At 45.9% G+C, this 230,686-nt stretch carries 126 protein-coding genes, 1 tRNA gene and 2 pseudogenes (1 of these 129 running past the window's edge); 68 read left to right on the top strand and 61 right to left on the bottom strand.

Annotated features, from left to right (window positions below; translation table 11 throughout):
* From V202x_RS12105 to V202x_RS12090, 4 genes are all read right to left on the bottom strand, one after another.
* Positions 1–550, bottom strand: partial view of a beta-ketoacyl-[acyl-carrier-protein] synthase family protein gene (locus V202x_RS12105; RefSeq protein WP_145174872.1) — the beginning only. Its footprint begins 734 nt before the window's first position; the window shows 550 of its 1,284 coding nt (coding positions 1–550); its start codon is at positions 548–550; its stop codon lies off the left edge, out of view.
* Between the two features lie 474 nt (positions 551–1,024).
* On the bottom strand, positions 1,025–1,540 hold the full coding sequence (locus V202x_RS12100) for an HYExAFE family protein (protein ID WP_145174869.1): 516 nt from the start codon (positions 1,538–1,540) through the stop codon (positions 1,025–1,027).
* Between the two features lie 128 nt (positions 1,541–1,668).
* Positions 1,669–2,991 (bottom strand): histidine--tRNA ligase, encoded by a 1,323-nt coding sequence (hisS, locus tag V202x_RS12095; protein ID WP_232098958.1) that lies wholly within the window; start codon positions 2,989–2,991, stop codon positions 1,669–1,671.
* A 61-nt stretch (positions 2,992–3,052) separates the two neighbouring features.
* Positions 3,053–3,499 carry a YkgJ family cysteine cluster protein gene (locus V202x_RS12090; RefSeq protein ID WP_145174863.1) on the bottom strand — a complete coding sequence of 149 codons (447 nt, stop codon included), beginning with the start codon at positions 3,497–3,499 and terminating at the stop codon, positions 3,053–3,055.
* A 566-nt stretch (positions 3,500–4,065) separates the two neighbouring features.
* On the opposite strand from V202x_RS12090, the gene V202x_RS12085 reads away from it, so the two are divergent.
* The 4 genes from V202x_RS12085 (at position 4,066) to V202x_RS12070 (ending at position 8,331) form a co-directional block, all read left to right on the top strand.
* On the top strand, positions 4,066–4,941 hold the full coding sequence (locus V202x_RS12085) for a hypothetical protein (RefSeq protein ID WP_145174860.1): 876 nt from the start codon (positions 4,066–4,068) through the stop codon (positions 4,939–4,941).
* Between the two features lie 110 nt (positions 4,942–5,051).
* A complete protein-coding gene (locus tag V202x_RS12080; RefSeq protein WP_145174856.1) occupies positions 5,052–5,903 on the top strand; it encodes a rhomboid family protein in 852 nt (283 codons plus the stop codon).
* A gap of 73 nt (positions 5,904–5,976) precedes the next feature.
* Complete coding sequence (locus V202x_RS12075) at positions 5,977–6,588, top strand: sigma-70 family RNA polymerase sigma factor (protein ID WP_145174853.1); 612 nt, start codon at positions 5,977–5,979, stop codon at positions 6,586–6,588.
* 48 nt (positions 6,589–6,636) lie between these two features.
* Positions 6,637–8,331, top strand: a complete 1,695-nt coding sequence (locus tag V202x_RS12070; protein ID WP_145174850.1) for a serine/threonine protein kinase — start codon at positions 6,637–6,639, stop codon at positions 8,329–8,331.
* A 10-nt stretch (positions 8,332–8,341) separates the two neighbouring features.
* Here the strand turns inward: V202x_RS12070 and V202x_RS12065 are convergent, their stop codons facing one another.
* On the bottom strand, positions 8,342–9,442 hold the full coding sequence (locus V202x_RS12065) for a glycosyltransferase family 9 protein (RefSeq protein WP_145174847.1): 1,101 nt from the start codon (positions 9,440–9,442) through the stop codon (positions 8,342–8,344).
* A gap of 328 nt (positions 9,443–9,770) precedes the next feature.
* On the opposite strand from V202x_RS12065, the gene V202x_RS12060 reads away from it, so the two are divergent.
* Entirely contained in the window at positions 9,771–10,418 is a 648-nt protein-coding gene (locus V202x_RS12060) for an EF-hand domain-containing protein (RefSeq protein ID WP_145174844.1), read from the top strand.
* Positions 10,419–10,523: 105 nt separating this feature from the next.
* On the opposite strand, the gene V202x_RS12055 is transcribed toward V202x_RS12060, so the two are convergent.
* On the bottom strand, positions 10,524–11,321 hold the full coding sequence (locus V202x_RS12055; protein ID WP_145174841.1) for an enoyl-ACP reductase: 798 nt from the start codon (positions 11,319–11,321) through the stop codon (positions 10,524–10,526).
* A 215-nt stretch (positions 11,322–11,536) separates the two neighbouring features.
* On the opposite strand from V202x_RS12055, the gene V202x_RS12050 reads away from it, so the two are divergent.
* The 4 genes from V202x_RS12050 (at position 11,537) to secD (ending at position 17,378) form a co-directional block, all read left to right on the top strand.
* On the top strand, positions 11,537–12,580 hold the full coding sequence (locus tag V202x_RS12050) for a type II secretion system F family protein (protein WP_145174838.1): 1,044 nt from the start codon (positions 11,537–11,539) through the stop codon (positions 12,578–12,580).
* A gap of 65 nt (positions 12,581–12,645) precedes the next feature.
* On the top strand, positions 12,646–13,764 hold the full coding sequence (tgt, locus tag V202x_RS12045; protein ID WP_145174835.1) for a tRNA guanosine(34) transglycosylase Tgt: 1,119 nt from the start codon (positions 12,646–12,648) through the stop codon (positions 13,762–13,764).
* Between the two features lie 190 nt (positions 13,765–13,954).
* Complete coding sequence (gene yajC / locus V202x_RS12040; protein WP_145174832.1) at positions 13,955–14,305, top strand: preprotein translocase subunit YajC; 351 nt, start codon at positions 13,955–13,957, stop codon at positions 14,303–14,305.
* A 94-nt stretch (positions 14,306–14,399) separates the two neighbouring features.
* Complete coding sequence (secD, locus tag V202x_RS12035) at positions 14,400–17,378, top strand: protein translocase subunit SecD (protein WP_145174829.1); 2,979 nt, start codon at positions 14,400–14,402, stop codon at positions 17,376–17,378.
* A gap of 96 nt (positions 17,379–17,474) precedes the next feature.
* On the opposite strand, the gene V202x_RS12030 is transcribed toward secD, so the two are convergent.
* The 3 genes from V202x_RS12030 to tsaB form a co-directional block, all read right to left on the bottom strand.
* Positions 17,475–18,701: an amidohydrolase family protein gene (locus V202x_RS12030; protein WP_145174826.1), complete on the bottom strand. Its 1,227-nt coding sequence runs from the start codon at positions 18,699–18,701 to the stop codon at positions 17,475–17,477.
* A 60-nt stretch (positions 18,702–18,761) separates the two neighbouring features.
* On the bottom strand, positions 18,762–19,085 hold the full coding sequence (locus V202x_RS12025) for a DUF6793 family protein (RefSeq protein WP_144986171.1): 324 nt from the start codon (positions 19,083–19,085) through the stop codon (positions 18,762–18,764).
* Between the two features lie 254 nt (positions 19,086–19,339).
* The gene (tsaB, locus tag V202x_RS12020; RefSeq protein ID WP_145174823.1) at positions 19,340–20,077 is read right to left on the bottom strand and encodes a tRNA (adenosine(37)-N6)-threonylcarbamoyltransferase complex dimerization subunit type 1 TsaB; all 738 of its coding nucleotides are present in this window, start codon (positions 20,075–20,077) and stop codon (positions 19,340–19,342) included.
* Between the two features lie 239 nt (positions 20,078–20,316).
* Between tsaB and V202x_RS12015 the strand changes: the two genes are divergently transcribed.
* A complete protein-coding gene (locus V202x_RS12015; RefSeq protein ID WP_145174820.1) occupies positions 20,317–22,185 on the top strand; it encodes a chloride channel protein in 1,869 nt (622 codons plus the stop codon).
* A gap of 20 nt (positions 22,186–22,205) precedes the next feature.
* Here the strand turns inward: V202x_RS12015 and V202x_RS12010 are convergent, their stop codons facing one another.
* The 6 genes from V202x_RS12010 to gap form a co-directional block, all read right to left on the bottom strand.
* Positions 22,206–24,176, bottom strand: coding sequence for an ATP-dependent helicase (locus V202x_RS12010; RefSeq protein ID WP_145174817.1), 1,971 nt, complete (start codon positions 24,174–24,176; stop codon positions 22,206–22,208).
* Between the two features lie 80 nt (positions 24,177–24,256).
* A complete protein-coding gene (locus tag V202x_RS12005) occupies positions 24,257–25,447 on the bottom strand; it encodes a serine/threonine protein kinase (RefSeq protein WP_145174813.1) in 1,191 nt (396 codons plus the stop codon).
* 211 nt (positions 25,448–25,658) lie between these two features.
* Positions 25,659–26,513: an acetyl-CoA carboxylase, carboxyltransferase subunit beta gene (gene accD / locus V202x_RS12000; protein WP_145174810.1), complete on the bottom strand. Its 855-nt coding sequence runs from the start codon at positions 26,511–26,513 to the stop codon at positions 25,659–25,661.
* On the bottom strand, positions 26,510–27,190 hold the full coding sequence (locus tag V202x_RS11995) for a histidine phosphatase family protein (protein WP_145174807.1): 681 nt from the start codon (positions 27,188–27,190) through the stop codon (positions 26,510–26,512). Before V202x_RS11995 ends, accD begins: the two co-directional genes overlap by 4 nt.
* 17 nt (positions 27,191–27,207) lie before the next feature.
* Complete coding sequence (rpe, locus tag V202x_RS11990; protein ID WP_145174805.1) at positions 27,208–27,912, bottom strand: ribulose-phosphate 3-epimerase; 705 nt, start codon at positions 27,910–27,912, stop codon at positions 27,208–27,210.
* A gap of 251 nt (positions 27,913–28,163) precedes the next feature.
* Entirely contained in the window at positions 28,164–29,186 is a 1,023-nt protein-coding gene (gap, locus tag V202x_RS11985) for a type I glyceraldehyde-3-phosphate dehydrogenase (protein WP_145174802.1), read from the bottom strand.
* A gap of 469 nt (positions 29,187–29,655) precedes the next feature.
* Between gap and V202x_RS11980 the strand changes: the two genes are divergently transcribed.
* From V202x_RS11980 to V202x_RS11870, 23 genes are all read left to right on the top strand, one after another.
* Positions 29,656–32,385 (top strand): chemotaxis protein CheW, encoded by a 2,730-nt coding sequence (locus V202x_RS11980; protein WP_145174799.1) that lies wholly within the window; start codon positions 29,656–29,658, stop codon positions 32,383–32,385.
* Positions 32,382–32,858: a chemotaxis protein CheW gene (locus V202x_RS11975; RefSeq protein ID WP_232098956.1), complete on the top strand. Its 477-nt coding sequence runs from the start codon at positions 32,382–32,384 to the stop codon at positions 32,856–32,858. The genes V202x_RS11980 and V202x_RS11975 overlap by 4 nt, the downstream gene beginning before the upstream one ends.
* 44 nt (positions 32,859–32,902) lie before the next feature.
* Positions 32,903–35,797 carry a methyl-accepting chemotaxis protein gene (locus V202x_RS11970; RefSeq protein ID WP_145174796.1) on the top strand — a complete coding sequence of 965 codons (2,895 nt, stop codon included), beginning with the start codon at positions 32,903–32,905 and terminating at the stop codon, positions 35,795–35,797.
* Positions 35,798–36,073: 276 nt separating this feature from the next.
* Entirely contained in the window at positions 36,074–36,442 is a 369-nt protein-coding gene (locus tag V202x_RS11965) for a response regulator (protein WP_144986161.1), read from the top strand.
* The gene (locus V202x_RS11960) at positions 36,439–37,482 is read left to right on the top strand and encodes a chemotaxis response regulator protein-glutamate methylesterase (RefSeq protein ID WP_145174793.1); all 1,044 of its coding nucleotides are present in this window, start codon (positions 36,439–36,441) and stop codon (positions 37,480–37,482) included. Before V202x_RS11965 ends, V202x_RS11960 begins: the two co-directional genes overlap by 4 nt.
* Positions 37,483–37,499: 17 nt before the next feature.
* Entirely contained in the window at positions 37,500–38,330 is an 831-nt protein-coding gene (locus tag V202x_RS11955; protein ID WP_145174790.1) for a CheR family methyltransferase, read from the top strand.
* Between the two features lie 246 nt (positions 38,331–38,576).
* Complete coding sequence (locus V202x_RS11950; RefSeq protein WP_232099007.1) at positions 38,577–39,875, top strand: putative sugar nucleotidyl transferase; 1,299 nt, start codon at positions 38,577–38,579, stop codon at positions 39,873–39,875.
* 496 nt (positions 39,876–40,371) lie between these two features.
* Complete coding sequence (locus V202x_RS11945) at positions 40,372–40,599, top strand: hypothetical protein (protein ID WP_145174785.1); 228 nt, start codon at positions 40,372–40,374, stop codon at positions 40,597–40,599.
* Positions 40,600–40,732: 133 nt separating this feature from the next.
* Positions 40,733–41,002, top strand: a complete 270-nt coding sequence (locus V202x_RS11940; protein WP_145174782.1) for a hypothetical protein — start codon at positions 40,733–40,735, stop codon at positions 41,000–41,002.
* Between the two features lie 556 nt (positions 41,003–41,558).
* Entirely contained in the window at positions 41,559–42,542 is a 984-nt protein-coding gene (locus V202x_RS11935) for a DUF1559 domain-containing protein (RefSeq protein WP_145174779.1), read from the top strand.
* Between the two features lie 52 nt (positions 42,543–42,594).
* Positions 42,595–43,050 carry a carboxypeptidase-like regulatory domain-containing protein gene (locus V202x_RS11930; RefSeq protein ID WP_145174776.1) on the top strand — a complete coding sequence of 152 codons (456 nt, stop codon included), beginning with the start codon at positions 42,595–42,597 and terminating at the stop codon, positions 43,048–43,050.
* Between the two features lie 403 nt (positions 43,051–43,453).
* A complete protein-coding gene (locus V202x_RS11925) occupies positions 43,454–44,716 on the top strand; it encodes a hypothetical protein (RefSeq protein WP_145174773.1) in 1,263 nt (420 codons plus the stop codon).
* A 60-nt stretch (positions 44,717–44,776) separates the two neighbouring features.
* Positions 44,777–46,057, top strand: coding sequence for an ABC transporter permease (locus tag V202x_RS11920; RefSeq protein ID WP_145174770.1), 1,281 nt, complete (start codon positions 44,777–44,779; stop codon positions 46,055–46,057).
* Between the two features lie 10 nt (positions 46,058–46,067).
* Complete coding sequence (locus tag V202x_RS11915; RefSeq protein ID WP_145174767.1) at positions 46,068–46,757, top strand: ABC transporter ATP-binding protein; 690 nt, start codon at positions 46,068–46,070, stop codon at positions 46,755–46,757.
* A gap of 33 nt (positions 46,758–46,790) precedes the next feature.
* Positions 46,791–48,377, top strand: a complete 1,587-nt coding sequence (gene modA, locus V202x_RS11910) for a molybdate ABC transporter substrate-binding protein (protein WP_145174764.1) — start codon at positions 46,791–46,793, stop codon at positions 48,375–48,377.
* Positions 48,374–49,318, top strand: a complete 945-nt coding sequence (locus tag V202x_RS11905; RefSeq protein ID WP_144986149.1) for an ABC transporter permease — start codon at positions 48,374–48,376, stop codon at positions 49,316–49,318. Before modA ends, V202x_RS11905 begins: the two co-directional genes overlap by 4 nt.
* A 63-nt stretch (positions 49,319–49,381) precedes the next feature.
* Entirely contained in the window at positions 49,382–50,104 is a 723-nt protein-coding gene (locus V202x_RS11900; RefSeq protein ID WP_145174761.1) for an ABC transporter ATP-binding protein, read from the top strand.
* Between the two features lie 12 nt (positions 50,105–50,116).
* A complete protein-coding gene (locus V202x_RS11895) occupies positions 50,117–50,395 on the top strand; it encodes a MoaD/ThiS family protein (RefSeq protein ID WP_145174757.1) in 279 nt (92 codons plus the stop codon).
* Between the two features lie 50 nt (positions 50,396–50,445).
* Positions 50,446–51,204, top strand: a complete 759-nt coding sequence (locus V202x_RS11890) for a HesA/MoeB/ThiF family protein (protein WP_145174754.1) — start codon at positions 50,446–50,448, stop codon at positions 51,202–51,204.
* Positions 51,205–51,238: 34 nt separating this feature from the next.
* The gene (locus V202x_RS11885; RefSeq protein WP_145174751.1) at positions 51,239–52,663 is read left to right on the top strand and encodes a neutral/alkaline non-lysosomal ceramidase N-terminal domain-containing protein; all 1,425 of its coding nucleotides are present in this window, start codon (positions 51,239–51,241) and stop codon (positions 52,661–52,663) included.
* A 152-nt stretch (positions 52,664–52,815) separates the two neighbouring features.
* A complete protein-coding gene (locus tag V202x_RS11880) occupies positions 52,816–55,026 on the top strand; it encodes a prenyltransferase/squalene oxidase repeat-containing protein (protein WP_145174748.1) in 2,211 nt (736 codons plus the stop codon).
* Between the two features lie 141 nt (positions 55,027–55,167).
* Positions 55,168–56,271: an HD domain-containing protein gene (locus tag V202x_RS11875; protein ID WP_145174744.1), complete on the top strand. Its 1,104-nt coding sequence runs from the start codon at positions 55,168–55,170 to the stop codon at positions 56,269–56,271.
* Between the two features lie 57 nt (positions 56,272–56,328).
* A complete protein-coding gene (locus tag V202x_RS11870) occupies positions 56,329–56,700 on the top strand; it encodes a response regulator transcription factor (protein ID WP_145174741.1) in 372 nt (123 codons plus the stop codon).
* Here V202x_RS11870 and V202x_RS11865 read toward each other — a convergent pair.
* Positions 56,688–58,292 (bottom strand): N-acyl-D-amino-acid deacylase family protein, encoded by a 1,605-nt coding sequence (locus V202x_RS11865; RefSeq protein ID WP_145174738.1) that lies wholly within the window; start codon positions 58,290–58,292, stop codon positions 56,688–56,690. The two genes, V202x_RS11870 and V202x_RS11865, sit on opposite strands and share 13 nt — an antisense overlap.
* 326 nt (positions 58,293–58,618) lie before the next feature.
* Here V202x_RS11865 and V202x_RS11860 point away from each other — a divergent pair, with 326 nt between their 5' ends.
* Positions 58,619–59,935: a Gfo/Idh/MocA family protein gene (locus V202x_RS11860; RefSeq protein ID WP_145174735.1), complete on the top strand. Its 1,317-nt coding sequence runs from the start codon at positions 58,619–58,621 to the stop codon at positions 59,933–59,935.
* A gap of 103 nt (positions 59,936–60,038) precedes the next feature.
* Here V202x_RS11860 and V202x_RS11855 read toward each other — a convergent pair whose 3' ends face one another.
* Positions 60,039–60,317 (bottom strand): hypothetical protein, encoded by a 279-nt coding sequence (locus V202x_RS11855; protein WP_145174732.1) that lies wholly within the window; start codon positions 60,315–60,317, stop codon positions 60,039–60,041.
* 325 nt (positions 60,318–60,642) lie between these two features.
* Between V202x_RS11855 and V202x_RS11850 the strand changes: the two genes are divergently transcribed.
* Positions 60,643–61,806, top strand: a complete 1,164-nt coding sequence (locus tag V202x_RS11850) for a hypothetical protein (RefSeq protein ID WP_145174729.1) — start codon at positions 60,643–60,645, stop codon at positions 61,804–61,806.
* A gap of 10 nt (positions 61,807–61,816) precedes the next feature.
* On the opposite strand, the gene V202x_RS11845 is transcribed toward V202x_RS11850, so the two are convergent.
* On the bottom strand, positions 61,817–62,944 hold the full coding sequence (locus V202x_RS11845) for a M20 family metallopeptidase (RefSeq protein ID WP_145174726.1): 1,128 nt from the start codon (positions 62,942–62,944) through the stop codon (positions 61,817–61,819).
* A 24-nt stretch (positions 62,945–62,968) separates the two neighbouring features.
* On the bottom strand, positions 62,969–63,910 hold the full coding sequence (locus V202x_RS11840; RefSeq protein ID WP_145174723.1) for a dienelactone hydrolase family protein: 942 nt from the start codon (positions 63,908–63,910) through the stop codon (positions 62,969–62,971).
* A gap of 994 nt (positions 63,911–64,904) precedes the next feature.
* On the opposite strand from V202x_RS11840, the gene V202x_RS11835 reads away from it, so the two are divergent.
* Positions 64,905–65,921, top strand: coding sequence for a hypothetical protein (locus V202x_RS11835; protein WP_145174720.1), 1,017 nt, complete (start codon positions 64,905–64,907; stop codon positions 65,919–65,921).
* A gap of 25 nt (positions 65,922–65,946) precedes the next feature.
* Here the strand turns inward: V202x_RS11835 and V202x_RS11830 are convergent, their stop codons facing one another.
* On the bottom strand, positions 65,947–66,903 hold the full coding sequence (locus V202x_RS11830; RefSeq protein WP_145174717.1) for a zinc-ribbon domain-containing protein: 957 nt from the start codon (positions 66,901–66,903) through the stop codon (positions 65,947–65,949).
* A 555-nt stretch (positions 66,904–67,458) separates the two neighbouring features.
* Between V202x_RS11830 and V202x_RS11825 the strand changes: the two genes are divergently transcribed.
* The 3 genes from V202x_RS11825 (at position 67,459) to V202x_RS11815 (ending at position 72,512) form a co-directional block, all read left to right on the top strand.
* Positions 67,459–68,859 (top strand): neutral/alkaline non-lysosomal ceramidase N-terminal domain-containing protein, encoded by a 1,401-nt coding sequence (locus V202x_RS11825; protein WP_145174714.1) that lies wholly within the window; start codon positions 67,459–67,461, stop codon positions 68,857–68,859.
* Positions 68,860–68,923: 64 nt separating this feature from the next.
* Complete coding sequence (locus V202x_RS11820; RefSeq protein WP_145174711.1) at positions 68,924–72,244, top strand: PQQ-binding-like beta-propeller repeat protein; 3,321 nt, start codon at positions 68,924–68,926, stop codon at positions 72,242–72,244.
* A 194-nt stretch (positions 72,245–72,438) separates the two neighbouring features.
* Positions 72,439–72,512 (top strand) — tRNA-Arg (locus V202x_RS11815).
* A 284-nt stretch (positions 72,513–72,796) separates the two neighbouring features.
* Here V202x_RS11815 and V202x_RS11810 read toward each other — a convergent pair.
* The 3 genes from V202x_RS11810 to V202x_RS11800 all read right to left on the bottom strand — a co-directional run bounded on the left by V202x_RS11810 (position 72,797) and on the right by V202x_RS11800 (position 75,574).
* Positions 72,797–73,435: a CmcI family methyltransferase gene (locus tag V202x_RS11810; protein WP_145174709.1), complete on the bottom strand. Its 639-nt coding sequence runs from the start codon at positions 73,433–73,435 to the stop codon at positions 72,797–72,799.
* Positions 73,436–74,769: 1,334 nt separating this feature from the next.
* A complete protein-coding gene (locus V202x_RS11805; RefSeq protein ID WP_145174706.1) occupies positions 74,770–75,045 on the bottom strand; it encodes a DUF6881 domain-containing protein in 276 nt (91 codons plus the stop codon).
* Between the two features lie 61 nt (positions 75,046–75,106).
* Positions 75,107–75,574, bottom strand: a complete 468-nt coding sequence (locus tag V202x_RS11800) for a hypothetical protein (protein WP_145174703.1) — start codon at positions 75,572–75,574, stop codon at positions 75,107–75,109.
* Positions 75,575–76,069: 495 nt separating this feature from the next.
* Between V202x_RS11800 and drmD the strand changes: the two genes are divergently transcribed.
* The 10 genes from drmD (at position 76,070) to V202x_RS11750 (ending at position 96,562) form a co-directional block, all read left to right on the top strand.
* Positions 76,070–79,333: a DISARM system SNF2-like helicase DrmD gene (gene drmD / locus V202x_RS11795; protein ID WP_145174701.1), complete on the top strand. Its 3,264-nt coding sequence runs from the start codon at positions 76,070–76,072 to the stop codon at positions 79,331–79,333.
* Positions 79,334–79,370: 37 nt separating this feature from the next.
* Complete coding sequence (locus tag V202x_RS11790; protein ID WP_145174698.1) at positions 79,371–79,727, top strand: four helix bundle protein; 357 nt, start codon at positions 79,371–79,373, stop codon at positions 79,725–79,727.
* 15 nt (positions 79,728–79,742) lie between these two features.
* Positions 79,743–83,888: an Eco57I restriction-modification methylase domain-containing protein gene (locus tag V202x_RS11785; RefSeq protein ID WP_145174695.1), complete on the top strand. Its 4,146-nt coding sequence runs from the start codon at positions 79,743–79,745 to the stop codon at positions 83,886–83,888.
* A 322-nt stretch (positions 83,889–84,210) separates the two neighbouring features.
* The gene (locus V202x_RS11780) at positions 84,211–85,341 is read left to right on the top strand and encodes an endonuclease/exonuclease/phosphatase family protein (protein WP_145174692.1); all 1,131 of its coding nucleotides are present in this window, start codon (positions 84,211–84,213) and stop codon (positions 85,339–85,341) included.
* Positions 85,342–85,857: 516 nt separating this feature from the next.
* Positions 85,858–89,259 (top strand): DISARM system helicase DrmA, encoded by a 3,402-nt coding sequence (drmA, locus tag V202x_RS11775; RefSeq protein ID WP_145174688.1) that lies wholly within the window; start codon positions 85,858–85,860, stop codon positions 89,257–89,259.
* Positions 89,256–91,091 (top strand): DUF1998 domain-containing protein, encoded by a 1,836-nt coding sequence (gene drmB, locus V202x_RS11770; protein ID WP_145174685.1) that lies wholly within the window; start codon positions 89,256–89,258, stop codon positions 91,089–91,091. Before drmA ends, drmB begins: the two co-directional genes overlap by 4 nt.
* The gene (drmC, locus tag V202x_RS11765) at positions 91,088–91,879 is read left to right on the top strand and encodes a DISARM system phospholipase D-like protein DrmC (RefSeq protein ID WP_145174682.1); all 792 of its coding nucleotides are present in this window, start codon (positions 91,088–91,090) and stop codon (positions 91,877–91,879) included. The genes drmB and drmC overlap by 4 nt, the downstream gene beginning before the upstream one ends.
* An 85-nt stretch (positions 91,880–91,964) precedes the next feature.
* A complete protein-coding gene (locus V202x_RS11760) occupies positions 91,965–92,381 on the top strand; it encodes a hypothetical protein (RefSeq protein WP_145174679.1) in 417 nt (138 codons plus the stop codon).
* A 228-nt stretch (positions 92,382–92,609) separates the two neighbouring features.
* Complete coding sequence (locus V202x_RS11755) at positions 92,610–95,255, top strand: DUF4357 domain-containing protein (RefSeq protein ID WP_145174676.1); 2,646 nt, start codon at positions 92,610–92,612, stop codon at positions 95,253–95,255.
* A complete protein-coding gene (locus tag V202x_RS11750; RefSeq protein ID WP_145174673.1) occupies positions 95,252–96,562 on the top strand; it encodes an McrC family protein in 1,311 nt (436 codons plus the stop codon). Before V202x_RS11755 ends, V202x_RS11750 begins: the two co-directional genes overlap by 4 nt.
* Positions 96,563–96,689: 127 nt before the next feature.
* Here the strand turns inward: V202x_RS11750 and V202x_RS11745 are convergent, their stop codons facing one another.
* Entirely contained in the window at positions 96,690–97,529 is an 840-nt protein-coding gene (locus V202x_RS11745) for a hypothetical protein (protein WP_145174670.1), read from the bottom strand.
* A gap of 184 nt (positions 97,530–97,713) precedes the next feature.
* Here V202x_RS11745 and V202x_RS11740 point away from each other — a divergent pair, with 184 nt between their 5' ends.
* Positions 97,714–98,505, top strand: a complete 792-nt coding sequence (locus V202x_RS11740; RefSeq protein WP_145174667.1) for a DUF2971 domain-containing protein — start codon at positions 97,714–97,716, stop codon at positions 98,503–98,505.
* A 189-nt stretch (positions 98,506–98,694) separates the two neighbouring features.
* On the opposite strand, the gene V202x_RS11735 is transcribed toward V202x_RS11740, so the two are convergent.
* The 20 genes and pseudogenes from V202x_RS11735 to V202x_RS11655 form a co-directional block, all read right to left on the bottom strand.
* Positions 98,695–99,186, bottom strand: coding sequence for a hypothetical protein (locus V202x_RS11735; protein ID WP_197993352.1), 492 nt, complete (start codon positions 99,184–99,186; stop codon positions 98,695–98,697).
* Positions 99,187–99,220: 34 nt separating this feature from the next.
* Entirely contained in the window at positions 99,221–99,877 is a 657-nt protein-coding gene (locus tag V202x_RS11730) for a hypothetical protein (RefSeq protein WP_145174664.1), read from the bottom strand.
* Positions 99,878–99,880: 3 nt separating this feature from the next.
* Positions 99,881–100,792: a polymorphic toxin-type HINT domain-containing protein gene (locus V202x_RS11725; RefSeq protein ID WP_145174661.1), complete on the bottom strand. Its 912-nt coding sequence runs from the start codon at positions 100,790–100,792 to the stop codon at positions 99,881–99,883.
* A gap of 163 nt (positions 100,793–100,955) precedes the next feature.
* Positions 100,956–101,639, bottom strand: a complete 684-nt coding sequence (locus tag V202x_RS11720) for a hypothetical protein (protein ID WP_145174658.1) — start codon at positions 101,637–101,639, stop codon at positions 100,956–100,958.
* 32 nt (positions 101,640–101,671) lie between these two features.
* On the bottom strand, positions 101,672–102,046 hold the full coding sequence (locus V202x_RS27795; protein WP_232098955.1) for a hypothetical protein: 375 nt from the start codon (positions 102,044–102,046) through the stop codon (positions 101,672–101,674).
* Positions 102,047–102,322: pseudogene (locus tag V202x_RS28130) on the bottom strand (polymorphic toxin-type HINT domain-containing protein); the annotation flags it as partial.
* Positions 102,323–102,377: 55 nt separating this feature from the next.
* Positions 102,378–102,536 (bottom strand): hypothetical protein, encoded by a 159-nt coding sequence (locus V202x_RS27455; RefSeq protein ID WP_197993351.1) that lies wholly within the window; start codon positions 102,534–102,536, stop codon positions 102,378–102,380.
* Positions 102,537–102,793: 257 nt separating this feature from the next.
* Positions 102,794–103,480 (bottom strand): hypothetical protein, encoded by a 687-nt coding sequence (locus tag V202x_RS11710; protein ID WP_145174652.1) that lies wholly within the window; start codon positions 103,478–103,480, stop codon positions 102,794–102,796.
* A gap of 133 nt (positions 103,481–103,613) precedes the next feature.
* On the bottom strand, positions 103,614–103,832 hold the full coding sequence (locus tag V202x_RS11705) for a hypothetical protein (RefSeq protein ID WP_197993350.1): 219 nt from the start codon (positions 103,830–103,832) through the stop codon (positions 103,614–103,616).
* A gap of 31 nt (positions 103,833–103,863) precedes the next feature.
* The gene (locus V202x_RS11700) at positions 103,864–104,259 is read right to left on the bottom strand and encodes a hypothetical protein (protein WP_145174650.1); all 396 of its coding nucleotides are present in this window, start codon (positions 104,257–104,259) and stop codon (positions 103,864–103,866) included.
* A 16-nt stretch (positions 104,260–104,275) separates the two neighbouring features.
* Positions 104,276–104,527, bottom strand: a complete 252-nt coding sequence (locus V202x_RS11695) for a hypothetical protein (protein ID WP_145174648.1) — start codon at positions 104,525–104,527, stop codon at positions 104,276–104,278.
* A gap of 139 nt (positions 104,528–104,666) precedes the next feature.
* Entirely contained in the window at positions 104,667–105,185 is a 519-nt protein-coding gene (locus V202x_RS11690) for a polymorphic toxin-type HINT domain-containing protein (RefSeq protein WP_145174646.1), read from the bottom strand.
* A 299-nt stretch (positions 105,186–105,484) separates the two neighbouring features.
* Positions 105,485–105,955, bottom strand: a complete 471-nt coding sequence (locus tag V202x_RS11685) for a DUF2947 family protein (protein WP_145174644.1) — start codon at positions 105,953–105,955, stop codon at positions 105,485–105,487.
* Positions 105,956–106,018: 63 nt separating this feature from the next.
* On the bottom strand, positions 106,019–106,945 hold the full coding sequence (locus V202x_RS11680) for a polymorphic toxin-type HINT domain-containing protein (protein WP_145174642.1): 927 nt from the start codon (positions 106,943–106,945) through the stop codon (positions 106,019–106,021).
* Between the two features lie 142 nt (positions 106,946–107,087).
* On the bottom strand, positions 107,088–107,435 hold the full coding sequence (locus V202x_RS11675) for a hypothetical protein (RefSeq protein ID WP_145174640.1): 348 nt from the start codon (positions 107,433–107,435) through the stop codon (positions 107,088–107,090).
* Positions 107,436–107,446: 11 nt separating this feature from the next.
* Positions 107,447–131,173 (bottom strand): Calx-beta domain-containing protein, encoded by a 23,727-nt coding sequence (locus V202x_RS11670; protein ID WP_145174638.1) that lies wholly within the window; start codon positions 131,171–131,173, stop codon positions 107,447–107,449.
* Between the two features lie 742 nt (positions 131,174–131,915).
* Positions 131,916–132,305 carry a hypothetical protein gene (locus V202x_RS27790; RefSeq protein WP_232098954.1) on the bottom strand — a complete coding sequence of 130 codons (390 nt, stop codon included), beginning with the start codon at positions 132,303–132,305 and terminating at the stop codon, positions 131,916–131,918.
* A gap of 13 nt (positions 132,306–132,318) precedes the next feature.
* A complete protein-coding gene (locus V202x_RS27785) occupies positions 132,319–132,525 on the bottom strand; it encodes a transposase (protein ID WP_232098953.1) in 207 nt (68 codons plus the stop codon).
* A gap of 149 nt (positions 132,526–132,674) precedes the next feature.
* The gene (locus tag V202x_RS11660) at positions 132,675–133,247 is read right to left on the bottom strand and encodes a hypothetical protein (RefSeq protein ID WP_145174636.1); all 573 of its coding nucleotides are present in this window, start codon (positions 133,245–133,247) and stop codon (positions 132,675–132,677) included.
* 44 nt (positions 133,248–133,291) lie between these two features.
* Positions 133,292–164,443, bottom strand: a complete 31,152-nt coding sequence (locus V202x_RS11655) for a tandem-95 repeat protein (RefSeq protein WP_145174634.1) — start codon at positions 164,441–164,443, stop codon at positions 133,292–133,294.
* A 1,801-nt stretch (positions 164,444–166,244) separates the two neighbouring features.
* Between V202x_RS11655 and V202x_RS11650 the strand changes: the two genes are divergently transcribed.
* The 3 genes from V202x_RS11650 (at position 166,245) to V202x_RS11640 (ending at position 169,065) form a co-directional block, all read left to right on the top strand.
* Positions 166,245–167,123 carry a GIY-YIG nuclease family protein gene (locus V202x_RS11650; RefSeq protein ID WP_145174632.1) on the top strand — a complete coding sequence of 293 codons (879 nt, stop codon included), beginning with the start codon at positions 166,245–166,247 and terminating at the stop codon, positions 167,121–167,123.
* Between the two features lie 68 nt (positions 167,124–167,191).
* Positions 167,192–168,298, top strand: a complete 1,107-nt coding sequence (locus V202x_RS11645; protein ID WP_145174630.1) for a DUF4268 domain-containing protein — start codon at positions 167,192–167,194, stop codon at positions 168,296–168,298.
* A gap of 278 nt (positions 168,299–168,576) precedes the next feature.
* A complete protein-coding gene (locus V202x_RS11640; RefSeq protein WP_145174628.1) occupies positions 168,577–169,065 on the top strand; it encodes a transposase in 489 nt (162 codons plus the stop codon).
* Between the two features lie 41 nt (positions 169,066–169,106).
* Here the strand turns inward: V202x_RS11640 and V202x_RS11635 are convergent, their stop codons facing one another.
* The gene (locus tag V202x_RS11635) at positions 169,107–169,433 is read right to left on the bottom strand and encodes a hypothetical protein (RefSeq protein ID WP_145174626.1); all 327 of its coding nucleotides are present in this window, start codon (positions 169,431–169,433) and stop codon (positions 169,107–169,109) included.
* Between the two features lie 461 nt (positions 169,434–169,894).
* Between V202x_RS11635 and V202x_RS11630 the strand changes: the two genes are divergently transcribed.
* Positions 169,895–171,217, top strand: a complete 1,323-nt coding sequence (locus V202x_RS11630; protein ID WP_145174623.1) for a DUF1501 domain-containing protein — start codon at positions 169,895–169,897, stop codon at positions 171,215–171,217.
* Positions 171,218–171,431: 214 nt separating this feature from the next.
* Complete coding sequence (locus V202x_RS11625) at positions 171,432–176,552, top strand: PVC-type heme-binding CxxCH protein (RefSeq protein ID WP_197993349.1); 5,121 nt, start codon at positions 171,432–171,434, stop codon at positions 176,550–176,552.
* 147 nt (positions 176,553–176,699) lie between these two features.
* Here the strand turns inward: V202x_RS11625 and V202x_RS11620 are convergent, their stop codons facing one another.
* From V202x_RS11620 to V202x_RS11585, 8 genes are all read right to left on the bottom strand, one after another.
* On the bottom strand, positions 176,700–177,932 hold the full coding sequence (locus tag V202x_RS11620) for a carbohydrate porin (protein WP_145174619.1): 1,233 nt from the start codon (positions 177,930–177,932) through the stop codon (positions 176,700–176,702).
* 138 nt (positions 177,933–178,070) lie between these two features.
* Positions 178,071–178,955 (bottom strand): alpha/beta hydrolase, encoded by an 885-nt coding sequence (locus V202x_RS11615; protein ID WP_232098952.1) that lies wholly within the window; start codon positions 178,953–178,955, stop codon positions 178,071–178,073.
* 154 nt (positions 178,956–179,109) lie between these two features.
* Complete coding sequence (locus V202x_RS11610) at positions 179,110–180,510, bottom strand: DUF1501 domain-containing protein (RefSeq protein ID WP_145174615.1); 1,401 nt, start codon at positions 180,508–180,510, stop codon at positions 179,110–179,112.
* 194 nt (positions 180,511–180,704) lie between these two features.
* Positions 180,705–181,118, bottom strand: coding sequence for a hypothetical protein (locus V202x_RS11605; RefSeq protein ID WP_145174612.1), 414 nt, complete (start codon positions 181,116–181,118; stop codon positions 180,705–180,707).
* A 35-nt stretch (positions 181,119–181,153) separates the two neighbouring features.
* Complete coding sequence (locus V202x_RS11600; protein WP_145174609.1) at positions 181,154–182,845, bottom strand: FG-GAP repeat domain-containing protein; 1,692 nt, start codon at positions 182,843–182,845, stop codon at positions 181,154–181,156.
* 51 nt (positions 182,846–182,896) lie between these two features.
* Entirely contained in the window at positions 182,897–183,562 is a 666-nt protein-coding gene (locus tag V202x_RS11595; protein ID WP_145174606.1) for a DUF6796 family protein, read from the bottom strand.
* A gap of 53 nt (positions 183,563–183,615) precedes the next feature.
* The gene (locus V202x_RS11590) at positions 183,616–185,169 is read right to left on the bottom strand and encodes a mercuric reductase (protein WP_145180549.1); all 1,554 of its coding nucleotides are present in this window, start codon (positions 185,167–185,169) and stop codon (positions 183,616–183,618) included.
* Positions 185,170–185,231: 62 nt separating this feature from the next.
* A complete protein-coding gene (locus V202x_RS11585) occupies positions 185,232–185,999 on the bottom strand; it encodes a TVP38/TMEM64 family protein (RefSeq protein ID WP_145174603.1) in 768 nt (255 codons plus the stop codon).
* A gap of 611 nt (positions 186,000–186,610) precedes the next feature.
* Between V202x_RS11585 and gdhA the strand changes: the two genes are divergently transcribed.
* Together gdhA and V202x_RS11575 are read left to right on the top strand one after the other, a co-directional pair.
* Positions 186,611–187,963 carry an NADP-specific glutamate dehydrogenase gene (gene gdhA / locus V202x_RS11580; RefSeq protein ID WP_145174600.1) on the top strand — a complete coding sequence of 451 codons (1,353 nt, stop codon included), beginning with the start codon at positions 186,611–186,613 and terminating at the stop codon, positions 187,961–187,963.
* A gap of 20 nt (positions 187,964–187,983) precedes the next feature.
* Positions 187,984–189,159, top strand: coding sequence for an NADP-dependent malic enzyme (locus tag V202x_RS11575; RefSeq protein WP_145174597.1), 1,176 nt, complete (start codon positions 187,984–187,986; stop codon positions 189,157–189,159).
* Positions 189,160–189,177: 18 nt separating this feature from the next.
* Here the strand turns inward: V202x_RS11575 and V202x_RS11570 are convergent, their stop codons facing one another.
* A complete protein-coding gene (locus V202x_RS11570) occupies positions 189,178–189,399 on the bottom strand; it encodes a hypothetical protein (protein WP_145174594.1) in 222 nt (73 codons plus the stop codon).
* Positions 189,400–189,595: 196 nt separating this feature from the next.
* Between V202x_RS11570 and V202x_RS11565 the strand changes: the two genes are divergently transcribed.
* On the top strand, positions 189,596–189,778 hold the full coding sequence (locus V202x_RS11565) for a CPXCG motif-containing cysteine-rich protein (protein ID WP_145174591.1): 183 nt from the start codon (positions 189,596–189,598) through the stop codon (positions 189,776–189,778).
* A gap of 16 nt (positions 189,779–189,794) precedes the next feature.
* Here the strand turns inward: V202x_RS11565 and V202x_RS11560 are convergent, their stop codons facing one another.
* The 6 genes and pseudogenes from V202x_RS11560 to V202x_RS11535 form a co-directional block, all read right to left on the bottom strand.
* The gene (locus V202x_RS11560; RefSeq protein ID WP_197993348.1) at positions 189,795–190,016 is read right to left on the bottom strand and encodes a DUF1653 domain-containing protein; all 222 of its coding nucleotides are present in this window, start codon (positions 190,014–190,016) and stop codon (positions 189,795–189,797) included.
* Positions 190,013–190,705 (bottom strand): annotated as a pseudogene (locus V202x_RS28125) (DUF2293 domain-containing protein). Before V202x_RS28125 ends, V202x_RS11560 begins: the two are co-directional and overlap by 4 nt.
* A gap of 47 nt (positions 190,706–190,752) precedes the next feature.
* The gene (locus V202x_RS11550) at positions 190,753–192,879 is read right to left on the bottom strand and encodes a hypothetical protein (protein WP_145174589.1); all 2,127 of its coding nucleotides are present in this window, start codon (positions 192,877–192,879) and stop codon (positions 190,753–190,755) included.
* Complete coding sequence (locus tag V202x_RS11545; RefSeq protein ID WP_145174586.1) at positions 192,876–193,700, bottom strand: hypothetical protein; 825 nt, start codon at positions 193,698–193,700, stop codon at positions 192,876–192,878. The genes V202x_RS11550 and V202x_RS11545 overlap by 4 nt, the downstream gene beginning before the upstream one ends.
* Positions 193,697–195,436 (bottom strand): cyclic nucleotide-binding domain-containing protein, encoded by a 1,740-nt coding sequence (locus V202x_RS11540; RefSeq protein WP_145174583.1) that lies wholly within the window; start codon positions 195,434–195,436, stop codon positions 193,697–193,699. The genes V202x_RS11545 and V202x_RS11540 overlap by 4 nt, the downstream gene beginning before the upstream one ends.
* A gap of 41 nt (positions 195,437–195,477) precedes the next feature.
* Positions 195,478–196,650 (bottom strand): cytochrome c family protein, encoded by a 1,173-nt coding sequence (locus V202x_RS11535; RefSeq protein WP_145174580.1) that lies wholly within the window; start codon positions 196,648–196,650, stop codon positions 195,478–195,480.
* Positions 196,651–197,010: 360 nt separating this feature from the next.
* Between V202x_RS11535 and V202x_RS11530 the strand changes: the two genes are divergently transcribed.
* The 5 genes from V202x_RS11530 to V202x_RS11510 all read left to right on the top strand — a co-directional run bounded on the left by V202x_RS11530 (position 197,011) and on the right by V202x_RS11510 (position 206,426).
* Complete coding sequence (locus tag V202x_RS11530) at positions 197,011–198,753, top strand: adenylate/guanylate cyclase domain-containing protein (RefSeq protein WP_197993347.1); 1,743 nt, start codon at positions 197,011–197,013, stop codon at positions 198,751–198,753.
* 325 nt (positions 198,754–199,078) lie between these two features.
* On the top strand, positions 199,079–200,983 hold the full coding sequence (locus tag V202x_RS11525) for a multiheme c-type cytochrome (protein WP_145174574.1): 1,905 nt from the start codon (positions 199,079–199,081) through the stop codon (positions 200,981–200,983).
* A gap of 117 nt (positions 200,984–201,100) precedes the next feature.
* Entirely contained in the window at positions 201,101–202,645 is a 1,545-nt protein-coding gene (locus V202x_RS11520) for a hypothetical protein (RefSeq protein WP_145174571.1), read from the top strand.
* Positions 202,646–202,850: 205 nt separating this feature from the next.
* The gene (locus tag V202x_RS11515; RefSeq protein WP_145174568.1) at positions 202,851–203,483 is read left to right on the top strand and encodes a sigma-70 family RNA polymerase sigma factor; all 633 of its coding nucleotides are present in this window, start codon (positions 202,851–202,853) and stop codon (positions 203,481–203,483) included.
* Positions 203,484–203,537: 54 nt separating this feature from the next.
* The gene (locus V202x_RS11510; RefSeq protein ID WP_145174565.1) at positions 203,538–206,426 is read left to right on the top strand and encodes a serine/threonine-protein kinase; all 2,889 of its coding nucleotides are present in this window, start codon (positions 203,538–203,540) and stop codon (positions 206,424–206,426) included.
* A gap of 56 nt (positions 206,427–206,482) precedes the next feature.
* Here V202x_RS11510 and V202x_RS11505 read toward each other — a convergent pair whose 3' ends face one another.
* The gene (locus tag V202x_RS11505; RefSeq protein ID WP_145174562.1) at positions 206,483–207,694 is read right to left on the bottom strand and encodes a serine/threonine protein kinase; all 1,212 of its coding nucleotides are present in this window, start codon (positions 207,692–207,694) and stop codon (positions 206,483–206,485) included.
* Between the two features lie 918 nt (positions 207,695–208,612).
* On the opposite strand from V202x_RS11505, the gene V202x_RS11500 reads away from it, so the two are divergent.
* From V202x_RS11500 to V202x_RS11480, 5 genes are all read left to right on the top strand, one after another.
* Positions 208,613–211,675 (top strand): PQQ-binding-like beta-propeller repeat protein, encoded by a 3,063-nt coding sequence (locus V202x_RS11500; RefSeq protein ID WP_145174559.1) that lies wholly within the window; start codon positions 208,613–208,615, stop codon positions 211,673–211,675.
* Positions 211,676–211,702: 27 nt separating this feature from the next.
* Positions 211,703–212,179: a GNAT family N-acetyltransferase gene (locus V202x_RS11495; RefSeq protein WP_145174556.1), complete on the top strand. Its 477-nt coding sequence runs from the start codon at positions 211,703–211,705 to the stop codon at positions 212,177–212,179.
* Between the two features lie 236 nt (positions 212,180–212,415).
* A complete protein-coding gene (locus V202x_RS11490) occupies positions 212,416–213,168 on the top strand; it encodes a DUF1080 domain-containing protein (protein WP_232098948.1) in 753 nt (250 codons plus the stop codon).
* A gap of 115 nt (positions 213,169–213,283) precedes the next feature.
* Positions 213,284–214,609 (top strand): PQQ-binding-like beta-propeller repeat protein, encoded by a 1,326-nt coding sequence (locus V202x_RS11485; protein WP_197993346.1) that lies wholly within the window; start codon positions 213,284–213,286, stop codon positions 214,607–214,609.
* 608 nt (positions 214,610–215,217) lie between these two features.
* Positions 215,218–230,686: LamG-like jellyroll fold domain-containing protein (locus tag V202x_RS11480; protein WP_197993345.1), on the top strand; the 15,469-nt coding region annotated here is incomplete at its 3' end.

Raw genomic sequence — 230,686 nt, 5'->3', positions numbered from 1 at the left:
TCACACTCGAAACCCCGGTAGCACATGCCGAAACAGGTGTTAAGGCGGCCCCTTGCAGATCAAAGTGAGCTGCGACAGAGTGGCTGGCTGCATTGGGAAAGCACTGCAACCAGAATGAATCCGGGACTTGCTGTTCCGTTGCTGGGGCCATGCGTCTTAATTCAGATGCTTGTGCAAAACTGGCCATCCCCCCTTTGCTAGACCCGATGACACACCCGATTGAATCTTTAGACATCTCATCCAGATTTAAGCCAGCGTCAAGGATTGCTTCTTCTGTGGCCCTTAGTGCCAAGGTAATGGAAGGTTCCTTTAGAAACGGGTGCTTACTTGAAACTGAAGTGGATGAGAGTTGGCGATCCGGAATGACGCCACCGACGACTGGTTGGTTAAGCTGCTTTGATAAATCATCTAGCAGACGTGTTGAGGAGTGACCTGTGAGAAGTTTTTGCCAAGATGATTCCCGTCCAACTCCATAGGGAGTAATTAAACCGATACCTGTAATCACGACCTTACGGGGAGAACGCTCAATATCCGATGACTTTGGTCGCATTAGAACTGAAACAACGTGTTGTTGATAAAGGAATATGAGGTAATCAAGAACGGTGGCTAGTTCGGCAGATGGCAAATAATGCTAACCCAAATAAGACCGCGATAAGAAGATACTCAAAGATGGATGTCTGAGATTGTTGAACGATACCACTTTTTCGCTCTTCTTCTTGCGCAAGGGCTGTGGTTACGGAAAATAAGAATGTTCCGGAGCACAAAACAGGCAATAATTTCAACATGTTATGGAGTCTCAGCATGATCGTTGGAATCGACAGGTCAAAGCATTATGAATACTTTTCAACTTAGTAATTGTATCAGTCTTTCATGAGAACTGCATTAGGAAAAGACCATTCTTGTAAGAATCCACAGTGAAAACTGAGATATCATAAATAAACTGAGATATCATAAATAAGCTGACAAAGCTGATTCAGAGTGTTTCATGATTCTTAAAGCATTATCCTGAAAAATGATAAGATTTTCAGACTCGAATGAGCGCATCTACAGGTTGTCGCACTTCGTGAAAGTCCTGCTGATGAAGAAAAACAGTCTGCCAGCTACGTGATCGCGGTCTCATTTTTAGGCAATATTCATCTATCATAACTAGATAGAAGGCATAAAGACGTTCTTTAAAAGCAAAAAGTCTTTCCAGATTATTGGAAAAAGAATCAATAGGGAGCTCATAAGCAAAAACAAAACCAGAACGAAAACCCTCACCAAAAAGTTGCTGCCATTGTTGAAGCCCCCGAATGTCTTCAATTGTGGCCCAGTTTTCCCAGCGGCGTTTTTTATTATGATCTGCAAAAATTTCGGTTCTCCCTTTGACGTCGATTAATAGATTTGGCCCCTGGTTCGCATAAACAATAAAATCTAGAGACTTAATCGATGAGTCTTGAACCAATGCTCTGCGTTTTTCGTCAACGGCTACATATGGAGCCTTTGACGCACGTAAGTATTCTTCAAAAGCGGCGTCATAATGGTTTCTGCGTAGGACCATATAACTCAGATCTCCTCTATATGAAGCCAGGTATCTGATCGTATGATTATTGTATAGAGGAATGGTGTAAAGGTCTATAGTGGCCTGGGAATTAAGAGTTCGACTTCTTTAAAAATGAGAGCTTTTATTTATGACAGAAGTTGGGTGACGAATTCTAAGAGATCGTCTTCTTTCACAGCGGTTTGAGTTCCTGTCAGCATCTCTTTCACTTGCCATTCTTGATTATCGAATTCATTCGCTCCCGCGGTAATTACGATTTTGAATCCATGGCGATTCGCATACTTGAACTGTTTTTTGATTGCTTTCGTATCGGGATAGACTTCAACATTCAAACCATTCAGTCGCAGTTCACGTGCCAGACGCAAGTACTCAGAAGTATATTTCTGGTCCATTTGAGTGAATAAAATGGGAGCGGGAGTGGAAATCTCGTCTAATAGTTTGAGCTCCTGCATTGCCGCTAATAAACGGTCTAGACCCAGGCTGGCTCCGACACCAGGTAGCTCTTGCGTTGTGAAACGCTCAGCGAGATTATCGTAGCGTCCGCCGGAGCAAACACTTCCGATTTCCGGTAATTGATTCAGAAATGTCTCATAGATTGTGCCTGTGTAATAATCCAGGCCTCTGGCAATCGAAGGATCTAAGACAACTCGTTGATTAGAAATACCTGCGCGTTCTACCGATTGAAATAATTCGCGAAGATATTGCACTCCCTGCTCTCCACAGGCGTTCCCGGAAAGTTGCTGTTCCAGAGAATTCAGGATTTCGGCAGTCGAACCCTGAACTGTGGTGAGGGAAATTATTTTTTCAGCTTGTTCTTGAGTGAGATTACCCTGCTCTCTCATTTCAATCATAACAGCGTCAGAACCGATTTTTGGAAGCTTGTCGAGTGCTCTTAGGATTTCTGTCGATTGTGATTCAAGCTTCAGAGTTTCAAGCAGGCCATTTAAAATCATACGGTTGTTAATACGGATCGTGAAATCCGAAAAACCGATTCGAACCATCAGATCATGGATAATGAATAAGGTTTCAATGTCAGCAGAGTTAGAAGTTGTCCCGATCGTATCGAAGTCACATTGCACAAATTCACGATAACGTCCTTTTTGCGGTCGCTCGCCCCGCCAGACTGTTCCGACATGATAGCGTTTAAAGGGGATTCCTAATTCATTAATATTTTGTGCAGCAAAGCGGGCGAAAGGGACCGTCAGGTCGAAACGCATCGCTACATCGCGCTTTCCCTGTTGAAATTGGAACATCTGTTTGTCTGATTCTGCGCCTCCCTTTCCTGCGAGAATTTCTTTATATTCCAGCGCAGGTGTATCAATAGGACGAAAGCCATAACTTCGATACACTGATTTTGCCGTTTCAATTAGCTGCTCTCTCGGAATCATGGCAGCTGGAAGATAGTCCCGAAACCCATTGAGTGTCCGTGGTTCAATTAGATCTTTTTTCACAGTTATTTACAGACTTTGATCGTGTTTACTTAGTGTATCAGGAAACGTTACGGAACAACTCTTAAACATGGACAACGGGAAGCTTTTGAGAGTGCACACTTTCTTGAGATTTTTTTTGTTTCTTCTTACGCGGAGGCAGTACTGCATGAGCATATTCCCAAATTTGCTCTGGAGTTTCAAATAAACGATCATAAGTTCCGTCATTGTCATATTCACAATCATCTGTCGTGTAAGAGCGACAGATCTTTGGTCGGTCTTCGTAGTTCCCACATCGATGATCGGGGAGAAGATATTTACAATCTCCATAAACCATTAAGAACCAGGAATCCTCATCTACAAAAATTGCACAGTGACCATGCATGATGTACCAACGCATGTGATCAAAGTCTTCCCAGTTTTCAGGAGTTTCGATCGGTAAGGCAAAATAGCGACAACAGCGCGCTGTACAATAGCTGCATAAAACTTCTCCTGGTTTGAGGTCAGATCGTTTTACTTTAACCGTTGACATTGTTGTTTCCTTGATGAACTTAAAAATGGTCTGATATCTACCAAACCTGAGTATATTCTGAGTATTTTATAAGAAATCTCACCAGAAATTGCACTCAATCGAAGTGTAGAAAATCTTGCTTTTCAATTAGAATCGATAATCAACTGCAGGCAATGTTTTCAATGGGATACTGTTCAGAGTCTGTATTTGGACCAGTTTTATGATTCATATTTATCGATTTTGCCGATTATCCAGTAAGGATAAGGTGTATAATCTCGGTTTCTCCTTGACCCCGATTTGTAGAGGGACTTATCATTAAATAATGATATGATTGGTTTTTTGTGCTCTTTTTTTACTGTGATTTTATTAATCTCCGATCACAAGAATAATTAATTCTACACGATTTATTTTCGTTCTTATTGCTGCATCAGGTCGATGTAATAGACAAGATGGCTTTCGTTTTCAATTCTTTAGATAGTCTTGTGTTGAAACAGAGAAAATACTATTGAAAAAAGTAAAAGTTTCATTCGCAAGATAATACCACGAGGCATTAATCACTCGTTTGCTTTCAACAAGGTTTCAAGAAAATGCATAAATCTGGAGTAGTGTTTGTTTGGCTCATTGCTGCCACGGCTGTAGGAGCTGTATTGTTGACATCAAAGATGCTGGATGTCCGCGGCAGTTGGTTGAAAGCGGTTGAAAAAAACGCAGAGCAAATTCAAAAGAATAAAGTAGAAATTGAAGCTAAAGAAGAAGAAAGCAAAACACTTCGAGGTGAATTAACTCGTTTGATGCTCGGCTGGGATCGCTACTGGGATGCCAACGTGACAGTCGCCAATCAGCAGACAGGGGCGATTCAGGTCAATATCGGTGGAAATCAGGGATTAGGCAGTGCCCAACAAGGTGATAATCCTGCTGCACAGCCGATCATTTTTGCATTCCAGCCAGATCAGAGCAAGCCCAGTGGGGTTGCATACGTGGGAGCATTTCGAGTGAGTGCTTTGGAAGCCAATGGGGCGCAACTCATTCCCGTCGCTCCTCCTCAACCAGGTGAAGTAACGACTTGGAAGAATGGTGGTTGGCGATTAAGGGCACTCGTACCTCCCAACTATATTTCTACATTGGTAACCTTGCGTGATGATTTAGTAGAACGCGAGCAGCAACTCAAGCGAAAACAAGATCGCATACAAGATTTAAATCGATTATTAGTGGCTGCAAAAGAACGGCTGGATGCTAGGATAAGCGAACTGATTGGTTCTGAGAACGCACCTCAGGAACAAGCCCTTCCGGTCGAGTTAAGAATAGGACTGGTTGCAGGGTTGGAAGTAGAAGAACAAATGCGAAACCAGGAATTTCAGGAAACCGATAAGCTGAGACGCGATCTGTTAAGAGTCTATAAAACACAACAGTCGTTGATACAAGAAGTCAGTGAACTTACTAAGCAGCTTCCAACAAAAAAATGATAATCATCCTGTGAGTTGTCTGAATGGCTGCTCCTCAATAGCATGGAAGGTGGGCGTTTGCTCTCGGAACGCTGTGAATTAAGTAATGTCAAGCAAGGATCGATTCGACAATGGGGATTGAGAGCCGGGATTATCTGCGACATGAAAGTGGTGGGGGAAGTTTCAATTCTTTCAGAATGGCTTCTGGTGGCTGGGCCATCAAGTATTTGATTATCGCTAATGTCGTTGTGTTTCTTGTAGAATGGAATTCTCCTCGTGTTATAGAATTTCTGGCTTTAGACCGAGAGTCTATTTTTGCTTCCTTCCAAATCTGGCGATTTGTCACTTATGGCTTCTGTCACTCTCTGAGTGGTTTGGGGCATATTTTCTTTAATATGTTTGTGCTCTGGATGTTTGGACGCTCAATTGAACCCATCTTGGGATCACGTGAGTTCTTGGTGTTTTATTTGATTGGCGTTGTGATCAGTGGTATTTGTCATATTGCCATCAGCGGCGCACCCGTCATTGGAGCCTCTGGTGGTGTGATGGCTGTTGTGTTTCTGACAGCCATGTATTTTCCTCGCATGACCGTGTTATTGATGTTTATTTTACCCATTGAATTGCGCTGGTTAGCTGTGCTTTACGCATTGGTTGATGTCTTTGGGGTTCTTAATCCAGGGGGAGATGGTGTTGCTCATGTTGCACACTTAGGTGGTGCTGCATTTGGCATTGCTTATAAGTACTTTGGCTGGAACTTGTCGAGTAATTTCAATACCAAATGGAATCAATTAAAATTGAAACGCTCCGTCAGAAAGAGTAAGTTACGTGTCTACTCCGAGCCTGATACTAATTTGTCAAAAGCCAGATTAGATGAAAAAGTGGATGCGATTCTTGAAAAGATCAGCCGGGAAGGCGAAGCAAGTTTGACCGATCAAGAACGTGCATTGCTCAAAGAGGCCAGTAGCAAGTACAAGAAACGATAACCTGTTCCAGCAAATTTCTATCTAATTCAAAGCGATAGTGGGTTGCAGACTGAATTGACTCCAGGGATCACGCATGGCTCAATCACAAATTGAAGTTTTGATTCAGCGAGCAAGATCAGGAGATTGCTCTGCAGAAAATGAATTGCTGCAAAAATGCCGTGCTTATGTTTCTTTGATCGCACGTGCTCAAATAGAAGGTTGGATGCATACAAAATTTGATGCTTCCGATTTAGTACAACAAACATTATTGGAAGCACATCAGGGACTTGCGCGTTTTAAAGGACAAACAGAGGCCGAATGGCTGGGTTGGTTAAGAGGCATCTTGAACCACAATACACTGGACTTCGCCCGAAAATACCAGGGAGCCGCTAAACGCAATGTCAGTCGAGAAGTTTCGATTGATCAGGCTGGTGGGAATTCTGATGACTCAGCCCAACATGGATGGGAGTTGAAAGACGAAACAGAAACTCCAAGTCGAATTCTGTTAAATCGTGAGCAGGAACTTTTGATGGCTGATGCAGTGTCACAGCTTCCCACAGATTATCAGGAAGTAATCATGTTACGAAATTTGCAGAGACTTTCATTTAAGCAAGTCGCTGAAAGAATGAATCGTAGCCCGGGAGCGGTCCAAATGCTTTGGCTACGTGCACTAAATCAGCTGCAAGAACATTTGGAAAGCGTCTAAACTTTTTACTCACCTGAATTGCTACAGGCTAGTTTTGAAATAGAGAGAATGTTAGATCCCGTGGCAAATGAGCAAGAAAATCAATCGGAACAGTTAGTTGAGGTATTGAATCAATACCTCGAATATTTACAAGCCAAAGATCAGGAAAGTTGTCATAGTCTACAGGCAGTCAATCCGGAATTAAAAAAGTTAATGGCCTGCCTGGATTCACTGGAGTGTTTAGCTCCCGATAGCGAAAATTCCAGTCAACAAAATCAAACTTCAGAGCCAGAAGACCCCACGCTCTTATTTTCCAGTCCGAATCTGAAACCGTCTGTCCCTCAACTGATCACCGAGTTCGGGAAATATGAACTCCTGGAAGAACTTGGTCGCGGTGGCATGGGGGTCGTTTACAAAGCACGTCAGAAAGATTTAAACCGTATCGTTGCCTTGAAGACCATTTTAAGTCATCAGTTTGCATCGGAAGAGGAAGTACGCCGTTTTTATCTGGAAGCACAAGCAGCGGGTAGACTACAGCATTCCAATATTGTTGCCATCCACGAAGTCGGGCAATATTTGGGACAGCATTATTTTACAATGGACTATATATCAGGAAACTCATTAGCAAACATAAAACTAAAACCGGAAACGTCACACGATCAATTTTATCAGATTGCATCATTGATGCAGCAGGTTTCTCGCGCAGTTCACTATCTACATTCCAAAGAGATCATTCATCGTGATTTAAAGCCATCTAATATATTAATTGATGAGAACGGTGCGGCATATGTAACCGATTTTGGGCTTGCAAAGGTATTTGATCTGCTACAGGAAAACTCTGCCAGTGAAGTTCAAACACAAAGTGGCATGATTGTAGGAACTCCCAGTTATATGTCACCAGAACAGGCTGCGGGTCAGTTAGCCAACATTTCTGCTCGTAGTGATATTTTTTGTCTAGGCATTATACTTTATGAACTTTTGACAAACGTCTCTCCTTTCAAACAGAATACCCCATTAGATTCTTTAGTGTATGTAATTGAAGGTGAACCCCCTCTACCCCACACTCTAAATGCCAAGATTCCTCATCAATTGGAATTGATCTGTCTGAAATGTTTAGAGAAAGATCCGGAATTACGTTATCAAACTGCATCAGAATTAGCCGATGAATTGGAGCGTTTTATTGCTGGGGAACCAATTCATGCTCAACCAGCCGGATTCAAACAGAAATTTCAGCGCTGGTTTCGCAGGCAACCAGCTTTAGCCTCTCGGTTGTCTGCTATCGTTTTGTCTGCTGGAATTATTCAAACGGTATATTCAACACAGGGAACCGATTTCAATTATCATTTCAAGATTATGACAATTTTTTGTCTTTGGGGAATTTTAGCTCTGTTCTTTCAATGGGGATTAGATCATCTGAAAAATAAGGGAAAAGTCCGTTTTTGCTGGGCTGCAGCAGATGTTTCTTTATTGACCGGCTTATTGATTCTGGTTGATTCTCCCATTGGCATCTTGTTAATTGGGTATCCGATGCTGATCGTTGCAGCCGGACTGTTCTTCTATGTCAGATTAGTCTTTTTCACTACCACGCTTTCGATGCTTGCTTTCGCCATACTTGTATTTCTTAGACCAGAATTAACAGAGTTGTGGCAATATCCCGTGATTTATGCTGTGGTTTTGGCAATCTTGGGAACGATTACTGCTTATCAGATTTTTCGTGTCAGAGTATTAAGTCGGTATTATGAGCTTCGTCGTCCAGAAAGATAGATGAAAGCAATTATGCTGCTTTCCCTGATTTTTGAGAAGTGTGTTTGGAAATCAATCGAAATAAAGCCTGACAGACTCGGCCGATTTCCAGTTCTTCCATACAGCACAAGTTTTGAGGGCCTCGTTTAGGGCAACGTTTATTATAGCTGCCAGCACACTCCACATTGGTTGAGACTAGTTCGTGTTGATCACCAGGAGGTCCTGAGCGAAGCGAACTTGTGCAAGTGAAGATTCCGGTTACTGGAGTGCCTAGTCCTGCGGCAAGGTGCATGGGACCAGAATCGTTTGTGAGTAGAAAATCAGATTCTGTGAGTACGGCGGCCAACTGCTTGAGTGTAGTTTCTCCTGCCAGGTTGATGATACGACCTGTGGGTACAAATTTATGCAAAAGTTGCTGAATTTGATTAGTCAGTGGTCGTTCATCAGCTGTCCCCACAAGAACCACATTGCAGCGAAAGCGACGGATCGCTTTTGCACCTACGGCTGCAAAGCTCTCTGGCGGCCAGCGTTTTGTGATCCATTGGGCACCAGCATGAATGGCGAGGATCGGAATCAGATTGTTCTTACGATCGAGTTTACTTTTTGCCCAGGTAGTATCTTCATTGCTAAGAATAAGGCCAGTTTGTCGTTGAGTTTCGCCGAATCCTAAAGCATCGGCTACGCGCCAATATTTTAAATAAGCGGGGACAAGTCGCCCTGTATCAGGGATGGTCAGGTTGTAGGCTAAGTGCGAACCTTCGCGCGCTGCTTCGATTCCAATTCTCCAGGGAGCACATGTGGAAGCTGTCATGATTCCGGTTCTCAATAAGCCTTGAAGATCAAGCACTAGATCAAACTGGCGTTGTTTAAGTTCTTTCAAAAAACGCCACCAATAGCGAACGGAGCTGCGCCGACTGAAGGGAATCACATGGTCAATATTTGGATGCCCTTCGATCAGATTAGCAAAACTGTTGCGAATGACCCATGAAATCTCTGAATCAGGAAATCGTTCACTGAGTACTGACAAAATAGGAAGGGTCTGTACAACATCACCCAGCGCACTAGGCTTAATCACGCAAATGCGTTTGGCTTCAATTTGATTTAGTTGAGAGATGGAATACTTTGAACTCATCGTGTTTGATTTTGAGCTACTATTTTTGATTTTGTTTGAGGCTACCTTATTATCAAGTGCGGCATGATAGTGGGAGAACAGGAATTGAGGCAATATCAGCTTTTTATTTCGTCTCCCATAATTTTAACTCTTCAGCTTAAAAATAGGTGTTTTTCTAGTTGAAGCGCCTGAATTTCTTTCCAATTACTATATAGTTAAGCAACAAATTCTCCTTTTTTTTGAGAAACTGCGAAACCAATGATTTTCATGTGAGTTTGATCTCTTAGTAAAGTGAAACAGAAATGGGAATGATCCCTTGACCCTTAAGTGTGAACGAGGAGTTATCTTAATGAGAGTAAGACTAATGCAGATATCAACATTTGTCTTGGGAGTTGCTGTTTTAACTGGGACTTCAGCGACTCAAGCTGAAGAAGGTAAAAAGGGAGAACGCCCCAATCGTGAACAAATACTCAAAAAATTTGATAAGGATGGTGATGGAAAGTTAAACGAAGAAGAACGCACTGCTGCGAGAGAGGCACGTGGTAAAGGGAAAGCAGCTAAGGGAGCTGGTGGCAAGGGCAAAGGCAAACCAGGTTTTAACCGTGAAGAAATGATCAAAAAATTTGATAAGAACGGTGATGGAAAATTGGACGAATCAGAACGTGCGGCAGCAAAAGCTGCACGAGGAAAAATGGGCCAAAAGGGGCCACGTATGAGTCGAGAAGAAATGGTTAAAAAATTCGACAAAGATGGTGATGGGAAGTTAAGTGAAGCCGAGCGAGCTACTGCTCGTAAGTCTCTGGGTAATCAGCAAGGCCGTCGTCGTGGTGGAATGACTCGAGAGCAATTCATCAAGAAGTTTGATAAAAATAGTGATGGAAAACTAGACGAATCAGAACGTCAGGCTGCGAGAGCAGAAATGATGAAGAATCGTCCTAAAGGGGCAGCCGGTAATAGAGCGAAAGGAAAAGCAGGAAGAAAAAACAAGAAAAATTGAGAGTGATGACAGGTCACTGAAACATTACTTTGGTTACATTGGTAGCTCAGTGATGTGAACGAAAAAGCCGACTGAATCAGATTCAGTCGGCTTTTTTCTGCAATACTAGGTATCTTCCGCTACGATTTCTTTGTCAAAATAATTTGTACCCATTCCTGCATCAATGACAATTCCCTGGGATGTAATACCTGAGGAACGCGGGCTCATTAAGAATGCAATGGTATCGGCTACTTCTTTTGTTTGGACCGCTTCTTTACGAAGTGTTGCCTTTTCTGCAAATAAATAGCTGTCGACATATCCGGGGATTCCTGCTGATGCCGATGTTTTGAGTAATCCTGGACAGACGGCATTAAAGCGAACTTTCGAAAAATTGGAAAACGATTTCGAAAGAAAACAAACAGAGGAATCTAAAGCTGCTTTGACCGGAGCCATGTAACCATAATTTTCTGCAGCCATACGAGTCGTCGAAATTGAGACCGTAACGACGCTCCCCTGTTCTGGATCAAGGAGCTTACTGAATGCATTTGAAAGTGCGATGAAAGAAAAGCAGGAAATATCTACAGCCTGTAAAAAAGCACTTCGGGGCGTCTGATGAAAGGGAAGCCAGCCTGCTGAATAGTCGGCAAACGCGATCGAGTGTACCAAACCATGAATGGTGTCATATTTTTGGCTGATTTCGGAATGTAATTGATCGATTTCCTGCTGATGTTCAACATCGCAGACGTAAGTCGGTGCCTGCTTTAATAAGTTCTTTAATGATTCTTTTCTTGTATCAGACCGCACAATATAGATCACTTCAGCTCCAGCTTCTTCCAAAACTTTCCCTGACTGATATGCAACGCTTTTTCGGTTGGCTACTCCAAAAATAAGAATACGTTTGCCTGCCAATTCCAAAAAGTCCATCAATCTTACTTCCGAGAAAAATAAATATAAACAAAACCGGTATATCCAGCGTGTTAGCCTCAATACACGTCATTTACTCTGACAAATTTCATTTTTTTTCGCAATGTGGAATAGATTGTCACTCTCAGATAAGTGGCAATTCGCAATAATGAATGTTATGTCGGAAGGTATCTGACGGCCTGCAAATTCTCAATAGTTCTCAGAAGGTGGGATTCATGTTTCAGTCACGAGTTTCCTTGAAATCGTTGGCTCTTTTATGTCGATCGCTCAGTACGATGTTGGAATCCGGAGTATCGATCACGAAATCATTTGAATTGGCAGCGAAAAAGATGGGGGACCGTCGTTTGCAGCAGTCAATTCGTGATATCGCTACGGAATTGAAATCGGGTATGGATGTGACTTCGGCAATGCGTAAACAGGGGACATATTATCCCGAATTACTGGTCAATATGGTGAGCGTTGCCGAGCAAAGTGGTGGCCTTCCTGAAGTGTTGAAAGCACTTGCTGAGCATTACGATCATCTGCTCCAAATGCGAAAAAACTTTACAAGGCTCATCGCATGGCCTGTTTTTCAATTTGTCGTTGCAATCCTGGTGATTGCCTTGATGATTCTTATCTTAGGACTTCTTGCTAGTGGACAAGGTGGAGCACCCATTGATGTTTTGGGGTTGGGATTGTCTGGCCCCAGCGGAGCTATGATTTGGTTGACATGTACGTTCGGATCAATTTTTGCGTTGTTTGTAGCATATCAAATCATGGACCGCCTGATCGGAGGCAAACAATATTTTCACAGCTTGTTTCTTAAAATTCCGGTATTGGGGGGATGCATGCGATCATTTGCGATTGCGCGATTTTCCTGGGCTTTTGCACTCACTCAACAAGCTGGCATGAATATTCTTGATTCGCTGGATGCCAGCCTGAAAGCAACCGGAAATGGGGCATTTATTCGCGAAATACCACGCGTCAATGGTGCTGTCAATGATGGAGAGCACCTCACGGATGCATTAGCGGAAACGAGACTATTTTCAGATGAATATATTCATATGGTTAATGTGGGGGAAACATCGGGAACCGTCCCTGAAACTCTGGAGCGATTAAGTCCCCGTTTTCAGGAAGACGCACAGCGGAGTCTGGCAACATTAGCGGCAGTTCTGGGTTGGCTAGTCTGGGCTCTTGTGGCCGCTTTTATCATCTTTGTTGTATTCAGGATCGCTTTTTGGTATTTGGGAATACTCAACGACGCCTTAAACAATATCTGAGCTATTAGCTACTTGTTTATTTCTAGTGTCATCAACCGTATTTAGTACCGATTAGAAAAGTAAAAGTGTCCCATTTTCATTTTGAACTGATTCATAGCGATTCAAAAACTTCAGCACGAGTGGGACGCTGGCATACGCCCCACGGAATTGTGGATACTCCAGCTTTTATGCCTGTCGGGACTTTGGCATCGGTAAAAGGCTTATTGCCAGAGCAACTAAAACAGGTCGGAACCCAGCAGGTATTAGCAAATACTTACCATTTGGCATTACGTCCCGGGGCAGAGATTGTTGAAGAGATGGGAGGGCTTCACGAGTTTATGAACTGGGATGGGCCAATTCTGACGGACAGTGGTGGCTTCCAGGTCTTCAGTCTGGCCCAACTTACAAAAATGGATGATGACCAAGTTGTGTTTCGTTCACATATTGATGGTAGTTTATTTGAATTGTCACCGGAAAAAGCGGTGAAGATACAAGAGCAACTCGGTGCAGATTGTATTATGTGTCTTGATGAATGTCCCCCGCATGATGTTCCTTCTGAAAAAATGTTAGAGGCCGTAGACCGAACCACAAATTGGGCAGCAAGATGCCGAGATGCACAGAAACGTGATGATCAGGCCCTGTTTGGGATTGTGCAAGGAGGAACTGACCAGATGATGCGGGAAAGATCTGCTTCTGGATTGCTTCCTCTGGAATTTCCTGGCTATGCCATTGGAGGCTTGAGTGTAGGAGAGAAACCTGAAGATATGTATTCTACGCTTGATTTTACGACTCCGATGTTGCCCGTCGAAAAACCTCGTTATCTGATGGGGGTGGGACGTCCTTCTGATCTGATTGAGGCAATTATACGTGGTGTCGATATATTTGATTGTGTGATGCCTACTCGAAATGGGCGGAATGGAATGGCATTTACCAGCCAGGGACGCGTCAATTTACGCAATCAAAAACATGCGAGAGATCCGAGCCCTTTGGACCCTGAATGTGACTCACCAGGATCACAGAATTATAGCCGCGCTTATTTGCGGCATTTATTTATGTCACGAGAGATGCTGGGGCCAATTTTGATCTCCCTCCATAATATTGCCTTTTATCAAAAATTGCTGCGAGATTTGCGACAGGCAATACTCAATGATCAAGTTGAGGAGTTTAGGGCGGTTCACCTTGCCCGTTGGAACGCATCTTTCTAAGATACAGCTTGCAACATTGCTTGATAACTCCTGAAATTATTTAGGTTTGGGCCGATTTTGGCTCAGTTGTTGGATGAGCATGCTTCAAAATGACATATGTCTTTACTTGTATGTTTAAATATGTGTTTCCTTAAGTGTTTAATTCATATTACTTTAAGGAGATTCATTTGCAGCCTTGGACGAGAACGAAATGAATTTATTACTTACAACGTTATATTTATTGGCCGAAGAAGCACCTGCCAAAGATGCCCCTGCTCCTCCCCAAATCATTCAGTTTTTACCCATCATTGCCATTGTGATCTTCTTTTACTTGATCATGTTTCGTCCGCAGCAAAAAGAACGAGCTCGTCGCGAGAAGGCATTAGGCGAATTGAAGAAAAATGATCGTGTCGTGACCATTGGGGGAATCATTGGTACGATTGCCAGCATTGCTGAAAACGAACAGGAAGTGGTAATAAAAATAGATGATAATTCGCGCCTGAAAGTCCGTCGAAGTGCAATTCAAGGACTTTATGAAGAAGATAAAAAAGATTCAAAATAGCTTTACAGTATCTGGCGCAGTAAACGCCAGTTTAAACCTTCATTGCCGAGTGAATCGGCCCATATAAAAATAGTATAGTTTTGGGACTAATTGAATGACAGGGATTGATTTCCACTCAGCAGGATTAATTGCTGCGGAAGTAGCCGATAATGCGACATCAAAAGTATCAGGATGGTATATCCTGCTCGTTATTTTTGTCGTGTTTGTTTTACCTTTCATCTTGGGAGTCATAATCGCACGTGCTCTTAAACTGAAGGAATTCTCTCGGAAAATTGGCCTGGTACTATTTACGGCTGTCATTGCTGCTACTCCCTTCATTTGGCAGATTGCTAATGGTAATGATTGGCGTAACGCGATCCGGCTGGGAATCGACCTTGCCGGTGGTTCAAACATGGTTTTCGAAGTCGACGAAGCCGGAAGTGAAAAAGAACTTTCGAATGATGTAATGGATCAAATGGTGGGAGCCATTGGACGTCGTATTAATCCTTCTGGTACGGAAGAAGTGACAGTCCGCAAAGTGGGACAAAACCGGATCGAAGTGATTGTTCCAGGAGCAGACACGGAAGATGTTCAACGGATTAAATCACTCATTACACGTTTGGGAAGTCTCGAATTTGATATCGTGGCGAATCGACGTGATCATGCTTCTATTGTCGCGCGTGCATTAGAGAGTCCCGGAAAAGATATTCGCGATGGCCAGGGACGTGTGATTGCCAGTTGGCGTGAAGTTAATGGCGATGATTCCTACACCGAGGATCAGATGGTATCTCGTCCGATAACGCGAGAAGATGGTACTCAGGGTGAAGAAGTACTAGTCATTATTGAACCAAATGAAAACAGACGTGTCACAGGAAAATATTTGGTACGTGCGCGACAGTCAACAGATCAGAATGGTGCCCCTGCAGTCGCATTTACATTTAATGCGCGAGGAGGAACTCTTTTTAGTCAGCTAACATCCAAAAATCGTCCTAGTAAGGATGGATTCCACCGGCATTTAGCTGTGCTGCTGGATGGTAAAGTCCAGTCTGCACCACGTTTAATTACTACGATTGGTTCTGAAGGTCAAATTACAGGTCGCTTTACACAGAAAGAAATTTCTTCCCTGTTAAATGTTTTAAATGCGGGGGCATTGGAAGTTCCTTTAAAACCAGAACCGGTTTCCGAATTTTCCATTAGTCCTCTTTTGGGAAGTGATGTTCAGGAGAAGGGAAAACAGGCAATTATTATTGCTGCAATTGCCGTTATTGTATTCATGCTGATTTACTATCGGTTTGCCGGTGTCGTAGCCAATATCTGCCTGACTTTGAACTTGTTACTAGTGATGGGCTGTATGTCGTTCATCGACGCGACATTTACACTACCTGGTCTGGCAGGCCTTGTATTAACCATTGGTATGGCCGTCGATGCCAACGTATTGATTTTTGAACGAATCCGCGAAGAGAAATCTCGAGGATCAAGTTTAAGAATGGCAATTAATAATGGTTTCGCGCGAGCTTTCACTACGATTATCGATGCCAACCTGACCACGCTGATTGTAGCAGTCGTGTTATATATTATTGGTACAGATCAGGTACGAGGATTCGCTGTCACGCTCTTTATCGGGATTGTGATGAGTATGTTTACTGCTCTCTATGTCGGTCGTCTCATTTTTGATGTTTTTGAGCGAAAGCGATGGATTAGCGATCTGAAGATGATGAGTATAGTCGGAAATACAAATATTGATTTTATCAACAAAAGAAAGATTGCAGCTTTTTTCTCAGTGCTGCTGATCTTGATTGGAATGGTCGTTGTCTCCTCGCGAGGTAAAGAAAATTTTGATATTGATTTTACCGGCGGGACAATGGTGACATTCGAATTTGAAGATAAACAGGAAATTGACACCATTCGAGGATTACTACAAAAAGAGTTTGGGAATAGTCTCACACTCGAACAACTGCAACTATCAAACGATCCAGGTTCTGAAGGACGATATTTCCGTTTACGAACCACGTTAAATGATGCTGATATTGAAAATGAAGGTACCAAAGCAACGGACTCAATTAGAACAAAGCTAGATAAAGCATTTGAAGCTTCTGCTCAAAAGTTACGAAAAGTGACGATGGATTTCGGAGAAATCAAGAAGCTGGAAGGTAGTGAGAATTCTCCAGCGGGTTCAGAAGTTGAACTTACTTTTAGTGGTGATTTGAAAACGTCAACTGTCGAAACGTATCTGAAAGAAGCCATTGCATCCATCGAGAATACCGATGGTTCGGAAAAGTATGAGCGAATTCCTGAGATTCAATTGAGTGGGGTCACTTCCGATTCAAAAGAAGGTGATACAACAGCCGAATCAAATCGTTTTAAAAAGATGATGGCTCAAGCCGGTCCCGATTTGCTGACTGATGATTTAAAAACAGCTTTAGTTGCAATGCAAGAAGTAATGGCAACCACAGCGATTCTGGACGAAGTCAATAGTTTTGACAGTTCTGTGGCGAGTGAGATGCAGGAGTCTGCAATCCTGGCTATGTTGATCAGTTTGGTCGCGATTGTGGCCTATATCTGGTTTCGATTCCAACGAATTACATTTGGTCTCGCGGCAGTTGTTGCTTTAATTCATGATGTGCTTGTCGTTTTAGGATTGGTGGCGTTGGGAGCTTATTTGAGCCATACTCAATTAGGACTTCTAATGGGTTTGAATGATTTTAAAATTAACCTGCCTATGATTGCAGCGTTTCTGACAATTGTTGGTTATTCATTAAATGACACCATTGTGGTTTTCGACCGTATTCGAGAAGTACGCGGCAAGAACCCTGCTCTGACCACTACGATGGTAAATACCAGTTTAAATCAGACAATGTCACGAACTTTGCTTACATCAATCACAACCTTAATCGTAGTCTTGATTCTATACGCCATAGGTGGTGAAGGAATTCATGGCTTTGCTTACTGTCTTGTCTTGGGTGTGATTGTTGGTACTTACAGCTCTATTTTCATCGCCAGCCCTGTATTAGTCTGGCTGATGAATCGTCCTGGAAGTGCAACTGCACGTGCAACTCAGCAAAGTGAACGGCAAACAAGCGTTAGTAACAGCTGATTGCGAGAAAGAAATAATTCACCGGGAAACATCAAAATGGCGAGCCTGAGATTATATTCAGGGTCGCCTTTTTTACGCCTCTTTAAATACGTGGTCTCAGCGTACTTTTTGGCCTTCTACAAAGACTGATTCGACGGAACCGGGGAATGTGATTCCTTCAAAAGGAGACCAACCGCATTTGGTTTTCATGTCCTTGCGCTGGATTGTAATCGGCTCTTTCATGTTAAGCACGGTCAGGCTTGCTGTATATCCAGCTTCGATTTTTCCGAACTTCTTAGGAGCGACATAAGGATTTACAAAGTTTCCGGGGTTTTCAGAACAAAAGCTAGCCGCTTGCTGTGGGGAGAAATTTTGATCGAGTATCAGCCAGGTCACAAACGCACCGTAAGTATCCAGGTGAGGTTGTCCTGAAACCCCCTGCTCGTTTTCGTCCAGAGTATGGGGAGCATGGTCGGTAGCGAGATAATCTAAAGTCCCATCACGAAGTGCATCCAGCATCGCGTGACGATCTGAAATGGTACGCAATGGTGGATTCATTTGCATTTTTCCACGGTTTTGATCAGTTAGATCAGATTGATCAAAATACAAATGATGGGGGGTTACTTCACAGGTGACATTTACGCCACGGCTTCTCGCTTCCCGAATTAATGGTAACCCTTCACCTACCGAATAATGGCATAATTTTCCTTTGAGATCATACTTTTCAATCATTTGGAGAGCAAATCGTGTCGCGGAAACTTCACATTGCGGGGGTCTTCTCTCTTCATGCGTGGCTGCAACAGCATGTTCTTCTAGTAAAATAGGATCTTCACAATGAAAGCTTACGTTAGCGCCGCGATAATGAGAAAGGGTTTCATCAAGTTGCTCCAGAGTCTTGAAATAAAGATCTCCAACGCTGGGTCCCATATACGCTTTATAAGGAACTGCAAATGAAAGTGGTTTTGTTCCCGGTCCGATGCCTGCATAAAGCGTGAAATGAATTGTAGGATTTCGTTTTTCCAGATGTAGCACCTTTTCTCGGTAGCTTTCATCTGTGATAGGTGGAACAGGATTATTGGGCATGTCAGCAACATGTACAACACCACCATTAATTGCTGCAGCACTTGCGGTACAAAAATCTTCTTTATAGGTTTGAGATTCGCCAATATCATCTCGGGCATGGATATGGATATCACCCATGCCAGCAAAAATAAGGCAATGCTCTGAAAAAGAGAAATCTGCTTTACCCAGGTTTGAGCCTACCTCAACAATCCGATCGTTTTCGATCCGAATTTGGTTGTTCCCTGTGCCTGAAGAACTGACGAGAGTTCCTTGTATGATCATCGAATTGAAGTCATTCCACTGTTGCTAGTATAGTATTAAGTTGAGAATTAGTCTGGAAGGCTACCAACCAACTGACATATTGGTTTCGATTGCCAGTTGTGCCTCATGCAGATCAGACCCTGTATCTCGCATATAAAGTCTGATGGCATGTACTTTATCACCTGAGGCACGGAAAAGACATTCACGAGCCATATCACAAGGTTCAGTGTGCCCTTCAATACCTAGCAGACGCTTTGAAATGACCCACATATCACGAGGACGGCGAGTGACCCTCAGAATCTCATCTTCGGGATAATTCTCTTGAGCAGCATTTTCCGCTTCCTCTTGAGTATTTGCCCAACCCACCATGATATGAGCGTTTGTTTCAATCTCATAAAGAGCCATAATTCAACTCCAGTCTGAAGAATGGGAAAAGTGAAAAGGTAACGAGTGACGAGGAAAAGAAGACTCTCGCAAGTTTGTCATGGTAGTATATAAACTCGTAAGTCTGAAATCGAACATTTTCTTATCTCATATTATAGCCAACGAAGATTCGGTGTGAGAGTGTGTTCTTGGAATTGTTTCGAGAAAATGAGAAATCTCAATTTATTAACTGTTTTTCGTGCTATTTATCACAGATCATATTGTAGAGACAGGGTTTATTGATAATTTTCGTTGTCATTTTTTTGCTGGGCGTCCCATTTTTCTTCGGCCGCACTTTTTCTCAGATAAAAAGGGGTTAGATCCCATACCTCATTGAGGGAAGCGTATTCTGCAGGCTGAGATTTCTGTAGGATTTGAGCTGTAATCAGCGAGATTTTTGATGCAGTCGGATTTCTATATTCTGGTTGTAATATCCGACACTCTGGTAGCAATGAGGTCTGCAGTAACTCGATTCCAGGACCGTTGATTGTATCTTTTGGTTTCAGACTATGGCAGAACCTGTCGATTTCCCATAATGCAATCTCAGAACTTCTCTGCCACTGATATTCTGAGATTTTTACATACTTGCCAACAAAAAGATCGCCTCGTTGTGCGTTGGAAATCACGTAGGTTTCGCTAATTTCAGGCGGGCAATTGAGGGCAATTGCTTCAAATGTATCAATTCCGATTACGGGACAACCGGTTACGTATGCGAATGTTTTTGCGAAAGTGGCACCAATTCTTAATCCCGTAAAGCTGCCAGGTCCTATGCTCACTCCAATGCCGGTAATTTGGTCAGGACTTAATTCCAGTTGATTTAATACTTTTTTTACTTCAGCGACCAGAGTTTGCGCGTGTTTTCGTCCCTGTTGCTGTAATTTATTTTGCACAATTTGCTGGGCAGAACTGAGGATCGCAATTGATCCACTTCGTTCTGATGTCTCGATACCTAAATAAAACTGGGAATTTTCCACGTTGACTCAAACAAAATATATCGAAATGGAGATGCAACTCCGTTAAAACCCTGTAAAGTATGACAAACTCCTTTGAGGTCGCCAAGTCGCTAATGGACTGTATAGCTGAGTCTGAAAAATAAAAAAACAGTAAGATTTGATCAAGCCTGTAGTTCAAAAGTGAAACGCCACAAATTTCTTATAGTATTCGTAAGAATTTTTCTCACGACAATAACGTCTGTTTTTATTGTAAACTAAAAATGATATCTATTAAAAAATTGAGTTCTCTACTCAGATTCTTTGATCTGAGGACTAGTGGCAAATGGTTTGTTCTTTCCTGTCTGATTGGAATTGTAGCAGGTCTTGGGGCAATCACCTTCGATGCCCTGATTCAGTTTGTCGAACATTATTCTCTTGTTTCTATTGCTGGCTTTGATGATCCACAAACAATCGGCGAACATACTATATTTGAAACCGAAGGAAACGAGGCAATCTTTTCGCCTTGGTTAGTGTTACTGATCATTACCTTAGGAGGATTGGCTTCAGGTGTTATCGTCTACAATTTTGCTCCGGAAGCAGAAGGCCATGGAACAGACGCTGCGATTGACGCCTTTCATACGAAACGTGGAATTATTCCTCTCCGTGTTCCGATTGTCAAAACGATTGCTTCCGCGCTGACTTTGGGAACAGGAGGGTCTGGCGGACGCGAAGGACCAATTGCACAAATCGGTGCTGGTTTTGGTTCCTGGGTAGCATCCGCTTTAAAGCTTTCAGAACGCGATCGTAGGATTTTACTGGCGGCGGGAGTCGGTGCAGGTATTGGAGCGATTTTTCGTGCTCCTCTGGCGGGAGCGTTATTCGCCGCAGAGATTCTCTATAGTGACGCTGATTTCGAGTCTGATGTCATTGTTCCTGCAGCGATGTCTTCTATTATTGCTTACTCCGTCTATTGCCTTTCATTACCGGCGGACCTCCAATTTTTACCTCTTTTTGGTAATGGCTTACATCATAGTGTTGATTCTCATGGAGAACTAATTCCCTACACGATTTTGTCAATTATCCTTAGCCTCTCTGCGGCATTTTACGTTAAGACATTTTATGGCACGGCCGGGTTATTCAAAAAATTACCAATTAAGCCTATGTTTAGGCCAGCGATCGGGGCCTTTTTAACTGGGTTGGTTGGTATTGGGATGTATTATCTTTACGGCAAGGATGTGCGTGCATTAGCAGTTTTGTCAACGGGATATGGTTTTCTCCAAGATGCATTGACTTCTGCAAAAAGTTTGGGGATTCCCCTCTTGCTCTCTATTGCCTTTGTGAAAATATTTACGACATCGTTGACGATTGGGTCTGGAGGCTCTGGAGGCGTTTTTGGCCCATCTATGATTATTGGTGGTTGTGTAGGTACGGCAACGGGACTCTTTTTTCAGCAGCTTTGGCCTGATTTAATCACACAACCAGAAGCATTTGGCCTTGTTGGAATGGCTGGTTTCTTTGCCGGGGCTGCGCATGCACCGATATCGACGATTATTATGGTTTCTGAAATTACTGGGAATTATGCGTTGCTATTACCGACCATGCTCGCGTCAACATTGTGTTTTGTACTCTGCCAGAAAGTGCATCTCTATCAAAAGCAGTATCCCAGTCGACTTGACTCACCCGCGCATCGTGGGGACTTTCTAGTTGATGTTCTTGAAGGTAGTCGCATTTCGGACGTATTTGATCCAGGAAGAAAGATACAGTTAATTCCTGAATCCAAATCATTGGATGAAATCGTACATTCCCTGGCTGGAACTCAGCAACATTATTTTCCTGTGATTGACAAGGAAGGAAAAATGGTCGGAATTTTTTCTGAGGATGATGTACGGGCTTATTTGTATGATGAGACTATTTGGAAGTTGGCTCTAGCACGTGATATCATGAAACCCGATTTTGCGAAGATCAGCCCTGATGATGATTTGAATACAGCTTTACAACGATTTACTGCGATCAATGTCGAGGCATTACCTGTTGTAGATCAGAATGACCCCGGAATTCTGCTGGGAATGCTCACTCGTAAAGAAATGATTGGTTATTACAACCAGCAATTAATAAAACATAAACGGGCTCATGTAGAGAATTCCAACTAGAGAGCATGTCTGAAAATCCTTCAATCTTCCTCAGTGCTTTGCATTTCAAATAGAAATCGAGATGGAAGTGTGGGTTGCTTTTTCCCCCACTTGGTTCGTGTGGCAGCGCGACTTAAGGTTAAGTAGTCTTGTGCACGAGTGATGCCGACATATGCGATCCGTCTTTCTTCTGCAATCTCGGAATCAGTTCCCTCTACTGAGCGTTTATGCGGCAACAGGCCTTCTTCCATGCCTACTAAATAAACCCGGGGAAATTCAAGTCCCTTAGCACTATGCAAAGTCATCAACTTGACCGCATCTTGAGCCAGCTGATCTTCTTTTTCGTTCAAATTATCTCGGTCTCCTAATGCCGTTTCTTCTAGAAAACCGATTGGGGTAGGATTACTGGTTCGCTGACAGTATTCTTTGATTGATTCAATAAATTGTTCCAGAACGACGATTCTCGCCTGTTGCTGCTCTGATGTTTTATATTGTTTCTTTATTTCCGATTCATAATCAATCTCTTTAATTAAGTCCTGCATGATTAATGCAAGATCAGCAGGTTTTCGATTCAAACGTGAACGATATTGTTTTAGCAGATTATGAAATCCATCCAAAGCCGTACACGCACGGCTGCTGAGTTCATTTGATTTTTGTGCTGAGGCAACTGTACCCCAAAAATGGTTTCCTTCTTTCACAGATTGGTTTACGAGTTTTTCGATCGTACTATTTCCAATTCCACGTGCAGGAGTATTAATAATTCTTAGCATGGATAGTTCATCATGCGGAAATGCTAGCGTTTTCAGGTATGCTAATAAATCGCGAATCTCACGACGATCAAAAAATGACTGACTACCAATAAGTTGATAACGTACATTGGTACGACGAAATTCTGTTTCAAAAACTCTCGGTTGTTCATTCGTACGAAAGAGAATCGCAAAATCACGTAAGGGAATATCTTGAGATTCGTGTAGATATCGAATTTCACCAACCACTTTTTCTGCTTCGGTTAGTTCATCAGATAGTTCGAGAAATCGAACGGGTGAACCCTGTTTTTTATGTGCGATTAATTGTTTTTTGTGTCGATCACGATTATGGGAAACAAGACGATTGGCAAGATCTATAATTTTGTCTGTACAACGATAGTTGTTTTCAAGTCGTACTACACTTGCACCAGGGAACTGTTGTTGAAAACCAAGAATATGCCGTACTTCAGCTCCACGCCAACCATAAATAGATTGGTCGTCATCGCCGACAACGCATAGGTTTTGATGCGGCTTTACAAGTGCACGAATCAGATTGAATTGGGAGAGATTTGTATCTTGATACTCGTCAATTTGAACATACTCGAACTTACCCTGGCTTCTCTCCAGCACTTCGGGAAACTTCGAAAAAAGTTCATTCGTCAACATTAATAAATCATCAAAGTCTACAGCGCCGCTTGATCGCAGTTTGGTCTGGTATTTTCGATATGCCATTGCGGCCAGAAAGTCAAAATCATTTTCGGTATAGTTCGTTGCTTCTTCTGGTGTAACATTAGACATTTTCCAGCCGCTGATACGCGTAAGCAGATCACCAGGACGCAGGATTTTGTCAGTGACCCGTATATCTCTTAATGCAGAACGTGCCGCAGATTCTTGATCTCCCCGGTCATAAATGACAAACTTTTGAGGATAGCCCAGCAGGGAAATTTCTTCTCTCAGAATGCGAACACAGAGCGAATGGAATGTGGAAATAGAGGGCTTGGCTGACTGTCTTTTTCCCAATAGATCTGCTGTTCGCTCCTGCATTTCGCGCGCTGCTTTATTTGTGAATGTAACCGAGAGTATTTTATCCGGCGAAACACCGTTTCGAATGAGTTCTACCATGCGATAAGTAATCACCCTTGTTTTGCCAGTACCTGCTCCGGCTAAAACGAGAAGTGGTCCTGTGAGTGTTGTGGCTGCTTCACGCTGGGCTGCATTGAGTGATAACAAATGCTGAGATTGGTTCGAACTGGGAGAAAGTGGCATGAACTTCATCAATTGGTAAAATATGAAACAAACATTAAATCTATATCATCGTCCGATTATCAGCATTAGATGATTTGATTTCAGATCGTCTCGTCAGGATTCTTAGGAATAGGTTTGGAAGAAGTTTTTTTCTTTGGTGGACGATTGGATTTTACAGCGGGATCCTGAGCTTGTTGTTCTTGTTGATCTGAGAGTACCGATGATTCTACTTCTGGGGGTGTTTGATCCTGACGCAAATCAAAAGAATCAGTGGTTTTATTTTTCTTTTTAGATTTACGGCGCTGATTTGCTCTATGAGTTGGTTTGTCAGAAACGCTTCTTTTTCTTTTGGGTTTTGAAGAAGCTTTTAGAGTAAAGTGATCGGTCTGAAGTGATTGAGTTGTCTTTGATTCAACAAGTTTTTGATTTACCTTTAATGCGGCTCTCAGAGGTTTTAACATATCTTCAATGGTTTGCCAGCGATCTTGTGGATAAAGCTCCAGTCCTTTCATGATCGCATCTGCCACTTGTGGATTGAGATCCGGCAGGAGTTGTTGAATATTTTCTGGTGGAGTGTTGATGTGTTGCAGAACTGCGTCCAGAGTTTCTGCTGCTTCCCAAGGTAATCTTTTAGTGAGCATCTCGTAGCATGTTACGGAGTAAGAGAAGATATCTATTTTCTGGCTAGTTTTTTGGCGTTTGATGAGTTCCGGAGCCATGTAAGCTGCAGTTCCCGTGCGGTTTCCTGGTTGGAGAAAGGGAGCTGTATTCGGAACGACTAATCCAAAGTCAATCAGCTTTAATTCGTGGTCATTACTTACCAGAATATTTCGCGGACAGATATCCCTATGAATCCAGTTTTCTTCATGGAAATGCTTAATAGCCTCTCCGAGCTGAATCATATATTTCAGGCAATTCGTACGCATATCCTCATTTTGTGCTTCTACCAAAAAACTAAGGCTATAGCCTTCAACGAATTCCATAACCAGGAATTGTTCACCTTCGGTTGTAAGACCATGCTCAAAAGTTTTAACAATATGAGGATGATTTAGCTGAACAGCAATTTCTCCTTCTTTTGGTTTATTCAGTCCGACAAAACGGGATTCGAGTTCCAATGTTTTTTGCTTATGCAATACTTTAAGAGCCACAACTCTTCCAGATTGTGAGTCCCTGGCCCGCCATACTTTGGACATGCTTCCCTGCCCTACGCGTCCAATCAGTTCAAAGCGTTTTTTAATGTTAACGCGAGGTGTTTTGGGCTCTTTTGAAAAGAATCGATTAAGAAAATTCATGCATCCACCAGATGGCAAGGAGTGGATTCAGGATCATTCCGAATCCTAAGCTCATAAGAAATTAATCAGCCCAACTCAGATAGTATAATTGGCTTTGTAAGCAGACGCAAAGCGGGTGCTACCAAAAGCGCTGGATTCTAAACCTGAAGTTTCACCAGATTAGTGGTAGCTTAGAGTATTATTTCAAAATAAAGTGAGTTTCCACCTCAAATCAGACGCAATAATCGATCAGGCGTGCCAATTCAGACCGAAGTCGGGGTCTGGAGATAATACGATCAACAAACCCATGTTCAAGGAGAAATTCACTAGTTTGAAAACCGTCAGGGAGCGTCATTTTTACTGTTGCTTGTACAACACGTGGGCCGGCAAAGCCTACTAGAGCCTTTGGCTCAGCGACGACAATATCTCCTAGAGAAGCGAAGCTGGCTGCAACGCCTCCCATTGTCGGGTTTGTTAATACTGAGATGAATAGCCCTCCCCTTTCCTGAAAGCGTCCTAATGCTGCTGAGACTTTTCCCATTTGCATCAAAGAGAAAATTCCCTCGTGCATACGTGCACCGCCTCCAGACCCACTAATAATAATCAGTGGAAGTTTCAATTCAGTCGCGCTTTCGATTGCGCGAGTCAGTTTTTCTCCTACAACAGAGCCCATACTACCCATGATGAAAGAGGAGTCTGTGATACCAACAACGAGGGGGCGGCCTCGCATATATCCGCGTCCTACGACACAGGCATCTTTCATTCCCGTTTTCTTCTGTTCAATGACGAGACGATCTTTGTATGTTTTATTCTTATCTGCAAATTCTAATGGATCGCCTGCAGTTAAGTCTGTAAACCATTCTTCAAAACTATCTGGGTCAAGTAGTTGCTGAATACGGGTGTAGGCAGAAATGTAAAAATGATGATCACATTCGGGACAAAGTCCTAATCCTTGTTCAACCTGTTTTCTGAAGACCGTTGCGTTACATGATGTACAGCGTAACCATAAACCTTCTGGAACGCCTCGCTTTGGACGGGAAGAATGGCTTAACCATGAATCGATGTTAGACTTGGGCGTAGAACTCATTTTATTTGGCCTCCTCGAACTGCCACTTTTTGTAATGGAGGTTCGTTATCTTCATGCGCCCCCTTCTGTAGTGATTGATCGTCAGGGCTTATTTGTGTTAAATCACTTTTTTTCGGAGGTGATTCAATAATTTCAAATAATTCATCCTGACAAGATCGACCATTTTGCTCAAATGAGATCTGTTCTTCGTTATTATTTCGTAAGATGTTGGAAATAATTGAAGCTAGAGGCTCTGAAGCGACAATCGCAAAGTTTTGTTTCTTTTTTAAATACTTCTGAAGTGTCTTTTGGACCCGCTTTACTGCTTCGGATGCTAATTCTCCTTCCGGAGGACATACCGTTTCGGGAGATTCGGCCCATTGTTTGAAAAGTTTGGGGTATTTTCGGCGAACTTCTTCATATTCGAGACCCTGCCAGAGTCCTTGATTCAGGTTTTTCAACCCTGATTTCTCTTTTACGGGGACGCCGAGATTCTCACCTAATAGTTCAGAAGTTGAGAGTGCAGGTTCGGAAGAAGAGGTAATGATGGTCTCAATACCAAAATCTTCAATTTTCGACACGAGATTTTTAACTTGTTCTTTCCCTTTTTCGTTCAGGGGAAGGTCCAAGGTTCCTTGAATCCGCTCATCTCGATCAAAGTCAGTACAACCAGGACGGATAAGTACCACTGTTGGCATTGTTTTTAGTCTCTATATTATGTAAAGGAGGCCGTTTCATTTCTGGCTTTTTGTACCAGTTCACTAACGGCAATCGAATAATCGCTTTGGTTGAATATCGCGCTTCCTACAACAAAGTAGTTCGCTCCAGCGCGGGCTGTTTCCGCAATCGTATCTATTCCGATGCCTCCATCGACAGAAAGTATGGTCTCTTCGGAGATCAGTTTTTTGAGCTGTTTTATTTTTTGCAGGCTTGAGCTTATGAATGACTGACCGCCAAAACCAGGCTCGACGCTCATCACAAGGACCAGCCCGCATAGTTCGAGAAAAGGTTCTATTTCTTTTACTGGAGTCTTGGGATTGATTGCCAGTCCTGGTAGTACGCCAGATTTGTCGAGATGTTGCAATAAATCTTTCGGGTTTGGAACTGCCTCAATGTGTATCGTAATGGAATTACAACCGGCATCAATATAATCATCAATATATTTTTCGGGGTTGCTGATCATCAAATGGGCATCAAAGAACATTTTAGTCAAAGGTCTGACACGTTCGATCAATAAAGCCCCGTAGGAAAGATTGGGGACAAAGTGCCCATCCATTACATCCCAATGAAGTACCTGAGCTTCAGCCGTCTCTAAAAGTGTAAGTTCTCTCTGTAGATTCCCGAAATCACACTTCAGCATTGAAGGGGCAATTACTGGCAACTGAGATTTCAATTTATTTTTTGTATCGAAATAAGTCATAGAATCTAGGAATAGTCTTCAATTCTAAGTCGTTGAATCTTTGTTGGATTTGGTACTTCGTCTCTGGAAAAGCGACATTATATTATAAGCGAGGTATTTTGACGATCTTCTGAGGCAACGTCTAGTCGAAAGTTAAAAGGTGTGGCTGAATGTACACTTTTCTGTTGTGGAAAAACAGCCGAGATGCCTATCATCTCGGCTGAGTTTTGATTCCATACCATAAATATCAGGCAATATTAACAATTGCATGACTATAGTTGTGCTAAACGAGCGATCATATCGGCTGTTCGATTGGAATAACCATATTCATTGTCGTACCAGCTTAATACCTTGATCATATTTCCACCAATTTGAGTAGTCCACGTAGCATCAAAGATTGAGCTGTGAGGATTACCAACAATATCGCTGGAGACAATTGGGTCGGTATTATATTCGAGGATTCCCTTAAGTGGTCCTTCTGCTGCGGCTTTCATAGCTGCATTCACATCTTCTGCAGTCGCATCTTTGCTTAAAGTTACGACTAAATCAGTAATACTACCAACTGGTACAGGGACTCGAAGGCTGAGCCCCGTCAGTTTTCCATTCAACTCTGGAAGTACAAGCCCAACTGCTTTGGCAGCACCAGTGGTTGTTGGAATAATATTGATAGCGGCAGCACGAGCTCTAAGTGGGTCGGCGTGAAGTTGATCTGAAACCCTTTGGTCGTTTGTGTAAGCATGGACTGTCGTCATAAGCCCGTGCTCAATGCCAAAGTTCTCATGAATGACCTTTGCCATGGGAGCGAGGCAGTTTGTTGTACAACTTGCGTTAGAGACACAGATGTGATCAGCATTTAATTGATCATCGTTAACACCAAACACGACTGTAAGGTCAGGAGCGTCTTTGGCAGGAGCAGAAATGACTACTTTACGTGCTCCAGCAGTTAAGTGGCTGTCATATCCTGGTTTGTCACCTGATTCTCGATTTGTAAAGAATCCAGTTGATTCTAGCGCAACTTCAACTCCCAATTCTTTCCAAGGAAGCTGACGAGGGTCGCGTTCCGCACAGACCTGAACTTTTTTGCCGTTAACAATCAGCGTATTTCCCTCAACGTCGACTGTGCCTGGAAAGCGTCCCTGAACACTATCGTATTTTAAAAGCAGCGCCAGTTTTTTGGGATCTCCCAAGTCATTGATGGCAACGACTTCAAATTCCTCGGGTCGAGCAGCGAGTGCTCTGAATGTAATACGACCAATGCGCCCAAAACCATTGATACCAACCTTTACTGCAGCCACAGTACAAACTCCTTACTTCAAATTATATGTATTTATTGTTGACGGTAACTACGAAGGAAAACAATTCCGAGTGGTCTAATTGTGGTTACCGGATGTCTTTCAACCGGGGTGGATTGTAATAGGCGAGACAGAGTCACACAACCGAACGCAATGAGTCCCTTCAGCTTCTTAATAACTGAATTTTCTTAACGATTTGATATTTTGAGAGAGAGTCAGTGTTCGCATGTGTTTTGTGACAACTTTTTTTCAAGAGGATTCCCCTCCCTCTAAGTCTAACAGTAATCCAACCTCAAGGGGGTTCATCAGAAGTGACGATAGTGTATCTGAGGAGAATGCTCCCAATTACGGGGAATGTATTGATTGTCTGTATATAAAATCTTGTTGATAAGATCTTATAAATTAGTGACTTAAATCTCTTCTTCAAATTTTCATAATTCACTTTTCGTTCCCTTTTCACCAGGACGGGCTGATGGACGATATTCTGCAGGAATTCTTAGCAGAAAGCTGGGAAAATTTAGGTCAACTAGACTCAGAAATCGTTGAATTGGAAAAAGATCCGCAAAATGCTGATCTGATTGCCAGTATCTTTCGTACGATCCACACGATTAAAGGGACATGTGGATTTCTAGGACTTACCAATTTGGGGTCTGTGGCTCATTCTGCCGAGAATGTTCTTGGTAAGATGCGAGAAGGATTACTGGATATTTCCCCTGGCGCAATCTCATTAGTGCTAGAGGGCATAGATCAGATCAAAGCACTATTGGAGGGTCTTGAAGCCACTGGTGAAGAACCAACAACAGACAATTCCGCGTTAATAGATATGTTGGATCAGCTAGCAAAATGCGCTTCTGGATCTTCGGACAGTTCTGAAAATCAGGAACAACCTGAGCCATCATCGTCTACTGATACGGAATCGGATGCATCAGAATCTACAGAAACTCCACAGCCAGAAGCGGTAGGAATTGAAGATGCATCATCGGAAGCACAAGAGGCCGAATCTGCTTCCCCTGGCTCCGAAGTGCAAGCTGAAACGGAAACAGAAGAACCTGCTCCTACCCCACCTGCTCCGACTCCTCCATCAGCACCTGCTTCAGCAACATCTTCTGCTTCTGAAGGAGACACAACTGCAAAATCATCAAAGGTCAGTGTTGCTGATCTATCGATTCGGGTGAATGTCAACGTAGTTGATAGCTTGATGAACCTTGTTGGGGAATTAGTCTTAACTAGAAACCAGTTGTTGCAATTAGCGCGCGGTGATGAAGAGTCCAAATATGCGGCTCCGATCACACTCTTAAATCGAGTGACGACTGATTTGCAGGAAGGGGTGATGAAAACACGCATGCAGCCGATTGGGAATGCATGGAACAAGCTACCCCGTTTAGTTCGAGACTTATCGCAAGTTACAAATAAGCATATCGAATTGGTCATGACGGGGGCTGAAACCGAGTTGGACCGAACGGTTTTGGATGCCATCAAGGACCCTCTGACTCACATGGTCAGGAATTCAGCCGATCATGGAATCGAATCACCGGAAGAGCGTAAGGCAAATGGAAAGTCAGAATCCGGAACGATTCATTTAAATGCGTATCATGAAGGTGGTCACGTTATTATTGAAATCCAGGACGATGGAGCTGGCATTAGCCGGGATAAGGTCTTGGCAAAAGCCATTGCACAGGGATTAATTAATGAAGCAGACGCTAATAGTGTTTCAGATAGTCACATCTATTCAATGATTTTTCATGCTGGTTTTTCAACAGCGGAAAAAATTAGCTCTGTTTCTGGTCGTGGTGTGGGAATGGACGTTGTTCGCACTCAGATCGAAAAAATTGGGGGAACTGTTGATCTCTCTTCCAAAATTGGAAAAGGCACAGTGGTACGCATCAAAATTCCTCTGACGTTGGCGATTGTCTCTGCCCTGGTGTTAGAGAGTGGCGGACAACCATTCGCGATACCTCAGTTGGGAGTTGTGGAATTGGTTCGTCTGTCTGCTGAAGATCGTGAAAAAATCGAAACCATTCATAACAAAGAGGTCTTCCGTTTACGTGATCGATTGCTGCCTCTGGTTCATTTAAACGAAGTACTTGGGCTCGAAGAGACGAAATTAGAAGATGACGATCTGGATGATACGAATATTGTTGTTGTCCAGGTAGGAGAAGATCAGTTTGGTCTCATTGTGTCTCGAATATTTGACACCGAAGAAATTGTAGTCAAACCTGTAGGTCGACTCTTAAAAAATATTGGGCTCTACCAGGGCACTACAATTTTAGGAGATGGCAGTGTTGTGATGATTCTGGACGTAGGTGGGATCTTTAATAAGTGTGGTGGTAGTGCTGCCCATTCTCAATCGACAGCGGAAGAGGCAAATACAGGTGCTGATAGTGATACTATTAGTATGCTGCTCTTCAGTGTTGGGGAAGATGAGACGATGGCGGTTCCACTCTCGTTGGTTGCTCGTCTGGAAGAATTTCCACAGGCGAGTATCGAGCACAATGGTGGCCAAAAGGTCGTACAATATCGTGAGGACCTGCTTCCACTGCTCTCTGTGGAAGGAACCGGATACGGAAGTAGCGAGCCAATCGATCCACAGCCGGTAATTGTGTTCTCAGATAACAATCGATCAATGGGACTCATGGTCAATGAAATTAAAGATATTATTGATGAACAATTTGTAATTCGTATGCAGTCAGATCGACCAGGAGTTCTGGGGACAGCAATCATTGCTAAAAATGCAATCGATGTCATTGATACACAGTATTATGTTACGCGTTCTACACCGAACTGGTTTGAGAGTGTGGAAGACAAAAAAACGTTTCGAGTATTAGTGGTCGATGATTCCATGTTCTTCCGCCAGTTAGTAGCAACAGCTCTCGAGACGGAAGGCTATTCAGTTGTAACCAGTGATAGCTGTGTCAATGCGATGGAACTTTTAGAACGAGATTCACAGTTTCATGCGGTGATCACAGACATCGATTTACCCATGATGGATGGCTTTGAATTCTGTGCATGGCTTAAAGGTCAGGAGACAACCAAAAATATTAGCACCCTCGCTTTAACGTCTTCAAATAGTTCTGCTAACCAGTCAAGAGCGACCGAAGTTGGCTTTGATCAGTTTCTAGTCAAATTCAATTCTCATGAACTGATTTCTTGTCTGGATGGTTGCTTTGCCAAAATGACAGTAGACGCAGGAGTAAATGCATGAGCACAGCGGAAATGGATACCGATTCAAGTCACGGAATGGAATCACAGCTTGATTATTCAAACCAGTACGTTTCGTTCCGGGTTGATGGCCAGTTACTCGGCGTGCCAGTCAATATGGTGCAAGAAGTACTTACCGAACAAGTCATTTCTCCCACACCTCTCTCTCGGGCTGAGATTAAAGGACTTTTAAATCTTCGTGGACAGATTGTAACAGCAGTCAGTTTGAGAAAACGTTTGGGTCTGCCTGATCTGGAAGATGGCAATTCTATGAATGTTGTCACTCGAATGGGAGAAGAGTCATTCAGTTTATTAGTAGATGAAGTGGGTGATGTGATCAATGTTTCCGGACGTTCGATGGAACCGGTTCCCAGAACACTTGACCCACATTGGCGCTCTGTCACGATTGGCGTCTTTCAGTTGGAAGAAGGCCTGTTTGTGATTCTAGATGTGGAAACAATTTTGAATTTTGAATGAATTATTTTCGTGTTTTATCTGGCTGATTTTTAAGGGCCATACCTGTGGATTTAAATGTTACTGCACTCCGAGAATCATTCGAACTGGTGGCACCACGTGCTGATCAGTTAGCAGAACGATTTTATGAAAAGCTGTTCGAAGACTATCCAGATTTACTGCGATACTTCACACATACTGATTTTTCAGAGCAGCGTGGTAAGTTGATACAGGCACTTGTGCTTGTATTGAAATCTCTCGAGACTCCTGAAGCGTTAACCAAGGTTTTGAAAAATCTTGGGAAACAACATGGAGAGATGGGAGTTCAAGATGATGATTATCCACCAGTTACAAATACGCTACTTAGTGTATTGGCCGAGTTTGCTGAAGAGGCATGGAACGAAGAGCTGGAAGAGTGCTGGCGTCAGGCTCTCGAAGCAGTTGCAACAATCATGATTGAAGGTGCCAAAGACTCTAGTCGCGCAAAACAGCTTCAATCGGCGGTTGTATCAGGCTCAGGGGGAGCCAACTTTGAAGATGAGGAGTCTGTTCAAGAAACTCCCGAGTCCTCAGAGATTCAAACCCAACTACAAACCGAACTACCATCAAGGTCTGAAGAGCAGATCAAAAATCCCAAGGAGAATAGTGATATGTCGATTGATTCAGTACAAAATACAGATCAGAGCGCGGCTACTGAACAGTCGCAAAATCTTGAGCAGTTTTATGGGATTGTGGAACACAGTCCCCAGGCCACTCTGTTTTTGAATACGGAAGGGACGGTTACTTACCTGAACCAAAAAGGACAAGAGTTGATTGAGGGGCTCAGTACTGAATTGGGAGTTGGACCTCAACAACTTGTGGGTGGAACCATTAATCAACTGTTTCAGAAAATTCCCGAATTGCAATCTGCAATTCAAGGCGCTACTAGCGGAAAATCGATCACTACCCAATTAGGTGAGCAATACCTTGAGCTTAAACTGACTCAAGCCAATTCTTCAAATGGTACCGCTGCAGGAACAATCATCGTTTGGGAAAATGTGACTACTAGAAAAACGACCGAACAAGCGGCGGAACGCGTTCAGAGCATGATGGATAATATTCCCGTGAATGTCATGCTGGCGAATACAGATTTGGAAATTACCTATGTCAACCCAGCCTCAGTTGAAAAATTAAAGAGCCTTGAACAGTTTTTACCTGTTAAAGTAGAAAATCTTGTTGGTCAAAATATTGATATTTTCCATAAGGATCCTGCCTACCAGAGAGGGATTCTGAATGATCCATCTAATCTTCCTTCGCGGGCAACGATACAAGTAGGTCCCGAAAAACTGGACCTACTGGTCAGTCCCGTAACTGATGGAGAAGGAAAGTACATTGGTCCGATGGTGACCTGGGAAGTGATCACAGAAAAACTGAGACTCGAAAGTGAAATGGTTCGTGTTCAGAACATGATGGAAAATATTCCCGTCAATGTGATGCTGGCGAATACAGATTTGGAAATTACCTACGTCAACCCGGCTTCAGTTAAACAATTGAGTGCTCTGCAGCAGTTCTTACCTGTCAAAGCAGAAAATCTCGTGGGCCAGAATATTGATATATTCCATAAAAACCCTGCCTATCAAAGGGGTATTTTGGGGGATCCGTCCAATCTTCCTTCACGATCTGTGATTGAAGTCGGTCCGGAAAAACTGGATCTGTTGGTCAGTGCTGTAACCGATAAGGATGGGAATTACATTGGTCCGATGGTGACCTGGGAAGTGATCACAGAAAAACTGAGACTCGAAAATGAGATGGCTCGCGTTCAGAATATGATGGATACCATCCCGATCAATGTTCTGTTGGCTAATAAAGACTTTGAACTTGTTTATATGAACCCAGCTTCACATAAACAATTAAAAGAAATCGAGCACTTGTTACCAAAACCAGTAGATCAGTTGATCGGTCAAAGTATTGATATCTTCCATAAAAATCCGGAAATGCAACGACGGCTGTTGGCAGATCCTTCAAATTTACCACATCGAGCGAAGATCAATGTTGGAGAACATACGCTTGATCTATTGGCCACGGCGATCATGGATAAAGACGGTAATTATGTTGGGCCGATGATTTCCTGGTCTGTGATTACTGATCAAGTAAAGTTGGCAGATGATTTTGAATCTGAAATTCAGGGTATCGTGGGAGTGGTGACTTCTTCTGCCACTGAAATGGAAGTCAGTTCTAAGAGTCTGTCCGATATGGCAGACAATACTGCCCGTCAATCGCAGGTTGTGGCTGCTGCAAGTGAAGAAGCAACCCGCAATGTCGAGACTGTTTCTTCCGCTGCAGAAGAATTGAGCGCCTCAATCAGTGAAATTGCTCGTCACGTACAGGAACAGTCACATATGACTTCTCAGGCAGTGAACGAAGCGGAAAGCACGAATAACACAATCAAAGAACTCGGAGATGCAAGCAGCGAAATTGGGCAGGTTGTCAAAGTGATTACATCGATTGCTCAACAGACCAACTTGCTCGCTTTGAATGCAACCATCGAAGCCGCTCGTGCAGGAGAAGCTGGCAAAGGGTTTGCTGTGGTTGCGAATGAAGTCAAAGAACTGGCTCGCCAGACAGCTCGTGCCACAGAAGAGATCAGCGAAAAGATCAACGCAATTCAAGGATCGACAAATGTGGCGGTCACTGCGATTGGTTCGATTGGCGATAGTATTGGAAAGATCAATGAAATCTCAACCACGATTGCGAGTGCGGTTGAAGAACAGACCGCGGCTACCAATGAGATTTCTCGAAATGTGGCGGAAGCCGCGCGTGGTACTGCCGAAGTGACCAACAACATCTCAGGTGTTTCACAGGCTGCAACAGATAGTGGAACTGCGGCCAATGATATGCTGACGGCTGCTCAAGGGCTGACTCAGGAATCCGTGAAGCTCGATGAAGCTGCCACCTCGTTCCTCGAACGAATGAGAGCAATCTAAGCTGTTTACCTCGTATTTCGATAATCAATTACCGTCATGTTAAACAAGTGTTTAGTTTCTCGTGTTTGGCATGGCGGTTTTTTCTGGAAAACATGTCGATTTATTGAGGGATAGAACTCAAAACAGATGAAATTGAAGGAAATCAAGGTTTGATTGCTTTTCCCTCTCAATCGTGTTCTAGACTTCTGAAGATAGATTGAAAAACCATTGACTTCAGTGAGCTCTGAGGTGATGGAGATTAATAATAATTATTTTACAACTGGGAGACCGGTGAAAATGAAAACGATATTACTTGTTGATGATTCCAGGGCAGTCCGGCTTGTAGGACGCCGCATGATGGGGACTCTTGGACTCGAAGTGCTGGAAGCAGAAGATGGCAAGCAGGCTCTGGAAGTAGCCAGAGCGAATCCTGATCTGGATGCAGTATTGCTGGATTGGAATATGCCAATTATGGATGGCATGGAATTTTTAACAGCTCTCAGGGCCGATGATCGCGCCAAACAACCAATTGTTGTAATGTGTACAACAGAAAATGATATGCCTCAAATCGTGCAGGCCATGCAGGCAGGCGCAAACGAGTATATTATGAAACCGTTTACGGAAGACATTGTTCGTGACAAGTTGGAAGAAACGGGTGTTCTGTGAGCCAGTCGGTCATCAAAGTTCTTTTGGTCGACGATTCTGCTGTGATTCGAGGATTAATGACTCAAGCGGTTAATTCTGATCGTGATATTGAGGTTGTTGGTACTGCGATGCATGGGCAGACGGCACTCACCTGGCTTGGTAAAAACCAGGCTGATGTGATTGTTCTCGACGTGGAAATGCCTGTCATGGATGGGATTGCCTGTTTGAAACAACTCAAACAGGATTATCCAGATATTCCGGTCATTATGGCTAGTGCTCTGACACGTGAAGGAGCCGAAGTGACTTTGCAGGCACTTGATTTGGGAGCAGCAGGTTGTATTCAAAAACCTGTCGCGACTAATGCGTCAGAAGCAATTGAGCAAGTTGCACGATCTTTGATTCCGTTAATAAAAGCATTGGCTGGAAGTAATCAAACTTCACAGTTACGTGATATCAGCCATTCAACGAAAGTTGCTGAGCAACCCATAAAGACTCCTATGGTTTTGGTAATTGGGTCAAGTACAGGTGGACCTAATGCACTCAAATCGGTGTTGTCTGCTATACCAGCGAGTTTTTCCTTACCGATATTAATCGCGCAGCATATGCCACCTTTGTTTACAAAAACGCTGGCTGAGCATATTGAACGTGAAACAAAGCGACCTACAGCTGAAGCCGTAGATGGAGAATTAATAGAGAGAGGCCGTATCTACATCGCTCCTGGCGATTTTCATATGGTGGTTGATAAACAAGATGATCGAATGGTGATTCGTTTGAATCAAGATGCTCCCGAACATTTCTGCCGGCCTTCTGTTAACCCTTTGTATGCTTCGGCAGCAAAATGGTATGGCAGCTCCGTACTGGCAGTGATGTTGACAGGAATGGGAGATGATGGCATTGAAGGAGCGCAATCGATTAGTGAGCGTCAAGGTTATATTATCGTACAAGATGAACAGAGTAGTGTTGTTTGGGGAATGCCCGGTGCAATTGCTAATGCAGGAATTGCCAATCAGGTTTTACCACTCAGGAATATTGCTCCTGAACTCGTCCGACTTTGTTCTTAATAGAAAGTGGTGATCTCGTGTCTCCAGAAGATTATAAATATATTACAAATTTTTTATTGGAAACGACAGGACTTTCTCTTGGAGAAAATAAAGAGTACTTGTTGGAAGCACGCCTGATTCCTCTGGCTCAATCCCATGGAATGAACGGCATTGAAGATCTTGTACTCAGTTTGAGAAGTCGGTTAGATAAAAATCTGGAAAAAGACGTGATGGAAGCGATGACAACGAACGAGTCATCTTTCTTTCGTGATAGACGTCCTTTTGATGAACTCAAAAACGAGATATTGCCAAATCTAATCGCTGAGCGAAGTGCGACACAGAAATTAAGGATTTGGAGTTCTGCTTGTTCTAATGGTCAGGAAGCATACAGTATTGTTATGACTTTGCGGGAGCATTTTCCGGAATTGGCTGATTGGAATATTCAAATCGTCGGAACGGATTTGTGTTCAAAAGCGTTGGATCGAGCCGAAACGGGAGTGTATTCCCAATTCGAAGTTCAGCGGGGTTTACCAGTTCAGCTTTTGATGAAATATTTTGAACAAAATGAACAAGGCTGGAAGATCAAAACAGATCCTGGGATTAGTATGCAATGGAAGCATTTAAATCTTCTGGAAGATTTCCAGCATTTGGGAATGTTTGACATTGTATTTTGTCGAAACGTTTTAATCTATTTTGAGCCTGATGTGAAGAAGGATATTTTAGATCGTATCAGTAACCAGATGAATTCTTCAGGTACTTTGTTACTCGGAGCCGCAGAAACTGTGTTAGGAGTCTCGGATAAGTATGCCAAGCTGTCTGATTGTCAATCGGCAATCTACTCACTGGCAGGACGGGCTGTGGCAAACTAGGAAGTCCATATTTCAGCCGCGTAACGATTCCAGAATATGATATAAGAATTTATTGATTTCTTAATATACTAAAACACCCTGTAATTCAGGGTGTTTTTTATTTATCGCGTTCAAATTTAACCCCCCTTTTCTCATTTGGGTATTTATGATATGAATTCTGAGTTCAAATACGCCAATGAAACCAGGCGTGTGTTTAGGGACCGAAAGAAATATTTCTGCTGATTTCGCACAGGGAAGTGCAAAGTGATGCGGCTTGCCATATTTGAAGATAATTCCGCTCTGCAATTCACTCCGATTTCTTTATTGAGACCGGTCTTTGAGTTGTTGTGTGGGCAGTACACTTCTCGACAGCGATTATTAAAATCGATTCAGGTTGACGAGTGGGGTGCCTTAATTCGCCCCGCTCTCGTTGAGGTCTATGCAGAGTACTTTCCTGATGCCCGAATCAATGATGCGATTTGGTTAAGCGAAGGTCGGACTCTGTTGATTAACGGTCGTTGGCTTCCTGCAAACGATGAAATCAACCAACTTTCTCAAGTCTCTTGTGAGACTGTTGGGATAATGGGAGAATCGGTTGCTTATTTACTTTTGGAACCTGAAGAGTCTACCCTGCTGACAACGAATGCCTGGGATGATGCGATCAAAAAGATTGCATCAACAAGAAAGAAGATTGAGGTCACGGGGGTTGAACTTAATTATCCTTGGGATCTAGTGAATCAGAATCGCCGCCAAATACAAGCTGATTTTTCATTGAACTTTTCGTCTGACCAGTATCATGGAGATGCGAAGAATCTAACAATCGTGGGGCAACCTGACTTAGTAAGGCTGTCATCCTCTGCAGAGATTGATCCTTTCGTGGTTCTTGATACACGTAAAGGGCCGATCGTGATTGATCACGATGCCAAAATCCAGGCATTTACCCGTATTGAAGGGCCTGCCTATATTGGGCATGGAACCCAACTCTTTCGGGCAAATATTAAAGCAGGAACAACAGCCGGCCCACACTGTCGACTTGGTGGAGAAATTGAAGAGTCAATCCTTCACGGATATGTAAACAAATACCACGATGGTTTTTTAGGACATTCTTATATTTGTCCCTGGGTTAATTTGGGGGCACAAACCAGTAATAGTGATCTCAAGAACGATTACTCGGAAGTCAAAGTTCCTTTAGCAGGAATTCCTATAGAAACGAATGCGGTTAAGGTAGGCTGTTATATTGGTGATCATGCTAAGACAGGATTGAACAGCCTATTTAATACAGGGACGTCAGTTGGTGTAATGTCGATGGTTCTTCCCGTTGGAGACTTACTACCTAAGCATATTCCCTCCTTTTCGCGATTTTGGTTAGGGAGAATCGATAGTCAAATTGACATATTGACGCTCTTCGAACTGGCAGATCATACAATGAAACGGAGAGGATTGGCTCTGAGTGCTGCTCAACGTAAACTTTTGGCCTCTCTGTTAGAAGACACGATAGAGGAGCGCGATGGAGCTATTAAGTGGTGGGACCAAAAAAGGTCTTCTCGCCCTGCCCTCAACGATTGATTTCGAACACGAATTTACCTTCGAATTGCATTTTAAGAGCAGTTTCTTATAGAAACGCTTAGAATCACTTTGGTACTACCGTCCAACTGGCTGCGAACTCCAGGTGGATTTGAGTTGTCATGTTGATAAATAGATTCGAATCAGATTATCAGCGAAAACTTTAGATAAAAACCCTGAAATGTGTGTTTTCGTAATAGTTATCATCTTGATGTAAGAATGTCGCAATTTTAGGACACTTGCTGAATAGCAAGAGCAAAATTGTGAATTTTACTAATCATAGTCTGAGCTACCAGACTCTGATTCTATAAGCGTTTATAGTAATCGGAATGATGAACTTGTTTTTTCTGTCAGTTTGGAACAGTCATTGCGATTCAATAGCTTTTAATGAATCAAGCTTTTCCATCGCAGAAAAGCCGCAGCTTGTAGTGAGTTTTGAAGCTTCAAACTGCGTGTTGTAATATTAAAACAAATATTAGCAAGTAAAAGGAATAAAGTTATGACAAATCAGATCATGGATGAATTGAGAAATGGTCTCGTACCAGCTTCCAATAGTGTAGAACTCATCAACGCGGTCGTTGATCGGCTGTTGGAGTTGAATATCGATTTACAAGAAGTATCTCTCGATGAGATGAAAACACTGATGTCGAGCGCTTCTAGCTTGAAAGCTAAAGAAAATCTACAGAATCGGAGTAGACACAGTTCGGGCTGTGCGATTGCTTCTTAAGGCGGAGTGACTTCTGAAACAGAATGAATTTGAGAATTCCATCATTCATTTCTTGAACTAATAGAGTCTGAAATGGTAAAACAAGAAATGCAAACCCTTATCAATCTCGTTCTTGTCTCAGAGAGATCGACAAATGGAAGACTCAGGTCACGACCAGTCCAGTTCAGAAGAAACGAGCAATCATTCTGAAGTAGTTGAGCGAATCGTGCAGTCGCTAAAAGAAGGGAAAAAAATCGAGGCGATCAAAGATTATCGGGAGTCTACCGGCGCTGGTTTGAAGGAGTCCAAAGAGGCCATCGATGAATTGATTCGAAAATATGACATTACAATGAAGTCTGGTTGTGCCTCGATGCTATTATTTGTTCTTACTGCGACAGCTCTGATTTTTATTTCTTTGGGCTGAATTGTTTAGCTCTCACATTAATTGCCCTATGATCACTCGTCAATAATCGCCTTTCTCCAATTCTCAGTGCCCCATTAACTCAAAGCTGTAGCGCATCGGTCTTCTATTCACTCTGCGCTTATTTTTATGAATGTTGGGTTAATTTCTTCGATATTCGTTCAGAACAAAATAGAGCATTCACAAATTCTGCCCTGATTTGCTCTTGAGGGCATTTCGATTTCTCTTTTATGCATGCACTGGATTTTTCGGGGCAAGACATTTGCAGTTCATAATACAGCAGGCGTTCAATTTTCAGTATTTATTAGTAATAAAAATTAATTAGGACCAAAAAAAGTTGATTGTACTGTATAACTTTATATACTTTAGAATTAATACTTTTGTATATTAATTGTTTCATTTATTGGTTAAATATAAATATTGTTATTTATAGATTTAATCTTAATTTGATATCTGTATTTTTACTTTTATCTAAAAATGATGAGTTTATTACTAAGACTAATTATGAGTCATATATCAAGATTTATCTTTTTTATTAAATTTATTAAGAGGAGAGATCATGAAATTAAGCCCCTCTCGACGACTCGGTTTTACATTAATTGAGTTATTGGTGGTGATTGCCATTATCGCAATCTTAATTGCGCTTTTGCTTCCTGCAGTACAACAAGCCCGCGAGGCTGCCCGACGCGCCAGCTGCAAGAATAAGATCAAACAGATTGCATTGGCGTTGCATAACTATCATGAAACACATCGTGTGTTTCCCCCGGGAGGGATTAATTATGGATGGTGTACTCCTACAGCGCCTTCTCATACGGCAGGCCAAACAGCCCATAATAAAAACGGATTGTCTTTACTACTTCCCTTTTTGGATCAGGCTCCGCTTTATAATCAAATTAATCAGGCTACAGCTAATAGTGCTCAGGATGTTGGTTACTGTTGTAGTCTTCCAGGAAGAGGAGTCCCTGTGGCGGGAAATCCGGCTGACAATGCAGACGAAATGACGAATCTCTTAGATGTTTTTCTTTGTCCATCAGACGATGGAACTACCCATTTAGGAACCGGGGCGCCTTATGGAACTTCAATTGCGCCAGGTCCTGCAAAGACAAATTATGAATTGAGTGCGGACCGAACAATTAATTGTAATAATTGGTCTGGACAGGCTCTCACTGCCAGGAAAATTTTTGGTGAAAATAGTAAGGCCAAAATCAGTGATATTAAAGATGGCAGTTCGAATACGGTTATGGTTTGTGAAACGACACGCACCATTGCGAACGGAGAACCACCTGCCTGGGGGATGCGAGGGTGGGTAACGACCGGGGGAGATATAGACGATGGAATTAATGTCTGGGATGTTCCCTCAGGGGCGACAAAGCCAACCGTGGGGAATTTGGATAACTGGGGATTTGTGGGGAGCTTGCATACTGGCGGGGCGCATTTTGGATTCGGTGATGGAGCTGTCCGATTTATCTCTGAAAATACAGATCTTACTTTATTGAGGCGTCTGGGAACGATGTCAGATGGTTTCGTGGTAGAAGTACCCTAAGAAGCTGATTTCCCCTTGAGTTTCCAATACAAGTATGAGGTGTTTCATGGAGATGCATAAGAGCAGGCTGTTGTCATTTACTACATTGGTAGTTTTTTTATGTTACATTGTTGGTTGTGGCTCCAAAGAAACAGGACCTGAGTTGACTGCTGTTACAGGCAGTGTTTTGTTGAATGAAAAGCCATTGGCGAATGCTGATCTCCACTTTATCCCTGTAGAAAGTACACCGGGAGTTGGTGGAGAAGCTCGTACAAAAGCGAGTGGCGAGTTCAATGTCGTTTATAGTCGCGGTGGTGAGGGCCTACCCGCTGGTAATTATCGAGTCACCGTGAGCTATCGATTGATGCCAGATGGGTCTCCTGTGCCTGAAGGCGATACCACACCACCTATCGAATCACCCGCTAGCGAAACGCTTCCTGGTATATATTCCGATTATGATAAATCGCAATTAAAGGCGACAGTTGCTCCCGGCAAGCCAGTTGAAATTAAATTGATTACTAAGAAATGACTAAGAAACCTTCGAGCGATATTTAACGATTAATACCATAGTGTATGCGTAATGGGTCGCTTTCTAACCAAAATTTTTTGTAGATACTTCTCAATTCTGGTCAGGGATTGTATCACCCAGAATTCGTTTAAAGTTTTACTACAGGGTTCTTTTGGGAATATAATAGTGTAAGTATGTGTATTTTGGTGGGCTGGATAAGATGATGAATGCAGCTTCATCTGATTCACTGTCACTTCAAATAAAACTTTGCGATTGAAATCATCCTTTCTTCACAATTAGATAACATTATGTCATCATAGTATTAGCTGAATTGTGTTTCGGATTTTGTGGTTCGCTGATCACAGAGACCCGATAAGTTCATCAACCCGCCCGACGATACTTTCCCTCCTCGAAAGGTTTATTCATGCGATGGTTCATAGCAACCCTGGCTGTCCTTAGTGTTCTCTTGACAGCAACAGTGATCTGGGCTTGTTCAGTTCCCGTGTTTCGGTATGCATTGGAACGCTGGCCCGCTGATAAATATAGCGTTGTTGTTTTCTATCGCGGTTCTCTCAGCCCAGAGCATCAAAAAATAGTTTCACTATTTAATAAAGAAGGTGCAATTACTCAAAAGTCAGCCAATGCTGAACTTCAATTGGTTAATTTAGATTCGAAACCGGATCCGAAAGATGTTGAACTCTGGAAAAAGCAAAATTCAGAAACTCTGCCGTTAATGGTAGTACGCACTCCCCTGCCCGCTCCTGTTCCAGAGGGTTTCCTTTCCGGAGAATTGACAGAAGAAAATCTTGTTCGATTAATTAATTCTCCTCTGCGACAGAATGTCGCAAAACAACTGATCGATGGTCAAACTGCTGTTTGGGTATTCCTGGAGAGTGGAGATTCCGAAAAAGATAAAGCGGCTTTTGAGCTATTGAGCAAAGAACTCAAACGGATGGAAAAAACTCTGAAACTGCCTGAAATTGAAGAGGCTGATATCGAGCAGGGTTTAGTCAGCGTTTCTCCAGATAGTTTGAAGTTGAAATTCAGTGTCGAAAAATGCTCACGTGAAGATTCTGCTGAAGCTTATTTCACTAAGATGTTGCTGGCCACCGAAAATGATTTGAAAGATTTCAAAGAGGAGCCAATGGCCTTTCCAGTGTTTGGGCGAGGACGGGTTTTATATGCTTTGATTGGTAAGGGAATCAATGCTGGGACCATTGAACAGGCGTGTCGAGATTTAACGGGACCTTGCACTTGCCAAGTGAAAGATCAAAATCCGGGAACTGACTTACTAATGGCCGTGAATTGGGAAAAACTAGTATCTCCAACGACACAAGATGAAAAAGAGCTCCCTCCTTTAACAGGACTAATTGGTTTTTCTGGTGAGGCACCTAAAAAAGCTGATTCTGTGAAGTTATCTGACATACTCAAAGATAGTTCGGATGAGGTTAATTCTCAGTCTGAAAAGACTAAAATAGAAGACACCGCAAATTCGACCACGACAGAAGCGAGTGGTAACACAACCTCACCTTTGCCTTCAGATAACTCAGAACAACAGAGTACAATCCAATCTGAGTCTGTAGAAAAGACTCAGAGCAGCTCACTTATACAGAATTTGTTAATCATAGTTTCATTGATGATCTTGCTCGTTTTAGGAGCAAGCTATGTCATGGTGGCTCGAAAATAATTTTTTCTATTTAGCTGTTTTGGTATCTCCAATTCCTGATAAGTGAAAAGAATCTCGGTTATGTCTTTATTCCGACTCATTATTCAAGAAATGCAGCATCGCAAGATCAATTTTTTGCTGGGATTAGCTTCAGTTGTAGTTGCTGTTGCTTGTTTAATAGCATCTTTAACACTATTGCAAGCAGATGAAATTCAGACAACGTTTATCTTGGAACAGAAAGCGAAGGATGTCAAACAGGCTGGTGCTGAACTCGAAGATGCGATGCGGAAAATTACCAAAGGACTGGGATTTAATATTCTGATATTGCCGGCAAATCAGGATTTAAATGAGTTTTATCTCACGGGGATTGTCTCGGGATCAATGCCAGAAGAAAATGTAAAAGTGCTTGCTGAATCAAAAATTGTAACTGTTAACCACCTGCTACCGATGGTTGCTAAGAAAATAATCTGGCCTGAAAAAAAGTGTGAGGTCATTTTAACCGGAACGCGGGGCGAAGTACCACTTTTACATCGTGCTCTCAAAAAACCGCTTCAGCAACAGGTTCCTAAAGGTACGATGGTGATGGGCTATCAGATACAGAAGAAGCTAGGCCTGAAGCCCGGTGATCAGACTCAACTTATGGGTAAGAACTTCAAAGTGACTCAATGTTATCCCGAGCGTGGCACAGCGGATGATAGTACTGTCTGGATCAATCTTGAAGAGGCGCAAGAACTACTGGGAATGCAAAACCTGGTAAATGCAATTCTGGCGTTAGAATGTAATTGTAAAGCGAAGGATCGAGTTGCTCAAATTCGTGATGAAATTGGGAAAATCCTTCCAGGGACACAGATCATTGAAAGAGGGCCACCTGCTCTTGCGAGGGCAGAAGCTCGGAATCAGGCACATGCGAGTGCGGTGGCAGCGTTCGAACAGGAAGAAACGAATCGTTTGCAGATAATAAAGCGTCATGCTGACTTTGCGGCAGTGCTTGTTCCCTTAGTGGTGCTGGGATGCGGCGCATGGATTGGGTTTCTGTCATTGGAAAATGTGAGACGCCGCTCAACCGAGATTGGCGTACTGCGTGCACTAGGTTTGCGATCTGTCCAAGTCTTTGGGATTTTTATCATCAAAGCATTTGTGATTGGTCTCATTGGTGCATTAATTGGATACTTTGTCGGATATGGTATTGGTGTGACTTGGGGAAATTTGCCAGCATCAGTTAATCCAGAAGAGGTGCTGTTTTCAGGGCGGTGGTTACTACTCAGCTTGATCTTTGCACCAATTCTAGCGAGTCTTTCCAGCTGGGTACCCGCATTGTTGGCTACAAGAGTGGACCCTGCCACAATTCTGCAAGAAGGGTAATCGAAGCAGTATGCTATTAGAATTAATAGAGTTATCAAAGTCATTCAAATCCAGTGCGGAACAAGTACGAGCCGTTGATGGGATCAGTCTGACAGTTGATGCCGGTGAGTTTCTTGCGATTAAAGGGCCCAGTGGTTGTGGAAAGTCAACTTTGCTTTTAATGGTGGGAGGATTATTGAGTCCTGATTCAGGTCGTGTATTAATCGAAGGCACTAACCCCTATGAATTATCCAACGATGAAAGAGCCCGTTTTCGCTCGACTCATATCGGTTTTGTTTTTCAGCAGTTTCACTTGGTTCCCTATTTCAATGTGCTCGATAACGTTCTGACTCCTGCATTAGCAACCCGCTTCCCGCAGGCAAAAGAACATGCTACTGAACTGATTTCACACTTTGGTCTGGAGCATCGTTTACACCATACACCTGCTGAATTGAGTACAGGGGAAAAACAACGTGTTGCGTTAGCAAGAGCACTCTTCCATCAACCTAAAGTCTTGCTGGCTGATGAGCCCACAGGAAACCTGGACTCGGAAAATTCTGAAATTGTGCTCGATGCCTTAAGTCAGTTTGCAAAGAATGGTGGGTGTGTGTTGATGGTTACGCATGATGACCAGGCTGTAAAGTCTGCCCAAAAAGTATTGGGGATCAAAGAAGGCCGACTGACTCCCAGTGAAGAAGCCGAAACGTTGATGACTTCTTAAGAGTAAACCAGATTATATTTGTTGGAAGACGTAATGAAGCAATTACGCAGTCATAACTTGAATCAAATAGAACGAAACACATTTCCAGGCGGAAAACTCAATAATGGGTTGGTGCTTGTGAGCGGGTCTTTCATTCTCTTGATATTCATGCTGGGGTTACTGTTTTATGCTGCTCCAGAAGAGTCATCAGAAAATACTGATGATGATGAGTCACTACTAATGTACTGTGCTGCAGGAATCAAACCTCCGGTGGCAGCTACTGCAGCACAATTTGCAGAAGAAGAATATGGTGTGCCTGTTAAATTGCAATATGGTGGTTCTGGCACATTGTTGAGTAACTTGCGAGTTGCAAAAACGGGAGACTTGTATCTAGCAGCAGATACCAGTTATATCGATATCGCTCGTAAACAGGATCTTGTGAAAGAGGCGATCCCTGTTGCAAAGTTACATCCGGTAATTATGGTCAAAAAAGGCAACCCTCAAAACATCAAGTCACTCGATGATCTGACAAAAGAAGGAGTGACTTTCGCTTTGGCAAATCCTGATGCCGCATCGGTGGGAAAACTGACAAAAAAGATATTGGAAAAATCCAACAAGTGGGAACACATTTCAAAGTCTGCCAGGGTTTTCAAACCAACAGTATCTGAAGTAGCAAACGATATCCTGATAGGAACTGTCGATGCCGGAATAGTCTGGGATGCCACAGTGAATCAGCATCGAGATCAAGCGGAGATCGTTGAAGTGCCTGAGCTTTCTCAGGCAGTAAAAAACGTAACTGTTGGTGTTTTAACATCCTCTGAAAAACCTCAGCAGGCATTAATGTTTGCTCGCTATCTACAGGCAAAGGGTAAAGGGCAAAAACAATTTTCCGACATGGGATATCAGACTGTAAAGGGCGATGCATGGGAGCCACACCCTGAAATTCTTTTATTTAGTGGTGGTGTCAACCGATTGGCCATACAAGATACCTTAAAGGCATTTGAAAAGCGCGAAGGTGTCTCAATCAATGTCGTTTATAATGGTTGTGGTATCTTAGTAGGGCAAATTAATAGCGGTCAGCGCCCCGATGCTTATTTTGCCTGTGATACGTCTTATATGGTACAGGTTCAACCTCAGTTTTCCCTGCCCTTGACTGTTTCCGAAACAGATATGATTCTGATCGTGGAAAAAGAAAATCCTAAAAAGATCAAGTCCGTCTACGATTTGGCCAGTGATAATCTCAAAGTGGGCATCGCTCATCACGAGCAAAGTGCACTCGGAGCATTGACGAAAAAGTTATTAGGGCCACTCCGATTCAAAGACAAAAGTCTTTATGATGCGATTCAACCTAATGTGAAAACAAACACACCCACTGCTGATCTACTGGTGAATCAGTTGAGAACCGGTTCTTTAGATGCAGCCATTGTTTACCGTGCTAATATTTCTAAAGTCGCTGATAAGCTGGATGTCGTCGAAATCAAAGAGGGACGACCAATGGCAGAGCAGCCGATTGCAATCTTGAACTCCACAAAATATCCCAACTTGATGCAGCGTTTAGTCGATCAATTAACTTCGGAATCTTCTCGCGCCATGTTTGAATCTAAAGGATTTCGTTGGCGCATTACTCCGGAGTCGCTATGACTAAGAAGCTATCTGACGACCATTCAAAGACCTTCAAGTTGCGCTCTGATATTCCCTTCTATTTCATTTTTATTGCAATCAGCGGGATTTATATCTTGTTGATTGTGTCAATGTTGTTGGCTGAGACGACCTACACCACTCCTGATCATATCTGGGGGGCATTTGCTGAGCCAGAAATCCGGTATGCGATTTGGCTTAGCCTGGTCTCATGTTCCATCACGACAATTCTCTCTCTCTGGGTTTCTGTTCCAATTGGATATTTAATGTCGCGTCACAATTTTTGGGGTAAAACATTTATTGATGCGGTTTTGGACATTCCCATCGTGTTACCTCCTCTCGTGATTGGCTTGTGTTTATTAATTTTATTTCAAGTGGAGGTTCCTCGATTTGAATGGGTGAATGATTTGATGAAATCGATTTCAGAAGCACGATTTGGCAAAGAAATCTATCTCACCCCTGGTGACTCCCTCGATGACGCGATTCGTAAAATGACAAAACTGATTTTTGGGACACCCATTGGAGTCACTTACGAAATACCCAGTGTGATTCTGGCTCAATTTATGGTTGCCTGCGCTTTTGCGGTCAGAACAATGAGAGTGACATTTGATCAAATAGGCCCCCGTTATGAACAGGTGGCATTGACACTTGGCTGCAACCGGGGGCAAGCATTCTGGCGTGTAGTGTTTCCTCAAGCATATCGAGGGTTATTGGCGGCTGCGACGCTTGCCTGGGCTCGTTCTCTGGGGGAGTTCGGGCCGATTCTAATTTTTTCGGGTGCTACCCGTATGAAGACAGAAGTTCTGCCAACGACCGTGTTTTTAGAACTCACTGTTGGTAATATTGAAGGCGCCGTTGCTGCTTCGCTCATTATGGTTGTTTCTGCTTTAATCGTATTAGTGATTGCCAGAATGTTTGGTTTGACTCGTGGTGCGGGCATTTAGCATTTGAATATAAAGTGATGAGAGGCCGGTGGTCGGGATACTTCGTATCTGATTAGATGAGTTATGATTCGCGTTGAAAAACTCTGTGTACAAGTTGGCGATTTTAATCTGAAAGATATTAGCTTTGAGGTTCCACATGGAAAATATGCCGTTTTAATGGGTAAGACGGGTTGTGGAAAAACTACAATTTTGGAAACCATCTGCGGTTTAAAAAAAGTGGTTTCCGGAATGGTCCATCTCAACGGAAAACTTGTCACTCATGCAAAACCGGCTGAACGTGAAATTGGTTACGTCCCCCAGGATGGTGTTCTGTTTCACACAATGACTGTGAGAGATAATCTGGCGTTTGCATTAGAATTACGAAAATGGAGCAAGCAAAAGATTAATGATCGTGTCGAAGAACTGGCAAATCTATTAGGGATTACTCATTTGTTGAATCGTACCCCAGTGGGTTTAAGTGGAGGAGAAACACAACGCGTTTCACTCGGACGGGCACTTGCTACTAAGCCTGCGATATTGTGTCTCGATGAGCCATTAAGCGCATTAGATGAATCAACCCGTGCGGAAATGTGTAAGCTACTCAATGATGTTCAACATATGACGCGTGTGACAACATTGCATATTACTCACAATTTATCTGAGTCTGATCGATTAGGAGATCTTAAGTTACAACTTGCTGATGGAGAGGTTCAACGACTTACGTCTCAAAACACAGGTGAGTTATCGAAATTCACTACTAAACAGTATCAGCAATCGAATCCTGCCCCAGAGAATTTGCCGAATTGAAAGCTGATTAAGATGAACATTGTTGTGGAATACACGGCACAAGTTAAAAAAGCTGTTGGACAGAGTCGCGAAGACTTTCAAGTGAATGACGGATGCACTTTGCAGGAGCTTGTCAAACAAGTTTCAGAAAAACATGAATCAAATCTGAAATCAATGTTGTTCCCTGATTCCGAAGAGCTCCATCCATCGATTCTGTTATTTGTTGCAGACCAGCAGGTGTTATGGAGTGAAGCGTTGACTTTACAACCTAATCAGGTCGTAACAATCCTTTCACCAATTTCAGGCGGTTAACCATTGACCTGATTTCATCACTTAATTCATGAAGCGCGAATGGAGATGCAATGTCTGGTTTCTCTCCTCTGACAGATGAAGAGCGAGCGGTATACGAATGGCAAATCTGGGTACCGGGATTTGGTGAACTTGGTCAGGAAAAATTAAAGAATTCGTCGGTTCTTGTCTCACGTTGTGGAGGCTTGGGAAGTGTGGTCGCTTATGAGTTAGCTGCAGCAGGAGTGGGGAAGTTAGTCATTGCTCATGCGGGAAATGTAAAGCCGAGCGATTTAAATCGCCAATTGTTAATGACGCATGACTGGTTAGGAAAACCACGAGTCGAATCGGCGGAACGACGGCTGAAAGAACTGAATCCTCGATTAGAAGTCGAAGCGATTCCGGAGAATATTTCTGAAAAGAATGCAGAGGAAATCGTTGATCAAGTAGACTTGATCGTAGATTGTGCACCCCTGTTCCCTGAACGCTATGCGATGAATCAGCAATCAGTGATACAAAATAAGCCATTGGTAGAATGTGCCATGTATGACTTGGAAGCACAACTGACAACGTTTGTGCCTGGTCAAACGGGATGCTTAGCATGTTTGTATCCAGATGATCCACCGGCTTGGAAGCGAGAGTTTCCAGTCTTTGGTGCTGTTTCAGGAACAGTGGGTTGTATGGCTGCGATGGAGGCCATTAAGCTGCTTTCTGGTTTGGGGCAACCCCTGACAAACCAGTTATTAATGTTTGATTTGCGTGATATGACATTCCGTCGTAATCGTATTTTGCGTCGATCCGAATGTTCTGTTTGTAAGAAACTAGATGTTTAAAATTCACTTAAGTGAATGATCCTGGGGGGATCTTATGAAAAGAATTTGGAGACGATTTACTATTGTTGTCCTGATCACAGGTTGTTTATTTGGTACTCAGGGCCTGTTACAGTCTGCCGAGTCAGTACAGAAAACAGAGTGGCGGGCAGCCGCTACATCTGTTGTGATTACACCCGAAAAATCGATGTGGATGTCAGGGTATGCCGCCCGTAATAAACCCTCTGAAGGCAAAGTTCATGACCTTTTTGCTAAAGTCCTGATTATTGAAGATATGAACGGGCAAAAAGTAGTGATCGTTACTACGGATCTGATTGGAATTACACCCGCGTTAAGGGATCCTATCGCAGCTCGGTTAGAGTCCGAATTAAAAATCCCTGCGGCAGCTTTATTGATGAATGCTTCTCATACGCACTGCGGTCCCGAATTGCGTGAAGGAAAAGCAACACGTCGAGGTTTGGGAGGGGATCGTGGGGCTGAAGCACGAGAATATACTCAATCTTTAGTCAAGAAAATCATCGCAACCATAGGTAAAACGTTACCAAATCTCGAACCAGTCACTTTGAAATATTCGTATGGTCGAGCAGGATTCGCAATGAATCGACGTTTGCCAACTTCTAAAGGAGTAAGAAATAGCCCCCATCCTCAAGGGCCCGTCGATCAACGAGTACCAGTATTAAGTGCCAGACGGAATGATGGTTCTATTATGGCAGCGCTTTTTGGATATGCATGTCACAATACGACTCTCAGTTTTTATCAGTTTTGTGGCGATTATGCGGGCTTCGCTCAGGAGTATCTCGAAGCTGATCATCCGGGGATGGTGGCTTTATTTATGATGGGTTGTGGTGGCGACCAAAATCCCTACCCGCGTCGAACTTTAGATTTGGCCAAACAACATGGACGTGCGCTTGCAAATGCAGTCGAGGTGGCTTTGTCTGTGAGTCAACCACGAATGATTCATGGGCCGCTGGGAGTGGCTATGGATGATGTGGTACTGGAATTTGCGACTCCTCCCACTCGTGAAGAACTGCTGAAACAGAAGGAACGGGGAAATAAATATGAAAAGAGTCACGCAGATCGTCTGTTAGCCCAGCTAGAAGAGCGTGGAGGGATTCAAATACGCTATGCATTTCCCTTACAGGTCATACAATTTGGATCAGATTTAACATTAGTCGCGATTTGTGGTGAAACAGTCGTAGATTACTCGCTTCGTCTGCAAAAAGATCTGAAGACAGATTTGGTGGCTGTCGAGAATGTCGAACCAATCATTTGGGTCGCCGGCTATTCCAATAATGTATTTGGGTATCTGCCAAGCCTTCGCGTTTTGAAAGAGGGAGGCTATGAAGGAGTTGGGGCAATGACTTATACCTCGTATCCAGGTCCTTTTACTGATTCCGTGGAAAAACGTGTGGTCTCCAAAATTGTTGAGTTGACAAAGCAAGCCCGCAAAGCAGCCAAATAAATTAGCGCGACCAGAACGAGTAGGTAGTACTTTTATCCAAATTAACAGTTTTTTGCGTTTTCTTTACTAAACCTCATATTTACAATAGGTAAATTAGTATTAAAGAATTCGAGATCAAAAGGTCTGTTCGTTTTCGCCTGGAGTAGATTTTAATGTTACGACGCGCTTTAAAAAACATTGTATCTCTTCTGATGATTGTCATCTCATCGGCTGTGCTGATTACTGGAGTACAGGCACAAACAGCCAAAGAAGTGACTGAGTCTCGCTTAAAAGGTGTGGAGTTCCTGAAGTCCCAGCAGCAAGATGATGGAAGCTGGGAATATGAAGGACATCCGGTCGGAATTACTGCGCTTTGTACGCTTGCTTTGCTGGAGAACGGGGTACCAGTCAATGATCCACTTATCCAAAAAGGCAGACTATTCGTTCTTAAAGAGTCAGAAAAGCTAAAATCGACATACGATCTCGCGTTGGCAACCTTATTACTCTCTCGTATTGGCGACCGGGAAGACAAGACGATGATTCGCAGGTATGCAGCACGTCTGATTGCCGGACAGACAACGACGGGAGGTTGGAGCTATTCTTGTCCGATCGTTGCTTCAAGTACACTAAATAATCCAAGAGCGCGCCCCAAACTGGGAACGTCACCGGGAGATAATAGTTGTACTCAGTTTGCTGTGTTAGGTTTATGGACTGCCTCCCGATCCAATGTCGATATTGAAGAATCAATGATCGGGGTTGCCAGGCGCTTTGTTGAAACTCAAAACGAAGATGGCGGGTGGTCCTATCGTCTTCCCACTGAAGAGAAGGCAGAACCTTCCAAGAATTCAATGACACTCGCAGGGTTATTTTGTCTGACTGTAGCCCGTGCATCAAAAATTAAGTCTATGGAAAAAGAAGAAGAGGAAGAAGGAGAGTCCAGAGCAGAAACTCAAAAAGAAGGAGAAACGTTGATCTCCGATCCGATTTTTTCCAAAGGGCTGGAAATGGCTGGTAAGTATGCCGCAGGGATCAGTACTTCCTCAGCGCGTTATTTTCTCTGGTCGACGGAACGAGTAGGCGTATTGTTAGGTTTGGAGAAGTTAGGAGATACGGATTGGTTTTCAAAAGGCGCAAGTGTACTCATCAAAACTCAGAAAGAGGATGGGAGTTGGGAAAATTCACGTGGCAAACTCGCTGATACTTCTTTTGCCATTCTTTTCTTGCGGAAAGCGAACCTGGGAAGTGATATTTCTCGTATGTTGAATGGGGAGCCTGAAAAGAAATTTCAAATCTTCACTCAGGATAAGAAGCCTGAATATGCTTCACTTTCAGAAGCCGTTAAAGATTCAAAATCAGGAGATCTTATCCGCGTTAACGGCGATGGTCCCTTCCGCATCCCTCATGTTGAAATTGATAAGGATTTGACAATCGAAGCTGGTTTTGGTTATGACCCTGTTTTTGTCTATACCAGAGGACGCAATAAGTTAGGATTGCGAGCCCGTCCCGAACGTGATCCAAATGTAAGGCACCTGATTCGCGTTTCAAAGGGAACGCTTGCAATAGAAGGTATCTCATTTCAGTTTGATCCACCGGAAGTTGGGAAAGAAGTTCCCTGGGCTGCCGTCGTCGTGAATGGTGGAAATCTGAGAATGTTGAATTGTTCCATCTCCGAACAGAATAATAAAGGAATGGCGGCAATTCAGATCTTATCCCCCACCGATTCCTCGTTTACGAATTGTTTTTTTGTGGGGGGGCGTGCTGCGTTTGAAATCGAAGGTACCGGCAAACAAACATTAACGGTTGATGATTCGATCCTTTTTTCAAGGAAAATATTCTCCGTGCTTAAAACCTCTGGAAAGACTGTCGGAGGCAATATTAATCTTAACCTTTCGCATTGTACGATTCAGGGATTAGAAGCTTTCAATTTTGAGCGGTTTGTCAATGATATTCATATCATGAGTGACCATTCTGCATATAAGGTTGAAAACCTGGGGCTCTCGCTCTTATCACAGAAATCATCGAAAGAGAGTCGTTCATTTGAAGGTGACGGAAATGTTTATGATGTCGATAAATGGCTCGGAATGAATGGTAAGGCGGACACAAGTATTACTGATGCGAAAAGTTGGGATCGTTTTTGGGGAAATAAAGAAAAAACTTCGTTGGAAGAGACGATTTCGTTTGTATTACGTCGCTCCAATAATTCTTTCAACCATCGGTATCGACCGGAAGACTGGGAACTTTCCGAAGATTCGAAAGTCGCTGCACGACAATATGATCTGGGGGCGAAACCAGCGAGTGTAGGAGCTGGCCCTGGTTTTAGCCGTTTTCGCAGTAGTATTCTGTATAACGAATGGAAACAGAAACAAGTTGCTGAAGCAAAGTAATTGATTTTGAAGTAAAGCGAAGTTGTTTTTCAAATCAATGAGACTAAAATCTTGATGAGCATTGATCCAGGATTGTCTATGGGTCATGCATCACCCTATCCTTTTTTCGATTCGACGGTGAGGAAGTTCACCAATTTTTGAATGAACACCAGCAAATTGCGCCGCCAGATTGTATTCGAAGCGGCACGACTGATGTATTCCCGCCAGGAGACAGAGTATTATCGGGCCAAAATGAAAGCCGCCAGGAAAGTGTGCCAAGGCTGGGTTAAGCCTGCCGACCTCCCAAGCAATCGCGAAATACGGGATGAAATTCAGCGGTTCGCCTGCACGTTTGAAGGAGACACTCGTACTCAGAATCTGCTTTCGATGCGCCTGCAAGCATTGAGATATATGCGGTTATTGAAAGCCTATCGACCCAAAATTATCGGAAGTACTTTGACGGGACATATTCGTCAGGGATCTGATATTGACCTGCATGTGTTCTCACATAGTTGCGAAGCTGTCACAGCACAACTTGATGATGAAGGTATAGACTATCGTGTGGAACATAAAACCGTTAAAAAGCATGGTGAAGAACGAATTTTTACTCATATTCACATCCAGGATCAATATGCAGTCGAACTGACGCTCTACCCGACTGAGCGGGCAAGTTACGGTTTTAAGTGCTCTATCACTGGTAAACAAATCGAACGAGCAACGTTGCCAGAGTTTGAACAGTTTCTATTGAAGGAGTATCCCGGCATCGACCTGGATCAAAGATTAGCAGAGGTAGAACAGAATATAGACCGCTTTCAAATTTATCGTATGTTGTTGATTCCGTTGGCAGGTGTGAAACAATCACGTAAACATCATCCGGAAGGAGATGCACTGTATCACAGTTTACAGGTTTATGATCTGGCCTACGACGAACAACCTTATGATGAAGAATTTCAATTAGCCGCTTTGTTACATGATGTAGGAAAAGCGATTGATGCTCAGAACCATGTTGAAGCGGGATTAGAAGCCTTGGATGGCTTTATTTCGGAGCGAACAGCCTGGCTAATACAGCACCATATGGACGCTCATGCAATAAAAGCGGGAACAATTGGTGCTCGTGCCAGAAGACGATTAATGGCGAATGAAAACTATGAAGACCTCTTATTGTTGGAAGAATGTGATCAAGCCGGGCGTGTGCCCGGTGTGGAAGTACCGGATCTTGATGATGCATTAGATTCAATTCGCGAAGTCTCTCGACTTTGCGGTTAGTTCAGAGAAACCGGTTTTATCTATGGAATTACTCAATAATTAATTAGGATTAACTCGATGGCGAAACGTGTGCTGAGTGTGGGCCAGTGTGTGCCAGATACCAATTCATTAGTCCATTTTTTGACAAGTCATTTTGATGTCGATATAGATCAATCCGACGTTGAAGCAGATACATTGGAAAAGTTGAAACAAAATCCCTACGACCTCGTTACGGTGAATCGAAAATTGGACGCAGATTATAGTGATGGAATCGAACTGATCCGGAAAATAAAGAGTTTACCTGAAATCAAATCAAGTCATTTTATGCTTGTCTCAAATTACCCGGAGTATCAGGAGGAAGCGGTTGATGCTGGTGCGGAGTACGGATTTGGTAAGAACGAATATGAGAACCCTGAAACGGTTTCTCGATTAAAACGTTATTTAGGTTGATACTTCAAATAACGTCCGGGAAGTGTTTCTGTCTCAATTGTGAGCGGAACATTGTCCTGAACGATGGGAGTTCCATTAGATATCACATTTTTGATTCCCGATGAAAATTGCTGTGGATCCTGATAGGTGGCGTGATCCTGAACTGTGAGTGGATCGAAGACAACGACGTCAGCGAAATAACCTTCTTTTAATTGGCTTCGCTTACCGAGACCAAACCTGTGGGCTGCCGCTCCCGATAGTTTATAAACGGCATCTTCGAGTGAGAATAGATGGTGGTCTCTGACACAGGGACCCAGCAATCGTGGTGCAGAACCAAATTGGCGAGGGTGAATAATTCCCCCTTCCATATAGATCCCATCTGTGCCCATCATATATAAATCGTGTTGTAAAACAGGGTCGACCAGTCGATCATCGCCCATGTTGAATACTAAAAGTACTGCCATTTCTTCTTCAATCAGAAGGTTGACCAGAGCTTCTTCTTGTGAGAGTCCAGACTCTTCCACATATTGGCTTAGTGACTTTCCTTGATGATGTTTGTTGTTTTCACTGCGAACCCAGGCAATCTGTATGGCCGAGATATCTAATAAATAATTATCCAGTCCGTACCGAAAACGCTGTTGCAATTCCGGCTGCTTGAGTTTTTCTACTGCCTGGCGCGGTCCTGCTTCCCATACTTCATAAGGCAGTAAAAAATGCAGCATTGTGGAACCTGGTTGGTAAGGGTAAACATCAAACGAAATATCAACTTCATGTCGTGCTATTTTGTCAATATACTCTAATGCTTCTTCCGCTTGCCCTGGATGTTGTCCTTTTAAGTGTGAAATATGAACTTTCACCCCTGCTCTTTTCCCAATCTCCACTGCTTCTTTGATCGCTGGAATTAAAGTCTTTTTATATCTTACATGAGAAACATAGAGACCATCATATTTCGACATGGCCTGACAAGCCTCTACAATTTCTTCAGTTGTGGAAAAACATTGAGCGATATAATCGAGACCTGTTGAGATCCCCACGGCACCTGCTTCCATCCCTTTGATGACTTCACAGCATATTTGTTTCATCTGAAAGTCATCAACTCTTTGGCGGCCAAAGCCGCATGCCATCGAACGCAAATTTGCATAAGGTAGATGTGTCATCACATTCTGAACATTTTTGCCATCAATCAGGCTCATGTATTCATGTAGCGACTCCCACCCAGTGTATTCTTCGGGGAAGAGACCATCCAGAGATTGCAAATAGTAAATCCAGTCTTCGGCAGTACATCGATCTACAGGCGCATAAGAAATTCCATCAGCCATAATGACTTCTGTTGTGAATCCCTGTGATGTTTTAGAGATAAAATTAGGGGTATTGAGCAGCCAGCTATCGGAATGATTATGCACATCCACAAAACCAGGGGCAACAATCTTATTCCAGGCATCAATTGAATATGAACCGGAAGCATGTTCCAGATTTCCAATTGCTATAATTTTGTCTGCTTTGATGCCGATATCTGCACGGTATCGGGGGGCTCGAGTACCGTCAATTACAGTACCACCTTGGATGAGTACATCAAAATCTGGATCTTGAGAAAGGGAATTGTTGGTGTTCATGAGTCATGTGGCATTTGGTTTGAGGAGTATTGCAGGAAGGATGCGCTGGAAGACTAATTTACTTTGACGTTTTTATGACCGGGAGAAAAGCCTCATTGGAGTAATAATTCAAAATAATTTAGAGCTCCTTATTAAGTCATCCCAGATCAAGTGATTTGACGATGATTCTCATTTCACCTGTTATTCTGTTTTCATTCCTTCCTGCAGAAACTACAATAAATAAGACTTTTCTGATGTAATATTCGTAAAAGTTGTGAAATGTTTTAACCGACAAAAGTAAAATGGCGTAACAAGAATACTCTAGAACTTTCAAACAGGAGCACTTCATGAGTCAACGTTCAACTCGCCGCGAGTTCATTAAGCAATCATCGGCACTAGGTGCTGCATTTTGGGTGGGTGGTCAGAGCCTGCTTGCAGAAGAAAAATCACCCCTTGAGCGACTCAATTTCGCATCAGTTGGTATCGGTGGTAAAGGTTCAAGTGATTCTGCAAGTGCTGCGAAGCATGGGAACTTGATTGCCATTTGTGATATTGATGATAAGCGTCTGGCAAAATCAGCTGCTCGTTATCCCAAAGCCAAAAAGTTTAATGATTATCGGGAAATGCTGACCGAAATGGGAGATCAGATTGACGCGGTCACTGTTAGTACTCCCGACCATTCACATGCTCCTGCAAGCATTATGGCGATGAAAAAAGGCAAGCACTGTTTTACACAAAAGCCATTAACCTGGTCAGTTCATGAAGCCCGCATGATGCGCGAAGTTGCCAACAAACATAAGGTAGCAACACAAATGGGGAATCAGGGTACTGCTAAAAATGGATTCCGTGAAGCGGTGGAAGTGATTCGCTCGGGTGTGTTGGGTAATGTACGCGAAGCTCATGTCTGGACAAACCGTCCCGTTTGGGGGAAAGGCGTAGATCGTCCACCAGAAGGAGAACCGGTTCCAAGACATATCCACTGGGATCTCTTCTTGGGACCCGCTCCTTATCGTGAGTTCAGTACGCTTTATCATCCATTTGAATGGCGTGGTTGGCTCGATTTTGGAACTGGTGCTTTAGGAGACATGGCTTGTCACACGATGAACATGCATGTGATGGCGCTTGATCTTTATGATCCTCTGACTGTAGAAGCAGAACAGGAAGGGATGATCGAAAACGAAACCTATCCGAAATCGACAAAGATTACTTATGAATTCGGGCAGCGTGGCGATCTGGTTCCGCTGAAGTTGACATGGTACGACGGCGGTAACAAGCCGCCTGAAGAACTTTTGATGGGAGAAAAAATGAAAGCCAGTGGGGTTGTTCTCATTGGTGATGAAGGAAATCTTTACACGCCCGATGATTATGGTGCAGAATATGTACTGTTACCGAAAGACAAATTCAAGGATTTCAAAAAACCTGAGCAAAGTCTACCGCGTTCGCCCGGTCACTTTGAAGAATTTGTGGTTGCCTGCAAAGGTGGAGATCCTGCAATGTCCAATTTCAATTATGCAAGTCGTTTGACCGAAACGACGTTGTTAGGGAATGTTGCCATTCGTGCTGGTAAGAAGCTTGAATGGGATCCTAAAAAAATGGAATTCACGAATGCTCCAGAAGCCAATAAGTTTTTGACACGTGACTACCGAGATGGTTGGTCGCTTTAGTTTGGCAGTAGTTGAATCGATTCGTTAAATTATAATCCCCGCAGGGCAATTTGTTCTGCGGGTTTTTTTTTGAGCTTTTATTTCGAAGTTTACGAGACAGTATTCAATGGATAATATCGTCCAGTGCGGAAAGCGAGACGACTTCGGTTCTGGAAACCAATGCCCTCCGCCGATTCGCAGCCAGTCCATGTAGCCCCATCTCATGCACATACAATTCACGAGTTGTAGCAGTGTCTCTTAAATCATGCACATCAGCATTCTCCAGAATGAGATAGTGCTGGTCCTGCCCGACCAGAGTTCCCGCAATCACATACAGGCTGGAAAGATCTACAACAATTTCCCGGCCTAGTAATTGTTCAAAGCTTTGGCATTCATCGCTCATAAAATCATCCTAAAAGATATAAGTAATTCGATTTTCAAGATAGAAATCAAAATCTATTTTGGCTTCTTCCTAACTGAAATCAACTTGTTAGCTTTCACTTACATATTCAGTTGCGATATTCAATAGTGCCAGTCAACAAAACTTGTCTTGACCTAAAAGTAAGAATTTATTATGTCACTCCTTAAGAATGACTCTCTCCCACCTCAATCAATCTCATTTCTACCACAATGATTTTAAGTCACGTTAGCTCATTTACTTAGGTCAAATTGCCTGATTTGGCTTTGGTTTCTCAATATCTCCTTAAGTACCTGTTACTCAATTTAATATGAAGCATTTACCATATCATTTCACTTTCCAGTTCTTCTGGAGTCTGGTCCCTTTTTGCCTGGTTTTGGTAAGTCTTAATAATGCTTGGTTGGTTTTTGCAGAAGAGAAACCGCAAGTCAGTGGAGTTACGCTTTTGTTGATGAAAAGCGGTCGGATGCTCTCTGGTCACATCAGTGAAGGTGCAGGTGGATATTTGGTGAAAAACCCCTCCGGAAGTCTGCTGGTTCCCTATGAAGATATAGTCTTTGAAGCGAAGAATCTGCATGAGATCTATTTGAAGCAGAGGAAATCAATGAAATTTCCAACAGCAAATACGCATCTCAATCTGGCTCGCTGGTGTATTACAAACAAGTTATACGAGGAAGCCAAGATTGAGTTGAAGGACGCAATCAGGCTTGAGCCAAAACGATCCGAGCCACAATTAATGTTACAGAGATTGATGAGAGATTCATCCACGAATCGACTAACGGTAAACCAAAAAATCCAGGAGAAGATACTAAAAAAACAGGCAGAGCGATCTGATGAAGCAACTTCATTAACAGGAATCTCGCGGGAGCAATCGGCGATATTTGTTCGAAAAATCCAACCCATTCTTTCAAATAAATGTGGTAATGCGAATTGTCATGGTAGTGCTACAAAATCACAATTTCGCCTGACTCAGATTAGTAGACGCTATGGAAATCACAGAATTCATGCAGAAAGAAATCTGGCAGAAGTGCTGCGATGGATTGATTTAGATGATCCCACTCGTAGTCAGTTGCTCGTGAAGCCAGAGAAAGAACACCCCCAACGTGGCATGGTCGTATTTTCCGGACATGCTGCACGGAAACAGAAGCAGCTTCTCCAAAAATGGGTGTCAGAAGTTGTGGCTGATCGCATCCAGCAAGACGAATTGCGGGCGGAGCGTTTAGCACGTCGTGCGGCACGCCGACACGGTCAGGCGAAAAAGAATCTTCTGGACCCTAATTGGGGTAAGTCAGCTGTGAAACAGGCAAAGCTGGAAGTTACTCCTGCTGCTTTAAAAGGAGACATTTCTTTAATTTCCGGTTTTGAGCCAAAGAAATTAACAGATGCGGAAATCGAAGAAATGGTTCAACCCAAACCAGAAGATCCATTTGATCCTGAGCTTTTTAATAATCCAAAACCTGTTGATCAACCTTAAAAAGCGAAATCTACAAACAGTAGTGCTCAATCAATTCACCAAATTTATGGGTCCCTTGTTCCAACTGCTCTAATTCAATGAATTCATCGTGGGTGTGAGCTTGTCTAATATCTCCCGGGCCAAACACAACGATGTTTTTCAGTTCGTGAAACATGCTGCCATCTGTTCCATAAGAAACTGTTTTTGCGCGTTCGGTACCCGCGATCTTCAGTACTTCATTCACGAATGGGGAATGGGGATCAGTATAGACCGGTTGGCCTCCACATTTGAACTGGAATTCTACTCCACATTTTTCAGCGGCACTTCGCGCGCGTGTTACCAGTTCTTCCGGATCCTGTCCCGGCATTGGTCTGAAATAAACTGTGCAGATACTTTGTGGCGGTGTAATATTGACTGCGGCCGTTCTGTCATTGATTCCGATGTTCCAGCCATTGGTCGGAGGATCAAATTCTTGATTCTGCCAGCGAGGGTCTGACATGCATTCCTCATAGAGTGCTTTCATCTCTACGAGAAACGGGATCATTGCCAGATTGGCATTAATACCAGTGCTCAGACTCGAGTGTGCCGCCCGACCATGTGAAATCGCCTGGAAACCATAGGTTCCCTTGTGTGCGTAAACAACTTCCAGTCGTGTGGGTTCGCCAATGATTCCATGACTCTCACCTTCAATCATTTCCTGGTACATGGCTGATTTTTCGGCTACGTTCCGTGCACCATGATATCCAACTTCTTCATCAGCGGTACACGTAATATAGAGTGGCTGTTTCAAAGGACGGTCGGCATATTGTTTCGCTGCCGACAACATGCAGGCGATGGAGCCTTTCATATCGCAACTGCCCCGACCGTAAAGTTTGTCTCCCTTTAAAGTGGGGGTAAAAGGAGTGAACTCATCGGTAAACCAGGGATCAGCGGGAACCACATCCGTATGTGCGAAATACGCCAGACCGCCCTTGCCTGTTCCTTTACGTCCGATGATGTTCGCTTTGCGAATGCCATTGGGATCGTCAAATTCCAGACGCTCAATGTCAAATCCCAGTTCTTTGAGAGTCGATTCCACATAATCACTGACTTCCAGATTGGAGTAACAACTCGTTGATTCAAACGCAACAAGTTCTTTCGTATATTTGAGAGCATCCATTAATGATTTCCAGAGTCGAAATATTTATGATTGAGACTTCAGATGATGTTGAAAGTGAGACAGGGTCTTTTCCCACATCTTGGGAGAGAGCACATGCCCGGCTCCCTCTTCAATATAATAAGTGAAATTCTTTTCTGCATGCATGGTCGCATAATTGTTTGCAATTATTTTCACACCGTCCCGCACATCTTCGATAGGACTACCCCCATCTAATTCACCAAAGTTCAAATGTAGCGGCCGAGGAGCAATGAGAGCGGCAATATCCGGAGTATCGCCGAATTCATAAATTCCTGGGATAAAATTCGGGAAGCAATGCAGCATGTGCTCTCGATGAATCCCACGATAAGTGGGTAGGCAACAGTTTCCGACCAGACATTTGATTCTCTTTTCCCAGGGACCGACCAGCCAGGTATGTGTTGAACCCATTGAGTGTCCATAACAACCAATATTTTCGTTGATGACTTCTGGCCGGCTTTGAAGAAAGTCAATCGCTCGTTTCATGTCGAGTATATTTTTCCAGGCCATACATTTGCCAGCGACAACATATCGCAGAAATTCATGCCGTTCGTAGTGACCGGCCTTTAGTCTTTTACTGGGATCCTGGCGCTCTTCAAAGCAAAGGGCATCAGGGCATAAAACCACAAATCCCTCTTTAGCCAATGCGGCACCTGTATGGTGCATCGGATTCCCCGCTAAACCAGCAGGTTCACTTTTCCCTAAATGATACTGACCCGCATGTTGATGCCAGACAGCAATAGCCGGCGCAGGATGTGCTGGAGATACCGTATCGGGAATCAGAAGCATGGCGGGAACCGCGTCGCCAGGTTCCGCTTCATACTTAAGTGACTCTATGCGATAGCCTAGTTTTTGAATGGTTTTTCGTGAAATGACATTCAGTGCAGGTGGTTTGGGCCATTCACCACCTAAACACCGCAATAACTTGTCCTGAAAATCTGAGTCTGCCATCAAATGTGCTCCGGGAAACAATTTGAGTCGATTCTATGGGATCATTTCTTTTCCGATTATACCCTTTGGGGATCCTACAATGAAGTAAATTACTCTAAGTGAGCCAACTTAGATTCGTCAGCGCTACCATGCCAAGCAATAAGGCTACTAATTCTGTCCTTAATTGTGCTGGTTTTTTCGGCATCCCCAAAAAATAAACTGAATTTTCTCAGTAATGTTTCTAACAAACGAAACAGCAATTTAAGAAATCCAATTATTATTGAATCACTTTGATGGCTACTAGCCAAAGCCACACACCAATTGCGCCTGCAATAGACGATACGAATAGAAATCCAATGAATACAATTCGTTCTAATCTAGAATAATTGATCATAGAGAAAACTCTTCTGACGAGCAGGAAGGTCCAATAGAGGGCCGCTATTATAATAACAAGAGGCGGTCCAACTCTTCCTAAAATTGATATATAAATAGCCAATAAAGCAATTTCACACAAAAACACAATGATTAATGTTTGGGCTATATTGTTAGAGCTGTCGCACTTAATCATTATGATCTTTCACATCAACTAAAAAGAATCTTTGTATTCTGGCTTAGAAATTTGATTATATAAGCGTGTCATGTCTTTGTTTATATCTATTTAAATTTTTGTTTATAAGCAGTGGTGCTTATTTGTTTTGTGTGTAAGCTGTTTTCAGGTAAACTTTTTGGTTATATTCTGCTGACCTTTCCATGAACTGTTTTGGAAATATATACGCACGTGTTTTTTATGGACCATGGTACAGAAAGACGTTCTACAGTTCTATTTTCATATTTGAGCCTGCAAAAGGCCATCACACAAGAGAAATGAAATCGCTAAACTTGACTGACTTGAAATTTATTGTAAGCACTGTCGTAAGATTGAAAATTTCGAAAAAGATTGATCCGACTGGAATAACAGCACGTTGAAATCAGGAGCATATGATCTCTGTTTCACTCTCACTCGTAGGCAACCAGGATGACCATCAAAGTAAGCTGTGATATTTGTGCAAAGAAGTATAAGGTTCGTGATGAAGCAGCCGGTAAGCGTATGCGTTGCAAAGAGTGTGGTGAGACGATCACAATTCCGGAGCCAGAAACGGATCACGATGACGATGATTTTTCCAAACTGTTAGATGATGCTGTTGAATTGGAGGCCAAATCAAAATCCATTCGGCGTGTTGTCAGAAAGCCGATGGTCAAGGCAGAAAAATATCAGGGAGACGAAGATGGGCCTGTCACCAGAAAAAAGACAAATAATTATGTCCAGGATTTGAAAGAGACATTCCTCTTTCTGTTAGATCCCGCGAATCTGTTCACGTTTGTTTTTATATGGATCCTGCTCTGTTTACGAGATCTGGTATTACCTTATGGGGGGCGATTTGGATTATTTGGCTATATCATCATCCTGGGGTGGTATAGTAATTATCGATTTAGTGTAATCTACGAAGCGACATCTGGACGCAAAGAATTGCCAGAGCTAAGCCCGGAAGAAGGCTATTTCATTCCAATGCTCAAATGGGCGGGGACCTGGTTGCTAGTCCATTTACCAGCTTATCTTTATTTGGGATTCGCGATTTATTTCTATGTTGAAGATATGGCTGGTGGCGGTGTACCCAATCTTATTCCTCAGGAACTTGCTGATTTTTTACCGCTTTTTCATCTTGGTGTATTCGTTTTTCTCTATTGTGCGGGACTGTTTTTCTGGCCCATTCTTGCGTTATGCGTCGCCGTGGGTGGATTTGAAACCGTCTTTCGAATTGATTTAATGATCATAACGATCTTTCGATCAATGGCTGCTTATTTCTTCACGGCAGGTGCTATTTTTATCACGGCTGTTTTTCAGATTTTTACCACAATTACGGCCATGCAATTAGGTGTCGTGGGAATTATCATTATGATGGGGATCATTCTGTATCTGGAAATCGTTGCGCTGCGTATGATTGGCCTGTATTATCATCATTTCAAAAAACGCTTCGCCTGGCATTGGGGATGATAAACGGGCGATTTCAAGCTCAGTCTTATTTTTCATGAATGGTTTGAACGACCTTATCAAAAGTAGGACGCATTTGTTCAAATAGTCCTTCGTCACAAAGGCAAATCAAATTAAACTGGACTCTTCCTGTAAGCAAGGTAACACGGTAGCCTTTCTGTTTCCCTCCAAACATCGTTTTCGTGGTAAAGATAGATGAGCAAGTATCCCCCATTTTGGTTTTGAATAATTGATGAGCCCCGATTTCTTCATAGTTTGGATAATCATCGGAAAATTTGATTTTCATTAAACGATGAATATCCACAACAGGAGGTTCAATTTCGTCAGCATCAGCACCTTGTGTCATAGAGATGCCAGCGCCTCCCAAAGCTGCTCCTGTCATATTTCCTCGAATTGATATTTTGGTGTTTTCATCCGGAGAAAGGAATTGTGCCCAGCTTTGAACTCCCCCTTTTCCTCCACCATTTTTCACGGTCCATCCCTCTGGGTATTCACAGCCGAAATCACCTACTTCCGGTTCAAATTTGGCAAATTTAACCGGCGCTGCCGCTTTTTTCTTGGCTGTTGCGCCAGAATTCAGTGAACTTCCCATTGAATAGACAAAGTAGATCAGGCCTGCTGTGACACACAGGCCCAAAACACAGCCGCCGATAAGGAGCGGAAGTGGTATTTGAGAGTCCGACTTTTTTGATGACTTTGATTTTTTTGAAGAGGAGTTTTTAGCAACACTCTTTGACCCTGAAGTACTTTTACGTTTTTTTAAACGACGTGCCCGAATCCGTTCGGGATCATAGGAATGCGTACCGCTCTCTTCGAGATCCTCGCTTCTGGGTCTACGAGCTGATTGGGATTTCTTTTGGCCATCTGCTTTTAGCACGAACGGACTATCACATTTTCGACAATTAACTTTTTTGCCGAGCATTTTAGAGCTTTTGAGCCTGACCTTTGTCTGGCAGTGAGGGCAAGTGACTGTTAGTCCCGACACGACTGTTAACTCCCAGTATCAAATCTTGATGTAAGTAATTCTAAATCTTTAAGGGGATCGGAGGAAGGATATTTCATGAGGGTTGTTGATGCTGATTCACCAACCAGTAGTTTATATTGTTATCCATAGGGTAATAAAAACACAATACATACCAGAAAATCAATTATAAAATTCATACTTTCCTTTAGCAGAATCAGGATCGAAAGGAACGATACCTGTCATGAATTAAAAATAATTTCAAAAAAGAAAACAAAATCAGAACGCTGCAGGATCAATACCACAACAAAGCCCGTTGAATGGTATCTGTTTCTGGCGCGACAGTATCAATTTGATGGGCTTTGTTTTTTGGTCAATAACTTAAGATCAAGCTTCAAGCAAAGGGGTGCTTGTAAAGAAAGGCTATCAAATAAAGAGCAGCAGAATCAGAAAAAATACTAAGAAAAATCAAGATGCAGGACCCAATACAGTGAGGGCTAGTTCACATCGATGATTGTTTATGTCATAATGAAAGCAATACTTGGCTATAAAGATTGACCACTTTTCCAGGCTCATGTAATGCTTTTGATAATTCAAAGATTCCTACCATTTCCTGTTCTGTTTCTCCTGTTGGGATCCAGTTTCTATACACAGGGAACTCTCACTGCTGCAGAAACAACATTTTCTTTTGGTTTTGCAAAGACGGAAATTACTCCCGATGTCCCATTGAGGCTTTCTGGTTATGGAAACCGTGCTGTAGTCTATGAAGGCATTGATGAGCCGCTTTATATTCGTGCAGTTGCCATCAAAACTTCAGACAGAAAAATCTGTTCGCTGGTTTCCATTGATTCCATTGGCTTTGCGGGGAGTTTTGTTGATCGCGTTGCCGGAAAGGTGAAAAAAGAATATGGAATGAACCGCGATCAATTGGTGGTGTGTAGTACCCACTCCCATACCGCTCCTCACCCGGTCGAAGGCTTGTCGAACATCTTTTCAACCCCAATGACAAGAGACCAAAAGGAAGCATCACAAAAATATTGGGATATGATCGAAACACAAATCGTAGAATCTGTAGGCAGAGCCATTCAGGATCTTCGCCCTGGAAAGATGTCGGTCATTTCCGGTAAAGTAAGCTTTGCCCAAAACCGTCGTGTGTTGAAGAATGGCAAGTGGAGCGGGTTTGGATTCAATCCAGAAGGACCCGTTGATCATAGTCTACCGTTGATCAAGATTACCGATGAGTCAGGAAAACTACGAGGGCTTGTATTCAATTATGCCTGTCACTGTACGACTTTCGGTAGTGATTACAATCGGTTGAATGGTGACTGGGCCGGCTATGCGGCAAAATACATTGAAGAACAGCATGGTGACATCACCGCAATTTGTACCATCGGTTGTGGTGCGGATCAGAATCCCATCCGAGGAAATAAAAATGTTGCCAAAGATCTGGCGATCGGTCATGGACGAGCAATTGCTTTGGAAGTCTCTCGCCTTTTGAAGCAGCCCATGCAGGAAATCAGTTCTCCTGTAAAAACATCCTATGGTGTTGCCAACCTTCCCTTCGATCGTCCCACAGAAGCACAATTGAAAAACGCATTCGAAAATAAACGAGAGCAAGTCAAAAAACATGCAGAGAATATGCTGGCGATTTATAAACAAAAAGGACATCTTCCTGAAACCTACCCTGCTCCGGTACAAGTCTGGAAATTTGGCAATCAGTTAACCATGATTTTTCTGGGGGGAGAAGTCGTTGTTGATTATGCACTCCGTTTAAAGAAAGAAATCAAAAGTGACCTGATTTGGGTGACCGCGTATGCGAATGACATTTTTGGTTACGTTGCCTCAGAACGCATGCGGGCCGAAGGTGGATACGAATATGACTTTTCGATGATCTATTACAATCAACCCGGCCCCTGGTCAAAAGGCACCGAAGAAATCCTAATGCACCGCATACACGAACTTGTCAAAGAGGCTCATTAAATTTTGAACTTCGGTCTCTCCTTTAAGTTTCAACAAACAAGCGATTTGCTCGCGAAAGTATAACATGTTGTATCAAAGCGAAATGTTAAAACATATTATTTGCTGTTGTCTGCTCCTATGTGTGTTAGGCCTCAGTAATAGAAATACAGAAGCCGCCGATTGGCCGATGTGGCGTGGCAATGTCGAACGGACCGGTGTCACATCAGAAGTGTTGCCCGAAAAATTATTCCCCGGTTGGTCGCGCAAGTTGCCCGCTTATCAGGTGGCCTGGCCAAACGAAGAGCGTCTGCACTTCGATTTCGCCTACGAACCGGTAGCCGTTGGGAGTCATATCCTGGTGGGATCACCTTTGGAAGGAAGTCTCACCACGTATGATGCCAAAACGGGCGATCAACGCTGGAAGTTTTATACTAACGGTCCGGTCCGATTTGCCCCCATCGTTTCGGATCAAAATGTAATCTTTGGTTCGGATGATGGCTTTCTTTATTGTCTGAATCTTGCTGATGGTAAATTACGTTGGAAAATCAAAGGTGCCCCCGATACTCATCAGGAACGTTGGCATCTGGGTAACGATCGATTAATTTCGTATTGGCCCATTCGAGGAGCTCCTGTAGTGAAAGAGGGAGTCGTTTTCTTCGGTGCCGGGATCTGGCCCTCCATGGGGACCTATTTGAGTGCCGTTGACATCAAAACAGGAAAACGAAAATGGATTAACCAGCGAATTCAATACTTGAAAAATGTACGCATCGATCATAATTATCTGCACGAAGCAGGTCTCTCGCCTCAAGGTTACTGTCTGATTGCCAATAACATGCTCGTGGTTCCCAATGGTCGATCCATGCCGGCTCGGATCGATCCCGAGACCGGCAAGATGCACTACTTTGTGCAAGGTTATCGCAATGGTGACTCTCGGGTGATAGCCGCGGGAGATTATCTTCTGGTCGGCCACTCTGGAGTTGTCAACTTGGCCGACGGTCGCGAGGTCGGCAATCGCTGGGTCGATGCCGGAAAGGATGCGCCGAAATCCTGGAGCATGTCCAAACGCGATCAGTTTGAGGGTCCCTTTGATGCCTATAAAAGTATGCCTGGTTGCAGCTTTCGCTCTGTGTATGATCAAGGGATTTGTTACGGTGTCGATATGGGTGTGGTCTACGCGTACGATTTGTCTAAAGCTAAGAAAAGTTTGTATGAGAAAAAACATGGCGCGCAGACCGTCAGACCAGCCAAGTGGGAAGCCCCTCTGCTCTGGAAACTGGATACCGGTTTGGGAAAAGATAAGACTCATTCGATTATCAAAGCGGGAAACACATTGTATGCTCATGTTGGTAAAACCTTATTTGCAGCAAAAATAGCCAAAGACCAAAAGTCGGCCAAAGTCGTCTGGCAACACAAACTGACGCAGCCGGTTGGTTCGCTGATCGTTGCCAATCAACGTTTGATTGTTTCCTGTCTCAACGGATATCTGCACTGCTTTCAGACCGAGCCACAGAAACACAAGTGGCTGAAGCAGGTGCGTGTTCCACTACCGAGAATTTCAGCTGAAGATAACCAGCTTGCTTTTGAATATCTGGATGCAAGTTCTATCAAAGTGGGTTCTGAGGGTCCTCTAATAGCGGGTAATATTGTAATACGTGGTATAGAGTCCGACTCGCTGCCAGATGCATTGCTGCAGGTAGCCAGAGTTCGGATCATTGTGATCGAGGATGACATCGAGCTGGTCAACAGGTTGCGGAAAAAGCTCCACGACGTTGGCGTTTATAGCGGGGAAGTCCAGATAATTCACGCCGACCCCGACACCTTTCCACTGCCTCACTATCTGGCCGAACTGGTCATTGATCCGACACCTGCTGCGAAGAATGCGGTCGCGCTGTCTGAGAAGCTCAAGTCGGTTCGACCTTACGGGGGCGTCGCCTGCTTGAGGGTGAACGATGCCAACCAGGCGTTGATAGAAAAGATGACAGCCAGCCTGGACAAGACACATTGGAAAGTTCAGCGACAGAACAATCTGGTAACTCTGCAGCGCAAGGGAGCCCTGCCCGGTTCGTCCGACTGGACCCACGAATGTTCCGATGCGGCTCGGTCTTATTTCTCTCGCGATCAACTCGTCAAAGCCCCCCTGGGAATTTTATGGTATGGTGATGGGCCCGGTTATGGGTTCCATAAGTTCAAAGACTATGGTCGAGGCGTCAAACCACAAGTCGCCGGCGGCAGGCTGGTCGCCTTCGACGATCGCGCCAAACGCCTGACAGCGATTGACGCTTACACCGGTCGACTCTTGTGGAACTTTGATACCGGAACAACAATTGTTCGTTTTGCAACGCTGCCTCATGCGATCATTGTCGGCAGGAATTCTGAATGTGTCATCCTCAATCCCGAGGATGGTTCGATTATCAAAACACTTCCCTGTAAGCTTGATCCGAAACTGACAGGCATGCCGGGTGTCGTCGATGTCCGCGTGGCCGATCCGCTGATTCTCGTCGCTATCGGGTTCGATCTCCCCAAAGGGCACAGTCATCCTGCGATTGAAACTGGATTGTGGGACGCCAAAACCATTGTTGCCTTTGATCGAAAATCGGGAAAACAGCTCTGGTCGATTGTGGCGAAAGAACGATTTAATATTCATTCTCTGGTCCTTGGTAATGGTTTGGTGTTCTGTACCGATTCCATCTCCCCTTTAAAAGCCGATCAAATGAAACGTCGTGGCACCGCCCCCGAGACGTTCACATCGGAAGTGTTGGCCCTCGATCCAAAGCACGGAACGGTCAAGTGGAAATTTCGACGTGAATATGGTCATCGGGTCATGACAGGCCGCGGCCCATTGGCGATTCGTCCTTATGATGATTGGTCTGCCTTTTCTGAAAAATCTCAATTACTCTACACGGGAAAACTAAAAGAGATGCAAGCTCTGAACGCCACGACGGGTGAAAAAGTCTGGGAAAAACCAATCGGCTTGCAACCGTTATTACTGTATGACGATTCTTTTATTAATCAGGCCGGCGTCAAGTACGATCTGTTCACAGGCAAACAGATTTCGAAAAAACCGCTCTTCAAACGTAGCGGCTGTAATTACACGGTCGGAAATCAAAACCTATTATTTTTGAGAAACAATTGTGCCGCCTATGTCGATATGGATCAGAAGAAAGAATTCAGTCTTCGTAATCTACGCTCAGGTTGCAGCAACAGCCTCGTGGCCGCGAACGGCCTGTTAAGCATCCCCTGCTTTTCAACCGGCTGCATTTGTAATTATCCGCTGCAAACTTCTTTTGGTATGGTGCATATGCCGGAAGTGAGCCAATGGACGACCGACGATCCCATCGATGTCAAACAACTTCGCGATGCACAAACCGCAGTGACGTCCGAAAATCGAGTCAATCCTGCGAAATAGATTCATTTGAAATCGTGGATATTCCACATTTGGCAATCTCTCTCGACAAGATGCGAAATTTTTTGAAATCAGATCAAGCATTCTGAGTCATAAGTCTTGAGAATGAAAACACTTTCAAGCTAAAATCCCTTTCCGGTCAAGGGAAGTTCCAGAGTGAACTGGCCTGACCGCATGAGTGTCAAACGATTACTTTTGCGCCCGTAGCTCAGCTGGATAGAGCAACGGACTTCTAATCCGTAGGTCAGTGGTTCGAATCCACTCGGGCGTATTTAGAAAGCCATAAACCAATCTGGTTTATGGCTTTCTTTGTAGATGTGGTTTGCTCTAGTTTTTTGGAGTGCTACGTAAAATGCTACGTGGTTCTTCAGAAGCGTTCCAAATTGTTACTGTCTTCTTTTGGGGATTTGTAAATCACATCTAACCCCCGACTAAAAAAAATAATAGTAGATGGCATACGGATTTCACGTTCAGAATCACGGTAAAAATTTATTCTCCCAGTTAGTCGGCCACTGCTATCTCTACTAATTCACGATCCTTTGTCTGATCTATAGCTTACACTCGTCTTAAATAACCTTTAGGGTTCCATGTGACCAAAAAAGATTCTCGATCACGATCAATTTCAAAATTAGAATTAGTTCTTACAAATTCTTCAATCGCTTCGTAAGGTCCTGGATTTGGTCCCACATTTAATCCATGATGGCAAATCCCATCTTCCACAATAAAATAATCGCCTGGCTTGATCAGTGATTGATAACACATTAGGACATTCAGTGTATTGCTGTAAGTGTGGGCACTATCTTCGATAATTAGTACTCTATCGGAAGATGAGACGAGTTTACTCACAACTGTAAATGAATTGCAGGCATCCCCTTCAATGAGTGTAATACGTGGGTGATTTTTTACGAGATCGGGTACATTTTCATGTGAAATATCGATTCCGATAACTCTACCTTTATCAAGAAGGTCACAGAGGTGAGCCAAAGCCAGTGTGCCGCCGCCACAATTATTACCAATTTCAATAATTACATCTGGCTTGGTCTCATGCATGATCTCCTGGTAGATCCAGAAATCAGTTGGACTTTTAAGTGCTGGTACTCCGAAATAAGTAGTTTTTGTCATGATACGATCTTGAATGACATCTAAAACTTTTGACAAAGGCATGTCTAAATTTTCTTCCATATAATCGGCCATATATATCTCCTGTTAAGAGTTTTAATTGAAAATTACTGCAAAAGATTAACATGATTTTGTATTCAAGTATAGACTGACGTGCCCCAAGTATGACACGAGACACCTAACTCAATGTTTGCTTGTTGTGTTTCTGACCTAGTTTGATTGTTAGTTGATACAATTTAGATGTGGGGTCTATAGCATCGAATACACACTTGGTGGGCATGATTGCCTCCTCCTTACTAGGTCCAGAATCCTGATCAGGTATATCAAGTTCTGGATTCGGTTTAGGGGACAAGGTCAACCTTATACATAGAGTCTATCGTATGACTACTATCAGACTTTGTGAGTCCGTTCAGTCTTCTAATCCGTAGGTCAGTGGTTCGAATCCACTCGGGCGTATTTCTTCAGTGATCCGCAAGTGATCACAGGGCTCATCTGCCCTCCTCCCTTCCAAAAAAGTGTCGATCTTCGTCTTGACGGGTGGCTCCCGTTTTCGAAACTCTTAATTTCTGCGTCGCGCGCGCGAGGCAGTGAAATTTCGCGGGTGAAGTTCTGCTCCCCTGCATTTCTCAGCACTATAAAAACCCCTGGAAAGAGACAAATTTCAGAGACCGCCACCAAAACCACTTCCCGATGTGCATTATGGAGGACCCCGTTTCGGATCATTTTCAACAAAAAACAGAGAGTTTTAACGTGTCGTTTTACCATATCCGAGACAAAACTGCGCAAAAGTCTTTGCTTGACTGGTGAATGCCCTTGGCGAAGATGGTACGAAGTCAAAATGTGCATTTTGAGAAAGTTTAGACAAGATACATACCAGAACACCATGATTGACGGCCTCCAATGACGCATAAGTAAAACAGGGCCAATCTACAAGCAGAATAAACCGATCACATACGAGCTTTCTCTGGCTCGTACTATCATATTTTACTTGATCAGAGCAATCGACTGAGAGATGAAAATCCAGTAGTAGTGTGATTTGTTAAGGACAAGGACGAACGCATAGCGACCGAAGTTCCATTCGCTGTCTGCTCTACATCGCGATGTTTGTATCAGCCTGTTGGAACAGCCGCATCAAACAAAGTATTTTATCTTTATTAAAAAGAGGGAAATCCAAGAAGCTGGCAATCACAGCCTATATGAGAAAGTTTCTTACGATCCTGAATTCCATGATAAAAAACAATCAAACATGGAATCAAACTTTTCTTGCCTCTCTTGAAAAATTCAAGACGACCACTAACTCATTTTAGATGTAAATATGAGTGCCATTTGATCGTTCTCAGCGTTTTTTAATTCCTCGCTCCGTTAATTAGTCTATGGGTGAATTCTAAAGGAATCGGGAATGCTATAATTTAAGAGTGTGAGTTAAGCCATACTCTTTCAAACTCTTCTTGATCTATGTGTTGCAATTCAAATTCTGGATTAGAAGCAATTTGCTCTAATGGAGGATATTGTGATGTAGACAATTCGGTAGACTCTGTATGATTTTCTTTATCTGCATAACCGAATGTTCCGTCTGGAAACTCTTCAATTTTTCGAATTTCCCACAATTCATCATCTAACTCAGCATAAATTACAACGGGTTCTTCTTGAAATTTGTGAAGCCATTTAACCTGTAAGAAATACATGGACTTAGATCTTTAAATTATTTAAGAATAGTTCCATAACTTAAAATTCGATTGACTAAATCTAACGGTCTTCTGTTCGCGCTGGCCTGAATGACTTTTCGGCAATGATTTGCTGTTGTTCAAGTTTAAATTGCAGCATGCTGAAAAAATCAGTATTGAGTTCAGGAAAATCATCTAAAAACTTTCTGCTCTCCTCCAGTTCAAATGCTGCATCCTCTCTTTCTTCTGCCCAGCAGGGGATTGCCTGGAAATCAGAGCTGTAAAGTGATTCTGTAATGTGATGGACAGCTTCTAAGGCAGTGAATGCAGTGTAACCTTTGAAGCAAATTGGCTCCAGCCATTCAGCATTTGCTTCTTTAATGAGCTCCGTTGCCAAAACGAGCCTGCGGGGATCATGTTGATGGGGTTGATAGATCTTATCCAGCTTTTTGACACACTTTTCACATAGAGTGTAGCATCTTCCAATCTCGCTATTTAAGATTCGGCCATTGAGTGAATCGATCTCTTCGAGAGGGAATTTCTTGGACACACGTCGAAATGCTTTAAATATTTACTCTACCTAATTTAGCCAGGAATAAGCCAGCTGTGTCATGTCGTAAACTAGATCAGAATGATTCTCGGAATCGGGTTCACGATTCATCAACGTTTACTTTTGAAAACAGGTGAGCAAAATGGAATATGAATTAATTCGGTCGGATGAATTCTAGACCAAATATTATTCATCGTCGTATCGAAATGAGAATCGTACAAAATGTGGCTGACTGATCCATTCATAAGTTAACTGATGGGCATTCTAAGGAAACTCACTCAACTTAACATATATTGTGGAGCATACTGAGGAATCTGATTTCTTTTTTGAGTGCACTTTGATATGTAAAGGAACTTTATCTATCCAATATTACTACTGATTGCATTCTGGTTCGACTGTTGGTAGTCTGATTCTTTGGCTGTGCACGATTGTATTTCAGTGTAAATTTGGCAGTTGCTGAAGAATCAACTACAAGCAGTGATAGAGTATAAACTTATGAGCCAATTGATTGATTCACTTTCCCCCGGGCAAATAGCCCGTGTTCGGCAGCGAACCTATCTGGTCGAGGAGATCGTCAAACCCAAACGGGTGGTTGACAGTACGCTCGTGCGTCTCTCTTGTGTTGATGACGATAACCAAGGGCAGCCTCTGGAAGTTCTCTGGGAGAAAGAACTAGATCCAGAGATTCTCACTGGGGAAGCATGGGAAGAAGTCGCATCGAAAGGATTTGACGATTCCAGACTTTTCTCTGCCTATCTGAATACTTTGAAGTGGAACTGTGTGACTTCCACTGATCCGAAGCTGTTTCAGTCCCCTTTCCGGGCTGGAATCCGGCTCGACGCGTATCAGCTGGAACCCCTTCGCAAAGCGCTGCTGCTGCCTCGCGTCAATCTGTTTATCGCCGATGATGTCGGTCTGGGGAAAACGATCGAAGCCGGGCTGATTGCCCGCGAGATGCTGTTGCGCAAGAAGGTCAAAGAGATCTTCGTATCCTGCCCCCCTTCCATGCTCCTGCAATGGAAAGAAGAGCTGGAAGCCCGCTTTGGACTGACTTTTGAGATTCTCGACAAAGACTATATGAAACGAGTTCGACGCGAACGAGGTTTCAGCGTCAATCCGTGGGGGACACACACGCGATTTCTGGTTTCGCATCGGTTACTGATCGATGAGACTTATGCCGGCCCGCTACGCGATCATTTGGGGACATTCCGTGGTGGATCACTGTTTATCCTGGATGAAGCGCATCATGCCGCTCCTTCCAGTGGTGCCAAATATGCGATTGACTCCCAGATTACCCGTGCCGTCCGCGATCTGGCACCCCGTTTTGAACATCGGCTTTTCCTTTCAGCAACACCTCATAACGGGCACTCCAACAGTTTCTCTGCGCTGTTGGAAATTCTCGACCCGCAGCGATTCTGTCGGGGAGTTCCTGTCACGGCGAAATATCGGGATGAAGTTATTGTGCGGCGTATCAAGGAAGACATTCGCGAAATTCAGGGAGGTTTTCCGAAGCGTAACGTCGTACAGATCAGTATCGACGGCCTCCCGACTGATGCGCCGGAACTGCGTCTGTCCCGTTTACTCCAGGAATATCGGGAGTCACGTGAGGAACGACTGAAAAATGAAACAAAACGCAAGCAGGCGGCTTCGGGATTATTGATCACCGGTCTGCAGCAACGTCTGCTCTCCTCAATCGAAGCATTTGCACGCACCCTGAAAGTTCATCGGAAAACTGTCAAACGCCAGTGGGAGAAACTTCAGGAAGCTTCAGCTGCGGATGAGCATGACCTCAGAACATTGGACCTGCTAACGGGCATTGTCGATTCAGATGATGATCGAGCCACTCTCGAAGAAGACCAGCTTCGGGCGGAGGAAGATGCCCAGTTTGAAGCTGCTTCCTCAGCCACTCTTGGGCCTTTGGAAGACATGTCGGCGAAAGACCTGTTTGCGCATGAACAGAAACTCCTGGATGAAATGACCGAAGTCGCGGAGCAGTCCCGGGGAAAGTCAGATGCCCGCACTGAGAAGCTGATCGAGTGGATTCGAGAGAATATGTGTCCGGAACTGGGAAAGGCCGGGGCCGGATGGAATGAGACGCGCGTGCTGATCTTTACAGAATACGATGATACCAAGCGATACCTGGTGGGCCGCCTGGAAGCAGCGATTACCGGCAGCGACCAGGCTGAGCAGCGCATTCAGATCTTCCATGGTCCCACTCCCCCTCCGAAACGGGAAGAGATCAAAAAGGCGTTCAATACGGACCCGCGTAAGCATCCGGTCCGTATTCTGATTGCCACCGATGCCGCCCGCGAAGGGCTTAACCTGCAGGCTTATTGTCACAATCTGTTCCATTTCGACGTTCCCTGGAATCCCAGTCGGATGGAGCAGCGGAATGGTCGCATCGACCGTAAACTGCAATCCATGCCGGAAGTCTTCTGTCATTATTTTGTCTATCAGCAACGTCCCGAAGATCGCATTCTGCAGGTGCTGGTTCGCAAGACGGAAACGATTAAGGAAGAACTAGGCAGCCTTTCCCAGGTGATCGATTCTAATCTGGCGAAAACGATGACTCAGGGGATCAGGCATGATTTTCTGGACTCGCTGGAAAGTGAAATCGAGTTTGCCGACCTGGATGATTCCCGCCGTTCTGCGATTGAACAGGACCTGGAAGCGGCTCGCGAGCGACAGCATGCTCTGCGCGAACAGATTGATCGCTTGCGAACACTGCTGGAGAATTCGCGTAAGAGTATTGGGCTGAGCGAAGAACATTTTCAGGCCGCAATTACCAGTTCCCTGCAACTGATGGATGTGGAAGGCATGCAGCAGATACAGGGCGAAAACGGGTTGACCTGTTTCGAATTTCCTGCCATCGATGAACGATCCGGTGCGGATCCGTCCTGGGCGGAGACAATGGACACTCTGCGTGTCCCTCGTAAGCGGGACCAGAAGCTCTGGGACTGGCGGCACTCCTCACCGATCAGGCCAGTCGTTTTCGAAGATCCGGGACTGGTGGGAGATGATTATGTCCATCTGCACCTGGAACAGCGCGTGGTTCAACGGCTGCTCGGTCGCTTCACGGCACAGGGTTTTGTGCTGCATGACCTGTCACGGGCCTGTTTTGCGCAGGCGAAAGACTCGATTCCACGCGTGATTCTGCTGGGGCGTTTGTGCCTGTATGGTCTGGGAGCAGCCCGCCTGCATGAAGAGCTGATTCCCGTTACCGCACGCTGGACCGATCCGGAAATACGTAAAAAGCCAATGACTCCTTATGGGAAAGACACAGAAGCCAAAACCCTCTCTCTGCTGGATGATTCACTGTTGAAAGCCGGAGGCATGCAGCTGACTCAGGAAATCATCAGCCAGCTGCAACAGGCGGCGGCCGGGGATATTCACGATCTCCTGCCCCATCTGGAAACGCGGGGTGCTGAATATGCCAGGGAAGCAGAACTAAAACTGGCTTCCCGCGGAGAGGCCGAAGCCAAAGCCATGCGGGAAATTCTGCAGACGCAACAGAAACACATCGACTCAACGATCAAGCGTATTTCAAAATTGAACCCGAAACAGATGCAGCTGGATTTCGGCGACGAAGAAGATGAAATCCAGCAGCTCAACGCCAACAAACGTTACTGGGGTAAACGCCTGGACGAGATCAAAGAAGAACTGAAATCCGAACCCACACGAATCCAGGAACTGTACACCGTCAAATCCCGCCGCGTTGAACCGGTGGGATTGGTTTATCTCTGGCCAGTGACGGGATAGTTTTTAGTTGTTGGTTTTTAGTTTTTTGGGAGGAGACATGGCGAAGCATTATCGGGAGTTGATTGCCTGGCAGAAGGCGATGTCGATGGTAACTCATATTTATGAAACGACAAAGACGTTCCCCCATGATGAAAAGTATGGATTGGTATCTCAAATTCGTCGTTCTGCAGTTTCCGTTCCCAGTAATATCGCAGAAGGACAGGCAAGAAATTCTTCGGGGGAATTCATTCAGTTCCTGGGAATCGCCCGCGGTTCCACAGCCGAATTAACAACACAATTATTAATAGCGGCGAACTTAGGTTACATCAACAAAACAGACAAAGCACTACCAATTGTAGAAGAAGTAGGCCGCCTATTAAGCGGTCTGATCAAATCCCTAAAAACTAACAACTAAAAACTAACAACAACAATGTCCAAACCCCCTGAAGAATACGCTCACATTGAATGGCTTGGCTATGTTCAGCCGGTGGGACTGGTGGTCTCTGTACCGGCGCTGCTGGAAGCGCAGTGTTATATCAACCAGAACGTCATGGGCCGGCATGCGCAGTTTCTGAATTGTCTTCCCCGTGAGGAATCAGGCGAGATGATTCCTGAAATTCGTGATCTATCGGAATTCACGCAGAAAGTGCTCGAGTGGGAAGCCGAAGATCTGCAGGAGATCCCTGCCCGCGGGGAACTGACGGGCACTATGGCAGCTCTGGAAGTCGTCCTGCCGCAATACCATGAGACCCTCCGGCCCACGCGCGCCGTTGCGAAATTCAAACCGGCGGAAGAGGAAATTCCCTGGATGGTGCTGATTTCGGAACTGCCCACGGGAACGGAGCTGGATGATCCAAGCGAAGCGGACAGCAGTCGGCACTGGCACGCCGCCCCGCAGGCGAAGTTTGAGCGGCTGCTCCGGGAGACGCAGGTTCCCATCGGCCTGCTCTCCAACGGGCGTCAGTTGCGACTGGTCTACGCGCCCCGGGGAGAGACCAGTGGGTATGCCACGTTTAATGTCGATGAAATGATCCAGGTCGCGGGCCGACCGATGTTTGCCGCCCTGTATATGCTGCTCTGCAGCGAGCGGCTGTTTACGCTGGGGGAAAACCAGCGTCTGCCGGCGATTCTGGAAAACAGCCGCAAGTATCAGAATACGGTGTCGACCAAGCTGGCGGAACAGGTGCTGGCGGCGCTGTATGAACTGATGTGGGGTTTTCAGGCTGCCAACGATGCCCGTAAGGGGGAACTGCTCCACGACATTCTGGAAGAGGATCCGAACCACGTCTATGCGGGACTGCTGACCGTCCTGCTGCGGCTGGTGTTTGTGTTGTATGCGGAAGACCGGGACCTGCTCTCCAGCGATCCGCTGTATTCCAATTATTATTCGGTGAGCGGCCTGTTCGATCGGCTGCGTGAGGACGCTGGCCGTTTCCCCGATTCGATGAACCAGCGGCACGGCGCCTGGTCGCAACTGCTCACCCTGTTCCGCCTGGTCTACGAAGGGGGGCAGCACCACGATTTCAAACTCCCTCCCCGCAAAGGCTACCTCTTCGACCCGGAACGCTACCCCTTCCTCGAAGGAAATCAAAAACTAACAACTAACCCCCAACAACTAACAACGATCCCCAGAATTTCGGATGGCGTTGTGTTCAACGTGCTGCAGAACCTGCTGATTCTGGATGGGGAACGGCTCAGCTACCGGACGCTGGACGTCGAACAGATCGGCAGCGTGTATGAAACGGTGATGGGCTTTAACCTGGAAGTCGCCACCGGCAAATCGATTGCCATCAAACCGGTCAAAACGCACGGCGCACCGGCGACAATCGACCTGGAAGCCCTGCTGGAGACTCCGGGCAAAGACCGGGTGAAGTGGCTTAAGGACCAGGCCGATCAGAAGCTGGGGGCCGCGGACGCCAAAGCGCTTAAGGCGGCTGCCTCGATCGATGATTTGCTGCTGGCCCTCGATAAGAAGATTGCCAAAAAGGTGACGCCGCGTGTGGTGCCTGCCGAGGCGATTGTGCTGCAGCCCTCCGATGAACGCCGCCGCAGCGGTTCGCATTACACGCCCCGCTCGCTGACCGAACCGATTGTCCGCACCACACTGGAACCGATTCTGAAACAGCTGTGCGATCCGGAAGCGGAACTGCCGGAAGTCTATGAGCCGACGCGGGCCGATAAGAAACGCTTTACGAAAGGCCAACTGGAGAAACGGGTCGAACAGTCGGAGAAAGCCATTGAACTGGTGCAGGCCGCCCGCGCCGTCGGCACGCCTCACCCCTCCCAGATCCTGGAGTTGAAAGTCTGTGATCCGGCAATGGGGAGTGGTGCGTTTCTGGTGGAGACCTGCCGCCAGTTGGGAGATGAACTGGTCAAGGCCTGGTACGCCCACGATCTGGTGCCGACCGACATTCCCCCCGATGAAGACGAACTGCTGTATGCCCGCCGGCTGGTGGCGCAGCGGTGTCTGTACGGTGTCGATAAGAATGAAATGGCCGTCGACCTGGCCAAGCTGTCGCTCTGGCTGGTGACGCTGGCCAAAGATCATCCCTTTACCTTCCTGGATCACTCTCTGCGTGCCGGCGATTCGCTGGTCGGCCTGACCCGCGAACAGATCATCGGCTTCCACTGGGAACCGAAAAAACAGAAGCGATTTGATGAAGGCCGGATTCAAAAACTGCTCGACCAGGCAACCGCCACCCGGGCGAAAATTCTGAACGCCCGCGAAGACACCCCCTATCGCGACCAGGAACAACGCATGGCGCTGACAGAGGAAGCGTTGAACGTCGTCCGTTTGACCGGCGATGCCTGCGTCAGTGCCTTTTTTGCGGGCAAGAAAAAGAGAGAACGCGAAACCCGCTGCGAGGAACTGTTCGAGCAAGTTTCCGACTGGTACGAAAGCGGCCACGACATCAACAAACGCGGCCCGGTCGCTGCCGCAGCAGCGGAGTTACAACGGGGCGAACACCCACTCTCCCCCTTTCACTGGGAGATTGAATTTCCCGAAGTCTTTTCACGCGTGAATCCTGGGTTTGATGCGTTTGTCGGGAACCCACCATTTGCTGGGAAGAATACTGTTATAAGTGGAAACCGTACAAATTATCTTGACTGGTTAATGGAGTCTCATCCTAAAAGTCACGGTAATGCTGATTTAGTTTCGCATTTCTTTCGGGCTTCGTTCGGTTGGCTTAGAAGCAATGCTACTTTGGGATTAATTGCCACGAATACGATTGGTCAGGGTGATACTCGATCTACTGGACTACGTTGGATCTGCTCAAATAATGGAAATATCTATCATGCTCGACGTCGAGTCAAGTGGCCAGGCTTAGCAGCCGTTATAGTAAGCATTTTGCATATTTATAAAGGCAGCTTCTTTGCCCAAAGAACATTAAACAATGTGACAGTAGAAAATATCACAGCTTTTCTTTTTCATCGAGGTGGAAATGATGATCCTGCGCGGCTGATTACGAATGCAGGAAAGAGTTTTCAAGGTAGTATTGTGTTGGGAATGGGTTTTACCTTTGATGATACAGATTCGAAAGGTATTGCTACACCCGTTTCTGAAATGAAAAGATTGATAAAAGAAAATAGTCGAAATTCAAATTGTATATTTCCATACATAGGCGGTGAGGAAATCAATACAAGTCCTACACATGAAAACCACCGTTTTGTGATAAACTTTGGTGAAAGAACAGAAGAAGAAGCACGGTCTGGTTGGCCAGAGTTAATGAAAATTATAGAAGAAAAAGTAAAACCAGAGCGTCTGGCTCAAAAAGATAAAGGAGCTAAAGAGAAATGGTGGCAATTCATTCGTCCGCGGCCTGAGCTTAAGCTGGCAAGTCAAGGACTCGATCGGGTTTTAGTGACTATATTACATAGTAAAGACCTATCATTTGTTTTTATGCCATCGGAATCCGTATTTTCACATGCGTTAGCTGTTTTTCCACTTTGTGACTATTTCTGGTTTGCGGTTCTACAATCTCGGCCTCATGAGATCTGGGCTCGTTTTTTTGGATCATCGTTGGAAGATAGGTTACGTTATACGCCTTCAGATTGCTTTGAAACTTTTGCCTTTCCAGAACTTTTTAATAGTTGTCAGGAGTCTTGCAACAATTTGGAGAATGCTGGACTCGAATATTATGATTTTCGTGAGGATCTATTAGTTAAAAATAACGAAGGTCTCACAAAAACCTACAACCGGTTCCACGACCCTCACGAAAAATCTCCGGAAATTATCAAGCTGCGCGAGCTGCATGACGAGATGGACCGGGCGGTGCTGCGGGCATATGGCTGGGAGGATCTGGCGGAGTCGGCGACGTGTGAATTTCTGCTGGACTACGAGGAAGAAGAGGACACCGAAGGCGCCAAGAAGTCGAAGAAGAAAAAGCCGTGGCGGCTGCGCTGGCCTGATGAATTCCGCGACGAAGTCCTCGCCCGCCTGCTGGAACTCAACGAACAACGCCACCAGGAAGAACTCCTCACTGGTGTCGGCTCCACCGAGAAGACAAAACCAAAACAGAAAACCAAAACGACACGCAAAAAAAAGAAGAACCCCGACCAGCGCGATCTGTTTTAAAGGCTTGTAAAGGAAAATGTCTTTTTTCAGGTGGTTATGGCAGAAGAAGTCCTGGATGCTTTTGGAAAATGAGTTAAATCATTAGATGAGCAATCAGATCTACAGAAAGGAGGTAGCTGATGAACGATTAAATCAACGCAAACAGCGACACAGATGTGAAATCGCTACAGATCCGGTCAGCTTTCGAAGTGACCGGCAGATAGGGATATAGGCTGCTCTTAGCACGTCTTCTCAATTAATTACAAACGCAAAAAGCAGGCACTACTGGAATCAGAATTAGAAATCTAACCTTGTACAAAAAATTGTTTCAGGAGATTGAATTATGCCCCAGACCCAGTTTCGAGTTGCCAGTTTTAATGTGGAAAATTTGTTTGAACGGCTAAAGGTTTTTAACTTTCAGGATAAGTCGATTGGTGATGACCTGCTGAAGCGAATTGGTGCGTTTCGCAAGATTCTGGAAAAGAGAACGTACACTGCCGCTGACAAAACCAGACTCGTTAAGGAATTTGAGAAAGGTGATCCTGCGAACAATAAACAGCCGTTGAAAAAATATATCAAGATTCGTGAGGATCGCGGTAGTAAGCTGTGGAAGAGGCGGCAAAGAAAAATCGTTGGCGTCAAGGCCTCCGGAATTGGCGATTGTGATTTAACCGTGGAATTTATTAAAGCAAAGTTCTCCAAGGTCGGAAGAGAGAATACAGGTAAGGTGATCCGTAAAGTGAATGCGGACGTTGCCTGTATCGTGGAAGCAGATAATCGACCGGGATTGAAACGCTTTGACACGGATGTTCTCGGTTCCAAATATCGCTATGAGATGTTGCTTGATGGCAACGATCGACGTGGAATTGACGTAGGGTTATACAGTAAATATCCACTCGGAGGAATCTGGACGCACATGTTTGACGGCACCAGCAGGAGTAAAACCTTCAGTCGCGATTGCCCGGAATACGAAGTGATATTACCTAATGGTAAGAGTCTGTACGTGCTCTGTAATCACTTAAAAAGCAAAGGCTATGATTATAGCGGAACAGCAGATGCGCGCAGAAAACGTCAGGCAAAGGCAATTGCGGATATTTTGAAGAAGTATGATTTGAGAAACGACTGGGTGGTGGTCGCCGGGGATTTGAATGATACCCCCAATAGCGGTCCTTTGAAACCGCTGATGGACGTCCGCTATTTATACGATGTACTGGAATTACAATTTCCAAATCATCCCGCAAAACGCTGGACTTACCATTACAACAGCTTTGAGCAGATCGACTATGTACTTGTTTCGAAACCGTTAAAAGATCGTTTCATCAGTGCCGGCGTGGAACGACGTGGCATGTACAAACTGGATCGGCTCACAGCCAGTGATCCGGATATCGATAATGAAACCCAATTCAGCACGGTCACCCGATGGACCAACGCTGCCTCTGACCACGCCCCCGTCCTCGCTGATTTTAGACTTTAAAAGCGAACGGGCAGGTCAAAAATTGTAACCAGTGATCAACGAATCTTTCATTCTATTGGAAGATTCAATGAATGAGTGGAATTTTCAATGATCGGCAACCCCACTTTCTGAATGGGTCACAGCATGAGCCGCAACACCGCATGCGGTGTGCGGTTCATGGATTCATTGTTCGAGTGGCAAATGACTGGTTCTCGACCATACCGGTATCAAGAGTAAATATGACACGGTTGAAAAAACTGGATTGAAAGGAATTAAATGCGATGAATGAATTGATTTTATCATCAGCTGACAAGGGTTTACATGGACAACAGTGGGCTGGTAGAATCGTTCATCGGTGGCATCGCCGTGCTGAGATCTCTTAATGATGGTAATGCGCCGCAGGAAATTAAACGGTCTTGGAGAGTGTTAGATAAAACAGAAAACTATTTTCTGATATCGACTTTACTTACTTTTATATGCTTTTCGACTTTGTGCTACATCGCTAAATAGATTAATCACTCCCAGGGATATGCATGCATGAGTATTTCTTCCATCGAAGTTCGAACGGAGCTTGTTGACGCATTACAGCTCGATCTGATCGGCCCGACTGGTGATTTGGGGGATCCGAGAGAAATTTTGCCGCAGGCCCCTTCTCGCTGGTATCTGACCGGCTTTCTGGTGCCTACGGAAGCTGATGAAGAACAGCGGTGCGATCCGACCAGCAATGATGATCTCGACCAGGCGGCAGAACCGGTCGGGCTAGATGATGATGATACACCAGAGAAGCCTGCAGCGCGACTCTCCTTTCTTCCCAGTAGTATGGGATTGAGCGTACTGATCCCCCCGCAGGTAGAGAATCTCGAAGTCCTGGTGCGGTATGGTGAGTATCTGAGTCAGGAGATTTATGAAGAGGAAGCCGGAACTGGTTCTTCGATGTGGAAGCGACTTCCCCGACAGGAAATCATGCCGCTCTCTATCGGAGGGAAGGAAAAAGGCAATGGTATCGTACCTGTGCCTGAGAGTCGCGGCGTCGAAGTGGTCTGGTCAGTCAGAAGTATTCCAGAAACGGGGGCCGAAGGCGGGCTCCCTGTCGGAACGCGAAGTCTTTCTGTGTTTGTGGTGAATCGCCTCAAGCCAGAGAGTGACGAGAAACGCGATCAGGCTTTCATCTTCCAGGTGGAACTGGAGCTGCGCAGCGAAGTCTCTTTTGTCGCCCGGCCGAATCTGCACAGCCTGGAAAGCGATGACTGGGACGAGCGCGTGGCTGATCTCCAATATCGCGATGCATTTGAGTTTTCTGTGGGACACAGCGTTTCAACAGAATCCCTGGTCGAACAGGATGAGTGCAGGAAGGTGAAAACCACCTGGCTGCCTACAGCGGAAGTCGAACGCGTCGCGCCGGCCAAAAAAGAGGGGGTGACCCTTGATATGGGGTTGCTCTCTGTCTTACGCGATGCCGCTGATGCCCAGGCCCAACTGGGACAGTTTGTGATTTCCTATAAGGAATGGATCAAGAATCAGGGAACATCCCTCGACAGGTTGTCGACACACCGCAGGGAAACGGCACAGGAACTGTTACATCGCGCAAATCTCGCTGCGGATCGAATTCAATCGGGAATTGACCTGCTGGCAGATCCACAATGCCTGGAAGCGTTTCGTATCGCAAATAAAGCCATGGCAGCCCAGGGACGTCGTCGACTGGCTTTACAGTGGAATAAAGCTCCCGAAGAGATCACTCCTGAGTGGCGTCCTTTTCAATTGGCATTTATTTTGATGAACTTGCGCGGGATTGCCGATCCTGTCAGCGACGATCGTGAACTGGTCGATTTGCTGTTCTTCCCGACCGGTGGTGGAAAGACTGAAGCATACCTGGGGCTCGCAGCGTTCACGCTCGTGTTGAGACGCCTCCGGAACCCGGGCCTTTCCTCCGCAGGGTTAAGCGTGCTGATGCGTTATACGCTGCGTCTGCTGACACTCGATCAGCTGGGACGTGCAGCAGCGTTGATCTGCGCATTGGAATTGGAACGTCAACAGGATGTAGAAAAACTGGGCGAGTGGCCCTTTGAGATCGGTTTATGGGTCGGGAAAGCGGCGACTCCCAACCGGATGGGCTCTAAACGAGATACCGATCCTCATTCAGCACGCCGGAAAACCATTGCCTTTCAGAACAACGACAAAAAGCCGTCCCCAATTCCTCTGGAAGAGTGCCCCTGGTGTGGCACGAAGTTCAAAGCGACTTCATTTCAACTGTTGCCCTATGCTGACGAGCCAACGGACTTGCGCGTTACCTGTTTCAATCGCCTCTGCGACTTTTCACAGGGAAACAGCCTGCCGATCCTTTCGGTGGATGAGCCGATTTACCGACGGCTGCCCTGCTTCATGATTGCCACTGTTGACAAATTTGCTGCCATGCCCTGGACCGGTGAAGTGGGAGGCTTCTTTGGACGTGTCGACCGGGCGGATTCAGCTGGTTTTTATGGTCCCTGTAACCCCACGGAGGGCGTTCCCTTGCCGGTTGATCGTCTTCCTCCGCCGGACCTGGTAATCCAGGACGAGTTGCATCTGATCTCAGGGCCCCTGGGAACCTTGGTGGGACTTTATGAGACTGCCTTGGATGAATTATCGGCAATTGAAATCAACGGCAAAACGGTTCATCCTAAGATCATCGCTTCGACTGCCACGGTCCGCCGCGCCCAGAGCCAGATCCGCGCTCTGTTTAATCGACGTGATGTCGATGTGTTTCCTCCGCCGGGTCCGGATATTCGCGATTCATTTTTTGCGGAAACCCATTCGACAGAGAAAAGCAATGCACGTAAATACGTAGGAATTGCTGCTCAGGGGCGGAGTCCTAAGGTAATTCTGTTGCGAGTCTATATGGCATTGCTGGGGGCGGCTCAGAAAGCATATTCTGAAGCCGGTGGAAAGAAGAATGATGAGAATCCCGCAGATCCCTACATGACACTATTAGGCTACTTCAACAGTTTGCGTGAGCTGGGAGGGGCGCGGCGACTGATCGAAGATGATGTCAGAACGCAGCTGACGGGACGTGGTTCTCGAAAACGGATCGGGGAAACGGAAGGTTTGTTTCTTGATAGAACCATCGCGTATGAGCCAGTCGAGCTGACCAGTCGCGTTTCGACAGATAAGGTTTCAGAGGCGAAACGCAGGCTGTCCCAGCTGTTTAAAGAAAAGGATCATGTGGATGTGGCCATCGCAACAAACATGATTTCTGTCGGGTTGGATATTACGCGACTTGGACTGATGGTCTGTTTCGGACAGCCGAAAACCAGTGCGGAATATATTCAGGCGACCAGTCGTGTGGGACGTGATGTTGATCGACCGGGTCTGGTGGTGACCATTCTCAACATTCACCGACCTCGAGACCGTTCACATTACGAACGATTCACTGCATTCCATGAAACGTTTTATCGAAGTGTCGAAGCGACCAGTGTAACCCCCTTCTCCCCCAGGGCGCTGGACAGAGGACTGGCGGGGACTTTGCTTGCGTTGGCACGTCTGGGAAATTCGGTAATGACTCCACCGCGCGGTGCTCTGGAAATTCTCAATGAACGGACCCGATTAGACTTCGCTGTTGATCTGCTGGCTGAACGTGCTCTGGAGACTCACAATAACAGATCTTCAGACGGTGCGAAGCAGTTACAGTTAAAAGTGCACGATCAATGTAAAGATTTACTTGATGAGTGGAGTAGAATTGCCAAAGAGCTTCACGATGTGGGAGGAGCCCTTCAGTACCAGACTGAAATCGGAGGGGCGCAGAGACTGCTCTACGAGTTTTTGAATACTGAACTGAAGACGTTACCAGCGCGACATAAAAAATTTCGGGCCAATCGTTCCATGCGTGACGTTGAACCCAGTGTGAACCTCTGGTTAAAGACCATTGATGGCGTCGATATTGATGAAGAGGAGCAAGATTCATGAGTCGACGTCAGCAGAAGAAAGCACATGGGCAAATACGTCAAAGCCAGTTGATCACGTCATTTGGTCCCGGAGCGATGATGGATTTGCCTGATCACTCGGTTCTGATCAGTGGTCTGGAGGCCTGGTCGACGGGAGGCGAAGAGATCATTGAACCCCGGTTGACAGACAAATTGAAAGAATTATTTGATCCCCCCCTGCAAACTTTGCGACTTCACAGCCCTCCACCAGATTCGGAAGACCCGACAGCGCCCCAGACCGGGATCACAGCCTGGCAGTTTCCTGAATGGTTCATTACACAAGATGTTGACCGAGAGGCCAGCCAGGGGGCAGTCAGAGCCAGGATGCTTGTTCCTCGTCGAATGCTGACGAAGGGGAAATTCATTGATGAGAACAGAAAAAAACGCAGTGTTGTTCCGATCCGTTTCGTAAGAGCATGTCGAAGTGGGCACATTGGAGATATTGACTGGTACACCTTCGCTCACTTTCACGAAACTGATTGCCGTCGTCCCTTGTGGATTGAGGAGGTCGGAACGAGTGGGGACATTACAGAAGTTTATGTTCGCTGTGAATGTGGTAGTCGCAGGCCACTCACTGAAGCAGTAGGGTTTTCGACGGGGGCGCTCGGACATTGTGACGGAGCTCGACCCTGGTTGGGACCTTATGCGCGGGAACAATGTAATGAGCTGAACCGTTTGCTGATTCGCCAGGCGAGTAATGCTTATTTTTCCCAGCTCATGAGTGTAATTTCATTGCCCGATCGTAATGAGAATCTACATGAAGCTGTTAAGTCGGCCTGGGACTTTATTGGTGAAGTCGAAGATACAGATATGCTCAAATATGAGCGAAAAAAGTCGAAGGTCTATGCTCTGCTGGAGGGCTTCCGGGATGAGGAAGTCTTTGCAGAGGTCAAGGTGATCAGGGGAGAGACTCCTCAGATTCCCAAATCAGTCAAGCAGGCCGAGATGGAAACGCTAATTGCCAGCAAGGACGAATTGGGGGATGACAAACCGGACGGTAATTTCTTTGCCAGAACTTTACCACGCGAAGTCTGGGATCAACCATGGATGAACAGAGTGGAACGAGTCGTGCTGGTTCATCGACTGCGCGAGGTCATGGCTCAGGTTGGATTTACCCGTTTTGAGGCTGTATCACCCGATATTGATGGCGAGCTGGAAATAGGGGTCCGCAGGGCAGCCCTGGCGAGAGAGATTACCTGGTTGCCGGCTGTGGAAAACCGTGGTGAGGGCATATTTATCCAATTCAGATCAGATGCGGTTGAAAAATGGGTTGTTCGGGAAGATGTGATTGCGAGAGGGGATCGTTTGCTGGCTGGTTATGATGCCTGGAAAGCAGAGCATCATGGCGCGACAAAGAAATTTGTTGAGACGGGGGGCTTACTCCCCTATGTATTATTTCATTCGTTTTCGCATATGCTGGTAACTGCGGTTTCGTTGGAGTGTGGTTACCCTGCCAGTTCCATTAGAGAGCGTATCTACTCGATACCTGATGTTGGTTATGGAATCCTGCTTTATACTGGCACATCTGACGCGGAGGGAACCCTGGGGGGACTGGTTCAGGTAGGGAGAAAAATACATGAGCATATTCGAAACGCACTCGAAATGGGGGAACTCTGCTCTAATGACCCTGTCTGTGCTCAGCATCAGCCTGCTAATATGCATGAACGGCGCTTTCTCCACGGCGCTGCCTGCCATGGATGTCTTTTGATTTCGGAAACATCGTGTGAACAACACAATGAGTTTCTGGATCGCGCTTTAGTAGTGCCTACGGTGGACAATCTGGGGATCGAATTTTTCAAGATGGCTGCTGAATGAATAATGCCTTTATCAAACTCGGTAACACTGACCTTGAGACGCTTGCTGCTTATTTGCGTTCAGGTCGAGTGGCGGCTCCTTATACGAGCCTGCAGTTGACGCGTATTCTTCCGACTGGTTTAAGCAGTGAGGTCCTGGATGGGTTGGTTTACTATGATAGTCTTGGGTTTTCCGCGGCTCAAATAGCGACTGTTTTGGAACTGGTCGAACAGGATCGAAAAAATGGTCGTACGGACGAACTGCCGATCGACCTGGTTACTTCCGGACCAGAGGCGCCGGGAATTACCAATCGGGATACCTCTGTTGTTGTTCGCGAACTATTTGCACACGCGAGGCAGTCCGTTCTGGTCGTGGGATATGCAGTGTATCAGGGACAACGGGTATTTGAGGCACTGGCTAAAAGGATGGAAGAAAATCCGGATCTGGATGTCAATTTTTTCCTCAACATCTCCAGACCAGATCGTGACGAAACGTCCTCTGAGATAATCATATCTCAGTTCAAACAGCGGTTTAAGCAAACACAATGGCCTGGTAACTGTCGTCTACCGAACGTGTATTATGACCCGCGTTCAGTAGCGGATGATGCACCAGTCCGCTCCTCTCTGCATGCAAAATGTATTGTTGTCGATCTGGAACATGTCTTCGTTTCCTCTGCCAACTTCACAGAGGCCGGCCAGCAACGAAACATCGAAGTGGGATTGAATATCAAAAGCGAATGGTTAGCAGAACGGCTGGTTAAGCACTTTCTCCATTTGCAGGCCGAGGGGCTTTTGGTCAAAGCATTTTAAGAAGGCGCGATCTAAGCAGATTATTTACCTGCTTTTAGTGTTTGTTTTTATGTCCTAGTACTCTTTAAGGGAGATGGAGCAGATCGTGGTAAGCATAAAGTGTTATGGCGAAGATGAATTGACACTGGCTGCGGTTACTAAGTATTTACCCGGTCTATTGGATGAACTTGGTGATCAAACTGATCCTGACAAATGTCTGGTTTTCTATCGTCCGAGTTTTGGACGAAGTGGAGGGATTTCAGGATCATCGTTTGGTGAATTTGACGCAATTCTCGCAACTCACGAGTGTATTTATCTTATTGAGTCGAAGTGGATTCGCTCAGGAAATCCCGAAAAGAGAATCCCCCTAAAGCCTAATCAGGTACTTCGACATGAAATCTTTGAATGGATTAAAAACAAGTGGAAAGAAGTACAAACTTGGAGAGATTTTAAGAAAAAACATTCGACTGGGTTTGAAAATGCCTTTCATTCAAAACCTCTGGCATCAAATGGTGCTGTGTAGGCAAGCAATCTAGAAGCAGTTCTTAACCAACTCTGCGGCCATTCTTATCAGTGTGAATCTCCTGGTACGATTGAGCATATACTTCTTGTTTTCTGCAAAAAAGGAGAGCAGCAACCGGGTACTCAGAGTCGGGGATCCATCAATTTTAGATTAGTCCCTTTTCAACTTTCTGAAGTCGATATGGATAAGATATTTGAGTTAAATATCTAATGTAGTAAAGGTGGTTTTGTGGTAAAAGATAAGAGCGTACAACTGGAAATTAATGCCAAAGACCTTCATGCGGTTGGTTACCGGACAGAGGATGCGTTTCTCGTGAAAGAGGGGAGCCTGGTCCGAAAGGATATTAATTATGCTACTTCTGATCGAGCTAATCAGATTCGGGACGAATTGCTCGCAGAAGGTGTCTTAGAGCCTGAAGGGGATCAACTTCGTTTTACCAAAGATTATCCGTTTTCTTCTCCTAGTCGCGCGGCAATGGTTGTTTTAGGCCGAAATGCGAATGGTTGGGATGAATGGAGAACGCCGGAAGGGATTTTGATGAGTAAGGCGATGAGTGTGTCCCGAGACAGTGATACCCCTCTGTTGACTGAGGATCAAAAGCAAAAGATTCTGGAAAAATATCAGCAATTGTTATCTCAAAATCAATTAGCAACTGAGCAGCAATATAGTCAGGAGTATGCTCGTTTCCGCGAGCGTTTTGGTCCTCAAGTCCTGGCTGGCCTAGATGGGGAAGCACTACTCAATCTATTGCAAGATCCGGGAAATCGTGACGGATTGATTTACTGGCTCGAATTCAAGAATGATGAAGAATTTGAAACCCGACGCTATGGAGGGATTGCAGGTGGCAGTGCGCTCAAGTATCGGGTTTTTAAACGCAAAGAAACCGGTCACTGGCAGGCGGCAGATAAGTCGAACTATCCCCATGATATTTCCATTGAGGAAGCAATTGAGATCGCTCGTTCACATCGAGATCAGCTTTTACAAGGTGTCGAAATTCTGGAAGCCTTTCCGGAAAATGCCTCGGATGAAGATTATGCGTTACTTCAAGACCAGATGGACGAATTAGCTCCTGATGTGAGCCGTCTGGGATGGGGGCACAAGTATTTCAGTCTGTTATTTCCTGACAAACTGGATGACTTTCAATCTCCGGACTGGCAGCGGTTTTATATACTGAAGTTATTGCAGCTCCCGCCTGAAGGAAATGGAAGATATATCAATGCTTGTCGCTTTGTCCCCGCCTCACGTGAAGTGGGAATACCGATCGTCAATTATAGTCGGATTTTAAATGCTCTGTATGGAGATTTGCATCGATACTGGAGAGTGGGGACGACTGGAGGAAAAACACAGATAGACTATTGGCCGATGATGAAGGATACGGGATGTATTGCGATTGGTTGGCCGAAATTAGGGAATCTTTCCTGGGTTGACGTTAAAACTGAATCGCGGAGTAAACTCAAAAAACTCATCCATGAGAAATATCCCAATAATTCAAGTGCTGAAGGAAGAGCGACTACTGAAGTTACCAACTTTGTGGCGAGATTGAATGAAGGTGATTTCGTCTGGGCGGCAAATGGTTCTACGATCCTGGGGGTAGGTCGTGTGACTGGGGAATATCGCTTTAATCCAAAGGATGAGTTCCCTCATCAGCGGCCTGTTGAATGGTTGAATCTCGATGAATGGAAGATGCCGGTGAATGAGGGACTCCAGTCTACCTTTCGCGAGATTAAGAAGCATTCAATTAATATTTTGGAAACGGAGCGAAGGATTCAATCGAGTAAATCGGTCGTTAAACAGATCGGAAAAGGATCTGGAAAGAAAGTAGTTCTGACAGGAGTTCCTGGGCGGATTCAGTCCATTCTGGAACGCAAGGGGCAGGTGATTCTGTATGGGCCGCCGGGCACAGGCAAGACTTACTGGGCAGAACAGACAGCGCGGGACCTTGCGGCAATTTCCGCTTTGGGAAAGAGATATGAGGTTCTGGATGAATCTGAAAAAAGAGTCATATTGGGTGATGATCGTACAACAGGAATGATGCGTTTCTGTTGTTTTCATCCTGCTTATGGATATGAGGACTTCCTGGAAGGCTATCGTCCCGAATCAGTTGATGGGCAGGTATCTTTTACACTTCGGGATGGTGTGTTTAAGCAGTTATGCAAAGATGCTGCTCAAAATCCTGAGAAGAATTTTTACTTAATTATTGATGAAATTAATCGAGGGGATATCCCACGTATCTTTGGCGAGTTGTTAACAATTCTGGAAAAGGATAAGCGCACAAAACGGATTATCCTTCTGGTCAGTCAGGAGAGTTTCACCGTTCCCGAAAATGTGTTTCTGATTGGGACAATGAATACTGCAGATCGCTCCATCTCTCTCCTGGATGCTGCCCTGCGCCGCAGATTTGGATTTTATGAAATGATGCCTGATGGAAGTGTATTAAAAGATACATCCATCTCTGGAATTCCACTGCGTGCCTGGTTCGATTCGTTCAATACTCGAATCCGTGAATATGTGGGGCGAGATGCCCGCAATCTGCAGATCGGGCATTCCTATCTGATGCAATCAGGGAGTCCAATTAAGAGTGTGGCTGCTTTGAAACGAATTATTCGGGACGATTTGATCCCTCTGCTGGAAGAATATTGTTATGAGGATTATTCTACCCTTGCCATAATCCTGGGAAATCAGATTGTGGATGAAGCCGGCCAGCGTATTCGTCAGGAGCTGTTTGAAGAAGGACAGGAAACTGCCCTGGTGCAGGCTCTGCTGTCTCCCTGCCCAGAGATTTCTGCTTCTTCAGAGGCAATGTCGTCGGAGGCATCTCAACTGAGTGATGAAACGGACGAGGAAGAGGATGAAACAGAGGAACTGAAGCCATGAGCCAGGATCTTGTGACAATTACATTATCAGAATGGGAAACGCTGACACCCGAAAACTACCCTGCTCTGGCTGGAATTTCTTTTGATCTTTCAATCGAAAGCCGACGTGTGGTTAATGACCTGAATTCAAGTCAGAAGCTCAAGCTAACGGAATTACGAGATGGAATTGAGATTTCGTCCTTTTCCCATGTGGGACGAATTCGTGTCGGTCAGCTTCAGATCACTATTTTACCCAAATTGAAAACTTCATCTTTACTGCGTCTACTGCGGTATGCATTTGGATTCCGCCGCCTAAATCTGATTTCCGAGTCGGCTCATCTTTACGACCGGTGTGGATTTGAAGATCTGCTGATCAGCCAGCTGAATGCGGAAGCTCAGGAACTGATTTCGCGCGGTCTACGGAAGAGTTATGTCCGTGTGGACGATCGCCTGGCTTCTCCCCGGGGCAGGATCGATATCAACCGGCTCGCGCTGGATGGTGGGACAATTACAGCCACTTTAGCATGCCAGCATTATCCTCGTGTTGAAGATACATTCATTAATCAGCTGTTGATGGCTGGGCTTCGTTTTGCCGGTCGCCTGGCCAGTCTGGTTGATTTGCGGCGTGAGTGCCGAAAACTGGCTTCTCTGATGGAAGGGCAGGTTTCAGCGGTCAAACTTGATTCGAATATATTTGACCGGTATGAACGTGAAAGAAATCGTCTGACGGCAGCTTATCATCCTGCCGTATCGATTATACGCCTGCTTTTTGAAGGGCAAGGCATCGCACTTGAAGGACGACAGAATACACAACTTCTTCACGGTTTCATGTTTGACATGAATACGTTTTTTCAGACATTACTTTCCCGGTTTCTGTCAGACAACCTAAGTGATTACACAGTACGTGATGAACATGGTTTGAAGGGCATGATGCGGTATCATCCAGGTTTCAACCCACAAGGCAAGCCTGCGCCGACACCGCGTCCAGATTATGCCATTATGAGTCAGAATCAGGTTGTGACGCTGCTTGATGCTAAGTATCGCGACCTCTGGGAGAAACCCCTTCCCAGTAAAATGTTATATCAGCTTGTTATTTATGCCATCAGTCAGACAGAAAGTCCGCGGAGTGCGATTCTTTATCCCACGACAGACGCTTTAGCGAAAGAATCACGGATTAATGTGAGTGATCCCGTTTTTGGTAAACACATGGGACAAGTCTGTCTGAGGCCGGTGAATTTGAATCGGATTGAAGAACTTGTTTCAGCTGAAACTGCTGCCGCAAGGAGAGAGAGGGCGGCAATGGCATCCAGGCTTGTATTTGTTGAGTGAGGAAATAGAGAGTGTTTAACTACTTTTAATCAAGGTTATTGTGTTACTGATTGAGATCTTACAGTATAAAGCCATTCGCTTGAAAAATAATGTTTAAGGACGAGAAAAGTTTTACATAGAAACTTTCTCAAATATTTTGTTTAATCTCATCGCCAACTTTTAGCCAATCATTTGAAATTGGATTTAAGGCCAGGGGATTATGGAGTAAAAGGAAATCTTCACCTAATGAATCATCTCTTTTTCTATTCCAGACACTAGTATTTGAGTAAATAATAGCACTGATTCCCTCATATTTTTTATCTTCAAATACTGTTGTAGTAACAGTTGATTTACTTTTTTTAATAATTTCAGGACGATGCTCTATCTCCCAATTTGTCAATTTTTTTTCTTTAAGGCTGTATACGGCAATGTTAGCACCCAGAGGGTACACTGATTTTTCAATGATTGAAGGTCTGCTTGTTATCTGAGCATGCGAGATCTTATTCCCATTTACTGCAATGATATAAGGAGCAGAGTGTGAAATTGTACCTTCTTCAAGGTACTTTAAGTATTTGCCGAATTTAGTTTCAATTGCATTTCTTAATCTAAAAATCACTTGTTCTTCTGGAACTTCTTCAGCTATTCCGTTTCTCGCTGGAGGGGGAACAGCATCAGGGCCCTCTCCATTAGTGGGGGCAATCGCTTCAACCCAAATTGAACTTTCATTATTCTTAACGCAAAGATCAGGACCAGAATCTTCTGAACTAAGATCCATTCCAGTATTTTTTAATGCACAAGCTAAGTACATTTCCCAGTAACGTCTATGGAATTGCTTGCCTATTTCATTAATGAAATGAGAATCTGCGAGAGTGTGGAATTGTGACCAAAGCAAATTAATATAATCGCGAATCTCTTCGTAATCAGGGGAATCACGTATTGAAAGAAATTCTTCATCATGAGGCTTTTTAGCACCAAAAATATCATTCATGTCTATAACGTTTTCTATCAATGATCCGATGATTTTTTTAAGAGAGTCGGCACAGTTAATATTTTATACGATGTATTTAGAAAGATGAACTACAACGTTCTCTTAAAAGTGTGATTTGCAAATGAGCTAGAATGGTATTTTTAATAATAAGTGTTCTCATACCAATACAATAGAAATATAAGCCATGAAAAAACGTCCGGATAGTATTTTTAAGTACGAATCATTTACCCCCCTTTCCTTAAAAAACTTACAGTCTCATTCTATATACTTTGGAGCCCCTAAAGATTTTAATGACCCCTATGATTGTGCAATCCCAACGTCACTTGCTGAGCCAACAGACGAAGATATTGAGAATCTTAAATCAAAGCTAGCTGATGACCCAACTGTACCTCCACTTCATCAAGAACAATTAAAGAGTTTCCCAATAGAGAAGATTAGACTGCAGTTATTAAAAGGGATTGAGTCTAGCTTAAACAAAGAACGCGATATGATCTTATCGTCTCGAGGTATCTCATGTTTTTCAGCGAAAAATGATAACCTACTAATGTGGTCTCATTATGCAGATAAATATCGAGGGTATTGTATGGAGTTCAGTACTAAATATGAGCCTTTTAGTTTTGCTCATCATGTTAAGTATACTAATGAAATTCCTCAGATTAGCATGAAAGAAATGTCGCAAGTAATCTGTAATGAAAAAAATGAAAATAATAACGAGGTTTTGAGACGTCTTTTTTGTATTAAATCATTGTCGTGGGAATATGAAGAAGAGTGGAGAGTCATTAGAAAAGATGCAAACATTACTTGTGAATATGATCCAAAAGCATTGCAAGCAGTCTATTTGGGCCCAGATATGGAAGATCAAATTGTTGAAATCATGTGTTTAATCCTTAAAAATCAAAATCAAAATGTAAGAATATTTAAAGGGGAATTAAGCAGTACACAGTTTCGAGTTGAGTTTAAAAATGAACTTAATTAGCTACCAGTGATTCAATAATAAGAATTCCTATTTACCTATTGTTCAAGGATGTTTGATTACATAATTAAGCTCGAAAAGCTTGTTTCCAACTGATCACAAAAATGATCACAACTCCCGTCGCCGCGCGGTCTTCAAGTGGCTTTTGCGAGCTATTCAACAAATAACCTCAAATGCAATCAAATAAAGGTGTCAGGAACCTTTGTTTGACTTTCGGGGTCTTCCTCTTGGTTTTACGGTACTTTCGAGACCGAGTTTTTTGATGATTTGTGCTGTCCACTCTGTGTTACCGAAGGGACTTCCGCGTTGGATAGTGCGTTGTAGTGCTTCCTGTTCCCGATCGGCTAGCGGCTGATTGACATGCGACAACCAACCCTGCTTTCGTCGCAGTGACCAGGGAGATAACAATTGCCTTTGATCTGAAGCTCCTTGTTTCCAGTGATAGAGACTTCCCCATTGCCAGTCTTCTGCCTTTTGAACCAAATTTGCTGTTAAGGCATTGCGTTCGACATAACGGCACACCGTATAGAAGTGCTCATTATTCTGAATCGGGAACGATTTGAAACGGCCTTGATAAACATGACCAGAGCCGGTGCTCTGCCGATGGGCGTGCCAGCGTTGGGTGTGTGTTAGAGTGAGCCAACCTGTAAAGCGAGAAAGCTGCCCGTCTTCACTTGAAGTCAATTAAAAGGGTTCCTGACACCTTTATCTTGTCGAATTATTTATCTTCAGCTATGGATGAAATACAATGTGCAACTTCATCATTTATAAAAGAATCATCTCCGATGATGGCGATTTGCTCATTTGATCCATTATCTGCAGGGAAGTATCTCAGAATTGCCATATTACGATTATTGAGTAGAGTGTTTGCTGCCAAATCATAATTATATCCAAATGATGATTTCGTATTTGTCGAAATCCATTTTTCAATCTCGGGGGTAACATACTTGAGCTTCATATCAGTAAGCAAGATCATACTGATACCCCAATTGAGTATTAAGTCCGTTGAGTCACCAGAAGAAATATTTTCAAGATTAACTACTGCGGCAAGCCGACTCATTCCCTTATCATTAAATATTTCAAAATAATTTGTGTCAAGATGTTGTAAATCTCGTATATTCCAGAAAATTCCTTTTTTACTACGGTACTTAGATGCTTTTTCTAATTCACTTACAGTGATTAGGTAATGTGATTTTTGAGAACATTTAAGTATACTTTGTAGATATGACAATGCCGTTAGCTTGGGATTGGGATCACTATCGTATTTTTCTTCTGATCTTAATTGCCATTTTTTAATTACAAGTGAATTGGCAAGCTCAGCATCAAAGATAAAACGATGTTTGTGTCTGGGAGTCCCTTTTTTTAAGACTTCCATTTTTCAATCTCCTGGAAACGCTCCAAAAAAGTGATGCTGTTTCAATTTTTCGAAAGCTGGACCAGCATTAAAATGCCACCTTTGATCACCGCGACCTCCTTGATTAAATGTAGCGGGTTTGTCTAGTCGAATATGGATTTTATTTCCACTGCTGTTGATAAACTCATAAAGTTTAACATTGCGAGAATCAAGACCAAATCGAGTCCCGTCTGGTGTATTAGGCTTAATTGTTCTTAAAGGTTGCGCACTTTTGGGAATTCCATTGGCATCTTTTGCTTTATTAAAGGCCTCTCTCATAGAACTTGAATTGGTGTCAAGCTTACAAGTATTATGCGCTAAAACCGGTGGCCCGCGATACCCATTGGCGGCGACGAAGTAGTTATGGGGGCCTTTGACTTCAACGTTGTAGACGGTGATGCCTTCGGGATGAGGTTCGTAGCGGGTGGATTTGACGGTGATGAAGTGGCCGTTGGCGCCCTGGAGCTTTGTGCCGGGTTTCAGATGTTTGGCTTCGACATATTCGTTGGTTGCCGAGGACCAGAAGGGGTGCTCGTTCGTGGTCTTGATGGTTTGTGTGGTGCCATTCTCGCCTTCGAATTCCAGAATCCGCAAGTGATCGACTTGTCGTTTGAAGGTTTGGGTGACGGTCTTCTGTTCGCGCTGTCCCGTTTCATGGTTGAAGGCCATGATGGCATCGCCGACTTGATAATCGGCAACCGATTTGAGTTTGAACTGTGGTTGCTTTATTGATGGTGATTTCTCGCTTTGAGAAATCGCTGCGACTGTGGACTGCTCGATTGATTGGCCGATGCCCAACTTGAACAGACAAAAGCCACCTGCTGCAAAGCAGAGCAAAATCGTAAACAATCGCATCACAAACGACAGCGATTGGGTCTGATTAGTATTCCGTTTCACCTGATTCTCTCCCCTCTCAGAGTTACGGCTTAGAAAGTAGTTTTTAGGTGTATTTACTGTTAGGATTTGGTGACTTTAGGTCTTCTGAAAAGGTAACCCGAGACTTGGTTATCCTGGAGAATCAGTAGAGAAAAAATTCTGACACCGTTTTACTTCCTTTGTGTTATCTGCTTTCTTTTGAAATCTGATTCAATATTCTTCTTGCTTCATCGCGGATTTCTTTACTTTCTGAGTTACTGGATAATTTTTTCAGGAATTCTACCCATTCTTTGGACTCGTTTCCGAGTTTTTCTAAAGCGATGATAAAAGAATATTGAGCGTCAAAGCTTTTTTCAAAAAAACCTTTGGAATTAGACTCAACACTATGTGAGTTCTCTTGCGAAATAGCTTTTTTAAGAAAATCAAAGAGACATTTAAAAGCTGATTTTTTATCTGCGATAGGATGTCCATTTGTAATATAATCTGCAAATGGTAATGCAACTTTATAATCCTGATCACCAGAAATCCAGATTAAACATGAGTGCTCAATACTATCAACCCATTTTTCGATATGGGCAATATCTGCATTATCAATTATGGCATTTCTTTGTAAAGGACCATTTGCAGAAAGTGCAAGTCTTCTTATTGTATGGCATGTATTCCAAAGGCAATAAATAATTTCTAATTGATCATTTTGTGGGAATGTAGATTCTACAGAGTAATAAATGATTGCTTCAAAAAATTCTTGTGCATCACGGTCTGAAAATCCTTGATATGGTCGAAATGAATCTAGTAGACCCAAGCTAACACTACTGCCTTGTCCTGAGTGCTTTCTTATTATTTCTTTTGCTTGATTTATACTATTCATTTGAAATTATTGAATTCTCTTTATGGAAGTATTTATTTTAAGATGATATCGATAATAGCACTAGGGTCTATACCTTTTGTAATTAAGATTTCGAATGCTTCTTCAGTATTTTTTATATCATGAGGTCTATTCAATTTTTGAATTACATTTTCATGATGGACAATCCCACTTCCTGATTTAAGAAGTTTTTTTACATCAATTTCAGCTATCCCAGAAGGTCCTAAAAACTTTCTCGCACCTTCCAGACTTTCTGCCGCAGAAATATACTTAGTTGGATACCCTTGTACGTGCTCTTCGATACTACCACCAATCCCTTTAGGGAGAATACGTCTACCTTGATTAAAGTTCTCTAGATCATCTGGTGACAAGGCTCTAAATACTGAATCCCCACATGTATTATGCGCCAAAACAGGCGGCCCACGATAGCCATTGGCGGCGACGAAGTAGTTATGTGGGCCTTTGACTTCGACGTTGTAGACGGTGATGCCTTCGTGATGAGGTTCGTAGCGGGTGGATTTGACGGTGATAAAGTGTCCGTTGGCACCCTGGAGTTTGGTGCCGGGCTTTAAGTGTTTGGCTTCAACATATTCGTTGGCTGCTGAGGGCCAGAAGGGGTGCTCGTTCGTGGTCTTGATGGTTTGCGTCGAGCCATCCTCGCCTTTGACTTCCAGAATCTGTAGATGATCGACTTGTCGTTTGAAGGTTTAGGTGACGGTCTTCTGTTCCCGCTGTCCCGTTTCATGATTGAAGGCCATGATCTTGTTGCCCACCTTGAAATCGGCTACCGATTTGAGATTGAACTGTGGTTGCTCCAGAGGCGGTGATTTCTCGCTTTGAGAAACCGCGGCGACCGCGGGCTACTCGATTGATTGGTCGATGCCCGACTTGAACAGACAAAAGCCACCTGCTGCAAAGCAGAGCAATATCGAAAACAGTCGCATCACGAACGACAGCGGTTGAGACTGATTGGTATTCTGTTTCACTTTTATTCTCTCCGCTCTCAGTAGTACGATTTAGAAAATAGCTTTTAGATGTAGTTACTATTAGGAGTTACTGGCTTTAGATTCTCTGAATAAGGTGACCTAAGACTTGGTTATCTTGAGGAATTAGTCGAAAAAAGTTGCTGACACTTTTTTTCTTCTTTAGATAGCCTATTATTCTGAATCTGTTCCTTCCAGTAATATTAATTTCAAGAGTTTTTGTTCTATTTCATCTGGATGAATGTCTCGGTTAGCAATAATTTCATCACACTGAGAAGAAAGATAATAGTCGAGTTGGAATAATCCGAGAAATATTCCTATCTCCCAACCCAAAAATGATGGAGTGATTTTATTAGGATGACTTTTTAAGTTAAAACAAGTAAAATCATTACGTCGTTTTCTTTCTTCCAGCGATAATTCTTTAAGAGGATGATGAATCATTCCTTTTTTCACATGACAAATGCCTCTGGCAGTAGCAAGTGGAGGCGTTCCATGCCGAAATAACAAATCATCTTTAGTCCAAGAAATTTGGTATTTGTAGTAATCAACAGGATGACTCCAAATAAAATTAATTATTTTTCGTTCTACACAATGGTTTGACAATTTCTTTTTCAATTGAGACTTATATTTTTTGTGTGAATTTGAAATGTTAAATCCTAGAAAAGACCAGACATATTTTGACAATTCTAAATTTAGATCTGTTTTTTCTAGTAAAAGCCAATCTTTTAAATCGTTAACAATGATTTCTGGTGAGAAGGAATCGCAAGTATTTGATACTATTTCCAAAGTATGCTTTATGGCATCTAATAATTCAGTAAAATCTAATATATAAAAACTAAATTCCGCATGGTCGGTTAGCATGGTTCAATGGTGCTCGTATGTGAGATACTAGGAACCGAAAATTGAGTTCCTCCTCCCTATAGGCTGGAACACATCGGTAATGGCATATTTCAATCGTGATATTGATCAAACCAGATAGAAACGATCGAAGTAGTTAACTAATCGGTTGTGGCATCAGCACGTTGGGCTCTGGTTTTTCTTCGGGGGTTTCTTCGGCCAGGACGGTTTCGCAGAAGAATTTCAGTAATTGTTTGAAATCTTCGTTGTCGACGCTTTCTGCCAGTTCTTCGGCACGTGCTCGTGATTTGTCGACGAGCGCTTCCGCTTTTGTGAAAACGTCGCAGTCCTGGTATATTTTGCGTAAGCGTGACACTTTTATTTCCCTGATATGTGGTTAATATTTATTAATCAAAAGTTGATACTTTACCAATATCAAATTGTTGAACAAACTTGACGAGCCTCTCCCATAATTCTGGAGATATGGTCGATTCTGCCATAAAAGTGATATCAATTGGCCTTAGCACACCATTAACTATACCAGATTCATCTGAAATCTGGAATGAGTATGCAGGTCCATATTGCTTCGCATTTCTCTCAAGTGTTCGAAGAATTTTTGATTTATCTTTTTCATCAAAATCCATTTTTTCTAACAGAACCCTAGCATTATTTGCGCGATCTAATAATGCATCACTTGATAAGAGCTTGGCAGAAGAAAATTCATTTTCAATTAATTCAAAGATGGCCAAAACATCTAATTGGTGATTACTATTACGGTCAATATCAAGTGTTATCGTTGGCATTTGAAGATTCCTAAAATTAGTTACAAATTCCACCACCAACTAAATCAAAATCAATTAAGTCAATAAATAACTCATCAGGATCAGCCCATTTTCCTGGTCGACCACGTCGCAACGGAAGATCGTCAATGTTAGCTTCCAAAACCACTGGTATTCCCCCCCATCTCTGCGGCTCAAAATGTCGCCCATTTCTCTGCAACTGACCGGTCAGTCGTAACCGAAAAACCTTTTGGATCTGGACCCGCTGCTCCAGCTGCCTTTCGCCAATCATTTGCATCAAACCCTTTTTTAGAAATACTAGCAGCAGAAATGTCATCTGTTCCATGAAAAACTTTGCACGTATTATGCGCCAAAACCTGTGGCCCGTGATAGCCATTTTCGGCGACGAAGTAGTTATGTGGGCCTTTGACTTAAACGTTGTAGACAGTGATGCCTTGGGGATGGGGTTCGTAGCGGGTGGATTTGACGGTGATGAAGTGGCCGTTGGCGCCTTGCAGTTTGGTGCCCGGCTTTAAGTGTTTGGCTTCGACATAATCCCTGGCGGCTGTTGACCAGAAGGGATGTTCGTTTGTCGTTTTGATCGTTTGCGTCGAGCCATCTTCGCCTTCGACTTCCAGAATCCGTAGATGATCAATCTGCCGTTTGAAGGTCTGGGTGACGGTCTTTTGTTCGCGCTGGCCTGTCTCATGATTGAAGGCCATGATGGCATCGCCGACTTGATAATCGGCAACCGATTTGAGCTTGAACTGTGGTTGCTCTAGCGGGGGTGATTTTTTGCTTTGAGAAAGTGCGGCGACTGCGGGCTGTTCGATTGACTGGCCGATGCCCGACTTGAACAGACAAAAGCCACCTGCTGCAAAGCAGAGCAATATCGTAAACAGTCGCATCACGAAGGACAGCGTGTGGGACTGATTGGTATTCCGTTTCACCTGACTCTTTCCCCTCTCAGATGAGTGATTTAGAAAATGGTTATCTTGGGGAATCAGTCGAGAAAGGTTCCTGACAGCTTTTTCCTTCCCGATAGCCTGCTGTGCTGGCGAGAGGGTTGGGGGAAAAAAGTGGTCCTAGTTGCCTGCATTAGGAAGTTGCTTGTAGTCTTGAATTCAATGATAAAAAACGGCCAAACCTGGAAAGAGATTATTACAATGAATTAACAACGGAAGCCACAGTCGCTGACATTTTTTCTATCTAAACTATTTCTGGGAAAGTACCGAATATAGAGCCACAACTATGTAGCTATTAATTTTCGCTTAAAAATCCATATCTTATCTAGTATGTATACAAAACTCATGTCACTTATAGGATTTACAATTAAAACCCCTTCATCACTTGAATAAATAAAATCTGACCAATAACTGAGGAATAATTTCCAATTCACATAAACTGAAGATTCTTTAGACCAAAATATAATAATTTGGTCGTTCTCTTGATAATCTAATTTCTCAGAGAGAATTTTTTTCGTATTATCTTCCAAAGACTTCTGATTCCATCCTGCTTCTTCTATATACAACGTATCTTGATCATCAAAGATTTCGGCATCAAACATCATGAAGTGGTCTTTTTTATTATGAATATATTTGTCCCATAATTCATTACTATGTTGAGAATCATTTTTTTTTACGTAAGTTAATAATTTTTGACCTTCATGAATGGTTTCTCTCCACCTCCATTCTGGGCCGTCTTCTAATTCCGAGGACATGGGGGAATGAATTCCTTGATATGATGTTAAATAGTAGCTTTATGATAAACTATGAACTTCATTTTAGGGTATTCCATCAAAGAAAATGTGCCCATCAAAACCAAGACTCTTACCGTCTAGCCAGTCCCATATTTTAAGATGGGGTAAATTATTGCCAACTCTTCTTTCAGAACTATTTACACCATGAACTTCAAATCCAACTTTTCCCGATTTCCCACCATATGTAATCTTGGGGTTATCATAGATTCTTTTCCGAGCAGATGCTAATAGTTCTTCAGCTTGTTTCTGGTTCTTGACTCGAATGTTAAAGCTACCCGTTGCATTCTTCAAATTTTTTATAGTTTTATTTTTTGTTGCAAAATCATCTAAATTGGTTATAGGTAAATCCGAAGCGTTACAAGTATTATGTGCCAAAACAGGCGGTCCGCGATACCCATTGGCGGCGACGAAGTAGTTATGGGGGCCTTTGACTTCGACGTTGTAGACGGTGATGCCTTCTGGATGAGGTTCGTAGCGGGTGGATTTGACGGTGATGAAGTGGCCGTTAGCGCCTTGCAGTTTGGTGCCGGGCTTTAAGTGTTTGGCTTCGACATAATCCCTGGCGGCTGTTGACCAGAAGGGATGCTCGTTTGTCGTTTTGATCGTTTGCGTCGAGCCATCCTCGCCTTCGACTTCCAGAATTCGCAGATGATCAACCTGCCGTTTAAAGGTCTGGGTGACGGTCTTCTGTTCGCGTTGGCCTGTCTCATGATTGAAGGCCATGATCCTGTCGCCGACTTGATAATCGGAAACCGATTTGAGTTTGAACTGTGGTTGCTCTAGCGGCTGTGATTTCTCGCTATGAGGAAGCGCGGCGACTGCGGGTTGCTCGATTGACTGGCCGACGCCCGACTTGAACAGGCAGAAGCCGCCTGCTGTAAAGCAGAACACAATCGTAAACAGTCGCATCACGAACGACAGCGTTTGGGACTGACTGGTATTTCGTTTCACTTTATTCTCTCCGCTCTCAGTAGTACGGTTTAGAAAATGGCTTTTAGGTGTAGTTGCTGAGTTTAGCTTTTCTGAAAAAGTAACCCAGGACTTGGTTATTTTGAGGAAACAGCCAAAAAAGGTTCCTGACAACTTTTTATTTCTAAGGTATCTCTCTTCCACTATCGAGCAGATCTAACTTGTTCTTACTAATCTTGAACCCCGCAGATACCACAAAATGTCTTTTACCATTGGCAACAATAATTGTGATGTCATTTTTATTAATCTGCTTATTAAGCAGATTTTCAATCGATTTGATTTCCTTATCCGATGCAGTATCAATTTCAAGTCCTTTCATATGATCTGGTAGGGATAAATAATCTACTGCAGTAAATATTAGATCAACGTTAAAATCATCTTCATCGATCTTTGCACTTCTTATTAGTAATCTTGAGTGATGAACGCTAAATTCCCAAATACGAAATGATCTTTCTTCAAAACTATGAATCATCTAACTTAGTCCTACTCAAAAGGATTACTTCTTTTTATCAAACCTACAAACCATTCAACCCTCCCCCACATTTCTGGATTCGAATAAATTTGAAAAATTTCCCAGTCAGTATGTGTGCCTCTGTTAGATGCGACCTTAGTAACCGAATCCCAAGCGTTAATTTCTACGCCTCCAGGCCCTTGAAGATTAACAAGTATCTTTTGATTTTTGTCACTAAATCTATCCTTTATACCTGCTTTCCAATCATCTGGGTCTGCAAAAGACTTATAGTTAGTTGCATTATTACGTTTAGTAAAATCATCGAGATGTTCTTTTACTCCTATTGCGAATGGTTTAGGTTCACATGTATTATGCGCTAAAACCGGTGGCCCGCGATAGCCATTTTCGGCTACGAAGTAGTTATGTGGGCCTTTGACTTCAACGTTGTAGACGGTAATGCCTTCGGGGTGAGGTTCGTAGCGGGTGGATTTGACGGTGATGAAGTGGCCGTTGGCACCTTGTAGTTTAGTGCCGGGCTTCAGGTGTTTGGCTTCGACATATTCGTTGGCTGCTGAGGACCAGAAGGGGTGTTCGTTTGTAGTTTTGATGGTTTGTGTGGTGCCATCCTCGCCTTCGACTTCCAGTATGCGGAGATGATCGACTTGTCGTTTGAAGGTCTGGGTGACGGTTTTTTGTTCCCGCTGTCCCGTTTCATGGTTGAAGGCCATGATCGTATCGCCGACTTGATAATCGGCGACCGACTTGAGTTTGTATTCTGACGGTTTTAGTGGCGGTATATTCTGGGTTGCTGCTTGCTCATTTTGAGCGATCGACGCGATCGCCGGTTGTTTGCTGTCCGACTGGAACAGGCAGAACCCGCCGATCGAAAAGCAGAGTAGAATTGCGAACAGTCGCATCAGGAAGGACATTGGTTTCGCTTTTCTGGCTTTTGGTTTCAGTTTGTTTTCTGCTTTCTTCAGAGTCGGATTGGTATTGAATGTCGTTTCTGGTTGATGGTCTGCCTGTTTGGCTTTGATCATCGAATAGGGTGAAGCCAGGCCGGTGTTTTCTCGGGCCGGTTGATGGATTGAGAAAAAGGCATCTTGCTTCGGATTACCAGACTCCTTCGGCTGGTAGAGAATATCATCCAGCGCTTTATGATCACTGAAAATGAGGTCGTGTGGATTTGCGTGGGCTGGTTGGAAGTCAAAGAGTGACTTGCGTCTTAATCGCCGAACTTGCATCACGCCGAAACCGGTAATTGTCATTCCGACAATAAACCAGACAAAGCCAAGGTCCTCTTCTTTCGAACCGGGCAGTTCTTTTGTGGTCAGTTCGGTGGACCAGCCTGCATCGATCACTTCGACGGGGCCTTCCGCAAAGCACATGTCCTCTGTGAAGCACTGGCTGAAGGCTTTCTTCAGTCCACCGGCAGAGAGTGCGGCACCGCCGATGGCCAGCACATCTGACATGCCGAAGTTTCCGTTGGAGATGGATTGTCCAGCTGTTGCCAGTCCACCGGCGATGTCGGCGACTTCATAGGCGATGAGTGCTTTCTGAGCCAAGGAACCACATTGCACTAATCCAGGTCCAAATGCCCCGACGGCAATGCTGGTGACGACACCTGCTACGGCTCCGACTGTATAGCCGCTTTGATAATCGTCTAAGTTACCGTAGAGAGGTCCGATGTCGGGAATACTCAAGAGGCTGTCAAACGGGTTGATCGTATCCAGGAATCCATCGATGGCTCCCAGGCCACGGTCAAACAGCGAACCATCTTCATAATCATTTGCTAATTGGGTTAAGAACTCTTCGGCAGAAACTCCCGAGAGTGCCAGAATGCCAGCGAGGCCAGGAGGCAAGAGGGCGCTGGTAAAGCTCTCGTTGAGTCCTGCCAGTAGTCCATCCAGGAATGAGGGGTTCAGTGCTTCGATCTCAGCAAACGTGGAATAGCCCCCCATTCCTGTTGTCTCGAGAGTGTCAAAATCATAAGTATTTGAAATCCAGATCGGATGTGAATGGGATAGGGTATTATAGGATCCCTCAAAGAAAGCAGCTCCAGTATTATAGGTATAATAATTTGGTATCAGGTAAGCGTATTCTTCATCGAAATCGGTGCTGATGTCCTTGATTGTAGAAGTGGGAGTGCCGAGATTTTGTAAGCTTTCACTTACTACGTCGTAAGAACCTGTGAAAGAAACTTCTACCGTTGTAGTTCCATAACTGTATGCAGAGACGGGTACTTGGACAGATACTGGGTTCTCTGGGTCAGTATAGTCCATTTCCAAGTAGTAAGAATCTCCAGTGGTATGCCCCTCATCAAAATATGAACCATAGATGTTGACTGTAGCAGTCCCTGTAATTGAACTGGTTGAAAGTACATCTCCAGGGGCAATTGAATAAGTTTGAGTGGCGGTTGCATCGTAGGTACTTTTTCTTTCAGCAGTGTAAACTTCAGAGGCGCTGAAACTCATTCCAGGAGCGACTATGTCAGTTGTGTTTGTTCTCTCAGTAGCCGACTCTAATTTGGTATTCGATTTTTTTGTATTTGTCCCGTTGACTGTTTGGGTTGCTTCATCCCAGCTTTGTTCGTTCTTTGTCGTATTCGTTGTTTCTTTTGAGAAATAATCATAACCAGAGTATTTTTCCTCGTATGTACCAGTAACGATCGATCCGTCTTTGTTAATATCAATTGGGTAAGAAGACGTGACTTCTGGTACCACGATATCTATTTCGAGGCCGCTTTTTGTTTCGGAGACATGTTCAAACTTGATTGATGTTGTAACCGTGTTTCCACCCGAACCATTTGAAACACCTTTCGTTGTTCTAACATCTTTGTGTGACGATTTACTACTGCTGGTCGTTGTCTCGGTGTCTACTCTGCCAGAAGACTTTACCGTTTTCTCAATAAACGTCGAGTTTGTCGATTCAGATCCAGAGGTAGTTGTTTTTTCTATTTTGTCGAATTCTCCTGAGTCATAGATCTCGTGCTTATATGTATGACCTGCTGACGGGACCGTATTCGTTGTAATTACAATTGTCTTTGTGATTAAGTTACCCGAGTCTACTTCCTCTTCCCACTTATGAGTGTTTTTCACTGTTGATATAGAAGAAGCTTCATGTTTATAAGTGACTGTGCTCGGATCACCATTATAAGACTGGTCTTCCGGACTTGCGTACTCCCCATTACTGTTCAATGTCGACGAAGTTTTGTTCTTGATCGTCTCTTTGGACTTCTCTTCTGTTGATGTGCTGACGGAGATTGTATGTTTTTCGTTCACTCCGTTACCGTTGGTATCTTCTTCATACGGATCCGTATTGGGTGTGTTCAAACTTGTCTTTTTGTACTTTTCATGATAATCGGTCGTATCACTTGTTTTTTGACCGGACCAGACTTCATTGCCGTTGGTATCAAATTCAAGAACGGCAAAACCATCCGTGATGTCATGGTCCATGTCAACGGATTTCCGTTTTTCCACTCGATCCAAAAATGCTTTGTTGGATTGACTCCACTGCGCCTTCTTCTGTTTGGTCTCGCTTTCCTGGGTAACGGTGGTCTTTTCATTCTTATGTGATTTTGAGAACGCCGTTCCGGAGTCCGTTGTGTTCCCCGCGGAGTCAGTATCAGTTTGTGTGCTGACTAAGGCTTTGAAATTTGATGATCCCACGACTTCTGTGGTTTTTTCAATGATTGAGAGTGCACCATCGATTTCTGTTCGACTGTTGTCTGTCGAACTCCATTTCGAGAAACCTGAGATTTCAGCAACCGGTCCGGAGAAAATGATGGTACCGCCATTGCCGATATCTTCTGATGTTTCATCTGTACTCGAAGGGTCCTTGCCAGTGGTTCCGGTTGAGGATGTGGTATTCCCGTTAATGTCAGTATCTGATTGGGAATACGTGGTCATGTTCTCTTTGATTTCAGAGTAATTTTTATTGTTATTTGAATTGATGATTTTGATGTTCTTCGTTCCCTGGCTGGTCAACGTCGTTGTTTTCGAATTAGAATTATCATCTTGAACAGTCTTATTTTCGTAGGAACTGGAACTGCTGCTGGAACTGGATGTGGTAGAAGTTGTTCCCTGAGTCGTTGTGGTACTGGAAGAGGACTCATTAAAAGTCCCCCCTCCATTCCTCGTTAGCGATTTATGGGACTTGGAAGAGTTAATTGTAGTGCTGGCGTTGGGGTCAGTGGGGCTCGTAGCAGTTCCCGATTGAGAGCTGTCGGAAACACTCGAATAATCCCAATCATCTTCTCCCGAAGACCAGGAGCTCGAAAATACGGTCACTGTTTCGATACCATTGACGGGTGTGGAGCTATTGATGGTTAGACTCGAACCGGTAACAACATTATTCGTGTTATATTCATCATGCACATGTGATGTACCCTGTGTGGTGATGCCGTTACTGGTATTTGTGACCTTGGCATTCTGTATTTTGATATCTGTACTTTCGGAGGTTCCGTTTGTGTTGGAGTAATAAGACGAATTGGCAGTAGAAGTCCCATCGGCAAAGGATTCGCTAGAGCTACTGCCCCCCTCTGAAGTCGTTCCCATTCCTTCACTGGTCGTGGTCTTCTGCTCGTAGTTGTTGGCATCTTTGGTTGCAGTGAGTACCGAAGAGTTATCAAACGAAGTCTGCCCACTGGCTGTGTAAGTTTCGGTGCTCCAGCTTGTATTGCCCAATATTCCACGGCTGCTCTGGTGAGCAGAATTAATACTCTTCGTATTGTCAGTCACGTCTGAGTAGTTGTGTGAAACAACCGTCAAGGTCAGGTTTGCTTTGCTGGTATCAGTGGTATTAGCTTCCGAATGATCAGAGCTGTTTGTGACCGATGTGATTGCTGATTTTCCTGAAGCTCCCGTTTGTAAAGCAGAAGTCCCATCGGCAAATTTTTGGTCGCTTGAACTGACATGTTCTTCCGCCAGGCCAGTTGTCTCAACTGAGGAAGATTTGATTGAGGAACGATGTCCGCTGACACCATTCACATCCGTCAAATTAACAAGCTGTGATGAATCTGAAGATTCATTGGAAGTAAAGTTTTCGACACTGTCGTATTTGGAAGTTGTTAACGAAGCGACAGAACCATCGGCGTAGTAGGTTCCAGAACCATTCGAACTTGAATATTCCATCAAGAGTGATGCGGATGAATTTGTTCTACTACTGGTACTTGACTTGGTTAATCCTGTTTGTGGCGAAGAACTTGATGTTGAGGTGCTGGCGGCAGAACTCTGCGTGAGCGTGGTGGTATTCAAGGAATTATCATCGCGGAATGTACCAGCCCCGTCTGTGATGGTGGATTCGTTGTCGTATTTAGAGAACGAACTTGTTTGAATGGTCTGGGTTGATGTGCTTAAGGCAAAGCTGCTGACCCCGTTTCCGCTATCGTGACCACTTCCCTGGAGAGATCCGGTGCCATTGATCATGTCCTCGACTGTTGATTGATCTACAGTACCTTGATAGCTGCTGCCATCACCATTTTGCAGACTTCCGGTTACAGAGAGAGTGGAAGTTACACTTGAGGTAGAAGAATTACCGCTACCACTGGATTCAAAATGATTGGTTGTGGAAGTGGTGCCTCCGTTACCAGTATTGGAGCTGACACTTGAAGAATACTGACCTTTTCCACTGCTGCTGGAAGAATTGTTTTGAGAAAAGTTGGAAGTTGTACCAGCCGATGTCGTGTCGACGACAGTGACCAGAGAACTTGAGCTACTGCTGCTTTTCGTCTTACCTTGTTCGTCATAGGAGTTCGTTCCCGTCGTGGTACTGTTTCCACCTACGGTATGGGTGTTCGTGGTGTTATCGATATTGAATTTGCCGGTCGTGCTGTTACTGGTTGAGCCACTGGAAAACGTCGTGATCGTCCTGTTTGCCGTTGAGTTATCAGTCACATTGGAACTGAAACTACTATTGCCACCGCGGGCGAATTTACCTTCACCAAGGGGTACTTTGTAACTGGTGCTGATGGTGATGTCGAGCACGCCATTGATGATGGAACCATTAGCACTGGACCTGGTTGAGAATGTGCTGGATCCATTGTCGTAAGAAAAACTGGAACTGGAAGACGTGGGAGTTACGATGTTTGTAGTAACAGTATGGTCGTGTTTGTTTATTCCCCCTCCCAGGCTTTGACTGTAAACCGAACCGTTGGTGGAAGTCACCCCACCGACAGTGGATTCGGTGACATTGATTCTCGAGTCGTATGTGCTATTGCTCGAATTGGAAGAACTGCTTTTTCCAGTTGTAGTCGGAGTGCTGCGCGAACTGGATGCCGAATTGGAACTGTTGGTACTACCTTGACTATATTCATAAATTGTTTTCGTGGTCGACGCATTAGCATAGCCAGAACTAAATGTACCACTGAGATTAATGGTCTGGGAACCACTTTCTGATGCCATCGAGGATGCATTCGTCATGAAGGAAAGTGTGACATCTCCTTGTGCGCTGGTCCCGCTGGAGTTTGAGTTACTGGTATTGGAAGATGTGTAGTTCGTGGAACTGGCTCCGCTAATTGTTCCTGAAACCGACGTGTTTCCAGCGGTATCCCTATTGGTTAATGTGCTGACAGTATAGGTATAATTTCGCGTGCGATTAATGTTATTGGTTGAAGTTGAGGTCGAAGTAATCGAATCTCCGGGAGTTGTGTTATCCGTGAGATTCACTGTTTTGGTATAACTGAGTGTATAGGTGTCGTTGATGTTTGTTGTCGTTGATTGTGAGACGGAGGAAGAATACGTTCCATCATCATATGTCGTACGTGAACCACTGGTGGAATAGGTTTCCGTCTTCGTTCCAGTCAGACTGGAGCTATGATTGATCGTTGTTGATGTTGTCGCAGAGTTTTGGGTCGTTGTATTGGTGCTGACGGATTCGGAAATCGGTGTGATGATCGAGTTGGAGTAGCCGAATGTAGTTGTCGTTGTAGTATCGCCGTTGGAATCGGTTACTGAAGAAACGGAATTGTCACGGCTCCACTGGCCGTCATCTACGATATCTGTTTCAGGATCTACCACATCAATACCAACGCCTGTCGAACCAGAAACAGTAAAGCTGCTTGTGGTCTGTGTGCCAATATCGGCATTTGTGTAATCAACATCTGAAACAACTGGAGCAGCCAAATTACCGGTTGTAAACAGACTTTCTGCAATCAGTTGTGTTTCCACAAAGGTGCTGCCTGATTTAATCAAGTCATCCTGATTCGCTTTTTTGTAACCACTACCATCCGTTTGATATCCTTGAGAGCCTACGTTGGTGTAAATCGTTAGTGGGGCTGCCGCCGTCCACTGATCATTTCTGAACTCATCGGTACGGTATTCATGGACTTGATAAGTTGCGTTGCCGTTATAGCCATAGGCTTCGATGGTATAGCCATAAGTTCCAGTCTGTTCAAGTTCGTAACCTGACCCGTCTATGGCCGTATAATTTGTTTCAATGGTATAAGTCGTGGTTACGATCTTTCGCCAATACCATTCACCATCAACAGATTCCGTTCCTACGACCACAACAGTCGTCAATGTGTCTGTAATCACTTCAGTGATGTTGCCATCGACGTCGGTTGTGGTATCGGTATCTGTAAATGGTGTTGAGTCATTTGTATTGACGACACCAATTGTTACTAAGAAGCTGGCGTCAATGATGAGATCCCCTGCTTCATCATATTCAGGCCGGTAGACGCCTGCATTCTCGGAAGATTCTGTTTCTGCTGTAAATGGTTGTTCGAGTGAATCAGTATAGAATTTTGCATGTGCCTGTTCTGCAGGAGTGAATGGTCCTTGATCTACCTGTCCGGAGTCTTCACTTCCGTCTAGTTCTTCCAGAACTTCTGTCTCATAGGTAAACGTCAATGAGGCCCAGCTACCAAAATCATATTCGGCTTTTGAATCACTCCATTGGGCAGCGCGAACCTGAACTGTATATGTGGTTTCACCATTTAAATAGGGGCCAGCATCGAATAAAAATTCACCGCTCCCGGTGACATCGGTATAAGTTGTGCCTTCAGCAATGCCGTCACCATTGACATCAAATTCGATAGGAATAGCGCTGAGATCCGTGTCTGCATCGGTGACAACCCCAGAAATGAAGGTGCTGCTGGTGATACCATCCCCCGGTGTTCCGGTATCGTTCACCAGAGCGAGTGAAGTAACCTGAGGAAGTTCATCAATCCCGTTTGGATCCTCATAAGTAAAGGTGATCGAGGACCAGTCACCGTATTCAAAATCAAGAAGTCCTAAGTCCCAGACACCCGCTCTGACAGCAATCGTCAAACTGCCACTTTCCAAATCATGGCCAGACAGATCAAGTTCGAAATTTCCATTTTCACCCTCAGTGGTAACAGCCGACCCATCAAACAATCCATCACCGTCCAGGTCATATTCAATGAGCATGCCGTCCAGCAGGTCGGTGTCATAATAGGACACCGTTCCAATGAGAGTCGGGTCGCTGGTGATATTATCTGCTGGAGTGTCAGTATCATTGGCCAGTTCCAGATTTGTTACTTGTGGAGGGCCTGGTACCGAAGCCTCATAAGTAAATGTGAAGTCTGACCACTCACCGACGTATCCCGATGTTGTGTCGTCATCCCACCCCCAAACTTGCAATGAAACGACATACTCACCTGATCCATTTACATAATCGGTGAGGTCAATGATTGCTTCACCGGTAACTGCATCTATTGAATCGATACGGCCATCGGCGATTCCATCCTGATCAATGTCAAATAAAACGGCCTTTTCTTCGTAATCGCTTAGATCTCCTACAACGATCGCAGAGATACGCGGGTCGGTTGTGATTTTGTCGTCAGGCGTGTCCGTGTCATTGACTAATGCGATCGTATCAAAACCGGGAAGAATTTCGACAATCGGTTCATATGTAAATGTTACTGAGGACCAGGTGCTGTAAACGTAATCCTCAATGTTGGCATCCCATTCTCTGGCACGAACGGAAATGGTATTTTCACCTTCCGGTATTTGGTCTGAAAGGAAGTCCATCGTAAAGCTGGCTGTGCCTGTGGCTGCTGTATAAACAAAACCGTCCAGTACCTGATCCCCGTCAAGATCATATTCAACGATGAGATTGTTTGCGGTACCATCAGAATTGGTGACAGTTCCTGTCAGTGATGAATTTGAAGTGATGCCGTCACCATCGATATCTGTATCTTCCACCAGACCTACCTGGGTGATGACAGGAACAGCGTTCACTGGGGCATCACGCGTAATTGTGAGTTCAGTCCAGTCGCTATAAATAAATTCCAGATTGACAGTATCCCAGTCTTTCGTGCGGGCCAGGATTGTGATCTCTCCATAACCAATTTCTGTGGTAAAATCCTGACTGAAAGCTCCTGCTGTGACTGTCGTAGTGGCATCTACCTCGTTGTCCTGATTCAGGTCAAATTCCACCACTGGCTCATCGCCACCATTCGTATTTGCTGCCTGTCCTGTAAGACGGACGAGAGCCGTTGTTACGATGTCTGCAACAAAATTGGTAACAAGATCTGCATTGGGATCAATTTCTTCAGGATCAACAAGTGGATCATGGTTTTCGACATAGACAAAGGAGAGATAGTTCCAATCACCGGTCTCAATCACATTGCCATTTTCATCTACTTCTACGGCACGGGCATACAAGCTGACGTCCCCATAGGGAACATCTAGACCGACGTCATAACGGAACTCATTAATCGCGGCGATATTAAGATCCGTTGTCTGATCGAATTCAAGGTCGCCATCGAAATCAAACTGAATGCGAACAAATTCAACTCCACGCGTTGAAGAGACTTGACCCGTTACCCTGGCATCTTCAGTCAGCAAATCGTTGCTGAACTCTGTGTCATTATACAGAGCTAGTCCGGTTAGCTCTGGTGCAGGTCGATCAACCACACTGATAGTCAAAGTTGCCGTAGTCGTTCTGCCATGTTCATCTTCGATCGTATATTTAAGGGATTCATTACCCACAAAGTTTGTGTTTGGAGTGTAGATGATCGTACCAGGATCAGATCCTGCAGGATTGACTTCAATTGTTCCAAATAGTGGTTCATCGACCGAAATCAAGGTGAATGTGTCTGTGTCTATGTCTGAATCATTAGTGAGGACATTAATAGTGACAGGTTCTGTTTCATAAGTCTCTATTGTGTCATCTTCTGCAGTAGGTGCTGCATTAGCAAACATGGTTAGCGTGACTGTGGCTGTTGTGGTATTTCCAAGGATGTCTGTTACTGAATAGGTAAACGTATCTGTTCCTGTATAGTTTTCATCTGGTGTATAAGAAAATGTCCTTGTGAGATCTTCATTGGTTAGTGTAGTTATTGTGCCATTTACCGGTGCAGAAGTGATCGCGACAGAGACGTGATCCCGATAGCTGGCGTTAGTCAAGATATCGATGTCGCTAACAGTATCCTGAGAAATGGAAACCGATTCGTCAGATAATGTGTATGCCGGCAAGGTAATTAATTCAAAAGAGAGTGTTGTCCAATCACCGATTGCTCCTGTGGTATTATCAACAAGTCGTGCGGCAACAGTGACATTTCCACTGGAAATCGATGCTGAAGGGTCAACAGTGAATTGTCCTGTCAGATCCAGAGTGGTTGTGCTATCAACAATACCGTCATTCTCAAAATCAAGTTGGACAGTGAAGTTTGAAAAATCTTCGGTGGTGGTAACTTCTCCTGTGAATGATGAGTAAACAGTAATCTGATCATCATTCGTTCCTGAATCTGTATCCAATTCCAGTGAATCAATAACGGCGTTAACGACCAAGGGGGGATTGTAAGTAAATGTGATTGTAGACCATTCACCAGAAATGTATTCATTTTCTGTCGAATTTAAACCTAAAGCACGAACTTGGATGGTGTGTTCACCCGCTTCAAGATCATTACCCAAGTCATAAGTAAACTGCTGGTTCGAACCTTGTGCTACGGAGAAATCAGAGAAACCGTCATTGTCGAGGTCGATTTGCAGGGTATATTCGCTGTTGGTTCCATCATCGGTAATCATACCTTTGATAGTGGCATCAGAAGTAATCAAGTCCCCATCAATGTCTGTGTCATTTTCAAGCGATAAGCCAGTAATAACGGGAATGGCTACATCAGTTACTGGATTATAAGTAAAAGTAATTGTGGACCAATCACCGAAAATGTATCCATCATCACCCGTTATGAAGCCTAAGGCTCGTACTTGGATGGTGTGTTCGCCTGCTTCGATATCATCTCCCAGATCATAAGTAAATTGCTGGTTCGGACCTTGTTGCACGGAGATATCAGAGAAACCGTCATTGTCGAGATCAATGTGTAAAAAGTATTCGTCGTTAGTTCCATCGTCAGTAATCATACCTGAGATAGAGGCATCGGAAGTAATTAAATCACCATCAACGTCTGTGTCATTTTCAAGCGACAAGCCCGAGATTAAGGGGGTTCCTGCAGCAGGGGTTGAGTTATACGTGAAAGTGAATGAAGTCCAATCTCCATAAATATTGGATGCACTCTGTGTGTCCCATTCTCCAATCCGTACTTGAATCGTTACAGAGCCATTTGTGAGATAGCTTTGCAGATCAGCCTCAAAGAATTCTGATTCATTGTTGAACGAAAGGTTTGCAATACCATCATCATCTGTGTCGACTTGAATTTCATAAGTGCTGTTAGACTGATCGGAATCAGTCAAAACTCCGGTTATCAAAGCATTGGATGTAATTAGGTCTCCTTGAATTCCAGTGTCATTAGCCAATCCAAGTGAGGCTACTTGAGGTGGTTGATTAATCTCGGTGATTGTTGCAATTCCGAGGTCGTCTGGGATCGAGACATGTGGGCTCGCCGTTAACGCGTTATCTAAGTGAATGAAAAACTGTTCTGTTATTTCGACAGTACTATCTTGTAATAAATTGATAGTAATTGTCTGAGTTTCCCCAGCATTTCCTGCAAAGTTTAGAGTTCCTATTGCTGAAATATAGTCGATTCCGTCAATGGCTGTATCATCAGAAGTACTCCAATCAACTGAGAATCCTTCGACTACGGCTTTATCCAGAGTTAGAGTTATCCCTACTGTTCCGTCAGTTTCATTGACGGTGGTATCACTGATGCTTAGTGTTGCATTGGAGCCTGTTATTGTAATCGTTGCGGTGGCCATATCTGTACCCCCATCGCCGTCGTCGATGGTATAATCGAAGGTGTCGATAGTGGTTTCACCTGCAGCAAGTGAATCAAACTGACCGTTCGGATCATAGCTGAAGTTACCAGTAGAATTAAGGGTTAACAAAGCGCCGGAACTAAGGGAGAATTGTGTTCCTATGGTCCCCCCATCAACGGCAATGACAGTCAGCACCTGACCTTCGGCATCACTGTCAATCGTTGTGGGATTGGCATTAAGCACATTTTCTGTGCTGAGTACGGTCGTTTCATCAGTTTCGAAGAAATCGTCGATCGCAATTGGCGCATCGTTAACGCCGGTGATGGTGATCGTGGCAGTCTGCGGGACGCTGCCGCCGTTTCCATCCGTGACATTGTAGGTGTAAGTAATGACTTCGATTTCATCGGCGGCCAACCCAGTATAGGCATTCGGGTCGATTCCGAGGCTGGTTCCGTTGTCGGTGATGCCGGAGGCGTCTCCACTGACAAGTGTCAGACCATTCACGCCGAGGATGTCCGTGGTATCGAGATCGTTGGCTCCCGTCAGCAGATCCAGACTGAAACTGACGTCATCTTCAGTGGCTGCGGTGTTTAAAGCACTGACCGTGGGCACGTCGTTAACGCCGGTGATTGTGATCGTGACAGTCTGCGGCACGCTGCCGCCGTTTCCATCCGTGACATTGTAGGTGTAAGTAATGACTTCGATTTCACCGGCGGCCAACCCAGTATAGGCACTCGGATCGATTCCGAGGCTGGTTCCGTTGTCAGTGATGCCGGAGGCGTCTCCACTGACAAGTGTCAGACCATTCACGCCGAGGATGTCCGTGGTATCGAGATCGTTGGCTCCTGTCAGCAGATCCAGACTGAAACTGACAGCATCTTCGGTGAATTCAGAATTCACGGCCACACCCACTGTGGGCGCATCGTTGACACCGGTGATTGTGATTGTGGCAGTCTGGGCCACACTCCCCCCGTTGTTATCAATCACGTTATAGTGATAGACAATCACTTCGGATTCATTGGCAGCCAAGCTCTGATAAGCACTCGGGTCGATCCCGAGGCTGGTTCCGTTGTCGGTGATGCCGGAGGCGTCTCCACTGACAAGTGTCAGACCATTCACGCCGAGGATGTCCGTGGTATCGACATCGTTGGCTCCCGTCAGCAGATCCAGACTGAAACTGACGTCATCTTCGGTGGCTGCGGTGTTTAAAGCACTGACCGTGGGCACGTCGTTAACGCCGGTGATGGTGATTGTGACAGTCTGCGGCACGCTGCCGCCGTTTCCATCCGTGACATTGTAGGTGTAAGTGATGATTTCGATTTCACCGGCGGCCAACCCAGTATAGGCATTCGGGTCGATCCCGAGGCTGGTTCCGTTGTCAGTGATGCCGGAGGCGTCTCCACTGACAAGTGTCAGACCATTCACGCCGAGGATGTCCGTTGTATCGAGATCGTTGGCTCCCGTCAGCAGATCCAGGCTGAAACTGACATCATCTTCGGTGAATTCAGAATTCACGGCCACACCCACTGCGGGGGCATCGTTGACACCGGTGATTGTGATCGTGGCAGTCTGGACCACGCTCCCCCCGTTGTTATCAATCACGTTATAGTGATAGACAATCACTTCGGATTCATTGACAGCCAAGCTCTGATAAGCACTCGGATCGATTCCGAGGCTGGTTCCATTGTCAGTGATGCCGGAGGCGTCTCCACTGACAAGCGTCAGACCATTCATGCTGAGGATGTCCGTGGTATCGACATCGTTGGCTCCCGTCAGCAGATCCAGACTGAAACTGACGTCATCTTCGGTGGCTTCGGTGTTTAAAGCACTGACCGTGGGCACGTCGTTAACGCCGGTGATTGTGATTGTGGCAGTCTGCGGCACGCTGCCACCGTTTCCATCCGTGACATTGTAGGTGTAAGTAATGACTTCAATTTCACCGGCGGCCAACCCAGTATAGGCATTCGGGTCGATCCCGAGGCTGGTTCCGTTGTCGGTGATGCCGGAGGCGTCTCCACTGACAAGTGTCAGACCATTCACGCCGAGGATGTCCGTGGTATCGAGATCGTTGGCTCCCGTCAGCAGATCCAGACTGAAACTGACATCATCTTCAGTAGTCGTGGTATTTAAAGCACTGACCGTGGGCACATCGTTAACGCCGGTGACGGTGACGGTGACGATTCCAGTGTTGCTGACAGCACTATGGGAATCAGTGGCAGTATAAGAGAAGGTAACCTGGCGTGTTTCCCCAGTGGCCAGATCCTGGAAGTCGGTTTCCGGATCGAAGGTGAAGGTACCATCATTGTTGGAAGTGACTGAACCTTCTGTGGGAAGTGTGATGAAATTATAGGTCAGTGAATTGGGATCATCTTCGGTGTCCAGGTCGGATGCTAGTATGCTTGTGGTGACTGTGGTGCCATCTTCTGTGGCAGCAATGCTTTCATTAATTGCTACAGGGATCGAATTGACTTTTTCAATTCGCATAGCGTCAGCAATCACATAACCATCAGCCAATTCATTGGCCATCGTCACCGTAATAGATCCATTGGTGTCGATTTTGAAGAAGCCCAGATCCTGCCAGTCAAATCCGTTATCTGTGACGTCGGCCCGCAGGGACTGCTGGTCGATGGTTTGCACGACATCACCACCGACAATTCCAGAAACAGTCACTTCTGTATTTGTGGCCCGACTGGCATCGGCATACCACTGTCCTGAAATTCGATAGGTACCGGCAATAAGGTCTGTAAATTCCCAACTAGCGGTCACTCCCGGATTCGCACCCGGTGACATATAATAAGTATCATCACTGTAATAAATATTCTGCGTCAGATAGGTCCACCCACTCGGACTGATTGAAAAACCGGTATCCCCATCGTCAATGATTTTTAAATAATCTTCGTTGACGATCGTTCCTATTCCCTGCGAGTCTGCCAGGACAACATTCAGTCCACCAGCTTGTACGTTTGACAAATTGACCAGGAAGTTTTCATCTGACTCCTGGGTAGGATCATTATTGATGACAACAGTGACGGTCTGAGTTTCACCTGCAGTTCCCACAAAATTCAAAGTGCCGTTGGTAGCGGTATAGTCGGAGCCTGCGGTTGCCGTGCCATCGGCGGTGGAAAAGTCGACAGAAAAAGCTGAGCCTGTAGCCAGACTGGAAGTGACAGTAAATGTTGCAGTTCCCTCATCTTCATTAATGCTGACATCACTGATAGACAAAGCGCTGTCAACTTTTTCGAGTCGCATGGCATCAGCAATCACATAACCATCAGCCAGTTCGTTAGCCATCGTCACCGTAATAGATCCATTGGCGTCGACCGTGAAGAAGCCCAGGTCCTGCCAGTCAAATCCGTTATCTGTGACGTCGGCCCGCAGGGACTGCTGGTCGATGGTTTGCACGACATCACCACCGACAATTCCAGAAACAGTCACTTCTGTATTTGTGGCCCGACTGGCATCGGCATACCACTGTCCTGAAATTCGATAAGTACCGGCAATAAGATCTGTAAATTCCCAATTGGCGGTCACTCCCGGATTCGCACCCGGTGACATATAATAAGTATCATCACTGTAATAAATATTCTGCGTCAGATAGGTCCACCCACTCGGACTGATTGAAAAACCGGTATCCCCATCGTCAATGATTTTTAAATAATCTTCGTTGACGATCGTTCCTATTCCCTGCGAGTCTGCCAGGACAACATTCAGTCCACCAGCTTGTACGTTTGACAAATTGACCAGGAAGTTTTCATCTGACTCCTGGGTAGGATCATTATTGATGACAACAGTGACGGTCTGAGTTTCACCTGCAGTTCCCACAAAATTCAAAGTGCCGTTGGTAGCGGTATAGTCGGAACCGGCGGTTGCCGTGCCATCAGCGGTGGTATAGTCGACAGAAAATGCCGTCCCTGTAGCCAGACTGGAAGTGACGGTGAATGTTGCAGTTCCCGCATCTTCATCAATGCTGATATCGTTGATAGACAAAATGCCGTCAACTTTTTCGAGTCGCATGGCATCAGCCATTACATGGCCATCAGCGAGATCATTGGACACAGTAACGTTGATGGTACCATTGGCGTCGACTGTGAAGAAGCCCAGGTCCTGCCAGTCAAATCCGCTGTCGTTCACGTCGGCTGTCAAGTTTTGTTGATTGATTGTTTGTGTAACCGATCCTCCTTCAATTCCGGATACCGTATACTGTGCATTCGTAGCTCGGCTAGGATCGGTTTGCCAGAACCCTGAGATACGATAGGTGCCGGCAGGAAGATTATCAAACTCCCAGCTGGCAGTCACTCCCGGATTTGCTCCCGGAGCTACGTAATAACTGTCTTCGCTATAGTAATAAGGGCCAGTCGCCGAATGGTATACCCAATCACTCGGATCGATTGAGAAACCGGTATCCCCATCATCGATGATTTTTAAATAATCTTCATTGACGATCGTTCCTATTCCCTGCGAGTTTGCCAAGACAACATTCAGACCACCAGCTTGTACGTTTGACAAATTGACCAGAAAGTTTTCATCTGACTCCTGGGTAGGATCATTATTGATGACAACAGTGACGGTCTGAGTTTCACCTGCAGTTCCCACAAAATTCAAAGTGCCGTTGGTAGCGGTATAGTCGGAACCGGCGGTTGCCGTGCCATCAGCGGTGGTATAGTCGACAGAAAATGCCGTCCCTGTAGCCAGACTGGAAGTGACAGTGAATGTTGCAGTTCCCGCATCTTCATCAATGCTGATATCGTTGATAGACAAAATGCCGTCAACTTTTTCGAGTCGCATGGCATCAGCCATTACATGGCCATCAGCGAGATCATTGGACACAGTAACGTTGATGGTACCATTGGCGTCGACTGTGAAGAAGCCCAGGTCCTGCCAGTCAAATCCGCTGTCGTTCACGTCGGCTGTCAAGTTTTGTTGATTGATTGTTTGTGTAACCGATCCTCCTTCAATTCCGGATACCGTATACTGTGCATTCGTAGCTCGGCTAGGATCGGTTTGCCAGAACCCTGAGATACGATAGGTGCCGGCAGGAAGATTATCAAACTCCCAACTGGCAGTCACTCCCGGATTTGCTCCCGGAGCTACGTAATAACTGTCTTCGCTGTAGTAATAAGGGCCAGTCGCCGAATGGTATACCCAATCACTCGGATCGATTGAGAAACCGACGTCGCCATCATCGATGATTTTTAAATAATCTTCATTGATGATAGTTCCAATGCCCCACAGTGTTGTTACACCTCCCTCAAAGCTTATGTTGTTAGAATAAGCAGTTGAGAGAGTTGTTTGTGGTGAAATTGAACTATAAAACGTATTAGGAAATGCGTAGCTAAATATTTCATCAGCTTCAATCTTTGTATCACCATTGACAGAATAAGAGACAGTAGTGGAAGTTGCCCCTGCGGTGATTGTGGACCAGTTACCAATGTGTGGATCTGTGAAATCTCCGTCCGCCTCGGTTGCTGTGTTATCAATAGCTCGGGACCAGAAATGAAAGTCTATGTCTAAAGGATTGGAAATATTGACCACAAAATCGAATTGTGTGGTCCCGCCATCACCTTCCAATTGTGAAACGTTGGTATTTTGTAATGAAATAACCGTGGTGTCATTGTTGAAAATTGTGCCTGTTGCCTGAGAGTCTGTCAAAGCAATATTTAAGCCAGTCGCTTGAACATTCGATAAATTGACAAAGAAATTCTCGTCAAGTTCTACAGTATTGTCGTCACTGAGTTCCACTGTAATCGTTTGTGTTTCACCTGCAGTTCCCACAAAATTCAAAGTGCCGTTGGTAGTGGTATAATCAGAGCCTGCGGTTGCCGTGCCATCGGCGGTGGCAAAGTCGACAGAAAAAGCTGAGCCTGTAGCCAGACTGGAAGTGACGGTAAATGTTGCAGTTCCCTCATCTTCATTAATGCTGACATCACTGATAGACAAAGCGCTGTCAACTTTTTCGAGTCGCATGGCATCAGCAATCACATAACCATCAGCCAGTTCGTTAGCCATCGTCACCGTAATAGATCCAATGGCGTCGACCGTGAAGAAGCCCAGGTCCTGCCAGTCAAATCCGTTATCTGTGACGTCAGCCCGCAGGGACTGCTGATCGATGGTTTGCACAACATTACCACCGACAATTCCGGATACAGTCACTTCTGTATTTGTGGCCCGATTGGCATCGGCATACCACTGTCCTGAAATTCGATAAGTACCGGCAATAAGATCTGTAAATTCCCAACTGGCAGTCACTCCCGGATTCGCACCTGATGACATATAATAAGAATCATCACTGTAGTAAATATTCTGTGTCAGATAAGTCCACCCACTCGGACTGATTGAGAAACCGGTGTCGCCATCGTCAATGATTCGCTTATAAACTGAGTTGTTGACGTGGAAACCGCCATTCGTTCCCGTGCCGGATAGATTCACTACGTTCGCTTCCAGTGGATTGCCAACCGTTCCCACTGAGTTCAAGGCATTCAAGATTGCCGTAGTCGCAAAGATATCGGATCTTTCGTCGCCATTATCCAGAATGGAGCCGGAGGTAGAATCAACGGTGACCGTTCCCGAGGAAATCAAACTGGTTAAATGAATATCTCCATCTGCATTTAAATCAATATTTCCTGTGCCGGCGTTAATCCAGGTATCGTCGTAAATGAAAAGAAATCCACCATTATTACCCACACTATTGTCAGCAGTAACAGTCACATCACCTGAGCTTGTATTGATTGACCTGTTCCCTCCAAGGACAACATCATCTTCTACTATAATAGTGATATCACCTGATTGACTTTTCACATCTGTGGCAAATAGGAAAGTACCGTAATTGGTTGCTCCACCTGTCCCACCGTCACCATTGATTGTGATGGTGGCAGCATCGACTCCTGTTCCTGTTGAAGAAATTTTGCCATTTGTTGTCAAGACACCAAAATGATTACCACCAGCACCAGCACCACCTTGTCCGGTGACTATGATATTTCCGTCAACACTAGTAATTAGATCATGCGTTAAAGTAGTCGACCAAAGCGTTACACCATAGTTTCTTTCACCTGCTGCATTTCCACCTGTTCCATTGATTGTGACGGTTGCTGCATTGATTCCTGTTCCCAAAGATGAAATAACAGTATTGATCAACTCAACTCCAAAATGATTTGTGCCAGCCCCATTATAGCCTTGACCAGTAATCGAAATATTACCATCAATACTGGTGACTTTGGCTGGTTCTGAGGCTGCATTTGAATGGAATTTTACACCGTGACCGAGGAAATTACTTGCTCCTCCTGTGCCGTCAATCGAGATGGTAGCGGCATTGATTCCGGTACCTGTGGAACTAATTTCGCTACCATTAAAAACCATGACGCCAACATTTCCTGCACCAGTTCCATCTGTCCCTTGTCCAGTTAATTGGATACCACCCATGACACTGGAGATTATTGAATTCGTATTAAGAAAGATTCCCAGATTACTTGCTGTGCCAGTTCCGCCGGTACCATTGAGGGTAATCGTGCCTGCATTCACATTGGTGCTGGTGCTTAAGAGATTACTTGATTTCAGATAAATTCCATAATCATCGTCTGAATTTCCTCCAAAGCCCGTTAACGAGATATTGCCTGTACCCGTTGATTGAATCGTAGCGTTATCGGCATCAATACCAATGAAGTCACCCGTTGTTAAACCTCCATCATTGGCCAGTAAGGTAATCCCACCATCGACGGTGGTCAGGCTGCTGGTAGTAGTCAGGGCAATGTTCCGGCTGGCGGTCAGCGAAACAGCACCGCTTGTCGAAGAAATGCCACTGCTCACGGTGATGGTTTGCGCGTTAACCGTCAGATCATTGGCTCCCATGACCGTACTGTTCGTCTGGAAGTTGACATCATCATCTGCATCACCAGTAATGGTAAGGCTGCTTGCATTCAGGCTGTCAAGACCTTGTACGTTGATTGTATCCGCCCCATTGCCTGAGTTGGTTAATACTGTGACAGCTGATGACGTATTTGCAAACGTGACTGCGGCTCCCAGAGTCGAATCAATGTTGGAAAATCCATCGTTACTGGTCCCGTGATCTGAGAGTGTGACTGTTTCAGCAGCGCCTGCGAAATCGAAGATGCGATTGGTGGTAGCCAGGTCGTCGGTCAGCGAAGCGGTGTTCGTGTAGTTAATGATCTGCCCGTCAATGGAAATACTGCCTGAAGTATCACTGTTAAGAGTATGTGTCACAGTCGTCAGAGAGCCGGTGTAGCCAGCGGTATCCAGCACGAGGGTACCGCCGTCTGTTTCGCCGTCAAAGTTGATATTGCCTGTTGGAAAAGGAAGACCGTTACTGAGATCGACTGTAAATGTATCAGCGCCTGCACCGCCGTTGATGTTGAGTTCGGCAATCTCAGCCAGCAAGCCCGAGTAAACGAGTGTGGAATTATTTAACACTTCCAAAGTCAGACCATCGGCGTTCATTTGCAGCTGGAAATTATCAGCCGCTGCTGAGCCATCGATTGTGACACGATCATCATCTATGATAGTTCCGGTTCCACTCGGATCTACCAGGCCAACAGTTTCACTAGCCACCACATTACTCAGATTGACGAGAAATGTTTCATCGGATTCTGCAATGAAATCATCATTGAGCGTAATGGTGATTGTTTGAGATTCCCCGGCAGTTCCTGTGAAATTCAGAGTTCCTGAACCTGCTGTATAGTCAGCGCCTGCGGTCGCGGTCCCATTGGCGGTAGACCAGTCAACGCTCACCCCTCCCAGAACTGCTTCAGACAGGGTCACAGTAAATGTGGCAGTCCCTGCATCTTCACTGATACTGACATCATTGATTGAAAGCGTGCTTTTAACTTTCTCAAGTCTCATGGCCGACGCATAGATCGTACCGTTGACTAAATTGTCACTGATTGAAACAGTCAGCGTTCCATCTTGTGCGACTTCAAAATAACCAAGGTCTTCCCAACCCACACCGTCGTCAGTAACGTCGGCATTCAAGGTGATCATGTCAAACGTACCATTGACTGTTCCTCCCACAATTCCAGATACAGAATACGGAACATTGTCCGCACGATCGACGCCTTGAAGCCAGTGAGTTGACAGTCGATAGGTACCGGCAGGCAAGTCTGAGAAAGCCCAGCTTGCAGTATTCGCTCCCGTTGCTGCGCTACCACCATCGAGAATATAGTAAGCATCGTTCTGATAATATCCAGACCAGTTATAGTGGACCCAGTCCGGTCCGGAAATACTAAAACCAACGTCCCCGTCATCGATGATTTTGATCGAATCCTCATTCAAGATCGTTCCTGTAGCCGTTCCGTCGCCAATGGCAATTCTCGCAGCGTTAGTCGCTCCATTGTATTTAGGATCTGAGAGTACGACGGTAAACGTCTCATCGTTTTCAAGCACATTGTCGTTGGTGACACTGACGGTAACGGTAGTCGAGGTTTGTCCTGCGGCAATGGTCATCAGTTGGTTGCTGATCGCGGTAAGGTCACTCGCGCCCGCTGTGCCATAAGCGGTACTGGCGAGGACCGTCACATTCTGATCAGTGGCATGATTGATGCTGACCGTAAAGGTGAAGGTACCATCTTCATTGGCCGTGGTATCGCTGATCGAAAACAGCTCACGGTTATTGATATTTACATCGCTGGTTCCTGATACCGCAGTGTGAGCATCCATCTGTGTGGTCAGTGGGTTGGCGACCGTACCAATTGAACCGGCGGCCGTCAAAGCAGCCGTCGCAGCAACGATATCGATATTTGTATCGTCATTGTCCAGAATGGATCCGGAAGTGGAATCGACAGTGACGGTTCCCGTTGCCACCAGGCTTGTTAACGAGATGTCGCCAGCCGCATCCAGGTCGATGTTACCACTGCCCGTACTAAGTACAGCGGTCCCATTAATTGTCATGTTACCTGTATTGCTGGCACTCAGGTAATTGGCGGTAACCTGGAGATTTCCTGATGTGGCCGTGATATCGCTATTGGTGCTAAACAAGAGATCTCCATCTGAAATCATCATGATATCAGCGTTAACACTACTGATGTCATTCTGCGAACTCACAGAAATGCCTTGATTGTAGGTTAGCCCGGCGCCTGCCAAACCGTGAATACTAATGGCGGCAGTACCCGTTGAAGTAATAGTGTTTGGTGCTCCAAACACTATCCCTTCATTACTGCTCCCGGTCACATCACCGGCGCCCTGGCCGGTGATTGAGATATCACCATCGACGCTCGTTAGGGAAAACTGAGCAGTCCGGATACCACGGTTGATGCTGATTCCGTTACCGGCTGTTCCATCCAGGGTAATCGTAGCGGCATTGACGCCGGTACCGGTCGAACTGATGCTGGAGTCGTGCAGATAAAGGCCATTATTATTAATTGCTGTGCCATCACCGCCTCCCTGGCCAGTTAGAGAAATGGCACCATCGACGCTGCTGATTGAAGCATCAATTAAGAGTATTCCATGCTGATAACTGGCTGCACCTCCACCCGTTCCATTCAGTGAAATGGTGCCCGCTGAAACTCCGGTCGCGGTCGAAGTGACAGAAGTGCCGCCGTATAAATAAATCCCATCACCATCACCACTGATGGACGTGAACGCGACATTACCAGATCCCGTTGATTGAATGGTTGCGTTATTCGCATCGATTCCGATAAATGTGCCGGTTGTTGTGCCACCTGAATTAGCGACTAAAGTAATCCCCCCATCGACGGTGGTCAGACTGCTGGTGGTATTCAGGGCAATGTTCCGGCTGGCGGTCAGTGAAACGGCACCGCTTGTCGAAGAAATGCCACTGCTTACAGTAATGGTTTGCGCGTTGACTGTCAGATCGTTGGATCCCATGACCGTACTGTTCGTCTGGAAATTAACATCATCGTCTGCATCGCCGGTAATGGTGAGGCTGCTTGCGTTAAGACTGTCGAGACCTTGTACGTTTATCGTATCCGCACCACTGCCTGTATTGGATAAGACCGTGACTGCCGATGACGTATTTGCAAACGTGACCGCGGCTCCCAAAGTCGAATCAATGCTGGAGTATCCATCATTGGTGGTCCCGTGATCGGAGAGTGTGACTGTTTCAGCAGCGCCTGCGAAATCGAAGATGCGGTTGGTCGTATCCAGATTGTCGGTCAATGAAGCGGTGTTCGTGTAGCTAATGATCTGGCCATCGATTGAAATACTGCCTGAAGTATCACTGTTGAGAGTATGTGTGACGGTCGTCAGAGAGCCGGCGTAGCCAGCGGTATCCAGAGTGATTGAACCGCCGTCTGCTTCACCGTCAAAGTTGATATTGCCTGTTGGAAAAGGAAGACCATTACTGAGATCGACTGTGAATGTATCAGCGCCAGCCCCACCATTGATGCTGAGTTCAGTCACATTAGTCAACAGGTCCGAAAACACAAGCGTCGTATCGTTCCAGACTTCAAGAGTCACGCCATCAGCGTTCATTTGGAGTTGGAAATCATCCGCCGCTGATGTGCCATCTATAATTTGTGCCGTCAATAGCGTCCGTTCTTCTAAGCGGTCAACGGTCGACAAGCAGTTTTGCTGGATGGCTTGCCAACGTTTACGAATGGCACGGCGAGCGCGCGAATTATAGCGTGGGCGTCGTTGTATAGTGGAGACCAGAGCACTTAGCCAGTTGGAAATGAGCACAGTTTAACTCCTTATAATGCGATCACAAACCTGATATTCCGTTAAGATTCGCTGCACTTGACCGGTAATGTGGTTATTTGAATAAAGAAAGATGTCTAAAAGAAGCATCTATTCACATAAACCCTTATAGATATATGGGTTTGTGAAACGATGTTCGATGGCAGGCTTGGGAGGAGAATACCTTGCAAGATATGGAAGATCTATACAGAAAGTAAGCTTTTTCCGATATTTATAAAAATATCAAATAACAGGATAAAAGGGGTTGAATCGTGTGGTACAGGAGCTTTTTAGGTGAGTGCATTTCAAACGAGCACTTTATTACCTACTACCACACCAGATTTAAAGACCTTTGCCCTATTGTTTTATTGATGTATGAATTCTTAGTTGGAGTATGAAGTCCCGATCAATCAAAAGACATTATTGAAAATATGTCTCTTTTCTGATCGGCTATCCATCCGGTGCTAAATGGCTCGTCCTGCTTGTTATCGAATTTCGCAGCAATTTGGCGAATTTGCTTAGATGTTATCCATTGATCAACGTTTTGTTTGCTGACTTCTGACATCACAGGAATGTCGCGCGCTTTAATCAGATTAATCGCTTCGATACTCGAGTTTGAAAGATCTTACATTATGACATACTTTTGAATCGTCAGAGAGCTACTTGTTTGTGTCATGCGACATGGTGTACCATGACTCGTTTGTTACAGATATAGCAATCGGAGGTAGGTTGTCTACAGAGCCGGTCAGGTCTCTTTTCTCGGTCTTCCGCGGGGGCGAGTTGTGCTTTCGAGGGACAGTCGAATGGCTGTATTGCAGGTCCATTTGTTATCGCCAAAGGGTGTGCCGCGGGTGATGCACTTTCTAACGGCAGTCAGTTCGGTCTCCGTTTGTGGTTTGTTAACCAGTGATCGCCATTGGCGTGGTAGCGGTGGATTTTTGGGTTTTGCCAGCCACGCGGGAGGCGTTCCCTTTTGCCGTCGTGCCCAGGCGGAGCCGTACTCCCATTCCTCAGCACGTCTGACGAGATTCGCTCGCAGCGGATTGCGTTCGACATAGCGCATCACAGTCAGCAAATGAACGGTCGTCTGATTGAATCGGGAACGACTTGAATCGTCCTTGGTATAAGTGACCACTTACCCCGGTTGACTAGTGCGCGTGCCAGCGCATGGTATGGGTGATGGTGAGCCGTTGAAAGAATTCCGTCAATTGGGTATCTGTCTTAGGACGCACCACAAAGTGCCAATGATTGGGCATCACGAACATGGCAAAGATCAGAAGCGGAATCTTTTCCAACGTTTCCTCTACCACACGTATGAATGCGGCATAATCGTCCGGCTTCTCGAACAAAGTCATCCGCGCCACAGACCGGTTGAGTAGTTGAGTACATTAAACACTTCACCGGCAGGACAAATTCGTTTGGTACGAGGCATTCAAGGAGTATAACAGAATACAGCCAGGAAGAAAAGAGACCTGACCCCTTTTCTGATTTTTCTGGTATTCGCTTAACCTCTGTAACTTTTATATAAATCAACAAAGGGTCGCCATTTCACGAGACGTTTAGCATCATCGGGCGCTGCATTGTCTAAGCGGTCTTTCCAATCTTCGTACCAATCAGGCAACACAAAATTATCAGAAAACCAACAAACAACTAAAAAAACACACGCTCGAGTACACCATATACAATGGGTTGATATTTGTAATGCTAATTCACTCATGAATTTAGCCAAATCTTCGGGATATTCTTTGAGATAGATTTCCATGAAGTCATCCGAAAATTCCACTGACTCGGAAAATTGTGCTACTGGATAATCAAACACATGTTTATCTACATTTGATCTTTTTTCAAATACCGCAGCAATACTCGAAATAGCTACAAGCATTGTTTTCTCACTCTGTTCCTCTGGAGATAAGCCATAGAGTATTTGCCAAAAGCAATCTCTACAAACACGAATATCAAAAGTGAGAAAATCAGAGTGTAACTTGTGGCATAATAAATGAGAGGGAAGATTAGAATTTGTTAGTTTTTCCGTATAAAAAATTCTCTCTTTTTTCGATGTTACACTCGAAAATTTCATGATATATTCATTCACACAACGGGTTCCTAAAAACATTGGTATGATTAAAAGACTTGTCGGATGCCCAACTCTTTCAAGACAAAATTACAGGTTTTACATGCAGCAGTCGAGGTGTCACTTCCTATATTTCTTACATGAATCTCCCCCCCCTGAAGAACTTGTTTTGCCTGAGCAACAGTTTTGATTGTTGTTTGTGTCAAGATCTCATACTGCCGTAAGAAACGACTAATTGCATCAATTTCGGCACATTTTTTACTAATTCTACTTTGAGGTCCACGATCTGCAATTTGGGCAACTACTTTGTGCACATAGTGTATAGGATTTCTCCTGGCAGATAAGCCAACTGCTTCTTCACCACGCTTACTGAAAAAGAGTGCTAGTTTTCCTGGCCGATTTGACGGCGACATTCCTGCATTAGTCATTTCGGCGCTGAAAACTTTTGCTGCATTATCAGCATATACTTTGTGTGATCCCTTTGGCACCGGAGGAAGTAATTCTACACGACTTTGAGTAAATGGCCCACTTCCAGCTAACCCTGAGATAAATAGACTTCGACTAAATATACCAAATCCTAATCTTTGGAATCCTTGAAAATCTCTATCATTTTCAAAGGAATCTTGTACCCCAAATCCAGCCATCATTCCAGTAATACCAAGATAAGCACTCAAACCAAATGCATAAGCAGTACCAGCTAACATACTCCCTGATGCAGCTGCAGGCGCAGAGACAACTAATAGACTTGTGACAAATCCAAATGCTGCCCCAGAAACAAACCCATTTAAGGCACCCGCCCAAACATTCTGTCCTCCTGACCAAGCATCAAATGCACCATAAATAGCTCCTCCTACGGCACTTCCACCAGTAATATAGGCAATGGTTTGACCAATTGAGATTGATGATAAAACTCCCGATACGCCTGCAAATAATCCAGTTGGATCATACAGATTGATAGGATCGGCATGCGTATAAAGATACTTATGAAATGACTGTGGGTCCTGACTATTTCCCGCAAAATCATCCAATCGATTAAATCGTCCTGTCGTTGCATCGTAATATCGGGCTCGTAAGTATTGCTGGTCAATCTTCGAATCAAATTGCTCACCACTATAGAGGTAGCCGGTCCCGATTTGATCAGCCTCGAAATTCTCCTGATCGAGTAAGTTACCATACGCGTCATAGAAGAAGACCTGTTCCTTACCGTTAATATTGGCAATTGCCCCGACCACATCCACCAGAACTCGCGTGCTGGCATGACCATCGGCCAGGAAGTAAAGCGTTTGTGGAGTTTGTGGAACACCAGCCACATATTCAATCGTGGTTTGACTGATCTGGTCATGACCGATGGTATAGATGGTCTTTTTGAGGACTTCATCGGTATCAGGGTTTGCCTCCGTCTCTTCAATCACCTGGGAATAACCGGTGAAATTATTGGGATTATTGAGGTAACGGGTTAAGGTTACTTCATCATACGTTCCCGCTGGATCCTCATCCGTATTGATCTTATGTAAAGCGGAAACACGAATCCCGGTGGCATCATATTCGTAGGTGGTTTCTTTAATGGACGTCGGTGTCAGATCATCTACACTATCTTTATTTTTGACCGTTACTATTTCCAGTCGGCCCTGCAGGTCATATTTAAACTCAGTTAGTGTAATCTGAGCGGCCCCAGTGACAATCTCGGTTTTACTGTTCTGCTGCGTTCCGTCATAGGTATAGTCTGTGGTAGAAATGGTGGTTTGGTCATTTGTCAGATCGTCATTGTCATCCAATTCTGTCGATTCTGACAGCAGACGATCGTTGAGATCATAACTATAGCTCGTCGTCTTTCTGTCCAGATTACCATCATTATCAAAATCTTTGACGACTTCCTGTGTCAACCGATTCCCCGTCAGATCATAAGTGAATTCGGATGATTGTGACAATAGGTCATCATAATGGGTGAAGGTTTCATCAATCAGACGGTTTGCTTCATCGTATTCCCAGGTGGTGGTCACTTCTTTCGCCTCTGTCTCATCCACGAAACCATCACTGTTGGTATCAAACTCATCCAGATACCATTTCTCAGTCACACCAGTCCGCCGACCATCTTCACGCACACTGTAATTGAATTCAACAATTTTCTGATTGTCGCTTAAGTCATCGGGCGTGGCATCTCCTTCATAGTGCGTGAGCGTTTCCAACCGGTTGAGCGTATCGTAAACATAATCGGTAATCACGCCATTGGGCAAAATCGTTTCATCCAGATTGCCGACCAGATCATATTCGTAGCGCGTGGTTTCCGGAGTTGGTAATGCCACATCATTACGTTCCACGACACTCACGGTTGCCAGGCGTCCCAACTCGTCATAGGTATAAAGCGTATCGGTTACCGGGTCTGTAGGATCGCCGGTATAGGTGCGGGTCTTGCGGCCATAGACGTCGTATTCATAGTTGACGATCCCTTCTGGTGAATTGATCTGAATCAGTTCCCCTTTGCCGTTATATGTATTCGTTGTGACACGAGCATTTTGTGGTGAATCTGTGAGCATCTGAGTCACGCGAATTTCTCGTCCCTGTTCGTCGTACTCATAAGCAAACGTTTCATCCGGAATGGTAGTGACATTGGTTGGCAGGAAGAACTGCTTCTTAATCACCTGGCCGTTACCGTTCAGACTGTCATCGTAAACATAGACTGTTTTGACTCCTTCAAAGGAAACATGAGTTTCCATGCGATTCAAATAGTCATAAGTAAAGGTTTCAACCAGTTCACCAGGAATCGCCGGGTCGTCAGGAAGTATTCTCGTAAGCTGGTTTCCGTTTTCATCATATGTAAATTTTGTTTCCCGTCCGAGTGGATCAATGATCGAAATCTGGTTGCCAAACTCATCATAGGCGTACTGGTAGACGGGGTGAGTGAGCGTATCGTTGTTTAATGGATCTTTGACTTTGGGCAGCGTGACTTTGATCAAGCGTCCTTGGTCGTCGTATTCATACGATTTTATCTGCTCCATCGCATCGGTTTCGGATGTAACGCGGCCTTTTGTATCGTAGGCGGTGATCATCAAAATCGTAGCAGCGCCGTCATGTAAGATCGTTTTTGTTCGTCTGCCATACGCATCATACTCGTAGGTCTTCGTTTGTTTCTCTAGGTCATTGACATCGAGTACATTTCCATCCTCATTCACAATGACCTGAATGTTCGCATGAGTGGCAATCACCTGCCCTAGAGCGTCATAAATGGTTTCCATCCGATGACGAACCAGTGTTCCATCCAGATCGACGGCTGGTTCCAGTACTGCGATCTGTCGTCCCTGAGCATCATATTCGAAGTTTCGGGTGGCGCCCGTCGCATCTGTTTCCGAAATGCGATTTCCGAAGGCATCGTAAGTGGCCGAAGTAGTTAGCGAACTGCCCCCTTCAGTGACTGTGACTTCGACCTGATTACCATACTGATCGTAGACAAACGATGTCACAATTTCATGCGAACGGTCTAGACTGCGATCTTTGTCATTGACCCAGATATTCGTACGGGTCTCACTAATCTGTCCCTGATCGTTATAAATAGTTTCTCTGCGCTCGCGGACCAGTTCGTCCTCTGTAGTCATTTGGGTTGGAGTATTGACTGCTGTCTGTCTTCCAAAGCCATCGTATTCATAGCTGGTTTCACGGGAAGACTGAACTGTATCCCCGGCTTCATTATAAGTTATTGAGATAGAACGGACTAGCTGGCCTAACTCATTAAAAATTGACTGTTGTGAGGAGGCAGTGATACCGACACTGACCAGCGAGGTTTCTCTGGTGAGTGAATTCAACTCTACTTCCATATCGCGTAGTCGGGTAGTTTTAACGACTCGTCCGAGTGAATCGTATTCAGTAAAGGTACCGTCCGAAGTTGCATCACCCGATTCGAGATACTGATCTGTCTGATATAATATTCTATCGTGTGCATCATAGATAGCGCGACTGACAAGCCAAACCTTAGTTCCGACTTCATTCAGTGTTTCAGATTTGGTTTGAACGACCAGATTTTGACTATTATAAGTATATTCTGTTTTAAATCCGTCTTCATTTGTCCTGGATTCGACCCTACCATAACTATCATAAGTTAAAGAACTATAGATTTCATCAGGCGTTCCAAGCTCAAAGTTGTCTGCCAAACTGGTAGAGAAAGTCCCATCTGTTAGCGAAACTGTAATTTCAAGGTTCGAATGAGTTTCGGTTTTACTTAGACGTCCATAATCGTCGTAATAGGTAACTATCCCTGTCGGTACTGAATACGTTACAGTAGTCGATGTAGAACCCTGATTAAAGATGTCTGTCTCACTTGTGTCTAATATCTGGTCGACAGTAATGAACTCAAAGCCGGTCGAATCATCGTAAACAACCAAATCAACCAGCCAGACAAGATTGCCTGATCCGTTGAACGACTGTGAGCGGGTCACTATTAGATCACCATCACCGTTATATATATCCTGAGTAACCAATCCTTGCTCGTTAACAGAGAGTATATGGCGCCCTTCTTCATCATAGCCAAATAAGGTTTCATACTCACTAACAGAATAATTACCAGGCACTAAATCGGCCCATTCACGTGTCACAAGTGTATTCTGACCTAAAGCATCATATGATAGTGCTCTAGAATTTTCTTGTGGATCTATGATATTTGTGAGATCCCCCATTTGGTTATAATTGAAAAAAATTGTTCTATCAAACGACTTAGCGGATTCTGGCAACCCATTCTCATAATACGTATACGTCGTCTCATTATCCAACTCATCGACTGACTTCGTTAGATTTCCGTCCGCTTCATCATAGAAATTCTGAACCCGCAGACCGCTGGGGGCAATAGTCAAAGTCAGTTGACCAAAATTGTTATACCGATAGTGGGTTGTATTTCCCAGTTCATCGGTTTCGGTGACGACCTGACCGAAGGAGTTGTAGGTCCAGGATTTGACCAGATCATCGGTTTCGTCGTTGCCGTCCTTACCATCGATGGCACCTACTACGTAGATCTCTGTCTCCAGTTGGTTGTCACTGTTGTATTCCCGCAAGATTATATTACCGAGTGCGTCATCTTCGCGGGTAATGTTACCTTGCTCGTCGAGTTCCAGCACACTCTTGTTGCCCAAGGCGTCTGTAATGGTTTGCCTGCGGGTCGTACTGTTGAAGTCGTATTCGGTCACATTTCCCAATTCATCTTTCGATGACAGGACACGCGGTACATCGTTGTCATAGGTCACTTCCCGAATCACTCTGCCGGCGGCGTTGGTAATCGTTGTCAGGTGATGGTCGAAGTCCGCATGATACGTATACTGTAGCGTGAAGTTGTCTTTGGCGTCGGCATCGTCATACTCGTCATGTACGCTGGCCGTATCGGTGCCGTCGTAAAGATTGTGATCAAAGTTGCGATCGTAAACGTTGACCAGATTGCCATTCGCATCGTATTCATACTGCAGGCGGTTGCCGGCGGGGTCGATGATCGCGGTGATGAAGTTGTGATTCGGGTCGTTACGCTCAAAGATAACATTGCGGCCGTAAGTGGTGGTGATGCCGTAGTCGGTGTAGGTCGTACGGTTACCGTGCAAGTCTTCGATCCAGGCCTTTGTGGAGTCGGTCGGATCGAGACCATATTGAACTCTGTCGGGAGTCTGATACACAAAGTTCATTTTGGTAAAGCTACGAGTCGGATTGAAGACTCTGCCGTTCAGCAGAAATTCATCGCCGAGCTTAGCAAGAGTGACATCATCTGCTAATTTCAATCCCCCTATCACACCTGTATCTGCAACAAAGACAGGTTCATGAGGCGGTTCGCCCACAATTAGCCCGATTCCAGAGTAATCAATGGGGTTAGTCTGGAAGGTAAAGCCTTCAGTTGTGCCATCGGGTAGTGTGACGATGATGCGCGTTCCAGTACGGAACGGTACAAAGTCCCCTTCTCCGATTAATGAGAAGCTGCTGTCCGGGTAAATGACCTCAATCGTGGGAATACCGAAGTCCAATGACCAGCCGAAACCAAAGTCGCCTGCGTGGTTGGCGTTCAGCGTATCGTAGGTTCGTGAAACGGTAATTGGTGTGTTACCCGCGTTGACTGTGAGATCAGTGGTGCCGGTTGTGAAGTTACCGAGTTTGAAGTTGCCACTGACTTCGATGCGACGGACGCTGGTCGCGGTATTGTCGTTCTGGTCGGTGGCGGTCACGATGATGTCGTAGAAGCCGTTTGCCAGCAGCGTGGTATCGATATGTGCGAGCACACCGCTAACGATATTGCTGTCATTCACAGTATCATCGGCTTTGAGAGTCAGGACGTTGCCGGTTTCGGTGGAGATGAGTTCGACCTTGTAAGACTTTAAATCGTCATCTTTGATCGTACCAGTAATATCTGTGGGTACGGTGACTTCGCCGGTGCCGGTAGGTGTTTCGATCCTGATTTCTGGTACCCAGATATCCGTAACCACATTTACTTTACGAAGCTCCGTTTCGAACTCGTTGCCCGCGGCGTCGTATGCAGTCAGCGTGAACTCGAATGTGCCCACGACAGAACCGACATTGATCTCTATATAGCCGTTATCCCTAAAGAAGTTGAATTCTTCAAAGGTGGTGAAATCAACACGAAGACCAGTATTATCTGTATCTTTATAAGACAGTTTGAACGATTCAATGCCGACATCATCGGCGGCATAGAAGTTGATCTTGAGATCGCTGCCGATAATGATTTTCTCGGGCAAAGCACCAATACTGACATCAGGCTTAGTGGTGTCGGCATTCACGGTCAGATCGAATGTCTCCATAGTCGTCAATTCATTGACGCCATTGATTTGTTCGTTCACGGTTACAGTGATCGAATAAACTTTACCAGCCATATCACTGGCAGTATCAAAGGTGATGAATCCATTTTGGTCAATTGAGAACAAGCCGCTGACGTCAACTCCGCCTTCCGTAGCCGCAATGGAATAGATCAGAGTATCACTGTCAGCATCAGTCGCAGTCACCTGCTGGGTAAACGTATTTCGCGCGGTGACACTCTGGTCGGCAATTGGTGTGATCACAGGGGCTGCGTTATCACGGATCTCAAGTTGATAGTGTTGTGTGACTGTAAAGGTTTTGTCGCTGACGTAAATCGTAATGTTATAGGTTCCGATCTGACTGGCGACAAAATTACCACCGTTCAGACTGGATGTGACTATACCATCAGAATCAATCTGTAATCCTAATGCGGCTCCATTTGTGATCTCCGGATTGCTGTTTTCGACTTTGATGTCATAGAAAGAGGTATTGTCTTCAGAAGCCGGGTCTACCGCGACGTCGTAAGTATAAATTTTACCCGTCAAAGCAATGGGATCAGGAGTCGACGTGATAACCGGTGGTTTATTCGTAGCGGGGTCGTACACAAGCACTTGATGTGGACTCAAGTCAAAAGCCCCACGTTGATCGTGAACTTTGACGACATAGTTGTACGAGCCAACATCGACGGCTTCTTGTGGAATATCCCAGGTGAGAATTCCGGACCTGGCATCGATGGTCATTCCCGTGGGTGCTGACTCGAGAGAGAAGAAGACGCCACGGCTTTCAGGATCATCACCGGTGAATTGATAGGTAAAGACGGCATCATTGGCCGCCAGCGTGGGGGGCGTATTGGATGCTTGTGGTTGTGTGTTTTTCTTGTTGACCTTAACCGTGAATTCCTGTTGATGTACGCCCAGGAATGGATCTTGAGCGGAGACAGCGAAAGTATGCGTACCTAACTGATCCAAGCCATCAGGATCATATATAGGAACCCATTCGATTTCGCCGGTCAGAGCATTGATGGTCATGCCTTCGGGACCGGAAATGAGAGTCCAGATCACGGAGTCATTGTCGGCATCAGTGACAGAGAGAGTCTGAGTAAACTTAATACCAGCGGTCGCTTCCGGAAGCTCGGTTACAACGATTTCCGGTGCTTCATTCTGCCAGGTATCAACGACCTCGATCTGGAAGGTTTCTTCAGTGAACGAGCCCGGATTGTTGACATCCTTGATTCTGACGGTGATGTCATAGGGAGTCGGACTGACTTGGGCCAACGTAGGTGTCCAGCTCAGTTGGCCGTTTGATTGTAATTCGACTCCTATAGGGCCTCCTGGCATCAGTTCGAATTCAAAGGCGTTGCCATCAGCATCGTAACCTTGTAATTGATGCCAATAAGGGAACGCGGTTAGAATTTGGGAACGCGGAGCAGAAACAATCGTAGGGGCATTCGTACCTACAGGATCTTCCACGCGGAGCGTGAGCGTCATCGTGTCGGTGGCACCATCGTTATCGGTCACTTTGAAGGTAAAGCGTTGCAAGCCGGTATCGTCGATGCCATTCGCCAGATCTAAACGAGGTGTCCAAGTAATCTGCTGCGTCGTGGAATTGAAGTTTTGTGAAATATCAAAACCGTGTGGTGCTTCGATGACTTTGTAAGTCAGGCTGCTTAAGTCTTCCGGGTTAGGATCGCTGCCTTGAATCGTGTAGGTATATTCAACACCAATGCTGGCGGAGTCGGTGACTTCGTTCGGTGTGAACTCGGGATTCGCATTGTGTAATAAAGGAACTTCGAACTCTTTGGTAGTACGAAGAACGCCATCAGTGGCAATCACATCAAAAGTGAAGCTGCTAATGTCTGGTGTAAAGTTTGCTGAGGTAAAGGTCCAGGTAACTTTGCCTGTATTTTCATCAATCGCTAGACCGTAGTCGGTTGCTTGCTGAGGATCGAGTTCATACGTGAGGCGTTCACCATTGGGATCGAAGGCTGTTGGAACGAGCGTGTATTCGACATCTTTAATCGCAGGAGCAACAGTCTGATCGATAAAGATCGGCGCTTCATTGGGTTCTGGGGGCGCGATCACCGAAATGAACAGCGTGGTTTCAATAGATTCGCCGCTGTTGGTATCTTGCACGATGATTTTATATTCAGCATTTTGCAGACTGACAGGGGCGTCTTCAACATAATCGGGACGCCAGGTAATCAACCCTGTTGCCGCGTCAATCACCATGCCACTGGGAGCCCCTTCGAGTGAGTAGACCAAGCTTGAACTGGAATAATTGACTTCAACTTGTGAGGTGTAGAGGAAATTACTCTCCGCATAACGATCGGGAAGTTGAGTGAATCTCAGTGATGTCGGTGTTGGCGGAGTTGTGTCATAAACCGGTACGTTGAATCGCTGTGAAGCTATGATTGTTCCGGTAGAATCTTTCGCAAGAAGCATTGCTTCATACGTTTGATTTCCAGACCCATCTGGATACGTTCCGGCAGGTGGCGTCCAGTTGAGGACGGTATTGACATCGTCAATGGTCGCTCCTTCCAAACCGACGACTTCATAGCTTATCGCTCCAGCAGGCAGGTCTGCGATATTGAAATCATATGACCATGGAGTAGCTGGGACTAACGGAGTTGTCGTGACGTCGGGTGTGGTAGTAAAGGTGGGAGGCTCAGTCGGTTCAACAATATTGATACGGAATTGCTGAATGACTGCTCTGGTGCTCTGTGTGGTGCTAACTCCATCGTATTCATAAACAATAATTGAGACATCGAAAAATCCTTGTGCGATATCACTTGCAGTTAGATTGAATTCAGCGCGACCTGTTATGGGATTTTCTATAGGGTCAGTTGTCCGATCATTCACTGCGTATATATTTACACCCGTTGTATTAACGCCTACAGTTCCTGTTGTCTGAATAGCGGCCATTGGATCAAAGAAACTCTCCCCATTGCTGACATAGGGAGTGATTCCATATATTTTATTTACATCGACTGACTCAGGAGAAAGATGGAAATCGTATTTCCAATAGGCAGTTGATAAGTCTGGAGCAAACTGAATATCCGATCCAGGAGTTGATGCAATGACTAATGTGTCATTTACACCTGTATTCCCAGCACTGACATCAAAAGTAAACGTAACCGTCCGCTCGCTCTTCCAGTTCTCTTCGGCGTTTTGCAGGTATGATTCGCGGCGGGAGTAATCGCGAACTGTGACGGTCAATTCCACTTCGCCTAAGGTGTTACCTATATAAGTGACCGTATCACCATCGAGAGTAAAGTCTTGATTGATCGGATTTCCTTGATCATCCTGTGTTGGTAAGCCGAGAACAACAAAATCACCATCTGGATCGGAGTAGGTGAACTCGTGAGTCCATGTAACCCCTGAAAAGAGAGGGCTAAATGGAACGGAGGTAATATCGGGTGTGTGATTTATTGGATCAACAATAATTTGGAAGTATTGAGATCCTTCAAGATTATTGGCATCGCGGGCATACAAGAATAGGCCATATGTACCAGCTTCTGTGGGAGTTCCCGAAACAAGACCGTTTTCATCAATTGATAACCAGGCCGGAATGCGGGAATCGGTATCAGAAATCGCACGGTCATGGAACGTTACTGTCACACCATCGGCAACCGTCAGCTGGTATTCATACAGTTCTCCCAACACAGCTTCTTGAACAGGCCGCGAATTAATCGCTGGGCCGTTGCTGGTCGTACCTCCTGTGTTCTCATAAATAGTTAGTTTATAGGATTGAATGTTCCAGCCACCATTGCCATCCTCTGCGCGAATTTCGACACGAACCTCATCTCCTTGTTGATAGTTATTGTTCGGAGTCCATGTGATTTCTCCCGTGGTCGAATTGATTTCCATTCCAGCTGGTGCTTCATCAAGTGAGAATGTGACCGTATCTAAATCGGGATCAGTGGCAGTAACGGTATATTCCCATGGCTGACCGATGACTGGTGAAGTGGTCGCTTTTGATGTAATCTGCGGAGGAGAATTGGAATCTTCGGGTTGAACTGTGATATCGAATTGTAGAATCTCTCCAGCTTGACCATCAGAGGCAACAACTTCAAATCGGTAGTAACCGGCCTGTGTGGGTGTCCAGAGGACCGTTTTTCCATCGGTATCAATAATCGCATCTGTATAAGGCCCTGATAGTACATTACCCTGTGCATCGACTTCATAGTAGTCATTGACTGTAATAGTAACCGTATCACTTGGGTCTGCGTCGGTTGCTTCAACCGTATAGGAATACTGTTGATTCTCGACAACTGACAGCGGTGGCCGACTGGTAATTGTTGGTGCGTTGTTGGTCTCTGTGACGAATATATTGAATGTTTGAGTCGTGAAGCTCAACGGATCTGAATTATCAGTAACTTGAATCGTAACGGGATATTCACCTGTAGCCGTTGGTGTCCAAAGAATTTTTGTTCCATCTAGAGAGACGGTCATTCCACCTGGGTCTGGGTTAACGGGTATCGTGAATGTGTAGAGATTTGATTCAGGATCAACCACTGTCGGAGTATATTCCCACAGTGAACCGTTCGTAATTGATTGAGGTGGAATTGAAGTGATAACAGGTGGCTGATTTGCAGCGGCATCGATGACAGGAATAGTGAATTCTTGAGTTGAAGTGGCGTAGCCATCTGTTGCTTCTATTTTGAATACATAATCCCCTGTCGCTACTGGAGTCCATGTGATTGCGCTACCATCCCAGATGTTAGCGTCAGTTATTTCGGAATTATCAATAAAGAATTTGAACGTAACGTCATTCCCTAAGTCTGTATCAATGGCCGAAACGGTATAATCATATTGGTTACCAACACTCGCCAGTAACTGTGGAACGGATGTAAAAATTGGAGGAACATTATCGACAACAGGCAGCGCGAACCGCATTGTCGTTTCGTTGCCATTCAATCCAAATGCGCGAATTTGGATTTCTACTCCCTCCGGACTCAAGTCAGATGCGCCTGGAGTCCACACAAGACGATTGTCATCGAGCAGCTCTAATCCTGCAGGTGGGTTAATTAAATTGAATTTAATCCCGATCGGGTCTTCTACAGAAGCCGTGTAAGTCCATTCATTCCCAACGATGGCAGGTCCTGTTGGAAAACTATTGAAAACAGGATCAGCGGCTGCTGAAACTTCAAGAGTATAAGTTTGTGTGGTGATTCCTATCGAATCGTCTGCTGCGGAAATTTGAATTTCATAGAATCCCGTTTCGGTTGGCGTCCAGTTAAGAACATTATTTGTAATCTCTGGCTGCGTTCCATCGGTAATCAAAGCCAGGTTCTGTCCAGTTGGATTCCCTTGATTATCCAAAAGATAAACACTTTCCAGAGTTAACATAACAGATTGTCCGACATCAGCGTCTGTTACATCAATTGCATACGAATAAGCGGAGTTCACAAGAGTGGTGATTTCAGGAGTTGAATTAAATTCGGGAAAGCTATTGACACTTATCGTTACCGGAGCCAATGCTTGTCCGCCGTGCTGATCGTCTGCCAGAATGTGAAAAGTATAAGTTCCTGCAGCGGAAGGTGTCCAACGAATGACATTTTGTTCGTCAATCGTCATCCCGGACGGTTCATTTAGAAAGGAAAACTCAACATCATTGCCATCTTCATCAAAAACGGTGATCTGGTTAGTCCATTCTTCACCTGGTATCCCTACCTGAATCGGTTCTAGAGTGAAAGTAGGTGCGTGATTGTTTGTGGTAACTTTGATATCAAACGGTTGTGTAGCAATTCCACCATGGGAATCGGTGACCAGAACTACAATCGGAATAGAATTAGACCCTTCAAAGCTAATGAAGTCTGTCGGAACATCCCAGTATAACATTCCAGTATCTTTATCGATTGTGATTCCCGATGGTGCTCCGGGAGGTACGAGCACATCGTATTTCAAGCGGTTACCATCCGGGTCAGTCGCTTTCACCTGATAACGATATTCTGAACCAGCTAATGCTTCAGTAACAGGAGGTGATGTGATTTGGGGGGCATTATTTACGAAAATGTCATCGCGTAATACTTCTAGCTGGAATGTTTGTTCGTCTGTACCACCCCGTCGATCAGTGACTAAGACTGAGATTGTGTAGTCTCCTACCAGTTCTGACTCTTGACCATAATAAGGAGTCCAACTGATTTCACCGGAACGTAAATCAATACTCATTCCATCTGGGACAGTGCCCTGCAAGTAATATCGGAAGTCATCTCCGTCTGCGTCGTTCGCTTCAATTTGGTAAATATATTCTTGATTGACTTGTGCTGTCGCACTAGGAGTCGAAACGATCTCCGGAGCTACATTAGGGCCTTCACTGTCTGTGACAATCAAATGGATGTCCTGAGTTGTACTGCCTCCTTTGCCATCGCTAACAGTGACCGAGAAGTCATGAGTTCCTACTACAGGAGAATCCCAGGATATTACATTCGTAACCGGGTGAATTATTACACCGTCAGGTTCATCGTTCAGTTCGTAATATAATTCATCACCATCGGGATCAGTTGCCTGTAGTTGGTATATGTATCCATTATTGATAGTGACTGGAATCGTCCCTATGAGTGTCCCGGTATTTAGATCAACAAATTCCAGGTTAAATGAATCAGCATCTCCAGTTGCATCGGCTGAAATCACTGTCGTAAATGTGGCAACCTCTCCTCGTTCTCTATCTAATGTTCCCGTTTGATTAACAAAATTCGCATCGGGCTGTGAAGCAATTAAATCAAGATCAACATCGCCAACACCTGATGCCCCCAGATTTGAAATGTAAACAGTTGTGTCCAAAATATTGTCGCCAACATCAGCGATCGCAAACGTAAGCGAATGAATATACTTTCCTGTATTAGAATCAAAATTGGAATATCCGACTCTCATTTTCACAAGTCCATTCACATTAATTTGTGAACTGTCGAGAGTCGCCTCAAAGGCACCATTTTGACTGTCGATGACTATTGTTTCATCAGCATTACCATCAAAGTCATAATCAATTTCAATATAAGAGAAAAATTGATTATAGGTGTCAGCGATATTTCCTGAGAAAACACCTGTAGCCGAATCCAATGAAAATAAATCAAATCCAGTCAGATTCGTTGATTCTAACTGAGTTAGTGTTGTATCAACATCAGTCCAGAGTGAAGATGCGGCTTTCTCGTTCTCGATAGTTGTTGCAAAAGAGAGAATCGGATTTCCGTTTGGTGCTAAAACTCCATCCAGCTCTGTTCCTGACAAGGCTGCCGTAGAATTAAGCTCAGTGAAGCCGATGATTGTCGATGTGTCGATGGAAGCAGGCACAAGATTGATTGTATTCCAACCATAGTTCACTGCCTCTGCATTTTGGTCGACACCAATCAAACGAATGTTAATGTCTTTGCTGGAGTCGATGAAGGAATTTTCAAGATCCAGGCTGAATGAACCATTTGAAATGTTGACAATCGTTGATAAATCTACTGAATCGTCATTATTGTAGTCAATTTCAACTGTTGCTGAGGTTAAGTTAAGTAAACTGTCAATCGTGCCTGAAAGAGTAGTATCGGTAAACTTCATTTCCGAGTGATTAATATTAATCGGTGATGATTCAGTAAACGCAATGTTTTCGCCATCGACAAAAATTCCGAAACTATCGTTAAAAATGTCGTTTACATATTCAGGGAATTCTTCTGATCCAAATACGACATCGAAGTTTAATGTGTCGTAGCCAGGTAATAATTCAAAGTCGATCGTAAATTCCGTCATATCATAAACAGAAGGATATCCAGCAATTTGTCTTATCTCATCGTCATAATTATAGTTTAAGCTCCTGTGTGCAGTGTATCCGCCGATACCAGTTGTTGAATCTTCAGCGGTGTTTTCATTCTCACCTTGTTGTTCAGCATTGCCTGTTGACAAGACAATTCCATATTTGTCTAAACCAAAAGCATTGTTTTTATTGACGTATACTCCAGTGGAAGAATAACTTTGATCATTTATAAAGTTTGGCCCTAAATCTATGGCGGGAAACTCATCGTCAAGTACATCCCCTACAGTGATTCCTACTGCAAACCAATGACGAAACTGATCTAACTCATCGTATACGAATGCTTGTACTACATAACGTCCTACGTCATCTACTGTTGGTGTCCACGAAATAATACCTGTGCTGGAATCAACACTCATTCCTTTATTTGTTGAGAGTGTGTCTAAATAAATTGTTGGAACGTAGGTGAATGGAGTAGTAGGTTCCAGAACAATTTCAAGTAAAGAATCAGGATCAACTGACTGGTTAGGTAATGTGATGAATTGAGTTTCGAGTGCATGCTGGCCTAATAAATTAGTACCGATTACGTTAATTCCTGCTCCACCCCCTACAAGCAAAGCATCTAACAATTTGAGCTCATTAGCTTCATTGATAACAGTAAGCGTATCGTCAGGAGCAACTGGTAGAGGGAAGTTTAAATTGGCATCAGTGACGATCACCGAAACTTCTTGTGTCACTGATTCTCCGGGCGCCAGTTCCAGATTAATGCTGGTTGGTGTCACTTCTCCTGTTGCCGGGCTGTGATTTGTGGCAACGGTATGAGTGGTGTCGGGAGTAGACCAGATCACCGGCGCATTGTTATTCGGATCTCCTAATACTTCCACAGTAAACGTCAGCGTGTCAGAACCACCACTTTTATCTTCTCGATCGTAGACATGTAATGTGTAAGTAAAATCCTGATTGACCATGTCAGCTGTGGGTGTCCAGCTTAGCGCACCTGTATTATTATCGATCAGGGTCAAGTTTACTTCGTCAGGGGGGAGTTCAAACCAAAGCTCGTCTCCGTCGATATCAACCACGATGGGATCAAAAGTGAACGTATTTCCGAGATACACATAGGTTTCCGGCGTATTCTGGAATTCGGGATTACTGTTGATAGTGGGAGGAAATAGATTGATTGTAAATGTATAAGGGGCTGATCGAGCGTCATCCCCGGTATAGTCTAAACAGAAATGTTCGACGGGAGTTCCTCCGTCATCGTTTAGCACAACTGTAATTTCAGCCGTACCAAATGCACCTTCAATGGGCACAAAAGTGAGAGTTCCATCTTGTGAAATTTGAGGAGGCTCAATGAATAAAGATTCATTGGAGTTTGAAGTGACTTCGAACCATAGCTCTTGATTTTGTTCATCTTCAAAATCCAGACCCGGGATAATATTTGTGGCCCAGTTCGTTTCTTCATAGGAATAGTTTGCCTGATTGTGTGTATAAACGCCAACATCCGCTCCCCCAACAAACTCCGGAATGTGGTTTAGCTCACCAACATAAATTTTGTATTCAAAAATATGATCTTCAAAGGAGACATCTCTTATATTATCTCCATGTAAGACATAGCCCAAACCGGAAATCTTGAATTGGACAGTATGAACTCCGTCTTGAAAGGCATCGGGAGTCCAACTAAATTCGTAAGTATTAGGGTCAAACGTCATTCCCGGCAACGGGTTGACAATTTCAATCGTCGATGTAGCCGCGAAGGGATCTACACCTTTCACAGCAGTTAAGCCGTTATAAGTATAGTCAAACAAAGGTGATGTCGGGGTAGGAGAATCAACCATTAAAGTATTAAAATAAATATTATGCGGAATGGCTTCAAACGTGATCGGAATGAAGTCTTCAGCACCATACTTTTTATAACGATCATTGATCCCAGCCGAAGAGCCTGGATCACGTTGGATCGTGATTGTCGACCAGGGACTGAAAAACGAAGTATAAGGCACCCCTTCTCTGGGTCTGGTTCTTACAGAGACTGTGAAAGGCTCATATCCTGTTCCTGGCGCATTATTGGATACTCTGGCTGCTCCTTGCCAATAATGTTCAAGATTATAAGTCGGTACTACAGGAGTAAATGAAAACTCTCCATTATAATCAGTCATTATAATGGTACCATCTATGATTCCATCAGACCCAACATCATATTCAAGAACGGAATCATTAGCTTCAGCAGTTGTAATAATGCTCCCGTTAAGAGTAAGGTCACGACTTATATTATCTCCGATGATTCCTGTATCATTTTGCAAATAAAGGTTTGTGACTGCCGCAAAATCAGGTTGTTCTAAATAAACGCTTAAAGATTGTGAGACTCCTTCTTGATTTGAGTCTTTTACAACGGGAACTGCTACAATTGTAGGTTCATTATAATTGGCATAAACTAAACCTCGTTCCGTGTTATATGTGAAACTACCATCTGTATTTACTGGAATCTGCTTGTAGACATAAATATCTCTATAGATTTTGATTTCAATTTCAGACATGTCGCCATCATATAAAACCCTTCCTGTGACAGTCGCATCTAATGTTATCAAATCTCCCGGAGTTCCAGTGTCATTAACCAACTGTAAATCAACAACCTGTGGCAATTCTGGTTCGTAAGTAAACGTCATCTGGGTACAACCAAGATGATCTTCGCTGTAGTACAATTGTGACCAGGCCTGGAATAAGAGTGTTGTTTCTCCGAAGTCAATGGAATCAGATGGATCAAATGTAAAATCACCATTCGCATCGACGGCGACCGTTGCAATGTGTGAAATGCTGGGAAGGTTTCCACCCGTTAAAATATTTAGAACACTGGAATCACCTGGGAACACTTGATAGATATTGACGTACACATAATCATCAACAAAGTTCCCTGAATAGCTCACGCTTCCTGTAATTGTCGCATCTTTCGTTATCAGGTCTGCGGGCGTATCAGTATCGTTAACCAACCCGACAGAAGTGACTTCAGGATAGGCAGTATCCACTGGAGGCTGCCCATACGTGAAAGTGAAAGATTCCCACGGATCTGCTTGACCACTTCGTATATTGTAAGCTTGGAAATTGATGATTGCGTGAAATGCCGAAGGAGAGATGTAAGGAGTGGGATCAAAAGTAAACGCCCCAGATCCATCAGTGGTAATAATGGTATCAACCGCTCCGTCGTTATCCCAGTCGACATTGATGTGACTGGCATTAACACTGGTCCCCGTAATTCGAGGATCCCAGGTGCTCTTATCTCCAGGAATTCCGGTATCGTGTACCAGATAAAGGCCTGTGATTTCAGGATCGGTTGAAGGTGGAGTGGGGGCCACATAGGTGAATGAAAATGAGACCCAGGCTCCTTCTTCTCCCGTGGCTTCTGAGACACCTTTGAATTTGATCGTTTTCTCACCATAGCTGAATATACTTGAAAAATCGAATCGGAAAATATGGCCATATTCTGGGTTCACGATTTCATCGACAATTCCATCATTGTTCAAGTCAATATGAGTCACAATGCCATCAGCTTGAACATCACCCGGATAGGCTACAAACCATTGAATTCTAGGATCAGATGTAATGTTATCGCCGGGAGTATCTGTATCCTGCATTAAGTGCGGATGAACGACATTCGGATTTTGTGGAGGTGAGACATATTTGAAGTTAAATGTCTCCCATTCGCCCGCCGTTCCCGTTTGTTGTGAGACTCCCTGGAAACTGATTTCGGCGGGTCCATAATCAATAAAATCAGTCGCATCAAATGTAAACTCACCTAATGCGTTTGGCGAGATTGTGATGTCGGTCTGGCCATCGCTGTTCCAATCGATATTGACATCAACCTGATCATCAATCAGATCACCAAAGTAGTTGATTTTACCTGTAATCGTTGGGTCATACGTGGAAAGGTCATCGGCCTGCCAACCGGTGTCATTGAGCAATGCAAGCTCTGTGATCTCAGGATCAGGAGTGTATAACACATCGTACCAGGCAGAGTAGACATGGGATGATTCAACGGGATCCATAGCCACATATCGCACACGTACTATATTGTCTGCCTCAATATCTTCAGCAAGAAATACGGAATTGGCGTCAGAAATCCCATCTTTATTCAGGTCGACTTCGATATGAGACCCTTGCAACCCGTTACTAAGTGCTACAGAGTAGTTCAGCACGGGATAGATTCCCTGGTGGTTATCATCAGTGAGGCTAAGATCGGATAATGAAACGCCGTTCCATATCCAGGTAAAACTGAGCGAAGCCCATTCAGACCTTAGATTATCACCATCATGTCGCGCCCTTGCCCGAATTGTGTTTTGAAGAGTTCCGGTAAAGCTGAATGGAGCAATGTAAGCCGCAGGCTCAAAATTGAAATTACCCAGTGCATCTGGCGTCGCGATAGCGTCAATCGCTCCATCGCCATTCACATCAAATTCGATAGTCACTCCATCAATTCCAGCAGTATATGATGCTTGACCACTAATGCCAGGGTCCGTTGTCACCCGATCACCGACTGTGTCGGTATCATTTGAAAGTGTTAGGCTGGAGATACTGAGATCACTTGTAACTGTCAGACTGGATGCATCGATGGAACTCCATTCCATTTCGACAACCTCGGATGTCGTAGTATCAACGCCCGTGGCCCGTGCAATGATAAGCCCACTTGAATGGATTCTGGTTGCATCAATGGAGATGAAAAATTGATCATTACTATCCACAGTAGTCGAAAGGTCTGCAACACCATCCAGGTCATAGTCAATTTCTACTTTAAGCGAAGTCAGTCCAAGGCTATTGTTAACAACTCCTAATAAACTACTCGATGCATCATCAATAAATAGTGTTTCGAAGCTGGGAGTGAGCGCTGGTGGCTCAGGTAGTCCAGAGGCATCTATGTAAATCCATGAGTTTGTCACTGTTGACGTGGAGTTCAGATCAAACCCCTTCGCGCGAACTTGAATCAATTTGGATGGATCAAGTAAGGCAGTTGTAATGGTCACACTAAATGAACCATCTGTTTCGTCAACTTCGACAGAAACATTGGCAACGCCATCCAGGTCATAATCAATTTCAACGACAGGCGAATATAACCCGGTAGAAAGATCAAAGATTCCAGACAAAATACCTGTTGCGTTATCGAGAGTTAATGAAGTGAGCCCCGGTGTTGCTGGGTTTGCTTCCACATCGTCATTGTTGATAATGCCTGCGCCTTCAGATTCTCCCAAAACCACTGGATAACCAAACGATTGCAAATTACTTAAGCGAACCAGGAATACCTCATTCGATTCAATTATATTATCATTAGTAATATCAACTGTAATTGTGTGTTGACTGATTGAGTCAGTGAATAGCAAAGTCCCACTCGTAGAAGTATAGTCGTTTGCTATCGCTTTCGCTGAACCATCTACTGTTTCATAATAAACAGATACATTGCCTCCAACATTCGTATCTAAAGTAACGGTGAATGTTGCTGTTCCCGCACTTTCGTCTACCGTAACATTATTGATCGACACTGTGGCAAAATCACTATTAGTAATTGTGCCAGTTGCAGTTGCTGTTCCCAAGTCAACGCGGGACAAATTAGTTACACCATCTACTTTAGGATCAGAGAGAACAACATTAAAACTCTCATCTCCTTCAAGCGATTGATCATTAGTAATTTGGATTGATAAAGTAGTTGAAACCTGGCCAGGATTCAGCGTGATCAATTCGTTGCTCAACTCTGTATAATCAGAACCATCGGCACTCCCAGCTTGAGTGGTCACTAAAAAAGTGACTTCGTCTTGAACAGGATGATCAAGTGTAATCAAAAATTCGAGGGTACCTGTGTTTTCTAAAGCTGTAGCATTACTAATGTGTAACCTTGCGTTTTCAGCCTCATATTCATTGACGCCGGTAATCGTAATGAAGGCTGTGGCAGTAGCAGTCCCTGTGTTTCCATCTTCGATGGTGTATGAAAAACTGTCAGTAGCGGTTTGACCGGCAGCGAGTGATTCAAACTGACCATTGGGATCATAGCTGAAGGTACCATTCGCATTGAGCGTCAGCAGTGCTCCAGAAGTGAGTGCGAATTGAGTGCCGACAGTTCCTCCAGCAACAGCTGAAATAGTCAGACTATCCCCTTCAATGTCACTGTCAGGAGTCGTCGGATTGGCGTACAGTACATTGCCGGCAACGAGACTGTCTTCATCGACCGTAAAGGTGTCGTCTACTGCGATCGGTGGATCATTGACCGGATTGACGAGCACATCAAATGTGTGTGTGATGATACCCCCCTGGTTATCGTCTACGGTAACGGTAATGGTGGCCGAGCCGCTCTGGTTCGCGACGGGTGTGTACGTCAAAGTGCCAGTAGGATCGCCAGAGGTGTAGGTCACGACGGGATCGGCAATCAAAGCCGGGTTGTCACTGCTGGCAGTCACCGTCAATGTCTGGCTTTCGCCTCCCCCGGCAGAGATACCGGTGAGGTTGATCGTCTGCTGTCCGGCATCTTCGTCAATGGGCAGTGGATCGGAAATGGCATCCAGTGTGGGCAGATCGTTAACAGGGTTGACGAGCACATCAAATGTGTGTGTGGTGATACCCCCCTGGTTGTCGTCTACGGTAACGGTAATGGTGGCCGAGCCGCTCTGATCGGCGACGGGTGTGTACGTCAAAGTTCCCGTGGGATCGCCAGAGGTGTAAGTCACGACGGGATCGGCAATCAAAGCCGGGTTGTCACTGCTGGCAGTCACCGTCAATGTCTGGGTTTCGCCTCCCCCGGCAGAGATACCGGTAAGATTGATCGTCTGTTGTCCGGCATCTTCATCAATGGGCAGTGGATTCGAAATAGGATCCAATGTGGGCAAATCGTTGACTCCGGTAACGGTAACAGTGACCGTTCCGAGATTGCTGACCGCTGTGTGTGAGTCCGTCGCGGTATAGGTGAAAGTGACTTGACGTGTTTCCCCGGCGGCGAGATCCTGGAATGCGGTTCCGGGATCAAAGGTAAAGGTGCCGTCAATGTTAGGGGTGGCCGTGCCTTCTGCCGCGGGGGTAATGATATTGTAAATTAATGTGCTGGCATCATTATCAGTGTCGATATCGGAGGCAAGAACACCGGTGGTGACGGCCAGTCCATCTTCTGTGGCTGCGATGTTGGTGTCTATGACAACGGGTGGATCGTTAACGGGATTGACGAGCACATCAAATGTGTGTGTGGTGATACCTCCCTGGTTGTCGTCTACGGTAACGGTAATGGTGGCCGAGCCACTCTGATCGGCGACGGGTGTGTACGTCAAAGTTCCCGTGGGATCGCCAGAGGTGTAGGTCACGACGGGATTCGCGATCAGGGCGGTATTATCACTGCTGGCGGTCACCGTCAATGTCTGTGTTTCTCCTCCCCCGGCAGAGATACCGGTAAGATTGATCGTCTGTTGTCCGGCATCTTCATCAATGGGCAGTGGATTTGAAATAGGATCCAATGTGGGCAAATCGTTGACTCCGGTAACGGTAACAGTGACCGTTCCGAGATTGCTGACCGCTGCGTGTGAGTCCGTCGCGGTATAGGTGAAAGTGACCTGACGTGTTTCCCCGGCGGCGAGATCCTGGAATGCGGTTCCGGGATCGAAGGTAAAGGTGCCGTCATTGTTGGGAGTGGCCATGCCTTCTGCCGCGGGGGTAATGATATTGTAAATTAATGTGCTGGCATCATTATCGGTGTCGATATCGGAGGCAAGAACACCGGTGGTGACGGCCAGTCCATCTTCTGTGGCTGCGATGTTGGTGTCTGACACAACGGGTGGATCGTTAACAGGGTTGACGAGCACATCAAATGTGTGTGTGGTGATACCCCCCTGGTTATCGTCTACGGTAACGGTGATCGTGGCCGATCCGCTCTGATCGGCGACAGGTGTGTACGTCAAAGTGCCAGTAGGATCGCCAGAGGTGTAAGTCACGACGGGATCGGCAATCAAGGCCGGATTATCGCTGCTAGCAGTGACCGTCAGTGTCTGTGTTTCGCCTCCCCCGGCAGAGATACCAGTAAGGTTGATCGTCTGCTGTCCGGCGTCTTCGTCAATGGGTAGTGGATTTGAGATGGGATCCAGTGTAGGTGGATCGTTAACAGGATTCACGAGCACAGTAAAGGTCTGCGTGGTGATACCCCCCTGGTTGTCGTCTACGGTAACAGTGATCGTGGCCGATCCGCTCTGGTCAGCCACGGGGGTGTAAGCCAAAGTTCCCGTGGGATTGCCAGAGGTGTAGGTTACAACGGGATCAGCAATCAAAGCCGGGTTGTCACTGCTGGCGATCACGGTCAGAACTTGAGTTTCGCCTCCCCCGGCAGTGATACCGGTGAGGTTGATCGTTTGCTGTCCGGCATCTTCGTCAATGGGCAGTGGATTTGAGATGGGATCCAACGTAGGTAGATCGTTGACGCCGTTGATCGTGATGGTCACGGTGGCGGTGTCGATGCCTCCGTTACCATCGTCAATGGTGTAGGTAAAAGTCTCAGTGACGGTTTGACCGGCTGTCAGAGACTCAAACTGTCCGTTCGGATCATAGCTGAATGTGCCGTTGGCGTTAACTGTCAGCAGGGCCCCCGAAGTCAGTGTGATCTGGTTATCAACGCTGGCTGCGACCCCATTGACTTCGGTAATCGTGAAAGTATCACTCGTATCCAGATCACTGTCAGCCCCACTGCCGTTGTCAGTAAACAGGTTACCTGCGACGAGCGTGTCTTCATTCGTGGAAATGTTATCGTTTTGGGCAACAGGTGCATCATTGACACCGTTAATGGTAATGAGGACCGTGGCAGTATCAATGCCCCCGTTGCCATCACTAATTTGATAGGTAAATGTTTCCGTGTTGGTTTGACCGGCTGCCAGAGACTCAAACCGTCCATTGGGATCGTAGCTGATACTGCCTGTCGCACCGACTGTCAAAAGTGCACCGGACGCCAGTGTGATCTGCATTCCTACATTCGCAGCAAGACCATTGACTTCTGAGACCGTCAAAGTGTTTCCTTCAATGTCACTGTCGGGAGTCGTCGGATTGGCATGCAACACATTGCCCGTACTCAATAGACTGTCTTCATCGACCGTAAAGGTATCATCGACAGCCACTGGAGCATCGTTGACCTGATTAACAATGACAGTAAAGGTCTGCGTGATGATTCCCATCTGGCCGTCATCAACGGTAACCGTAATGGTCGCCGAGCCACTCTGATCGGCGATGGGCGTATACGTCAGACTGCCAGTCGGATTCGCAGAGGTGTAGATTACAACGGGATCGGCAATCAAGGCCGGATTATCGCTGCTGGCGGTTACCGTCAATGTCTGGCTTTCGCCTCCCCCGGCAGAGATACCGGTGAGGTTGATCGTCTGTTGTCCGGCGTCTTCGTCAATGGGTAGTGGATCAGTGATGGGATCCAGTGTAGGTGGATCGTTAACAGGATTCACGAGCACAGTAAAGGTCTGCGTGGTGATACCCCCCTGGTTGTCGTCTACGGTAACAGTGATCGTGGCCGATCCACTCTGATCGGCGATAGGTGTATACGTCAGACTGCCGGTCGGATTTGCAGAGGTGTAGGTTACAACGGGATCAGCAATCAAAGCCGGGTTGTCACTGCTGGCGGTCACGGTCAGAACTTGGCTTTCGCCTCCCCCGGCAGTGATACCAGTGAGGTTGATCGTCTGCTGTCCGGCATCTTCGTCAATGGGCAGTGGATTTGAGATGGGATCCAACGTGGGTAGATCGTTGACGCCGTTGATCGTGATGGTCACGGTGGCGGTGTCGATGCCTCCGTTACCATCGTCAATGGTGTAGGTAAAAGTCTCAGTGGCGGTTTGACCGGCTGTCAGGGACTCAAACTCTCCATTCGGATCATAGCTGAATGTGCCGTTGGCGTTAACTGTCAGCAGGGCTCCCGAAGTCAGTGTGATCTGGTTATCAACACTGGCTGCGACCCCATTGACTTCGGTAATCGTGAAAGTATCACTCGTATCCAGATCACTGTCAGCCCCACTGCTGTTGTCAGTAAACAGGTTACCTGCGACGAGCGTGTCTTCATTCGTGGAAATGTTATCGTTTTGGGCAACAGGTGCATCATTGACACCGTTAATGGTAATGAGGACCGTGGCAGTATCTGTCCCTGTGTTTCCATCATCAATGGTGTATGTGAAACTGTCAGTCGCGGTTTCTCCGACTGCCAGAGACTCAAACCGTCCGTTCGGGTCGTAGCTGATATTGCCTGTCGCACCGACCGTTAAAAGTGCACCGGACGCCAGTGTGATCTGCGTTCCCACATTCGCAGCAACCCCATTGACTTCTGAGATTGTCAAAGTCTGTCCTTCAATGTCACTGTCGGGAGTCGTCGGATTGGCATGCAACACATTGCCCGTACTCAATAGACTGTCTTCATCGACTGTAAAGGCATCATCGACAGCTACTGGAGCATCGTTGACCTGATTAACAATGACAGTAAAGGTCTGCGTGATGATTCCCATTTGGCCGTCATCAACGGTAACCGTAATGGTCGCCGGGCCACTCTGATCGGCGATGGGCGTATACGTCAAAGTGCCAGTCGAATTCGCTGAGGTGTAGGTCACAACAGGATCGGCAATCAAAGCCGGGTTGTCACTGCTGGCGGTCACGGTCAGAACTTGAGTTTCGCCTCCCCCGGCAGTGATACCGGTGAGGTTGATCGTTTGCTGTCCGGCATCTTCGTCAATGGGCAGTGGATTTGAGATGGGATCCAGTGTAGGTGGATCGTTAACAGGATTCACGAGCACAGTAAAGGTCTGCGTGATGATTCCCATCTGGCTGTCTTCCACAGTGACGGTGATCGTGGCCGATCCGCTCTGGTCAGCCACGGGGGTGTAAGCCAAAGTTCCCGTAGGATTGCCAGAGGTGTAGGTTACGACGGGATCGGCAATCAAAGCCGGATTGTCACTGCTGGCGGTCACCGTCAGAACTTGAGTTTCGCCTCCCCCGGCAGTGATACCAGTGAGATTGATTGTCTGCTGTCCGGCATCTTCGTCACTGGGCAGTGGATTTGAGATGGGATCCAGGGTAGGTGGATCGTTAACAGGATTGACGACCACAGTAAAGGTCTGAGTGATGATTCCCATCTGGCTGTCTTCCACGGTGACGGTGATCGTGGCCGAGCCACTCTGATCGGCGATAGGTGTATACGTCAGACTGCCGGTCGGATTTGCTGAGGTGTAGGTCACGACGGGATCGGCAATCAAAGCCGGGTTGTCACTGCTGGCGGTCACGGTCAGAACTTGAGTTTCGCCTCCCCCGGCAGTGATACCGGTGAGGTTGATCGTTTGCTGTCCGGCGTCTTCGTCAATGGGCAGTGGATTCGAGATAGGATCCAATGTGGGCAAATCGTTGACACCAGTAATGGTGATCGTAGCGGTGGCGGTATCAATGCCCCCGTTGCCATCACTAATTTGATAGGTAAATGTTTCCGTGTTGGTTTGGCCGTTTGCCAGCGATTCAAACTGTCCGTTGGGATCGTAGCTGATACTGCCTGTCGCACCGACTGTCAAAAGTGCACCGGACGCGAGTGTGATCTGCGTTCCCACATTCGCAGCAACCCCATTGACTTCTGAGATTGTCAAAGTCTGTCCTTCAATGTCACTGTCCGCAGTGGTGGGATTGGTATCCAGTACATTACCGGCAAGGAGGCTGTCTTCATCGACCGTAAAGGTATCGTCTACTGCGATCGGTGGATCGTTGACCGGATTGACGAGCACGGTAAAGGTCTGAGTGGTGATACCCCCCTGGTTGTCGTCCACGGTGACGGTGATCGTGGCCGATCCACTCTGATCGGCGATAGGTGTATACGTCAGACTGCCGGTCGGATTTGCTGAGGTGTAGGTCACAACGGGATCGGCAATCAAAGCCGGGTTGTCACTGCTGGCAGTCACCGTCAGAACTTGAGTTTCGCCTCCCCCGGCAGTGATGCCAGTGAGATTGATTGTCTGCTGTCCGGCATCTTCGTCAATGGGTAGTGGGTCAGTGATGGGATCCAGTGTAGGTAGATCGTTGATGGGATTGACGACCACAGTAAAGGTCTGAGTGATGATCCCCATCTGGCTGTCTTCCACGGTGACGGTGATCGTGGCCGATCCACTCTGATCGGCCACGGGGGTGTAAGTCAAAGTGCCCGTGGGATTCGCTGAGGTGTAGGTCACGACGGGATTGGCAATCAAAGCCGGGTTGTCACTGCTGGCGGTCACGGTCAGAACTTGGCTTTCACTTCCGGCAGTGATGCCAGTGAGGTTGATCGTCTGCTGTCCGGCGTCTTCGTCAATGGGCAGTGGATTTGAGATAGGATCCAATGTGGGCAAATCGTTGACACCAGTAATGGTGATCGTGACGGTGGCGGTATCAATGCCCCCGTTGCCATCGCTAATTTGATAGGTAAATGTTTCCGTGTTGGTTTGGCCGTTTGCCAGCGATTCAAACTGTCCGTTGGGATCGTAGCTGATACTGCCTGTCGCACCGACTGTTAAAAGTGCACCGGACGCGAGTGTGATCTGTGTTCCCACATTCGCAGCAAGACCATTGATCTCTGTAATCGTTAAAGTCTGTCCTTCAATGTCACTGTCCGCAGTGGTAGGATTGGTATTCAGTACATTACCGGCAAGGAGACTGTCTTCATCGACCGTAAAGGTATCGTCTACTGCGATCGGTGGGTCGTTGACCGGATTGACGAGCACGGTAAAGGTCTGCGTGATGATACCCCCCTGGTTGTCGTCCACGGTGACGGTGATCGTGGCCGATCCACTCTGATCGGCGATAGGTGTATACGTCAGACTGCCGGTCGGATTTGCTGAGGTGTAGATCACAACAGGATCGGCGATCAAAGCCGGGTTGTCACTGCTGGCAGTCACCGTCAGCGTCTGGGTTTCGCCTCCCCCGGCAGTGATACCGGTGAGGTTGATCGTCTGCTGTCCGGCGTCTTCGTCAATGGGCAGTGGATCAGTGATGGGATCCAGTGTAGGTAGATCGTTGATGGGATTGACGACCACAGTAAAGGTCTGAGTGATGATTCCCATCTGGCTGTCTTCCACGGTGACGGTGATCGTGGCCGATCCACTCTGATCGGCCACGGGGGTGTAAGTCAAAGTTCCCGTGGGATTCGCTGAGGTGTAGGTCACGACGGGATCGGCAATCAAAGCCGGGTTGTCACTGCTGGCAGTCACCGTCAGCGTCTGGGTTTCGCCTCCCCCGGCAGTGATGCCAGTGAGGTTGATCGTCTGCTGTCCGGCGTCTTCGTCAATGGGCAGTGGATTCGAGATAGGATCCAATGTGGGCAAATCGTTGACGCCAGTAATGGTGATCGTAGCGGACTGGGCCACAGTCCCTCCGTTACCATCAGTCACATTGTAGGTATAAGTGATGACAGCCGACTCACCCTGTGCCAATCCATTATAGGCATTCGGATCGATCTCCAAGACATTGCCGTTGTTGGTAATTCCTGTCGCATCGCCACCGGTCAGAAGTAGATCGCTGATGTTAAGCGTGTCAGTGGTGTCATCGTCTGTGGCATTGGTAAGCAGGTTCAGATTGAAGCCCGCTACGTCTTCCGTCACGGTTGAATTAATGACCGCACTCACTGTGGGAATATCATTGACACCAGTAACGGTGACGGTGACAGTTCCCGTATTGCTGACGGCGTTATGGGAGTCTGTTGCGGTAAAAGTAAAAAAGACTTGACGTGTTTCCCCGGCAGCGAGATCCTGGAATGCAGTTCCCGGATCGAAGGTAAAGGTGCCATCATTGTTGGGAGTGGCCGTGCCTTCAGCCGCAGGGGTAATGATATTATAAGTTAATGTGTTGGCATCGTCATCGATATCTGCATCGGAGGCAAGTACACTTGTGGTAACAGTGTTTCCATCTTCAGTTGCCGCAATATTTTCATTTATTGCAACTGGCGCATCATTTACAGCATTGACAGCGACGGTGAATGTTTTGGAAACCGTTGCTCCACCTTCATCTGTCACAGTAACAGTTATCAGAGCCGATCCGCTTTGGTTTGCAGCCGGGGCATACGTCAATGTTCCTGTGGAATTTGCGGATGTATAATTCACAATTGGATCAGGAATTAAATCTGGATTATTACTGGTTGCTGTAATCGTTAATACTTGTGTTTCACCGGTGCCCGCGGTGATCCCAGTAAGATTCACCGTCTGCTGACCAGCATCACTGTTAATGATGGCAGGGTCGGCTATATCATCGAGTGTGGGATCTAAATTAATGGCTTCCAGCCGCATGGCGTCCGCGAAAACATAGCCATCAGCGTTTATGTCGGAAAGTGTGACGGTAATGATTCCATTGGCATCGACCTCGAAATATCCCAGGTCTTCCCAGTTTTTACCCGCGTCCGAGACATCAGGGGCTACTGACTGTTGATTGAGATAGGTGGTAACATCACCTCCTGTGATTCCGGAAATAGTGTATTGCGCATTCGTAGCACGACTACTAGAGGCTGCCCAAGTTCCAGAGAGACGATAGGTCCCCGGTCTCAAGTTATCAAATTCCCAGGAAGCGGTACTTAAACCGGTCCCACCAGGGGCATACTTATTTCCTGCAGAATTGTACCAGGTACCAACGAGACTAAAACCAGCGTCAACTTGGTTAACGATTTCTGACATCACGAGGTTGGCAGAGACATCAAAAGTGAAAAGGCTTTCGTCGTTATCGTTCGTATTGATACTTATGGTGTCGGTAAATATTCCTGCCGGTTGCGTCAATTGAAACTGAACCTCAAATGTGCTGGATGCTCCGGGAGCCAATAACGTACTTCCAGGTTGAGAGGTGATGGTAAAGCCATTCGAACCAGCAAGACTCACTCCGCCACTGAAATCCAGATTGCCGTTCCCCAGGTTCTCAATTGTAAATGTCTTTGTGATGGGACGGCCATACAAGACATCGCCCCATTCAAGGGTACTGCTGCCACTGGTTAGATTGGTAGTCGATTGTGTGACTCTAATTTCGGGAACCGTGACACCGGTGGGAATGGCTTCGAGCCGCATGGAGTCGGCGTAGATACTGCTGTCAGCATTAATATCAGAGAGCGTAACGGTAATTGTCCCATTGGCGTCAACTTCAAAATATCCCAGGTCTTCCCAGTTCTTCCCAGCGTCAGAGATATCGGCAGCTACTTCCTGTTGATTGAGATAGGTGGTGACATCGCCTCCTGTGATTCCGGAAATAGTGTATTGCGCATTCGTGGCACGAAAAGAAGTACCATCTCTCCAAGTTCCAGAGAGACGATAAGTGCCTGCTGCCAAGTTATCAAATTCCCAGGAAGCGGTTTTTAATCCTGTTCCCGTAGTGGTATAAATACTGCCTGCTCCTGCATTGTACCAGGTACCGACTTTGCTAAAACCAGCGTCAGTATCATCGATGATTTCTGACATCACGAGGTTGGCCGAGACGTTGAATGTGAAAAGACTCTCGTTGGTCGTGATGTTGATCGTGTCAGAGAAGAGTCCCGCCGTTTGCGTTGATAAAAACTGAATCTCGAAAGTGGTGGATTCCCCGGGAGCCAATAAAGTACTTGCTGGTTGGGTTGTGATGGTAAAATCATTAGAACCAACGATACTTACTCCGCTGTTGAAATCCAGATTGCCATTCCCCAGATTTTTAATTGTGAACGTCTTTACAACGGGACGACCATACAATACGTCTCCCCACTCAAGGGTACTGCTGCCACTGGTTAGATTAGTGGTTGATTGTGTGACTCTAATTTTGGGAACCGTGACACCGGCGGGAATGGCTTCCAGTCGCATGGAGTCGGCGTAGACGTTGCTGTCAGCATTAATATCAGAGAGCGTAACGGTAATTGTCCCATTGGCGTCAACTTCAAAATATCCCAGGTCTTCCCAGTTCTTCCCAGCGTCAGAGATATCGGCAGCTACTTCCTGTTGATTGAGATAGGTGGTGACATCGCCTCCTGTGATTCCGGAAATAGTGTATTGCGCATTCGTGGCACGAAAAGAAGTACCATCTCTCCAAGTTCCAGAGAGACGATAAGTGCCTGCTGCCAAGTTATCAAATTCCCAGGAAGCGGTTTTTAATCCTGTTCCCGTAGTGGTATAAATACTGCCTGCTCCTGCATTGTACCAGGTACCGACTTTGCTAAAACCAGCATCACCATCATCGATGATGGAAACAAAATTATCGTCATTCGTAATCGTTCCGATTGCAGATTCAGTGGCCCCTGCTCCTGCAAAGGTAACACCCTGCCCTCCATCATTCAGATTTGATAATGTCAGCTGGAAGGTTTCATCCAATTCGACAGTAGTATCTCCCGTGATATCGATGGCAATGGCTTCGCTGGTTGTTCCGGCGGTAATTGTGAATGATTGGGAAGTCAGAGCAGTATAATCACCGCCAGAGGCGCTGGCAGTAATGTCGGATGTTGTTGCGGTAAAGGTGACATCTGCGCCGACTGATGCCGATAAGTTTGCATAAAAGGTTAGTGTTTGGGTTCCACTATCCCCTTCGACGAGATTTACATCAGCGATTGATAGAGTCGTTAAGAGAGTTCGGTCTTCCAGTCGGTCAACGGTTGTTAAACGATTTTGCTGGACGGCTTGCCAGCGTTTGCGAATGTCACGACGTGCACGAGAATTATAGCGGGGACGTCGTCGTATACGCGAAACAAGAGTACTTAACCAGTTACTAATGAGCACAGTAAACTCCTTCTATTGTGATTAATTGCTTTCAATGACTGTGTTCAATTGATGCTAATGACAACTGAATAAAAAATGGCTTTTAAGAGTTAAGAGATCTAGGGAATTGACATTCATTTCATATGAATCAATGAATCGAAATTTATATGAATAAATGTACGTGTGGCAGGCTTAAGGAGGAGAATACCTCGTGGACTCTTACAGTTCTATACAAATTTCATTTTTTCTCTGACATTAATAAAATAATAAAATGAGGGTTAACAAAGGTTGACTGAGTTTAGTCACTGAGATTTTGAGTGAACTGATTAAGGAATTTCGTATGACCAATCTTATTTGCTGTATTGTGAAAGGCATTGATTTTCAGCGAGTAAGATTCTCCCTCGGTGCAGGTGGTTCCAGCCAATAGAAATTAGAGTCGTTGAGGATGTAACAAGTACCTTGGAGTATTTGATATCAAGGATAAGCTTGGTGCGCTGCACATGAGCTCTTTTGGACACTGTGTTTTGTTTTTGTTGAAAGGCTGATTCCCACGTTTTTGACTGAACTTTCAACCTGTTACTGTGTTTGATTTCTTTTGGAGACTTATGCTTGGGGAAGGATTATCCGACAGGTACCAAAAATGGTACCTAAACCCGCATCCGAATACTTATCAAACGCATTTGACACCTTGAGTACGAAGTACAACAAAGTGTATAAAACAACTCGTTCTGTGTGGTTAGAATGTGGTAGATATTTGGTAGAAATCATTAGCCCAGACTTCGAATCCGTAGGTCAGTGGTTCGAATCCACCCGGGCGTATTTCTTCAGTGATCCGCATGTGATCACAGGGCTCATCTGCCCTCCTCCCTTCCAAAAAAGTGTCGATCTTCGTCTTGACGGGGGACTCCCGTTTTCGAAACTCTTAATTTCTGCGTCGCGCGCGCGAGGCAGTGAAATTTCGCCGGTGAAGTTCTGCCCCCCTGCACTTCTCAGCACTATAAAAACCCCTGGAAACAGACGAATTTCAGAGACCTTTACCAAAACCACTTCAGGGTGTGCAGTATGGAGGACCCCGTTTCGGATCATTTTCAACAAAAACAGAGCTTTTTAACGTGTCGTTTTACCATATCCGAGACATTAAGGCGCATAAGTGAATTCCAAGATCGTGATGCAATCAAGAGACATGCTGAGTCAACCAAAATCCAACAAACCATAATCACAGTTCACATTTTAAATTAGAAAACTACGCTGGCATAGAACTTAAATCACACGCTCCAATAACAGTAGATCCTTCAACTAGGAAAGATCCATCCAAAGAAGCTGTGCCCTCACATTATACACGACTGCAACCAGCCACCCTCCAATGAACATCAGGCACCACTGAATCTTGTTAATGTTCTCCAAAGTATTCACGATGTGAAAACGGTTAGATCCGATGTGATTGAACTACTAATTCATTACTATACCGTATGCTTTGGTCCCGGGCAGATCGAACAACAAATCAGAATTAGTGCTGTGTTCATGTTGCCATGGTTGACATTCTTATCCCTTTTCTCTTTCGTCAAACTCTTGATCAGGATATGCTGTTAAATACTTAGGGTTTAGGGTTAGTGCTCCCAAAAGGCATACATCCCCTCTTCAGAAACAGCAGCTATGACAATCAATAAAAAATCACTCAGCGAACGCGATATTTGCTCAATTTTCATTACTCCTTCCCTGGTCAGTGCCGGCTGGGATATACAAACGCAAGTGCCAACGCCGATAACCTGTCCAATTCAATGACCGCTGATGTTTTAAACGCTGGTTAAAAGTGAGAAACAACATGTCTGAACAACTGGGACGCACAATTCAAATCTATTTACCGAATGGAGAACCTCGCGGGATTCGGATTGCCGAATTGACGACGCGCACAGTACAGACAGTGTTGATTCCACAAAGTGAATTAGGTGGTGCCAAGAAACGACCTGAACTAGAACAGATCGCAGTCTATTTTCTCTTCGGCGAAGTAGAAGATCAGGTCAAACCCATTGTCTACATTGGTCAAACAGAAGATGTCAAAAAACGACTAGACAGTCATAGCAATGAAAAAGAATTCTGGAAAACGGCGGTTTTGGGGATTTCCAAAACACAAGCTTTTACCCCTGCACACATTCGATGGTTGGAATGGTACTGTATCCAACGCGCTAAAGAAGTAGACCGCTTTCTGCTTGATAATGAGCAGAACCCAAGAGAACCTTTTGTGACAGAGCCGATGCAGGCAGACCTGCTCGATGCGTTTGAAACATTAGGGATTTTACTGACGGCTCTGGGTTATCCGTTATTCGACCCAGCACGCCCAGTTGCAGATACGGACTGGTTTTATTGTCAGGGTCCTGAAGCTCAGGCTACAGGTACATTAAATGAAGATGGATTTCTTGTCAGTAAAGACTCATTATGCCGACAGCAAATATCAGGATCTGCCAGCTCTACTGTTTCTAACTTGCGCGGAAGATTAACAGAAAGCCAAATTTTGAAAGAAACAGAGTCAGGCCAATTTATATTTGTACAAGATTTTCAATTTGAAACTCCTAGTGGCGCAGCGCAAGTTATTCTGGGCCGCAACGCTAACGGCTGGGTCGAATGGAAAAATAAAGAAGGGAAAACATTACACGAAGTGAAACGCGCACCAAATCAAGCTGAAGAAGAACAATCGAACGCCTGACGCAGCACTTCGAACTAGAAGATTAAAGCCGCATTGTATCAGGCTCAATAGCTGAAAAGAGAACAGATATGGCAATATATGAGATTACTGCAGATTCACTGCAAGAGCTTACCGAGACGTCATATGCCAAGGTGGGAGTGAAGGAGCGGCATGATCTGCAACGGTTGTTGCGAATACAGGTAGATGTCATCTCGCCGGATACACTGGTGATTGCTGAGGAATTTGGGGAATGGACCGAAGGGAGTCGACGGATTGATCTTTTGGGTGTTGACAAGGCTGCCAACTTGGTGGTGATTGAACTCAAGCGGACCGAAGATGGCGGGCATATGGAGCTGCAGGCGATCCGCTATGCGGCGATGGTTTCCGCAATGACGTTTGATCGCGCTGTGGAAGTTTTCTCTGGCTATCTCAAAAAAATCGGTAAAGAGAGTGACGCCCATGAAGCATTGCTGGAACATCTTGACTGGAGTGAACCGGATGAAGACCGCTTTGCCCAGGATGTGCGGATCATTCTGGCGTCAGCCGAATTTTCCAAGGAACTGACAACAGCTGTCCTCTGGCTGAATGATCGAGATCTAGATATCCGCTGTATGCGGATGAAGCCGTACCGATATGGAGAGAAGATCCTGGTAGATGTGCAACAGATTGTTCCCCTGCCCGAGGCGTCCACATATACTGTGCAGATTCGGGAAAAAGAACGCCAGGAACGCAAAGACCGGGCTGAGCGGTATACGATCCGTAAACGCTTCTGGACGAGGTTGTTGGAGTATGCGCATTCCAAAACGGACCTGCATGCAAATATAGCACCAACTGATCGGTATGAGATTGGAACGGGAGCCGGGATGGCAGGGCTAAGATATCATTATAAGATCACTCAGCATACTTCTTTTATTGATTTATATATCGATCGTGGTGTCGGCAGTCAGAATGAAAACAAGCAGATATTTGACGCATTATTTTCGCATAAGGAGCAGATTGAATCTGTCGTTGGTGAGCCTGTAGACTGGAGACGCCTGGATAATAATCGGGCTAGCCGGATCAAGCTCGAAATTGAAGGTGGCTATCGAGATGACGAAACGGAATGGCCACAGACGATTGAAAAACTGGTCGACGCAATGATTCAGTTTGATAAGGCGTTGAGCCCGTATGTTGCGCAGCTCAAATCGGGGGGATAACGGCGGGGTTGAGGTGTTTGTGTTGAGGCGTACGGACGGTTTTATGTGGTGCCGTTGAGGGTGTGAATCGGTGGGGATATCGCGCGGCGGGTCGACACCTACGTTTTTTGTAACGCATTGATGATCAATTTAGGGCTGACCCACGTGTCAGCCCACGGGGTTGACATGTTTGTGTTGTGGCGTGCGGATGGTTTCACGTGGTGCCGATGTGGGTGTGAATCGGTGAGGATGTCGAACGGCGGGTCGACACATGGGTCGACCCCTACGGAGGGATTGTTATGAATTTGGCGCGGCGGAAGATGATTCGGTTGCCGAGGTATGACTATTCGCAGGCGGGTTTTTATTTCCTGACGATTTGTACGCAGAATTCCTTGTCTTTGTTTGGTGAGATTCAAGATGGAGTAATGAATCTTAATAGCGCAGGAGAGATGGTTCAAAAATGGTGGGGTAAGGTGGAAGAAAAATTTCCGGATATGACCTTGCATGAGTTTGTTGTGATGCCGAACCACTTGCATGGTATTGTTGAGATTAGTCGCAGAGACAAAACTGATGTTGGTGACGACGACTCGCCGACAGTCGCAAAAGCCGTGCAATGGTTTAAAACGATGTCGATGAATGAGTATATACGAGGAGTAAAACAAAACGGTTGGCCGCGGTTTTCCAAACGTTTATGGCAACGAAATTATTATGAGCACATCATCCGCGACGAAGAGGCGTATTACGAGATCGCAGAGTACATCAAAACCAACCCCCCAAAATTGGGGTAAAGACAAATATTATACGTGATTTGTAGGGGCTGACCCACGTGTCAGCCCGTGAGGTTGATGTGTTTTGTGTTGGGGTGTAGGAATGATTTTGCGTGATGCCAACGTGAGTGTGAATCGGTAGGGATGTCGCGCGGCGGGTCGACCCATGGGTCGACCCCTACGTTTTTTGTAACGTATTGGTGATTAATGTCGGGGCTGACCCATGTGTCAGCCCGCGGGTTTGATGTGTTTGTATTGAGGCATGCGGATGGTTTTATGTAGTGCCGATGTGAGTGTGAATCGGTGGTGATATCGCGCGGCGGGTCGACACTTGGGTCGACCCCTACGTTTTTGTATCGCATTGATGATAATTGTAGGGGCTGACCCATGTGTCAGCCCGCAGGGTTGATGTGTTTGTATTGAGGTGTGCGGATGGTTTTATGTGGTGTCGATGTGGGTGTGAAATGGTGGGGATGCCGAATGGCGGGTCGACACACGGGTCGACCCCTACGTTTTTGTATCGCATTGGTGATAATTGTAGGGGCTGACCCATGTGTCAGCCCGCAGGGTTGATGTGTTTGTATTGAGGTGTGCGGATGGTTTTATGTAGTGTCGATGTGGGTGTGAAATGGTGGGGATGTCGAACGGTGGGTCGACACTTGGGTCGACCCCTACGTGGTCTGGAACCGTCCCAAATCTCGGGAATTTTGCCTAGATACATTAACAAGTGTTGATGTGTGGTGCCGATTTAGATATATTGTTGAATGTCGATGTGTAATGGTCCCACCTTCAGGCAATGATTGCTGACCCCGCATCAATCCCGCCACTCTCACCTGGGAAAGGAGCAGGAATGTCTCGACGCACTACCGAATTTTGCGATGGTATCTCACGACGGTCCGTTGTGAAAGCGGGTTTGACCGGCTTGATGGGCCTTTCTCTCCCCGACATTCTTCGTCTGAAAGCACACGCTGCGGAACGGGGACATTCCAAGCAGGATACGGCGATCATTTTTCTGGAACTGGCTGGTGGGCCGACTCAGCATGAAACCTATGATCCCAAGCCGAATGCGCCTTCCGATTATCGGGGGCCGCTTAGTCCCATCAACACAGCAGTCCCTGGTGTGCAGTTCAGCGAGTTCATGGAAGCGCAGGCGCGGGTACTCGATAAAATGGCGATTATCCGTTCGATTCATCACGATTCCGGCAGCCATAGCACGAGCAGCCACTTGACCCAAACCGGATATTACCTGCGCGATCGTCAAAACAGAGAAAACGAGATGCCGAGTATCGGCTGTATTACCTCCCGAGTCCGTGGCAGTAATGCAGAGGGAATTCCCGCGTATGTCTCTTTGCCACGCGATATGCGTTATGGTCGTGCCGCCTGGTTGGGTAAGGGTTTTAATCCCTTCATCACCGCCCGTGATGCGGATGCCAAAAACTTTGAGGTCCCCAACCTGACTCTGTTACGTGGTCTGACTGCAGAGCGCATGCGGGATCGCCAGTCATTGCTAAAGGGCTTCGATGCCACTCGCGAAATTATTGACAATAAAGGCGTCGGCGATGCCATTGATCAATACACAAAGGAAGCCTTCGAGATGGTGGCAGGTGATGCAGCCCGCAAAGCTTTCGATCTGTCACAGGAAGATCAGAACACGCGCGAACGCTACGGTATGACCGCTTTTGGCCAGAATATTTTGCTCGCACGCCGCTTGGTGGAGCATGGCGTGACGGTGGCTTCCGTGCGCGTGACCGGTCCCAGTTGGGACGATCATCGCGATCTGGTCAAACGCATGCGGGAAAAAGGCGTGCCTTATGACCGTGCGTTTGCGGCACTCGTGGAAGACCTGCATGAACGTGGTCTCGACAAAAAAGTGATGGTGGTTGCCATGGGCGAATTTGGCCGGACACCGAAATTCAATAAGAATGCCGGACGTGACCATTGGGGGCGTGTGATGAGCGTTGCCCTGGCGGGTGGCGGAATCAAAACCGGTCAGGTGATTGGCGCTTCTGATGATAAAGGTGGCACGCCGGCAGACGCCCCCTATCGTCCCGAAAATGTGCTGGCGATGCTGTATCGCCATCTGGGCATCGACCCAGCCGCAACGTTCCCGGATCATAGCGGCAGGCCCCGGTATATTCTGGAGCGCCGGGATTTGATTACCGAATTGATCTGAAACGTGGTGTCATCCCATCGGTTCGGTTTCTGAGAGAACAATCGTTTCCGTTCTTAATCGCTTTCCTTCTAGCCTGCTTTTCTGAATGCCCTTCTTTTTTGGCGGATCGGAAGCGAAACCCTAGCTTCTGCCCTGGTGCGTAACTAAACTGGTAGTATCTACACAACTTACACACCGATACACCTCGCTCTTTTTTACGGATTATGCTCGAACAATGAAACAATATCTCAGCCTCATTGCAGACTCTTCAATGAAATCCGCCTGTTGGACCGCTTCTCTGTGCTTATCACTACTTATTGCAAACTTCGCCAGCGCAGCACCACTGGTTTATGAAGGGACTGAGGGAGTGGGTAAGGGAAAACATATTGTTTTCCTCGCAGGCGATCATGAATACCGCTCTGAGGAATCGCTGCCCGCACTCGCGCGAATTTTGGCGAAGCATCACGGTTTCAAGTGCACTGTGCTGTTTAATATTGATCCGAAAACGGGCGAAATCGTAGCAGGCAACTCCAATATTCCTGGCATGGAAGCGCTCAAGACGGCGGACCTTGCGGTTGTGTTTCTACGGTTTCAGAATCTACCCAAAGAACAGATGCAGCATTTCGATGATTACCTCAATCGAGGTGGTCCGGTGGTTGGCATGCGGACCGCGACGCACGCGTTCAATATGCCTGCCAGTGCTCCCTTTTCGGAATATTCTTATAACAGTAAAGACAAGGACTACGAGAAGGGTTTTGGACATCAGGTGCTGGGGCAGACCTGGGTGGGTCACTATGGAACCAACCATAAGCAGAGTACACGCATCACAATCATTGACGGCAAGCAGACACATCCGATTTTGCGTGGTGTGAAAGACATCTGGGTGCAGGCGGGCGGTTATGTCGGCAAGCCCACCGATGGTGAAGTATTAACCATGGCTCAGCCTCTCAACGGTATGAAGCCGGATTCTCCTGCCGACAAGACAAAGCCGCCGATGCCTTCGGAGTGGACGCGAACATATACGTCCAAATCGGGTAAGAAAGGACGCGTATTTACAACATTGTATGGAACGCCTGAAGATCTGTTGAATGAGGGCTACCGCCGAATGCTGGTCAACGCGTGTTTCTGGGCGTTGGGAATGGAAGACGCGATTAAAGCGGATGCGAACGTTGCTTTTGTCGGGCCGTTTGAGCCCAATACATTTGGCTTCGGGACTTACGCACATGGTATAAAACCGGAAGCGTATGCCGGCTATACGAGCCCGATTCCTGCCAACCACAATACCAAAAGAACGGACTCCAAAAAGAAATCCTCTCGAAAGAAGAACGCCTCGAAGGCAAACAAGAAACAAAATTCAAAGGCAAAACTTGTGACTGGTAAGCCGGCGCAATTTGTTCGCATTGAACTACCGGGCAATAAACGGATTCTAACGCTGGCGGAAGTCGAAGTGATCAGCGGTGGAAAAAATATCGCGAAGGACGGCAAGGCGACGCAGTCGAGCACAATGGGACCAGGAGTCGCCGCCAAGGCGCTGGATGGCAATAAAAGCTCTGATTGGGGTAAAGGGGGACAGACTCATACTGCCAATGCGGGAACCAGGAATCCCTGGTGGGAAGTTGATCTCGGTCGGGCTGTCGACGTGGAAAAGGTGGGTATCTGGAACCGTAGTGGATTTGAAGGCCGACTGGAAGATTTCACGCTGACGCTGTTGGATGCGAATCGCAAACCGGTGTTCCGGCTGACGAAAGTGGCCGCTCCCTTTACTATGGAGATCGACGTCAAGAACCGTGGAAAGAAGAATTATCTGACCTTCAACGGAAAACCGGGTGTCCCTTATAAGTCGACTTCGAAGTCCGTCGGTTCGAAGTCATACAGTCAGGCCGCTGACCCGACACTTTTTGACGTGCCGGCTAACTACCGTGATCCGATTCCCTTTGCTTTTCAGAAAGGTGACGTCGTTGCGATTGTCGGCAATGGACTACCTGATCGGATGCAGCATGACGGATGGCTGGAAACGCTGTTGCAGAGTGAGCTGCAAGGTAAGCAGGTACGTTTTCGAAACATGAGCGCGAGCGGCGATCGTGTGGATTCGTTCCCGCGCAGCAAAGGTGCCGCTACGATCACCGAATACTTACGGCATGTGAAAGCGGACGTCGTCTTCGCATTCTTCGGCTACAACGAATCATTTGAAGGTGTGAAAAAGGCGGGCGAGTATCAGAGAAAACTCATCGATTTTGTCAAAAAGACCCGTGGTTCCAAGGCAAACGGGAAATCGTTCCCCCGGATTGTGTTGTTCAGTCCGATTGCCCATGAAGACACCGGAAACAAAAACGTGCCTGACGGCAAGGCGCATAATGTACAACTTGCGGCCTACACTAAAGCCACCGCAGCCGCAGCCCGAAAAGCGGGTGTGGCATATGTTGACCTGTTCCACCCTTCTCTCCAGATGTATAAAGAATCGAGCACGCCTCTGACAATCAACGGGGTCCATTTGACTGAGGAAGGTAACAAGCAGCTGGCTGAAGTCATCTCCTCTGCACTGTCTGGTCATCAGGTGACTGCGTCGCATACGATGGAGCCCCTGCGTTTGGCTATATTGGATAAAAATTATAAGTGGAATAACCGTTATCGCGCTCGTGATGGCAATGATGTCTGGGGCGGGCGGTCTATTCTGAAATTTACGAACGATCAGACCAATGCCGAGGTGTTGCAGCACGAGCTGTCGATGTTGGACGTGATGACCATGAACCGTGATGCCCGTGTCTGGGCAGTCGCCAAAGGTCAGGACTTCGAAGTCGATGATAGCAATGTACCGCAGCCGGTTAAGGTGATCTCGAATGTGGGTGGAGGCAGTAAGAGTTCCAGTGCGATTAAAGAGGGAAACCTGAACTACATCAGTGGAGAAGAAGGCATCAAGCATATGGCTGTCGCAGATGGGTTCGAGGTCAGCCTGTTCGCCGATGAAAAACAGTTTCCTGAGTTGATCAATCCGGTACAAATGCAGTTCGATACCAAGGGCCGTCTGTGGGCCGCGGTTTGGCCGACGTACCCCAAGTGGGAACCTCTGAAAGAGATGGACGATGCATTGCTGATTGTGCATGATGACAATAACGATGGTAAAGCGGATCGCGTGACCGAGTTTGCCCGAATTCAGAATCCGCTGGGATTTGAATTTTGGAATGGCGGTGTGCTGGTTGCTTCCGCGCCGGAACTTGTGTTCCTGAAAGATACCGATGGCGACGATGTGGCCGATGTTCGCACCGTGATGCTGCAAGGCCTCGACTCTTCTGATACCCATCACGCAGCGAATAATTTGATCTATGGACCCGATGGTGCGATCTACTGGCAGAGCGGTGTTTTCATGGTGCATAATCACGAGCATCCCTGGGGACCTTCTTTGCAGGCCGCTGAATCGGCCATGTATCGTTTCGATCCGCGGCGGTTCACCATTTCGATGCATGCGGTCAATTCACCGAATCCGCATGGCATTTCGTTTGACTACTGGGGCTATCACTACGCGACCGACGGTACCGGCGGCCGCGCGTATCAGGTCCGTCCGGAAAAGTCCGGGTTCAAAATGCACGAACTGTTGAAGAAAGAAGTGCGGCCTGTAACAGCCAGTGAAGTGGTCAGCAGTGCCCACTTCCCTGAGTCAATGCAAGGTGACTTCCTGATCTGTAACGTGATTGGCTTTCTGGGCATTAAGCACTATGACCTGGTACGAAATGCCAAGGAAGGGACCGTATGGGGCGAGCCTGCCGGTGATGACTTGACGGTCATGCGGCTCAATGCCGATGGTTCCAAAACGGAGGACAAATCAAAAGGGCTGATGATGAGCGGGGACAAGAATTTCCGTCCCGCTGATGCGATTTTTGCTCCCGATGGCTCGCTGTATTTCTGCGACTGGCACAATGTGATCATCGGCCACATGCAACACAATGTGCGCGATCCTAACCGCGACCATAAGCATGGCCGCATTTACAGAATGACTGCCAAGGGGCGTCCTCTGCAAAAACCGGTCGCCATTGACGGACAGCCGATAGCCGCGTTACTCGACAATCTGAAATCACCCATCGATGGCATTCGCCATCGCACCCGTGTCGAATTGAGTGAACGCGATTCAGACGCCGTGCTCGCCGCCACGAAAGAGTGGATCAAGCAGTTTGATCCGAACAAAAAAGAAGATGCACATCACTTACTCGAAGCGCTCTGGTTGCATCAGCAACACAACGATCGGAATCTGGAATTACTGGGATTACTTTTAAAGTCTCCCGAGCCACATGCGCGCGTTGCCGCAAACACGGTGAAGCATTTGTGGTTTAACGTCGAAAGCACCATGCGTGGCGGTGTGATTGCGGAATCGGAGGAAGCGGCGACACAAAAGTCAGGCATCCTCAGTGATACACCTGAACTCACGACAATTCGCATCGGAACTGTCCGTGAACGCATGCGGTACGACGTGCCGAAACTCACCGTGAAGCCTGGTAAGAAGATAAAACTCACGTTTGCCAATCCGGATTATATGCCGCACAACATCATGCTGGTCAATCCGGGTAAGGCTGACGAAGTTGGCTTGAAGGCGATTGCTTTGGGGGCCAGCGGGTTTTCGGTCGGTTTTGTTCCAGAGAGCAAAGAAATTCTCTGGGCCAGCAAGCTCGTCGACCATGGTCAGGAAGAAGTCATTGAGTTCGTCGCTCCGACGAAAGAAGGTGCGTACCCTTACATCTGCTCGTTTCCTGGTCACCACATGATGATGCGTGGCACCATGTATGTCACCAATAACCTCAAAGAGTTTCTTGCTAAAAATCCGGAACAGGTTACTAAAATTACCCCATGGAAAATGGCTGACCTGGAAACAGATTTGAAACGTGTCGGACAACATCGGAATTTTTCGAGGGGGAAGGAACTTTTCACAAAACTTGCTTGCGCACAATGCCACAAATTGAACAAGGACAGCGTCATCCTTGGCAAGAATCTTTCCATTGGTCCTAACCTCGATGAAGTTGTGAAGAAGCATAAGAATAACGCCAAAGCAATCCTGGCAGAAATTCTTGAGCCCTCTCGCAAAATTGAAGAAAAGTACAGAACAGTACTGCTCCTCTTGGAAGATGGACGGAGTCTCAACGGGAACGTCGTTTCTGAAGATGAATCATCGTTGACGCTTGTAACGGGACCGCCACAAGTGAAAGAGCAGAAGGTTCCGAAGAGTTCGATCGAATTTCAACGTTCCTCACCCGTCTCCATTATGCCGGCTGCCCTGCTCAATACGTTGGATAAAGAGCAAATCCTCGACCTGCTTGCATATGTACTCTCAGGTGGAAACGCAAAAGACGCAGCATTCCATCATCATCATTAATCATAATCAAGGTTTTAAGATTGGGCTACTGCACGTGGCGTCATGAATAGGAGGCTACGGATGCACTATGCATCCGTAGCCTACGAATCAAGATCCTTGTTTTGCATTGATTATAAAACCGATCACAACTTTTGTTGCTGTGTTGGTTTATAGATCAAGTTGAACACGGAGGCCGACTACGAGGGCGTTGGGGTAGATGCCGGAGGGAGTGTTGATGTATTGGATGTCGGGTTGGACGCTCAACGTCGAATTGATTTTTGCTTTGTAAAACAGTTCCACCATGAACTCCTCGTCGGTGCCTCCTTCGGTGAGTTTGACCCAGCCCAGGCCCGCACCTGCTACATCTTCATCACGGCCGCGGAGCAGTCCCCTGTAGACAATGCCGGCGAGACCGTCTTCGGGGATCTCGGGAAAGGAAGAACTTCCATTGGTGTTGGTAGGATAATGTTGAGCGAAGAGGGAGAGTCCCTGTGGATTGTCGTCCGTGCTGTCGGCTTCGCGATATAGCATTTGTTCGATCTGAAGATAATAACCGAACGCGCGGGGGATTACGCCATCGGGGATCTCACCCGGAGTTTCGTAGGTTATGCCAAATGAGATGATGCCGGGGAGTTGATTTCGTGACGTGGTATAACGATATTCCAGTTCTGAAATGAACAGGATTGAACCATTTTGTGAGAACGTCCCCCTTTCATCAGTACGAAATGCATCCCAGACCCCAGTTCTGAATTTGAGAGAGGGATTAAGATTGATCATTGCCATCGCTGCCGAACTGGGAGCTGGAAATGAAGGGAGACCGGCTGAGGGAGAGAGTCCAAATGCGGAGTTGATAAAATCACTGGCCGTTTCCATGGTAATAAATTCTGTGCTTAAGTCCTGTCTGCCGATACGGAACATGACTGCTTCATCAAACAGATCGAGTTCCCACCAGAGCTCGCTGATCTGAGTGATATTATCGAGCGAGTCAATATTGCTGGTGATCTGTGTGGCACCGACATAAGGATTCAGCCCCCGGCCATGAGTATTTTGAAACAGGATCGTCGCGCGACCGGGAATCGGGAGTTCCATTTTCTGAAAATCAAAACTGAGCGCTAGATCAAGCAGGCCTTCGTATTGTGTCGCGTGTTTTGTACCGATTCCGCCATGCGCGTTGGTGAAGACTTCACCAAAATAGACGGGAGTTGCGGTAAATCCATTATCTTTGTTCAGCCAGGGACTCAGCAGCCGCGTGTCGGTTGCATCTGTCGAGAAATCTTCAGTGACGATTCGTTCCGGCGGTTCGATAGTTGTTTCTTCCTGCGCCCACGCTTGACTGGCTGCTTGAATCATGGTTAAAGCTAGAATCAAGAGAATCTGCTGGAAGAAATTTTGAAACCGCACAGTCCACTCCCCGTTACCGCTACAAATGAAATGCCAGAGAAAAATGTAGCGTTCTCTACCTTAATCGGCATATTCGATGGGGATGGTCCAGCCTGGCAGAATAGCGAAACTGGGTTGAGCTAAACGGCTTGTTTTTCTTTATTTGCCCTGCTGGACGTTGTTTACAGGGGCTATTTTGTCCGCAAGGTGTTTTCGCAGGAAGTCTTCGACCAGCTTGATCCGAGCGGTATCGTAAAATTCCGGACCGCCATGGGCGCCGCCGTGGATGACTTCAAATGTCACATTCCTTTTGTGCTTTTTGTAGGCACCATGCAATTCGTGGGACTGGTTAATAGGCACCTGCGGATCCTGATCGCCGTGGATGATCAGTAGCGGGGGATCTTTGGCATCGACATGAAACACGGGACTGGCCAGTTGGGCCAACTTCGGTTGATTAGTGGGATCATCGCCCAGCAGTAGCTGCAAGGCCGGGACACGCACACTTAATCCGTGCGGTGTGGACTGCTTGAGAATGGTCATGAAATTCGTCGGGCCGTAATAATCGACAATCGCTTCGACACTCGAAGATTCCTGATCGAAGTCACCGAGATCACCTTCGAGTTGCGGGTGACCGTTGGTCACACCCATTAACGCGACAAGATGTCCGCCGGCTGACGAACCGAGGATTCCGATCTTTCGGGCATTATAACCATATTTTGATGCCGAGCCGCGCAGGAAACGGATCGCTGCTTTGATGTCATGAATTTGAGCAGGAAACTTTGCCACAGGTGAGAGTCGGTAATCGGCGCTGGCAATCGCAAACCCATTTTTAACCAGCTGTATTAAAGGCATGTTGGATTTGGACCCTGCCCGCCAGGCACCGCCGTGAATCCAGACCAGGAGCGGCGGATTTGTTTTCGCTTCAGGTAAATACAGATCCAGCAACAAGGCATGCTTTCCCACCTTTGCATATTCAATATCTTTGATGCGCTGAATTGCTTCCTCACCAAAACTTCGAGCAGGAACAGTGAGCGGTACTATCAACAACAGCAGACTAAGAGTGTAGCGCGCTTTCATCGAAACTCTTTCCGTGTTTAAGCATGAACTTTGTTGTCAACGTGCCGACATCTTTTGCATGACGCGTGCAGTTGAGTCTTTCTGCTATAGAGCGTACCCAAGTTTGTGGTTTCTCGAAAGGTTAGCTTAGTTCCCGGATCGGGGTTCCGTGGGGAAGAATGGGCATGGGACGGCCGCTGCGATCGAGGAATTCGTGATGTTGGTCGATTCCCAGGAATCGATAGATCGTCGAGAGGAGGTCGTTCGGATCAAGTTTGTTGTCCTTGGCGTATTCTCCTTTAGCCGTCGTGGAGCCAATCACCTGCCCCATTGGTGCACCACCACCTGAGACAAGCACTGACATCGCGCCGGGCCAGTGGTCCCGTCCCGGTTGCATGACTTTGCTGCGGGTACCCGGTTGGACGGTGATGCGTGGAGTACGTCCAAACTCTCCCGAGACAATCAACATCACTTTTTTGTCGAGTCCCCGATCATAGATGTCTTCAATCAGTGCCGAGACCGCACTGTCAAAATGAGGCAACCGCACTCCCAGATCGTAATACAGGTCACCATTGATGGCGTGGATATCCCAGTTGCCGTGAATCCGGTTTTTTTGTGTGCCAGGAACATCAGGATTGTTCATGTACATGGTCACAAAGCTGCTGCCGGCTTCCACAAGGCGTCTGGCCAGTAAAGCGCGTTGCCCCCATTTGTGGCGACCATAGCGGTCACGAGTCGCGTCGCTTTCACGTGACAGATCAAAGGCCTCGCGCGCTTTATCACTCGTCAACAGGCTCAATGCCTGCTGGTTGATTTCATCCATTGATTCCATCGAACCTTTCAGATCGACGTCTCGGCGAAAGTGATCGAATGATTTTAACAAGTGCACGCGATCATCCAGTCGCTCTTTTAAGCCGTTCGCCAGTGACAGATTGGGCACTGTATATCCGGGTGCACCCGGGTTGCCTCCGACGACAAAAGGCATTGCCGATTCACCTAGATAGGCACTGCCCCCACCGTAAGCGCGAGCTGAACTGGCCACATAATTCGGGACACCCACGCGACGATGCTCACGCATACGGGAAACGATGGGACCCACTGTGGGGAATTCCGATATAGGACTGACGCTTTGTGTTTTACGACCACTTAAGAAACGAACGGAGCCGCGCGCGTGTTGCGAATCTTCGTGTGAAATGGAACGAATGATAGAAAACCGATCTGCCACCTTCGCATGTTTGGGTAACAGTTCGCAAATATTGATTCCGGGCGCACTCGTTGCAATCGGATTCAACTGCCCCCGATAATCACTCGGGGCGTCGGGCTTCATATCATAGGTTTCCATATGACTCGGCCCACCCAGTAACCAGATGAAAATGACAGCGGTATCATCATTACCGGCTGGCTGCGTGTTTGTGGCCTTTGCCATCGCACGCTTGAGCAAAAGATCCGACAAGCCCAAGCCTCCCAATGCTAGATAGCCTGCTTCAAGAAAGCTCCGCCGTGACATGGGACCGGGACAAAAGATGCTTTGACTGGGTTTCATGGTAATACCTTTGACTCACTGGATTTCGGAAGGAGAAAACATGGTGGGAGTTCATCAAACGCGGTATCAGAAAAAGTCTTGAAATACCGTCATATTGGATTTCGAAACTTTCTTAAATTTTATTGTACCCTGCTCTTCACACTACCGCAAGTAGAGAATCAGGCTGTGCTGTGATTCTTATGGTCGATGCATTTTTAGGAGGGAGAGTCAAGATTTGATTGGATAGAGAGAATGACTTTTTTGCTGCGCGTTACAAGCACATTGAGGAACGCAATCAAGAGACTGAAAACTAATGACAGGTAACACATTGGTATCCATCCAAAAGTGCGAGGACAGATAGGGCCTTTTATGAATTCGAAAACAGAACCGATTAGAGCCAAGGCTCCTACCATGAAAAGTCCTACCCAAAAGAGCCAATAGAACAATTGTCTCCAGGTACGGAGTATGATGGCACACAGCATCGTCAAATAACCAGTGAAAACCAGATAACAAACAGGAACCAGACCGAGAATGGGGCACGCTTCACCGGAATGGAATTGCCGCCATGAGAGTGTTCCACTACTCCACATGCCGAAAAGGACCAGGCCCAATAACATGATCCTTATCATCTTCGGCACCTCATATTAGTTGTGACCTGGATCTGTTACTTTTCTGATGGCTCTTTCACTGGAGCAGGCGCGGCGATGACAACCGTACTACCTGCCTCTCCCACATCACCCTTCACTGTTTCACCTGTTAGAAATTTAACTTCCACATCGGTGACATCAGCTCCATCGGTACCGATTGTGATGATCGGGGTAGAGTCTGCACAGAGCCCTTCTCCCTTTACGAAGGGGCGATGTAAAACGCGACCATCGGACAATGTAGCCTTGACCATTGCACCCACAGATCTCACGTTGTTTGGAAGCTGGACTTTAATCAAATTCTTTGATCCCTGATTACTGATGAATGCTTTTGAATTTCCTGCGAGATTGACATGTACGAGATCAGGAACTCCGTCCAGGTTGAAGTCGGCTGTTACAGGCGAGATACTATACCGCTTATTCACTACCCCTGCCTCCTTGCCAACTGCCGCAAACTCACCCGTGGTATTTTGCAGCATGAAGCGTCCCGGAAGTCGCAGGAAAGGAACTTTATGGGGCGGCAAGTCAACGAAGTTTTCTGAGACAACCAGATCAGGTCGACCGTCGAGATTAAAATCTTCAAACACAGCACCCCAGGAAAATTCATAGTCCGCAAGCTTCACTTTTTCGGCGGAGTCAGTAAATTTGAAATCGCCTTCATTGTGGAACATGATCCAGTCTGGATAGTAAACCTGATCCGCACGCAGGTCACCGCTTGCCATAAATGCGGGGGCAGTGGTACCGGTGTTCGAAAAAAAGAAGTCGACTAATCCGTCATTGTCGTAGTCGCTGACTGCAATTCCCATTGGATAACTATAGACTTCGGAATTCGGGTTGGGGATATTCTCAAACTTCATGTTACCCAGATTCTTCCAGGTGCGTACCTGGCCGGTATCATGGGCCACGATCAAGTCTTCAAGTCCGTCCTGATCCACATCAATGAAGACTCCCTGAAATGTATTATGCTTGTAATACAAACCTGATTCTTTGGTTTTGTCGGTGAATGTGTCATCGCCGTTATTAATGAATAAGGCGCTGGTACCGCCATAGCCTTCCTGGTTGAAGATATTCAGGCCTTCAATTAATTCCTTGCGAATATAACCCGAGACGTACATATCAAAATGGCCATCACGATTGATGTCGGCCACCGCAACGGAAAATGGAGTGGTGTCTTCGGCCATTTTCGCATCGAGCTTCTGTCGCGTGAACTTGCCCCCATCATTCTTATAGAGATAGATGTCACTCGATGTTGTGACAATTAAGTCATCGAAGCCGTTCTCGTCGACGTCGAGCGCGATTGCGCTCATGGTTGCTTCTTGACTCTCTTTCTCGTACCCCGTCTCTGCTGTGATGTCTTTGAATGTACCATCGACAAATCGAAAGAGCTTATCTTGTTGCCCTTCTCCACCGCCAAGGAACAACTCTTCTGCACCCTGATTGTCGACACTGATGACCGCACCTCCGGTAGATTGTATCGCGGTATCCTTTTTATAAATGTGCGTGAAATCGATATCCGATTCTGTGAACTTGGGAATGGTAATGCCAGCGGTGGAAACGTCATAGGGAATATTTGCATCCAGTTTGAACCGGATTGCGATGAATAAAACGGCAGCTAAGGGAATGAGTAACAGCAGGAGCAGATATTTTTTACGCGATTTTTTCTTTGGTGGTGCTTCGACTTTTGCCGTCTCTTCTTTTGCAGGTTCATTCATTGGGTTAGCTCCGATTTGTCTTGTGTCTTTTGGAAACACATTTGATTGAAGTTAGCTCTGTGATTCGTTTGTCAGTTGTTGACGAGTATCACCAAACAGCAGCGAACAGGTGAAGAAGATTGCAAAGGCGACATTCAATGCAATCGGCATGATGTATATACCAATGTTCTTGTTGATTGCATAGATCAGAAAACTCAAAAGAATCAGGACGATCGGGTTCACGGCAGCCATCCACCTTGGATAGCGCGTTTTACCAGTCAACACGAGGTAGACGTAGATTCCAGACAAAACCAAAGTGGTTATGCGGATGACTTGCAGCAGTGTTTCATATCGGAGTTGATACAGCTCGACCAGCTTTGTGCCTTCAATCAGATCCCCGTGATGAACCAGAGAGCCGATACTGGCGCGAGAACCCATCCAGACCGCACCGAAAATGAAACCATAGGCGGCAATCAGAAAGGCGGCAAAGGCAAGTTTGTTATTGGCCGGGCGGAGCATCTGATAAATGTGCCACGAGCCGAGGAAATAAAAGGGAATTCCGATCATGGCGAAGAAGTGACCTGCTGTCAGCCGCGATTCAGAAGTATCAAGCATGAAGTCGTAGCTGGTTTCGCTGAATCGCGCCAGAGGGTCGAAGTGAATCAAGAACTCGCCTGTTCCTACCAGGAGGGCGGCCAGTAATCCACATGCTGCTGTCAGTTTGAGGTTTAATTGCATGGTACTGTTCTTGAAACTTTTGAAATCAATGGATTGACTCGTCCAGTTGTCAATTATCGAGTCCAGGACAGCCATTTCTTAAACATGGATTTGATAAAAGGGGTTAGTCGGGTTCGGCTATATTGATCGCCTAGTTTGCGAATGGCTTCAGCCTGTGTGGGATAGGGGTGAATCGTGCCTCCAATCTTGGACAGACCGAGGCCATTCGTCATCGCCACAGTAATCTCTGAGATCATATCGCCTGCATTTTCAGCAACGATGGTCGCCCCCACGATTTGATCTGTCCTTTTTTTGGTGTGGACTTTGACAAAGCCTTCGTCCTGGCCTTCCAGGATCGCACGATCGACGTCGCTGAATTCTTGAAGATAGGTATCAATTTCAACGCCTGCGTCTTTTGCATCGTGTTCGTACATGCCGACATGTGCGATCTCGGGTGAAGTGTAAGTGGCCCAGGGAATGATCAAATCACTGGCTTTCTTTTTACCGAACGGTCCCATAGCGAATAGTGCATTTTGAATGACGATGCGAGCTTGAAAATCTGCGGCATGCGTGAATTTATATTTCGAACAGACATCGCCCGCGGCGAAGATACGTGGATTCGTGGTCTGCAAATTGTCATTCACTTCAACACCGGTCTGATCGAACTTGACATTCACCGCTTCCAGATTCAGACCATCAGTATTCGGTGCACGTCCCACTGCGACAAGCAGTTGATCGACAATCGTGTCGCTTTTCTCACCATTTTGAGTCACCGTGACACAAATTTTATTATCTTGAGAACGGCTGATTTGCATATCCTGGCTATTAAACATCAGCTTGATGCCATCATGCTCGAATTGCTTCTGGACGACAGACGCCGCATCAGAATCTTCACGCGGCAGGATATGTTCGGAACGTTCGAAGAGAAAGACTTCACTTCCAAATCGGGCAAACGACTGTGCCATTTCACTCCCAATCGGACCACTGCCTATAATTCCGAAGCGTTTGGGAAGTTCTGTCAGTGAAAAGAGTGATTCGTTCGTTAAATATTCTACTGAGTTGAGACCGGGAATCGGGGGCGCCGAGGCGCGTGCTCCGGCAGCGATGACTGCTTTCTTAAATTGCAGTTGTGATACAGAACCATCGGCGCGTGTAACGGTGACCGTATTGTCATCAACGAACGCCCCTTGGCCAAAGAAGACATCGATACCCAAGTCCTTGAATCGGTCCGCAGAATCATTGGGACTAATTTTTGCGCGAAGACGACGCATGCGTTCCATCGCTTTTCCAAAGTCGACCTTGGTACCTTCAGGAACATTCACACCGAACGGCTCGGCATCGCGAACGGATGCAGCCACGCGAGCAGCACGAATCACACCTTTGGAGGGAACGCAGCCTACGTTCAGACAATCACCCCCCATTAACTCGCGTTCGATTAATGCCACACGTGCGCCCAAGCCTGCCGCACCCGCGGCAGAGACAAGACCAGCTGTTCCTGCTCCGATGACAACGAGGTTGTATCTACCCGCTGGTGTAGGATTGGTCCAGACTGGCGGATGGACGTTCGCTTCGAGTTGTTGATTATGCTCGTCTTTAGGTAAAAGCTGGACTAGTTCGTGTTCGCTCATCATGTTCCTCTTTTGAGAAGTTGTGGTACTCATATCGAATGACTTCTTCTACGGGATTGATTTTATGTTACGGCACCATTTTCAGTTTCAGGTTGCACCTTTGATCGATTGAAAAATTTCATAGTGAATCGGACGATGAGAGGAAAAATGCCGAGCAGCACAAAGGCCACTATGATTTGGGTCAGTTGACTTGGGGTAAAAACGGCGTTGATCCCTTTTTCAGCGAGAGTTTGTAAATTGGGAACGCTGGAGCCGGCATACACATACACGAAGGTTCCTGCCAACATGCCCAGTTGACTGACCCACCAGAACGTAATGGTGCGGATGGGAGTTAAACCCATGACGGCATTGATCACAAAAAAAGGAACTGCGGGTATCAGTCGTAATGTAAACAGAAAAAAAGGTCCTTCTTTTTCAAGGGCCTGATTGAAGCTGGCAAGCCGCTCGCCAAATCGTTTCTGGATGGCATTGCGAAACAGGAACCGACTTAATAAAAAGGCCAGCGTTGCGCCTGCTGTGGATGCGAAACTGACCAGCAGAAAACCTCTCAACAGGCCAAAATACCAGCCAAACACAAGTGTCAAAACAGCCGCACCTGGCAGGGAAAGCCCCGTCACCAAAACATAGATCAAGAAGGCGACACCATAGACCAGAACGGGGTTTTCTTTTTGGAAACTGATAAGCTGAGATTCCTGCTGTGCCAGGCTTTCCAGGGTGAGCGCACTGCCGAATTGTGTGTAGGCGATAACGATCAGACCTGCGACAACTAGCAAGACAACCAGTTTCTTTGCGATTCCTGATGAGGCCTGTTGCTCTGGTTCTTGTGTCATCGGTCTGGTTCCTCGTTGCTAAAAAAGTACTACCTGGCCTTATGTAATATTGCTTTTAATGGATTCTATGAATATGTCGGGATACTCTCGGATTCCTTACAAAAAACATGTCAGTTTTTTTCATTCGCTGTTGATCGCCTTCAAATTTATTGAAAATCCCCTGTTTTATTTGTTTTTTTCTGGTCTGGACCTACTTTGAAAATTCGGTTGTCACCCCTACTAATCTCTTGGACAGCAACTCTTGCGACAACTCTAGTGAAAAAGACCTACCAACTCAAACTCAAATTACTAAATCTATTGCAAAGAAATTGTTCTTCTGACAATGCAGAATATTATGGTTGGCCTGCCAATCTCTCTTTGTCATGTGCAAAACCAGACTGCTCCTGAGACATGATGCAGCGAATACCTCAGTTTTTTGTTTCTTTGAAAGCATCTCTCATTCCTTTTTTCTTCAAAACGAGACGAATATTTTGGCGATTTGATTTTCGTTTTTTATCAAGAAGAAACTGTTTTTGATTTCTTTTGTAAGTTGTGCTACTCTGAGCCGTCCCATCTCTCAGAATGATGATATGAAATCAATTCTGCACGAAATACTCTAAAGGATCTATTTAATGGAATTCCAAAATTGCCAAAATGTTGACGACTTCATGTCAGGGCTAATCAAACGTAATCCAGGTGAACCGGAATTTCATCAGGCGGTTCGTGAAGTTGCCGAAAGCATCATTCCTTTTGTATTAGAGAACAAGAAATACCAGGAAGCTCAGATTCTGGAGCGAATGACCGAACCAGATCGTATCGTGATCTTTCGAGTGACATGGGAAGATGACCAAAATCGAATTCGGGCGAACCGAGCGTGGCGCGTCCAGTTCAACAATTCAATCGGTCCTTATAAGGGCGGGATGCGCTTTCATGCGAGTGTGACTCAAAGCGTGCTGAAATTCCTCGGTTTTGAACAGACCTTCAAGAATAGTCTCACCGGGCTACCAATGGGGGGGGCCAAGGGAGGTTCGAATTTCAATCCCAAAGGAAAGAGTGACAACGAAGTGATGCGATTCTGTCAATCACTCATGACCGAATTACACCGACACATTGGTGAAGACACGGACGTTCCTGCGGGTGATATTGGAGTGGGTGCGCGAGAGATCAGTTACCTGTTCGGTCAGTATAAGCGCCTCGAAAATCGATTTGTGGGAACACTTACTGGAAAAAGTCTGGAGTTCGGAGGTAGCCGTGTGCGGACCGAAGCCACCGGCTATGGTTGTATCTATTTTTGCGAGGAAATGTTTAAGAGCCAGGGGGAGAGTATCAGAGGTAAGACCGTCGGTATTTCAGGATCAGGAAATGTGGCTATTTATGCGGCAGAAAAAGCAGTGGAACTGGGAGCAAAAGTGCTCACGCTTTCGGATTCGTCAGGGTTTATTCACGATCCTGAGGGAATTGATGCAGAAAAGATCGCCTTTGTGAAAGATCTCAAAGAAGTAAGGCGGGGCCGAATCCATGAATATACTGAGAAATTTAACGCAGCTAGTTTTCATAAGGGGAAGCGTCCATGGAGTGTTCCCGTTGACATTGCGTTGCCGTGTGCGACCCAGAATGAAATTAGTGGAGAAGATGCAAAAACGTTGCTCGACAATGGGGTCAAAGCGGTTTGTGAAGGGGCAAACATGCCCACGGAATTAGAAGGCGCTCATGCTTTTCTGAATGCCAAGATTCTGTATGCACCCGCAAAAGCTGCAAATGCGGGTGGTGTTGCGGTATCCGGACTCGAACAAAGTCAAAATGCATTACGACTTTCATGGAGCCGAGAAGAAGTCGATAGCAGATTGCAGTCAATCATGAGTGACATCCATGAGAATTGTCTCCAACACGGCAAGACCGATGATTTCGTGGACTATGTCCGCGGAGCAAATATAGCAGGATTCATCAAGGTGGCTGATGCCATGCTGGCGTATGGAGTCGTTTAAAAAGAAAGAGACTGCGAAACATGTCAGATTTTTTTGAGCGAAGCCTCATCGTGCATGAACAATTGCGTGGAAAAATTGGTGTCATGGGTAAGATACCAATTAGCAACCGCGATGATTTATCATTGGCTTACACACCGGGGGTCGCACGACCATGCGAGGTCATTGCAAAAGATCAAAGCAAAGCGCGCGAGCTGACGATCAAGCACAATAGTGTTGCCGTTGTGAGTGACGGCTCTGCCGTACTCGGGCTGGGAAATATTGGTCCACATGCAGCGATACCCGTCATGGAGGGGAAAGCGCTGCTATTCAAAGAGTTCGCCAACATCGATGCCTGGCCAATCTGTTTGGATACGCAGCATGTTGACGAAATTGTGACGACAGTCAAACAAATCGCTCCCGTTTTTGGTGGAATCAATCTCGAGGATTTCTCGGCTCCCCGATGCTTCGAGATCGAACGGCGGTTACAGGAGATCGGCATTCCCGTTTTTCATGATGACCAGCACGGAACGGCGATTGTACTTCTTGCGGCATTGATCAACGCTGCGAAAGTATTAGATCGAGATCTCACAAAACTGAAAGTCGTCATTAATGGAGCTGGTGCTGCGGGTACGGCAATCGCGCGTCTCTTGCGATGTGTAGGGCATAGTACAGAAGTCTGTGTGTCAGTCAACGATGTTGTTGTGTGTGATTCAAAGGGGGCAATTCATAAAGACCGCTCTGATCTGGCAGAATACAAACAGGAATTGTTGCGGTATACGAATCGCAAGGATCGAGTGGGAACATTACAGGAAATGCTTGTGGGAGCAGATGTGTTCATTGGTGTGAGCAAAGGGAACTTACTTACAGTCGATGACGTTTCAAAAATGGCAAAAGATTCGATTGTGTTGGCGATGGCTAACCCTATTCCTGAGATTATGCCCGAAGACGCGAAACAAGGTGGTGCAGCCGTGGTGGGAACCGGACGCAGTGATTTTCCCAACCAGATCAATAATGTCCTGGCGTTTCCGGGAATTTTTCGAGGTGCTTTGGATGCTTGCGCTCCTGCGATTTCGGAAGAAATGAAAATTGCGGCGGCGCATGCCCTGGCTGATGCGACGACTGATCCGACTCCAGATCGCGTCTTACCCGATCCGTTAGATCGGAGTGTCGCACCTCAAGTGGCTGATGCTGTCGCTAAGGCTGCCAGTCTGTCCTGAAAAAATGGTGTCGTTGCTTCAACCGCCAGTGCGACGTTGAGTGAACGTGCTCTTCTTGTTTGTCACAACACGGTCAGGCTTTGGGACTGCCGCTTTCATGAGGCTGGATCTGTCTAGAACCCCCTTTTGAGACTCATTGGTTGACTTTTCCTGAGTGCGTTTTTTGGCACTCGCGGCGAGTTTCTTCTTGGCGACGCGTCGTTCGCGTTCCTTCTTTTTTTGTTGTTTATTCTTAGCCATTGGGCGATTCTCCGGTGAGACGTATATATCGACTCTGATCGATCTCTAGGTCGGTCTGTTAAAATGTCATTATTTTCATTCTAGCAGAGAGAGACATTGAGGGATAGAATGGTTCGCCAGATGTGATAAAAAACAGCACTTATGTAATTGGTAGCGTTAAAAAACAGCTTTCAGTTAAGAATTAGATCGACAAACCATGCAGGAAGAAGCAGCTTATCTTTGTGATGCCTGTGGTGAAGATATCGTCATTCCCATTGATATGTCGGCGGGAGCCGTTCAAGAGTATGTCGAAGATTGTCCGGTCTGCTGCCATCCGAATGTGGTTCACGTCGAAGTTGAGCCAGATGGAGCTATTCGGGTTTGGGCAGAGGGTGAATAACCGCCTCTGAAGAGCATCAATGTGAATCTGCTTCAGGTCCGACAAACCGAAAACGAGGGATCTGCTCCCCCTCCACATCAAGCATTTCCAGAAACATTTCTTTTGGTCGAACCCAGAGTCCTCGCTCGCCATAGTCTTGTCGATAGACAACCAGTTCTTCTTCGGTCTCACTGTGACGTGCTACGCCAATCACAATATATTCATTGCCCTTATAATGTTGGTAACGCCCGTTTTTCATGCCAATTCCTCTTGTGCCAATGTTTGGGCCATCGCTTGTTGAAGTGGACAATCTGCTGAAACAGATTCACCTCGACGATATTGGTTTAATAACTCGTTAGAGCGTTGCGCCAGCATGCGCCTTACTTCGCGCCGTTTCCCTTTGACTCTTGGAATTGTCATCATGTCGTAGGCAGTGGTCTGGTGTCGCATCCAGGCGATGACGGCTGCTTCAGCTCGCTGTTCAACCGGGATTCTCTTGGTTCGAGCAACCGTACCACTTCCGACGGGGGTCGCATGTTGGGTGATAGCATGTGCCATTTGATGTGCTAAGTCTTTATAATCGGGATGAAAATCAAGAAATGTGCAGACGGCACGAAAGAAATCATCGACGTATTCCGTTTGAATTTTCTCTCGTCGGCGGGCACTTGCGGCTTTACGTTTGGCATACTGTTCTGTTGAACGTTCTGCTTCTAATGCTTAGCGAATTTGATTAATGGTGGTTGCCGGTGCCCAAACTCCGTGAGAGAAAATTTTTCTGCCCTTCTTTTCCTGAACGATCCAGTGGTCGCCTGCTGCTTTCACACGGCGAGTCAATGCGGCATCACCGGGATGCAGTAAATTCCAGCCTTCAGGGGGCGATACCTCTTTGCCGTCAGCAGATTTTACAGTCTCTGGCGTGGAACCCGGTGAGAAAATAGAGTTGCTCATTGTCCTTCAACATCCTTGTCCGGATTATAATTTTGTCGTGTTAAGTCCTAGTCTGATGTGACTGTGAGATCATGTGTATGGTATTGATGGCACTGTAAGCAACTTTGTGTCGCCGTTGATTTATTATGACAAGTAACACATGTTTGCCGACTGATCGGCTGGAAGCCGCTGGTACAGGTTTGCCGGCTATTACGATTGATCTGCCAGAATAAATTGGTTTGATTGCGAGTGAAATAATCACTCTGCAAAGTCTGGAGCTCCTCTTTTACAGACTTCTCAAACTGATGGCAATGAACACAGTTGTTTTTTTGATCTGTGATAAGATGTGGTGCATGTGAAAATCTTGTGAATTGCTCTTCGGATTGATGCGACTGGAAAGGCAGCCAATTGATTGTTGAAGTTCCGTTTTCCCGATTTTCATCGACAGAGTGGCAGAGAAGACAGCGACCTGACGCCAGCGCACCATTTGACGCCTCCGTCCCGGAAGCAGTCGGGTTTGAGAAAATCCGCCACATGTTCGAATCATCTAATGATTCTGTTTTCGTTTGAATGACTTGATCTAACCAGCCTTTAATGAGCGGATCAGCATGTCCAATGGGGCGATAGCGAATGGTGAAATCTGCTTCTGAAAGATACCAGCCATTCGCTTTGTTGATCGGCAATGTGCGTGGCGATTCTTGATTTTGTTTCTTTGGCTCATTCAGGATTGGTTTTTTCTCCAGATGGTTTTTCATTTCCGTAGACAGATTTGGAAACCAGATTTGCTGAGCCTGCGATAACGTGGGAATAATAGAAGGTCTGAGATTTAAGTATTCTGGTGCTCTGTTTTTCAGACGTTGCTTTAATGCCGCTTCACCCTGATTAGTAATGTCATACAGCAATTTTTTAATTGCCCAGGCAATTTCAGCTACCGCAGCGTGTTGTTCTGACATCGTATTATTTAGTTTGCGGTAATCGAGATCTCCCAGTTGTTCGATGGCATTTTGATATTGAGGATCATTTGCAAGCAGCAATTCCATGAACTGTGGTAACTTGGCGGTCTGGAACGTCCCCTGAGTGTTCGGCCACTCTCCCTGACCCTGGATCATGGAGGGAGCGATGACGGGGAGTGCAAAAAATGGAACACCTGGAAATTCAATATCTTCAATTTGAGGCTCATGGCAACTGGCACAGGTCTTTTCAAAGCTCCCCGTCAGCATGATGCGACCTGTGGCATCTGGAGTATGACAAGAGCGACAAGAGTCTGGCTTTTGCCCATTTGGCATCGTACGTTTGAACTCGTCTTTCACAAAATAACGATTAAGGTGTGCCGCATGATCAAAATAAATCCGTGATCGGCGTTCGTAAGGATAGTCTTCAAAAGTGGGATGTCCGTGTTCGAAACTCTCAAATTGCCTGGTATGACATGACTGGCATTGAAGGTCTGTTAAATGTGTGAGACTTGCTTCTCTGCCATGATGTTCGCGATGACAGGTGGAGCAGGCAAGTTGATGGTTTGTCGCAGGGGGTCCCGTGAATGCAGCAAGCTTCAAGGCGAACGGTGTTGATGTAATCTCACTCTTTGCTTGAAACTGTTCTGTGATCTCAGTTAATCGGTCTGTCGAGACTCCATGTACAAAGAGGGCATTCTCACCCATTTCTGTGTGGCATTTCAGGCACAGCGCTGAATCTTTCAGTGCTGCTTCTCCGTCAAACGCAGTCTGAATCCAGGTTGTGAGCCCTCCTTCTGCCGCAGTGTGGCAGGCACTACAATTTGATTCCAGATTGGCATGTGATTTGGTGACTTTTCCGGGAGTCAGTAGAGTCGATGCCGTGAAGCGGTTGAAAGAAATGAGACACAATGTCCCGGCAATCATCGCTGCGAAAATTCCCAGGAGAAGGCGTTTTGCAAGCAGACTGCGTCGCGGCTGGCAGTCTGTCTTAGGCTGACAGCAGGTTCCCTCAGCAGACGGGCCTTCTTTGCACTTACCGCCATTTACTACAGAACGCGTACAAGTATATCGCCCCCCCTTCTCCTCTGGTTGGCAACGGCTTTGAAATTGACATTCACCTTTACTACTGGGACCTAATCGGCAAGGCGTGCCTGACTCACAGACACGCCCACAAACCCAACTATCCTTGGGGCGTTCATAATTGCTGCTCTTCCAGTCGAATGATTGTAACGGTTCAGTCATCCACTCGTACTCGCAAAGGCACAAACGGCGATTGTATGAAACAACGCAAAGAGAATCAGTGAGTATGTTAATGGCACATGCACGAAGAGCCATAGCTTTAGTAACGCTTGCAATGCATATTGGTAGTCGAGATCATCTTTTTGCTGAATTAGCTCGACGATTTGCTGCATTGTGATTTGTTCCTGCTCGTTGAGAAACGGTTTCATCGCCGTGATCTTTTGCGATAAGTGATGTCGATGGCGTTCTGAATGCAATATGTGTCGCATCAGGTTACTGGGACCTTCAAAAAATGCTTGTAAATGTTTCTGATAGAAATCAGGAATCGCTTTACTGGCAGCGGAATCTTGATTGTCAAATACCAATGATTCAACTTTATCGAGTATGTTACGTCGATGGATTGGAATGCGTTCGAAAATGACTTCTTCTCCACGAGATGAGAGTCGGTACGGTATGCTACGCGACAAAAACCATCCGATGACACCACTGAGAAACACAGTCAGGTATGAAAGGAACAGGAGTGTTTCAAAAAAGCCATTGGGAATCCGAAATTTTACATGGAGGGCAAACAGTAAACAGGAGAAGAGTCCGATGAAGATATGAAACTGAAGCCAGGCAGAGGTACTTCCCATTGATAGAAACGAGAATGTTTTACGCAGCTGATAACTTGCCAGAATAAAGATACAGATCAACAAAATTGTTCCGCTGGCAAATGATGTTTTTGAGAGTGTGATGGAAAAGAAATAATAGCCTGCAATCATGAGTAAAGAAAGAATTGCAAACGCAGCGACAGTGAATCTTTGCTGGAAGAGAAGATTCCTCATGGCGAAAACACCTCTTCCACTTTGGATGCATCATGCATGTCAACACGGAATAGAGCATCATGAGGACAAGCACGCTCACACGCAGGGCCACTTTTCTGGTCAATACAAAGATCACACTTTGTAGCCTGTGTGAGTGGGACGTGAGATTTGGAATCGACAATGATCTCGCCTTTTGAATCTCGAATATCGACCATACGAATGGCGTCAAAAGGACAATTACTTGCACACTGAGCACAGCCGATACAGGTTTGCTCATTGATGACAATATCACCATGATCGAGATCACGTTGAATCGCGGCGGTAGGACATTCAATCATACAGATCGGATCAACACAGTGCAGACAGGCGTTGGGAATCATGTATTGATTGAGGATCGGCCCATGCCGAACAAAACGAGGGTTATTGTCATGCGCTGTGGCACACGCTCGTACGCAATCATCACAGCGTGTACAACGATCAAGATTGATCACCATCAAGGAAGTCCCTTGTACGTAATGGTGATCAACGAGCTGACTAAGGAGGAGGTCATCATGTAATTTGACCGTATGACTGCCTGTAGGGCGGCAGGTGTTTGTCTTTTTATTTGATGGTATGATTTCGGGAGATTGTTTGGCTTGGAGAATCTCTTCAACCAGTGGAGTGGGAACGAGTACTGCATTTAAATGGCCGATGGCACTGAGTTGAGTACGACAGGCTACCGGAGTGAGAGACTCAAGTTCTGCTTGAATTTCGTCTAATCCAAAGATCTGGCCGGGTGACAAATAGCCGACTGTGCGTCGTCCGTTGTAATGGCGTTTACTGATTCTTGCCAGGCCACTGCGAATCATCACGATGCCGTTCGGGTAATCCCCTTCTTCAATGATGACCGGTTCTCCCGCATCAGTATTGTTATCGCCGTCTTTTATTAATTCCTTAAACGGCTTGTGAGAGTCGTAGTTGCCGTAAGTATGAAATTCGACTTGATCCACGATCCGTTGCAGCAACTCTGGTTCACAGTCGTGAAACAGAGGGTCGGTTCGCAAAAAAGCAGCCAGCGCGCGCTCTCGAAAGACGTCTTCAATATACTGCTTCAGGCTTCTGTTTCGATCATACCGCAGGATATCGCGAATTCCCTGCCAGCGGATTTCGAGAAGTTGCGACACACCTTCCGAGAAAACTGTGGTGACACGGCTGGTTCGTCCCAAGGCAGCCAGTTCTCCAAACCAGTGGCCTGCTTCAAGTTTTGCAGTCCGATATTTGTCGAGTACCGCTGAAACTTCTTGAAGATAAATTCGAGTCTTTCCATGCGAGATACGTGTGTTGAACGTCGGTTTGTTACCGGTTGAAGCAATTTCGCGAACTTCAGGATGTTTGTTATTTTTCCAAAGTTGAGCGATCGATTCAAAAAACGTTTTTACCTTGCTGACGCGACGTCCCAGTATTTCATCGGGTAACGAAGTCTGTTTCCGTTCCAGATCGACACGAACCGTTCCTGAAAGCACGAAAAAGGCGGAATTCCCCCAGTCACCTCGCCTTATAATGATATCGCCATCATCAAACCCTATGATTCGAGAATCATTCTTCATGATTTCACGAAGTGGTAGCGATTTCTTAAACCCTTCGGGATCGATTTGAGAAAAGGGAGGTGATTGCAGAAGCGAGTCAACAATATCATCAGTCATCTCATCTTCACTCCCGACTTCGAGTGAGAAGGGTTTATCCCAGCGACGTGGTCGTGAAATGGATGGGTCTGACATAGCGTAAGCGCTTGTTTGTGACTTGAAAAATGAAAGACGGTTTAGTTTTTGAGATATTTTTCTTTGTATTGTTGGGAAAAGTGTGGTGGTAATTGGTTAATCATTGTGTCCAGGCCTGCCAGTTTTGCACCATTGTGATTTTTAGCGAACAGTTTCGCTTGCTCTGCCACTTGATCTGCTGCCTGGCTATACGTTGTCTTGTCACTTGGCTGAGGCACAAACAGCGTTCCCAGAAGGGGCGTGATCAAAGTGGTCACCTTTTGAACTTCGGGTGTAGGAGCAAATGCATTGATTTGTGAAAGCTTGGCATTCGCAGCCGCGGCAGTGCCTGCAATTTGAGGGATGACAGCTGGATTCGTTGCATCTGCACGTTGACGCAGTGCTGCCTCTAATTGAGTCAGAGTGCCGACGACAAATTTGACCCGTTTGCGATTCTCGGCCGTTCCGCCGGTGCGTTCCATCCAGAGTGTGGGGGCATCTGCGTTCTTTGTTTTATCAACCAGAAAGTTGTGTTTCAATTCTCCACTCGACCAGGATGCAAAATCAAAGGCACTCGCTGACTTGTGTCCCGCGGCAATTAACTTCTCATTGCCAATAATATGGCATTTCATGCAGGCCTTCGAGAGACCATAGAGATTGGAGGAACGGATCATCCCCGCTTCATCACAGTGTTTGAGACGTGCTTCCCGATGTTCTGCAGTTTCTTCAGCCCGCGGAATCGGCATGCTGGCATGATAAGACTGATGACGATTCAGCCAGCCGTCTTTTCCCCCCGCGGCGCCATGGCATGATTCGCATGAGACACCCGAGATGACTTTCACTTTACCGTCTCGCACTGCTTTTGTGGCGTGACAGTCGGCACACATGGAATCCGCCAGCAAGCTGGCACTTGTGATTCCCATGGCGGTTGCATACTTCTTTGTATTGCCCTCAAACTTGTAGAGCCGCATATCGGGCGATTGCGCATGCACTGTTTTCATCCAGGTTGCCACTTCAGAGGGGTGACACTTCTTGCAGTCTGCATTGGTGACTCCCATGATCTTTTTGATCTTTTCTTGTTTGCTCTCAACATTTGTTGCAGCCACTGATTCGGTTGCGTACATCTCTTCCGAGAAAGTGGATACAACAATTTGCAGGAGCAGGCAAACAAACATCATCAAAAACAGACAATTGATTGGTTTAAGTCGACGAATTCTGCATGAAGTGCAGTTCATTATAGAAACTTTCTATGTCTGAATTAGGAGAAGGGATATAGCAATTTTGTCAATTATCGTGGTCTGTTTTCGCCAAAGAACTGCCGGAATGTATGACCTGTCGAGTACATGTAAATCGAAAGGAAAATTTACAACATACACATAAGTAACGGTGGATGCTCACCGTTTACTACTCGAAAAATTGACTTTTTTGTTAGAAAAAAACGTGACTATTTAAGGAAAGGGGTGTTGCCATTCATCCAAAAATGCGTTTTGAATACTGGGCTTTGTGATCATATCTCTATCAGACGGGTAGAGAGAGTCAAAGTCAATCCCATATTGGATCACATCTGAAAGTCAATGACAAAACGGAACTCAACAATGATGCATCTCATTGCAACAGGCTCAAGACCAGGCGAAAAGATTGAATGGGATATTCCTGACTCGAAGACATTGTTGTTAGGTCGAAGTGCGGAGAACGACTTCGCAGTTCCCTGGGATTCCACCATTTCACGGATGCATGCAGAATTCGAACGGCACCAGAGACGTCTCAATATTCGCTGTTTTCCCAGTGTGAGGAATCAAATCTGGTTCGACAATCAGTATTACAGTGAGTTGAGTGTATCGGTCGGCGAGAAATTTCAAATTGGTGCGACAGAATTTCAATCGGTCGATCGAACGCCGAACTCAGGCATATTACAAATCCTGGATGACCTGGATACTGATTCTGATATTCTGACGGAATTCAGCTTACGTACGACAGATTTGAGAATCGAGGCCGTTTCCAAATTAGTGCCAACATTATGGCTTTGCAAGGACAAAGATAATCTGGCTAGTCAAGCGGCTCAAATACTCAAAGATGTGATGAACCATGCAGATGTCGTGGCAATCATCGAGAGCGACGGTGAAAAGAAATGGAGTGTTGTCCATTGGGAGCAGCCGGTTCCGGGGTTCAGGCGTGTGTCGATTGTCAGGTCCTTGGTACGTGATGTCTTGAAGAAAAATGAAACAGCAATCGAAGTGGAGAAGAACCGAACGGGAGCACCGCTGGCAAATGGACGATGGGCTTTTTGTACGCCGGTAAACACAGATGGAAATAAGAAGTGGTGTCTTTATACTTGTGGTCGTTATGGTGAAGAATCACCTTCAAAGGCATATTTATCAACGGATGACTTACAGGACGATTTGAATCTGGTTGAGTTGGTGGCCCAAATGCTGTCTGCGATTCGTCGAGTGCATGAGCTGGAAGACCGGTTTTCCGGGATTCAGCAGTTCTTTTCACCCGCCATCATCAAAATGGTCTCCAAAGATGATGCCAAACACACTCTGGAACCAACAGAAACCGACACAGCAGTTTTGTTTTGTGATCTGCGAGGATTCTCCCATATGACAGAGCAGGCTGGTAAGAATCTACATCATTTTCTGGGGCGATTAAAAAATGCGTTGGGAGTCATGACTCAGAGTATTAGCGGTCAGAATGGTGTGATTGCCGATTTTCAGGGAGACAGTGCACTCGGGTTTTGGGGCTGGCCTTTGCCGTTGTCTAAAGGTGCGATTCCGGCCTGTCTGGCAGCGCTGCGCATTCAAAGAATGTTTAAAATATCGAACAGTTCTAAGGAAAATGAACTCAGTGGATTTGAAGTTGGAATTGGAATCACCCGTGGTCAGGCAATCGCTGGAAAAATTGGGACCAGGGAGCAGGCGAAAGTCGGTGTATTTGGTCCTGTGGTGAACCTGGCATCTCGACTGGAAGGCATGACAAAGCAGATTGGCGTTCCCATTCTCATCGATGAGCAAACGGCTTCCGATGTGCGCAACCTGCTTCCTGAAACGGAAGGACGTTGTCGACGTATCGGAATATTTCGTCCCGCCGGATTTGAAACACCATTTCCCATTTATGAATTACTGCCTTCTGAAGGGAAAAGCTCGATCTCAAATCGGAATATTCTAGATTTTGAAGCAGCAGTCGAGGCGTTTATTGAAGGAGATTGGGAACGCGCACTTGACTTGCTAGGGCATTTGCCACCGAAGGATCGTGCCAAAGATTTCTTGCTGCTTCAGATTGCTTGTAACAATTACAAGGCACCAGCAGATTGGGATGGTGTCATTTCTCTTGAGAAGTAAGTCGAAGTAGAGATCTTCTTGGTATTTTGAAAGGGCATGCTTTCATTACTTTGCGCGCGAATGAAATGGCATTCATTTAGGTGTCAACTGCTTGGTAGATCCAATGTTGAGATATTAGGGTGGCTGCGTTGAATGCTAGTTAAGTCGGTGAATTTGTCGCTCATCTTTTCCTGGATACTTGCCAATCAACTCTGTTAATTCGTTAACAGAATGTTAATTTATTCCGATTATACCTATTAAGCCTGCTGCAACAATTCTGCTGACATCACAATTTCAGTCTCATTATGCGCGGACAATATGTCCCGTGTTTTTCAGGAGGAGAGGGATGGAACCCTTCCCCAGTAAGAATCAAGCCAGGCCTTATCGTAGTTTTGCGATCGCATTGGGCCTCTGCGCGTTCGTGCTACCCAATCTTGCTTTTCAGGAGGCCCAGGCAGAAGACAAAGGCTTTGTAAGCCTCTTTGGATCTGAGAATTCAACAAACACAGAGACGAGCAAAAATTCCCAGGATGTGCTTGATTATGTCGTTGATAAAGCACATGCTGACTGCTTTGTCGATGACCCCTTCCCTTCTGCCGCCAAGTGTGGCAAATGTCATCCACAGCATTATCGCGAATGGTCCGTCTCACCTCATGCGTATGCACAGCTCAGTCCGGTCTTCAATGCGATGTCAAATAAACTCATCAAACTGAATAACGGCACCTTGGGGGATTTTTGTATTCGTTGCCACACACCCGTTGGTATGGCGTTATCCGAACCCATAAATATGAGCAATCTTGATCGCCCCCCTTCATCGCGTGAAGGAGTGACTTGTGTCAACTGTCATCGAATTAATCAGGCGTGGGGGAAAGGCGCAGGGCGACAGGCGCTGGTCAGTGGAGACATCAATCAGGTCGTGTATGGTCCCAATGGTGATGAAGGACTCGCGGAGGTCCTGGCAAATCCGGATAAGTATGGTGTTTTGAAAACAACGGAAAATCCACATATCAAAGGTCGTGAAGTTCACGCGAAAGCGTATCGGTTTTTCCAGTTGATCACGCCTGGTTTCTGCGGCAGTTGTCATGACGTTTTTGCGCCCAACGGGTTTCGATTAGAAGACGCCTTCAGTGAATTTAAACATTCGCCTTCCGCTAAGAAGTTCAAAGAAAACTGTCAGGATTGTCATATGGGAGCCGTACCAGGTGAGCCCAAAGGTTACAGTTTTTCTCCTGCTGCTATCGTTGGTAATGTGAAGACGCCAGTCCGTAAGCATACAAATCATATGATGATTGGTCCTGACTATCCGATCATTCATCGGGGCCTCTTTCCACATAATCCCAAAGCGGTTCGTGAGGAAGGTTCAGATCCGAAAACAGCCGAAGGGCTTGCCACCATGCGTGAGTGGCTTGTCTTCGATGACGCCGGAGGTTGGGGAACGCCTGTTTTTGAAAAGCATGTAACCAAGGGGACTTACTTTCCGCCTCCGTGGGATGATCAGGTGATGCGGATCAAGGCCCGACAGATTTTAAACGATCAATATGAATTACTCGCTGAGGCAACGTCACAGAGGCTGCAAATTTTGCAGGCAGGTTATCATTTGGGAGACATACAGGTAGAAAAAGCAAACGGTTATGGATTGAAGTTTTGTGTCCCTGTTTCCAATATTACACTGGGGCATGGGGTACCAACCGGGTTCGATGCAGAACGTGTTGTCTTTTTAAGGACAATGGTCTGGGATCAAAATGGCAGACTTGTCTTTCAATCGGGAGACCTGGATCCGAATGGTGATATTCGGGATTCACATTCGTTGTATGTGCATAATGGAAAAGTGCCTCTCGATCGACAGCTCTTTACGCTGCAATCAAGATTTATCACACGCAATATTCGTGGAGGGGAACGTGAGCAAGTTCTCAACGTTCCCTATTCTCTTGATCCACTCCCCTATTTTCGACCAGAGACACGTCCCTTTACTGTTCTGGGACGTCCTACGGGTGCACGAAAACAAAAGCAAAACATACCACCCAGAAGCAGCCGTCTGGCTAAATACCATCTATCACGCAGTCAGTTGACAGGACCAGGAAACTACACCGTTCGTATCCAAATGATCGCGGGCATGGTGCCGGTCAACTTAGTGCATGAAATTTCCGATGTCGGATTTGATTATGGCATGTCCGCCCGAAATATTGCGGATGGCGTTGTTGAAGGACACATGGTTTTATACGAAAAGGTAGAAACAATCTGTGTTCGCTAAGACAGATTTCTGGATATGATAATTAACCATCAGCGCTCTCTACGACTACTACTCATACATACAATCCTATTGTATGCAGGGATCGTTGTTGCGCAGGATCTTGAGGAGCCAGGGAGAGTGTTTCTTCCTCCCGCTGTAGACGAGAGTCAAGAAATAGAAGATCTCGAACTTGAAAAGTACGGCGAGACCTATATTAACCCATTCGCCGAACGTGTTGAATACGATCCGAGTCTGGTACATGATCACGATCCACTCTACTGGAAGCTAGGTGAGACGCTTTTAGAGATCTTGGCAGCGCCTGCTGAGCCACTGGCGCACTTTGGCGAGAGACTGATTTGTGCGGAACACTACACTTCGGAATCTCCCTTAGATGAGTATGCGATCGGGTTACAACCGATTCCCGATCGTCCCAATTTACTGGTTGAGACAAACGAAAAGTTCCTGGATATTGGATTTTTGAATCAAGGGATTGTCATTCCCACTGGTGCGGTCTGGCGGCCTTCGATCTGGGTCTTCGGTACCTATCGCACTGGCCTGAACTATTTTAATAACCGAACGGGAACCAATACTACGGAATGGGCCAATCGGCTTGATCTGTTTGGGCAATTGAATCTCTCAGGAACAGAGCGAATTTTATTAGGGCTGCGTTCACTCGATAAAGAGCTGACAGCTTCCAGGCTGTTCACAGGTTATGACTTCCACGATGGTCGATGGCTCGATGGTTTAAATGCAGATATCCAGACACTCTTTTTTGAAGGTGATTTTGGAGAGATTTTTCCGAACTTGGACCCTTATGATGTCCACAGATACGACATCGGTTTTTCAGTGGGCCGACAGCCGATGTCGTTTCAGCAGGGATTGTTGATTAATGAGGATATGGTTGATGCCGTTACCGTGACGCGAAATACAGTCAACGGCGGAGGCATTTTGAATATGCGAATTACGGGTGTCTATGTTGAGGGGGAGATCAATCGAAATAATAACGTACGTGATCCGGATTCCCGCATGTATGGTATTTTTACTGAGACCGATCTTGCCGTCAGCACGGTGAATGCCGATGTGGCCACCGTTCATTCCAGCAATCAGCAATTTGGCAGTATGACTGCCTTCGGCTTAAGTGCCATTCAGCGTCTGCACGGATTTCATAATACTTATAATACTTCATTCCAGGTGTTAGGGTCATTTCCACATGAAGGTGAAACTGCCGCTTCTGGACAGGGGGAGTTGCTGTTCAGCCAGATATCATTGACGCCGCACCATTCGTCTGATCTGGTTTATTTCAATGCGTTTCTGGCCATCGATGAGTTTACGTCTCCCGCACGGGGAACATTGGCAGGTGGACCTCTTGGACAAGTTGGACTACTGTTTGCTGCAGCCGGTTTAGGGCAATATGGTGCCCCGTTAAGTAATCAGGCGACGGATGCTGCGGGAGCCAGTCTCGGCTACCAACTGTTTTATGATAAGACCCGTCAGCAACTCATTTTTGAAATAGGCGGTCGAAAAAATACAAAGGGAATCAATGATGGTGCTATCGCAGGAGCCATCCGCTATCAGAAAGCGATTGGGCAACATTGGATAATGTTACTCGATAGCTTTGTCTCCAAACAGGAATCGCGCGGCGTTGGTTCCGGTGCACGCATTGAATTTCTGGCGAAATTCTAAAGCGCTCCCAGCATAATTCTTCAATCATGCGTATTACTTTATAGTATTCTCCCCAGAGTGATATGATCACAATGTTAGTATAACCGTTACAAAACGAAGTAGGTTTACCTAAGAGTCTCGACTTGTCGTCACTAATGGCTATCAGCTAGAATAGTGTGAGGCATGATATATCGACGGTACTTACATCGGCTGGGAGATCTATTTGTTGTTAGATGAACAGGAAAACTCGGAAGAGTTCCTCAAACGGTTACATCAGGATCCGGAAGGGGTTCTTGCCGATGAATACAGTCAGCATCGTGATCGTCTCTGGCGAATTGTGAATTTTCGCATCGATCAACGTTTGTTAGGTCGAGTTGATGCGGATGATGTCTTGCAGGAAGCGTATCTCGATGCCGCGACGCGCATTCAACATTATCTCAATGATCCGGCAACTTCTTTTTTTATCTGGCTACGCACGATTGTCGGACAAACTCTAATTGATGTTCACCGACGTCATCTGGGAGCACAAAAACGCGATGTCAGAAGAGAAGTAAAAGCAAAACGCAGGATTTTTTCCGCTTCAACTTCATTTCAAATAGCAGACATGTTGCTGGGGAATTTGTCATCTCCCAGTCAGGCAGCACTCAAAGAAGAGTTAGCGGCTCAGTTACATGAGGCGCTTGAAAGTCTGAATGAAATGGATCGTGAGATATTAGTGCTTCGCCATTTTGAAGAATTGTCGAATCTTGAAGCCGCTGAAGTACTGGAAATCGAACCGAAAGCAGCCAGTATGCGATATTTTCGAGCATTAACCAGATTGCGCTCCGTTCTCGTCCAAATTCCGGGTATTATTGAATAGTCAGACGGATGTGATGAGAGTGGTTGAGACTTAATATTTACAGGACAGCAGGCAATGTCATCCCGTTCAGAGCAAGCAATCAATAATCAGATTACGTCAGAGTTCCCCGACTTGGAGCAGATTGCTGAGGAGTTTATCACTCAACTCCGAAATGGAACTAGTGTTACCATTTCAGAGTATGTTGAACGCTATCCTGATCTTGCAAACGAAATTGAAGATTACTTTCCCGCCATCATTGCACTCGAAGGTGGAAAACATGCCGGTGATTCGAATGGGAAAGTTTCTTTGGGCGCAAGCAGACCGAAGAAACTCGGTGATTTTAGAATCGTTCAAGAACTTGGGCGAGGTGGTATGGGAGTGGTTTATGAAGCAGTTCAGGAATCGCTCAATCGACGAGTCGCACTGAAGCTGTTGCCCCGGCAGCTACTCCTCGAAGAAAAACAGTTGAAGCGGTTTCGTCGTGAAGCGGAGCTGACTGCTTCACTTCATCATACAAATATCGTGCCCGTTTATGGTGTGGGTGAGAATGATGGCTTTCATTATTATGTGATGCAACTCATCGAAGGGATCGGGCTCGATGAACTGGCTCAGAGAATGATTGTTACTGCTGCCGATAAAGTATCCAGGAAACCAAAAGTAGCAGGTGACACGACAACTCAGATTGGAACTGAGGCTGCTGCTTCAAAAAATAGAAATGCTTATCCAGAAAATTTTGACCAATCAGAAACACAAGATCATGTGGAAACCGGTTTTGAAGAATATGTAAAAACTCCACAAAAGATTGCCGCTTTGGGAATCCAGGCTGCAAATGCTTTGCAGTACGCGCATGATCGTGGGATTTTGCATCGTGACATTAAACCGGGAAATTTACTTTTAGATCGTGATGGACTCCTATGTATCACTGATTTTGGTTTGGCGCGTGCAGCCGAACAAAGTGATATCAGTCAATCAACAGATATCGTGGGTACGCTGGGCTATATGGCACCTGAAATGTTTCGGGGGGAGACCTGCTCCCAGAGCGACATTTATGGTTTGGGAATCACGCTTTATGAATTATTGACAAAACATCCTGCGATTGAACGTTCAAGTCGCCATCAAATGATTGAACGGATCACCCATGGCTCGGTTGTCCCGCTCAGGCGTATTAATCCTGAGATTTCACGCGATCTGGAAACGGTTGTGCTCAAAGCGATTGCACATAACCCCAAACATCGCTATCAGAATGCGAGAGATTTAGCTGAAGACCTGCAACGTTTTCTTGATAACCGGCCGATTCGAGCCAGGCGCGTGACTGCCATTGAGCGTCTTTGGCGTTGGAGTCGCAGAAACCCCGCTGTTGCCATGTTATCGAGTCTTGCTCTGATCTTGTTAATGTTGCTGGGAGTCTCTTTTGCGTTTGGATTTGAACAGGAACGACAGCAAAGAAAACGTGCTGAAGCGTCTTCTCAATTGGCGACAGAGGCACTTGACCGAGTCTTTGACCGATTTGTTCCCAGCCGTGCTGGCTCATCGGATAATGATAAGACCACTGCCGATTACGCGGAACCGGTTTTGTCTCGCGAATCAGCTGATTTATTGGCGGGAATGGTACAGTTCTATGAGCAGTTGGCTGAATCGACCGGAGAGCAACATGAGTTTGAGCTAAAAGCGGCAAATGCCCAACACAAAGTGGGTGATATTCATCGTCGACTGGGGGACTATGAGTCTGCGTTAGATGCATACCAAAAGTCGCTCACACTTTATCAGCAGAATCTCGAAAAATCAGATCCCTTTACGATTGCCACTCTTTTAAATGAAATTGGTCGAGTTTATAGCTATCTGGGGCAACGTCAGGAGGCAAAACAGTCTCATCACAAGGCAGAACAAATATTGCAAACCGCGCTGGCTCAAAAACCGGATCAAGCTTCGCTTCGTTTTGAACTGGCACGTACTTTCTATTTGATGTCTCGTAAAATTCGTCCTGAACAAATTGAGAGAAACAGAGCAGAATCAGCAACTCCCCTGCCCCATTTGATTGATAATGAGTCAGGGTACAAGCAGGTGCGGTTGCAAGAAGCGATTGATATTCTTGAACAGCTGATTCACTCCAATTCTGCAAAACCGGAATATCGATACCTCCTGGCTTTGTGTCTGCAGCAGCAAATATCAAATCGATCTTTTCCTCAATCGTCGGAAGACAGCAAAAAACAAGAACGTGTGCATCAGATTCTTGAAAATCTGGTTCAGGAATACCCCCATGTTGCAGACTATCGTCAGGCCATTGTCAAAGCTTATGAAAGAATAGATATTCAACATGTTCCCACGTTCTTAGTAAATGAGGCGCTTCTTTCACAATTAAAAAAAGCAATTCAGCATGCGAGCCGTCTGGTTTCTGAATACCCGACGATTCCGGAATACAAAATTTCTTTAATCCATGCACACAATAAGATGGCTCATGTATTAAATGCATTATCAAAACAGAATGCGACTTTAGAGGAAGTACGTCTACGTCATGATTCAGCTGAGCTTTCGTTAAGAGCAGCCATCAGATTACAAAAAGAACTCATTGTTCAATTTCCTCAATACGCTGAATATAAAAACTGGTTAGCAAAGTTTCAAATTGCGTTAGGAAAAATTCTTTATAGAAAAGAACACGAAGCAGAAGCAACCAGTTTATTGGAGGGGGCGGTTGATATTCTGGAAACAGAATTGAAAACACAATCCCAGGCGCCTTTTATTTATTATGAGCTTCGCGATGCAACAGAGGAGCTCTCTCATATTTATGAAGAAATGGGAAATGAAGTAGATAGTATCGTGATGTGGGACAAATTTGAGAAATACAAAGCTGTTCTCAAGAAACTACAACCAGAAGGCGCCCTACGTCGTCCCGGAAATCTGAGACGTCCCCCACGTGGTAGACGCCGTCCTCTGCGTGATCAGCAGCCTCCGCCATTTCGGCGATGAAATACCCTATTTAATAGGTTTAAACAGATCAAAACTCATCAGAGCTAATGTTGTCATTAGTTTTTTTTCCAGAATTCAAACCATTTCTTGTCGCAGAACTCAGACCATTTTTTATTGGTACTATCGTGGGATCTCGTGCGGCGTTTGATAGACTTTCCATTAATAAATCGCACCAGATCTAAGCTGAGTTCTTTTGCTGACTGATACCGTGTTTGTTGCGATTTTGCGATGCAATTCAAAATGATTGTTTCAAAGTCAACTGGAATCTTTGCGTTTCGTTTGCGAGGCCTCAAAACTTCGTTATGAATGATATGATTGGCCAGCTGACTCCTCTTATGAGTCTCGAATGCTGGTGTGAGTGTTGCCAGTTCATACATTACCATTCCCAGAGAATAGAGGTCACTTTGTTCGTTATGCTGATCTTTAAAGCGTTCAGGGGCCTGATAAAGTAACACTTTTGCAGATTGTTGTTTGAGTACTCCTTCTGCAAATTGTGGTAAGGTAAAATTGGCTAACCAACTCTGCCCTTCACAATTCAATAAAATGTTTTCTGGGTTGATGTTATAATGTAATATTCCTCGGCCATGAGAATATTGTAAGGCTTTTGCTATTTGCAGTCCGATTCCTGCGAATGTGTTCCATTTGTTTTGTGTTAAAGTGAGTGCTACTGCCTCAGTCTGCTCGTCATGTGGGATTTCTTTGTTCTCGTCTGACAGGTATTGAATAATTTGATCCAGCCTGACTCCATTCACCAGTTGTAGAATCGCATAACAATATCCCTGATCTTCTCCTGAATGATAGAGGGAAACGATATTCTGGTGCTTGAGCCTCGATGCCAGGCGGGCCTCTAGTTTGAATCGATCCCGCCAGCGTGGGATTGTTTTTGACTTCCAGGGTAACAGCTTTACTGCAACACGACGGTTTGAGCCACCCTGTATCGCTTCATAAGAAATTGATGTTTTGTTACGACTGATTTCACGGATGAATCGACAATCGCCCAGTTGTTTGAGATTGAACTCATCAGGAAGTGGGTATAGTAAACGCGAGTATTCTCGATTCCCTTTCCATTGCTCCATCGTGATCAGCACGGGAAAACTTTCACGAATTGCTTCGGCATATTCAGGATATGCAATCGCATAATCTTCAATGGAAGGATTCAACCACTGCCGATATTCATCCAGAAATTGGCTTGCCAGCGTTTCAAGTGATATGTCTGCTGTCGATAATTCAGCAGACAGACCTGTTGTATTTTGACTCTCGGAATCCATGATTCGATGTTGGCCCTTCAATGTATTCTAAGACCACATTTACTGGCCACTCATTCTCGCCCCTACTATTGGTAAGATTTAGACTTGAGCGATCATTTGAAATCATATTAGAAGATACCAATACTATATAAAGTATGCCCTAGCATCGATTTCATTGCATGCGGCCATACGGATTATCATCAATTAAAAAAATGGCTAAGATACTACGATCGGGCACACATTTAATAACGTGAGTGGCTTCACTGTTGCTACAAAAAATAACAATATTCTCATGATTGATTTGTAGAGACACTTAAAAGAAGGGTATGTCTAATCTGCAGGTATGAGTTTGTGTTGTTCCTAAGGTTCTGTCATTTCAGGACTTAACTAAAAGGTGATCGCTGGAGATGAGGGCTTGGTTTCAATTACTATTTGCACACTGAGTGAACAGTAATTAAAACAGCTTAGGGATCAGTAGTGTCACGGAATGTTTCAAGGCTCGCAGTCGGGAGCGAGGAGGAATTCATTAAAACGTGACACAACAGAAGTTCTTAATTGTACATTTTATTAATTCGCAATTAATACTCTATTAAGAAAGAAATGAATCCTGGAGATTTATTAGATTACCCTTCTAATTCTTCTCTTTAGTTATCATAAGACAATAAAAAATTAGTTTGAATGAGTTTATTGAAACGAGTTCGTTTACTGGCAAACCAAACGAAGCGATCGTTTTCTAACTGAAGATTGTATGAAAACCAAAGTTGGATTAAGCTTTCTCCTTTATCCAGGTAATCTGGGATAATACGGCTTAATGCGATTCATCGTTATCTGACAGCAATTAATTAAAATTGACTCCATAAATGGTCTGAAACCCACTCATTGATGAGAGGTTGATTTGTGGTGGTTACGCCAGAAGTGAGCAAAAGTAAAGAACATATTATGCAATACGTTTATCATCGAATCTCACTCAATCTGTTTTTGGTTGTAGTGATTATCATAGGAGTTGGTTCTTCTTATCTGAGCCTGTTCGCTGCCGATTGGCCCACTTATCGAGCAGATGCAAATCGTAGTGGATACACGGTTGATGAATTGCCTAAGGAACTTGTACAACACTGGAAACTTCAGACCGAGCATGCGCCTCAACCTGCCTGGCCACGCAGCACGCGCTTGACCTATGATCGTGCTAATCATTGCGTGATCGCCAAGGGACGCGTTTTCTATGGTGACAGTGTGACTGGAAAAGTACGTGCTCTGGATCTCAAAACCGGTCAACAGATTTGGGAATTCTACACAGAAGGCCCCGTTCGATTTGCCCCAGCAGTCTGGCAGAATCAACTGTTTGTAGCCAGTGATGACGGGCATCTTTATGCCCTTCAGGTCGATGATGGAACGTTATTATGGAAACGCCGAGGTGGGCCAGGTGACAAAATGGTTGTGGGAAACGAGCGTGTGATTTCCAAATGGCCAGCGCGCGGGGCACCTGTTGTTTCGGATAATACTGTTTATTTTGCATCTGGTATCTGGCCCAGTGATGGTATCTTTCTTTATGCTTTAAACGCGAAAACGGGAGCGCAAATCTGGTCGAATAAAGATTCAGGTCAAATTTACATGCCTCAGCCGCACGGTGGTGCTAATGCCAATAGCGGTATCTCCGCACAGGGATATCTGGCGGTTGCTGGAGATCACCTACTCGTACCTGCCGGACGCGCAGTCCCTGCGTCAATGGATCGCCACACAGGGAAATTTGAATACTTTCATCTACAAAAAAACAGAAAAGAAGGTGGCGGCGATACGATTGTTATCGGCGATTTTTTCTTAAATAGTGGCGTGATCTTCAAATCAGCAGACGGTCAGGCGATTGGAAAATCGGGAGGCGGTCAAATCGCTGCGACCAAGGAGGGTCTGGTACTGGCAAATAAAGGTACAATCACCCGCTATCAATGGATTGATAGCGAAAACCCTGATCGGAAGGGGAAGCTCGTTCAAACGAAAAGCCTTCAGAAACTCTGGTCTGCCAAAGCCGCTCATCCCTGTGAAAGTATCATTATTGCTGGTGACAAAATTGTTTCTGGGTCTGCTGGTTTTGTGGATGTGATTGATTTGAATTCGGGTAAGAATCTCTGGACGACCTCTGTGGAAGGTACCGCTTATGGCTTAGCTGTGAGCAATGGAAATCTGGTCGTCAGCACAGATCGCGGAGTGATTTATGCGTTTGGCTCTCCCAATTCAATACCTCCAGGTCAGCAAGAGAAAACCGCACACAAAACTCCCTTTCCCTTAAATTCAAAAATAGCAGACGTGGCTGCAGAAATTCTCAGAAAATCAAAAATCGATCATGGCTATTGTTTTGACATCGGTTGTGGCGATGGAGCCCTGGCTTATGAAATTGCGACCCGTTCCAAAATGCGTGTTGTTGCCATTGAATCAGATCCGCAGCTGGTTGCACTGGCTCGTAAAAATTTGACAGCAGCAGGATTGTATGGAAAACGAGTCGTTGTATTGCAGCGTCCGCTCGATCAAACAAACTGTCCGAACAAGGTTGCCAATTTGATTGTATCCAGTCGGTCCATTGAGGCGGGAACGAAGTCCCTTTCGCTTACTGAAGCCAAACGATTACAACGACCTTATGGTGGTGTCATTTGTTACGGCAAACCGGGAGAATTAAAAATAGATCGACGTGGAGCAATTCCTGGTGCCGGAGAATGGACACACCAATATGCGGATGCGGGAAATTCACTCTGTAGTAACGATAAACTGGTCAACGGCCAGTTAGGCATGCTCTGGTATCGTGACTTTGACTTTGTCGTTCCTTCCCGGCATGGTCGCGGACCCGCTCCCCTGTTCGCAAACGGACGTCTGTTTCATGAGGGAAACGACGGCATTATCGCCGTTGATGCATTTAACGGACATGAACTATGGCGATTCAAAATCGAAGGGGTTCTCAAAGCTTATGATGGTGATGAGTTGATGGGAGCGTCGGGAACAGGCAGTAACTATTGCCTGGGTGACAACTTTGTTTTTGTACGTCATGAGCAGAGATGTTTTCAGGTGGATGCTGCTACAGGGCAACTGGTGAAAACGTATGAAGTCCCTCCACCCAAGGATGCTTCCAGTGAAGAAGAAGTGAAACAGCCTTGGGGATACATTGCCTTTCATGATGGTGCAATCATCGGTTCAGCAGCTGATCCCAGCCATATTGTTGCCTACCGATATCATCATACAACCGGCGACATGAAAAAACAGCTCACCGAATCAAACAGGCTATTTGCGTATGATGTGAAAACAGGTCGTCTGAAATGGCAACACGATTCCAAAGACTCGTTTCGTCACAATGCGATTGCAATTGCCGATGATAAGATTTATTTGATCGATCGTCAGCTGGCCGAGTTTGATCGCACGAAAGAATCCAAACGAAAGCCCCTTCCCCAACCAAAGAATCATCCTACCGGTCAATTAATCTGCCTGAGTATCGCGGATGGTTATGTTCTTTGGAAAAATGGTAAGGATATCTACGGCACGACGCTCGCTGTGAGCCCTGAAAACAATGCGTTGCTGATGAGTTATCAACCAACAAGCTTCAGGCTCTCTTCAGAAATTGGGGGCAGACTCAGTGTCTTTGACAGCAACACCGGAGAAAAAACCTGGGAGGCCAAAGCCAATTACAAGTCACGTCCGCTCATTAATGGCAAGACCGTATATGCGCAGGGAGGCGCCTGGGATTTACTCTCGGGAAAACCGAAACCGTTTAATTTCAAACGCTCTTATGGTTGCGGCATCCTGGCGAGCTGTGAAAACATGATGTTCTTCCGCTCCGCCACGCTCGGCTATTTCGATTTCAATAAAAACACAAAAATTGAAAACTATGGTGGTGTCCGTCCGGGTTGCTGGATCAACGCGATTCCCGCTGGTGGTCTTGTGCTGGTTCCCGATGCCTCGGCAGCCTGCAGTTGCAGCTATTTGAATAAATCATGGTTTGCTCTGGAAACGGTAACGACTAATTAGTTTCTGAAATTCGAAACCATATAAAAAATGATCCGAACTGTCACACCTGAAGATACAGATCCACTGATTCATTTGGCTGAAGAGGTAGGCCTTTTCTCACCTCATGAGTTAGAAGATTTGCGACAGATGTTGGTCGAATCGTTGACCAGTGCTGGGGATCAACGGCCGTTATGGATTACCGACGACGACACCGGGTTGGTGGGAGTTGCCTACTGTGAACCAGAACGCATGACCGAAGGGACATGGAATCTCTTATTAATAGCCGTCCATCCGAGTCACCAGAAACAAGGTCGTGGCGAAAAATTGATACACTATGTGGAACAAACTTTGACAGCTCGTGCAGCTCGAATTTTGCTGGTTGAAACGTCGGGGACACCCGATTTTGAATACGTGCGGGAATTCTATCGAAAACAAGGTTTTGGAGAGGAAGCCCGCATTCGCGATTTTTACGCTGAAGGCAGGGACAAAGTGATCTTCCGTAAGGTATTGGCTACGAAAATATAGTGTGCCATGATATTCTTGCTCAAACGGAACTATTGGGAATGTGAAATCAACCATTGGTTCACACCACTCATCACCCTGCTCTATTTTTCTGTTTCGAGTTGGGAATCAAGAATTTTACCCCACTTTCTTAATAACACATTGTAATTCGGGTATGCTGAAATTACAGTGATTAAGACGTTTACCGTTTCCGCTTACAAGTAAGAGTTTCTTTTGACATACAACAACAGGAATGAGTTATGAATACGCCACTTTCTCTGAAAAAAAGTCTCTGCTCTGGTTTGGGATTGATGTTACTGTGTGTATCCACCTTAACCGCAGGTGAAAAACAAGATCCCAAAAAACAAAATGTTCCGCCTGAAGGATTTGTGGCTTTGTTTAACGGGAAAGACTTGTCCGGCTGGATTGGGATGAACTTTCACAAAGTCAAAGGGAAAAGTCCACTTGCCGTCGAGAAGTTGCCTGCTGCGGAGCGTGAAGAGTTGCTGAAAAAGAACTGGGAAGATGTTTTAAAGCATTGGACAGTAGAAAAGGGAGAGTTGGTAAATGATGGGCATGGCGTCTATCTGACCACAGCCGAGGATTATGGTGATTTTGAGCTATTACTTGACTATAAAACAGTTGCGAAAGCGGATAGCGGTATCTATCTTCGCGGTGTTCCACAGGTCCAAATTTGGGATACGACTAAAGAAGGAGGCAAATGGGATCGTAAAGCCAACTTGGGTTCAGGTGGGTTATACAATAACAAAGGTGAAGGTAAATACCCGCTCGTCCATGCTGACAAGCCATTTGGCGAATGGAACCATCTGCGAATTATCATGAAAGGGGAAAAGGTCACCGTCTATTTGAACGATAAATTGGTCGTAGATAATAAGAAAATGGATAACTATTACGAAAAAGATACTCCCATCTATGCGACTGGCCCCATACAATTACAGACACATGGTGGCGAAATTCGTTTCCGTAATGTGTTTCTGAAGCAATTAAAATAGAAATTAAGCAGCGCCTTAGAATTAGCACTCGTTCTAAGCGTGAGGCCGAATATTATTACTGGTGTTACAGATGGTTCAACATTCCAGGCAGGGCTGTTCAAGGAGGATGCTCTACATGATGCGATATGGTAATCGACTGTTTCTAGTTGGGATGTTGCTCCTTGCCGGTTGTACGAAAACGACTCCTGTGGAAGAAGTATCAGTAAAATCAAGTGGCATTGCTCTGGATGAAAGTGATGTACCTGATCTTTCCACTGCATGGCCGGGCTGGCGTGGACCTCAGCAGAATGGCATCGCTCCGGATCAAGAATTGCCGACTCAATGGAATGGGACAACGAATATTATCTGGAGAACAGACATTCCCGGTCGGGGGCATAGTTCTCCTGTTGTCGTGGATGACCTGGTTTTACTGGCAACCGCTGATGACCAAAGTCAGCAGCAGATGGTCATGGCCTTGAATCGTGACGATGGAACGGTTCGCTGGGAGTCTGTGGTTCATGAAGGTGGTTTTCCTTCACCGAGGGAATTACACAAAAAGGGAACCAATGCGAATGGAACCGTTTTATGTGATGGCGACCGTATATATGCCGTCTTTTTCAATTCCGGTAAGATTATTGCAACGGCTCTCGATTTAGAGGGAAAGCAACTTTGGCAGCAAGAATTGGGAGCCTTCAATTCCAAATTTGGCTATGCCCCTTCACCACTGCTTTATAAGTCATTCGTGATTATTGCCGCGGATAATCGCGGTGGTGGCTACATTGTTGCCTTGGATCGGAAATCAGGAAAGATTGCCTGGCGCATCGCTCGCCCTGCAATCAGTACTTATTCCAGTCCTGTAGTTGCAAATGTCGGCGGACGCGATCAATTACTGATCAGCGGTTGTGACCAGGTCGCCAGCTACGATCCTTCAACGGGAAAACTTAATTGGAGTACTCCCTGTCTGGCTGAAGCGACTTGTGGAACGATTGTCACGACGAAGGATCGAATTTTTGCCAGTGGCGGTTACCCCAAGCGTGAGACCGTCTGTTTGTCCGCTGAGGGTAAACTGCTCTGGTCTGATAAAACGAAGATCTATGAACCATCGATGCTGGTGGATGACAGTCAGCTTTATGGTATTACAGATGATGGAATTGCCTACTGCTGGTCCATCGAGACGGGCGATGTGCTTTGGAAAAACCGAATGCGCGGTTCCTTCAGTGCTTCGCCGATTCTCTGCAATGGATTGATCTATGTCTCCAATCTTTTAGGCGATACGTTTGTTTTCGAAGCGAACGCCGATGGTTATCAAGAAGTCGCCATTAATAAGCTTGGCGATGATTGCTACGCCAGTCCAGCAGTTGCTGATGGTCAGCTCTTTCTGAGAATCGGAAAACAGTCAGACGGTAAACGGCAGGAAGAACTTGTCTGCATCGGATCGCAGGAACCAGTACCAGCTGACTAATCCAAAATCGAAAGAGGTAAGAAACGCTTCTTTCTCTTTATCATCGGGTTGTTATTCGCCCTCGAAGCGATCACTTCCTGGCGGAAAACAGGACGCGCTTCCAGTCTGCATTAATGAAATTCCTAATGCTTGTCTTGCAGTTCTACCATGAAATTCAACTTTATAGTCTATTTCATATGTACATTTCAATATTCCATGATTCTATGCTGAATTCTGCATGCCAATTGCTACAGCAAGGCATAAACAATACCTCTGAAATGCATAAGGGAATTTTAATTCTTTGATGCGAGATTGGGATGTATACAAAATAAACATGCATAGTGTTCGAAAAAACCGATTCGGTAAAATTGTTAAAAAAGGAAGAATGTGCATCTGTTTTTAGTGGAAATAAGGTTGTCAGTTAGGTAATTTTAGTGACTAAAGTAACAGTGGGTGAATTATGCACTGAGGGATTTAACCTCAGTTATTGTGTCATATTCATCCATTTTTATATTTTTACATGATGAGGTATTTGCTGTTTTTTGCATTTCCTTATCTGCGGGCCGCTATCGTTATCAACAAATTTCCTACCTCAAGAGTCTTTGATTTTCTAGCGAAGGATTGACAGGATGCTGCTTACGAACTGGCTCAATGCGCTCACCTCACGTATCAAGAAACGCCCCACTTTCCGCTCACGTGACCGTCGTGCAATCCGCAGACGATGGCAAGCTGCAGTCAACAATCAAATCTCCACGACAGAAGTTTTGGAAGATCGTACGCTGTTGACTACATTTTCATTACAAAGCAAGTTACTTCCTGATCCAGCAGTAACTCCTGAAGACGGTGATTTTGCTGGTAATTCAGTTGCCGTTGATGGCGATTGGATGCTGATAGGAGCGCAATTTGATAATAATGTCAATGGTTCTAATGCGGGAGCCGTTTATCTCTATAGCCGAAATGATGCTGGAACACCTGGAAGCGAGGCTGATGACACTTGGGATTTCCATTCAACCATTCTTTCTCCAAATCCGGTAGATCCCAATAATAACCATTTTGGTAATTCGGTTGACATTGATGGAGATACATTGATCATCAGTGCTAGCTTTGCAGAAGAAGGCGATTCATTCGGTTCTGCCTATATCTATACGCGAACTGATCCCAGTGCAACTCCTGCAAACCTCACCGATGATATTTGGGTCCATACAACAAGTCTTTCCAGGCCATTAAGTCTGACTGGTGACTTAGGTGATGAAAACGATAGCTTCGGGACCCATGTTGCCATCAGTGGAAGTACAGCCATTGTGACGGCAAGATTTGATGATATAGGTGGGGATGCCAGCGGTTCCGTTTACGTTTTTGATACGAATGATGGATGGAATACTGTTTTTGTTTCGGCGATAACGGCTTCCGATGCGGTTCCATTTGCCAATTTTGGGACATCTGCTTCAATTAGCGGTGATACAATCATTGTTGGGACACCTCTAGACGATACTCTTGCCGGTAATAGTGGCGCTGTTTACATCTTCGAACGGAATGATCAAACTTTGGTTGGTGATATTTCCGACGATACCTGGGATGAAGCAGTCAAACTTACCTCAGCCAATAATGGCCAATTTGGTTTCTCAGTTGATATTGATGGGGACTTTGCAGTCATTGGTGCCTGGCTTGAATCCGGTGGTGGAGCAGCTTATGTCTATGATGGTTCGGCCGGTTGGGCAACACCGACTCAGGTACGACGTTTAACGGCCTCTGATGCGACAGCGGGTGATCGTTTCGGAGCCTCTGCTTCGATTAGTGGAGATCTAATTGTAGTAGGTGCAACCCTGGCAGATAATGATGACGGGGCCATCTATATCTATGATGGTTCCAATGGATGGGTATCTGCAACCGAGCAGAAAATTTCTGATCCTGCTGCACAAGCTAACGATTCTTTTGCTGCTGATGTTTACATTAGTGGGGAAACAATTGTTGTGGGAGCTTTCGGTAATATCCATGATTATGGAGGAGCAACAGGGCTTGTAGAAAGTGGTGCAGCCTACGCATTTGGTCCGACCTTACCTTCGATAGTATACGTTGATGATAACTTTAGTAATCCAGTACCAGGTCAAGATCCCGATGGTCCAGGAGGGCCAGCCACCGACTTTGGTTTTGATGCCTTTGCGACGATTCAGGAAGCCATTGACGGTGTTGCCGATGGTGGGATAATCCACATTGCAGCGGGTACCTACAATCCAGCATCGACTATTACCGTTTCTAAATCCGTTACCATTCAAGGACCTCAAGCGGGCGTCGATCCCCGCCCAGGAAGTGGTTCATTACGAGACCACACCGATGCAACTACTGAAGCCATTATTGATGGAGGCGGCGCACTAAGTCGCATCTTCTTAATTGATGCCGACAATGTTACTCTCGATGGACTTGTCATTACCAACGGAACCGGTGATCTCATTCGCAGCAGTAATGGTGTGAGTCAGGCAATCGTTCAATACAATATCATTCATAACTCTTCTGGTGATGAGGGAGTTCAACTGGCCCAAACCAGTAACTCTTCGATCCAGTACAATTATATTTTTGATACCACCGGCGATGGTGCCAATTTTGCTGAATCATCGAATGGGAATATCAGCTTCAACGAATTGAATAACATTCGTAGCACGAACGGAGCCATTTATGTCTACGACTCCGAAGCAATTACCATTGAGGGAAATTATCTCGATTTAGGTCATCTGAATCTCAATGACGGGATCAAAGTTGTTGATGATATTGGAGCAGATACCACCACAAGCTACATTATTAATAATGTGGTGATCGATTCATTGCAAGATGCGATTAATGCGGAGCGTTCCAACGTCGTCATCAGTGGGAACGATGTCAGTGGAAGCTCAAGTCAAAATGGTGTCATCTATGTGAGTGAAAATGTAGATAATATCCAGATCACAAATAATTCGATTCATGATAATCTGGCATCGGTAGCTGCTGGTCAAATAAATTATGCGATTCGAATCGGCAAAGGTTCCGATTTTCCCACGAATGTGGTTGTGCGCGATAACAGCATCGTGAATAACGAAGCCCTGATTTTCTTCCGTCAGGATACGCAGGCAACACTTGATGCCGCACGAAACTGGTGGGGCACGACTGATCATACTGTAATCGCTGCGGGTATTGTGGGTGTGGTCGATGGCTTAGGGGCAACGAATGGTGAAATCGACTTCTCGACCATTTTAACCAGTGGTGCAGACACTGATGGCGCGACTCCTGGCTTCCAGCCAGACACATCCAGTCTACTCGTGCACGCCTTGGGAGTTGAACCAGCGATTGGTTCCCGAATTCAAAATGCAATCGATGTGGTGGATGATTTCGGTTCCATAGAAATTCAGGCGGGAACTTATAACGGAGATGTCACCGTCGGTCGTGGGATTTCTCTCAGCGGAACTCCCGATATTCAAGGAACGCTGACAGTGACGGAAGGGGCCACGCTTGCTCCTGGTTTCAGTCCGGGCATCATTCTCTCAAACGGTTTGAATATTCTCGGTGAGACATTTGAATTAAACAACATCAATCTCGGCAGCTTTACGCAACTCGACGTCGGTCCGGGCGAAGATCTGCGTTATGTTGAGTCGGTTCAGGGTGAAAATATTCTCTTCTGGAGAGGCTCCACAGGAGAATTGCGTCGGGCAACTTATACCTGGAACGGAACAAATTTAGTCTTGGGAGCAATTACCAACCCCACAGGTCTGACTTCCGGTGACCATGCCAGCATATTGAATCTCGGTGGAGGTGTATTGGAAGGATATTTCCATCCCGGATCTCCGAGTGCAACGGGACAGTTTCATGCCATCAGTAACGATGGCGGCCAGACATGGATCAATGAAACCTTAATTACCTATCCCTTCTCGACTCCGGGAATCGGTTCCGACTCGGGAACGACCGGTGGTGGAGGAATTATTGAACTCAATGGCGAACGCCGTATATATGCTCAGAACAATTTCGGCGATATTGTCTTGTGGACAACGGCAGCCGGCTCCAATGGACCACTTACGAATATCGGAGCACTCATTGATGGTGGAACGGGTGATTTCCAGAATCAGTCTCCCAGTGGCGATGCCATTGGCCTCTCCTCCGGGCAAACACTCTATCTGTATGTCGATGGTGAAGGTTCAGAATCGACTTTGGGTGCCATCGGTGCATTAATCGTCGATGCCTCTGGTCTGGGAATCACCAGTCAGATCGATAACTTTATCTCTGTCTCCGATAGCGCTTTGACGTCAGCCGGTTTGACAAGCCTGGATGAAATGACAATTGGGGCTGTGCAAATCGTCGGCAATACGATTACTGGCGTATTGATGATCAATGGTGACAGCGTATCGAATGGCAGTAACGAAGATCTCTTTTATGCTCCCATTACGATTAACACGAATACCCTTCCTCCCGGAAATCTGGATATTGAAATCAATGGCACCACTCCTGGAACTGAGCATGATCAGATCGACGTCACTGGAACGGTCACAATTGGTGCTGGGGCGACTTTAAATCTCATCGATGGACTGGCAGGTCCAGGAACTTCTGGTGACACGATTATCTTTATTAATAATGACGGCTCAGATGCCGTTGTAGGTGAATTTGCAGGATTGGCAAACGGTAGCGATGTTGCCTTTAACGGGGAAACCTGGAATATTTTCTATAATGGGGGCGACGGCAACGATGTCGTGCTCGTATTGCTCTCCGAATCTGAAGTTTTTGTCAATGATGACTTTACTGGCCCTGATGGAACCGTCATCGTCGACGCAGATCCCAATACGGTTGGTAATCAACATGCGATTATTGGAGTCAACGCCTTTGACACGATTCAGGAAGGCGTCGATGCCGTCGCTGTCGGTGGAACGGTTCATATTACCGATCAGACGGCAGATGCAGGAACGTATGTCGAAAACGTGACGATCACGAAAGACATTACCCTTCGCGGTACTTCAGGAGTTGACGGCGATGTCACCATCACACCTCCAGCAGGTGATGGGATTACGGTTTCCGCTGCGGCAACCTCCGCGACCATTGAAAACCTCACGGTGACCGGTACAACTGGAGTTGGAATATTACTATTAGGTCTGACAGGGGATGTCCTCTTAACCAACGTAACCTCGACTTTCAACGATATCGGAGTGGTGGCAAGTAACGTCAATAACTTCACCGACATTGATGGTACATATCAAAGCAACAACAACGGTGGAATACTGGTAGAAGACATTACTAACAATGTCACACTAACTCGTACATTATTGGAAGACAATAACGCTGATGGAGATCCACAAGGAGAAGGCTTTACGGCACTTGCCAACCTCAATTTCAATTCGATCGGTGGTGACCTGCTTGTGGAAGGAGTGGTAGCACGTGACTCTGATGGAGCGGGAAGCGCTGCGGACCAGTTAGCCGCCTTTTTCGTAGGCGGAGTCGGTGGCAATGCGACGTTCCAGGACTCAACGGGCGTCGTTCAATCTGTTCTGGTGGAAGGGCATGCCTTTGACGGCATTGCTTTATTCGGTGTTGCCGGGGATACCAATCTGACAAATGTGACATCTATCAATAATGGAACTGATCCATTTGGCCTAACTGGTTTAGGTGGTGCTGGGGTAGTCATCGCTTTTTCAGGATCAATAACTGATACGAACGGAAACTATTCCGGAAACACGAATGATGGTTTTACAGTCTTTAATATAACCGGTGATGTGAGGCTCAATCGTACGACGTTAGAAGACAATAATGCTGATGACTTCGGGCCAGGGGCCGGTTTCTCTGGTGGAACCATCGATGGAAACTTTATCGCGGAAGGTGTGACAATCCGAGACACCGATGGCGCAGGAACGGCTGCGTCTCAAACAGACGGGGTTTTCATCGATGGAATCTCAGGCGACATCACGTTCCAGGATTCAACGGATATCGTTCAATCTGTGACAATCGAAGGCCACGACGAATTTGGTGTGCTTGTAGAAGCGTTTACAAGTCCGGCAAGCGTAGTCACATTCACCAATGGAACTTATTCCAATAATGCTGAGGATGGTATTCACATTGACTTTGTTGATGGCTCAGCAACATTCTCCAATGTGACTGTCGAAAATAATGGGGGCGACGGATTACAGCTATTTGAAATATTCGGTAATGTTGACATCAATGGCGGATCCTTCGGTGGTAATCATGAAAATGGAATCGAAATCGAAGATGCATTCGATGTTGCACTGACCAATGTGACTTCCAGTGCCAATCTGCATGCAGGAATCGAAGTGACTTTTGTCGATTCTTTTTCTGATACAGACGGTACTTACCAGGCGAATGAAGATGCCGGGATTCATCTGTTTGATATTCTTGGTAACGTCGACCTGACCCGTACCATCTTGGAAGATAATAATGCCGATGATGGGGACTTTGGAGATGGCTTTACTGCTGTCCCATTCTTAGAATCTGTTGCTATTGGCGGCGATCTGATAATCAATGGCCTCACTGCTCGTAGTACCAACCCGGGTACAACACATCAAACCGCTGGTGTGTATGTGGAAGGTGTTGACGGATCGGTCGTCATCGATGGTTCTACAGACGCTGTGACCATCAGCGGAAACGAAGAGGAAGGCCTCAGCCTGATCGATGTTGCTGGAGATGTAACACTGACAGACGTATCACTCACAGCCAATGCCTTGAACAGCTTTGTGAGTGGTGCATCGATATTGAATATCGTTGCTACGACAGGTAATGTAATTGATCATTTTGATATTAATACACCAGCCTTGGGAGGCGAAGGTTTTCTCCAGCACACTCGCGGAGGGGTTGTTCAAGATATTATCGAGACCGATAACATCGGCACCCTCGATATCGATTTTGATGCCGGCGACGACACAGTCACCGTACTCCCCCACTCTACAACTCTCATCGATCTCAATGGTGGTGATCCCACAATCGCTACCGGTGATGTTTTGACCTATATCACTCCGGTAGGAGAAACGGCAGCCAATACTCCTGCCGGTCTTGATGGTGGTACAATCAGTTCCACGGGTGGATTTGCAGATGTGGTGTTTGATGAATTTGAAAATTTATCGATACCTGGTCCTCTCGTAGTAACGGGAACGAGCGGTGATGATTTACTCATTATCACTGCTACCAACGCTAATTCCGGCACCTATCAAGTCATCACCGATGGAGTCGCCGGTGCGGTGATCAATTTTTCTAACATTACTGACTTAACGTTTGATGGTCTGGAAGGTGATGACACACTGCGAATTGTCAATCCTGCAGGTGGTGTGTTTGATCCGATCAATGGCGTCTTCTTTAATGGTGGGACCGGTGGTGAAGATGGCGCTGGTGATACACTTGAGATTCTGGGAGGCACAGCCACTTCAGTCGAACATCGTTTTGTCGACGATGCCTCTGGTAGCGTGCTGTTTAATGGTGAAGTAATAGGGACGATTACCTATACGGGCCTGGAGCCGGTGATTGATCTGGTTGCCACCCCCGACCGTATTTTCAGTTATTCAGGTGCAGATGATGTGATTACATTGTCCGACGCTGGTGTTGCCGGACAAACATTCATCGATTCGACATTCGGCGAGTCTGTCACATTCCTCAATCCCACAGCAACATTTACCATTAACGCTGGGGCCGGTAATGACATTGTCGATGTCAATTCATTAGACGCCAATTTCTCAGCTTCACTAACCATCAATGGTGATGCTGATAATGATACAATCAATGTTAATTCAGCCATATCATTCGACACTGGCAATACTGTTGAGTTCGACTCAGATCTGATTAACGTTGGTAATGGTGTCACGATTACCGCGTCCGGAATTACCTTTAATGGGACAACAGTGGAACTGGATGGCGATCTTGTTTCATCCAATGTTGCCGGTGATGTCGCTACGGTGAATGTACTCGGGTCAACGGGTGGTGCAGAAATTCAAGATGCGATCGATATCGCAGGTAATGGCGGCATGATTAATGTTGCCGCAGGCAGCTATATTACGGCAGGCACACTTGATGTGAATGAGTCGGTCTCAATCCTGGGAGCAGGAAGAGATGTTGTTGAAATCCTTAAAATGGACGATCCGACTGGTAACTTTGACGAAGCTATTAATATCTCGGCGGACAATGTCACCATCAGTGGCGCACAGTTGGGTTGGGAAGTTCATACTCCAGCCACCGACTATCAGGGCTATGTTGTAGTCACGACAGCTGACAATACGACATTGACAGATCTTCTGTTCGAAGATAATTATCGTAGTGCCATTGTCTTTATAGGTGCGGACAATCTGGAAGTTTCTGATTCAATATTCGATGGCAAGTTCGGTCGCGCTGCGATTCGAGATGGGAATGGTGGCGCGGGCGAGAATTTCCTGATCACGCGGAATGAATTCCGTGCCGACCACTTCCGCTGGGGACCCATTTCGATTGGTCCACAAGGATCAGGTGGGTCATCCGGCGCTTATAGTGGCGAAATTTCGTTCAATTATTTTGGAAATGGTTTAGAAGCCGGTTCATTCCAGGAAGAGGGAGACCGGAACTATACCGTGACGATTACCAATCCTGGTCTCACAGCCGCTGGCCTCGATATTCTTCACAACACATTTGACTGGCAGGATTCTGCGGTCACAAATGGAGATGGCAACTTTGGCCAGCCGGGGGGAATTTTCTTTGATCCTTCGATCTCACTTGCTCCAGGCTCAGTCGATATCTCAGACAATATCTTTAGTGGGTTCACGTTCGACGGTCCACAACCCAGCAACGATCCGTTATGGAATACAACCGGTGGCCAGTTTGGTGGCGCCCTGGAATTTGATGGAGTGGATGACTTTGGTATTTTCCAGAGCGCACTGTTTGATGTGGGCACAGCGGGAACGCTTAACTTCTGGGTCAATATGCATGATCAAAGCCAGCGAAATCAATTCTTTGAAGGTTTGAATGGCGCTGGTTTTGAATTCCAGTTTCGTGATAACAGCGGAGGGCAATTCTTTGGAAGCCCTGGCCGTTCTGGAAACGTGAATAACTTTGCTATTCAAGATGGGAGCGCAGGCGGTACAGAAAACGTCTGGCAGAATCTGCAATATACGTGGGATTTCAATGCTCCCGGGAATCCCCAGATGCACATCTACATAGACGGTGTCGAAGTTGCCTACCTCAGTGCAACGTTCGATTCAGACCTCACGCAATGGGTCAACGTCGTCAGTACCGTCAGTCAATTAATCACCGTCGGACGCGATGCCAGCGGCGACCGGCACTTCGATGGTTTGATGGATGACGTCGGCTGGTTTAATGCGGCACTCAATCAAACAGACCGTGACAACATTCGCACGAATGGAGTGGCCGCTTTAACTGGAGATGCACGTCTCATCGCGCATTGGGACTTCGATCAGGCTGCCGGCAATATTGCAGTCGACAATGAAAATGGCATCCAAATGTTTTTATCGGCGAATGGCATCAGCCCACTTGGTCCTGTCTTTCAACCAACGGGCGGTCAGTTTGGTGGTGCCCTTGAGTTTGACGGACTTGATGACTTCGCCACCTTCCAGGATGCAGCCTTCGATGTGGGCGAACAGGGAACCTTAAACTTCTGGGTCAACATGGCTGATACAGGAAAACGAAATCAGTTCTTTGAAGGCCCCGGTGATGGCGGATTGGAATTCCAGTATCGTGATAACGGCGGTGGACAATTCTTTGGACGAGCTCAAGATGGTGCCGATTTCACGATTCAGGATGGCGGTGCGGCAGGTGTTCAGGGCGTTTGGACCAACGTCCAATACACGTGGGATGCAAACACCGGCGAAATGCGGATTTATCTGGATGGTACCGAAGTGACTTATCTGGCAGGCTTCGATGAAAATCTGGCCGGATTTGATATCAACAATTTCACGGAAACCATCGGCGGCTTGATGAATGTGGGACGCGACCCCGGTGATGGAACTCGCTTCTTTGCCGGTCTCATGGACGATATTGGCTGGTTTGATGGCGTGCTGAATCAGACCGACCGTGACGACATTCGCAACAATGGCGTCGCAAATCTTGCCGGTGATCCACGGCTCGTCGCACATTGGGATTTGGATGATGCTCCCGGAACGCTGATTGCTTCTGGCGACAGTGGTACCAGCATTGATTTGCATATTCAAGCTGAACCCCCTGCTCCTCCCATTGGAGGCTTTGGAGTCATCGCACCTCTGGATGCCTCGATTACTAATAACCTTTTCTTTGATAACGATAACAATTCCAATCATGTGTTGGACCCATCAAACAAGCTCGGTGTTGATCCGCTTTATGCGCGTGATCATGATCCCGCGTTCAATCCTGCGACGACCTCTTTGGAAGAGATTTTTGCTATTGGCTTAGGTTCCCCTGCCGCCTTCATGTCAACCGAGTTTGCCGGTGATCCCGCGACAACGACCCCTCACATCGGGGCGTTTCAGGATTTAGCACCCTTTGGTGCTGGTGACATCGTCATCAATGGTAGCAATGCTGATGACCTGCTTGAGATCGTATTCACCAGTGAAACCGAAGCAACGATGACGCTGACAACAGGTGTGGGAGGACCAAGTCCCGTCGTCACAGGCCCCATTCTGCTGACAAATATTACCTCGTTCACTTTCAATGGTCTTGAAGGGGACGACATCCTCAGGATTACCAATCCTGCCGGCGGCTTACTCAACCCCACAAATGGTCTCTTCTTCAATGGAGGCACTGGTGGCGAAGATGGCGCTGGCGATACCCTGGAAATTCTGGGCGGAGTAGCCACAAGTGTCGAACATCGCTTTGTGGACAATGCCTCAGGTAGTATGTTCTTTGATGGTGAAGGCGTAGCGACGATTACTTATACCGGTCTGGAACCGGTACTCGATACGATTGTCGCCACCAATCGTACTTTCAGTTTCCTCGGTGGCGCAGAGACAATCACGCTCTCCGATGATGGAGTTGTTGGCGATGGTGTCTCGCAAATTGACTCCGATAACTTCGGTGAAGTTGTCGCTTTTTTGAATGCCACGGATTCCGTAACGATCAATACCGAAGCATTCGGTGGTAGTGGTGTGGATGCCGTGAATATCGAAGGGCTGGACAGTACCTTCGATGCAGATCTGACCGTGAACGGAGGCACCGATGACACGGCGACCTTCCAGACCAACGCGACAGACCTCGGTTCAGGCGACCTGACTATAGACATCGGTAACGTGGTACTCGATCAAGATGTGATCACAACTGGTAACGCAGACCTCAATGCCTCCGGTGGTTCGATTACCGATGGCGGATCAAGTGCTGCCGACGCCTTGAGTGCAGCCACAGCGATCTTAACTGCCACCGTTGACGTAGGGGGTGCCGGGGACGCGGTGGATATTGATGTTGCGAATCTCGAAGCCGATGCAGGAGGTGCTATTAATCTCGACAATAACAGCGGTGCGCTATTAACCATTGGAGGGATTAGTGGATTGCAGGGCTTACAGGCAGTAACAGGAATTGCACTAACGACTGACGACGACTTGCAAATCGATGAAAACATCAACTCCACAAATGGCCTGATTGATATTGAATCCACATTAGGTGGCATCACCATGATGGATGGTATCATTATCAGTTCAGGCACTGGTGATATTGAGTTAACTGCCGATGGTGATATTGATCTGACGGAGATTACTGCTGCTGGAAATGAGGTGCGACTCACAAGTTCTAATGGAAGTCTTACTGATAATGACGCATCAGAATTCACGGGTATAACGGCAGACCGCGTAGCACTCCGAGCTGCGACCGGCATTGGAGGTCTATTTTCTGATGATATTAATGTGGATGTCAATACGCTAGCTGCCAGCACCACGACTGGTATTATTGAGATATTCGATTTCAACACCATTGCGGTTGATACTGTAGATGGTCTTTCCGGTATTTTGGGTGGTGGAAACATTCGCTTGTTGAGTAATAATACCATCGATGTTAACCAGAACGTCCAATCTACAGGTGCCGCATCGAATGTTAATGTCACTGCTGGGAATCACCTGAATGTGAATGCCAGTGTTCTATCTAATGGCGGTGCCATTGATCTCTTGGCTTTCAATGACATTAGTCTAGGGGCAAGCACTGTCGTTGATACCACTACCGCTGCACTGCTCAATATAAGGGCGAATCTCAATGCTTCTGGTGATGGTGCATTTACCCAGTCTGAAGGCGGAGTTGTTGATGCACGTGGTGGTTTTTTGAGTGTCACTTCGTCGGAAGATGCTAGGATCGCCAATCTACGAAGTATTGGTGCTCTAATTAATGTTCAGTCTGTGAGTGGCTCTATCATCGATAATACCGCTGGGGAAGCGGCTTTGATTACTGGTAACGAGGTTGCCCTGCGTGCGGCGACCGGGATTGGAGATGGCAATGACATTGATACTGTGGTCAGTGTCTTGGTAGCGTCTTCCCCTGGTGGAAATATCGAAGTCAGTAATACGGGTGCATTGGAGATCGGCACGGTGTTTGTTGGAGTTGCTCTAGTGGGAATTAATGCCGATACAGGAGAGGCAACGATTTTGACCGCCAGCCCGTTGACAATTGCCAGCGATGTAACCGCTGCCGGAGCAGTCACTTTGACTGCCGGTGATTCGGCAGGACCCGGGGATGACCTCACGATCAATGCGGGCGTGACCGTCGAATCCACGGGGGCCAATGTGGTTCTGAATGCCGGCGATGATTTTCTGCTGTCACTGGGTGGCGAAGTGATCGCGAACACCACAATCGAAATTAACGTTGATCCCAGTGGTGGTGACCCGGATCCCGTCGGTTCCACTGTGGACCTCTTAGGCAATGTCGACGCCACACAGACGACGATCAACGGTGGCGCTGACGCTGACATCTTCAACATTCTACCGACCGCAGACTCACCGATCACTGTGAACGGTGGCGATCCCACATTGCCGGGACCCGGTGATGTGCTCAACATGGACTTCAGCGGTCTGGCTGCTGCACCCTTCCTCACACTGGGGGCGACTCCCGGCTCGGGTTCCTTCGGATTTATTGCTCCGGACCTCGAACAGACTGTGGATTTCACCAGCATCGAAAATGTCAACAGCGGTGGGACTCCTTTCCACCTGGTCCTGGACATGTTTGCCGCCGGTTTCCAGAATGCGGCCGATGATACGATTGACGTGCAACTGGATGCCGCAGGCACCAACCTGTTGATCGACGTCAACGCCAGCAATTTCGCTTCTATTGCCGCGGCCGACATTCTGTCGTTTACCGTCATTGGTTCGACCGACAACGAAACACTCAATATTAACGAATCACCGGGTGGTCTGCCTCTGTTCGATGTGGCCGCCCCTGTGATTCCCGGCTCAAACGGTTCGCATTTGAACAATGCCGCTGATACGTTGCTGGAAGATCAGTTCAATCCGACCACCTACGATGCCGACGACATCACGATTCACTACGATGGTGGTGATGGTACTGATGCCATCAACGTCAACTTCACGACCGTGCACAACGCGGCTTACTTCTCAGACAACATTGACAGTCTGGGCAGTGGTAACATCGTCGCAGCAACACCGGCAGGGCTCGACATCGATTTGGGTCTCTCCTTTGGTGCTGTGGAAGGTGTGGGCATTAACGGAGCCGGCGGCGGCTTGCGGGTCGATGCTTCATCGACTCCCTTGACCACAATCGTGAATATCGACGATGACGGTGCCGCGGGAGATGGTGTTTCCCAGATCACGGCCAACGGTGGTTTCGCGAATATGGTCTTCAGCGGCTTCCAGGGACTGCAGGTGGTCTCCGGTACGGGTGAAGAACTGATCGACCTGATCGCGTTAGACTCCGCAACGACTGTCACCCAGATTGAACTGGATGCCGACGACGTGTTTGGCGCCCCGGATCCAGCCAACGACACGATCCGCGTCCGTTCCACACCAGCGGGCGTGACCGACATTAACATCCTGGCTGGTCTGGGTGATGACGAGATTCAACTGTTCGACGCCAGTAACACGGTCAACAACATCTTCGCCGATATTACCGTGGATGGCGAAGGCGGCAACGACACACTGACGATTATCGATTCCGGTGATGCCACGGGGGACACGTTTGAAGTCACTTCGACCACTGTGGACGGGCTGTCCAGTGCGGTGGGCCCCGATGTGACGTTTGCGGAGATCGATAACTTGAATGTGACAGGGACCGGCGGCTCTGACCTTATTTTTGTCAATATGACTACACAGGAAGATCTGAATAATGTCGTCCTCAACGGTTTTGACGGCGATGATAACTTCTTTCTCCAAAACAGCACGCCGGTCGGCGTCGACACCCGCCTGAACGGGGATGCCGGGGAAGACGACTTTATCTTCCTGTTCAGTAGCGTGCTTCGCGGTTTCATCGACGGGGGCGGCGATCTCGACCTGCTCGACTACTCTAATTACAACAACGCCGTGCATGTGGCGCTCTCAGGTCTGGGCACGATTGACGGCTTCCAGGGCCGCGAAAACAATGGCAGCATCCTGGGCACCGGTGTGGCTGGCCTCGGCTTTGACAACATTGACGATCTGTTCGGCACCTTTGGCAGCGATATTCTGGAAGGTCCCGACCTGAATAACTACTGGGGGATTACCGGTACCGACGAAGGCTTCCTGATTGCCGATCGTCCCAATCTGATGAGCGGTCGTCCGACCACAGCCGGTGATACAATCGCCACACCACCTGAGCAGTTCATGGATTTCACGGACTTCGAAAACCTGATCGGTGGTAACCAGCAGGATCGCTTCGATCTGAGTGATGGCGCTGGTCTGACCGGGACGCTCGACGGGGCGCTCGGCAACGACAGCCTGGACTACCGCGACTTTACAACCGGCGTCACCGTCGACCTGTTTGCTGGCACCGCGACCAACATTGGTGGTGGCTTAGTCGCAGGCACTGGTGGCGGTGATGACGACAACAGTATCGAAAACGTGTTTGGCGGTGATGGCAACGACAACATTACCGGCGACAACGACAATAACATCCTCGGTGACGGCTTCGGCAGCGACAACCTGGACGGCGGCGGCAACGGCGTCGGCAGTGAAAACGGGGGCAACGATGTCTTCCTGATGGAACCGGGGACTGGCGGTAGCCAGGATGTGATCACCGATATCCACGGTAACGACACGATCGACTTCCGCTTCGCCAGCCAGGGCATTCTCTTCGATGTCGATATCATCAACACTCCACAGGATGTCTTCGGTGGCAACACCATCGAACTCAGACAGATTCAACCACAACAGCCCGACACGAACCCCAGCTTCATGGAAAACATCGTGGGCAGTGAGTTCAATGATATTATCTTCATCGATCCGCTCTCCCAGGATGGTAACTTCCCGATCGACGGACCTCCGGTACTGCGTTCGGCTGACGGTCGCGGGGGCATTGATGTGCTCGACTTCGACGCCAAAGGCCAGGAAGTGATCGACACCGGTTTCTCCCTGACCGCCGACGGGGTGGGCACCGTACAATACCTGAACTTTGAAAACGTACGGCCCTTCGAAGACACACCCGCCTTCATCGTCGATAACGGCGACCTCGGCTTCTCACTCGGCGGCGACTGGCCCTTCCATCCGGGTGGCACCGCCGCCATTACGAATGGCATCGGCTTTGAAAACGACGTGCATTCGGTACGTGAGGAATCGCCGATCGGTAACGGACCTGCCCAGGCCTTCTGGGAATTCTATGGTTTGACACCGGGTGACTACCGAATTTCGGTCACCTGGCCCGTTTCCACCAACCCAACAGTCATCGGACAGGCGGCCACGGATGCCCCGTATACGATCTTCGATGGCGCCCGCACCGACATCGGCACCGCCGCCGTCGATCTGGGAACCATCGATCTCAACCAGCAACTCGAGCCAGATGACTTTACCGCCGATGGCACGGTCTGGGAAAACCTGGGTGTATTTACAATCAACAGCCGGACGTTGACCGTGATGCTGACCAATCTGGCCAATGGCCGCATCACCGCCGACGCGATCCGCATCGAACGCGTCTCTGCCGGACCCGAAATCGAACTACGCGATATCACCGATGCACCGGTCCCGCCGACGATCATCATGGACGGTCATCAGGGGGGCATCAACTTCGGTGCTACCGAAC

This window comes from Gimesia aquarii, assembly GCF_007748175.1.
Classification (GTDB): Bacteria; Planctomycetota; Planctomycetia; order Planctomycetales; family Planctomycetaceae; genus Gimesia; species Gimesia aquarii_A.
Note: the sequence above shows the minus strand (reverse complement) of the source record. Positions and strands in the feature narration are given on the sequence as shown.

Coding starts and splice junctions, on each gene's coding strand:
- drmB (WP_145174685.1), top strand. CDS start 89,256: ATGAGTCGACGTCAGCAGAAGAAAGCACATGGGCAAATACGTCAAAGC.
- V202x_RS12065 (WP_145174847.1), bottom strand. CDS start 9,442: ATGAGTTCAAAGTATTCCATCTCTCAACTAAATCAAATTGAAGCCAAA.
- V202x_RS11865 (WP_145174738.1), bottom strand. CDS start 58,292: ATGAACACCAACAATTCCCTTTCTCAAGATCCAGATTTTGATGTACTC.
- drmA (WP_145174688.1), top strand. CDS start 85,858: ATGAGTATTTCTTCCATCGAAGTTCGAACGGAGCTTGTTGACGCATTA.
- V202x_RS11525 (WP_145174574.1), top strand. CDS start 199,079: ATGGAACCCTTCCCCAGTAAGAATCAAGCCAGGCCTTATCGTAGTTTT.
- V202x_RS11745 (WP_145174670.1), bottom strand. CDS start 97,529: ATGAATGATATTTTTGGTGCTAAAAAGCCTCATGATGAAGAATTTCTT.
- V202x_RS11660 (WP_145174636.1), bottom strand. CDS start 133,247: ATGAAATTTTCGAGTGTAACATCGAAAAAAGAGAGAATTTTTTATACG.
- V202x_RS11565 (WP_145174591.1), top strand. CDS start 189,596: ATGCAGGAAGAAGCAGCTTATCTTTGTGATGCCTGTGGTGAAGATATC.
- V202x_RS11975 (WP_232098956.1), top strand. CDS start 32,382: ATGAGCACAGCGGAAATGGATACCGATTCAAGTCACGGAATGGAATCA.
- V202x_RS12005 (WP_145174813.1), bottom strand. CDS start 25,447: ATGAATTTTCTTAATCGATTCTTTTCAAAAGAGCCCAAAACACCTCGC.
- V202x_RS11785 (WP_145174695.1), top strand. CDS start 79,743: ATGTCCAAACCCCCTGAAGAATACGCTCACATTGAATGGCTTGGCTAT.
- V202x_RS12060 (WP_145174844.1), top strand. CDS start 9,771: ATGAGAGTAAGACTAATGCAGATATCAACATTTGTCTTGGGAGTTGCT.
- V202x_RS11530 (WP_197993347.1), top strand. CDS start 197,011: ATGATGCATCTCATTGCAACAGGCTCAAGACCAGGCGAAAAGATTGAA.
- V202x_RS12030 (WP_145174826.1), bottom strand. CDS start 18,701: ATGATCATACAAGGAACTCTCGTCAGTTCTTCAGGCACAGGGAACAAC.
- V202x_RS11850 (WP_145174729.1), top strand. CDS start 60,643: ATGAAGCATTTACCATATCATTTCACTTTCCAGTTCTTCTGGAGTCTG.
- V202x_RS12015 (WP_145174820.1), top strand. CDS start 20,317: ATGATATCTATTAAAAAATTGAGTTCTCTACTCAGATTCTTTGATCTG.
- V202x_RS11590 (WP_145180549.1), bottom strand. CDS start 185,169: ATGAGCGAACACGAACTAGTCCAGCTTTTACCTAAAGACGAGCATAAT.
- V202x_RS11750 (WP_145174673.1), top strand. CDS start 95,252: ATGAGCCAGGATCTTGTGACAATTACATTATCAGAATGGGAAACGCTG.
- V202x_RS11890 (WP_145174754.1), top strand. CDS start 50,446: ATGTCTGGTTTCTCTCCTCTGACAGATGAAGAGCGAGCGGTATACGAA.
- V202x_RS12050 (WP_145174838.1), top strand. CDS start 11,537: ATGTTTCAGTCACGAGTTTCCTTGAAATCGTTGGCTCTTTTATGTCGA.
- V202x_RS11730 (WP_145174664.1), bottom strand. CDS start 99,877: ATGGAAGTCTTAAAAAAAGGGACTCCCAGACACAAACATCGTTTTATC.
- V202x_RS11805 (WP_145174706.1), bottom strand. CDS start 75,045: ATGTATTTCTTACAGGTTAAATGGCTTCACAAATTTCAAGAAGAACCC.
- V202x_RS11545 (WP_145174586.1), bottom strand. CDS start 193,700: ATGAGGAATCTTCTCTTCCAGCAAAGATTCACTGTCGCTGCGTTTGCA.
- V202x_RS11710 (WP_145174652.1), bottom strand. CDS start 103,480: ATGCTAACCGACCATGCGGAATTTAGTTTTTATATATTAGATTTTACT.
- V202x_RS11810 (WP_145174709.1), bottom strand. CDS start 73,435: ATGGCCGATTATATGGAAGAAAATTTAGACATGCCTTTGTCAAAAGTT.
- V202x_RS11870 (WP_145174741.1), top strand. CDS start 56,329: ATGGCGAAACGTGTGCTGAGTGTGGGCCAGTGTGTGCCAGATACCAAT.
- V202x_RS11915 (WP_145174767.1), top strand. CDS start 46,068: ATGCTATTAGAATTAATAGAGTTATCAAAGTCATTCAAATCCAGTGCG.
- V202x_RS27785 (WP_232098953.1), bottom strand. CDS start 132,525: ATGACTTTGTTCGAGAAGCCGGACGATTATGCCGCATTCATACGTGTG.
- V202x_RS11695 (WP_145174648.1), bottom strand. CDS start 104,527: ATGATTGGCGAAAGGCAGCTGGAGCAGCGGGTCCAGATCCAAAAGGTT.
- V202x_RS12075 (WP_145174853.1), top strand. CDS start 5,977: ATGGCTCAATCACAAATTGAAGTTTTGATTCAGCGAGCAAGATCAGGA.
- V202x_RS11995 (WP_145174807.1), bottom strand. CDS start 27,190: ATGCCAACAGTGGTACTTATCCGTCCTGGTTGTACTGACTTTGATCGA.
- V202x_RS11965 (WP_144986161.1), top strand. CDS start 36,074: ATGAAAACGATATTACTTGTTGATGATTCCAGGGCAGTCCGGCTTGTA.
- V202x_RS11495 (WP_145174556.1), top strand. CDS start 211,703: ATGATCCGAACTGTCACACCTGAAGATACAGATCCACTGATTCATTTG.
- V202x_RS11575 (WP_145174597.1), top strand. CDS start 187,984: ATGTCAGATTTTTTTGAGCGAAGCCTCATCGTGCATGAACAATTGCGT.
- V202x_RS11720 (WP_145174658.1), bottom strand. CDS start 101,639: ATGAATAGTATAAATCAAGCAAAAGAAATAATAAGAAAGCACTCAGGA.
- V202x_RS11600 (WP_145174609.1), bottom strand. CDS start 182,845: ATGAATGAACCTGCAAAAGAAGAGACGGCAAAAGTCGAAGCACCACCA.
- V202x_RS12010 (WP_145174817.1), bottom strand. CDS start 24,176: ATGCCACTTTCTCCCAGTTCGAACCAATCTCAGCATTTGTTATCACTC.
- V202x_RS11740 (WP_145174667.1), top strand. CDS start 97,714: ATGAAAAAACGTCCGGATAGTATTTTTAAGTACGAATCATTTACCCCC.
- V202x_RS11610 (WP_145174615.1), bottom strand. CDS start 180,510: ATGAAACCCAGTCAAAGCATCTTTTGTCCCGGTCCCATGTCACGGCGG.
- V202x_RS11650 (WP_145174632.1), top strand. CDS start 166,245: ATGTCTGAACAACTGGGACGCACAATTCAAATCTATTTACCGAATGGA.
- rpe (WP_145174805.1), bottom strand. CDS start 27,912: ATGACTTATTTCGATACAAAAAATAAATTGAAATCTCAGTTGCCAGTA.
- V202x_RS12100 (WP_145174869.1), bottom strand. CDS start 1,540: ATGGTCCTACGCAGAAACCATTATGACGCCGCTTTTGAAGAATACTTA.
- V202x_RS11935 (WP_145174779.1), top strand. CDS start 41,559: ATGAAATTAAGCCCCTCTCGACGACTCGGTTTTACATTAATTGAGTTA.
- V202x_RS11900 (WP_145174761.1), top strand. CDS start 49,382: ATGATTCGCGTTGAAAAACTCTGTGTACAAGTTGGCGATTTTAATCTG.
- V202x_RS11835 (WP_145174720.1), top strand. CDS start 64,905: ATGACCATCAAAGTAAGCTGTGATATTTGTGCAAAGAAGTATAAGGTT.
- V202x_RS12070 (WP_145174850.1), top strand. CDS start 6,637: ATGTTAGATCCCGTGGCAAATGAGCAAGAAAATCAATCGGAACAGTTA.
- V202x_RS11820 (WP_145174711.1), top strand. CDS start 68,924: ATGTTGTATCAAAGCGAAATGTTAAAACATATTATTTGCTGTTGTCTG.
- V202x_RS11675 (WP_145174640.1), bottom strand. CDS start 107,435: ATGATTCATAGTTTTGAAGAAAGATCATTTCGTATTTGGGAATTTAGC.
- V202x_RS11500 (WP_145174559.1), top strand. CDS start 208,613: ATGCAATACGTTTATCATCGAATCTCACTCAATCTGTTTTTGGTTGTA.
- V202x_RS11855 (WP_145174732.1), bottom strand. CDS start 60,317: ATGAGCGATGAATGCCAAAGCTTTGAACAATTACTAGGCCGGGAAATT.
- drmC (WP_145174682.1), top strand. CDS start 91,088: ATGAATAATGCCTTTATCAAACTCGGTAACACTGACCTTGAGACGCTT.
- V202x_RS11645 (WP_145174630.1), top strand. CDS start 167,192: ATGGCAATATATGAGATTACTGCAGATTCACTGCAAGAGCTTACCGAG.
- V202x_RS11540 (WP_145174583.1), bottom strand. CDS start 195,436: ATGTCAGACCCATCCATTTCACGACCACGTCGCTGGGATAAACCCTTC.
- V202x_RS12085 (WP_145174860.1), top strand. CDS start 4,066: ATGCATAAATCTGGAGTAGTGTTTGTTTGGCTCATTGCTGCCACGGCT.
- V202x_RS11550 (WP_145174589.1), bottom strand. CDS start 192,879: ATGACTGAACCGTTACAATCATTCGACTGGAAGAGCAGCAATTATGAA.
- modA (WP_145174764.1), top strand. CDS start 46,791: ATGAAGCAATTACGCAGTCATAACTTGAATCAAATAGAACGAAACACA.
- V202x_RS11825 (WP_145174714.1), top strand. CDS start 67,459: ATGCTTTTGATAATTCAAAGATTCCTACCATTTCCTGTTCTGTTTCTC.
- V202x_RS11560 (WP_197993348.1), bottom strand. CDS start 190,016: ATGAAAAACGGGCGTTACCAACATTATAAGGGCAATGAATATATTGTG.
- V202x_RS11570 (WP_145174594.1), bottom strand. CDS start 189,399: ATGGCTAAGAATAAACAACAAAAAAAGAAGGAACGCGAACGACGCGTC.
- V202x_RS12025 (WP_144986171.1), bottom strand. CDS start 19,085: ATGGCTCTTTATGAGATTGAAACAAACGCTCATATCATGGTGGGTTGG.
- V202x_RS11790 (WP_145174698.1), top strand. CDS start 79,371: ATGGCGAAGCATTATCGGGAGTTGATTGCCTGGCAGAAGGCGATGTCG.
- V202x_RS11885 (WP_145174751.1), top strand. CDS start 51,239: ATGAAAAGAATTTGGAGACGATTTACTATTGTTGTCCTGATCACAGGT.
- V202x_RS11880 (WP_145174748.1), top strand. CDS start 52,816: ATGTTACGACGCGCTTTAAAAAACATTGTATCTCTTCTGATGATTGTC.
- V202x_RS11940 (WP_145174782.1), top strand. CDS start 40,733: ATGGAAGACTCAGGTCACGACCAGTCCAGTTCAGAAGAAACGAGCAAT.
- V202x_RS11640 (WP_145174628.1), top strand. CDS start 168,577: ATGAATTTGGCGCGGCGGAAGATGATTCGGTTGCCGAGGTATGACTAT.
- V202x_RS11895 (WP_145174757.1), top strand. CDS start 50,117: ATGAACATTGTTGTGGAATACACGGCACAAGTTAAAAAAGCTGTTGGA.
- V202x_RS11485 (WP_197993346.1), top strand. CDS start 213,284: ATGATGCGATATGGTAATCGACTGTTTCTAGTTGGGATGTTGCTCCTT.
- V202x_RS11630 (WP_145174623.1), top strand. CDS start 169,895: ATGTCTCGACGCACTACCGAATTTTGCGATGGTATCTCACGACGGTCC.
- V202x_RS11845 (WP_145174726.1), bottom strand. CDS start 62,944: ATGGATGCTCTCAAATATACGAAAGAACTTGTTGCGTTTGAATCAACG.
- V202x_RS11930 (WP_145174776.1), top strand. CDS start 42,595: ATGCATAAGAGCAGGCTGTTGTCATTTACTACATTGGTAGTTTTTTTA.
- V202x_RS12080 (WP_145174856.1), top strand. CDS start 5,052: ATGGGGATTGAGAGCCGGGATTATCTGCGACATGAAAGTGGTGGGGGA.
- V202x_RS11605 (WP_145174612.1), bottom strand. CDS start 181,118: ATGATAAGGATCATGTTATTGGGCCTGGTCCTTTTCGGCATGTGGAGT.
- V202x_RS11925 (WP_145174773.1), top strand. CDS start 43,454: ATGCGATGGTTCATAGCAACCCTGGCTGTCCTTAGTGTTCTCTTGACA.
- V202x_RS12090 (WP_145174863.1), bottom strand. CDS start 3,499: ATGTCAACGGTTAAAGTAAAACGATCTGACCTCAAACCAGGAGAAGTT.
- V202x_RS11595 (WP_145174606.1), bottom strand. CDS start 183,562: ATGCAATTAAACCTCAAACTGACAGCAGCATGTGGATTACTGGCCGCC.
- V202x_RS12055 (WP_145174841.1), bottom strand. CDS start 11,321: ATGGACTTTTTGGAATTGGCAGGCAAACGTATTCTTATTTTTGGAGTA.
- V202x_RS11585 (WP_145174603.1), bottom strand. CDS start 185,999: ATGACACAAGAACCAGAGCAACAGGCCTCATCAGGAATCGCAAAGAAA.
- gdhA (WP_145174600.1), top strand. CDS start 186,611: ATGGAATTCCAAAATTGCCAAAATGTTGACGACTTCATGTCAGGGCTA.
- V202x_RS11780 (WP_145174692.1), top strand. CDS start 84,211: ATGCCCCAGACCCAGTTTCGAGTTGCCAGTTTTAATGTGGAAAATTTG.
- accD (WP_145174810.1), bottom strand. CDS start 26,513: ATGAGTTCTACGCCCAAGTCTAACATCGATTCATGGTTAAGCCATTCT.
- V202x_RS11945 (WP_145174785.1), top strand. CDS start 40,372: ATGACAAATCAGATCATGGATGAATTGAGAAATGGTCTCGTACCAGCT.
- V202x_RS11700 (WP_145174650.1), bottom strand. CDS start 104,259: ATGCCAACGATAACACTTGATATTGACCGTAATAGTAATCACCAATTA.
- yajC (WP_145174832.1), top strand. CDS start 13,955: ATGAATTTATTACTTACAACGTTATATTTATTGGCCGAAGAAGCACCT.
- V202x_RS11905 (WP_144986149.1), top strand. CDS start 48,374: ATGACTAAGAAGCTATCTGACGACCATTCAAAGACCTTCAAGTTGCGC.
- V202x_RS11875 (WP_145174744.1), top strand. CDS start 55,168: ATGAACACCAGCAAATTGCGCCGCCAGATTGTATTCGAAGCGGCACGA.
- V202x_RS11625 (WP_197993349.1), top strand. CDS start 171,432: ATGAAACAATATCTCAGCCTCATTGCAGACTCTTCAATGAAATCCGCC.
- V202x_RS11505 (WP_145174562.1), bottom strand. CDS start 207,694: ATGGATTCCGAGAGTCAAAATACAACAGGTCTGTCTGCTGAATTATCG.
- V202x_RS11920 (WP_145174770.1), top strand. CDS start 44,777: ATGTCTTTATTCCGACTCATTATTCAAGAAATGCAGCATCGCAAGATC.
- V202x_RS11840 (WP_145174723.1), bottom strand. CDS start 63,910: ATGGCAGACTCAGATTTTCAGGACAAGTTATTGCGGTGTTTAGGTGGT.
- V202x_RS11685 (WP_145174644.1), bottom strand. CDS start 105,955: ATGTCCTCGGAATTAGAAGACGGCCCAGAATGGAGGTGGAGAGAAACC.
- V202x_RS11635 (WP_145174626.1), bottom strand. CDS start 169,433: ATGGGTCAGCCCCTACAATTATCATCAATGCGATACAAAAACGTAGGG.
- V202x_RS11535 (WP_145174580.1), bottom strand. CDS start 196,650: ATGAACTGCACTTCATGCAGAATTCGTCGACTTAAACCAATCAATTGT.
- V202x_RS11950 (WP_232099007.1), top strand. CDS start 38,577: ATGCGGCTTGCCATATTTGAAGATAATTCCGCTCTGCAATTCACTCCG.
- drmD (WP_145174701.1), top strand. CDS start 76,070: ATGAGCCAATTGATTGATTCACTTTCCCCCGGGCAAATAGCCCGTGTT.
- V202x_RS11490 (WP_232098948.1), top strand. CDS start 212,416: ATGAATACGCCACTTTCTCTGAAAAAAAGTCTCTGCTCTGGTTTGGGA.
- secD (WP_145174829.1), top strand. CDS start 14,400: ATGACAGGGATTGATTTCCACTCAGCAGGATTAATTGCTGCGGAAGTA.
- V202x_RS11860 (WP_145174735.1), top strand. CDS start 58,619: ATGAGTCAACGTTCAACTCGCCGCGAGTTCATTAAGCAATCATCGGCA.
- V202x_RS11510 (WP_145174565.1), top strand. CDS start 203,538: ATGTCATCCCGTTCAGAGCAAGCAATCAATAATCAGATTACGTCAGAG.
- V202x_RS11980 (WP_145174799.1), top strand. CDS start 29,656: ATGGACGATATTCTGCAGGAATTCTTAGCAGAAAGCTGGGAAAATTTA.